Below are 220,644 nucleotides of genomic sequence, written 5' to 3'. Positions count from 1 at the left end.
TCGCGGCGCTCGTGGGAGCACCGCTGGGGACGATCAAGACACGGATGCGAGATGGGCTCTCGCGCCTGAGGACAGCTATGGGGGTGACGGCATGAACGAGCAGGAATTCGCGGAACTCGCGGCAGGAGCAGCGCTCGACGCGTTGTCGCCCGACGACCAGCAGCGGTATCACTCCGCACTCGCCGCGCACCCTGAGTGGCAGCGGATCGCCGATGAGGATGCCGACACTGCGGGACTCCTCTCGGGTGGGGCGGCCCCGGTCGTACCGTCGCCCGACATCCGTGCGGCGCTCCTCGCCCGCATCGCGATCACTCCACAGAACGGCGATGTGATCCAGACGGTCTCCGCACCGGACACCGTCCCCGAAGGACTCCCGGATGCCGACCAGAAGCCGCTCGGTGCGGAATCGACTCCCAAGGCTCCGGTCCGTCGTCTTCGCATCCTCTTCGCGCTCGCCGCGTGCCTCGCTCTGCTCGTCGGAGTGGGGGCCGGAACGGTCGCGATCAACACCTACCTGAATCGTCCGGCGAGCGTGATCGCCCTGCAGGACATCCAGTCGGCCGATGACGCTCAGCAGGCCTCCGTCACGCTCGAGAGCGGTGGTACGGCGACCGCGCACTGGTCGGCGTCGCTGGGCAAGTCCGTCCTGGTGACGGACGGCATCCCTGCGTTGCCCGAGGGTGAGACATACGAGCTCTGGTACGTCCGCGGAGACACTCCGGTGTCAGCCGGCGTGTTCGCCGCCGATGGCGGAGAAGCAACAGCCGCGCTCGCCGGCGACATGCACGCGGGCGATGTGATCGCCGTGACGGTGGAGCAGGCCGGAGGATCACCCTCGGGATCTCCGACCACCGACCCCGTCGTCGTGATCCCGACCGCCTGACACGGCGGATCGCGCGTACCCTGGACTGATGCCTGAGCAGTTCTCCCGTCCGGTGCGGCGACCCACCAGCTCCTTCGACAACATCGTCGGCACCCACGACCCTGCGGAGGAGACGCGGATCGCGCACGCGACCGCATCCGCTCTGCTGACGCGTGTGCGCGCCGACGAGAGTGGAGTGAGCGCCGATCGCCTCGTGGCGTTCACCGCGGAGCACGGCATCGACGAGATCGCGGAGCTGTGGTCGAAGGCGCCGTCTCGGACGCTCCCCGGAGCCCTGTGGCGCCTGTACCTGCTGCAGCTGGCGATCCACGGCGATCCGCAGACGGCGGCCCTGCTCTACGAGCGGGGTCGGGTCGAGCTGGCCTCGGCAGACGCGGTGATCGCCGGTGCGCCCGCTCCGGCGAGCCCGGATGAGCTGGTCGCGCTGATCGACACGATCCTGCGTGGCGCGTTCCGCGGCGACTTCGCCGTGGCGCTCGACCGGGCCGCGGCCTTCTGTCGGCTGCAGGCATCCGGGGCGACCCACACCGCCGACGACTACGAGGCCACCGAGCCGGCACGCGCGAGCGAGCTCACGACCAGGGCGCTGCGGCTGAGCAGCTACGCGCAGGATCTGTCTGCTTCAGCGGTGCTGTGGCGGATGGACGCACTGTCCTGAGCCCGCGACGGCCGCGAGAGGGCCAGCGCCCGGACATGAAAAGACCGGGCCGCAAGAACGCCTCTCGGCGGAAGGCCGCTCGCAGCGGCAAAAATTGGAGCCCGGGGTTATGCGGCCCGGCCACTCCAGTGTAACAAGATCGCACCGCTGCTATTCCCGGAGCCCTAGGCTCGGACCATGACCCGGCGCTTTGCTCTCATGATCGATCCTGCGGCCGCTGACGCCGACCGCTCCGACTTCGCAGACACGTTCACTCTCGTGGATGCGGCGGCTCCCGCCCTGAGCGTGGGCGAGCTGAGCGCCCAGCGCGGCGACGGCGTGTTCGAGTCGATCGGTGTCGTCGACGGGCATGCGCAGGAGGTGATCCCCCACCTCGAGAGGCTCGCGCACTCGGCGCAGCTGTGCGACCTGCCCCTGCCGAACCAGGCCCAGTGGCGCCAGGCGATCGAGCAGGCGGCGGCGCACTGCGAGCAGGGCGAGTACGTCATCAAGCTCATCCTGAGCAGGGGAGTGGAGCACGGGCCGACGCCGACCGCGTGGGCGACCGCGGCGCCGGCATCCGACTTCTCCGAGGTGCGCGAGCGGGGCATCCGCGTGGTGACCCTCGACCGCGGATACGACCTCGACGTCGCCGAGAACGCGCCGTGGCTGCTGCTCGGAGCGAAGACCCTCTCGTATGCGGTGAACATGGCGGCGCTGCGCGAGGCGCACCGGAGGGGAGCGGATGACGCGATCTTCCTCTCCCGCGACGGCTTCGTGCTCGAGGCGCCGACGGCGTCGCTGATCCTGCGTCTGGGAGATCGATTCGTCACACCTGCGCCGAACGGCGGCATCCTGCACGGAACGACCCAGCTCAGCGTCTACGAGTATCTCGCGGGCCGCGGCTCGGATGCGGAGTACGGCACGATCCCGGCATCCGACCTCTCGCGTGCGGATGCCGCATGGCTCGTCTCGAGTGTGCGACTCGCCGCCCCGATCACCGCGGTCGACGGGGTCGAACTGCCGGTCGACCACGCTCTCACGGCCGAGCTGAACCGGTACCTGCTCTCGCCCCGCGACTGACCCCGGCCGGCTTCCGACCCACATCCGGGCAGACGAGTGAGGGCCCGACGCCGCAGCGTCGAGCCCTCACCTCATGAACCGGCGGATGCTTATCCGAAGCGGCCCGAGACGTAGTCTTCGGTCGCCTGCACGGACGGGGTGGTGAACATCGTGCGGGTGTCGTCGTACTCGATGAGCTTGCCGGGCTTGCCGGTGCCGGCGATGTTGAAGAAGGCCGTCTTGTCGGAGACGCGGCTGGCCTGCTGCATGTTGTGCGTCACGATGACGACCGTGTACTGGGTCTTGATCTCGGCGATGAGCTCCTCGATCGCGAAGGTCGAGATGGGGTCGAGGGCCGAGCAGGGCTCGTCCATGAGGATCACGTCGGGTGAGACGGCGATCGCACGCGCGATGCAGAGACGCTGCTGCTGACCGCCGGAGAGGCCGGAGCCGGGGCGGTCGAGGCGGTCCTTGACCTCGTTCCAGAGGTTCGCGCCGCGCAGCGACTTCTCGACGAGTGCGTCCTGGTCGCTCTTCGCCATGCGCGTGTTGTTGAGCTTGACGCCCGCGAGCACGTTCTCCTTGATCGACATCGTCGGGAACGGGTTCGGACGCTGGAACACCATGCCGACCTGGCGACGCACCAGCACGGGGTCGACTCCGGCGCCGTAGAGGTTCTTGCCGTCGATCAGCACCTCGCCCTCGACGCGCGCACGGGGGATGACCTCGTGCATGCGGTTGAGCGTGCGCAGGAACGTGGACTTGCCGCAGCCGGACGGGCCGATGAATGCGGTCACGGTGTTGGGCTTGATGTCGATGCTGACGCCTTCGACGGCGAGGAAGTCGCCGTAGTAGACGTTGAGGTCGTTGACTTCGATGCTCTTTGACACGTGGGAATCCTTCTTGTTCAGTCTGGTAATGACGGCTCAGCGGCCGTTGATCTTGGGAGCGAACACCTTGGCGATGATGCGGGCGAGCAGGTTCAGCACCATCACGATCACGATCAGGGTGAGGGCTGCGGCCCATGCGCGTTCGAGGTAGGCGTCGACGGGGATGCCCGGGTACTTGGCCTGCATGTACGAGAACACCGGTAGTGTCGCCATCTGCCCGCCGAACATGTTCAGGTTCATGCCCTGCACGATTCCGACGGTGAGCAGCAGCGGCGCGGTCTCGCCGATCACGCGCGAGATGGCGAGCATGATGCTGGTCAGGATTCCCGCGATCGCGGTGGGCAGCACGACCTTGAGGATCGTCAGCCACTTCGGCACGCCGAGCGCGTAGGCGGCCTCGCGGAGTTCGTTCGGGACGATCCGCAGGAGCTCCTCCGAGCCGCGCACGACCACGGGGATCATCAGCACCGACAGGGCGAGCGAGCCCATGATGCCCATCCGGGTGCCGGGGCCGACGATCAGCGAGAACACCGAGTAGATGAACAGACCGGCGACGATCGATGGGATGCCTGTCATGACGTCGACGAGGAACGTGATGCCGCGGGCGAGCTTGCGACCCTCTCCGTACTCGACGAGGTAGATCGAGGTCATCAGACCGATCGGCACCGAGATGATCGTGGCGCCGAGGGTGATGAGGAGCGTGCCCCAGACGGCGTGCACGGCGCCGCCGCCCTCGCCGACGATGTTGCGCATCGAGAAGCTGAAGAACTCGCCGTCGAACCGCATGAGGCCGTTGACGACCACGGTGTAGAGCAGCGAGATCAGGGGGAGGAGCGCGACCACGAATGCGCCGGACACCAGCGCTGTCATGAGGCGGTCGATCGCGTGGCGGCGGCTCTCGACCACGGTGGAGATCACGAGGATCAGAGCCATGTAGAAGATGAGGCCGACCACGAGGGTGAGCGCGATGTTGAAGTCGGCGGGATCGTTGCCCGCGTTGACGAAGGCGAAGATCGTGGCCGATACGACGAAGGCGACCAGCAGGAGCGCCCAGGGCGCCCACTTGGGCAGGTGTCCCGCCGACGTGCTGTGCACCGGAGCCGCGACGGACGCGGAGGAGGGCGAGGGCGTGAGGGTGGCGGTCATGTCAGTTGGCTCCCGAGAACTCGGCACGGCGCGAGACGATCCAGCGGGCCACGAAGTTGACCGCGAAGGTGACGATGAAGAGGATCAGACCCGCCGCGATGAGCGTGTTGACGCCCTCGTCATGGGCCTCGGGGAACCGCAGTGCGATGATCGCGGGGATCGTGGTGGGGTTCTCCGGGTTGATGAGGTTGAACGTGATGATGCCCAGAGGCGAGAGCACGAGGGTGACGGCCATGGTCTCGCCGAGCGCGCGGCCGAGTCCGAGCATGGCACCCGACACCATTCCGCTGCGTGCGAAGGGCAGCACGGCCATCCGGACCATCTCCCAGCGGGTGGCTCCGAGCGCGAGAGCGGCCTCCTCGTGGAGCTTCGGCGTCTGGAGGAACACCTCACGGCAGATCGCGGTCATGATCGGCAGGATCATCACGGCGAGGACGAGGGATGCGGTGAGGATCGTCTTTCCCGTGCCCGAGGGCGTGCCGCTGAAGATCGGGATCCAGCCGAGGTTCTCGTTGAGCCACTTGTAGAAGGGCACGAGCATCGGAGCGAAGGTGAGGGCTCCCCAGAGGCCGAAGACGACGGACGGGACGGCCGCGAGCAGGTCGATGATGTAGCCGAGGAAGCCGGCGAGGCGCCGCGGGGCGTAGTGCGAGATGAACAGCGCGATGCCGATCGCGATGGGTGCCGCGATCACCAGGGCGATGAAGCTCGACCACAGCGTTCCGAAGACGAACGGCCAGACCCAGGACAGGAACGACTGGCCCTCGAGGATGTGGTTGCCGCTCGTGTCTGCCGAGAGCGCAGGGATCGACTGCACGATGAGGAACAGCGCGACGGCGGCGAGCGTGACGAGGATGATGATTCCCGCGGCCAGCGCGGTGCCCGAGAAGACGAGGTCTCCCCGTCGGCGCAGCTTGGGGGGTGTCCCGGCTGAACGGGTGGTATCGGGACCCGTTGTGGTTGTGGACATCGGAGCGACTCCAGGCTCTGAGGGACTTTCGGGGGTTTTCATGCGGGTGCCCCCGGGTGTCGGTCGAGTCCTCTCGACCGACACCCGGGGGCGTCGGACCGGGGCTCAGCGGTGGGCTGAGCCGTCGGTCACTCCGTGACGATCGCGTCGATCGCGGTGCTGATCTGGTCGCGCAGGCTGTCCGAGATCGGCGCGCTGCCGGCGGCCTCGGCTGCGGCATCCTGGCCCTCGGCCGAGGCGACGTACTCGAAGTACGCCTTCACGAGGCCGGCGGTCTCGGCGTCGTCGTACTCGACGCAGCCGATGAGGTACGACACGAGCGCGATCGGGTAGGAGCCTGCCGGTGCGGCGGCCGGGTCGACGGCGAACGCGAGGTCGTGGTCCGAGCGGCCCTCCTCGAGCGGCGATGCCTCGACGAGCGCGGCTGCGGCGTCTGCCGAGTAGGGGACGTACTCGCCCTCGACCTCGACGGCGACCTGTCCGAGCTCGGAGGTGCGCGACGCGTCGGCGAAGCCGATGTAGCCGGAGCCGTTGGTGATCGCGTCGACGACGCCCGAGGTGCCGTCGCCGGCCTCGCCGGTCTGCAGCGGCCACTCGTCGCTGGGCTCGTAGGTCCACACGTCGGGGGCGACGGCGCTGAGGTACTTGGTGAACGTCTCCTGCGTGCCCGAGGGGTCGGAGCGGTGCACGGTCACGATGGCCTGGTCGGGCAGGTCGACGCCCTCGTTCTGCGAGGCGATCGCGTCGTCGTTCCACTTGGTGATGGTGCCCGCGAAGATCTTGGCGATGGTCTCGCCGTCGAGGTTCAGCTCGTCGACGCCCTCGAGGTTGAAGGCGACGGCGACCGGGGAGATGTAGACGGGGATCTCGACGATCTCGTCGGATGCGCAGGAGCCGAAGCCGCCCGCGGCGAGCTCGTCGGCGTTGAACGCACGGTCCGAGCCGATGAAGTTCGACGAGCCGGCGATGAAGTTCTCGCGGCCGGTGCCCGATCCGGTGGCGGTGTAGTTGACCGTGGTGTCAGGGTTCGCGGTCTGGAACGCGGCGACCCACGACTGCTGCGCGGCCTCCTGCGACGAGGCGCCGGTGGCCTCGATGGTGCCCGAGAGGGTGGACTCGGCGGGCGCGTCGGTGGAGCCGCCGGTGCCGCCTTCGTTCGCGGCACAGCCGGCGAGAGCGAGAGCGGCGACGGCGCCGATGGCGCCGATACGTGCGATTCGGGAGATCTTCACTGTGGATCCTTCGATCATGGATGGGTGGGGCCCGGTGCAGGGCACACAGTGACGCTATGCGCGACGGTTAACGAGACTCTCCCGGGCAGGTGAACGGAAGGTGAACGGCGCGCGACTCTCTGGGGTGGGCGCCCGGACGCACTCGTGCCTCGCTCCGACGCCGGAGAACGGTCAGACCTTGGGGATGTGCGTCTCGATCGCGATGATCCCGGAGCCCGGGTTCGAGGCCGACAGATGCACCACGGAGAACGCGGCGGGTTCGAGGTCGGCGGCGCTGCTCACGTACGAGCCGCGGATGGTTCCGGTCGCGAGGGCGATCTCGGAGAGGATGCCGGGAAGCACCGGTCCGTGGCTGCACAGCACCGCCGGCTTGCCCGATCGCACCCGGCGACCGATCACCGATCGCAGGTCGTCCTCGCCGTCCTCCCATGCGTCCTGACTGATCTTCGACGTCTGCACCGTCTTGCGGTCGAGGGCTTTCGCGAGCGGCGTGACGGTCTGCACGCAGCGCACGGCGTCGCTCGTGACGATCTTGCGGACGCCGAAAGCCCGGAGTGGGCCGACGATGGATTTCGCCTGCTGCCGCCCGCGGTCGGTCAAGGGACGTGCGGCATCACTGCCTTCCCAGTCCGAGCGGGAGAGAGCCTTGGCGTGCCTGAGGGCGATGATCGGGAACGTGCGCAGCACGCCGTCGTCGACCAGCTTCGCGAAGAAGTCGAGGATCTCGAGGTCGACGGGGTAGCTCAGGCGCGCCCGCGCCTTCTTCACGCTGACCCACTCCAGGGCGGCGATCTCGCGGTTCGGAACGAACGTGGAGGCCCGGATGGCGTCGGCCGTGGCCTCGGCCGCCCAGTAGTGCACGACCTTCTGCTTGCTCGAGGGCAGGTGGTAGCGGCTCACACCGACGGGCACCCCGAGCGAGACGCGGATGCCCGTCTCCTCGTGCACCTCGCGCACCGCGGTCTCGGCGAGCATCTCGCCCGGGTCGACCTTGCCCTTGGGCAGGGTGATGTCCTTGTACTTGGTCCGGTGGATCAGCAGGATCCGCAGTTTGCCGTCGATGAGGCGCCAGACGACGGCCCCGGCCGCGTACACGGCCTTGTCCGTCCACTTCGAGCGCGTCGCCTCGGCCGTCGAGGGGGGAGTCATCGCACCGCCCGAGCGCGACGGCGCCGCTGGATCAACCCCATGGTCTTGTCCTGCAGATCGATGAGCGGCTTGCCGTCGGCATCCTCGGAGTGCCGTGTCCAGACACCGTCCGCGCCCAGGTGCCACGACGTGGTGCCCGGGTCCATGGCCAGGTCGAAGAAGTCGAGCAGATCCTTCATGTGGCCCGGGTCGGTCACCCTGACCAGGGCCTCGACGCGGCGGTCGAGGTTGCGGTGCATCATGTCGGCGCTGCCGATGTAGACCTGATCGTCGCCGTCGTTGTGGAAGGCGAAGATGCGCGAGTGCTCGAGGTAGCGGCCCAGGATGCTGCGGACGGTGATGTTGTCGCTGACGCCTTCGAGGTCGGTACGCAGGCTGCAGATGCCTCGCACCCACACATCGACCTTCACGCCGGCCGTGCTCGCCCGGTACAGCGCGTCGATGACCTCTTCGTCGACCATCGAGTTGACCTTGATGCGGATGCTCGCGGGCTTGCCGTCCTCGGCGTTGCGACGCTCATGGTCGATCTGACGCACGAGTCCCTTGCGCAGGTGCAGCGGCGCGACGAGGAGGCGCTTGAACTTCTTCTCGATCGCGTAGCCGCTGAGCTCGTTGAACAGACGGGTGAGGTCCTTGCCGACCTGCGCGTCGGTCGTGAAGAGCCCGAAGTCCTCGTAGATGCGGCTGGTCTTCGGGTTGTAGTTGCCGGTGCCGATGTGCGAGTAGTGGCGCAGCACGCCGTCCTCCTCGCGGATCACGAGAGCGAGCTTGCAGTGCGTCTTCAGCCCCACGAGGCCGTAGACCACGTGCACGCCCGCCTTCTCGAGCTTGCGCGCCCAGACGATGTTGTTGGCCTCGTCGAACCGGGCCTTGACCTCGACGAGGGCCAGCACCTGCTTGCCCGCCTCTGCGGCGTTGATCAGCGCCTCCACGATCGGGCTGTCGCCCGAGGTGCGGTAGAGCGTCTGCTTGATGGCGAGCACGTGCGGATCGCGGGCCGCCTGCTCGAGGAACGAGACCACACTCGTCGTGAAGGACTCGTACGGGTGGTGGACGAGCACATCCGACTTGCGGATCGCCTTGAAGATGTCGGCGCGCGTGTTGCTGCCGGTGGGCTGGAAGGCGACCGCAGTGGTGGGCAGGTGCGGCGGGTAGCGCAGGTCGGGTCGGTCGATGCGCGACAGGTCGAACAGACCCCGCAGATCGAGCGGCCCGGGGAGACGGTAGATCTCCTGATCCGTGATCTCGAGCTCGCGCACCAGGAGGTCCATCGTGACCTCGTCCATGTCGTCGGTGATCTCGAGCCGGATCGGCGGGCCGAAGCGGCGACGCAGCAGCTCGGCCTCGAGCGCCTGGATGAGGTTCTCGCTCTCATCCTCCTCGATCTCGACGTCTTCGTTGCGGGTGAGCCGGAACGCGTGGTGGTCGAGGACCTCCATGCCGGGGAACAGGTCGCCGAGATGGTTGGCGATGAGCTCCTCGAGCGTGAGGAAGCGCTTGATCTCGCCCGAGCCCGGCACCTCGACGAAGCGGGGCAGCATGGGCGGCACCTTGAGGCGGGCGAACTCCTGGCGACCGGTGCGGGCGTTGCGGATGCGGATCGCGAGGTTGAGCGACAGGCCCGAGATGTACGGGAACGGATGCGCGGGGTCGACGGCCAGCGGCATGAGCACCGGGAACACCTGGGCGCCGAAGTACTCGGAGAGCTTGGCGCGCTCCTCGTCGGTGAGCTCGGACCATTCGGTGATCTCGATTCCCGACTCCGCGAGTGCCGGGCGCACGAGCGACGTCCAGGCCTCGGCGTGGCGCAGCTGCAGCGCGTGCGCCTCGCGGGCGATGTCCGCGAGGGCATCGGCGGGGGAGCGGCCGATGTTGGTGGGGACGGCGAGGCCCGTGATGATGCGTCGTTTGAGGCCGGCGACCCGCACCATGAAGAACTCGTCGAGGTTGCTGGCGAAGATCGCGAGGAAGTTCGCGCGCTCGAGCTCGGGCAACGACGGATCTTCGGCGAGCTCCAACACGCGCTGGTTGAACGCGAGCCAGCTCAGCTCGCGATCGAGGTAGCGGTGGTCGGGCAGGAGCGCGTCCGGGGACTCGACGGCATCGAAGTCGTCGTCTTCAGCGTCACCGAGACCTGCGTCGGCGAGAGCGGGATCGATCATGGGGTACATCTAAGCACCGTGAGGTGACGCGCGCGTGAACGGACGCGTCATCCGTCACCGTGCCGCGGCCACCGTCTCGTCGTCGTAGACGTTGAACCGGTAGCCGACGTTGCGCACGGTGCCGATGATCTGCTCCTGGTCGCCGAGCTTCGCGCGGAGGCGCCGCACGTGCACGTCGACCGTCCTGGTGCCGCCGAAGTAGTCGTAGCCCCACACCTCGCTGAGCAGCTGCTCACGGGTGAACACGCGCGACGGGTGGGTGGCGAGGAAGTGCAGGAGCTGGAACTCCTTGTATGTGAGATCCAGGGGGCGGCCGCGGAGCTTCGCCGAATACGACTGCTCGTCGATGGTGACGCCCGAGGCCTGCACGCGGGACGGCTCGGCGACCTCGTCGCGGCGGGCGAGAGCGAGGCGCACACGGGCATCGGTCTCTGCCGGCCCCGCGGTCGAGAGCAGCACGTCGTCGATCCCCCACTCGCCGGAGAGCGCGCTCATGCCGCCCTCCGTGACGACGAGCAGCAGCGGAGCATCCTGACCCGTGGCGCGCAGCAGACGGCAGAGCGACTTCGCGGCGACGAGGTCGAGACGCCCGTCGACGATCACGATGTCGTAGTCGGGGGCGTTCACGAGTTGGGCGGGCTCGGCCGGAATCTGGCGCACTCGATGGCTGAGAAGCTCGAGTGCGGGAAGGACCTGCTCCGAGACCGGAGCATTGGTCAACACCAGGACCTGGGCCACACGCACTCCTTCCGGACGGCGGGGTACGCCGTGCCGCAATGATACCGGGCGCCGATGGGTGACAATGGACTCATGTCGGAACCAGCACTCGCACCGCGTAACGCCCTCGGCGGCGTGCTCGTCGTCTGGGCGGTCGCCTTCGTCGCCTCCATCGCGGTGGGAATCTTCGTGCCGGAGGAGTGGCGCGTGCCGTGGCTTCTCGTGGCCTTCGGCGGCATCGTGCTGCTCTCGTTCGCCGTGCAGCTCTGGCAGGGGCGCACCCAGGGATTCATCTTCCGCGTGGGCGGCAGCGCGATCGGAGCGCTGCTTCTGATGGGTGTGATCTCGGTCGGCTTCGGCCTCGCCGCGCTCGTCACCTGAGACCCGGACGAGACACTGAGGCTCCGACGAGACACCCGCGCGCACGGAGGGTAAAGTGATGGTCATGGATCTCATGGCGCTCGAACTCTTCTTCATCGGCCTTCTGGGTCTTGCGAGCCTCGCGATCGTCTTCGTCTCGGTCGTGGTGCTGCGCAACCTCTTCCGCGGCCAGCGCTGAGCACGTCGTGCTCGATCTGCCCACAGACCTCCCCGCAGACCTCGCGCCGTTCGCATGGCTGATCGGCGTGTGGGAGGGGACAGGCGTCATCGACTATCCGGTCGGCGATGACCGCCTGCAGGGCGAGTTCACCCATCGGGTGAGCTTCAGCCACGACGGCGGTCCGTTCCTGAACTACTCGGCCACCGCGACGTTCACCGGTGACGATCAGGCCGTCTCCATCCCGCTCGTCGCCGAGACCGGGTTCTGGCGACTCAGCCGTCCGGCGACCGACGCCGATCCGGGCCCTGCCCTGCTGCCGCCGCTGAGCGAGCCCGTGACCCGCGGAGTCGACGACGTCGAGGAGCTGCGCGCCGCATCGGGCGGTTTCCCGATCGAGGTCTCCATCGCCCATGCCGACGGGACGCTCGAGCTCTACCTCGGCGAGATCGCCGGACCGCGCATCGACATCGCGTCCGACGCGATCGTCCGCGGTGCGGGAGCCAAGGAGTACGGCGCCGCGACGCGCATGTACGGCCTCGTCGACAATCACCTCCTCTGGGCCTGGGACATCGCGGCCCTCGGAACTCCCATGCGGGCGCACGCATCCGCTCGACTGGCCAAGGTCTGACATGACCGGATTCTCCGACATCTCCGGCGCCGTGATCGGCGAGAACGGGATCGATCATTTCGGCGACGCGTTCCGCGAGCAGCGTCGTCTCGCGGCAGGCTCCGCGGTGGTGCCGCTCGGCGACCGGACGGTCATCGAGGTCGCAGGCCCTGAGCGGCTGGGGTGGCTCGACTCGATCACCTCGCAGTCCGTCGGTCGGCTCGCACCCGGCGAGAGCACCGAGCTCCTGGTGCTCGACCCTCAGGGGCGCGTCGAGCATGCGGCCGGCGTCGTGGACGACGGCTCGTCGACGTGGCTGATCGCGGATGCCGCCGATGCCGAGGCGCTCGCGACGTGGCTGACCCGCATGAAGTTCCGCACGCAGGCCACGGTCGAGGTGCGCACCGATCTCACTCTGCTCGGTTTCGTCGACGGCGGTGCCGCTGCCGATCGCGTGCTCGCCGCGGCATCCGCTCCCGCTGACGTCCCGCTCGTGTGGGTCGACCCCTGGCAGCGCGTGAGCGCCGGTGGCCACCAGTACGCCGAGATCGCCGATCACCCCGGCGCCGAGCTCGCCTGGCGTGTCGCGATCGTGACCGACGAGGCCGCCGACGCGTTCGCCGCGACGGCGTCGTCCGACGAAGTCGCGGGACTCCTCGCGGCCGAGGCGCTGCGCATCGCCGCCTGGCGTCCGCGCTGGTCCGCCGAGGTCGACGAGCGTTCGCTGCCCCACGAGTCCGACTGGATCCGCACGGCCGTGCACCTGAACAAGGGCTGCTACCGCGGCCAGGAGACGGTCGCGAAGGTCCACAACCTCGGTCACCCTCCTCGGCGCCTCGCCGCTCTCCACCTCGACGGCAGCGAAGCCGTGCTCCCCGCCGTCGGCGATCCGGTGCTGTCCGGCGACGATGAGGTCGGGCACATCACGTCCGTCGCGCGTCACCATGAGGACGGACCGATCGCGCTCGCGATCCTCTCGCGCCGCACCCCGATCGGTGACCTCGTCGTGCGGGCGGAGGGAGCAGACATCGCTGCGACGCAGCAGGTCATCGTTCCCGCGGACGCCGGAGCAACGGCCGACATCCCGCGGCTCACGCGGCTGTCACGGCGCCCGAGTGCGCCGGATCCCCGCCGGGCGAGCTGAGCGCCGGGCCGCGAGCCGGGTCTCGCCTCAGGGGAGTGGTGCGACCGCATCCCACGGGAGCGTGATCTCACCCAGCCGCCACCGGGTCTTGCCTCCGAGCACCGGCCAGCCCTGGTCGCGAAGGGCTGCGACGGCCGCGAGGAACCGCTGGGTCGCCCCGAACGTCGACAGAGCCGCCGCCCTGTCCCACTCGCGGTCGAGATCCACGAGCAGCGCATGCACCCGTTCGCCGGGCACGTTGCGGTGGATCAGGGCCTTCGGCAGACGCTCGGCGACGATGCTCGGATGCTCGAGGTCGGCGAGCCGCAGCGAGATCGTGAACCGCTGAGGCGCCCCGGTCCGGTCGACATCGACCCAGCTCGACACACGCCCGATCTCGTCGCAGGTGCCCTCGACGAGCAGGCCGTCGGGTGAGAGCCTCGCCGTCATCGTGCGCCAGGCGGCGGCGACGTCGACCTCGTCGTACTGGCGCAGCACGTTCATCGCGCGGATCACCGCGGGTCGTCGTCCTGCGGGCAGCGGCACCTCGAACCCTCCGCGGGCGAACGACACCCTGAGATCGGGGGAGAAAGGCGTGCGGCCCGCCTGCACCTCGACGAGCTGCCGCTCCGCCGTCGCCACCCTGGCCGGGTCGATCTCGAGGCCGCGCACCTCGGCATCCGTCCGCACACGCTGCAGGCGCGTCGCGAGCTCGAACGCGGTGACGCCGCTGGCTCCGTAGCCGAGGTCGATCACGAGCGGATCGGCCGCACGACGGAAGGCGGGGCTCGCGGCGATCCATCGGTCGTTGCGTCGCAGCCGGTTCGTCCCGGTGGTGCCGCGGGTCGGCCGACCGAGAGGAGATGACGCCATGCGTCAATCCTCGCAGGGCTCGGGCGTGGACGCGTCGAGTTGCGCCGATAAACTGGGCGCATGACTTCGAAGCGCACCCTGATCCTGCTCCGTCACGGCCGGAGCGAGTGGAACGAACTGAACCTCTTCACCGGATGGGTGGACGTCCGCCTGAACGAGCAGGGCAGGAACGAGGCGCGCCGAGGTGGTGAGCTGCTGGCCGAGGCCGGCATCCTGCCCGACGTGCTGCACACCTCGCTGCTCAGCCGCGCCATCCAGACCGCCAACATCGCCCTCGACGCCGCAGACCGCCTGTGGATCCCGGTGACGCGCTCGTGGCGCCTCAACGAGCGCCACTACGGCGCCCTGCAGGGCAAGGACAAGGCGCAGACGCTCGAGGAGTTCGGTCCCGAGCAGTTCCAGCTGTGGCGTCGCTCGTTCGACGTGCCGCCGCCCGTGCTCGACGACGACAGCGAGTTCAGCCAGGTGCACGACGTGCGCTACGCGGGAATCGACGGCGAGGTGCCGCGCACCGAGTCGCTCAAGCTCGTCATCGACCGTCTGCTGCCGTACTGGAACGACGCGATCGTCCCCGACCTCGAGGCGGGCAAGACCGTCCTCGTCACCGCGCACGGCAACTCGCTGCGCGGACTCGTGAAGCACCTCGAGGGCATCAGCGACGACGACATCGCCGAGCTGAACATCCCCACGGGCATCCCGCTGGTGTACGAGCTCGACGAGAACAACGTGCCCACGGGCCCCGGTCGCTACCTCGACCCCGAGGCCGCCGCGGCCGGTGCCGCAGCGGTCGCCGCGCAGGGCAAGAAGTAAGAACACACACGAAGGGGGCGGATGCTGTCAGCATCCGCCCCCTTCGTCTGCCCCGTGAGGATCAGGCGTGGCCGAGCTCCTGCTGCTGCTCGATCGCCAGGGCGATGTCCTCTTCCTCGATGCGCCAGTCGCCCGTCGCCAGGTAGATGACCTTCTTCGCGACGGCGACCGCGTGGTCGGCGAAGCGCTCGTGGTAGCGGCTGGCGAGGGTGGCGTCGACGGTCGCGGTGGCCTCGCCCTTCCAGTTGTCGCTGAGCACCTTCTCGAACACGCTGGCGTGCAGCTCGTCGATGTCGTCGTCGGTGTTGCGGATGGTGTCGGCAAGCTTCAGATCCTGGGTGCGCAACAGCTCGGAGAGCGTGCGCGAGATCTCGACGTCGAGCTCGCCCATCTTCGTGAAGGTGCCCTTGAGGCCCTTCGGGATCGCGCGCTCGGGGAAGCGCAGGCGCGCGAGCTGGGCGATGTGCTCGGACATGTCGCCCATGCGCTCGAGCGAGGCGCTGACGCGCAGTGCGGTGACCACGACGCGCAGGTCGCGGGCGACCGGCTGCTGGCGGGCGAGGATCTCGATCGCCTGCTCGTCGAGTCGCACGGCGAGCTCGTCGATCTTGGCGTCATCGGCGATGACCTCTTCGGCCAGCTCGACGTCGCTCGTGGCGAACGAGCGGGTGGCCTTGTCGATGGAGACCGTGACGAGGTCGGCGATCTCCACGAGGCGGGACTGCAGGTCCTCGAGGGACTGGTGGAAGACTTCGCGCATGTCGGCGCAACCTTTCATTCGGGTCTCGGCTGTGTGTCAACGCGAGACGGCTGGGTCGTCCGCGCGAGAGGAGCGCAGCGCTCCCGCACAGGCCCGAAAGCGATTGTCTGCTTCGAAGGTTAACGAACGGTGCCCAGCACGTGAATAGTACTTCTCGCCTTGCCGCCAGGGCAGGTGAACCCGCCGATCGGCAGGTGAACGCACTCTACGCTGGGGTTATGACCCTGCCGCAGATCGCGCTGCTCGCGTTGGCCGTCGGCCTCGTGATCGGCATCGGCCTCTCCCTCCTCGTGGCGTGGGCGTACCGCGCGAGGGCGCGGGTGGCCGAGGAGACCTCGCTCGCGGTGCCCGACGGCGTCACCGCGGTACTCGGCAGCATGGACGACGCGGCGTGCGTGGTCGACTCGTCGGGTCTCGTGCTCGCAGTGTCGAAGGCGGCGACGCGCTTCGGCATCGAGGTGGGGGCGCCTCTCGAGAACCCCGAGCTCCGCCAGTTGGTGCGCGGCGGCCGGAGTGAGGGTGGATCGGCCTCCGAGTCCATGCGCCTGACGCGAGGCGGACTCAGCCTCGACCCTCGCCTGGTCTCGGCCCGTGCGAGTGTGATCAGCCCGCGCATGACCCTGCTGATCATCCGCGACGTCACCGAGCAGGAGCGCCTCGACCAGATGCGCCGCGACTTCGTGGCGAACACCAGCCACGAGCTCAAGACGCCGGTGGGCGCCGTCACCCTGCTGGCCGAGGCCATCGAGTCGGCGGCCGACGATCCCGCTCAGGTGCGTCACTTCGCCACGCGCATCTCTGCCGAGGCCTCGCGTCTCGGCCAGCTGACCGGCCGCATCATGAGCCTGTCGAGGCTGCAGGCGGAGGATGCCCTGTCGGATGTGCGACCGGTCGCGATCGACGAGGTGCTCGCCACCGCCCTCGAGGCGCACGTCGTGCAGGCCGACTCGGCCGGAGTCGAGATCGCGCGCGGCGGAGACAGGGGAGTGTGGGTACGAGGCGACTCGCAGATCCTCATCGAGGCGTTCGGCAACCTGATCGCCAACGCGATCGCGTACTCGCCGAAGGGGTCTCGTGTCGGCATCGGCGTGAAGGCCGACGAGGGCGTCGTCGAGATCGCCGTCTCGGACCAGGGCATCGGCATCGCCGAGGGCGACCGCGAGCGGATCTTCGAACGCTTCTATCGCGCGGACGAGGCGCGGTCGCGCCGCACGGGTGGCACCGGGCTCGGACTCTCGATCGTCAAGCACGCCACCCAGCGACACGGCGGCGAGGTGCGGCTGTGGTCGCGCCCCGGACGCGGATCGACCTTCACCATCAGGCTTCCGAGGATCGACGCTCCCCCGAGCATCGACAAGGACAAGAAGAACAAGAAGAAGCGCGAGCGCAAAGCGGCGAAGGCCGCGGCTCGCGTCCGAAACGGAGAGAACGCATGACCCGCATCCTTCTCGTCGAAGACGAACCCGACCTCGCCGACCCGCTCGCGTACCTGCTGCGCCGCGAGGGCTACGAGGTCGAGATCGCTGAGGACGGCCCCGGCGCTCTGACGGCGTTCCGCGAGCGCGGCGCCGACGTCGTGCTGCTCGACCTCATGCTGCCTGGCATGCCCGGCACCGAGGTGTGCCGGCAGATCCGCTCGACCTCGGCCGTGCCGATCATCATGGTCACCGCCAAGGACTCCGAGGTGGACATCGTGGTGGGGCTCGAGCTCGGCGCCGACGACTACGTCACCAAGCCGTACTCGTCGCGCGAGCTGCTGGCCCGGATGCGGGCGGTGCTGCGTCGGGTCGTGCAGGCCGAGAGCGAGCTCGACGAGCGCGTGCTCGACGGCGGGCGCGTCTCGCTCGACATCGACCGGCACACGGTGTCGGTCGCGGGCCAGCAGATCAACATGCCGCTGAAGGAGTTCGAGCTGCTCGAGGTGCTGATGCGCAACTCGGGGCGCGTGCTCACCCGAGGCCAGCTCATCGACCGGGTCTGGGGCAGCGACTACTTCGGCGACACCAAGACGCTCGACGTGCACATCAAGCGCATCCGCTCGCGCATCGAGGAGAACCCGGGCGAGCCGGTGATGCTCGTGACCGTGCGCGGACTCGGCTACCGCTTCGAGGGCTGAGTCGGCACCCTCTCGGATCGCAGAAGAGGCCGGCACCCCACGGGGTGCCGGCCTCTTCGTCACGCTGTGGTGCGGATCACTCCTGCGGAGCGGGCGCCGCCGTGTCGGTCGGCATCGGCGTCGGCTCTTCGGCGGACGGCACGAGGTCGGAGTAGTAGGGCAGGGATCCGTCGAGCACGGGGACCTCGGTCTTCGTGCCCGCGCCGTCGCCCGACTGGAAGTGGATCTCGATCGTGGCGCCCGGCATCGTGTCGAGTCCGATGATGCGCAGCGGTTCCTCGCCCTCGGTGCCGAAGCTCTTCGTCTTGCCTGCGGGCACGGTGACGATGAACGGCTCGTCGACGCCGGCGACCCGCATCGTGAGCGTCGCCGTGTCGGTGGTCGGGTTCACGACCGCGCCGATGAAGTTGCCCACGGAGCCGTCTTCGTTCGCGACGATGAACGCGTTGCGGACGTCGATCGGTCCGTCGGAGTCGGAGACGTTGACGCCGTCCGAGGCCGAGTACTCGATCTTCGTCGCCTGCGGCGAGATGAACGTGCAGCCCGTCGCGCCGAGAAGAACGAGGGCGCTGATGGCGGCAGACGCAACAAGGCGCGATTTCACGGGTCCTCCTGAGGTCCGACGGGATATCCGCATCCCATTCTATGCGCATGCGAGGGGGCGCCCGAGGACGTGGGGGCGCGAACCTTAGCGCATATCCCCTGTGGTATCCTTGAGGTTGCCGAAAGGACAAGTTTTTATGCTTTTTGAGGTTGGCGAAACTGTCGTCTATCCGCACCATGGCGCTGCGACCATCATCGAGGTCAAGGAGCGCATCATCAAGGGTGAGGCGAAGAAATACCTGAAGCTCAACGTCACGCAGGGAGACCTCATCATCGAGGTGCCTGCGGAGAACGTCGATCTGGTCGGGGTCCGCGATGTGATCGGCCGTGAAGGGCTCGACCACGTGTTCGAGGTGCTCCGCGCCCCGTTCACGGAAGAGCCCACGAACTGGTCGCGCCGTTACAAGGCGAACCTTGAGAAGCTCGCCTCCGGCGACGTGATCAAGGTGAGCGAGGTCGTGCGCGACCTGTGGCGTCGGGATCAGGACCGCGGTCTGTCGGCCGGTGAGAAGCGGATGCTGGCGAAGGCTCGTCAGATCCTCATCTCCGAGCTGGCTCTCGCAGAGAAGACCGACGAAGACAAGGCGAGCGCGCTGCTCGACGAGGTCCTCGCGTCCTGAGCGGATCGAGACAAGGCGGATGCTTCGGCATCCGCCTTTTTTCGTGCGCGCAGGTAACGTGAACCGGGTGAGCATGCTTCCCGTCCCTGACACCGCGATCATCGTCGTCGCTGCCGGCTCCGGCACGCGACTGGATGCCGGAGCGCCCAAGGCGTTCGTGGGCATCGACAGCCATTCGATCCTGCGCCACGCCCTCGACGGCGTCTTCGCGGCGTCGCCCGCCCAGGTGATCGTGGTCGCGCCCGCCGGGTTCGAGGGTGATGCCGAGACGGAGCTTCGCGCCGCAGCGGGCGACCGTGTCGACCTCGGCAGGGTCGTCACCGGCGGCGACACCCGCCAACGGTCGGTGGCGGCCGGGCTCGACGCTCTGTGGGGTGACGTCACGCGGGTGCTGGTGCACGACGCGGCGCGGGCGCTGACGCCTCCCGAGGTCATCGACGCCGTGGCCGCGGCCGTCGACGAAGCGACGGGGGTCATCCCGACGCTTCCCGTGATCGACACCTTGAAGCGGGTCGACGGCGATGCGGTCGTCGGTCCGATCGATCGCTCGGAGCTCGCCGCGGCGCAGACACCGCAGGGGTTCCCTCGCGCGCTGCTCGAGTCCGCGTACGAGGCGGCGCTCACCGCGGGTGTCGACCACACCGACGACGCGGCCCTGTTCGCCGCTGCCGGTCATCGGGTCCGGCAGATCGCGGGCTCTGCGCGCGGATTCAAGATCACCACGCCCGCCGACCTCGAGCGCGCGCGTCACATGCTCGCGGCGGTCTCCGAGGCGCCTGCGGAGGCGCCCGTCGCTGCTCCCGCTGTTGCTGCCCCCGCTGAAGCTGCCCCCGCGGCGTGGCGCTTCCCTCGGGTCGGGCTCGGAACCGACGTGCACGCGTTCGGGGGCGACGGCGACCTGTGGCTCGCGGGACTCGAATGGCCCGGGGAGCCGGCGCTCTCGGGCCACTCCGACGGCGACGCGGTCGCCCACGCGATCGTGGATGCGCTGCTCGGGGCCGCGGGCCTCGGCGACATCGGCGAGCACTTCGGAACCGCCCACCCCGAGTACGCCGGTGCGCACGCCGAGGTCTTCCTCGCCCGCACGAGGGAGCTTCTGGACGAGGCCGGCTTCGCGATCGGCAACGTCTCTGCACAGTTCCAGGGCAATCGACCGCGGTTCAGCGCCCGCCGTGCCGAGGCCGAGCGAGTGCTGTCGATGGCACTCGGCGGGGCGCCCGTCTCGATCACGGCGACGACCACCGACGGACTCGGATTCCCCGGACGCGGTGAGGGCATCGCGGTGACAGCCGTCGCGATGGTGCACCCGCGTTGACACGGCGCATCGTGGACGCGGGAATGCCTCGGCATCCGTGTTCGTTGTCGGAGAGCGTCGCGCGGTCGTCGTGCGACGAGGAGGAGGCATCATGAAGGTCCTGGTCATCGGAGCCACCGGACAGGTCGGTCGCACCGCCGTCGACGCGCTGCAGGGACACGAGATCGTCTCGGCGTCGCGCAGCGGAGAGCCGTCGGTCGACGTCACCGACTCGGCATCCGTCGAGCGTCTCTTCGCGTCGGTCGGACAGGTCGACGCCGTGATCGTCGCGGTCGGTGAGGTTCCCTTCCGTCCGCTGGGCGAGCTCGGTCGCGCGGACTACGAGTCGGCGTTCCGCGGCAAGGTGCTCTCGCAGCTCGACGTCGTGCGCATCGGCACTCCGTACGTGCGAGATGGCGGATCGATCACGCTGACCTCCGGCATCCTCTCGCGCGAGCCGATCGCCACCGGTGCTGCGGCGTCGCTCGTCAACGGGGCGGTCGAGTCCTTCGTGCTCGCCGCGGCCACGGAGCTGCCCCGAGGAATCCGCATCAACGCCGTGAGCCCGTCGGTGCTCGAGGACGCCCCGTCGTATCACTCGTCGTTCCCCGGATTCGTGCCGGTGTCGTCGCATCGCGTCGGACAGGCGTATGCGAAGAGCGTGCTCGGGGTGCAGACGGGTCAGGTCTTCCCCGTCGACTGAGGCCTGCGGCGACCGGACGAGGCCCGATCTGCGGGCGGCGTCCCGATCCGCGGAGCATGCGGCCCGTCCGATCCGCGCATCGGGACGGCATCCGCAGATCGTGACGCCGCAGTGCCTCCGGATCGGGACGGAGGACCCATCCAGTCTTCGGAATCGGCGGCCCGGTAAGCTTGTGCGGTGACTCTCCGCCTCTACGACACCCGCGCACAGCAGCTGCGCGACTTCGTGCCTCTCGACCCCGAGAACATCACGATGTACGTCTGCGGACCCACGGTGCAGTCGGGCCCCCACATCGGGCACGTCCGCGCGGCTCTGAGCTTCGACCTCCTGCGCCGCTGGCTGACGCACCGATACGGGCGCGTCACCTTCGTGCGCAACGTCACCGACATCGACGACAAGGTGCTCGCGAACGCGACCGACGTCGAGCCCTGGTGGGCGCTGGCGTACCGCATGGAGCAGGAGTTCACCGCGGCGTATGCCGGAGTCGGCATCCTTCCGCCGACCTACGAGCCCCGCGCGACCGCCTCCGTTCCGCAGATGCAGGAGATCATCGCGACCCTCATCGAACGCGGTCATGCGTATCCGGCGCCCGACGGCTCTGGCGACGTCTACTTCGACGTGCGCTCGTGGTCGGAGTACGGGTCGCTCACGAACCAGTCGGTCGACGCCATGGAGGCGGCGGAGGACGCCGATCCTCGGGGCAAGCGCAACCCTCAGGACTTCGCGCTGTGGAAGGGCGCGAAGCGCGACGAGCAGGCGGATGCCACATGGCAGTCGCCCTGGGGTGCCGGGCGCCCCGGCTGGCACATCGAGTGCTCGGCGATGTCGAAGCGGTACCTCGGGCCGGAGTTCGACATCCACGGCGGCGGTCTCGATCTGCGCTTCCCGCATCACGAGAACGAGCTCGCCCAGTCGACTGCGGCCGGCGACGGCTTCGCCCGGTACTGGGTGCACAACGGCCTGGTGACGGTCGGCGGGCAGAAGATGTCGAAGTCGCTCGGCAACTTCACGCTCGCGAGCGATGTGCTGGATGAGCACGATCCGCTCGTGATCCGCTATGCGCTGGCCGCCGCACACTACCGCTCAAGCCTCGATCTGACGGAGTCGTCGTGGGCCGAGGCGGAGGCAGCGCTCGGCCGCATCCGGACTTTCGTGGAGCGCGCGGAGCGCACTCTCCCGAAGACGTTCGGCTGGGCGGAGCCGACCCCGCTGCCCGATGCCTTCGGCACGGCGATGGATGACGACCTCGGCATCCCGCAGGCCCTCGGCGTCGTGCACGAGACCGTGCGCGCAGGGAATGCGGCGCTCGATGCCGGCGACACCGACGCAGCGGCGACGGCGAGGCACGAGGTGCTCGCGATGCTCGACGTGCTCGGATTCGACCTCGTCGGCGGCGCACAGGGCGGAGATGCCACGGCATCCGCCCTCGACGCGCTCGTGCAGACGATGATCACCCAGCGTGCGCAGGCGCGCGCTGACAAGGACTGGGCGGCGGCCGATCGCATCCGTGATGCGATCGCCGCGGCAGGAATCACGCTGGAGGACTCTCCGGCCGGAACTCATTGGAGTATCGATGGCTAAGCAGGGCAATCCCTCGGCAGGCAAGGGCAAGAAGGGTCCCACCAAGGGCTCCGGCGGCAAGGGCCGCAGCTCGCTCGAAGGCCGCGGACCGACGCCGAAGGCGGAAGATCGCGCCTGGCACCCCGCCGGCAAGCGCAAGGCCGCGGCCGAGCGCTACGCGGCATCGGGCGGAAAGGGCAAGCCGGGGCAGCGTCAGACGTCCGGCGGCAACCCGAACCGCTCGGCACGCTCGAAGGACAACACCACCGAGGTCGAGGTCGTCACCGGCCGCAACTCGGTGCTCGAGGCCCTGCGCGCGAAGATCCCCGCGTCGGCGTTCTACATCGCGCAGCGCGTCGAGATGGACGACCGCGTCAAGGAGATGCTGTCGATCGCCACGAACCGCGGCATCCCGGTGCTCGAGGTCACCCGACAGGAGCTCGACCGCATGGCCGGCTTCGACGGCGTGCACCAGGGCGTCGCCGTCAAGGTGCCGCCGTACGAGTACGCGCACCCGCAGGACCTGCTCGAAGCCGTCATCGACAAGGGTGAGGTTCCGCTGTTCGTCGCCCTCGACGGCATCACGGATCCCCGCAACCTCGGCGCGATCATCCGTTCGACCGGTGCGTTCGGCGGCCACGGCATCATCCTGCCGCAGCGCCGCTCGGCGGGTGTGAACTCGGCGGCGTGGAAGACCAGCGCCGGTGCCGCCGCGCGCGTGCCCGTCGCTCTCGCGACGAACCTGACCACGCAGCTCAAGGAGTTCAAGAAGCAGGGCGTCTTCGTGCTCGGCCTCGACGGCGACGGCGACGTGCTGCTGCCCGAACTCCAGCTCGCCGATCGCCCCGTCGTGATCGTCACGGGCTCCGAGGGCAAGGGCCTGTCGCGTCTGGTCGCCGAGACGTGCGACCAGATCGTCTCGATCCCGATCTCGGCCGTGACCGAGTCGCTCAACGCCGGCATCGCGACGTCCGTCGCGCTCTACCAGGTCTCGTCGATCCGCAACGCGAAGAAGTAGGGGAGAAGCACATGGCTCGCATCGTCGTCCTCGGAGGAACCGGCTACGCCGGACGCCACATCGTCTCGGAGGCGGTGAGCCGCGGCCACGAGGTCGTCTCGGTCTCGCGCTCGGAGCCGTCGAACCCCGTGGAGGGCGCACGGAACGTGCAGGGTTCCGTGCTCGACCTCGCGAGCCTGGGCGACGTCTTCGACGGTGCGGATGCTGTCGTGTCGGCGCTGTCTCCCCGTGGCGACATGGAGGACTCGGTGCTCGACGCCCTCCGCGGCCTCGTCGAGAAGCTGAGCGGTACGAAGACCCGCATCGGCGTGGTCGGCGGAGCCGGCGGCAGCCTCGTCGCCCCCGGCGGACCTCGTCTGTTCGACCTCGACTTCCCCGAGGAGTACAAGCACGAGGCGCAGGTCGGCATCGACTCGCTCGCGCTGCTCGAGTCGACCGACGAGTCGCTCGACTGGTTCTTCGTGCACCCGGCAGAGGTGTTCGGGCCCTGGGCTGAGGGCGAGCGCACCGGCCACTACCGCGACGGCGGCGACGTGCTCGTGCGGGATGCCGAGGGCAAGTCGTTCATCTCGGGTGCCGACTTCGCGATCGCCGTCGTCGACGAGATCGAGCGGGGCGCTCACCGTCGTCAGCGGTTCACCGTCGGGTACTGATCCCGCGGGTCGGGTCAGACGAGATCGCGCCAGTCGATCTCGTCGTCGTCGTCGGCGACGGGATTCGCGCCCGTGATCACGGGCAGGCTCATGGTCTCGGTGGGCGGTCCCATGATCGTCGCCTCATCGCGGCGGTGGCGCAGCACCTCGTTGATGTAGCTGGTCAGCACCTCGGCGAGCGGCACGGAGCGTCCCTGTGCCTGTGACAGGTACCAGCGGTGCTCGAGCACCTGGTGGAAGACCTCGGCCGGCTCGAGCTTGGCGCGCAGTTCCCACGGGATCGCGCGCACGACGGGCTCGAACACGCGGGTCAGCCACTCGTGCGCGTACATCTCCTCGTCGGCCCACTGCTTGGTCGAGCGGGCGCGGAACTCGTCGAGGTCGTTGAGCAGACGCCTGGCCTGGTTCTCCTCGACGTCGAGTCCGGTCAGGCGGATGAGCCGGCGCTGATGGTGTCCGGCATCCACGACCTTCGGCTGGATCTCGACGACCGTGCCATCGGCGGTCGTCGACATCGACATCTCGTCGATGTCGAAGCCGAGGGCGTTGAGGCGCTCGACGCGTTCGGTGATGCGCCAGGTCTCGGCCGAGGCGAAGGACTCCTGCACGGTCAGCTCGGCCCACAGGGAGCGGTACGAGGAGACGATGCCGTCGGCGATCGCGATCGCGTCGACGCCGTGCTCGAGCCGGCCACCGGCGGCGAGGTCCATGATCTCGCCGGCGATGTTCGTGCGGGCCAGATCGAGGTCGTAGGCGCGCTGGCCGTCGGTGAGCCCCTCCTCATGCAGCTCGCCCGTCTCGGCATCGACGAGGTATGCCGCATAGGCACCGGCGTCGCGTCGGAAGAGGGTGTTCGAGAGCGACACGTCGCCCCAGTAGAAGCCGACGTTGTGCAGGCGCACCAGCAGAACGGCCAGGGCGTCGACCAGCCGTGTGGCGGTGTCGGGGCGCAGAACCCGCGTGAAGAGGGCGCGGTAGGGCATCGAGAAGCGCAGGTGCGAGGTCACGAGCGCGGCGGGAAGCGGCTCGCCCGCGGCATCCGTGCGTCCGGCGATCACGGCGACGCGGTCGACGCAGGGCACGTCGAGGCGGGCGAGGTTGCCGAGCATCTCGTACTCGCGCTTGGCCATCTCGTCGGTGGTCTCCTTGACCGCCACGACACGGCCGGAGAGGTCGGCGAACCGCACGAGGTGCCGGGAGAGCCCCTTGGGCAGCGACACGATCTGCTCGGACGGCCACTTGGCCAGTGTCGTCGACCAGGGGAGTGCGAGCAGCCCCGGATCGATCGAGCTCGCGGTGATCCGCAGCGCATCCTGCATGGCTCTCCAGACGGTGGGGGCGGGAAAAGCAGAAGCGGCGCGGGCGACCGAAGTCAGCCCGCGCCGCGTCTGTGGATCCGATCAGGCGGAGACGATCGGCTTGTCGTTCAGGCGGACACCCGACTCGATGTCGAACGCGTGCACGTGGCCCGCGTTCGCTGCGAGGGTGACGGTCTCGCCCGCGTTGGGGTGGCTGCGACCGTCGACACGTGCGACCAGGTCGGCGCGCTTGCCGTTGATCTCGGTGTGACCGTAGAGGTAGCCGTCGGCGCCGAGCTCCTCGACGAGGTCGACGACGACCGAGAGGCCCTTGCCGTCGGCGGGGCCGACGGTGATGTCCTCGGGACGCACACCCACGGTGACCTGCGAGCCGTTGGCACGGCCCACGGTGTCGCGGTCGAGCGGGACGACCTCGGTGCCGAAGCGGATGCCGCCTTCAGCCAGGTCGGCCGAGAACAGGTTCATGGCGGGCGAGCCGATGAAGCCGGCGACGAACACGTTCTCGGGCTTCTCGTACAGGTCGCGCGGCGAGCCGACCTGCTGCAGCAGACCGTCCTTGAGGACCGCGATGCGGTCGCCCATGGTGAGGGCCTCGGTCTGGTCGTGGGTGACGTAGACCGTGGTGACGCCGAGACGACGCTGCAGCGATGCGATCTGGGTACGCGTCTGGACGCGGAGCTTGGCGTCGAGGTTCGACAGCGGCTCGTCCATCAGGAAGACCTGGGGCTGACGCACGATCGCGCGACCCATGGCGACACGCTGACGCTGACCACCCGAGAGGGCCTTCGGCTTGCGGGTCAGGTACTCCTCGAGGTCGAGCAGCTTGGCGGCCTCGAGAACGCGGCTGGCACGCTCTTCCTTGCCGACGCCGGCGATCTTGAGCGCGAAGCCCATGTTCTCGGCGACCGTCATGTGCGGGTACAGCGCGTAGTTCTGGAACACCATCGCGATGTCGCGGTCCTTCGGCGGCACGTCGGTCACGTCGCGGTCACCGATGAGGATGCGGCCGGCGTTGACCTCTTCGAGTCCGGCGAGCATACGCAGCGAGGTGGACTTTCCGCAGCCGGAAGGGCCGACGAGGACGAGGAATTCGCCGTCAGCGACCTCGAGGTTGAGCTTGTCGACAGCCGGGCGGGTTCCGCCGGGGTAGAGGCGGGTGGCCTCGTCGAAAGTCACAGATGCCATTGTGTTTCTCCTTCACCGGCAGGTACGTGCCGGACGATCCGTAGTGATAGAGCGGCGGAGTGATCCGCCGTGACCCCTCATTGGGTCGGATTCAGTATGCCAGAAACCTGTCTATCTGGGTATTTCTCAGCCTCGCTGGTTAACATCGTTCTCGGCCGCTTAACGCGGCGTTCGCCGCCCGAGTGGCGTCCGGGGCCACCCTGCCCCCCTGAGACTGTCTAGAGGAACGATGTCGAGCGACGAGACGCCGAACGTCCCCAGCCCTCGCAATTCGCGTGAGGTCGTGCGGGAGAAGGCACAGAAGGTGCATGCGCAGCAGTCGAGGGCGCGCGTGATGCGACGAGTCATCCTCGGCGCCATCGCCGTGGTCGCCGTGGGTGCCATCGGCACCGCCATCACTCTCGCCGTGTCGGCGCAGGTGTCGAAGCCGCAGCTCACGCCCGGCGGCATGGACCACGACGGCATCCTCGTCTCCGACATCAGCGCGACCGCCGCCTCCGATGAGGGCGTGCCCGCCCCCAGCCCCGACGAGACCGAGGCCGGCACCGAGGCGACTCCGACCCCCGCGCCGACCACCTCGAGCACCGTCGACATCCACATCTACGTCGACTACCTCTCGCCGGACGCCGGTGAATTCGAGCGTGCGAACGCTCGCCAGCTCGTGAACTGGATCACCGAGGGCGCCGCGACCGTCACCTATCACCCGGTCGCCCTGCTCACCGCCAGCTCGAACGGCACCAAGTACTCGCTGCGCTCGGCGGCGGCCGCGGCGTGCGTCGCGACGCACTCGCCCGCACAGTTCTACGCCTTCAACCACGACCTGCTCGACGACCAGCCCGACGTCAACACCGACGGCTTCTCCGACTCGCAGCTCGCCGACATCGCGGGAGCCGTGGGCTCGGACAACGTCAAGAGCGTGCGCTCGTGCATCGAGAACCAGGACTACGTGACCTGGGCGAAGGATGCCACCTCACGCGCTCTCGAAGGACCGCTGGTCGGCTCCGACGACCTCGTGCTCACCGCAGCGCCCATGATCGTCGTCAACGGCGAGGCCTACGTCGGTGCGCTCGACGACCCGAGCGAGTTCTCGCAGTTCGTGCTCACCGTCGCGAGCGACGCCTACTACGCCACGGAGTCGCCCAGCCCGACACCGACGCCCACCCCGACCACCACGCCGTAGTTTTCTCGGCACCCGTCACCCCTCGCTAAGCTGGGTGGCGTCCGCCGACTTGGCGCAATTGGTAGCGCACCGTACTTGTAATACGGGGGTTACGGGTTCGAGTCCCGTAGTCGGCTCCACACGCGAAGGCCCGCATCCTCGGTCGCATCCGAGGACGCGGGCCTTCGTCGTCCCCTCGCTGCTCGCCGACGACACACATCGTCACAGACGAAATAGCGCGCGGGGGCCATGGGTTGTCCCGAGTATGACTCGTATCGGAAACAGTGACCTTGACGTCTTCCCCCTCTCGCTCGGCGGCAACGTGTTCGGCTGGACGGCCGACCGCGATGCATCGTTCGCCGTGCTCGACGCATTCGTCGACGGGGGAGGCGACTTCATCGACACCGCGGACTCGTACAGCGCGTGGGTGCCCGGCAACTCGGGCGGCGAGAGCGAGACGATCATCGGCGCGTGGCTGGCCTCGCGCAAGCCCGCGGGAGTGACCGTCGCGACCAAGGTGAGCCAACACCCGGACTTCACGGGACTCGCGGCCGCGAACGTCCGCAAGGCCGCCGAAGCATCCCTGAGCCGCCTCGGGGTCGACACGATCGATCTCTACTACGCGCACTTCGACGACGAGACCGTGCCGCTCGAGGAGACGGTCGGCGCCTTCGGTCAGCTCGTCGCCGACGGCCTGGTGCGCAACATCGCGGTGTCGAACTACAGCGCCGACCGCATCCGCGAATGGGTCGAGATCGCCGACCGCACCGGTGTGGCGCTCCCCGTCGCCGTGCAGCCGCACTACAACCTCGTGCACCGCAACGACGTCGAGGAGACGATCATCCCCGTCGCCGAGGAGTTCGGTCTCGGACTCGTGCCGTACTACTCGCTCGCGAGCGGCTTCCTGACCGGCAAGTACCGCTCCGCGGACACCGAGGGCCAGACCTCACCGCGCGCCTCGGGGGTGCCGCGAAGTACGCGACCGAAGCGGGCCTGCGGATCATCGACACGCTCGAGCAGATCGGCGACGCGCACGGTGCGTCGATCGCCGCGACCTCGCTGGCATGGCTGCGCGCCCAGCCGACGGTGGCTGCTCCGATCGCCAGCGCCCGCACCGTCGAGCAGGTGCCGGATCTCCTCGCCGGTGCACGTCTCGAGCTGACGAGTGACGAGGTCGACGCGCTGAACAGCGTCTCGGAGTGGACTCCGGCGAAGGCCTGACAGCACTCGCGCCCTGCCCACCGGCCTAGGAGTCGGCGGGCAGGGCGTCGTCGTCGATGAGGCCGAGCCTGTGGGCCAGGATCACCAGATGGATGCGGTCGCGGGCACCGAGCTTCGCGAGCACCCGCCCCACGTGTGTCTTCACCGTCGACTCGCTGACGAACAGAGCCTGCGCGATCTCGGCATTGGTCAGGCCGCGCGCGATCTCGAGGAAGACGTCGCGCTCGCGGTCCGTCAGTTCGATGGTGGGGTCGTCGACGACGAGTGCAGGTTCAGCAGACGACGCACCCAGCGTCGGAGTCACGTGCTCCAGGAGCATCCGCGTGACCCTCGGCGCGAGTGCCGCGTCGCCTCGGTGGATGGCGCGGACGGCCGAGATCATCTCGTGCCGCTGCACGTCTTTGAGCAGGAATCCGCTGGCACCCGCGCGGATCGCCCCGAACGCGTACTCGTCGAGATCGAACGTCGTGAGCACGAGCACCCGTGTCTCGGGGTGCGCCCGCACGATCGCCTCGGTCGCCGCGATGCCGTCGAGCCCGGGCATCCGGATGTCCATGAGCACCACATCCGGTTGCAGTGCTGCGGCCTGCGCGATGGCCGCGTGCCCGTCTTCCGCCTCGCCGACGACGACCATGTCGGCCTCGGCCTCGAGCACCATGCGGAAGCCGAGGCGGATGAGCTGCTGGTCGTCGACGAGCAGCAGGGAGATCGGGGCGGTCATGGTCTGTCCTTCGGATCGGGAGCGGCGAGTGCGGTCGGGGTGGGATCGGGCGGCGCAGTCGGCAGCTCGGCGCGCAGCATCCATCTGCCGCCCTCGAGCGGTTCCGAGACGACGCTGCCGCCTGCGTGCGCGGCGCGCTCCGCGAGACCGCGCAGGCCGAACCCCGAGGTGCCGCGGGGGCCCGCGGCTCCGTCGTTGACGATCTCGACCGTCACGATATCCGCGGAGTAGATCAGGCGCACGGCGATCGACGTCGCGCCGGGTGCGTGGCGCATCGCGTTGGTGACGCCCTCCTGCACGATCCGCCCCACGGCGTGGGCGACGGCGGGGGAGAGGTCGGTGCCTCCACTGACGGAGAGTGTGACGGGATAGCCCGCACGCTGCGCGTGCGCGACGGTCTCCTGCGGAGGCGTCGGCGCGAGGGGAGCGAGCGGCAGCGGGGAGTCGTCGGCGCGCAGGACCCCGAGCATCGCCCGCATCTCGGTGAGCGCACTGCGCGCGGTCTCGGCCGAGGCCGTGGCGGCCGCCCGAGCCTGGTCCGGGTCGGATGTCGCGGCGGCTCCCTCGGACAGGGCGACGATCACCGTCAGCGAGTGCGACACGATGTCGTGCATCTCGCGGGCGATGCGTGCGCGCTCGCCCGCGGCCGCGAGCTGTGCCTGTTGGTCGCGCTCGACGAGCAGTTGGCGGGAGCGGTCGATCACCGCATCGAGATACCGTTTGCGCCCGCCGACGTTGACGCCGATCAGGGTGCCGATCAGACCGAGCACGAGCGACATGATGACCGCGTTGGCGGCGATCTGGAACGTGATGACGCCGGTGAGCGTGAGCAGCCCGCCGAAGGCGGCGAGGGAAGCGAGGCCGATGCCGAACCCGATCCAGGCCACCCTCGACGATCGGTAGACCGCCAGCGAGTAGCAGGTGACCAGCAGCAGGGGCGAGCCGATCGGCTGGAGCGCGAAGAGGAATCCGGCCTCGAGGGCGAAGGACGCGACGAACGGCAGGAGGGGACGTCGGCGCCGCCACAGCAGCGTCGCGCAGGCGGCGACGACGGACGCGGGGACCAGGATCGCGACCCCGATGGCGAGTGGCGTGGGCAGATCGTTCGTGATGACGCCGGCCGGGACCAGCGAGAGCAGCAGACACACCAGCGCGATCAGGACGTCGGCGAACACCGGATGCCGCGCCCAGAAGCGCCGCAGAACCCCCGGCGTACGCGGAAGCCGCAGCGCCTCGTCCTCGCGGACGGAGGTGCTGCGGCTGCGCGTTCTGGTCACCGGGCGACTCTACGCGGGTGCATCGTCGAGCATCAGGATCACGCGTCGCGCGTGCGGAGCACGGCCCAGGCTGCGAGCATCCCCGCGGCCACCCAACCGGCCAGCGTCACGTACGCGACCGGGCCCTCGAGGGCTGCGCCATCGGGGAGGATCGCGCTCTGCGCCGCCGCGACGGGCAGGTAGTTCGCGGCATCCATCACCCAGGCCCATGCCTCGCCGGCGATCGCGAAGAAGCTCGCGACGATCGGCAGCACGAACAGGAGCCCCACGGTGGCGGCGATCGCTCCGGCGCCCGAGCGCAGGATGAACCCGAAGGCGACGCCGATCAGGGCGAACACCGCCATGGCGAGCGACGAGACGACGATCGGCAGGATCGACGCCGACGGGTCGCTCCAGTCGATGCTCTGGTCGCGGGAGGCCACGACGGCCGAGACCGCGACGGCCGCGGCCGCGAAGATCACCAGCGACGACACGAACATGAAGAGGCCGACCACGACGGCCTTGGCCGCGAGCACGGATCCGCGCTTCGGGTTGGCCGCGAGTGTCGAGCGGATCATGCCGGTCGAGTACTCGCCGGTCACCGAGATCGCGCCGAGGATGCCGGCGAGCAGCATCGTGAACTGGATCGGCATCACGACGGCCTGGATGGGCTCGAAGCCCGGCATGTCGATCGCCTGGGCGATGAGCACGGCGATGCCGATCGTGAGGACGGCCGCGATGCCGATCGACCACCAGGTCGAGCGCAGCGTCGAGAGCTTGATCCACTCGCCGCGGACGGCGCGGACGAACGTGAGACGTCGACCTGTGTCGACATGACGGCGGGTGACGGGAGGAGCCTGGACGGTCATGAGATCTCCTTGGTGCGGTACTCGACCGAGTCGCCGGTGAGCGCGAGGTACGCGTCTTCGAGCGATCCCGTGGTCGGGGTGAGTTCGTGCAGGGGGATGCCGCGATCTGCGGCGAGGTCGCCGATGCGAGATGCGGGCAGACCGACGATGTCGAGCAGATCCGGAGCGGAGCTGACGATCTCGACGGACGGACCCCCGACGGCGGCCGCGAGGTCGGCGGCGCGAGGGGTGCGGACGCGCACGGTGTTCGTGGTCCACGCGCGCACCAGCTCCTGCAGAGGAGCGTCGGCGAGCACCTGACCGCGGCCCATCACGATCACGTGATCGGCGGTCTGCGCCATCTCGCTCATCAGGTGGCTGGACAGCAGGACCGTCCGCCCCTCGGATGCCGCGTGGCGCACGAACTGACGCACCCAGCGCACGCCCTCGGGGTCGAGACCGTTGACCGGCTCGTCGAGGATCAGTGTGTGCGGGTCTCCGAGCAGTGCCGAAGCGATGCCGAGTCGCTGTCCCATGCCGAGCGAGAACTTGCCCGCGCGCTTGCGGGCGACAGGGCCGATGCCCGCGAGGTCGATGACCTCGTCGACGCGGGAGGAGGGGATGCCGTGCGTCGCCGCCATCGCGCGGAGGTGATCACGTGCGGTGCGGCCCGTGTGCACCGCCTTCGCGTCGAGCAGGACGCCCACCTCGGTGAGCGGCGCGCGCAGCGTGCGGTACTCGCGGCCGCCGACGGTCGCGGTGCCCGAGGTCGGCCGGTCGAGGCCGACGATCATGCGCATCGTGGTGGACTTTCCCGCGCCGTTCGGCCCGAGGAATCCCGTGACCGTTCCCGGCTGCACCGTGAACGACACGTCCTGGACCGCTGTCTTGTCTCCGAATCTCTTCGTGAGGCCTTCTGCTGTGATCATGTCTTCGACGCTACAGACGGCCCGTGGGCCGGCGCGTCCTCCCGGGGTACCGTTCCGCCGATGCAGGGGGTCATCCTTCCGGCCGATGCCGAGTGTCCTGTGGTGCCGGGTGCGGGGCCCGTCTACGGCGCGGGGCGTCCGAACAGATTCGGATCGACCGGTCGCTGCGCCTTCGGAAGCTTCTCGACGACCAGCCGGTACGACTCGGTGACGAGCTCGGTCACGAGGTCCTCTTCGAGGGACGACCCCGGCATCAGCGTGATCCAGTGCTTCTTGTTCATGTGATAGCCGGGCACGATGTCTGCGAACGTCTCGCGCAGAGCCACGGCGTCGTCGGGATGTGACTTGAGCGTGATCCTCCCCGTGCCGTCGAGGGGGACCAAAAGGAAGACGCGTCCGCGGACCTTGTACACGTCCCACTCGGGGCCGAACGGGTTCTCTCGCTCTGCGCCGGGCAGCTCCTCTGCGCGCTCTGTGGCGGCAGTGTTCAACTGTGTCGAGTCCATGTGCTCAGAACAGCCGATCCGCGCCCTTGTCGTCCGCCCGCGGGGCGACCTGCACCCGCTCGTCGAGCGCCGCAGCGGCGAGCAGCGCTTCGTCGATGATCTCTCTCGCGGGCTCGGCGGTGAGCCAGTCCTCGCTCAGCGATGCGGGGATCAGCAGCGGCATCCGGTCGTGGATGTCGGCGAGGTGCGGAGGAGCCGGGCGCATCACGATCGAGTAGCAGGTGAACGACTCTCCGTCGGCGGTGCGCCCTCGTTGGGTGACGGCGGCCATGCCGAACAGGGCCCCGTCGTCGACGAGGAACTCGTGCCACACGCGCTCGGGCTTCTTCATCTCGAACCAGCCGGTGGCGGGCACGAGCGCCCTGGACTTCAGCCCGCCGGGGCGGTCCTGCAGGCGCTCGGAACGCGTGTTGATCGACGGGAACTTCGACGGCTCTCCGCCGATCAGGAAACCCCACCACGCCGGCTCGAGCGTCGGAGCGGTCTCGGGCTGCACGATGATCGGGTTGAGGTTGCGCAGGTTCTTGCCGGTCGGGCGCACGGTCTCACCGGCGTTCGCCTCGGCCCACCCGCGCAGCCCCTCGTCGGCCGCGGCGAGGAGCTCGCTGTCGGTGAACCGCGGATCCAGACCATAACTCGCGCACATGCCGCCAGGGTACGCCCGGCCGCCGACATCGGGTCGGGCGGTGGCGGGCCGCGCGCGCTCGGCTAGGGTCGACAGGTGCCCCCGACCCGCCGACTCTCCCCGCCCCTGGCCCTCGGCGGAGCAGTCGCGATCGGCGTCATGACCGCCGTCCAGGCGCGCATCAACGGCGTGCTCGGGGTCAAGGTCGACAACGGCATCGTCGCCGGTCTCATCTCGTTCGCGGTCGGGCTCGCCGCTCTGAGCGTCGTGATCGTCTGCATCCCCTCGGCCCGCCGGGGAGTCGGCCGATTGCGCGACGGCATCCGTGATCGCACCATCCCGTTCTGGATGCTGCTCGGCGGCGCCTGCGGAGCCCTCACCGTCTCGACCCAGGGCCTCACGGCCGGCGTGCTCGGCGTCTCGCTGTTCACGGTCGGCGTCGTCGCGGGGCAGACGCTCCACGGCCTCGTCCTCGATCGCATCGGCTTCGGGCCGGCCGGCGTCGTCGCGGTCACACCGGGGCGCGTGCTCGGCGGGGTGCTGGCGCTCGCCGCGGTGGGGATCTCGCTCAGCGGCGACGTGCTCGCCACCGCGCCGCTGTGGATGCTCCTGCTGCCGTTCGCCGCCGGCGTCGGCATCGCCTGGCAGGCGGCGACCAACGGGCGTCTCGCCCAGCGGGTGCAGTCGCCTCTGTCTGCGACGTTCATGAGCTTCATCGCCGGCACGATCGCACTGCTCGTGGCTGCGGGCATCAGCATTGCCGTGCGAGGCGTGCCGCAGGCGCCACCGGCCGAGCCGTGGCTGTACCTCGGCGGATTCCTCGGCTCGGCCTACATCCTGCTCGGCGCCTTCATCGTGGCGCACACCGGCGTGCTGCTGATGGGGCTCGGCTCGGTGCTGGGTCAGCTCGCGACGTCGGTGATCATCGACCTGCTTTGGCCCGCGGCCGCGGGCCCCGAGCTCTGGCAGATCGTCGGGATGGTGGCTGTCGCCGTGGCATCCGTCGTCGTCGCGCTACCGCGCCGCCGACGGGGCTGACTACTTCTTCTTGGGCTGCGGCATCCGTGTGACGAGAGCGCGGGCATCGACCGGTCTGCGGCGTCCCGGCTTCTTGCCCGCGGGCTTGCCGCCCACGTACAGCCAGCCGAGGAGCTCCTCGTTCTTGCCGATGCCATGCGCCTTGGCCACGGCCTTCGCCCGCGTGTACCGTCCGGTGCGCCAGAGCACGCCCCACCCTGCCTCGTCGAGGAGCAGGCTGAGCATGTGCGCGACGCCCGAGGCGACCGCCTCCTGCTCCCACCGCGGAACCTTGTCGCTCTTGCGGTAGCTGGCGACCACGGCGATCAGCAGCGGCGCTCGCAGCGGTTTCGACGACGGGGACTTGTCGCCCTCGGCCTTCGCGATCGCCGCAGCCAGCACCTCACGATCCGACCCGCGCAGCTCGATGAGCCGCCATGGGCGCAGCGACGAGTGATCGGCGACGCGACCCGCCGCGGCGACGAGCTTCAGCAGCTCATCACGTGACGGCGCCTCGTCGGTGACCTTCGACCAGGACTGTCGCGCTCTGACCGCCTCGAGGGCGTTCACGACTCTTCGGGCGTGAAGTTCAGAGCGATCGAGTTCATGCAGTAGCGGTCGCCGGTGGGCGTACCGAAGCCGTCGGGGAAGACGTGGCCCAGGTGCGAGCCGCAGGTCGCGCAGCGCACCTCGGTGCGCACCATGCCGAGGGTCGTGTCCTCGATGAGCTGCACCGCATCGGGGCGGATCGACTCGTAGAAGCTCGGCCATCCGCATCCGGAGTCGAACTTGGTGCCGCTCTTGAACAGCTCAGCGCCGCATGCGCCGCAGGTGTAGAGGCCGGCGCGACCCTCGTCGAGCAGCTCACCCGTCCACGCGCGCTCGGTCGCGGCTTCACGCAGCACGGCGTACTGCTCGTCGCCGAGCTCCTCGCGCCACTCTTCTTCGGTCTTGTCCACGCTGTACGACATAGGTCCTCCTGGGGTCTGATCCATTCTCTCGCGTTCCGCGACCCTCGGCGCCACGAGAGAATGGATCCATGACCGATGCCGTGCAGCAGCGCTATGCGCGCTTCGCCGAGCAGGAGGCGCCGGGGCGCAGCGACCTGTATGTCGAGTGGGCGGCCGGTGTCGCGGCCGACCGGGAGGTACAGGGGATCCTCGCTCGCATCCCGGAGAACCGGCGACAGCCTCCGCTCGTGTTCGCGGTGACGCGGATGCTGGGTGCGGGCCTCGGCGGCTACGACGTCTGGCGGGAGTTCGCCGTGGCGCGGGCGGACGAGATCGTCGCCGAGTGCACCGGTCGGCGTCTGCAGACGAACGAGCCGCTGCGTCTGGCCCCGCTGCTGCCCGTGCTCTCGGAGATCGACGGCCCGATCGCGCTGCTCGAGATCGGAGCCTCCGCGGGCCTCTGCCTCTACCCCGACCGGTACTCGTACCGCTTCGTGGGTGCCGACGGGCGGTTGCGCGCGTCGCTCGACCCCGTGGACGGCCCTTCGAGCGTCGTCCTCGAGAGCCGCGTCGAGGGCGAGCTCCCGGCGATGCGGATGCCGGAGGTGGTGTGGCGGGCCGGCATCGACCTCGCACCTCTCGACGCCCGTGTCGAGCGGGACCGACGCTGGCTGCAGGGACTCGTGTGGCCGGGGGAGGAGGGACGCGAGCGCCGGGTGACCGCCGCTCTCGACATCGCCGCCTCCGACCCGCCGCTCCTCGTCGCGGGTGACGCGCTCGACCGGATCGACGCGCTCGCGGCCGCGGCCCCCGCGGACGCCGCACTGGTCATCACGACCCCGGGCGTGCTGGTGCACATCCCCCGAGAGGCGCGCACCGCTCTCGTCGACCGCATCCGTGGTCTCGGCGTCCGGTGGGTGACCATCGATCCTCCCGCGCTGCTCGACGTGTGGGAGCCGGCGGTCGACCCCGACACGTGGCCCGGCTTCGTCGTGGCGCTCGACGCAGAGGTGCGTGCCGCGTCCGACCCGCTCGGCCGGTGGTGGGAGTGGCGCGCCGGTGTCGGCGCCACGGCGACCTAATCTGGTCACATGCTGGGAGAGCTGAGCGAGCGGGATCGTGCGATCCTCGCGCTGGAGACCGCGTGGCCGCGGCACGGCGGTGCCAAAGAGGAGACGATCCGCACCCAGCTGGGTATGAGTGCCGCCCGGTACTACCAGCTGCTCGGCCGTCTGATCGACTCCGAGGCGGCTCTGGAGTACGACCCCATGCTGGTGCGACGGTTGCGCCGCATCCGGGAATCGCGAGCGTTCCAGAGGGCCTCGCGCACTCCCGGTTTCGTCGGCTGAGGGAACCGCCGCCACGCGCTGAGGCCTCGGGGTGCGGATACTCGGGCCGGTGCCGTTAGCATCGAGGGGTGCCAAAGCCCAGCCGAGATCGATTCGACGACGTCCCCCCCACGTCCGGACGCGTCGGAGCGCATCGCGCCGAAGCCCCCGGGATGAACGGCTGGGTGGTGCTGCTCTGGTCGTTCGTGGCTGCTCTGGTGCTGATCATCGGCGGCATCTTCGGCTCTCTCGTGGTGATGGGGCGCATCAGCCTGTTCCCCGAGGCCGTGCCGTCATCGACCCCCACGCCGGTCGAGACGGGCGTCGTCGACGTGACGTACTCGGTGATGATCCTCAACGCCTCCCCTGATGAGGGGTTGGACGAGCAGATGCGCGACACGCTCGTCAACAGCGGATGGTCCGCCGACGTGGTGTTCGCGAGCGACAGTGCCAGCCAGGACTTCGCGACCACGACCGTCTACTACGTCGCGGATGAGGACGAGCTGGCGGCCATCGGGCTGGCCAACCTCATCGGCGGGGCAGTGGTCGAGCAGAGCGACTTCTACGCGGATCTGAACGACACGGGTGCGAAGCAGCTCACCGTGGTCATCGGAGTGGACCGCTCGTCGTCGGCACCCGAGACTCCGGCGGAGACTCCCGCCTCCTGAGCCGTCGTGCGGTCCCTCCCCGCAGCTTGCACTCGATGGGGTCGAGTGCCAGAATGGCGTTAGCACTCTCTCACTCTGAGTGCTAAACCCAACGTCTACGTCCAGGAGGGACGACAAAACTCATGGCAAAGATCATCGCTTTCGATGAGGAGGCCCGCCGCGGCCTCGAGCGCGGCCTCAACATCCTCGCCGACGCGGTCAAGGTGACCCTCGGCCCGCGCGGCCGCAACGTCGTGCTGGAGAAGAAGTGGGGCGCCCCCACGATCACGAACGACGGCGTCTCCATCGCCAAGGAGATCGAGCTCGACGACCCGTACGAGAAGATCGGTGCGGAGCTCGTCAAGGAGGTCGCCAAGAAGACCGACGACGTCGCCGGCGACGGAACCACCACCGCCACCGTCCTCGCCCAGGCTCTGGTCCGCGAGGGCCTGCGCAACGTCGCAGCCGGCGCCGACCCGATCTCGCTCAAGCGCGGCATCGAGAAGGCCGTCGCAGCGATCACCGAGGAGCTCCTCGCCAGCGCGAAGGAGATCGACTCCAAGGAGCAGATCGCCGCGACCGCGTCGATCTCCGCCGCTGACCCCGCGATCGGCGAGCTCATCGCCGAGGCGATCGACAAGGTCGGCAAGGAGGGTGTCGTCACCGTCGAGGAGTCGCAGACCTTCGGCACCGAGCTCGAGCTCACCGAGGGCATGCGCTTCGACAAGGGCTACCTGAACCCGTACTTCGTGACGGACCCGGAGCGCCAGGAGGCTGTCTTCGAGGACGCCTACATCCTCATCGCGAACCAGAAGATCTCCAACATCAAGGACCTTCTGCCCATCGTCGACAAGGTGATCCAGGACGGCAAGGAGCTCGTCATCATCGCCGAGGACGTCGAGGGCGAGGCTCTCGCGACTCTCGTGCTCAACAAGCTCAAGGGCATCTTCAAGTCGGTCGCCGTCAAGGCTCCCGGCTTCGGCGACCGCCGCAAGGCGCAGCTGCAGGACATCGCGATCCTCACCGGTGGACAGGTCATCACCGAAGAGGTCGGCCTGAAGCTCGAGAACGCCACGCTCGACCTGCTGGGTCGTGCGCGCAAGGTCATCGTCACCAAGGACGAGACCACGATCGTCGAGGGTGCCGGTGAGGCAGATCAGATCGAGGGTCGCGTCACGCAGATCCGTCGTGAGATCGAGAACACCGACAGCGACTACGACCGTGAGAAGCTCCAGGAGCGTCTCGCCAAGCTCGCCGGTGGCGTCGCCGTCATCAAGGCGGGTGCGGCGACAGAGGTCGAGCTCAAGGAGCGCAAGCACCGCATCGAGGACGCCGTCCGCAACGCGAAGGCAGCCGTCGAGGAAGGCATCGTCCCCGGTGGTGGCGTCGCGCTGATCCAGTCGGGCACCAAGGCGCTCGACGCTCTGTCGCTCTCGGGCGACGAGGCCACCGGTGCGAACATCGTTCGCGTCGCGATCGAGGCTCCGCTCAAGCAGATCGCGCTGAACGCCGGTCTCGAGCCGGGCGTCGTCGCGAACAAGGTCTCCGAGCTCCCCTCGGGTCAGGGCCTCAACGCGGCAACGGGCGAGTACGTCGACATGTTCGCCGCAGGAATCATCGACCCGGCGAAGGTGACCCGCTCGGCGCTGCAGAACGCAGCCTCGATCGCGGCTCTCTTCCTCACCACCGAGGTCGTCGTGGCGGACAAGCCCGAGAAGGCCGCTGCTCCGATGGGTGACCCGTCGGGTGGCATGGACTTCTGATCCATCCGCACTGACAGAAACGCCCCGACCTCGGTCGGGGCGTTTCTGCTTTCCCGGGTGGCCCGGGCGTTCGATCGGTCGCGTCAGCGGAACAGGCTGGCCGAGTACTGATCGGCATCCGCATACTGCGTCGCAGCGCTGCCGAGCGAGTGGCCGATCGATTCCAGCACCTGCTCGACGTGCAGCTGTGCCCCGCGCCACTGCTCCGCGCAGGACTGGAACGCATGCGACGCGGTGCCCACCCAGGACGACTGCAGCTGCGTGAGCTGAGACATGAGTGTGGCTGATTCGGTCTGCAGACGCTCCATGGTGGCCAGTGCCGCTCCCTGGGCGGCACCTACGGCTTCGGTGTCGACGGTGATGACGGACATGGGAACTCCTCTCGTTATGTGCTCCGACGATAGGAGGGAGAGGATGCCTGCACCCGCGTGCAGGTCTTCAATCCCCGATCACTGTGCAGAACCCGCGGAGACGCGGTGGCGTGCAGGAGAGAGGGTCAGAGATTCAGCGGCTCGATCGGCTGCGTGTCCTCGAGCAGATGCGCCGGAGTCGCGCGGGACGGGGCGAGGGGGAACGTCACCGTGAAGGTGGCGCCGCCACCGGGGGTCTCCGAGACGGCCACATCGCCGTGCAGCGCCTTCACGATCGATGCGACGATGGCGAGCCCCAGGCCCGAGCCTCCGGTCTCGCGCGCCCTCGACGTGTCGGCTCGCCAGAATCGCTCGAAGATCTGCTCGCGGATCTGCGGGGGGATGCCTTCGCCGTGGTCGACGATCGAGATGCTCGCCGTACCGCGCACACGATCCGCGTCGACGACGAGTTCGATCGGGCTCTCCTCGGGCGAGAAGCGGCGTGCGTTGCCCAGCAGGTTGGTGACGACCTGGCGCACCTTGTTCTCTTCGCCGAGGACGATCGGCGGCGTGCGCACGGGGATGTCCGCGGCTTCGGTGAAGTCGATCGCGGGCACCTCGGCCGCGGAGTTGCGGGGGCGCCGCCGCAGCCGGGCCAGCGTGCCCCTCGACAGCCCTCGGGGGGCGGGGGGCTGCGCAGGCGGCACGACCGGGTTCGAGCGCGTCGTCACCTCGATCAGGGGCGCCTCGACGGTGCGATCGACGACCGTCACCGTGCGGGCCGGCGCAGCCGCGCGCAGGTCCAGGGCGGCGTCGCGGGCGATCGGACGCAGGTCGAGCGCCTCGATCTCGGGCTCGCGCTCCTCGTCGAGGCGGGCGAGAGCGAGGAGGTCCTCGACGAGCACGCCCATGCGGATCGCCTCCTTCTCGATGCGCTCCATGGCTCGGGCAGTGTCTTCTTCGCCCTTGATGGCGCCCATGCGATAGAGCTCGGCATAGCCGCGGACGCTCACGAGCGGGGTGCGCAGCTCGTGGCTGGCGTCGCCGATGAAGCGGCGCATGTGCTGCACGGTGCGGTCGCGCTGCGCGAGCGAACCGTCGACGCGATCGAGCATGGTGTTGATGGCGCTGTTCAGACGGCCGACCTCCGTCGTCGGCTCGAGGTCGGTGAGGCGCTGCGTGAAGTCTCCCGCGGCGATCGACATGGCTGTCGACTCGACCTGTCCGAGCCGTCGGAACGTGAGGGTGACGAGTCCGCGGGTCAGCAGCGCGGCGATGACGATCGTGACGAGGGCGACCGTGATGTAGATGCCGAAGTACTGGCTGATGATGCGGTCCGCGTACTCGAGCGGCATCGCGACGATCTGGATCCTCAGCGAGCCGTCGCCCTCACCCGGCACCCGTGCGACGGCCGCGCGGAAGCTCGTCCCCTTGGTGCCCTCGATCGTGAACCGTGTGTCCTCGTTGGCCTGCACGTCGAGGGGCGAGTACGAGGAGGGGAACAGGGGCGCGCCGTTCGCCGAGTTCCCGGTCGTCGCCTGCAGCACGCCCTCGGCGTCGTAGATCGCGACGAAGAAGTCGCGAGGCGAATCCGTGGGGGTGTAGACCGTCTTGTCGTCGTCGACCGACACATCGAAGTAGCGGTTCGCGAGATCGGCCGAGACCAGTGCGGGTAGCTGCGCGTCGATGTTGTCGACGAGGGAGTTGCGCAGGATCGGCACGGTGCCCAGGCCCGCGGCGAGCAGGCCGAGTGCGAGCACGCCGACGGTGACTCCCGTCACCTTCGCGCGCAGGCTGATCGAGCGCCACCAGCGGGTGACCGCGTCAGGCTTGCGCGCCATACGGTCCTCCCTGGAGACGGATGCTCTGCGGCGTCGGCGTGCGGCGGTGGGCCGGACTACTTGCCGACCTTGAGCATGTAGCCGAAACCGCGCTTGGTCTGGATGACCGACTCCTCGGTGTGCGGATCGATCTTGCGTCGAAGGTACGAGATGTAGCTCTCGACGATGCCCGCATCCCCGTTGAAGTCGTACTCCCAGACATGGTCGAGGATCTGAGCCTTCGACAGCACGCGGTTGGGGTTGAGCATGAGGTAGCGCAGCAGCTTGAACTCGGTCGGGCTGAGCTCGATGGCCTCCTTGCCCACGTGCACGTCGTGGGTGTCCTGATCCATCGAGAGCTCGCCGGCGCGGATGATCGACTCCTCATCGGCCTGCATGGTGCGCCGGAGGATCGCCTGGGCGCGCGCGACGATCTCGTCGAGGCTGAACGGCTTCGTGACGTAGTCGTCGCCACCGGCGTTGAGTCCCTCGATCTTGTCGTCGGTGCCGTCCTTGGCCGTCAGGAACAGGATCGGAGCGGTGAACCCGGCGCCGCGAAGGCGCTTGGTCACGCTGAACCCGTTCATGTCGGGGAGCATGACGTCGAGGATGATCAGGTCCGGCTCCTCTTCGAGGACGGCCGAGATGGTGGCGGCGCCGTTGGCGACGGTCTTCACCTGGAACCCGGCGAAGCTCAGACCCGTGGACAGCAGGTCGCGGATGTTGGGTTCGTCATCGACGACCAGGATGCGCGCATCAGTCATGTCCCCATTATGGTGACTTCGGCCATGCGGATGCTGATTATCCGTCGGAGCGCCGCTTTCGCCCACCGCGTACCGGCTGCCGGGAGCCCCGGCCGACCGGTCAGGCAGCGATGGCGTCGGCATCCATGATCGTGTAGCTGTACCCCTGTTCGGCGAGGAACCGCTGGCGGTTCTGCGCGTAGTCCTGGTCGATCGTGTCGCGGGCCACCAGTGTGTAGAAGCTCGCCGTGTGGCCGGACTGCTTCGGACGCAGGAGACGGCCGAGGCGCTGCGCCTCCTCCTGACGGGAGCCGAACGAACCGGACACCTGGATCGCGACGGATGCCTCGGGGAGATCGATCGAGAAGTTCGCGACCTTCGAGACGACGAGCAGCGAGATGTCGCCCTCGCGGAAGGCGCGGTACAGCTCCTCGCGTTCGTCGATCGGGGTCGCGCCGGTGATCTGCGGCGCGTTCAGCGACTGCGACAGCGAGTCGAGCTGGTCGAGGTACTGGCCGATCACGAGGATCCGCTCGCCGGTGTGCTTGGCGATCAGCTCGCGCACGGCGTCGATCTTCGCCGGAGCGGACGCTGCGAGGCGGTAGCGCTCGTCGTCGGTCGCGGCGGCGTACTCGAGCCGGTCTTCCGGCGGGAGGTCGACGCGAACCTCGTAGCAGACCGCGGGGGAGATGAACCCCTGAGCCTCGATCTGCTTCCACGGCGCATCGAAGCGCTTGGGGCCGATCAGGCTGAACACGTCGCCCTCGCGGCCGTCCTCACGCACCAGCGTCGCGGTGAGGCCGATGCGACGGCGTGCCTGCAGGTCGGCGGTGAGCTTGAAGACCGGAGCCGGAAGCAGATGCACCTCGTCGTAGACGATGAGGCCCCAGTCGAGAGCATCCAGCAGCGCCAGGTGAGCGTACTCGCCCTTCCGCTTCGCCGTGAGGATCTGGTAGGTCGCGATCGTGACCGGCTTGACCTCCTTGGCCTGGCCGGAATACTCGCCGATCTCCTCGGGGGTGAGGCTCGTGCGCTTGAGCAGCTCGTCGCGCCATTGACGCGCCGACACCGTGTTGGTCACCAGGATGAGCGTGGTGGTCTTGGTCGCGGCCATCGCGCCGGCGCCGACGATCGTCTTGCCCGCGCCGCAGGGCAGCACCACGACACCCGATCCGTCCTTCGAGAACGCGTCGACGGCGTCCTGCTGGTACGGACGGATCTCCCACCCGTCCTCGGCGAGCTCGATCTCGTGCGGGGTGCCGGGGGTGTAGCCGGCGAGGTCTTCGGCGGGCCAGCCGATCTTCAGCAGCTCCTGCTTGATCTGGCCCCGTGCCCAGGCGTCGACGATGAAGGTCTCGGGCGTCGGGTGCCCGATCAGCAGCGGCTGGATGCGCTTGTTGTTCGCCACCTGGGCGAGGACGGCAGGGTCGCTGGAGCGGAGGACGAGGGTTCCCTCGTCGTCGCGCTCGATCACGAGGCGTCCGTAGCGGTTGACCGTCTCGCGAAGGTCGACCGAGACCGACGGCGGCACGGGGAACCGCGACCAGCGGTCGAGCGTCTCGAGCATGTCCTCTGCGGTGTGTCCGGCCGCGCGGGCGTTCCACAGCCCGAGCCGGGTGATGCGGTAGGTGTGGATGTGCTCGGGGGCGCGTTCGAGCTCGGCGAAGATCGCCAGCTCGTGGCGAGCGCTCTCGGCATCGGCGTGGGCGACTTCGAGCAGCACGGTGCGATCGCTCTGGACGATCAGGGGTCCATCAGACATAGCTGTCCAGTTTACTGGGCTATCACGGTGGCGGCGCGGATGCTCGACACCGGCAGCGTGCGTTCGACGTCGGCCGCGCGGTCTCGCCCGCGCAGGCGTCCGCCGCCCAGTCCCGTGGCTTCGAGGATCAGGTCTCTCGTCGAGCCGTCGGGCATTCCCACGGTCACTCGCAGCACGGCCTTCGCTCGGACCGCCGCGTCGAGCTCGCGATCGAGCCAGGCGGCATCGGCGTCGGGACCCTGGTGTGCGCGCAGGGCCGAGATGAGCGGCGCGTAGTCCGCGGCGCTCTCAGGCGCAGGCTCGGTCGCGGGATTCCGCTCCCCGGTGATCACGGTGCCGTCCTCGGCGACGAGGGTCGCGGGATAGCGTGCGTCGGTGAGCGCCCAGTAGACGGTGTCGCGTCCGACCCGCGTCGAGAGCGCGGCGACGTGCTTCGTCAGCGCGAGCGGCCGCAGGCTCTGATCGACGGCCATCGCCTCGATCAGATGCCGGTCGCTGCTCTCGATGCGGGTGCGGCCGGTCTCGGAGTCGACCGACACGCGCACGAGTCCGTGCCGCTGCGCCGTCTGCGACACGAGGTAGCGCAGCGGCTGCGGGATGCCGGTGAGCGAGAGCGCCTCGAGGAACTCCAGGATCGATTCCTCGGTCTCTCCGGCGACGAGCGCGTGGGCGATCGACTCGGGCGTGAACCGGTAGGTCGAGGCCTGCGCCGCCGACTCGCGGGCGGCGATCGTGCGCAGCCTCACGTCGAGCGCGGGAGCGAGCGGGCCCGGCGAGATCGCACTCAGATCGTTCTGCAGGAAGATGCGGTCGACCTCGGCGGGCAGCAGTGCGGTGAGGGGCGCGGGATCCACGGCGCGGCCGAGACGCAGGGACTCGGCCCATGCGGGCTCGCCGTCGCCGTCGGCGATGAGGCCGAGCAGGCGGGCGCGTTCGAGGAGAGCGGCACTGTGCTCGGGCCAGGAGGGATCCCACGGGTGAGCCTGTGGCCACGAGGTCGTCGGAGTCCATCCGCCGTCCGCAGTGCGCACTCCGCGGGGGAGGGCATCGCGGAAGCCGCCGGCGAGTGCACCCCACCGGTCCGAGACGGGCGATCGCAGCCACTCCTCCGTGCGAAGGGTCGTGCGCAATCGGCGTTCGTCCGGCGCGACGAGCGCCGAGTCGACGGCGATCGCGATGAGAGCGTCGACCGACTCCGCGGCGACGCCGGATTCTCCGAGTCCCCGCTTCTCGCCGGCGCTGACGTTGCCGCCCGCGAGCAGCGCGAACGGCTTCTCGCGGGCGAGCAGCAGCAGATCGGCGAGTGCCGACACTGTCGTGAACGCGCGTTCGGCGGCATGAGCGCTGTCAGCCTCTCCGGCGGGCTGCGGTGCCGACATGCGAGGGGGAGTGGCGAGGTCGCGGTCTGCGATCGCGGCTGCGACCGGCGGGAAGGCGGTGCCATCGGGTCGGACGAGTGCGAGGTGCTCGAGCGTCGCTCGTTCCGACGCCTCTTCGTCGAGGGGCCGGGAGGCGGCGACGACCAGTGCGGCGGCCTCTTCGTGCGTCAGGATGGGAAGCGCCCGCACGATGGAGGTGGGGTCGAGGAGGGCTTCGGCCGCATCGAAGAAGTCCTGCCAGCCGGCATCCGGACGCACGCGCCGGGCGGTGAACAGGGAGGTGAGCTGCTCGTCGCTCGCCGCGGACAGCCATTCGGCCAGCGGGCGGGCGTGCGTGCTCATGCCTGATACCTCAGGGCCGCGATGCCGCGCGACCCTTGCGGATGAAGCTCATGGTGAGCAGCACGATGATCATCACGAACGCCAGAGGGAGTCCCCAATAGGGGATAGCGGCGACGAACGGCCACACGCCTGCCCCGAAGTCCTTCTGCTGCATACCCACGGCGGTGCCGATGATGATGGCGAAGAAGCAGATGATGGATGCCGCAGCGAGTCCGAGTGCCGAGAACGCCAGGATGCGATCGATACGGCGAACGGGAACCTCAGGTTCGGGACTCTTGGTGCTCATCGGTCTCAGCCTAGTCGCTGCAGGCGCGTCCTGTTCCCTGGCGTGACCTACGGATTACCCGCCCGGTGACCGGTAGGCTGGAACCGGCCGCATACGTGCGTCCGATCCAGCTCCACACCGACTCAGCGAGGTTTCTCCCATGCCCACCGGCAAGGTCAGGTTCTACGACGAAGACAAGGGTTTCGGCTTCATCGCCACCGATGACGGCCAGGACGTCTTCCTGCACGCCTCCGCGATGCCCACCGGGGCGGCGGTGAAGGCGGGCTCCCGCGTCGAGTTCGGTGTCGCCGACGGCAAGCGAGGTCTGCAGGCGCTGTCGGTTCGTGTGCTCGAAGCGCCGCCGAGCCTCGCGAAGGCGAAGCGCAAGCCGGCCGACGACATGGCGATCATCGTCGAGGATCTCGTGAAGCTCCTCGACGGAATGGGCGGCGACCTCCGCCGCGGCCGATACCCCTCATCCGCTCACGGCCGCAAGATCGCGGCAGTCCTGCGCAAGGTAGCCGATGACCTCGAAGCCTGATGTCGACCAGCGTCTGATCGACGCACACGATCTCGCGCTCGCCGCGCTGCACGAGATCACGCCGGCGTCGACGGTCGGACCCGCTGCCGACTACCTCCCCGAAGACGACGGCTCCGTGTCGCTGCGTTTCGAGAACCGCCTCCCGGGGTACCCCGGCTGGTTCTGGACCGTGACGGTCGCCCGCGTCGAGGACGAGGAGCCGACCGTGCTCGAGATAGAGCTGCTCCCCGGTGACGGTGCGCTTCTCGCTCCCGAGTGGGTGCCGTGGGCCGAACGGCTCGCCGAATATCGAGCGCACCAGGTGGAGCTCGCCGAGCAGGCCGCCGCAGCCGTCGCCGATGCCGACGCGGAAGCCGGTGCGGGCGACGCAGACGATGCGGAGTCCGACGACGACGATGAGCTCGATGAGGACCTCGAGGAGGACGAGGATCTCGACGACGACGACGATGACGACGACGACGAACTCGATCTGGCCGCTGTGCCGCGCGAACTCCATGCCGGCGATCTCGATGGCGTCGACATCGACGAACTCGACGATTCCGCCGTGGCGGACGAAGACGAGTCGGACGACGACTCAGACGATGACTCGGACGATGACGATGACGAGGACGACGAGTCGGACGACGACTCCGACGACTCCGACGACGAGGATGACTCCGACGACGAGGAATGACGCTCGACGTCCATGAACGGAAGAAGGGGCCGCGCGCGAGCGCGGCCCCTTCTTCGTCGTCCCGGTGTCAGGCGCCCGTGTTCGCGAGCACGTAGTCGAGCGACCGGGTCAGCTGGCGCACGTCGTCGGGCTCGATCGAGACGAACGTCGCGACGCGCAGCTGGTTGCGGCCGAGCTTGCGGTAGGGCTCGGTGTCGACGATGCCATTCGCGCGCAGGGTCTTGGCGACGGCTGCGGCATCGACGGTGTCATCGAAGTCGATCGTGACGACGACGGGCGAACGATGCGCGGCATCCGTGACGAACGGGGTGGCGACGTCCGACGCCGCCGCCCAGTCGTAGAGGATGCCGGACGACTCGGCCGTGCGAGCACCCGCCCAGGCGAGGCCGCCGTTCGACAGGATCCAGCTCAGCTGGCTGTCGAGCAGGTGCAGAGTGGTCAGCGCCGGGGTGTTCAGAGTCTGGTTGAGTCGCGAGTTGTCGACGGCGTTCTTCAGGCTGAGGAACTCGGGGATGTAGCGGCCGGATGCGGCGATGCGCTCGATCCGGTCGATCGCCGCGGGGGAGACGGCGGCGAACCACAGGCCTCCGTCGGAGCCGAGGTTCTTCTGCGGTGCGAAGTAGTAGACGTCGGCCTCGGCGGCGTCGAAGTCGATGCCACCCGCGGCGCTGGTCGCGTCGATGACCGTGAGCGCACCGTCGGCGACGACGCGTTCGATCGGTGCCGACACACCGGTCGAGGTCTCGTTGTGCGGCCAGGCGTAGACGTCGATGCCTTCGACGATCTCCGCCGCGGTGCGGGAGCCGGGTTCGGACTTGCGCACGTCCGGCGCCTCGAGCCACGGGGCGGCGGCCGCGGCGGCGAACTTGCCGCCGAACTCTCCGAACACGAGGTTCTGGCTGCGGCGCTCGATCAGGCCGAAGGCCGCGGCATCCCAGAACGCCGTCGATCCGCCGTTGCCGACGATGATCTCGTAGCCCTCGGGGAGACGGAAGAGCGCCGCGAGCTGCTCGCGGACGCTGCCGACGAGGTTCTTGACCGGGGCCTGTCGGTGCGATGTGCCGAGCAGGGTCGGCCCTGCGGCGAGCAGCGCGTCGAGCTGCTCGGTGCGCACCTTCGAGGGGCCGCATCCGAAGCGGCCGTCAGCGGGCAGGAGGTCACGGGGAATCTCGATCGCCATGGATCGATACTACGGCGTGACCCGACGGCCGCCTCACCGCGTGACGCCTGATGTCCCCCCGGGAATGTAGGCTTGCCTAAGAAGACCCGGAGGGCCACATGACCGACTTGATCGACACCACGGAGATGTATCTCCGCACCATCCTCGAGCTCGAGGAGGAGAACATCGTGCCGCTGCGCGCACGTATCTCCGAGCGCCTCGGTCACTCGGGCCCCACCGTCTCGCAGACCGTCGGACGCATGGAGCGCGACGGTCTCGTGGTCGTCTCCGAAGACCGCACGCTCGAGCTCACGGACGCCGGTCGCAGCAAGGCGGTCAACGTCATGCGCAAGCACCGTCTGGCCGAGCGTCTGCTCTCCGACGTGATCGGCCTCGACTGGGCCTATGTGCACGAAGAGGCCTGCCGGTGGGAGCACGTCATGAGCGAGCAGGTCGAGCGTCGACTCGTCGAACTGCTCGGTCACCCGACCGAGTCGCCCTACGGCAACCCGATCCCCGGGCTCGACCAGCTCGGAGACACCCCGGCCCGCACGTTCGACGAGGGGGTCATCGGCCTCGTGCAGAAGCTGAACGCCGCCGGAGCGCCGATCGACGGCACGGTGCGTCGTCTCGCAGAGCCCGCTCAGGTCGATCCCGAGCTCCTCGAGCAGCTCCGCGACGCCGGAGTGGTGCCGGGCGCGAAGGGCGACTACCGCTTCAACGAGGGGTACGTCCTCATCCAGATGGAGGGCAAGGAAGACGGCCTCGAACTGCCCGTCGAGCTCGCCTCGCACATCTTCCTGGTCGGTGAGCCGGCCTGATCGACGGCTGATCAGCCCTGAGATCCGCGTGATTCCGCCTCTCCGAGGATTGCCAGGTTCGCAGGGTGACAGGATCGTTATCTTCCGGTAACCTCGGACAGGTCGTCGAAGAAGCCCGCTGACGACACCCGAGAGGATTCGCCTTCCAGGCTCGTCGCCCTCCCGGTCAGACCGCACAACGTACCCGAGCTACATTGGTGCCCCGAGAGCAGAGTGCCGACGAGCCAGCGCTACCCGAGCGTGCAGGCGCAGGAGGATCAAGTTTTGGCAAAAGACATCGAATCGCCCGCGAAGACAACTGAAGATCGAGTGGTCGCCCGCCGTTCCGGAACCCGGATCGACGCGCGAAAGGCTGTGAAGCCCCTCCGCTCCATCGCCATCTTCGGGGCGGTCGGTGCTCTGGTCGCCGCCGTCGCGCTGCCCGCCTACGCCGCTTCGAAGCCTGCCGACGCCACCGCGACGGTCCAGCAGCTCGCGGCCGTCGACGCACAGTCGCTCGTCGTCGCCTCGGATGCGACGGCTGCGCCGCTCAGTCGTGGCACGTTCACCGCCACGACGCCCGACGAGATCTCGAAGAAGAAGGCCGAAGAGGCAGCGAAGGCGCGTGCCGCTGCGGCAGCGTCGGCAGCCTCGGCGTCGAACAGCAGCAGCAGCTTCGACATCGGCAACTACGCCCTGGTCTCGCCCGGTTCGGGCGAGGTCCGCTACCCGCTCCCGCAGGGGTCGTACAACGTCAGCCGCACGGTCGGCGGCGCGCACCAGGGTGCAGACATGCTCGCCCCGGCGGGAACCCCGATCTACGCGGCAGCGGCCGGAGTCGTCCGGGCGTCCGCCGAGAGCATCGGCGGCTACGGCGTCTGCGTCATGCTCGACAGCGTCGTCGGAGGTCAGCGCGTGCAGACCACCTACGGCCACATGACGTACGGCTCGCGTCAGGTTCAGGCCGGCGAGACCGTCGCCGCGGGCCAGCTGATCGGCTTCGTCGGCAGCACCGGTCGATCGACCGCGAACCACCTCCACTTCGAGGTCTGGGTCAACGGCGGCCTCATGGAGCCGATCGCCTGGCTCGGCGCCAACGCCGGCTGAGCGCCGGCCGCTGCCCTTCACTCATTCGGGGACACGCCTTCGCGCGTTCACCCGCAGTTTGACCTTCCCCTGCTTCTGATGGGTTAGCCTGAACCCGTTGTCGCATAGTCGGGAGAAGCTGATGGAGCGAATACCGAACATCCGAACCATGGATGCCCTCGGTCGTCACGTCCTTCTGCATCGTCCGCAGGGACGCCACGGTCTTGCCGTGCGCATGAGGCGCTGTCTGTAGACAGCGCCTTTTTTGCATCCCCGCGAACGCTTCCGCCCTGTGCGGCTTCGTGTGAGTCGAGAGTGCCGGGAAGCCGTCCCGGCGGATCGAGAGGATGACGATGCGCACACTTGTACTGAACGCAGGATACGAACCGCTCGCGATCGTGTCGTTCAAGAGAGCCCTGGTCCTGGTCATGAACGACAAGGCGACCGTGATCGAACGCGTCGAGGACGACCCCGTCTGGGGGAGTCACGGAGTCTACGATCGCCCCGCCGTCATCGTCCTCTCGCGCTACGTCCGCATCCCCATCAGCCGTCGGGTCCCCGTCACCCGACGCGGAGTCCTGCGTCGCGACAACCACCGCTGCGGCTACTGCGGCAAAGCCGCGTCGACCATCGACCACGTGATGCCGCGTTCGCGCGGGGGAGCGGACTCCTGGGAGAACCTCGTGGCCTGCTGCCTGCGCTGCAACAACACCAAGAGCGACCGCACGCCTCAGGAGATGCGCTGGGAGTTGCGGTTCGCTCCGCGTCCGCCCCACGGCACCGCCTGGACGGTTCGCGGTATCGAGCGCAGCGACCCTCGGTGGGAGCCGTACCTGGCACTCGCCGCGTGAGCGGGAAGCGAGGGTTCCTCTAGAATGGAACCCTCGCCCCCGTAGCTCAGCAGGATAGAGCAGCCCTCTCCTAAAGGGCAGGTCGCTGGTTCGAATCCAGTCGAGGGCACCCCGTCAGTCGCGACCGCGACGCCACAGCTTCGACGGCCACCAGATCACACGGCCGAGATCGTAGGCGAGCGCCGGCACGAGCAGCGAGCGCACCACGAACGTGTCGAGCAGCACGCCGAACGCGACGATGAACGCGAGCTGTACGAGGAACAGGATCGGGATCACCGAAAGCGCCGCGAACGTCGCCGCGAGCACGAGGCCGGCTGAGGTGATCACGCCTCCCGTGATCGACAGTCCTCGCAGCACGCCTTCACGTGTGCCGTGTTCGAGAGACTCCTCGCGCACTCTGGTCATCAGGAAGATGTTGTAGTCGATGCCCAGTGCCACCAGGAACACGAATCCGTAGAGCGGAACCGCGGGGTCGGCGCCGGGGAAGTCGAACACGCCGTTGAAGACCAGGGCGGAGACGCCCATCGCCGTGCCGAACGACAGCACGGTAGTGAGGATCAGCAGCACCGGAGCGAGGATCGAGCGCAGCAGCAGCATGAGGATGAGCATGATCACGACGAGGATCACCGGGATGATCAGGTTGCGGTCATGGATCGAGGCATCGTTCGTGTCGATCGCCGTCGCCGTGACGCCGCCGACGAGGGCGTCGAGGTCGTCGAGCTGGGTGCGCAGGTCGCGGACGGTCGCCGCTGCCGCATCGGAGTCGGCGGCATCCGTCAGGGTTCCCTGCAGCAGTACCTCTCCGTCGACCACCGTCGGCTCCGGGGCAGGGGTTCCGGGAGGGCCGACGGCCTCGAGCCCGTCGGCGGTGACCGTCGCCGAACCGCTCGGCGAATCGGATGCTGTGACCGACACCCCGTCGATGCCGTCGTCGGCGAGCAGCACGTCAGCGGCATCCTGAAGTCGGTCTTCCGCGACCACGACGTACACCGGGCTGCCGGAGCCGCCGGGGAAGTGCTCGCCCAGCGCGACCTGGCCCTCGCGAGCCTCGGACGCGCCGAGCACGAGATCGGACTGCGGGACGCCGACGGCATTGAGCTGCAGCACACCGGCGGCGCCGGCGAGCAGCACGAGCGTCGTGACGACCCAGATGACGCGGGGGCGCTTGGTGATCAGGCCCGCGAGACGAGCCCACAGGCCGGTCTTGCGCATGCCGTGCTCCTCGGCGACGACCTCCGGCTCGAACTTCGGGCGTCTCGGCCAGAACACCGCCCGCCCGAACAGCAGCAGGAGCGCGGGCAGCAGGGTGAGTGCGGCGAGCATCGCGAAGACGATGCCGATCGCGGCCACCGGGCCGAGCGTGCTGTTCGACTTGAGGTCGCTCAGCAGCAGGCACAGGAGCCCGGCGATCACCGTTCCGCCGGACGCCACGATGGGCTCGAACGAGCCCTTCCATGCCGCGAGCACGGCGGTGCCCTTGTCCTGCGCGACGCGGAGCTCCTCTCGGAACCGCGCCACGAACAGCAGGGCGTAGTCGGTCGCGGCGCCGATCACGAGGATGAACAGGATGCCCTGGGTCTGGCCGCTCAGCAGCAGCACCTCGAACTTCGCGAGCCACCACACGACCAGGAGCGCCACACACAGGGCGAACAGGCTCGTGGACAGCACGACGATGGGCAGCAGGAACGATCGGTAGACGAGCACGAGGATGACCAGCACGGCCAGGAGCGCCACTCCGAGAAGCAGGCCGTCGATGCCGGCGAACCCGGCGACGAGATCGGCACTGAAGCCCGCAGGGCCCGTGATGTAGACCGTCACTCCGTCGGGCGCCGCATCGCGCAGCTGCGCGGCCAGGGCGTCGATCGCATCAGCGAGCTCGGCATCGCCCTCGATCGGGATGAAGGCCTGAACCGCACGGCCGTCGTCCGAGACGAGCGCGGGCGAGACATCCTCGCTCACGCCCTCCACCGAGGGGGAGTCCGCGACGGCATCCGAGATGGTCGTGATGTCGGACTCCGACAGGTCGTCGTCGGAGACGAACACGGCGATCGCCGGGATGGCGTCGCTGTCGTTGAACTCGCCGAGGAGCTTCTGCACCTGCGTCGCATCGGCCGACTCGGGCAGGTAGCTGGTCTGGTCGTTCGAGGACACCTCGTCGACCTTGCCGAACAGGGGGCCGCCGAGGCCGGCGCCCACCAGCCAGACGAGGATCAGCGCCACAGGGATGAGGACGCGGACCCAGGAGTGTCGACGCGTGCGTTCGCGGGTCGGCGGAATGGGCGCGTGCTCAGGGCTGGACATCAGGTTCCTCTCGGGGGCGTGCAGATGGGGGGGAGTCAAGCGGGGGATCAGGAGACCCAGGCGAGGATGAGGATCATCGTCGCGAGGAAGCCTGCGAAGTAGTTCAGGGCGATGAAGCGTCGCCAGGCGCGGTTCGTGCCGCCGGAGGTCTCATCGGTGACGTTCCACCAGGGGGCGGCGTTGACGATGTAGGGCACGGCGAGCAGCGCGCCGAGCGGCCCCGGCCACGTGGTGAACAGCATCGCGGCGCCGGCGAGAGTCCAGAGCGCGATCGACAGCCGCACCGTGGCTCGTGCGCCGATCACCGTGGCGATCGAGCCGATGCCGCCCTCACGGTCAGGGCCGATGTCCTGCACGGCGCCGAACGCATGCGCGGCCATCCCCCAGAGGAAGAAGGCGACGAGGACGATGACGGCTGTGGGGGTGACGGCGCCGGTGGCGAGGGTGAGGCCGACGATTGCCGGCGTCACGAAGTGAAGGCTCGAGGTGGTCGAGTCCAGGAACGGCCGCTCCTTGAACCGAAGGCCGGGCGCGGAGTAGGCGATCACGGCGAACACGCTGATCGCCAGCCAGACCCAGGACGCCGGGTTGCCGACGACGACGAGGTAGACGAGGAACGGGATGTTCGTCGCCGCGGCAGCCCACAGGGTGGCGCGGTGGATGCGGGGCGAGAGGAGCGCGCCTTCGATGCCACCCTTGCGCGGGTTGGCGAGATCGGAGGCGTAGTCGAAGACGTCGTTGATGCCGTACATCGCGAGGTTGTACGGGACGAGGAAGTACAGGGTTCCGATGATCAGCGTGAGGTCGATCTCACGTGTGCTGAGCAGGTAGGCGGCCGCGAACGGGAACGCCGTGTTGATCCAGCTGATGGGGCGGGACGACAGGACGATCTGTGCGACGTCACGGCCGACGGATCCCCGGGCGGCGGGCGCGGTCATGAGGCATCCTCGGCGGTTGCTCGTCGGTCGGCCTTCACGCGGCGGGCGCGGAGCGCGGCCCACAGGGCGGGCAGGAGGATGGCGCCGGCGATCGGATAGGCGAAGTCCTCGAGCGGGGCGAGACCGATGTGCACGCCGAGCAGGTGCTCGGGGGAGTAGTGGAAGAGGCCCGTCGCGATCATCACGGTGTCGAAGACGGCGGTGAGGATCACGAGCACGACGACGGTGAGGGCGATCCCGCCCACGTGGGCGCGATGCCGACCTGCGAGGACCGAGAGCACGAGGGCCGCCACGATCGCCGCGCCGACGAACCACGCCGAGAGCTGCAGGTAGGTCATGAGGGCTCCTCCACGGCGGAGCGGCTGCGGACGCTCGAGAGGATGCGCACTGCGCCGGTGTAGACGATCATCGTGCAGATCACGAGGAAGAGCAGGAACACCGGCTCTTCGATCGGCAGCTCGGGCGCGAGCACGATCCCGGTCGCGACGGCGGCTTCACCGCGGAAGAAGATCCCTCCGGCGATACCGGCGATATCCCAGATCAGGAAGAAGGCGAGTCCCACGGCGGTCACGACGGATGCCGACACCGCGTCGCGCCAGAAGAACAGGCGGAAACGGCGATCGAGCAGCAGCATGCAGCCGAGGGTCACGAGGAGGAGCGCCAGATACACGAACCCCATCACACGGCCCCGTTCGTCGATGCGGCGGTGGTCGTGGCGTCGAGCGGCCCGCTTGAGCGGTCCCCGCGGATGCGCTTGAGCACGATCTCGGCGCTGATGAGACACATCGGCACGCCGACGCCGGGCGCGGTGGTGGCACCCGCGTAATAGAGGCCCGATACCCGACGAGAGGCGTTCTGCGCGCGGAACATCGCACTCTGCGAGAGGATGTGGGCCGGCCCGAGCATGCCTCCGCGCCACGAGTTGTAGTCGTCGCGGAAGTCCGCGGGGCCCTTCGTCTCACGCACGACGATGCGGTCGCGGAGGTCGGGGATGCCTGCCCATCGCGCGATCTGATCGATCGCGGCATCCGCAGTCTGCTCGATCCGAGCGGAGCCGCTCCCGTCGGAGCCGCCGCCGCCGAGCTCGGTGTCGGCGGGGATCGGAACCAGCACGAAGAGGTTCTCATGCCCGTCCGGTGCGACCGTGTCGTCGGTCGCGCTCGGACGGCACACGTACGTCGATGCGGGCGAGGGGACCGAGGGGTGATCGCCGAAGATGGCGTCGAAGTTGGCATCCCAGTCGTCGGTGAAGAACAGGGAGTGGTGGGGGAGTTCGGGCAGGGAGCCTCGGATGCCGAGCATCACGAGCACGGCGCCGGGTCCGCTCGTGCGTCGCTGCCACCACGACTCGGGATACGTGCGCAGGTGCGGAGGAAGAAGCGCCGTCTCGGTGTGGTGGAGGTCGGCTCCGGAGACGACGATGTCGGCGTCGGCGCGGTGCGTGCTTCCGTCGCCGTCGCGCCACTCGACGCCCGTCACGGTCGTCTCGCCGGAGCGGGTGCCGGTGCTGATCGCGGTGACATCGGCATCGAGCACGATCCGAGCGCCCGCGCCCTCGGCGAGTTCGGCGATGCGCTCGACGACGCGCCAGAACCCGCCCTGCGGATAGCTGACCCCCTCGTCGAGGTCGAGCGCGCTCATCAGGTGGTACATCGCGGGGGCTGTGCGCGGGTCGGTGCCGAGGAAGACCGCCGGATATCCGAGCAGCTGGCGGATCACCGGGTCGCGGAAGCGGCGGGCGGCGAAGGACTGCAGGCGTGTGCCCAGGAGCGTGAACAGTCGGGGGAGGGCGCGCAGCACCTCGGGCGTCATCAGCCCGCGCAGCCGCGTGAACGGGTTGTAGAGGAAGTAACGCTCGGCCATGACGCGCGCGTCGTGCGCCGAGTCGAGATAGGCATCGAGGGCCTTCGCGGCGCCGGGCTCGCGAGACTCGAACAGGCGCGACACCTCGGCTCGCCCCGAGGGGACGGTGATGGCCGGCGAGGGGTGACCGTCGGCGGTGGGCGCCTGGAAGACGCGGTAGCCGGGATCGAGCAGTGTGAGATCGAGCTGTTCGGCGGTCGAGGTGCCCATCATCGCGAAGAAGTGGTCGAACACCTCCGGCATCAGGTACCACGAGGGTCCCGAGTCGAATCGGAAGCCCTCTCGCTCGATGGTGCCTGCCCGACCGCCGATCCGGCTGTTCTTCTCGTAGACGATGACGTCGTGTCCCTCGCGTGCGAGCAGACCGGCGACCGCCAGGCCGGCGACACCGGCGCCGACGACGGCGACCCGACTCATCGGTCGCGCTCCATGGCGGTGACGATGACGGCTCGCGCGGCGAGGAGCGCCTTGAGGGGATCGGGCACCCGAACCCGCCTTTCGTAGAGTGTCGATGCCGGAGTCTTCGCGACGCGACGTGTCAGCGCCTCGAAGAGGGCGAGGGCGCTGCGCACAGCGGCGCGGGCATCCTTCGGGAGGAGGGGGATCGAGCGTCGAGCGTCGTCGAGTTGCGAGGTGATCGTGACCACCCAGGCGTCTCGATCGGCATCGGTGAGACGGCCGGAGTCGCCGAGATACCCGCGCTGCAGCCGGTCGGTGTCATCGGCGAGGTCGCGGAGGAAGTTGACGTTCTGGAACGCTGCCCCCAGCTGGCGGGCGCCGTGGGTCAGGATCTCGCGTTGCGCGGTCGTCGGGTTCTCGTCTCGGAGGAACACGCGGAGGCACATCAGCCCGACCACTTCGGCGGAGCCGTACACATAGCGCTCGTGCGCCTCGGCGTCGAAGGCGGTGAACTCGGTGGCGGTGTCGATGTCGGCACTCATCGAGTCGAAGAACGGCTGGGTGAGGTCCTCATCGATGCCGCATTCGCGTGCAGTGCGGGCGAAGGCGTGCAGTACCAGGTCGGTGCTATAGCCGACTCGCATCGATCGATGGGTCTCGGCGACGTACGAGGCGAGGGCCTCCGACTGGGCCGAGGCGTCGAGTCCGGCCTCGGCGGCGACTCCGTCGACGATCTCGTCGGCGATGCGCACCATCGCGTAGATGTTGCGCACGTGCTGGCGGTGACGCTCGCCGAGCAGGCGGGTGGCGAGTCCGAACGAGGTCGAGTAGCTGCGGATGACTTCGGTGGACGCGGTGTCGGCGGCGCGGCTGAACCGCCCCAGACTCTCGCCCGACTCGTCGCGCGACGTCGGGGTCATGCCTGCCGCCCCTCGAGCTGCGAGGCGGAGACGAGGATCGATCGTGCGGCGTCGGAGCTGATCTCGCCGGCGGCCTCCGCCTCGGACAGCAGGGTGTAGACGGCGTCGAGCTGCTCGCCGATCAGACTCACGACGAATCTCTCGGCGCCGCACTCCTGCAGGAGATCGCGGATGGCGGCGGCGTCGTCCAGGCTCAGATCGGGGCATCCGAAACGAGGGGCGATCTGCGCCCAGGCGCTCGTCGAACGGGCGAACGCGATGATCGCGGTCTCCTTGCCCTCACGCAGATCCGAGAAGGCATCCTTCCCGTGCTTGCGATGGTCTCCGAACACGCAGAGCAGGTCGTCCTGCAGCTGATAGGCCAGGCCGAGGTGCCGCCCGACCGTGTTCAGGGTCTCCTCCGCCGATTCGGAGGAACCGGCGAGCAGCGCGGCAGCCCTCAGCGGAAGCGAGAACGAGTAGGTCGCCGTCTTGTACACGCTCATGGTGAGCACGGTGGCGACGTCGGAGGCGATGATCCCGTGGCTCAGCGCCACGTCGGTGTGCTCGCCGGCCACGGTCTCGAGGATCGTCTGCTCGACGAGATCGAGCAGTCGCACCCGCACGCTCTGCGGGACATCGGCTCGGGCGAACCCCATGATGGCCGCCGACAGCAGCAGGTCTCCCATCAGGATCGCACTCGATCGCGCCCAGTGCAGCGAATCCTCCTCCGTCGCCCCCGGGGCGGTGGCGGCGAGTTCGCCGATCAGGTTCGGCCGCTTGCGCCGGGTCAGGTCGCCGTCGATCACGTCGTCGTGCAGCAGGAACGCGTAGTGCAGCAGTTCGATGTGGGTGGCGACGTCGACCGCGGCGATGCTGGGCTCAGGGGCGGCATCCGAGACCAGGGCGCGGTGGATGTCGAGAAGCAGTCGCGGCCGCACCAGCTTGCCCCCGAGGGCGTGATCGGCCGTCGAGCGCCACAGGGCTGCGAACTCGGAACCGTAGACCTCGGCGTTCTCGCAGTGGAAGGTGAAGCGCTTGCGCAGCAGCTGTTCGACCCTCGTGCTCATGTCTTCTCGGATCGCGGTGGCAGACATGATCAGACCGCCCCGAGCTCGCGCAATCGGGGGAGCTGCTCGACCATCCAGGGGCTGAACGCGAAAGGAGCGCCGGATACGGCGTCGGCGAACTCCGCCGGATCGACCCACGCCCACTCCGAGACCTCATCGGGGTCGGGGGAGAGGGGGCCGTCGGCGATGGCGACATGCACCGGGCAGATCTCGTTCTCGACGATCCCGCTCGCGTCGACGGCCCGGTACCGGTAGTCGGGGATCGCGAGGGAGAGCTCGGTGATGCGGAGGCCGAGTTCGTCGTGCGCGCGGCGGTGGACGGCATGGGACATGTCTTCGCCGGGGCGAGGATGTCCGCAGAAGCTGTTGGTCCAGACGCCCGGCCAGGTGAGCTTGGACAGCGCCCGTCGGGTCACCAGCAGACGACCGTCGCGATCGAGGACGTGGCACGAGAAGGCGAGATGCAGAGGGGTGTCCGTCGTGTGCACCGCCGCTTTCGAGAGCACGCCGATCGCGACTCCATCTGCGGAAAGGAGGGTGACCTCATCCAACGGGGAACCTCCTCGATTTCGCTAGCTTAGCTAATAATCAACATAACATGAATCCAATGGTGTGTAGCATGATGGCATGGACAACGGATCTGACGCCAGTCCCCGGGGGATCGGGGCGTCAGAGGTGATCCCGCTCCGTGGCGAGATGTCGCCCGACGGGCTCGCCCACTCGGCGATCTACGACGTCGAGTCGAGCGACCCTCGGAGCACGCTGGTCGATCGCTCAGGGGTCGACCCGGAGGACCTCCGGCAGATCGCTCTCGTCATGGGCGCGCTGGGGGACCTGAGGGATGCCGAGCAGAAGCTGTCGCTCGCGTCCCGGCGCTACATGCGGCTCAACGAGACCGACATGCGCGCGCTCCACTACCTGATCGTGTGCGCGAATCGCGGCGCGACGGCCACTCCCGGCGGCATCGCCACGCATCTGGGGATCTCCACGGCGTCGACGACGAAGCTGCTCGACCGCCTCGAGAAGGGCGGACATATCCGCCGAGCACCGCATCCGACCGACCGACGAGCTCTCGCGATCACGATCACCCCGGAGACACGCCAGGCGGCCATGGAGACGGTGGGTCGCCAGCAGGCGAAGCGGTTCTACTCCGCGGCGCGGCTGACGCCTGACGAGCGAGACGTCGTGATCCGGTTCCTGTCGGACATGGCGCAGGAGATCACGCTCCGGGATGAGCCGTGGGCTCAAACCGGAGTCGCGACCTCCGAGTGAGTCAGTGCGCGGCGTTGTACGCCTCGACGACGGGAGCCGGAATGCGGCCCCGCTCCGAGAGCGTGTAGCCGTTGTCGTTCGCCCATGCCCTGATCGCGGCCACCTCGGGGTTGCGTCCTGGGCGCTTCCTCGGGGCGGCGGAGCGCACGGCACCGGAGGAGCCCGCACGTCGTCCGGCCGAGATGTACGGCTCGAATGCCTTGCGCAATTCCTCCGCGTGCGCGGTGTTCAGGTCGATCTCATAGGAGGCGCCGTTGAGCGAGAAATGCACGGTCTCGCCTTCGCCGACCTCGAGTACGGTTCCGTCGATGTCATCGACCAGCTGGTGCACAATTCTTCTTGCCATGGAAGTGACATTACCCCCGGAATGCGAAATATGACACGTCGAGTGGTGTCTATTCGTGGCCGGGGTCGATCAGCTTCAGGCCCACGATGCAGCCGACGAGTCCGAGCAGCAGAAGAATTCGCGGCCAGGAGATATCGCTGTCGCCGGTGACCATCGCCCAGATGACGGTGAGAGTGGCGCCGATTCCGACCCACACCGCGTAAGCGGTGCCCGTGGCGATATCGCGCATGGCGAATGCGAGCCCGATCATGGAGAGGATCAGACCGCCCACGAAGATGATGCTCGGCCAGAGTTTGGTGAGTCCTTCGGATTTGCCGAGCGCCGTCGCCCAGACGGCTTCGAGGACTCCGGATACGACCAATACGATCCACGACATGATGGTCCTTTCGGACCAGTCTTTTCGCTCACCGGGTACTGGTCTGCCTCGTCCGGGGCCGGGGTTCACCGACCAGTATCCATGGTAGCGACCGGGTCTGGGCAGGGACTGTGCAGTTCCGGCGTCGACGCATCCGGTGCCGTTGAGCGGTCAGGGAAGCAGTCCGGCGCGCCGCGCCTTCGCCACGGCGGCATGGCGTGTCGACGCATCCAGCTTCGACATCGCCGTGCCCAGATACGCCTTGATCGTCCCCTCCCGCAGGCCCAACTGCGCTGCGACCTCGGCATTCGTCGCGCCGAGGGCCGCACAGGCGAGCACATCGGTCTCACGCCGGGACAGACGCACGGTCGGAATGGGACCGGTGGCGGCCGCGGGAGCGGCGTCTTCTGCGAGCGTGACGAGTCGCTGTTCGACCTGGGCGATGCGGGCCCGCAGCTCGACGTCGTCGATGGATGCGGCGATGCTGCGGAGCTCGGCGAAGCTCTCGCGCAGCTCCTCGCGCTGGCGCGGCGCCACAGACTCGGATGTCGGACCCGCAGAGCGCAGGCGCCGCTCGACCTCGTCGCGGATGCGGAGCTCCTCCGCGACGGACTGAGCGACCTGCATCGCGGGAGCCGTGGTCACGCCACCGACCGGTGTGCGCTCCCAGGCACCGGCGTAGAGCACGCCCCGTGGGCGACCGCCGACCACGATGGGCAGAGCGAGCAGGGTCCGCAGCCCCTCGCCGAGCACGAACACGTCGTAGTCGTGGGTGATCTGCTGCGAGGAGCCGTAGTCGTTGGTCATGCGCGGACGCAGTTCCATCATCGCCCGTCCGCCGAGGCCGCGCTCCGGCCGGACCCTGAGGCCGTCGAGGCTGTGCGTACGGTTGCCGACGATGCTCGTGACGCTGACGACGCCCTCGTCGATCAGACCGCCGAATGCGACAGGGAAGCGGGTGCGCTGGGCGAGCTCGCGCACCGCTCTGGCGACGAGCTCGGTCTCGGATTCCCACCCGGTCGGTGTGCTCACGACTACCTACTTTCGGGGGTGACGGCCCTGTTCCCCGTTTCGTAGCGTCGACCCTACCATTCGCCCGGCAGACGAGGGCGAGCCGTAGACCATGTGGCAAGGAGGCCCCATGTCCGACCATCCAACGGCCGAACCGGCAGGCGCGATCGACTACATCGCCGTCGAGGAATCCCCGCGATTCCAAGAGCTGAAGAAGACGCAGCGGTCATTCATCTTCCCGCTCGCGGCATTCTTCCTGATCTGGTATTTCGTCTATGTCCTGCTCGCGGCATTCGCCACCGATTTCATGTCGCAGCGGGTGTGGGGCGATATCACCGTCGGGCTCCTGATGGGGCTCGGGCAATTCGTGACCACTTTCGCGATCACGATGGGATATGTCGCTTTCGCCAATCGGAAGCTCGATCCGATCGCGACCGAGATCAGGGAAGAACTCGAGAAGGCGCAGGCTGACGCATGAACGTGATCCACTCCGCGGCGGCGGACCTCGCGGTCGAGAGCAATCCCGTGTTGAACATCTCGATCTTCGTCGCGTTCGTCGCCGTCACCCTCTTCATCGTGATCCGCGCCAGCCGCAACAACAAGACGGCGGCGGACTACTACGCGGCGGGGCGCTCGTTCACCGGACCGCAGAACGGTTTCGCGATCGCGGGGGACTACCTGTCGGCCGCGTCGTTCCTCGGCATCTGCGGTGCGATCGCGATCAACGGCTACGACGGCTTCCTGTACTCGATCGGGTTCCTGGTGGCGTGGCTCGTGGCCCTTCTGCTCGTCGCCGAGCTCATGCGCAACACGGGCAAGTTCACGATGGCCGATGTGCTGTCGTTCCGTCTGAAGCAGCGCCCGGTGCGGATGGCGGCGGCGATCACCACCCTCGCGGTCTGCTTCTTCTATCTCCTCGCGCAGATGGCGGGCGCCGGCGGCCTCGTCTCGTTGCTGCTCGGAATCGACGGCAGGGTCGGGCAGTCGATCGTGATCGCCGTCGTCGGCGTGCTGATGATCGTGTACGTGCTGATCGGCGGCATGAAGGGGACGACCTGGGTGCAGATCGTCAAGGCCTTCCTGCTGATCGGCGGTGCCATCGCCATGACGATCTGGGTGCTCGCGATCAACGGGTTCAACCTCAACACGCTGCTCGAGGCGGCAGTGGCGAACTCCGACAAGGGTGACGCGATCCTCGGGCCGGGCCTGCAGTACGGAGCGAACCCCTGGGACTTCCTGTCTCTGGGCATGGCGCTCGTGCTCGGAACCGCCGGGCTCCCGCACGTGTTGATGCGCTTCTACACGGTTCCGACGGCCAAGGAGGCGCGCCGCTCGGTGGTCTGGGCGATCTGGCTCATCGGCGGCTTCTACCTGCTGACCCTCGTGCTCGGGTACGGTGCCGGCGCCCTCGTCGGTGCCGACGTCATCGCGGCGGCACCCGGTGGGCCGAACTCCGCAGCGCCGCTGCTCGCGCTGTACCTCGGCGGCCCCGTGCTGCTGGGGTTCATCTCAGCGGTCGCCTTCGCCACGATCCTCGCGGTGGTGGCGGGTCTCACGATCACGGCGGCGGCCTCGTTCGCCCACGACATCTACGCGAACGTGATCCAGAAGGGCAGGAAGGACGCGGCGGGCAACGCCGTGGAGCCCGACCCGAACGGGGAGGTGCGGGTCGCACGGCGCACGGTCGTCGTGATCGGCATCCTGGCCATCGTCGGCGGCATCGGAGCGCAGGGGCAGAACATCGCCTTCCTCGTCGCGCTGGCCTTCGCCGTCGCCGCGTCGGCGAACCTGCCGACCATCCTGTATTCGCTGTTCTGGCGCCGCTTCACCACCCGAGGAGCGGTGTGGAGCATGTACGGCGGGCTCTCGGCAGCGATCATCCTGATCGTGCTGTCCCCGGTGTTCTCGGGCTCGCCCACGTCGATGATCCCCGGTATCGACATCGTGCTCTGGCCGATGAACAATCCCGGGATCGTCTCGATACCGCTGGGATTCTTCCTCGGCTGGCTCGGAACCATCACCAGCCGCACGAAGGAATCGCCCCATCTCGCTGCCGAGATGGAGGTGCGCTCGCTCACCGGGTTCGGTGCGGAGAAGGCGTCGGATCACTGAACGCCGCCTGATCGCTCATCGCTCGCCACTTTCAGAGGATGAGCACGTGGACCCCCGACGGCCTACTCGTCGGGGGTCCACGCCGTCTCGCCGCGGTGCCCCCTCACCCGTGCGCTTCTGTTCACCCGTGCGCTTCTGTTCAGCCGTGCGCTTCGAGATCGAGGAGGAATCTCTTCCGTTCGGGGTGCGCTCCGTACTGGCCCGGGGTTCCGTCCCACCGCACCACGCGGTGCACCGGGACGACGATCGAGAACGGGGTGAGTCTGCAGGCGGTGCCGACCGCACGCGCGGCGCCCGGTCGCCCCGCCAGCATCGCCACCTCGCCGTAGCTGAGCGTCTGGCCCCACTCGATCGTGCTGATGGCCTGCAGTGCGGTGCGGGCGAATCCGTCGGACAGACGCCAGTCGAGCGTCAGATGCTCGTCGAACCTCACCGGCAATCCGGCGAAGTACTCGTCGAGGAGCTCGGTGAGCTCGTCGGCGGCACCGGGGTCGGGCTCGGGAACCGAGCGCAACCGGCCCGAGACCTCTTCCAGAAGCCAGGGGACGGAGGGATCGTCGGATTCCGAGAGGTCGAATCGGACGAGTCCGTCGTCGGAGAACACGGCGAGTGCGTCTCCGAAGGGGGTCGGAGCGAAGTCGTAGCGGAAGGTCATGCCACCATCCTGACCGTCGCGGCCGACCGCCGGGGTGCGCGCGTACGCGACCGGGGGAGAGCGCGTCCGATCGCCGCGGAGGTGCAGGAGCGGTCGGACGGGTGCCGAAGGCGCGGAGAGAGGCGGAAATACGGTGAAACCCGCCCGGGATACCGGCGGTACGGCGAGCCGCGCTTAGTGTGTGAGGTGTGTGGCGACGTGAAGGCAAGGCTGCGGATGATGCAGCGACCGATGCCTCAGTGACCCTGGGCGGGCTGCAGGAGTCGGCCGTCGGCGTCGAGATCGCTCACGCCGCAGAGGCCGAGCGGACGCGCCTGCGTGCCGAAGCGGCGGATCTGGGCGGTTCTTCGCCGCTGGTCACCTTCCGTGACACCGTCGAATCCGGCATCGACATCTCCAAGGCACACCCCGGAAGCCTTCCCCAGTTCATCACCGGCAAGTCGACGCTGCTCTCGAACCTGTATCGCGATGAGGTCGGTCTGCGCACGGCACGCCTCGCCGCCGAGCGGATCACGGCGAAGAACACGGAGCTGCGCACGGTCCGCGGCATCGAGGCCGTGCACCTGGCCGTCGGCGTCGCAGGGTGGCGCATCGGCGGCGCGGACTTCGCCGCTCCCGTCCTCCTGCGTCCTCTCGCGATCCGTCGTCATCACTCGGATTTCGAACTCAAGCTGCAGGGCGCCTTCGAGGTCAACCCCGAACTCGTGCGCATCGCGCGCGAGCACTTCGGCATCACGATCGACGCGACGGCGCTCGCCGCGCTCGCCTACGACGGCGGCATCTTCAAGCCTCAGCCGGTGATCGACAGCCTGCGGGCGACCACCCGCTCGATCGACACCTTCACGGTCCTCCCGCGGCTCGTGGTGTCGACCTTCGCCGACGTCGGCGGCGCGATGTCGCGTGACGGCGGAAGCCTCGACCACATCGTGCTCAACGCGCTCGCCGGACACGTCGGCGACCGCGAGCAGGTCTCCGCACGACGACCGGCGCCGCATCACACCGGCCCGGACGACAGGGCACCGGCATCCGACAACCTGCTCCTGGATGCGGATGCCGAGCAGGAGGCGGTCCTGGCCAGGATCGCCGCCGGTCATTCGCTGACGGTCGCCACGCTGCCGGGCACCGGCGGCACCCAGACCGTGATCAATGCGCTGGGCGAGCTGGTGCGCGCAGGCAAGCGGGTGCTCGTGGTCTCGGCGCGCCGCTCGACCCTCGACGGCGTGCGGCATCGTCTCGCCGGCATCGGTCTCGACAGCCTCGCGGTCTCGCCCGCGAGCGTCCGCCGGGATCTGGTGCGCGCGATCGGCCGCAACGAGAAGGCGACCGCGCCGAAGGTGAGCGACGTCGACGACGCGCTCGTGCGTCTGCGCACCGTGCTGCGGGACTACCGGCAGGCGCTCACGGCCCCGGTCGCGGGGACGAACGCCTCGGTGCTCGACGCCACCCGTCACCTCACGCGCCTTGCGTCACTGCCGACCCCGCCGTCGACCACCGCCCGACTGAGCCCCGAGACTCTCCGACGGCTCTCCGACGACCGCTCGGCCGCGGCTGCCGCTCTGGCCCAGGCCGCGCGTCTCGGCGAGTTCCGGTTCGGTCCGAACGACTCACCCTGGTACGGCGTGAGCTTCTCGAGCACGGAGGCCGCGAGGGCTGCGCACCAGCTGGCAGGGCGTCTGCACGGTGACAGCGTGCCGGCCCTGCTCGAGCGGGGGTATGCGCTGATCGCGCAGACCCACATGCGACCGTTCTCGACCATCGACGAACTGGGTGAGTACCTGCGCCTGTTGCAGGGCATCCGCGACTCCCTCGACCGTTTCAGTCCGACCGTGTTCGAGCGTCCGCTCGGCGAACTCATCAAGGCCCACGGCTCGCGTCGTGACGCGCCGAACCTGTCGGGCGCCGACCGCCGTCGCCTGCGCCGTCTGGCCAAGGAGTACGTGCGTCCCGGCGTCCATGTCACCGAGATGCATGAGGCGCTGCTGCGCATCCAGACGCAGCGCACGCAGTGGCAGCGGTACGTCGACGCGGGCGTCGCCCCTGAGATCCCTCTCGGCCTCGCCGACGTCTATGTCGCCTGGCAGCGGGTCACCGCCGAGCTCGCCGAACTCGACGTCGCGCTCGGCCGTCGGGAGCCGTTGTCGACTCTTCCCGTCGCACGACTCGTGCGCACCCTCGCAGGGCTCGCGGCCAAGTCCGACGTGTTCGACAACCTGGTCGAGCGCGCGCAGCTGCGTGATCGACTCGCCGAACTCGGTCTCGAGCCGCTCCTCGCCGAGCTCTCGGTGCGACACGTCTCCGAAGCGCGCGTGGGCGACGAGCTGGAGTTCGCCTGGTGGCAGACGCTGCTCGAGCGCGCGCTGCAGGACGACCGGGCTCTCCTCGGTGCCAACACGGCCGTCGTCGACCGACTCGAGCGCGACTTCCGCCTCGTCGATGAGGCGCATGCGGCCATGGCGGGGCCGTTGCTCGCCTGGCAGCTCGCCAACCAGTGGAAGATCGCGATCGTCGACGAGCCGCAGGAGTCGCAGAACCTGCGTCGGGCGCTGAAGCAGCCCGCCACCACGACGGCGGAGATCGTGAGCGCCGCTCCCGCGCTCGTCGACGTGCTCGCCCCCGTGTGGATCTCGTCGCCCTATCTCGTGCCGCACATTCCCGACTCGGTGGAGTTCGACGCGGTGCTCCTCGTCGACGCGGCCGCCATCAACCTCGCCGAGGCCGCGCCGGCCATCCGCCGTGCGCGGCAGATCGTGGCGTTCGGCGATCCTGTGACCCAGCTTCCGACGCCGTTCCACGTCGCCGTCGACCCCGGGGTCGACTGGGAGCACGAGGTTCCGTTCGACTCCGTGTCGGTGTTCGAGCGCCTGTCGGAGCTGCTCCCCGTGATGACGCTCACGCGCAGCTACCGCGCGGGCGGCGAGGACCTCGCCGAACTGATCAACGACGCGTTCTACGGCGGCGAGATCGTCTCGCTGCCCTGGGCGGGCTCGTACCTCGGCCGCGGCAGCCTGACCGTCGATTACGTCGAGGGCGGCACCGGCGCCCCGGACCCCGTCTCTGGAGCCGTGGAGAGCCCGGAGGCCGAAGTCGCCAGGGTCGTCACCCTCGTCGTGGAGCATGCCGTGCATCGCCCGGACGAGTCACTCATGGTCGTCACCGCCAGCAGGCGTCACGCGGAGCGTGTGCGCGCCGCGGTCACCTCGGCGTTCGCGGGCCGATCCGACGTCGCCGACTTCGTGGGGCGGGACACGGCCGAGCCCTTCGCGGTGCTCACTCTCGAGGAGTCCGTCGCCGAGAGTCGCGACCGGGTCATCTTCTCTCTGGGCTTCGGTCTCACCAAGCACGGGCGCGTGCTCAGCGACTTCGGCGACCTGTCGACTCCCGACGGCGAGCGGCTGCTGACCGTCGGCATGACGAGAGCTCGTCGCTCGATGGTCATCGTCTCGTCGATCCGGCCCTCCTCGTTCGACGACGGACGACTCGAATACGGTGCGGCGATGCTGATGTCGATCCTGGGCGGCCTGGCCGCACGCGGTCGTGACGCGCGCCTCGAGGATCTCGCCGACCCGTTGACGCTCGCTCTCGCGCGGGAGCTGCGCCGCCTCGGCGCCTCTGTCGACGTCGACTACCGCGGTCTGCTCCCGCTCGTCGCGCAGCACGGCGGCAAGGCGGTCGTGATCGAGCCCGACCCGGAGTCGCGAGGCGAGTCCCTGCGCGAGACGCTGCGTCTCAGGCCGCACGTGCTCCGCCGACTCGGGTGGCACTACGTCCGCGTGCACGCTTTCGACCTGTACAGCGACCCTGTCACCGCGGCGTCACGCATCGCGGGGGTGCTGGGGATCTCGGCATCCGCCGCCCGCGCCGACAACGACACCCAGCCGATCGATCTCGACGATCCGAAGAATGGCTGAGCAGCCCGACCCGAGTGCTCCGCGGCAGAAGGTCGTGCGGGTCGCGGGGTCCCGGCGTGCACGGCTGACCCCGGTGGCCGGCACCGATACGGACCCCGAGGCCGCGGCGTCGCCGACGACGCGGCCGGCGGCGCCTGCATCCACGGGCCCGAAAGGTCCGAAGGGTCCCAACGACGACCGCCTGATGCAGGACGTGCCTCCGCACTACTGACCGCGCCGCACCACGCGCCCGGTATGACGAAAGCGCACGGCCCCGAGGGGACCGTGCGCTTCGTGCGTCGAGGGGATGCGTGTCAGCTGCGGGCGTTCCGGGCGAGCAGGTCGCGGATCTCCACGAGCAGCTCGGCCTCGGTCGCCGCGGCCGGCTCTTCAGCCGGCTCTTCTGCGGCGGTGCCCTTGCGGGCCTCGACGTGCGCCTTGAAGGTGTTCATCGGCAGGACGAATACGAAGTAGACCACCAGGGCGACCGAGAGGAAGCTGATGATCGCCGAGATCAGATCACCGATCGGGAAGGTGACCTTGTCGCCGTAGAGGCTGGTCAGCTGCGGTCCGAAGTTGCCGGCCGCGTCGGCCTTGAAGAACAGGGAGACGAGCGGGGTGATGATGCTGTTCACCACGGCGGTGACGATGGCCGTGAACGCGGTGCCGATGACGACCGCGACAGCCAGGTCGATGACGTTGCCGCGGAGGATGAAGTCCTTGAAACCTTTGAGCATGGGAACCTCCGGAGGTCCGTTGTGTGTCAGGAAGAGGTGGTGCTCGACGCGGGCGCCGGGGTGGCGCTCTTCGTCGGCTCCGACTTCGATGATGCCGGGGCGGATGCGGAAGAGCCGGACCCCGACCGCGAGTCGGTGCGATAGAAGCCCGAGCCGTTGAACGTCACGCCGATGGACCCGTACTGCTTGCGCAGCTCGCCGCCGCACTCGGGGCAGACGGTGAGCGCGTCGTCGGAGAAGCTCTGCACGGCGTCGAAGGCGTGGCCGCAGGAACGGCAGGCATAGGCATAGGTGGGCATTGCGGTCCTCGCGGGGGTCAGCGTCGCGACTGCGACAGGAGAAGGGTCTGCGTGGGGGTCACGACGCCGGTGACCGGCTGGTCGTGAACCTCCCTCGGCAGGAAGTCGAGTACCTCGGAATCATAGATGACCGCGTAGACGGGCGGGCACTTCTCCATCGATCCGATGGTCTTGTCGAAGTAGCCGCGGCCCCACCCCATGCGCATCCCGGTGCGGTCGACGGCCGCGGCGGGGATCACCATGAGGTCGACGTCGTTCACCGCGATGGGGCCGAGCACCTCGCCCGTCGGTTCGGGCAGCCCGAACAGGCCCTCGGCGACATCGTCATCGTCGGTCGCGACCGCCCAGTCGAGAAGTCCGTCCGCCCGGGTGACAGGAAGGAGCACGCGGATCCCGCGGCGCACTGCACCGGTCACGAACTCCCTGGTCCCCGGTTCCGTGGTGGTGGAGAGGAAGCACGAGATCGACCGCGCGCCGAGCGACTCGACGAGTTCGTCCAGTCTCTGCGTGAGGGCGGATGCCGCGCTCTCGCGTTGGGCATCGCTCAGCAGCTGGCGGCGCTCACGGAGCTCGGCCCGCAGCGCGCGCTTCTCGTGCTCCACGTCGTTCGACATGGCTCCGAGTCTACGGCGGGCATCCCCACTAGGCTGTGAAGATGGGTGCTCAGAAGATCAAGGCCGTCATTCCCGCCGCAGGACTGGGGACACGATTCCTGCCGGCGACGAAGGCGATGCCGAAGGAGATGCTGCCGGTCGTCGACAAGCCGGCCATCCAGTACGTGGTCGAAGAGGCCGCGACCGCCGGCATCGAGGACATCCTCGTGATCATCGGACGCAACAAGAACGCCATCTCGAACCACTTCGACTCGGTTCCCGAGCTCGAGGTCAAGCTCATGGAGAAGGGCGACACCGGCCGCCTCGCGCGGGTGGTGCAGTCGAGCGATCTCGCCGACATCCACTTCGTCCGTCAGGGTGAGCCGAAGGGTCTCGGACACGCGGTGCTGCGTGCTCGCACCCACGTGGGCGACAGCTCTTTCGCCGTGCTCCTCGGAGACGACCTCATCGACGAGCGCGACCCGCTGCTCACCGAGATGATCGCCGAGCACGAGCGCAGCGGTGCCGCGGTGATCGCTCTCATGGAGGTCGATCCGGCCAACATCCACATGTACGGCGCCGCCGCCGTCGAGGAGATCGACGGTTCGGATGCCGTGCGCGTGACGGGTCTCGTCGAGAAGCCGGCGCAGGAGGACGCGCCCTCGAACCTCGCGATCATCGGACGCTACGTGCTGCCCGCCTCGATCTTCGAGGTGCTCGAGCGCACCGAGCCCGGCAAGGGCGGAGAGATCCAGCTCACGGATGCGCTGCAGGAGCTCGCCACCAGGCCTGAGGGCCCTGGCGTCGTCGGCGTGATCTTCCGTGGACGCCGTTACGACACCGGCGACCGCGTCGACTACATCAAGGCGATCGTGCAGCTCGCCTCGGACCGCGACGACCTCGGCCCCGAGCTGCGGCCGTGGCTGAAGGAGTTCGCGGAACGCCTCTAGGCGTCCTCGCGGCTTCGGAGCGCTCGGATGGATCAGGCGACGGGGATGCGGCACGGTCCGATCGAGTTGCGCCTCGTGCGCTCCCGTGACGCCAGGCCGCTGCAGCACGAGCTGCTGAGCAACCGTGCATGGCTGCAACCCTGGGAGGCGACGGTGCCGTACGGCTCCGTCTCGTTCGACATGCGGCTCAGCATCCGGCGTCTGCTGCAGCAGTATCGCGACGGGCAGGGCTACCCGTTCGTCATGGAGTACGACGGCGAGGTCGCCGGTCAGCTGAACGTCTGGGGTGTGGCCAGGGGCTCGCTGTGCTCGGCGACGATCGGCTACTGGGTGAGCGAGCGCTTCGCGGGCAAGGGCATCACCCCGACGGCGGTCGCGCTCGCGACCGACGCATGCTTCACCGAGTACGCCCTGCACCGCATGGAGATCTGCATCCGCCCTGAGAACGCGGCGAGCCTGCGCGTGGTGCAGAAGCTCGGCTTCCGCTACGAAGGCCTCCGTCGCCGCTACATCCACATCGACGGCGACTGGCGCGACCACTACGCATTCGCGCTCACGCGGGAGGATGTGCCGCAGGGTGTGCTGGCGCGGTGGCTCAACGGTCAGGTGCCGCCCGACGCGGCGACCATCCCGCCGTCCGACCGACTGGCGATCTGAGGGCGCGACACGCCGAACTGGTCGCGACACACGCCCGGACTGAGGGTCGTTGCCGCCGATGTTCCCGTACCGTTGTCGACATGGACGGGCCGGTGCTGAGCGGAGGAGTGATCGTGCTCGTCGCCGTGCTCCTTTGGATGCTGTATCTGCTGCCCTCGTGGCGTGGTCGCTTCCAGTACGACGCCGCCGAGCGCAACGCCGTACGGCTGAATCAGGCGCTCCGGGTACTGGCCGAGACCAGCGAGACACCCGGTGAGGTGCGGCTCGAACTGAATGCACGCACCGCGCTCGCACAGCAGAAGCTCGCGAAGCGTCTGCAGTCCGAGAAGGAGGCGGCCGAGCTCACCGCTCTCCGCCAGGAGCTCGCTGCCGCTCGAGCCGATCCCGTCGTGCGCCAGGCGCGAGCGCGTCGGCGTGTGCGCATGGCGGCGACCTCTGTTCTTCTGCTCGGTCTCGTCGTCGTGGGTCTCGGGGTGTGGCAGCTGCTCGCCACGCAGGCCCAGACCCTTCTCTGGCTCGGGGGCGCGGTGGTGATCGCTGCGGGCTTCGCCCTTCAGCGGATGTCGTCGGTCGCGAGCCGTGCCGCGCGTCGCTCGGTGCGGATCGCGGAGGAGCCCGTTGTGAGGGCCGAGCCGACGTTGCACGATCAGGGTCGTGCCACGTGGACGCCACGCCCGCTTCCCGAGCCGCTGGTCTCGGTCGCGGGCTCTCGTGCGCAGATAGCCCGCGCCGAGATGGATGCTCAGGAGGAGCGTCGCACAGCCGCGCGCCTCGCCGAACTGCGCGAGCGCGCCGAGCGGATGGCGCCGGCGACTCCGGTGCAGATCCCGGTCGCCACGTCGCCGTTCGCGAAGATGGGCTACGTGGACGACGCCGAGATCGAGGCGCATGTCCGCGACCTCCTGGCCAAGCGCGCCGCGGGCTGATCTGCGCGGCACGGGCACCTCTTCCGGCGTGATAGCGTAGAAGACGTCAGGGCCTATGGCGCAGTTGGTAGCGCGCCTCGTTCGCATCGAGGAGGTCAGGGGTTCGAATCCCCTTAGGTCCACGGACAGGGAAAGACCCCCGAGCATCAGCTCGGGGGTCTTTCTCGTCGTGCGGTCGTGGCTACGCCCTGTTCGCCCTGTAGTACGCGAGCAGGGCCTTGGTCGAGGCATCCTGCGCGTCGATCGCCGACTCGTCGCCGCCGATCGCGGGGGCGATCTGCATGGCGAGCTGCTTGCCGAGCTCGACGCCCCACTGGTCGAACGAGTTGATGCCCCAGATCGTGCCCTGGGTGAACGTGATGTGCTCGTACAGGGCGATGAGCTGCCCGAGCACCTGCGGCGTCAGAGCGGGGGCGAAGATCGACGTCGTCGGGCGGTTGCCGGCGAAGGTGCGGGCCGCGACGAGAGCTCCCGTGGTGCCCTCTGCCTCGACCTCTTCGGCGGTCTTCCCGAACGCCAGCGCCTTGGTCTGGGCGAGGAAGTTCGCGAGGAACAGCTCATGCACGTCCTGGCCACCGTCGGTGAGCGGGTAGGCCGGGTTCACGAAGGCGATGAAGTCGGCGGGGATGAGTCGCGTGCCCTGGTGGATGAGCTGATAGAACGCGTGCTGGCCGTTGGTGCCGGGCTCGCCCCAGAAGACCTCGCCCGTGTCGGTGGTGACGGGTGTGCCGTCCCAGCGCACGGACTTGCCGTTGGACTCCATCGTCAACTGCTGCAGGTAGGCGGGGAACCGGCTCAGCTGCTGCGCGTAGGGCAGTACGGCGTGCGACTGCGCACCGTGGAAGTTGACGTACCAGACGTTGAGCAGGCCCATCAGGACCGGCACATTGCGCTCGAGCGGGGTGGTGCGCACATGCTCGTCGACGGCGTGGAAGCCGGAGAGGAGGTCGCGGAACGCGTCGGGACCGAGCACGATCGCGAGCGACAGGCCGATCGCGGAGTCGACCGAGTAGCGTCCGCCCACCCAGTCCCAGAACCCGAACGCGTTGGCGGGGTCGATGCCGAAGGCGGCGACCTTGTCGAGCGCGGTCGACACGGCGACGAAGTGGTGCGCGACGGCGTCGGTGCGGGCGTCGTCATCTGCGGTGATGGCTCCGGATGCCTCGAGGCCCGCCCACAGCCAGTCGCGCGCGAGGCGCGCGTTGGTGAGCGTCTCGAGGGTGGTGAAGGTCTTCGACGCGACGATGAAGAGCGTGGTCTCGGGGTCGAGGTCGGCGGTCTTCTGCGCGAGGTCGGTGGGGTCGATGTTCGACACGAACCGCGCATTGATGCCGGCATCCGCGTAGGGCTTCAACGCCTCGTAGACCATGACGGGACCGAGGTCGGAGCCGCCGATGCCGATGTTGACGACGTGGGTGACCTTCTTGCCCGTGATGCCCAGCCACTCGCCCGCTCGGACTCGCGTCGCGAACGCGCTGAGCGCGTCGAGCACCTCCTGCACGTCGGCATCCACGTCCTGCCCGTCGACGACGAGTGCGGGGGAGCCGCCGGCGGGGCGCCGCAGGGCCGTGTGCAGCACTGCGCGATCCTCGGAGGTGTTGAGGTGGCTGCCCTCGAGCATCGCCGCGTAGCGATCGGCGACGCCGGTCTGCTCCGCGAGGCGCACCAGGGCTGCGAGAACCTCGTCGGTGACGAGGTTCTTCGACAGGTCGACGTGGAGGTCGGCGAGCGGGAACGAGAAGCGCTCGGCGCGATCCGCATCGGCGGCGAACCACCCGCGCAGATCGGGGCTGATCGACTCGCGCAGTGCGGCGAGCTCGGACCAGGCGGGGGTGTGTGTCGGATCAACAGGAGCGGTCATGGATCCACGGTACTGCGGCAGGAGGGGTGATGAGCCCGTGATGACGCGCGAGCTCGCTCTAGGATTGCTGCGATGACCGACACGGCCCCCGAGAACACCGCTGACAGGCGGATCAGGGACACCGTCACCCGCAGGTTCGTGCGGGATCCGTTGATCGTCGGCCTCGTGCTGCTCGCCGCCGCGATCGCCTGGACGCTCGCGGGCGACGACCTGAGCTTCTTCCCGTTCCTCCTGATGCTGCTCGGAGGCTTCGGCCTCGCGTTCTCGTTCGTGAACGCGACCATGGAGATGCGCCCCGCCCGCAAGGGCGTGGTGCTGCAGCTCGGCGTCGCGGCGGTGCTGACCGCCCTGATGATCTTCGTCGTCGAGTTCGGCGGAGCAGACCTGCTCGCAGACCTTCCCGAGCCCGCACGAGCGGTGATCCTGGTGCTGCAGATCGCGGCGGGCCCGGCGGTGGGATGGGTCTGGCTCGGCCTGCTCTCGCGGATCACCGACCTGTTCCGGCGTCGGGACACGGCGACGCGGCCGGCGCCCACGCCCCCCCGACTGGCAGCGGGAGGAGCACGGCGACGGATCGCGTGTCGAGTTCCGGGCCCTCGACCTGCGGATGCGCGCGCTCACGCTCGTGATCGTCGGAGTCGTCCTGGTCGTGGGTCTGGCGGGAACCGCACTGCTGATCGCGCTCGACGACGCCGTGATGAGCATGGGGCCGCGGGTCGCGATCATCGTGATGGGCGTCGTCGTCGGGCTTCCGGCGTACCTGCTGCTCAGGTCGGCTCTGCGTCGTCGGACGCTGTCATGCGCGGTGGCCTTCGGTAACGACGAGCTGCGCATCCGCACAGACTCGTCGACCCATCGCATCCCTTTCACGGAACTCGAGACGCTCGTCTGGCGGATGCGCAGCGACTACGCACGGGTGGAGGTCCGCGGGGCCGACACCGACCTCTCCCTCATCGTCGGCCTCGCGAAGCCGTCGGAAGGCCGCACGGCGGAGCTCCCCGCGTTGCCCCGACGCGTCGTCCGCCGCCTCGAGCTCGCGGGCGTGACGCTCGAGCCTTCTCGTCGTGCCGAGACGGTGCGCTTCCGCCGAGCCGCGTGATCCCTCGCGCGTGCACGCGCGAGCGCGCGCACGAGGTACGGTTTCTTTCATGGGAAGACTGCGGTATGACGGCACATCGGAGCCGATCCTCATCGACGACGCGACGCTCGCGCATCTGAAGGTCATCGTCGGAACGAAGCTGCGCCGGCAGGAGAGCTTCATGATGACGTGGCACCCTCGCGAGGGCGGCGACACCGGGCGTCTGACGGTGTGGATCCATCCCGCGATCCCGCTGCAGTTCCTCTTCACCTCGGCCGAGTCGCTCCCGGTGGAGAAGCACCGCATCGAAGAGATGATGCGTGGTCTGAACGCGACCGGTGAGCTCGTGATCGACGACTACCTCGAGCCGAGTGTCGCGAGCGACAGCACGCCGCGCGCCTGAGCTATTCCGCGGGGTATCCGTCGCTCTTGAGCCGCCGCGCGAGGTGCGCCGCGTTCCGCGCCGCGGTCGCCGTCGCCTGAGCGACCTTCTCGGGCGTCTCGGGGAGATCCTTGTAGTCGACGGTCTGCATCGCCTCGCCGTTCCAGTACACCGATCCTTGGGCGGGCACGGAGTAGCCGATGTCGTTCAGTGACTGGAACAGGATCGCGGCGATATGGTGCGCGCCGTCCTCGTTGCCGACGATCCCGGCGATCGCGACCTTGTCGAACAGGATCGGCCTTCCTGCGTCATCCGTCTCGCTCAGCTCCGCGTCGAGTCTCTCGAGCGCGCGCTGAGCGACGCTCGAGTGCTGCCCCATCCAGGTCGGGGTCAGGAACACGAGGATGTCGGCGGCGTGCACCTTCTCGCGCAGTGTCGGCCACTGGTCGTCGCCGCCCATGTCGGCTTCGACACCGGGGCTGATCACGTGATCGACGGCTCGGACGCTCTCTCCGGTGACCCCGTGCTCGCCGAGCGCGGCGAGGATCTGCGATCCGAGGAGGTCGGTGCTCGAGTCTGCGGGGGAGGGCTTCAGGGTGCAGGAGATGGCCAGGGCTGTCAGTTGTGCGGTCATGCCTGCACGAAACCATCATCGGCGCGGATGCCCCAGGGGGTTCCGTCGCCGGGGCGTCTGCGCTAGACGGTATCCTGGATGACGGCCGTTACGACAGGAGACACCGTGATCCTCAGCTTCATCTTCTTCATGATCCTCTTCCTCGGAGGTATCTGGCTCATGGGGTTCGCTCAGTCGCTGGAGGACTTCCAGGCGATCGTCTTCGTCGCCGGTCTCCTGATCACCAGCCTGTCGCTGGCTTTCATGATGCGTCAGCGCGGGTCGGCCACCCGCCGCAAGGACAACTGGTCGGGCAACCCCACCGAGTAGTCGGCGCCGCTCGCCCGGGCGATCACCCCCGTTTGGCGAGCCTCATCTCGAGGTTCGCCTTCACCGCGGGCCACTCCGGCTCGATGATCGAGAACTCGACGCTGTCACGCAACGCGCCGTTGCGGTAGCGGCTCATGGCGCGCATGACGCCGTCCTGCTTCGCGCCGAGCCGCTCGATCGCCGCACGCGACTGGAAGTTCACCCACTGGGTGGTCAGGCCGACGCGGAACACTCCGAGCACGTCGAACGCGTGCCGGAGCAGCAGCAGCTTGGACTCGGCGTTCGTTCCGGTTCCGTGCGCGGAGGGACGATTCCAGGTGTACCCGATGTGCAGCCGCGGAGCGTCGTCGTCGAGGTCGTAGTACGACGTGAGGCCGAGGATCCGGCCGGACGCGTCGAACGCGGTGAACGGGATCATCCCGCCGGTCTCGACCAGGCCGATGCGGCGGTCGATCTCGGCCGCGAGTCCGTCCGGTGACGGCACCGATGTGTACCAGGCGTTCTTCCACAGATCGCCCTCGAGCAGCGCGTCGAGGAGTCCGTCGTGGTGCGACGCCTCGAGCGGTCGCAGCTCGACGAGGCGTCCGGTGAGGGTGACCGGGGCGGGGGTGGTGCGGAACGTCATGCTGCCATTCAACCAGCGGTGAGGCCGGTGCGGCGGAGCAGCCGCTGGTAGGCGGTCACGATCTCGATCGTCACACCCAGCTCGAAGGCGAGGCTGGCAGGATGGGAGCCTCGCGTCTGCTCTGCGGCGGCGTAGGCGGCGGGGGTGATCAGCAGGCGCGCGGCCCACTCGTCGGCGCGGGTCTCCTGTCGGGCCCTCGTCGCGGCATCCGTGGTGGGGGTGTGGCCGAGCATCGCATGGCCCAGCTCATGGGCGAGCACGCTGCAGGTCGCTCTGCGGCTCAGGCCGGGAGCCACCCTGATCGTCGCCGTGCGCGGTTCGTACCCTCCACGCGAGCGCCCGGGACGCTCGACCAGGTGCAGGCCGTTCTCTTCGAGCAGGCGAAGGAGGAGCTCCAAGAGGCCTCCTCATCGCGGGGTCGTCAATCGTAGAGATCGTCGGTGTCGTCGTCGTGTGCGAGAGGCGACTCGAATGCCACCTCGGACTCATCTTGGCGTCGACCGGGGACATCGGTGCGCGGATGCAGTGGCGTGACCGTCGCGATGTGGCGTCCGCCCTCCGCGCGGAGTCGTTCCTCGGCGCGGCTCAGCACGACGTGGGGCTCGACGTCCAGCGCCGTGCTCACGGCATAGAGGACGGGCACGGGGATCGCACGCTTGCCCGTGACGTAGTTGTCGAGAGCGCTGCGGGCGATGCCGATCTCGCGAGCCATCGCGGCGATGCTGCTGCCTGCAGCGGCGATCTCGGCCCGAAGCTGGCGCCCGACGGCCGCATTGAACTGCTCGCCCGGTGTCTTCACGTGAGTCACGATAGCACCGGCACGAAGCCAGGATGCCGTCATACTGGTGCTGTTCGCTCTTGTGGCGCCCCGCATGTGGCGATACTGTCTCTGGGTGACGACAGATGTGCGACGAGTGGTGGCATTGACTGTGGCGTACGAGATCGTTCGTGCGGGTCGGACCACCGAATGGCTCTCCGAGCGGATCGGGATGCCCGCCCACCAGTTGCGCAAGAAGCTCGCCATGCAGCTCGACTTCACCGTGGCAGATCTCGGTGAGATCGCCGATGCTCTCGACGTCACGCCCTCGCAGCTGATGCCCTGCGTGCACGACGTCTGATGGCGCTCGCTTCTCGGCGCCGGGTCGCAGTAGCGTGGGTCGTATGAAGACTGTCCCGTTCGGATCCTCCACCGCCCCCGCCGTCGTCGCCGGGATGATGCGCATCGACGACAAGGACGACGCCCAGATCCGCGCGCTGTACGACACCGCCCGGAGCGCAGGAGTGGACTTCTTCGATCACGCCGACATCTACGGCGGAAGCATGCACTTCTGCGAGGGTCGCTTCGCCGACGCGCTCGGTCTGAGTGCGGCCGAGCGTGACGAGATCGTGCTGCAGACGAAGTGCGGGATCAACCCCGCGGAGGGTTCGTTCGACTTCTCGTACGAGCACATCGTCCGCCAGGTCGAAGGATCGCTGAAGGCGCTGCGCACCGACCACATCGACGTCCTGCTGCTGCACCGACCGGACGCGCTCGTCGAGCCCGACGAGGTCGCCAGGGCATTCGACGAGGTGGAGGCGGCGGGCAAGGTCAGGGCTTTCGGCGTCTCGAACCACACGCCACGGCAGATCGACCTGCTCCGCACGGCCGTGACGCAGCCGCTGATCGCCAACCAGCTGCAGCTGTCGATCACGCACGCGCCGATCATCGCGCAGCCCGTGGCCGCGAACATGGTGGGCGAGGACCAGAGCATCGTCCGCGACGGCGGCGGCATCGTCGAGTACTGCCGCATCAACGGCATCACGGTCCAGGCGTGGTCGCCGTTCCAGGGCGGCTTCTTCACCGGCGTCTTCCTCGGCAACCCCGAGTACGCCGAGCTCAACGCGGTGATCGACCGCCTCGCGGCGTCGTACGGCGTCGCGCCGATCGCGATCGCGACGGCCTGGATCACTCGGCACCCCGCGAAGATGCAGGTGGTGCTCGGGACCACGACGCCGGAACGGGTGCGGGATGCCGCCGCAGGCGCTGACATCGAGCTCACGCGTGCCGAGTGGTACGAGCTCTTCCGTGCCGCGGGGCATCTGCTCCCGTAGTCGGGCATGACGGCCGGTCGTCGTCTACCCTGAACTCATGCCGTTCTTGTTCTCGATCCTCGTCATCGCGCTGATGGTCGGCGCCCTGGTCGACATCATCAAGCGCGACGATGCGCAGGTGAGGTTCCTGCCCAAGATGGCGTGGATCATCATCGTCATCCTCCTGCCGCTGATCGGCAGCCTGCTGTGGTTCGCGATCGGCAGGGAGTACTCCGAGGCGGGGCTGCGCATCCCGAGGATGCGTCCGGCTGCCCGACCGACGACACGGCGGCCGGAACCGCGGCCCGCTGCGGCGCCGGTCGACACTCGCAGCACCGAGCAGCAGATCGCCGATCTCGACCGTGAGATCGAGGAGTGGCGGCTGCGCCAGGAGATCGAGAAGCGTCGCCGTGAGAACGGCGACTCGTCCACGGGGTCGGAGTCCGCGGCAGGCTAGGCGGCCTGCTCGACGTCGAACGACTCCCTGATGGCATCCTCGAGCGTCGGGTAGGCGAACTCGAAGCCGGCTACGGTGAGCTTCTCGGGGATCGCCCAACGGCTCTTCAGGATCAGCTCGGTCTCGGTACGGATGCCGATGGCGCCGAGCTCGAGCATCCAGCGCGGCATCGGAGGACCGAAGCCGACGCCGAGCACGCGGCGCACCGTGGCCATGAACTCGGCGTTGTCGGAGGGATTCGGGGAGGCCGCGTTCACCGGACCCTCGAGAGACGGAGTCACCTCTAGGAAGTCGATGATGCGTGCGACGTCTTCGACGTGCACCCAGCTGAAACGCTGCTCACCTCGTCGTGCGCCGGGGCGGTGGCCGGTGCCGGCGGCCCGACGCGCGCGACTGATCGGCCAGGGACCGTCGTGCTGCGCGCCGCCGAGGCCGAGCCTGGCCAGGTTCTTGAGCGGGCCGAGGACACCGCCGTGACCGAGCACGATCGCGCTGCGCAGCGCCACCCGGCGGGTGGCCGGCAGGTCGTCGGCGAACAGTGCGCGCTCCCAGGCCTTGGCGACCTCGACGGAGAACCCGGTGCCGATGTCTCCGGACGATTCGGTCATCGGACGGTCTTCCGCGTGGCGGTAGATCGTCGCGGTCGACGAGTTCACCCACAGCGGCGGCGGGCTCGACGCCTTCGCGATCGCCGAGCTCAGCGACGCCGTGGTGTCGAGTCGTGAGCGGAAGATGGCCGCGCGGTTCTCAGGGGTGTACCGGCAGTTCACGCTCTTGCCGGCGAGGCCGATGACCAAGGATGATCCGTCGACAGCGCGGTCGATCGCGTCCTGGTCGCCCCACGCGATGTCGGCGCCTGAGCGCGAGATCGTGACGACCTCGCGTCCGGCCGCGCGCAGGCGCGGGATCAGGTACTGGCCCATGAACCCCGTGGAGCCGCCGATCACCACGGGGCCTGCGGGCAGAGGAGTGGCGTTCGTCACGGGGTCTCGCTCTCGATCGCGTACTCGAAGAAGCCGGTGTACTCGTAGACGCGACCGAGCAGCGGAGCATCGATCGTCATGTTCACGTGGTGTCGCTCGCGGTCTTCGTCCCAGCGCTCGATGAGGCCGATGCGCGGACTCAGGAAGCGGGGGGCGGCGATGCGGAGACGACCGAACCGCATCCCGACGCGTCGGATCGTGAGCACGACAGCTCCGCCCCGGACGTCGATGTCGAAGGTGGTGACGACCGTGCGGTGGGGGCCGATCTCATTGCGCAGGATGCGATTCGCGCCGAGGGTCACCGTGTCGGGCATGACCCAGGTGCGCCCCGGAAGCTCGAAGTGGCGGACGGCCACGGCCGTGCCGTCGATCGTGCGGTTCTCGATGCGGAACGGCACATCCTGCTCCCAGCCGGCGAACGCGACGCCGAGTGCCTCCGCGACGCGGAACACGGGCCAGAGCCATCGGTGCCGTGAGCCCGCGGTCGTGAAGACGCCCGTTCCGACGCCCACCTGGCCGTCGGGGATGGTGCGGAAGTACCAGGCCGTCTTCGGGTGGAGTTCTGCGATGCGCTCACCGAGCGCCCGCTCGTAGGGCGACCGCGAGGCGGTCTCGGCAGCTGTCACCCCCTCACCCTACCGAGCGTCAGGGGCGGAGCAGCCTGTCGAGCAGTGCCAACGCCTCGTGCTGGGGTGCCGAGTCGTCGAGCAGCCACTGGGTCTGCAGGCCGTCCGATGCTGCGACGACGAGGGCGGCGACGGCATCTGCATCCACGTCCTCGCGCATGCGACCGCTCTTCTGCTGGTCGCGGACGATCGTGGCCATGTCCGTGCGAAGCCGGGAGAAGCGGGTCGTGGCGAACTCGCGTGCCGCAGGGTGGCCCTCTTCGAGAGCGGCCGCGACGAGCGTCGAGTAGAGCTGCACGAGACCGGGGATCTCACGGTTGGTGCGGGCGGACTCGATCATTCGCTCGACGGGGGTGGCGTCTGGGGGGAGCAGATCCGGTCGCTGCCTCTCGGGAACGGTGCTCTCCTGATAGACCGCCACGAGCAGCTCCTCGAGGGAGCCGAAGTAGTGGGTCAACGCCGAGTGGGTCACGCCGACGGCGCTCGCGATCGAGCGCAGACTCGTGCGGTCGGCGCCTCGCTCCGCGAAGACCTCGATCGCTCTGTCCAGGATCTCCTGGCGTCGGGCGATCCCCTTCGCATAGGCGCCGCGGGGGCGAGGGCGACCCTCGTCGTCGGTCGGGGAGAGGTCGTCGGTCATGGGGAGAGTGTAGCGAAATGAAAACTTCCGCACGGAGGTATTTGGTGGTAACGTGCTCGGACAGACGGGTCGATGAACCCGCACGTCGCCGATGACTGAAGGAGAGACCAGTGACGATCCAGACTTCCATCCAGCTGTTCACGATCAAGGACCAGCTGGAGGCCGACCTCGAAGGATCCCTGAAAGAGGTCGCCGCTCGTGGATTCACCGCCGTCGAGCCCTACGACTTCGTGCGCCGCGCGCAGCCGATGGCCGATGCGCTGCAGAGCGCTGGTCTCACGGCACCCTCCGGTCACGCGTTCCTCGCTTCGCAGTCGTTCGTGAACCCCGACGGCAGCGGCACCACCCTCCCGGTGCCGTCGCCCGCCGAGGTCTTCGCCGCGGCCAAGGTGCTCGGTATGGGCACCGTCATCGACCCGTACACCGAGCCTGCCCGCTGGGAGTCGGTCGAGCAGATCCAGGAGACCGCTCGTCTGCTGAACGAAGCCGCCGAGATCGGCGCCACGGTCGGCGTGCGCGTCGGCTACCACAACCACGCGCACGAGCTGGAGGCCGTCTTCGACGGCGTCACCGGTCTCGAGGTTCTCGCGGGACTGCTCGACGAGCGAGTCGTGCTCGAGGTCGACCTGTACTGGGTCGCGCGCGGCGGTGTCGACCCGGTCGCACTGCTCCAGCGTCTCGGTGATCGTGTGATCGCGGTGCACGCCAAGGACGGCACGCTCGACCCGGCGCTCCTCGCCGCCTACCCGCCGGCCGACCAGGTTCCCGCGGGCGAGGGCACGGTCCCGCTCGTCGAGGCCGTCGCCGCCGCACCCGCGCTCGAGCTCGCGATCGTCGAGTTCGATCACTATGAGGGCGACCTGTGGGCCGCCGTCGAGCGCAGCCGCATCTACCTCGACGAGAAGGTGGCCGGCTGATGGCGATCGGCAACGGACCCGTCGGCGTCGGCATCATCGGCGCGGGAAACATCAGCGACCAGTACCTCTCGAACCTCACGACCTTCCCGGATGTGCGCGTCATCGCCGTCGGCGACGTGCTCGAGGACCGCGCGAAGGCGCAGGCCGAGAAGTACGGTGTGCCCCGGGCCGGAGGCGTGGAGGTCGTCCTGAACGACCCCGAGATCGACATCGTCGTGAACCTGACCATCCCGGCGGTGCACGTCGAGGTGTCCGAGGCGATCATCGCCGCGGGCAAGCACGTCTGGACCGAGAAGCCGATCGGTGTGAGCCGTGACGAGTCGCTGCGGCTGCTGCAGAAGGCGGATGCCGCCGGGCTCCGCGTCGGCGTGGCGCCCGACACCGTGCTCGGACCGGGAGTGCAGACGGCGAAGCGCGCGATCGCTCGCGGGGACATCGGTCGCCCGCTGTTCGCCCAGACCACCTTCCAGTGGCAGGGACCGGAGATCTTCCACCCCAACCCCGCCTTCCTGTACGCCAAGGGTGCGGGCCCGCTGCTCGACATGGGGCCGTACTACGTCTCGGCGCTCGTGCATGTGTTCGGTCCGGTCGCGGCTGTGGCTGCCCTCGGGCTGCAGGGCACGCCGACGCGCAAAGTGCAGGTCGGCGAGCTCGCAGGTCAGGAGTTCCCGGTCGAGATCCCGTCGACGCTGAGCGTGCTCATGGACTTCGAGCAGGGCGGACAGGCGCAGAGCCTGTACAGCACCGACTCACCGCTGCTGCGTCAGGGCATCGTCGAGATCACCGGCACCGAGGGCACGATCGTGATCCCCGACCCGAACACATTCGGCGGGTCGATCACCATCACGCGTCCGCTGGAGCGGGTCTTCGTTCCGCCGGAGCCGACCGTGCAGGAGGTCGTCGACCTCGAGCAGGAGGGTGTGCTCTCGGGCCGCGGCGTCGGACTGCTCGACATGGCGCGTTCGATCGCGGCGGGCCGCCCGCACGTCGCCACCGGCGAGTTCGGGTACCACGTGCTCGACACCCTGCTCTCGATCGAGGAGGCCGCGGAGTCGCGCAGCTTCGTGAAGGTCGAGAGCACGCTCGAGTCCGTCGGCTCCCTCAGCGCCGACTTCGACCCATTCGAGTCGACTCTCTGAGATCGGAGACCCGCTCCATGGCCATTCAGCACACCGTCGTCTTCCGCCTCGTCCACGAGGCGGGTTCGACCGAGGAGCGGGACTTCCTCGACACCGGGCGTTCGACGCTCTCATCGATCCCCGGTGTCGAGGACTTCACGATCCGCAGGCAGGTGAGTCCGAAGAGCGACCTCGAGCATCAGTTCTCTATGGTGTTCCAGGACGCCGATGCCTACCGGGCGTACAACGAGCACCCCGCGCACACCGCGTTCGTGTCGGAGCGATGGGTGCCCGAGGTCGCGGCGTTCCAGGAGTACGACTTCACGGAGTGAACCGCGGGGCCGTGGCCTCGCTCAGGAGGCCGAGTCGCGCAGCTTCACCAGGCGCTCGTGCCCGGTCTCCTCGAGCTCGGCGATGTTGTCGCGCGACTTGAGGAAGTCCGAGAACGACCGGTAGCCGAGAGCCTTCTCGCTGAACGACGGATCCATGCGTCGCATGTGCGTCTTCACGGCCGAGCTGTGCAGCCACTCGTCTGCGTCGGCCTTGTCGTGGCCCAAGCGCAGCGCACGCTGCAGCAGTTCGGTCGCCTCGCCCTGTTCGGTGCCCTCGCCCTGCTCGTCGACCTTCGCCGGTGCCTGGGCTGCGGCCTTCGCCTTGGCGGTCTTGGCCGGCTGCCTGGACTTGGTCTTCACTGCGGGCTCGGGCTCGGCGACGGGCTCGGGGACCTCCGCGGCCACCGGGGCGGGGGCTGCGGCCTTGGTCGGTCGCACGACGCCCGGGAGTGAGTCGTAGGCCTCGAACTCGTCGCACGCGGCGGCCAGCGACTTGGCGGTGGAACCGGCGACGCCGACGCCGATGACATAGCGGCCCAGGCGCTTGCAGCGCTGCGCGAGCGGCACGTAGTCGCTGTCGCCGGCGACGATCACGACGTGCGTGAGATCGGGCAGACGGAACATGTCTTCGACGGCATCCACCGCCAGGCGGATGTCGGCACCGTTCTTGGCATAGGCCGCGGCGGGGAACAGCTGGACGAGGTCGACCGCACGCGCGACGAGCTGCGAGCGGTACACCGCATTCACGGGGGATGACCAGTCGGCGTAGGCGCGGGTGAGCACGAGAGTGCCGAAGGAGGCGGCGTAGTCGATGATCGCGCCGACCTCGATCATGGCGCGGGCGAGCCGCTCGGTGACCTCGGGGTCGGAGGGGTTCTCGGTGATGCGCTGACGGTCCTTGCCGTAGGCGTTGCGTCCGTGCACCCGGTCGTACCAGGAGATGACGATGTTGTCGAAGTCGAGGTAGACGGCGACGCGTGCGTCGTGTGCCTCAGCCATTGGTGTCTCCTTCGCCGGGGTAGCGGACGCCGATCTGGGCGCGGATCTCGTCGAGCGTGCCCATGATGGCGACACTCTCGGCGATCGGCAGGATGTCGCCTTCGAGTAGGCCCTCGCGCACGAGCCGCTCAGCGGCATGCGCCTGGTACTCCATGCCCCGACCCGCGACGTCGGAGGCGTACTCCTCGGCGATCGTGCCGTCGGGCAGCACGACGCGGAACGTGGTGGGCGTGTACCAGACGCGGTCGATGTCGATGCGGGCCTTCGTGCCGACGATGCTCGCCGCGTTCGGGCCGGCCGCTCTCGACGAAGACAGCGTGGTCGAGAGCGCGCCGCCCTCGTGCGTCATGATCGTCGCGACCTCGGCGTCCGCACCGGTCTCGATGAGACGGCCCGCCGCCTGGATGCTGACCGGTGCGCCGAGGATGTCCCAGACGAACGAGATCGGGTAGATCCCGAGGTCGAGCAGCGCGCCACCGCCGAGTTCGAGGGCGTTCAGACGATGCGCGGGATCGGACGGGAGGAGCTGCGTGTGGTCGGCACTCACCGCGCGGATCTCGCCGAGTGTGCCGGCGGCGATGATCTCGCGGATGCGGACCATGTGCGGCAGATAGCGCGTCCACATCGCCTCCATCACGAGCAGTCCCCGTTCGGCGGCCAGGCGCTGCAGGTCTTCGGCTTCGCCCCGGTTGAGGGTGAACGCCTTCTCGACCAGGACGTGCTTGCCCGCCTCGAGCGCCAGGCGGGCGCCCTCGTGGTGCATCGGGTGCGGCGTGGAGACGTAGATGATGTCGACGTCGGGATCGGCGACGAGCGCCTCGTACGACGGGTGCGCGTGCGCGATGTCGAAGCGGGCCGCGAACGCGTCGGCCGACTCCTGCGAGCGGGAGCCGACGGCGACGAGATCGAGCCCGGCGGTGCGCAGATCGGATGCGAACGCGCCGGCGATGCCGCCGGTCGCGAGGATTCCCCAACGAAGACCAGTCATGGTCTCAGCGTAGAGGGTGCGACCGACAGCCGGGACGATCAGGTCAGAGCCGTGAGCGTGCGCTGCGGCACGAGGGGGAAGACCTGCTCGGCGATCCTCTCCAGCTCCTCGTCGAGCGGTGACGCCTGGATCAGCAGCAGGGTGATGCCGGCATCCGCGTAGTCGTGGATGCGTTCGGCGACCTGCTCTGCCGTGCCGACGAGGTTCGGGCGAAGGCCCCTGGTGCCGACCGAGTACTCACGACGGGTGAGCTCGAGCGAGAGCTTCGAGTTGCGCTGGAACTCCTCGAACGACGCGTATCCGGGGGAGTCGGGGTCGACGGTCGTGATGCGGTCGAGCTCGCGCTGCGCCTCTGCTTCGGTGTCGCGGACGATCACGTATGCCGGCATCCCGAACTCGGCGATCGGGCGGCCGTGCAGCCGCTCGGAGCGGGCATTCATGTCGGTGACGTTGGCGCGCACCTCGTCGAGCGTGCCGCCGTGCATGACGTACGCGTCGGCGAAGCCGGCGATCGATTCACGCCCCGCCTCGCTCTCTCCGCCGGCGAAGATCACGGGGTGGGCCGACGGCTTCGGCTCGACGATCGTGCCGTCGAGCGAGTAGTGCGAACCCTCGAACGAGTACGGCGTGTGCTCCCACAGGCCGTTCAGCACCGTCACGAACTCCTCGGCCTGCACGTAGCGCTCGTCATGGGTCGTGAACCGCCCGCCGAACTGTCGGGCCTCCTCGGCCCACCACGCGGCGACGACGTTGAGGGAGACGCGCCCAGGGGCGATCTGATCCAGCGTCCCCACGGTCTTCGCGAGCACCGCCGGCAGGTGGAAACCGGGGCGGACGGCGGTCATGACGCGCAGCCGCTCGGTCACGGCGAGGATGGACGCCGACAGCGACCACGCCTCCAGGCTCGGCGCATCGACGCCCTTGCGGTCGTTGAGGTACAGCTCGGGCACCAGGGTGGTGTGGAATCCGAGACGGTCGGCCGTCACCGACACCTCGCGGATGTACTCCCAGGTCGCGGCCATGCGGCCCTCATCGGTGACGTTGCGGAGGAACCCGCCGTACACGGGCGTCCAGTAGCCGAGGTCGATTGCCATGATGGTCCTTGCGTCAGACCAGCGTGAGCGCGCGGTCGAGGTCGGCGATGAGGTCGACGGGGTCTTCGAGACCCGCCGACAGACGGATGGTCGTGAGTGAGATGCCTGCTGCGGCCCGCTGCTCGGCGGTGAGGTGCGAATGGGTCATGGACGCCGGATGATTCACCATGCTGCGCGCATCGCCGATGTTCGCGACCAGGCGGATCACCTGCAGCGAGTCGACCACGCGCGCGACGCTGCCCTGCGTCTCGGCATCCAGCGGCACCGCGAGGTCGAACGAGAAGACCGAGGGGCCTCCTCGCGGCAGGTAGCGCTGGGCGAGCGGATGCCAGCGGTTGCCCTCGAGGCCGGGGTGGTGCACGGTCGCGACCGCCGGATGCGCCTGCAGGTGCCGCGCGATCGCGAGCGCCGTGGCCGTCTGCCGCGCCACTCGCAGGTCGAGGGTCTCGATGCCCTGCAGGATCTGCCACGCGTTGAACGGCGAGAGGGAGGGACCGAGGTCGTGCACGTACTTCGACTTCACGAGCGCCGCGAACGCCTGGCCGCTGCCGAAGCGGTCCCACAGGGTGAAGTCGCCGACGCGTGCGTAGGGCTCGGTGAAGTGCGGCCAGCGCGCGGGCTCGCGGCCGAAGTCGAAGGTGCCCTGGTCGACGACCACACCGCCGAGAGACGTGCCGTGGCCGCTGAGGAACTTGGTCGCGGAGTGCACCACGAAGTCGGCGCCGTGCTCGCCGGGGCGCACGAGATACGGGGTGCCGACGGTGTTGTCGATCACGAGCGGGACGCCTGCGTCTTGCGCGATGTCGGCGACGGCGCGGATGTCGAGGACCTGGGCGATCGGGTTCGCGATCGACTCGGCGAACAGCACGCGCGTCTCGGGACGGATCGCCGCGCGCCAGGCGTCGGGGTCGTCCTGATCGACGAAGGTCACCGGGATGCCGAAGTCGTCGAAGGTCTCCTGCAGCAGGTCGACCGTGCCCCCGTACAGCTGGGTGGCGGCGACGATGTGGCCACCACGCCCCACGAGCGCGAGCAGGGTCACGGCGACCGCCGCCTGCCCCGATGCCACGGCCACCGCCGACGCCCCTCCCTCGAGTGCGGCGATGCGCTCCTCGAGGATCTGCTGGGTCGGGCTGGCGTTGCGGCTGTAGAGATTTCCGGCGGCGCGCAGCGCGAACAGGTCTGCGGCGTCGGCGAGCGACGCGAACTCGTACGCGGCCGTCTGATAGATCGGCGGGACCGCGGTGTTCTGCGGGGTGCCTGGCACGTAGCCGGCCTGGATCTGGCGGGTGGAGAACTCGGTCATGCGGTCGCCACCGCCGCCGTCTCGTGCGTGCGGATGATCGCGGCATGCACGTCGCCGCCGCGCAGACGCTCGAGCCACTGCACGAGCGCCGCCGCGACGCTCCGGTGTGACTGGTCGTTGAGCGCGTCGTGGAGTCCGTCGACGGTCTCGACGATCTCGAGGTCGGGAACGGCGCGCAACGCGTCGATCAGCTGCGGCAGGGGAGAGACCGCATCGGCGCCGCCGTGGATCGCGAGCACGGGCACATCGATCGCCGCGAGGTCGGCGGGTGCCGGGAGCGGCTCCGCTCGGGCCACGTCGACCGAGGTGGCCTCGGCGGCCAGCACACCCAGGTGCAGCGGGCAGGCCGTGCGCTCCTCAGCCGATGGCAGATCGAGTTCGGCATCCACCAGGGTGCCGGCGACGACCGCCGCCTCCACGGAGGCGCCCTGCGCGACGAGGCGCAGCACGGCGGATGCTCCGGCATCCGAGCCGACGAGCACCCGCGGGGTGTCGGCGGTCTCCGACAGCCAGGCACTCGCGGCATCGGCGTCCTCGTCGAAGACGGCGACGATGTAGCCGTCCGCGCTCAGACGCCGGCCGAAGCGCTCGTACACGCCTGCGCGCTCGCCGCGTCCGGTGACGAGGGCCAGCGTGCCGCGAACGCGGGCGGGAGGCGTCCAGAGTGCAGGGGAGGAGGTCGTGGTCATGCCCCCCATCCTGTTGTCGGCGACCCCTGGCCTCAGCCGATATTTCGCAGTGTTGCGATACGTGACCCTCCGCTTCGCGGGCGTTGTGGGCCACCACACGCCACTCCTACGTTCGCTGTCATGACCCCCCGATCTCGCCTTCCTCTGCTCGCCGCCGCAACAGCCGCGACCCTCGCCCTGGCCGGCTGCGCCGGCGCATCCGCAGCTCCTTCCGACTCGCCCGAGACGACGTCGCTGACCTGGGGCTGGGCACTGCCCACGAGCTGGGATCCGGTGACCTCGACCGCCGGATGGGACACGCATGCGCTCGCGCTGGTCTACGACGGGCTCACTCAGCTCGACACCGAGGGGGAGGTCGTGCCCGGTCTGGCCGAGAGCTGGGAGTACAACGCCGACGGCACGGCGATCACGTTCCACCTGAGGGAAGGGGCGGAGTTCACGGACGGCACGCCCGTGACCGCCGACGCGGTGAAGCAGAGCATCGAACGAGGGCGCGATCAGGAGAACTCCACGCTCGCGGGCCAGCTGCGGATCGTCGTCGGCATCGATGTCGACGACGAGCGAACGGTCACCGTCCATCTCGATCAGGCCGACTACCAGGTGCCGTATCTGTTCGCGGGCAAGACGGGCTTCATCGTGAACCCTGCGGCGTTCGACGACGTCACGACACTCGCGACCCAGCCCGAGGGCTCGGGCCCGTTCGCCCTCACCGAGTACGTGCCCAACGCCCACGCCGACCTCGAGAAGAACGAGGACTACTGGAACGCGGAGCACATCTTCATCGACGATTTCTCGATCGTCCCCGTCACGGATCCTGCGACGGTCGTGGCCGGTGTGAACTCGGGGCAGTGGGATGTCGCGCAGGTCCCACCGGCCCAGGTCGCCGGCGCGGAGGCGGCGAACCTGCAGGTCGAGACGATCAGGGCTCTGACGGTGAGAGCACTCGACGTCGACAGCACCGTCGCACCGTTCGATGACCAGCGCGTGCTCCAGGCCATCAGCCATGCCACGGACAGGCAGGCGCTCGTGGATGCCGCGTACTTCGGGCAGGGCACGCCGAACTGGCAGCCGTTCCCCGAGGGATACGTCGCACACAGCCCGGAACTCGACGACCTGTACCCCCACGATGTGGAGGTCGCCAGACAGCTTCTCGCCGAAGCCGGTCACCCCGACGGGCTGAAGATCACCCTGTCGCTGACCGAAGACGACACGGCGCTCGCCGAGGTGCTGCAGGCGCAGTGGGCGGAGGCCGGAATCGATGTCACCCTGAACGTCCTTCCTGCGGCAGCCGTCGCCCAGAACTACGTGCAGCGCACCCTGCCGTTCGTGCTCGACAGCTACTCGGGCCGCCAGTCGCCGCTCCAGGGACTCGAGGTGCTCTACGGCACCGAGGGCCTGATGAACCTGGGCCGCCAGACACCACCCGAGCTCACCGAGGCGATCGATGCGGCGAGAGCCACGCCCACGGATGCCGACGACTACGCCGAGAAGATCCAGGATGCTGTCGAGATCGGTGTGGAGCTGCAGCCGAACACGTTCCTCTTCAGCTGGCCGCGGATCCTCGTGCACCCCGAGACGGTGACCGGCATCCGGCACTGGCTCGACGTGCAGCGCTGGGAAGACGTCAAGGTCGAGGGCTGAGCAGACCATGTCGACAGTGACCGCCGAGAAGCTCGCAGCGCCCGAGCGTGACGACGGGGCCGCACGCCCCAGCGCGTGGCCCGCACTGAGGGTGATCCTCGCAACCCTCGTCACGGCGGTCACCGTCTTCCTCCTCGCCACCTTCGCGACCTTCGCCCTCGGGGCCGCGAGCGGTTCGAATCCCGCGGCTGTCGCTCTGGGAGAGGTCGCCACGCAGGCCGACGTCGACCGGTTGAATCACCAGTTCGGTCTCGACCGACCCTTCCTCGTGCGATATGTCGACTGGATCTCGGGGGCTGTCACGGGCGATCTCGGCACCTCGTGGTTCACGAGCATCCCGGTCGCAGACAGTATCGCCCAGGCCTTCCCCGTCAGTCTGTCGATCGCGGCGGGGGCGACGCTGTTCGCGCTCGTCTTCGGATTCACCGGCGGCGTGCTCGCCGCCGTCACCCGCGGAGGAGCGATCGATCGGGTGGTGACCGCGTTCAGCACGATCGCCGCCACGGTGCCCGCGTTCGTCGCCGCGATCGCACTGATCCTGCTCTTCTCCCACGCGATCCCGATCTTCCCTGTCGCCGGATACACGCCACCGGAGAAGGACCTGGGAGCGTGGCTGGTCTGCCTCGTCCTGCCGTCGATCGCCCTGAGTCTGGACGCGGGAGCCGACGTCGCCAGGCAGCTGCGGACTTCGCTCGTCGGCACTCTGGGGGAGAACTTCATCATCGGGGCACGGGTTCACGGGCTCGGCCCCGCGCGCATCGTGTTCCGACACGCGCTGCCCATCGCCTCGGGCCCCGCACTCTCCGCTCTCGGCGTGCACGCACCGCGGCTGGTCGGCGGAGCGGTCATCACCGAGGTGATCTTCGGAATGCCGGGACTCGGGCAGCTCGCCAACCGTGCCGCCCTGCAAGGGGACGTGCCCGTCGTGCAGGGCGTGCTCCTGGTGACGATCGCGATGATCGTGATCGTCGGGGCTGTGCTCAACATCGTGATCTCCCGCACCGGCGGTACCGAAAGGAGCGCCGCATGAGCGTCATCGCATCGTCGGCCGCGGTGAGACTGTGGCGCGGCGGATGGAGCGTCAGGATCGCACTTCTCGTGCTGGTCGGCGTGGCCCTGCTCGCCGTCGCCGGCCCGGCCCTCGCACCACAGGATCCGCTCGCGCAGAACGCGTCGGCCGCGCTGCAGGAGCCGAGCCTCGCCCACCTCCTCGGTACTGACTATCTCGGCAGGGACGTGCTCTCGCGGCTGTTCGCCGGGGCACCGGCATCACTCATCAGCGCCGTCGTCGCCGCGCTCATCGGTCTCGTGCTCGGAGCGGTGCCAGGAGCCCTCAGCGCTTTCGTGCCGAGGTTCGCCGAGTGGTTCTCGCTGCGCATCGTCGACGCGCTCCTCGCGCTGCCGTTCATCCTGTTCGCGATCGTCTTCGCTGCGCTGCTGGGCAACGGCCTCGTGCAGGCGACGCTCGCGATCGGCATCCTGGTCGCCCCCGGATTCTTCCGCATCGCGCGCGCTGCCACTCTGCGGGTACGCGACTCCCCGTACATCGACGCGGCGGGCTATCTGGGCGCCTCCGCCTGGTGGATCCTGCGGCGGCATGTCTGGCGGCAGGTCGCGCCCAATCTGGTCGTCGCATCGGTCTCGGCCCTCGGCGGCGCGCTCCTCGCCGTCGCGTCGCTCACCTTCCTCGGCATCGGGGTGCAGCCGCCGGCGCCGACCTGGGGAGGGATGCTGTCGAGCGACCTCGGGTACCTCGGCCAGCGGCCGTGGGGTCCGCTCGCTCCGGCGCTCGCGATCATCGTCACCGTCGGCGCTCTCAACGTGGTCGCCGACGCGGCGCGAGACGTGCTCGGAGCGGCGGCGATCGTGCCCACGAAGCGGAAGGCGGTCGCGCATGTCTGACACCGGGTCGATCATCGCTACGCGCGGCACCGAGGTTCGCACAGCCGTCGCGCACGGATCGCCACTCCATCCCTCCTTCGACGAGGCCTCGCTCGCTCGCCCGGCCACGGCCGCGGTCACGGATCTCGTGATCACGGCCTCCGACGGCACGGAACTCGTGCACGGCGTCACGGCGTCGGTCCGTCCGGGCGAGGCCCTGGGCATCGTCGGCGAATCGGGAAGCGGCAAGACCCTCACCTGCCGCGCTCTGCTCGGCATCCTGCCCGCCGGCCTCGAAGTCACCGGCGGCACCGTGCAGGTCGCCGGGTTCGATCTCACCGAGGCGGACGAACGCGCGTGGCGTCGGGTGCGCGGCACGCACATCGGTGCGGTGTTCCAGGACCCGGCCTCGTATCTGAATCCGGCGATCCCCGTCGGCGCGCAGCTCGAGGAGACACTGAGGGTCACCGCCTCGCTGGGGCGTCGTCAGGCCAGGGAACGCGCGCGCGAGCTGCTCGACGACCTCGGCATACGCAGGGTCGACCTGGTGCTGCGCCAGCGTGTCGCCCAGCTGTCGGGAGGGATGCTGCAGCGCGTCCTCATCGCGATGGCGCTCGCCGCCGACCCCGCGGTGCTGATCGCGGATGAGGCGACGACCGCGCTCGATGTCACCGTGCAGGCGGAGCTGCTCGAGCTCCTCAGCCGTCTGCGAAGGGAACGCGACCTCGCGCTCATCCTGGTCTCGCACGATCTCGCCGTCGTCGCTCAGGTCTGCGAGCGCGTGCAGGTCTTCCGAGACGGACGCGTCGTCGAGGCGGGCGCCACGTCGCGGGTTCTGCGAGCGCCTGCGCATGCCTACACGCGGGAGCTGCTCAGTGCGCATGCCGCCTACGGACTCGAGAGGTTCCTCGCATGACGGTTCCGATTCTCGAACTCGAAGACCTCACGGTCGACTACGGCCGCGTGCGGGTGCTCGATCGCATCTCGCTCACCGTGCGCCCCGGTGAGGTCGTCGGCGTGGTCGGTGAATCGGGCTCCGGCAAGACGACACTCGCCAAGGCCGTGCTGCGTGCGGTCGACCCCTCTGCCGGATCGCGCCTCGTCGTGGACGGTCGCGACGTCACGCGGCTTCGCGGCGGCGCCCTGCGAGCCTGGCGGCGCGGCGGTGCGGTGCAATACGTGTTCCAGGATCCGCTCCGGTCTCTGGATCCGGGGGTCCGTGTCGCAGACTCGATCGTCGAGGGACTCCGCATCGCGGGTGTTCCGGCCGCCGATGCCGCACGCCGTCGCGCGGCGGCCCTCACCGCGGTCGGTCTCGACGAGGAGCTGATCGCGCGCCTGCCCGCGGGCCTCTCCGGCGGCCAGCGTCAGCGTGCGGCGATCGCCCGCGCCTTGGTCGTCGAGCCGCGGCTGCTGCTGCTCGACGAGCCGGTCAGCGCTCTCGATGCGGCGAGCCGCGACCGGGTCGTGCAGGCGCTCATCGCATTGCGCGACGCGCGCGGACCAGAGCTCGCCATGCTGGTGATCTCGCACGACATCGGATCACTCGCCGCGATGAGCGACCGGCTGATCGTGCTCGACCATGGACGCATCGTCGAAGACGGACCCACCCGTCGTGTGATCTCACGCCCCGAGCATCCGTACACCAGGCTGCTGATCGACTCCGTCCCCCTCATCCATGCGCCTCGGGCGAACCGCCCGTCGCCCGCCCCCGTCAGGAGCTGACACATGCCCATCGAACTGCTCGGAATGATCGCCACGACCGCCGGATCGGAGTCGAAGGCCGTGGAAGGGCCGGCCGTCGATGCGGCCTATGTGCGCGAGTTCTCGCGCGCCCACGAGGAGGCGGGTTTCGACCGCGTCCTGATCGGCTACAGCGCGAGCTCGCCGGACGGCTTCGCGGTCGCGGCGGCGGCGCTGCACTCGACTGACCGGCTGAAGGTGCTCATCGCCCATCGGCCGGGATTCGTCGCACCGACCGTCGTGGCCCGCAAACTCGCGACTCTGGATCATCTCACCGGCGGCGGCCGGGTCGCGATCCACCACATCAGCGGTGGCAGCGAGGCCGATCAGCGCAGGGACGGCGACTTCAGCGACAAGTCCGACCGCTACCGGCGCACGGGCGAGTTCATCGAGGTGCTCCGCCGCACGCTCGCATCCGACGAGCCGTTCGACTATCACGGCGACTTCTATCGGGTCGAGGGCGCGTTCTCCGCCGTGAAGCCCGCGACGGATGCGGGAATCCCGGTGTTCTTCGGGGGGCTGTCCGAGGGCGCGGTCGAGGTGGGAGCCAAGGGCGCCGACGTCTACATGCTCTTCGGGGAGCCGCTCGCAGACGTCGCGGAACACATCCGCACCATTCGCGCGGCCGCAGCGCGCGAGGGTCGAACCGTCGAGTTCAGTCTGTCGACCAGGCCGATCATCGGGGCCACCGAAGACGAGGCCTGGAAGAAGGCCGAGCGCATCTACGCAGAGACCGAGGCCGTGATCGCGAGCCGGGCGTCGGGAGGCACCCTCACCTTCGCCCGTCCGGCGCAGCACGAGCCCGTCCCGGTCTCGGCCGACCGTCTGCAGCAGGCCGCACGGCGGGGAGACGTGCACGACGAGCGGCTGTGGCTCGGCATCACGAGGCTCACGGGCCCGGCCGGCAACTCGACGGCACCCGTCGGCACGCCCGAGCAGGTGGCCGAAGCGCTGCTCAAGTACTACGACCTGGGCGTGACGCGCTTCCTCATCCGCGGGTTCGACCCGCTCGGCGACGTGCGCGAGTGGGGTGCTGAACTCGTTCCCGCGTTGCGAGAGGGAGCGCGGCTCCGTGACGAGGCACAGGCCGCGCAGCGCGAGGAGCGGGTCGCCTGACGGCCGATCCAGCTACGGGATCAGCACGATCTTGCCCGAGGCGGCGCCGGACTCCACGAGTTCGTGGGCCTGCGCCGCTTCGGCGAGGGGAAGCTCGGGGCCGAGTTCGATCGTGAAGTCGCCGGCCGCCAGAAGGTCGACGGTCGCGGCGAGGGCCTCGGCGCGCCAGGCGAGCTCCTGCTCGGTGAGCGGCACGGGGGAGCCGCCCGAGAAGGCGCGGATGCCGAAGGATGCGGCGTCGGGTCCGCGCACGATCGTCGCGATGCGGTCGCGGTCGGTGACGAGCTCGAGCGACGTCTCGATGGCCTCGTCGGTGCCCGCACAGTCGAGCGCGACGGTCACGCCGCCCGGAGCCGCCTCACGGACGCGCTCGAGCAGCCCCTCGCCGTACGCGACCGGGATCGCGCCGAGTTCGCGCAGCTGATCGTGGCGCGCGGGGCTGGCGGTGGCGATCACGGTGGCGCCCCAGGCGACGGCGAACTGCACGGCCGCCTGACCGACGGAGCCCGAGCCGCCGTGCACGAGCAGCACGTCGCCCCCTGTGACGCCGAGCGAGCGGAGTGCCTGGTACGCGGTGCCGGCGGGGATGCCGATGCCGGCACCCTCCGATGCGGTCACCGAATCGGGGAGGGCGACGAGCTTCTCGACCGGCACGGCGAGCAGACTCGAGTAGGTGCCGACGGTGTCGCGGATCGCCACGCGGTCGCCGACCGCGAACGCGTCGACGTCGTCGCCGAGGGAGTCGATCACGCCTGCGCCGTCGAAGCCCACGCCACGCGGTTCGGTGATGGGCGGCGACGGGCGCTTGGCTCCGCGGAGCTTGGCATCGATCGGGTTCACGCCTGCGGCCTCGATCCGCACCACGGCCTCACCACTGAGCGCGATCGGATCGGGCACCTCGATCAGGTGCAGCACGTCAGGGGAACCGAACTCTGTGTAGACGATCGCGCGAGCCATGCCCTCAGGCTACCCCCGTGCGGACAGCACCTTCATGATGCGCTGCGGCGAGACGGGCTGAGCCGTGCCGAGTCGCTGCGCGAACACGCTCACGCGATACTCCTCGAGCAGCCAGCGCGTCTCGACGAGCGCAGGCGAGGCATCCGGAGCAAGAGGGATCGTGCCCCCGGCATCCTCGAACACCGTCGCCATGCGCTCGAACTCGCTCATCCGGGTGCGATCCTTGCCGGGTTCGCTCGCCAGGGTCTTCAACCGATCGAGCATCCCGTCGAGGTAGCGGGGGAAGTGCGCGAGGCGCTCGACGCCCGCCGCCGAGACGAACCCCGGGTGCAGCAGGCCCGAGAGCTGGGTGCGGATGTCATTCAGCGGTCCGAGCAGCGCGAGCGAGTTCTGCGACTTGATACCGCGTTCGACATCACGCGTCTTCGTGAGGATGCGGGCGACGAGCGACACACAGGCGAACAGCTCGTCGACGAGGGACGCGGACACGGCGTCGCGCACGCGCACGAACTCGGCTTCGGTACGGATGATGCCGCCCGGATGCGCCCTGTCGATCAGGTTCTGCACCACGGCGGCGCGGCAGTCCTCGATGAGCGCCGCGGCCGACTGGTAGGGCGACGCGGCGAGCGCGAGCTTCTCCTGGCTCGTGAGGTGCTGCTGCACGTACGACGACGGCGACGGCACGCCGAGCAGCACGAGTCGCAGTACGCCTGCGCGGGTGGCCGCGGCCGCCGCATCCGCGGTGGACTCCACGCGCACCGAGACGGACTTGCCCTGATCGACGACCGCCGGATAGCCGCGGACGACGCCGCCGGCGACGCGTGTGTCGAGCACCTCGGGCAGGTCGCCGAAGGTCCAGGTGGTGAGGCCGTCTCTCTCGATCGAGGCGGCCACGGCGGCGGGTTGCGGTCCCTTCGAGGGGCCGGGGCGGCGGGGAGGCGCCGCGATCGATCGGGCCACACTGCTGCGCGCCCGGTCGGAGAGCTCGGCCTGCAGCACGCTGAGGTCGCGGTTCGACCCCGCGACGCGCCCGCGCTCGTCGACGGCGCGGAAGTTCATGCGCAGGTGGGCAGGTACCCGATCGTCCTCGAAGTCCGCCGCGGAGACCAGCTGGTTCGCGAGCGGCTGGATCAGGCGCGCGAGGGCCTCCTTGAGCGTGCGGGCGGGCAGTCCTCCGTGAGACTCGGGGCCTTCTCCGGTGAGCTCGGCGCCGAACCTGTCGGCCCAGTCCGCAGCGGGGACCACGTGACGGCGGATCGCCTTCGGCAGCGCTCGGAGCAGTCCGGTGACGAGTTCTGCGCGCAGGCCGGGGACCTGCCAGTCGAAACCGCGATCCTCGATCTGCGCGAGCAGGGGGAGCGGAATCACGACGCTCACGCCGTCGTCGGCTGCGCCCGGTTCGAAGCGGTACGCGAGCCCGAGCACCTGATCGCCCTGCGTCCACCGGGTGGGGAACTCGTTCTGATCGGCACGGCTGTCATCGTCGAGCAGGTCGGCCTCGCGCATCACGAGCAGTTTGGGGGTCGTGCCGAGCTGCTCGCGCCACCACTTCTCGAACGATCGCACGTCGAAGACGTCGGCGGGGATGCGCTCGTCGTAGAAGCGGAAGACGGCCTCGTCGCCGGCGAGGATGTCGCGGCGGCGTTCGCGCTCCTCGAGCTTCTCGAGGCGCTTGCGCAGCTCGGCGTTGCTGCGCCAGAACGCGCTCACACGCTTGTCGATGCGCGTCGGATCCCACTCGCCCTCGACCAGCGCGTGGCGCACGAACATCTCGCGCGAGGCGGCCCGGTCGATGCGCGCGAACTGCACGCGGCGACGGGGGATGATCTCCACCCCGAACAGCGTCACCTTCTCGTAGGCGACGGCGGCCCCTGCGTCCTTGGACCAGTGCGGCTCGGTGACCTGACGTTTCGCGAGGTCGCCGGCGAGAGCCTCGGCCCATGCCGGGTCGATCGCCGCGACCGTGCGCGCGTAGGTGCGCGAGGTCTCGACGATCTCGGCCGCCATGACCGCCTGCGGGGCCTTCTTGCGCAGGGCCGAACCGGGGAAGATCGAGAAGCGGATGCCGCGGGCGCCGCGATATTCGGCCTGACGGCGCTTCGCATCCTTCGGCGGGGTCTTGCTCTGGCCGCGGCTGGGCGTGTTCCGCTCGTCGAGGATGCCGATCTGCGACAGCAATCCGGCCAGCAGGGCGCGGTGGATCGCATCCGGATCCGCGGTGCCGGCACCTCGGGCGTCCTTGTCCTTCACCAGCGATCGCAGCTGGCGGTGCACGTCGAACCACTCGCGCACTCGCACGTAGTTGAGATGCTCGGAGCGGCAGAGCCGGCGGAAGGCGCTCGAGCCGAGCTCGCGCTGCTGCTCTCTGAGGTGGTTCCAGAGGTTCAGGATCGAGAGGAAATCGCTCGTCGGGTCGGCGAAGCGTGCGTGCATCCGATCCGCCTCGTCGCGCACGCTCTGCGGCGCGTCCTGCGACGGACGCTCACGGACGTCCTGGATCGACATCCCCGCGACGATCGCGAGGACGTCGCGGGTGACGTCGGCTCCGCCCGGGCGGCCCGCCTCGATGAGCATGCGGGCGAACCGCGGATCGATCGGGATGCGCGAGATGTCGCGGCCGATGCGGGTGAGACGGGGTGAATCGCCGCTGCCGCTCACCGCGCCGAGCTCGGTGAGCAGGTCGACGGCGGCCTTCACGCCGCGCGAATCGGGCGGGGTCAGGAACGGGAACGCCGTGATGTCGCCGAAGCCGAGCGACAGCATCTGCAGGATGACCGACGCGAGTGACGTGCGCAGGATCTCGGGCTCGGTGAACTCCGCGCGCTTGTCGAAGTCCTCTTCGCTGTAGAGGCGGATCACGATGCCGTCGCTCGTGCGACCGGCGCGACCGGAGCGCTGGTTCGCCGAGGCCTGTGAGATCGCCTCGATCGGCAGTCGCTGCACCTTCGACCGATTGCTGTAGCGCGAGATGCGCGCGGTGCCGGTGTCGATGACGTAGCGGATGCCGGGCACGGTGAGGCTGGTCTCGGCGACGTTCGTGGCGAGCACCACGCGGCGGCGCGCGCCGGCGACCCGGCTCTTCTCGAACACCCGGTGTTGCTCTGCCGCCGAGAGCCGCCCGTACAGCGGCAGCACCTCGGTGGGGGAGCGGTCCTTCGAGTACGCGCCGCGCACGGCATCCGCCGCATCCCGGATCTCGGCCTCGCCGGGGAGGAACACGAGCACGTCGCCCGGCTCTTCCCTGTCGAGCTCACGCAATGCCGCGACGATCGCGGTCACCTCGTCGGACTCGTCGGTCTCCTCCGTCTGCGCGCGGTAGCGGATCTCGACCGGGAAGGTGCGCCCCGACACCTCGATGACCGGTGCGGGCGCGCCCTCCCGCGTGGCGAAGTGCCGGGCGAAGCTCTCGGGGTCGATCGTCGCCGACGTGATGATGACCTTGAGATCGGGGCGCTCCGGAAGGATGCGCACCAGATACCCGAGCAGGAAGTCGACGTTGAGGGAGCGCTCGTGCGCCTCGTCGATGATGATCGTGTCGTACCGGCGCAGCAGTCGGTCGCGGTGGATCTCGTTCAGCAGGATGCCGTCGGTCATCAGTGCGATGCGCGTCTCATCCGAGACCTTGTCGGTGAAGCGCACCTTGTATCCGACGAGCGTGCCGAGCTCCACCTGCAGCTCCTCCGCCACGCGCTCCGCGATCGTGCGGGCGGCCAGGCGGCGGGGCTGGGTGTGCGCGATGCGCTCGCGTCCGAGATCGAGGCAGATCTTCGGCAGCTGCGTCGTCTTGCCCGACCCCGTCGCGCCGGCGACGATGACGACCTGGTTGTCGCGGATGGCGTCGGCGATCTCGTCCCGGGCGGCGCTGACGGGCAGCTCGGGAGGATAGATGATCACGGGGGAGGGCATAGACCTCCCATCGTACGATTCATCCGTGAGCACTGTGTCGACGACCCTCCCCGCAACGCGGTGGTTCCGCGAGTTCGGGCGGGCTCCCCGCATCCTCGGCCTCGATGTCGCGAGAGGTCTCGCGATCCTCGGGATGGCCGGGGCGCACATCGGCGAGACCGAGGCGTTCGATCCGTTCGACCTGTCGACGTGGACCGACCTCGTGCATGGGCGCTCATCGATCCTGTTCGCCGTCCTCGCGGGCATCTCGATCGCGCTGATGACGGGGCGCAGCACTCTGCCCGCCCCCGAGCGCATGCCGACGATCCGTCTGCAGCTCGTCGGACGCGGTGCGGTGATCTTCGTGATCGGACTCGCGCTCGAGATGCTGAACACCCCGATCGCGGTGATCCTCACCCTGTACGGGCTGCTGTACGTCGCCGTCATCCCGTTCCTGCGGTGGCAGCCGTGGAAGCTGCTGCTCGCCGCGGGCATCCTCGCGCTCGCGGCGCCGACCGTGCTGGCGCTGCTCGCAGCGCTCACCTTGAACCCTTATGGCGCCGGCATCAGTCTGGTGCTGTACGGCTCGTACCCGATCACGGCCTGGCTCGCGTTCGTGCTCGCCGGCATGGCCCTCGGGCGTCTGCACGTCGAGAAGCTCGAGACCGCCGCGATCGCACTCGGTGCGGGCGTCGGCCTCATGGTCGTCGGCTACGGGCTCGGCCTCATCGGAGCGGTCGCGGGTCTCACCGACTCGATGTCCGAGGGCAGCTGGACCTCGGCATCCGGATGGAGCACGTACCCGGACGCGCTCGCCTCGGCGGATCCGGGAGGTGCGGTGCTCCGAGCGATCTTCGGAGTCGATCCGCACTCCGGTGGCACGGCGGAGATCCTGGGGTCCGGAGGCTTCGCCCTGTGCGTCGTCACGCTGTGCGTGCTTCTCAGCGGGCCCCTGCGCTGGGTGCTGCTGCCCCTGGGGGCTCTCGGATCCATGCCGTTGACGGCATACAGTGCTCACGTGCTCTCGGTCGCGATGATCGGCGGCCCGGGCGGCTTCTTCACGAGCAACGGCTTCTGGGCGGTGACGGCGCTCTGCCTGCTCCTCGCGACGACGTTGTGGTCGATCCTGTTCGGTCGAGGCCCGCTCGAACGACTGGTGGGGTGGGCGGCCGTGCGGATGGCTTCGGCGCCGGCCGGCCCGCCTGTCATCACAGGGTCGTAGGGTGGAATCATGACGATTCCTGCACTCGAACTGAACGACGGCCACTCCATCCCGCAGCTCGGCTACGGGGTGTTCAAGGTTCCGGCCGATGAGACAGAGCGGGCCGTGAGCGAGGCGCTCGAGATCGGGTACCGCCACATCGACACCGCTGCCATCTACGGCAACGAAGAGGGCGTCGGCGCAGCCATCGCCTCCTCCGGCATCGCCCGCGACGAGCTGTTCATCACCACGAAGCTCTGGAACGACCGCCACCACGACGATGAGCCGAACGCGGCGATCGCCGAGAGCCTCGAGAAGCTCGGGCTCGACGTCGTCGACCTGTACCTCGTGCACTGGCCGACCCCCGCGAAGGACGACTACGTGCACGCCTTCGCGAAGCTCGTCGAGCTGCGCGAGGCCGGTCTCACCCGCAGCATCGGCGTCTCGAACTTCCTCGTGCCGCACCTCGAGCGCGTGGTCGCCGAGACGGGCGTGACCCCCGCGGTCAACCAGATCGAGCTGCACCCCGCCTATCAGCAGCGCGACGTCGTCTCCTGGGCGACCGAGCACGGCATCCGCATCGAGTCGTGGGGTCCGCTCGGACAGGGCAAGTACGACCTCTTCGGCACCCCGGCGATCGCCGAGGCCGCGGCCGCGCACGGCGTGACCCCCGCGCAGGCGGTGCTGCGCTGGCACCTCCAGAAGGGCTTCATCGTCTTCCCGAAGTCCGTGCGCGCCGAGCGCCTGCGCGAGAACCTCGACGTGTTCGGGTTCGAGCTGACGGATGCCGAGATCGCCTCGATCGACGCTCTCGACCCGCTCGACGGTTCGGGCCGTGTCGGCTCGCACCCGGACGACGTCAACTGAGACGCTCCGCTTCGGCAGATGACGCCCCGTGTCGCTCCTCGCGACACGGGGCGTCGTCGTGAGTAGCGTCAACGGCATGACAGCTCCCTATCGCGTCGTCGCCGTGTCCGGCTCTCTGCACGAGCCCAGCAAGACCACGGCGCTGGTCCGTGCGATCGCCGCGGCCGTCGCCGAGCGTGCCGAGGTCGAGATCGAGGTCATCGAGCTCACCGACATCGGCCCCTCGCTCGCGGGGGCTCTGCGCCGCGACCATCTTCCGGCGAACGTCGAGGAGAAGCTCCTGGCCATCGAGGCCGCAGACCTGCTGATCGTCGGCAGTCCCGTCTACCGTGCCTCGTTCACGGGTCTGTTCAAGCACCTGTTCGACTTCGTCGGTCAGTACGAGCTCGTCGGCAAGCCTGTGCTGCTCGCGGCGACCGGTGGCGGCGAGCGTCACGCACTGATCATCGAGCACCAGCTGCGTCCGCTGTTCGCGTTCTTCCAGGCGCTGACCCTGCCCTTGGGCGTCTACGCCAGCGACACGGACTTCGACGGCTACGTGATCGCGTCCGACGTCCTTCACGCACGCATCGCGCTCGCGGCTGAACGGGCATTGCCGCTCGTCGGCTACGCGGCCTCGCGGCCCGCGGAGCAGCTCCTCGTCTCCTGATCGGCGTAGCGTGAGCCCATGACCAACAGGCTCGCCGACACGCTCAGCCCCTACCTGCGGGCACACGCCGACAACCCGGTCGACTGGTACCCGTGGGGGCCCGAGGCATTCGCCGAGGCGCAGCGACGCGACGTGCCGTTGCTGATCTCGATCGGCTACTCGACCTGCCACTGGTGTCATGTGATGGCGAGGGAGTCCTTCGCCGACCCGGCCACGGCCGCACTGATCGACCGCGACTTCGTGGCGGTGAAGGTCGACCGTGAGGAGCACCCAGATGTCGACGGCGCCTACATGGCCGCGGCATCCGCGTTCACGCAGAATCTCGGCTGGCCGCTGACGGTGTTCACGACGCCGCGAGGGCGCACCTTCTACGCCGGCACGTACTGGCCTCCCGAGGCACGGCAGCCGATGCCGGCGTTCCGCGACGTGCTCGCGGCGGTGAACGAGGCATGGACCGTGCGCCGCGCGCAGGCCGAGGAATCGGCGGATGCCGTGACCGATGCTCTCTCGAGAGCGGCGGCATCGACGCCCTCCGATCTGCCGGATGCGGCGGCCCTCGCCGCGGCCGCCGACACCATCGCCCAGCGCGAGGACACACTGTTCGGCGGGTTCGGCGGCGCACCCAAGTTCCCCGTCGCGACGACGCTGAGCCTGCTGCAGACCCCGCTGGTGCGACGAGAGGCTCCGGATGCCGCGGCGGCGGCCGGTCGGGCGCTCGCCGCGATGGCGGCATCCGATCTGCGCGACGCCGACGGCGGGTTCTTCCGCTACGCGACGCAGCGCGACTGGACGATTCCGCACTACGAACGGATGCTGACCGACAACGCCCAGCTGCTGGTGGTCGCGCTCGATGCGGGTGAGGAGGCGACCGCTCGGGGTGTTGCGGGCTTCCTCCTGGATGCTCTGCGTCGTGAGGGCGGCGGCTTCGGCGCCGCGCAGGACTCGGAGTCGTGGATCGACGGGCAGCGCAGCGAGGGCGGGTACTACCTGCGGCCGGTGTCGGAGCGGGCGGGACTCGTGCCGCCCGCTGTCGACGGCAAGGTCATCACGGGCTGGAACGGGCTGGCCGTCGCCGCGCTCGCTCGCGCGGGTGCCGCGCTCGGCGAGAGCTCATGGGTGCAGGCCGCGGTCGACGCCGCCGCGTTCGTGCTGCGGGTCAACCGGGATTCGACCGGGGCCCTCGTGCGCGCGTCTCTCGACGGCGTCGCGTCGGGGGCGGTCGCGACGGCCGCCGATGTCGCGTTGCTCGCCGACGGTCTGTTCGCGCTGGCCGTGGCCACGGGCGAGGCGGCGTGGGCCGTCGAGGCACGTGCGCTGCTCGACACGGCGATCGAGGGACTCGATGGCGATCCCCTGCTCGCCGCGCACGGCATCGCCGCATCGCCCGACCAGACCGACGGAGATCTGCCGTCGGACGCGGCGGCGGTGGCCGCTGCGGCGCTCACGGCGTGGCGGCTCGGCGCGGGGGACCGGTATCGGGAGGCCGCTGCCGGTCGTGTGCGCCAGCACGCCGCGCAGGCCGTGTCGCAGCCGTTCGCGCACGGCAGTCTGCTGCGGGTGGCAGCGGGTCTCGTCGATGCACCGAGGCAGCTCGTCGTCGTCACGCAGACGCCCGACGGTGCACTCGCGTCCGCTGCACGTGCGGCCGACGCGGACGTGATCGCGATCGTCACCCCCGCACAGGCGGGGGCGTTCGCGGAGGCCGGCTTCGAGCTGTTCGAGGGCAAGGGCGACGCGGGGGAGCTGGCGTTCGACTGCCGCTCGTTCGTGTGTCGGCTGCCGGTGAGCGACCCCGCCGAGCTTCCCCTTTCGCGCTGACTCGTCAGCGAGCGTTGCGCGGGTGCTGCCGTGCGGTGCGCTCGTTCCCACGGCGGTAATCGCCGGTCAGTCGTGCCATCAGCAGCTGCGCATCGCCCCGCTCGACCTGAGCGAGGAACTCGGCCGCCTTGGCACCCCGCAGCACGGTCGCCGTGACCCCGCGGTGGCGGATCACGACGTCGTCGCCGCGCACCGCGAACTCGAAACCTGACGGGCTGCCCATGCTGCGATCGTAGACCGCCCGCGGAGCCGCGTAGGCTGTGCAGTCTGCTCATCGGTTCTGTGATTCCACCCCGCCGGTTGCGCGCGTTGCGCACCGAATGCTGCACCGATTGCCCACCTTCCGATATCCGGTCTAGTGTTGCGCGACAGCAGGCGCCGCCACCAGGGGCGCCACTGGATCACAGCAAGGATGCTCTGAGAATGCCCCTCCCCACCCGTGCCGGACTCGACGCCGTGCCTGCCTACCGCCAGGGGCGCTCCGCCCCGGCCGGCGCCTCGAAGCTCTCGTCCAACGAGTCGCCGCACCCGCCCCTCCCGTCCGTCGTCGAGGCCGTGCAGCAGCGGCTCAGCTCGATCCACCGCTATCCCGACATGAGCGCCGCGGCACTCCGCGAGCGTCTGGCCGAGCGCTACGACGTCGACCCCGCCGTCGTCACCGTCGGCGCGGGCTCGGTCGAGCTCGCGTCCCAGCTCATCCATGCGGTCGCCGGTGAGGGCGACGAGGTGATGTTCGCCTGGCGCTCGTTCGAGGCGTACCCGTCGCTGGTGCGCATCGCCGGGGCGACTCCCGTCGCGGTGCCGCTGAACTCCGACCACGCGCACGACCTCGACGCGATGCTCGCCGCGATCACCCCTCGCACGCGCCTGATCTTCGTGTGCAACCCCAACAATCCGACCGGGACGGTCGTCGGGGCCGCAGAGCTCGAGGCTTTCGTGGCCGCAGTGCCGCGCGATGTGCTCGTCGTCATCGACGAGGCCTACGTGCACTTCGATCGCACCGAGTCGTACGGCGCGGGTGTCGAGCTGTTCCACCGGCATCCGCACGTCGCCGTGCTGCACACCTTCTCGAAGGCGTACGGCCTCGCGGGGCTGCGCATCGGGTACGCGCTCGCGCCCGTGGAGATCGCCGAGAACCAGCGCAAGGTCGCGGTGCCGTTCGGCGTGACCGACCTCGCGCAGACGGCCGCCCTCGCCTCGCTCGACGCCGAGGGCGAGCTCGCCGTGCGCATCGACGAGGTCGTCGTGCAGCGCGACCGACTCCACTCGCTGCTCGTCACGGCGGGGTGGCCCGCCGTCGCGTCCCAGGCGAACTTCGTATGGGTGCCGGCCGGTGATCGCACCGACGAACTCGAGCTCCTGCTGCGTGAGGGCGGCGTGATCACGCGGGCCTTCCCCGGTGAGGGCGTGCGCATCTCCGCAGGATCCGCCGAAGACATCGACCGCGTGCAGTCCGCGCTCTCCACCCAGACCGCTCCGCAGGAGGCACGCGCATGACCGAGGTCCCCACCACCACGACGACGACCAAGGGGCTGCATCCGGGGCTGACCCGTCGCCAGATCTCGATGATGGGGCTCGGCGGCGCGATCGGCGCGGGTCTCTTCGTGGGCTCGGGGCAGGCGATCAGCATCGCCGGTCCCGCCGTGCTCATCTCGTACCTCGTCGCCGGCGGCATCGTGGTGCTGGTCATGGCGATGCTCGCCGAGATGGTCGCCGCCCGACCGAGCTCGGGGGCGTTCAGTTCGTACGCGCAGAAGGCGATGGGACGCAGCGCCGGCAGCGCGGTCGGCTGGCTCTACTGGATCCAGCTGGTCGTCGTGATCGCGGCGGAGGCCACGGGAGCCGGTGGCATCGTCTCGGCCTGGATCCCCGGCATCCCCGCGTGGGTGTGGGTGCTCGTCTTCGTCGTGGCGCTGACGGCCGTGAACCTGTTCGGTGTGCGCAACTACGGCACGTTCGAGTTCTGGTTCGCCGCGATCAAGGTCGCCGCGATCATCGTGTTCCTCGTCGTCGGGGTGTGCGCCATCGTCGGCTTCATCCCCGGGGTGCCCGCCACCGGTATCGGCAACCTCGTCGACAACGGAGGCTTCGCCCCGAACGGCATGACCGGTATCGCGGCCGCCCTCCTGATCGTGGTCTTCGCGTTCGGAGGCACCGAGGTCGTGGCGATCGCGGCCGCGGAGTCCGACGACCCCGCTCGCAACATCCGCCGCATCGTGCGCGAGGTTCTCGTGCGCATCCTGATCTTCTACGTCGGCTCGATCTTCGTGATCGTGTCGGTGCTGCCGTGGAACGACCCGGCCGTCAAGGACGGTCCCTTCTCCGCCGTGCTCGACACGCTGCAGCTGCCCGGCGTCGGCCTCGTGATGGACGTCATCGTCGTGATCGCACTGCTGTCGGCCATGAACGCGAACATCTACGGAGCGTCGCGCATGGCCTACTCGCTCGGCGAACGCGGTCTCGCTCCGCTCGCGGCGACCCGCACCACCCGCAACGGCGTGCCCGTCGTGGCCGTGCTCGCCTCCGTCGCGTTCGGGTTCATCACGGTGGGACTCAACTGGGCGTTCCCCGACGTGGTGCTCCCGGCGCTCCTCAACGTCGTCGGGTCGACGCTGCTGGTCATCTGGACGGCGACCGCGGTGTCGCAGATCATCCTCCGCCGCCGTGCCGATCGCACGGGCGAGCGGATGCCGATGCGCATGTGGGGCTTCCCCTGGCTGTCGTGGCTGTGCCTGGCGCTGCTCGCCGGCGTCATCGCGCTCACGATGGTCGACGAGGCCGCACGCGTGCAGCTGCTGCTCACCATCGGGCTCACCGTCGTCCTGCTGGTCGTCGCCCGCCTCACGCGCGACGTCTCGCGACCCGGCGTCGCCAGGGAGCGCGGGGGAGCGGTCGAGGACTGATCATGCGCATCGATCGCCTCGACGCCGAGCTCATCCGGATGCTCACGGAGTCGCCGCAGCTGCCGATCCTGGAGTGCGCGCGCCGACTCGGCATCGCCCGCGGCACGGCGACCAGCCGTCTCGCCCGTCTGCATGAGGGCGGGGTGATCGAAGCGATCGTGCCGCGGGTCGACCCTGCGGGCTTCGGGTACGGCGTCGTGGCGTTCTGTCTCGTCGAGATCGACCAGAAGGTCGGTCATGACGATGTCGCCTCCGCGCTCGCCGACGCGGTGCCCGAGATCGTCGACATGCACACCGTGACCGGGGCGAGCGACATGCAGCTGCGGCTGGTCGCCCGCGACGCGACGCAGCTGCAGGAGGTGCTCGACCGCGTCGCCCTCGTGCCGGGCGTCTCACGCACGGCGTCGTCGATCGCGATGCGCACTCACCTGTCGGGTCGGGTGCTGCCGCTGGTCGAGCACGTCGCGGGAGACGTCGACTGAAGCCGCGGCTGCGGTGTCGACGGACGCCTCAGATCCAGCCCGGCATCCAGTTGTGCAGCAGCCAGAAGTCGTAGGGAACGCTCATCCCGGTCCACACGGGATAGAAGAAGGCGGAGATCAGCACCACCACGGCGAGGAAGATGAACACCGTGCGTTCGCCGGACTGCCGTCGATGCAGGGGATCCTCCCGCCGCCCGGCGATCTGACGCAACACGACGGCGAGTCCGATCACGAGGAACGGCGCCATCGCCACCGTGTAGAACTGGAAGATCGTGCGCTCGGGGAACAGCAGCCAGGGCACGTAGGTCGCCGCGAGCCCGACCAGGGGGAACGTGAGCGCCGGTCCGACCGGCGTCCGGTCGATCCAGCCCCGCACGAGCCGGTAGATCAGGTAGACGGCTGCCGCGACTCCGGCGTACCAGATGATCGGGTTCGGGATCGTCGAGATCACGGCGATGCAGTGGTCGACGCCGCAGGGCCCGGGGTCGGATCCCACCCACACCGCGGTGGGGCGCAGCAGGAACGGCCACTCCCAGGCGGGGCTCGCATACGGGTGGCCCTTGATGAGCCCGACGTGGAAGTTCAGGATCGCCTCGTGGTAGTTCCACAGCGCGATCAGCGGATTCGGGTCGCTCTGGCGCGCATATCCGCCCGAGGTCACCAGCCATCCCGTCCAGCTGGCGAGATACACCCCGAGCGCGGGGAACACGAGCAGGACGAACGACACCGGGCCCTGGCGGAACGCCGCAGCGGTCGGCCACAGCACCACTCCGGCGCGGCGCCTCGCGAGAGCATCCGTGACCACGACGTAGAGCCCGAAGGCCGCGAGGGCGTAGAGGCCGGACCACTTCACGGCGCAGGCTGCGCCGAGAGCGAGGCCTGCGGCGATCAGCCACGGGCGGCGCCACAGCACCGGCCCCCACAGGGGGTCGGGAGAGTCGGGATCTGCCCGTTCGAGCACCGGGATCACCCGGTCGCGGTCGTACAGGATGAACAGTGCTCCGAGCATCAGGAAGAACGTCAGCGGACCGTCGAGCAGGGCGGTGCGGCTCATCACGATGCTGAGGCCGTCGATCGCGAGCAGGGTTCCGGCGACGGTGGCGACGACGATCGATCCGGTCAGGCGGCGGGCGACCAGATAGACGAGCAGCACGGTCGCGGTGCCGAGCAGCGCGACGGCGATCCGCCACCCGACGGTGTTGTCGGGTCCGCCGACGGCCATGCCGAGAGCGATCAGCCATTTGCCGAGGGGCGGATGCACGATGAACGAGCCCACATCCGACAGCGGCAGCTCCTGCAGGGTGATGAACGCCTCATTGGCGTCCTTGCCCCAGGTGCCCTCATACCCCAGGGTCCACAGCGACCACGCGTCCTTGACGTAGTACGTCTCGTCGAACGCGAGCTGGTGCGGATGCCCGAGGTTGACCAGGCGCAGCACCGCGGCCAGAGCGGTCACGACGAGGGGTGCGAACCAGCGCAGCATCCGTCCCCAGTCGTGGTCCTGCAGGATGCGGTCGCGCAGCTGCCCGTAGCGCGTCAGTCGCTCCTCGGGAGGAGGCAGCAGGGGCACGGGCGCGGTCACCGCTCCAGCCTAGACAACCCGCCCCTGAGGTCCCGCCTAAGCTGGGCGGGTGATCATCCTCGCCGCAACACCGATCGGAAACCTCGGGGATGTCTCGCGTCGCCTCGTCGAAGTGCTGGAGAACGCCGAGGTCGTCGTCGCGGAGGACACACGCACCACCGGACGGCTGCTGCAGGCGCTGCAGATCACCAATCGGCCGCGGCTGATCGCGCTGCACGACCACAACGAGAAGCAGAAGGCCGCCGAGCTCGCGGCGCTCGCCGTCGAGACCGATGTCGTCGTGGTCAGCGATGCCGGGATGCCGGCGATCAGCGATCCGGGCTATGCGCTCGTCGCCGAGGCCGTCGCGCAGGGCGTGACGGTGACGGCGATCCCGGGGCCCAGTGCCGTGCTGATGGCGCTGTCGATCTCGGGATTGCCGACGGACCGCTTCACCTTCGAGGGGTTCCTTCCGCGAAAGCCCGGGGAGCGGCGCTCGACCCTGCGCGCGCTCGCCGCAGAGCCCCGCACCATGGTCTTCTTCGAATCGCCCGCGCGCCTCGCCTCGTCGCTCGCCGACATGGGGGCGGCCTTCGGTGACGACCGCCGCATCGCGGTGTGCCGCGAGCTCACCAAGTTCTACGAAGAGGTGCGCCGCGGCACGTCGGCCGAGCTCGTCGAGTGGGCGACAGCGGGGGTCAAGGGCGAGATCGTGGTCGTGGTCGAGGGCGCGCCCCATCGCGAGGCGTCGGCGGACGACGCGCTGGCGCAGGTGCAGCGGCTCGTGGCATCCGGAGTGCGTCTGAAGGAGGCGTGCGCCGAGGTCGCTGCGGCCACCGGCCTGTCGTCCCGCGACCTCTACCAGGCAGCACTCGCGGCCCGCAGCTCGTGACGGCTCACAGCTGATGATGGCCGAGGCCGATGCCGACATCGCGGCCGCGTACGACGCGCGGGCGATGGAGTACGTCGCGGTGGCCGGCTCGATCGAACAGATGGATGCGCGGGATGCGGTCGTCATCGCCGCTTGGCGTGACCGCACACCGGGCCTGTTGTTGGATGCGGGATGCGGCCCCGGGCATTGGACGGAGTTCCTGTCGCCCGATGGGCGCGCAGTGCAGGGGATAGACCTCTCGGCGGAGTTCATCGCGACCGCGCGCGCCGGCCATCCCGGCATCCGGTTCGACCTCGGTTCGTTCCGCGACCTGCCGTTCGAGGCAGGGTCGGTCGGCGGCATCCTCGCCTGGTACTCGCTGATCCACACCCCGCCCGACGACATACCCGGGATCCTCGACGAGTTCGCCCGTGTGCTCGCCCCCGGCGGCAGCATCCTCATCGGGTTCTTCGACGGAGAGCCGCGCGAGCCGTTCTCGCACGCTGTCGCGCCTGCGTACTTCTGGTCCGCCGAGGCGCTCGCCGCGGTCCTCGCCGCTGCCGGCTTCGAGGTGGTGTCGAGCGAGACGCGCGGCCGGGAGTCCGGCGAGATCAGCGCCCGCCCTCATGGCTCGCTCATCGCCCGCGCGGCGGCGGGTACCCTGGTGCACACGCAACCGGAGGAGGACCGAGCGTGAGCAAGAAGGCGACCGTCTACGACGTCGCGGAGCGCGCCGGAGTGTCGATCGCCACGGTCTCACGCGTGCTGAGGCAGCCGGATGCCGTGCGCCCCGCCACCCGCGAACGGGTGCTCGACTCCGTCTCGGAACTCGGGTACGTGCCCAGCGGCAGCGCTCGCGGCCTGGCCGAACGCCGCACCGGAGTGCTGGGCCTCTACTTCCCGGGGTTCGACGCGTCGGAGGACGCCCCGGTGCTCGACGTCCTCGCAGAGGGGCAGGCCGACGCGCCGCCGTTCACGGTCGAGCAGGCATCGGACGACGCGGATGCACCGCATCCGACCATGCTGTTCCTCGACGAGGTGCTGCGCGGTGCCGAACTCGAGGCCTGGAAGCAGGGCTTCGTGCTGATGATCGGCGTCGGACGAGGTGATCCCGCCCGTGAGACGGTGCGCGACATCGCCGGTCGTGTCGACGGGCTGATGGTGCTCGCGCAGAGTGTGCCGGATGACGTGCTCGCCCGACTCGCTCAGCGGATCCCCGTGGTCGTGCTCTCGGGGCCGGCACGCGGCGACACCTACGACCACGTGACGGTCAACAACGCCGAGGCGATGACCGAGCTGACCCGTCTCGTGCTCGCGCAGGCCGACCCAGGGGGCATCGCCTTCCTCGGCGGCCCCGCGGACTCTCCCGACGGCGCACAGCGGTGGGAGGGCTTCGCTGCCGCCGTCGCCGAGGCGGGGCTCTCGATCGACGACGTGACGGTGCTCCGCGGGGACTTCACCCGCGCATCGGGTCAGGCCGCCGCCGAACAGCTCATCTCCCGCGGGGCGCCGTCGGTGCTGGTCGCGGCGAACGACCAGATGGCTCTCGGGGCGATCGACGCGTTCCACTCGGCGGGTATCCGCGTGCCCGACGACGTGAGGGTCACCGGCTTCGACGGCCTCGAGGCGGCCGCGCTGTCACGGCCTGCTCTGACGACCGTTCGCCAGCCGATGATCGACCTCGGTCGTGCCGCCGTGCAGCTGCTCGCACGGCGCCTCGAGCAGCCGGATGCCGATCCGATGACCGTGCGTCTGCCGTTGCAGATCCTCGTCCGCGAGAGCTCGCAGCGCCCCGGGTAGTCGAGAGTTCGGCACCGCCCGTTCAGGCGCGGTCGTGCAGCGTGATGCGGTAGCCGTCAGGGTCGGCGAACGTGAAGGTGCGACCGAACGGGCCGTCGATCGGGTCCGCCACGATCGTGTGTCCGTCGGCGGAGAGAGCGTCATGGATCTCCTGCACGTCGGTGGCGTGCAACCAGATCGCGGCACCGATCCCGGGCTGATCGACCCCCTCGAGGTCGGTCCCCGGGGCGATGTCGCGCAGTGCGAAGGCGATCGGCGACGTCTCGAAGACCACGGCGTGCGGGGGTCCCGCCTGGGAGCGGACCAGGCCGAGGTACTTCTCGTAGAACGCCTGGGACGCGGCGAGGTCGCGGGTCTGGAGGGAGATGAAGTCGGGGCCGGTGACGGGCATAGTGACGCTCTTTTCGTCTTCGTGTCAGTTATCTGACATGCACCAATCTATGTCAGACTACTGACATGAGTCAAGACGGTGCGGGCATCGACCTGGACACATCTCTCGGATATCTGCTGAAGGAGGCCGCGAGCGCTCTCCGTGCGGCGATGGAGGAGGTACTGCGTCCGCTCGGGATGACCATCACGCACTACTCCTGTCTCGAGCTGCTCGCCCAGCGGCCCGGCCTGTCGAACTCCGAGCTGGCCCGTGGTGCGTTCGTCACGAGGCAGTCGATGAACGTTCTGCTGCAGGGGCTCGAGCGCGACGGCTTCGTCACGAGGCCCGCCGAGCCTCCGGCTGGCAAGGCCCTCCCGACGACGCTCACCCCGCGGGGTCGGAAGAGTCTGGCGGCGGCGACGGCCGCGGTGCGATCCGTCGAGGTCAGGATGCTGTCGGGCATGACGGATGCCGAGCAGTCGGCGGCGTTCCGGGCGCTCCAGAGCATGACCCGCTCTCTGCGGACGAACGCCGAGTAGCCGGGAGTTTGGTACCGCTCCCAGCGCGCAACGCCTTGCATCTCCCGAATGTATGCGCTTACAATCACTCATGCGGCTTCGGCCGCGGGGTGCCCCCGACTCGTGGGACCCCCTTCATGACACAGACGACATGAGGTGGCAGTGTGGCGAAGACGCACATGCTCCGACGCTGGCGGAGAGCCGCGATCGTGGGACTGGCGGCAGCAGCCGTCGTGCTCAGCGGTTGCAGCATCCAGATCAGTTCGCAGCCCGATCCGTCGATCGGCGACGACACGATGCTCATCAATGCGGACAAGGGGAACCCGTTCTTCACGCGGAACTTCAACCCGTATCTGACCAACACGCGCACCGCGTCGCGATGGATCTACGAGCCGCTGATCCTGGTGAACCCGCTCGACGGAACCCAGAACCCGTGGCTGGCGAGCGAATGGTCGCAGCCCGACGCCCGCACGATCGTGATGACGATCCGCGATGACGTCGAGTGGAGCGACGGCGAGAAGCTGACGCCCGATGACGTGGCGTTCACGTTCCAGCTGCTCAAGGACAACCCCTCGCTCGACATCAAGGGTGCCTGGCAGCACCTCGAGACGGTCGAGACCGACGGGAACGACGTCATCATGCACCTGCAGACGGACGACGCCCCCTCGCTGCCGATCCTCGGCCAGACCATGATCGTCCCCGAGCACCTCTGGGCCGACGTCAAGGACCCCGGGACCTACCGCAACGAGAACCCGGTCGGCACGGGCCCGTTCGTGCTCGGCAACTACAACGACCAGCAGTACTCGGTCGACAAGAACCCCGACTACTGGCAGGCCGACAAGATCGAGATCGAGCACATCATCCTGCCGTCCACGAACTCCCAGCTCGACACCGTCACGCGCGGCTACGACTGGGCCTACTCCTTCATCTCCGATGTCGAGGGCACGTGGGGTGCAGCCAGCGAGCACAATGCCTGGTGGTTCCCGCCCGGTGGCGTGATCGCGCTGATGCCGAACCTCGAGGTCGCGCCGTTCGACGACGTGAACGTGCGCCGAGGCATCGCGCTCTCGCTCGACCGCGAGGAGATCGCCGAGACCGCCTCGGAGGGCTACATGCAGCCGGCCGGGCAGACCGGTCTCGTCCTCCCCAACCAGGAGGAGTACCTGGATCCGAGCATCCCCGATGGGGGCATGATCACCCAGGACACGGATGCTGCACTCGACGCGTTCGCCGAAGCGGGTTACACCCTCGACGGCGACCGACTCGTCGGCCCAGACGGCAAGCAGCTCGAGTTCGCGCTGACCACGGCCAACGGATTCTCCGACTGGACCCGCGCGGCGCAGACCGTGCAGAGCCAGCTGGCGAAGGTCGGCGTCAAGGTGACGCTCAAGCTCCCGCAGCCGGCCGGCTACCAGAGCGCCATCAGCAACGGCGACTTCGAGATGGCCATCGGCGGCATGGGCAACGGCGACGTCTACCAGGCCTACAACAACCTGCTCTCGAGCGAGTTCTACGTGCCCTCCGGCGAAGCGACCGCGAACAACTTCGAGCGGTACCGCTCGGACGAGGCGGACGCGCTGCTCAAGGAGTACCGCGAGACGGTCGACACCGCACGCCAGGCAGAGATCGTGCAGGAGCTGCAGGGCATCGTCTACGACGAGATGCCCGTCATCGGCCTCTACTACGGCGGGATCTGGGGCCTGTTCAACGACTCCAAGTTCACCGGATGGCCCACAGAGGACGACCCGTACATGATCCCGCAGAACTACGACTCGGCACCGCTGGGCATCTTCACCCGGCTCGAGCGCGTGAAGGAGGATGACCGATGAAGTACGTCCTCCAGAAGGTCGGACTGTTCGTCCTCACGCTGTGGGCGGCCGTCACGCTGAACTTCTTCCTTCCGCGCCTCATGCCCGGTTCGCCGGCCGACGCCGCGATCGCGAAGCTCTCGCAGAACGGACCCGTGTCAGACGCGACGCGCGCCGCGATCGAGGCTCAGCTCGGTGTTCCCACCGGGTCGATCTGGGACCAGTACGTGGCCTACCTCGGTCAGGTCGCCCGACTCGACTTCGGCGTCTCGTACACGTTCTACCCGCAGACCGTGTCGAGCATGGTCTCGACCGCGCTGCCCTACACGATCGGCCTGGTCGGCATCGTCACGATCCTCGCGTTCGTGATCGGCACGCTGATCGGCACCGCCGCGGCCTGGCGCCGTGGCACGTGGTTGGACTCGCTGCCGACGCTGACCGGCTCGTTCCTCAGCACCTTCCCGTACTTCTGGACAGCGCTGCTGCTGCTGTTCTTCTTCGGGTACGTGCTGCACTGGTTCCCGACGACGGGCGCCTACTCGGCGACCACTACGCCGGGCTTCACCTGGGACTTCTTCATCGACCTCGTGCAGCATGCGATCCTCCCGGCAGTGACGATCCTGTTGACGTCGCTCGGCGGATGGATCATCGGCATGCGCAACGCGATGATCAACACGCTGGGTGACGACTACGTGACCTTCGCCGAGGCGAACGGCCTGCACGGTCGCACGATCGCCCTCCGCTACGCCGCACGCAATGCGATCCTGCCGAACCTCACCGGCTTCGGGCTCACGCTCGGTGGCGTGGTCGGCGGATCGATCCTCGTGGAGCAGGTGTTCGGGTATCCCGGCATCGGATATCTGCTCTTCAACGCCGTGATCGGGCAGGACTACCCGCTCATGCAGGCGCTCTTCCTGATGATCACCGTGAGCGTGCTCGTCGCCAACTTCCTCGTCGACATCCTGTACGGCGTGCTGGATCCAAGGACCCGCCGATGACCTCCACCATGAATGTCAAGGTTCCCTCCGACCGGATCGCGGCTCCCAGCCCGTGGCGTTCGTTCGCCCGGATGGTGGGCACGCTCTGGTCCAACGGCAAGGCCCGCCTGGGCCTCGTCATCCTCGGTCTGTTCGTGCTCGTCGCGGTGTTCGCTCCGCTGATCGCGCCCTACGGCCCGAAGGACAACTCGTTCGAGCGCAACGCCGACGCGTCGGCCGCGCACTGGCTCGGCACCACGGCCGCGGGCGAAGACGTCCTGAGTCAGCTGATCTACGGTTCGCAGATCAGCCTGCTGGTCGGCATGGCCGCCGGTCTTCTCTCGACGATCGTCGCGGTGCTGATCGGACTCAGCTGGGGCTACATGCGCGGCTTCGCGGGAGAGGTGGTCGGCTTCATCGTCAACCTCTTCCTCGTGATCCCGGGCCTTCCCCTGATGATCGTGATCGCCGCCTACCTGCAGAACGGCGGCATCCTGATGATCATCGCGGTGATCGTCGTCACCGGCTGGGCGTGGGGCGCGCGTGTGCTGCGCAGCCAGACCCAGTCGCTCCGGGGCAACGACTTCGTCACCTCGGCGCAGTTCTCGGGCGACAGCCGGGCGCGCATCGTGTTCCGCGAGATCCTGCCGAACATGACGTCGATCATCGCGGGCACGCTCTTCGGGGCGGCGACCGCGGCGATCCTCGCCGAGGCAGGCCTCGAGTTCCTCGGTCTCGGTGACTCGAGCATCGTCAGCTGGGGCACCATGCTCTACTGGGCGCAGAACTCCAACTCGCTGCTCACCGGGCAGTGGCTGCTGCTGTTCGCCCCCGGTCTCTGCATCGCCCTGCTCGCTCTGAGCCTGACACTGATCAACTTCGGCGTGGACGGCATCTCCAATCCGCGCCTGCGAGAGGGGAAGGGACGATGAGCGCCATGGAAGCGAACACTCCCACGGACGACGTGCTGCTGGATGTCCAGGGTCTGTCCGTCGAGTACGCGTCGCCGGGCACGAAGCCGGTCACCGCGGTCGAGAACGTCTCGTTCACACTGCGTCGCGGCGAGTTCGTCGGACTCGTCGGCGAGTCGGGCTCGGGCAAGTCGACGCTCGGCTTCGCGCTGACACGACTGCAGAAGCCGCCGGCCCGGATCAGCGGAGGACGGATCCTCTTCGACGGTCACGACATCCGCGAGCTGAACGCCGAGGAGCTGCGCCGCCAGCGTCAGGGCGGGTTCGCGATGGTGCTGCAGTCGGGCATGAACGCGCTGAACCCTGTCCGCACGATCGGCAACCACTTCCAGGACATCTTCGCGGCTCACGGGCACGTCGCCCGCGAGAGTCGGGATGCCAGGGCGCGCGAGCTCGTCGGCAAGGTCGGGCTCGACCCCGTGGTGCTCTCCCGTTACCCGGGCGAGCTCTCGGGCGGTATGCGCCAGCGCGCCTCGATCGCGCTCGCTCTGTCGCTCGAGCCGCAGCTGATGGTGTTCGACGAGCCGACGACCGCTCTCGACGTGCTCGTGCAGCACGCCGTGATGGACACGATCAAGGATCTGCAGCGCTCCGAGCACTTCACCGCGATCCTCATCAGCCACGACCTGGGCATCGTGCTCGAGGCGACCGACCGCGTGATGGTGATGCATGAGGGGCGGATCGTCGAAGACGCGCCGAGCCTCGACATCCTGCACCGTCCGCAGGACGAGTACACCCGGATGCTGTTGAGCCACTACGCCGATCCACGGGCCGAGTCGATCTCGATCCCCGGGTTCGTCGACCTCGGCACCCGGCGCCGCGAGGGACACTCGCGCACCGACCTCACCGAGACCCTTCCCACGGTGTCGCAGCGCGACACCCGACGGGCCGATGCCGCGATCGTGGTCGAGGGGGTGTCGAAGCGCTACCCGGCCCCCCGTCGCGGGGAGAAGCCGGTGACCGCCGTCGACGATGTGTCCTTCCGGCTCGAACCCGGTGAGGCACTGGCTCTCGTCGGGGCCTCCGGATCGGGAAAGTCGACGATCGCGAAGCTCATCACCGGAGTCGAGAAGCCGACCGAGGGCACCGTGCGCTTCGGAGACGTCGACGTCGCGACCCTGAGACGCAAGGGTCTGCGCGACCTGCGCAAGGACGTGCAGATGGTGTTCCAGGACCCGTATGCGGCGCTGAACCCGCTGCACACGGTGGAGTACGCGCTCAGCCGGCCGATCCGCAACTACACGCCGCTCCGAGGCGAGGAGGCGAGGGCCCGCGTGCTCGAACTCCTCGAGACGGTGGGCCTGACGCCCGTGGAGCAGTTCGCTGCCAAGCTGCCGCATCAGCTGTCGGGTGGACAGCGTCAGCGCGTGGTCATCGCCCGGGCGCTCGCGAGCGATCCGCAGGTGCTGATCGCCGACGAGCCCGTGTCGATGCTCGACGTGTCTCTGCGTGCCGGTGTGCTCGCCCTGCTCGAGGATCTGCGCGAGAGGTGGGGCATCAGCATGCTCTACATCACCCACGATCTGCTCAGCGCGCGCCTCGTCACCGAGAACATCCTCGTGCTCAACAGCGGTCGCGTCGTCGAACGCGGCGAGACCTCTCAGGTGCTTCAGCATCCGGAGGACGAGTACACCGTGCAGCTGCTCGACGCCGTGCCGAATCCGGCACGCGCCGAGCGCTGACCGAAGACCCATCGCAAGACGAAAGGAGCACTCGTGCTCACATTCCCTGACGGCTTTCTCTGGGGAGCTGCGACCGCAGCCCATCAGGTGGAGGGGAACAACACGACCAGCAACTGGTGGGCCATGGAGCATGCTCCGGGCTCGCCGATGGTCGAGCCCTCGGGCGACGCCGCCGACCACTTCCACCGGTACCCGGAGGACATGCGTCTGCTGGCTGATGCCGGTCTGAACTCGTACCGCTTCTCGATGGAGTGGGCCCGCATCGAGCCGGAGCGTGGCTTCGTGTCTCGCGCGATGCTGGACCACTACCGCCGCATGATCGACACGGCGCGTGAGAACGGACTCGACCCCACGGTGACGCTGATGCACTTCACGGTGCCGCAGTGGTTCCAGAAGGACGGCTTCTGGCGTGCGGATGACGCGGTCGACCTGTTCTCGCGCTATGTCGAGACAGTGCTCCCGATCCTCGAGGGTGTGACGTACGTCTGCACGATCAACGAACCGAACATCGCGGCGATGCTCGCCGGGGGAGAGGATGCGGCCAACCTCGTCGCGTTCGGGCTGCCGAACCCCGACCTCGCCGTCGCGGACACGCTGCTCGATGCGCACCACCGCGCCTCCGAGATCCTGCACTCCGTCTCGGGAGTGCAGGCCGGATGGACGATCGCGACGCAGGCCTTCCACTCCACGGGCGAGCCCGGGGCCGACGAGATGCTCGCCGAGTACGGCGACCCTCGCGATCACTGGTATCTCGACCAGTCGGCCGGCGACGACTTCGTCGGAGTGCAGGCGTACACGCGCACCTTCATCGGGCCGGAGGGCCCGCGGCCGGTCGCCGACGACGTCGAGACCACCCTCACCGGCTGGGAGTTCTTCCCCGAGGCGCTCGAGATGGGCGTACGCAGCGCCTGGGAGCGCAGCGGCGGCGTGCCCGTGCTCGTGACCGAGAACGGCATCGCGACCGGCGACGACACGCGCCGCATCGCCTACACGCAGGGTGCCCTCGAGGGACTGCACCGCGCGATCTCCGACGGCATCGAGGTGAAGGCGTACCAGCACTGGAGCGCGCTCGACAACTACGAGTGGGCCAGCGGATTCCGTCCGACGTTCGGTCTGATCGGCTTCGACCACGAGACGTTCGAGCGCTCCCCGAAGCCCTCGCTCGCGTGGCTCGGCGAGGTCGCACGTCGTAACGGGCTCTGAGCTGGACGACCCCGGGGCTCTGCCCCGGGGTTACCCTCGGATCATGAGCCATGCAACCCGTACGACGCGCGGTGACAGGCTCCGATCGGCGGCCGCCGGGCTGAGCGCGGCGGTCGTCGCGGTCGGCCTGGCGGAGCTCGTCGCGGCGGTCGTCGAACCGAGCGCGAGTCCGTTCGCCGTGATCGGCAGCGGTCTGATCGACCTCGCCCCGAGCTGGGCGAAGGATGCCGCGATCGCCCTCTTCGGCACCGGTGACAAGGTCGCGCTCATCACCGGCATCGCGATCGTGCTCGTGGGCGTCGCGGCGCTCGCCGGCATCCTCGAGTCCCGCCGGGCGGGGGTGGGCTCCGCCATCCTCGGCGCGCTCGGCGTGCTCGCCCTGGTGGCCGCGATGATCCGCCCCGGCGCGGGGCCTTTCGCCTGGCTGCCCGGTCTCGTCGCCGGCGTCGCGGCGGTGGTCGCGCTGAGGCTCCTCATGCGCACGGTGCATCCGGTTCCGTATCTTCGCGCCGAGCACGAGGAGCGCAGACGCTTCCTGCTGTGGACGGTCGGCGTCGCCGCCACGGGACTCGCGGCACTCGCGATCGGCAACGTCGCTCGCGGCGCGACCAGGTCGATCGAGGCGGTGCGCACGATGCTTCGCCTGCCCGCTCCGATCACCGCCGCCCCGGCGGTACCGGCCGCGGCCGAGCTCGACATCCCCGGACTCGCCTCCGTCGTCACCCCGAACACCGAGTTCTACCGCATCGACACCGCGCTCATCGTGCCGAGGATCGACCCGGCCGACTGGTCGCTGCGCATCCACGGGATGGTCGAGCGCGAGGTCGTGATCACGTGGGACGAGCTGTTGACCCTGCCGATGACGGAGACGCACGTGACACTCGCGTGCGTCTCGAACGAGGTCGGCGGCGATCTGATCGGCAACGCCCGCTGGCTCGGACACCCGATCCGCGAGCTCCTCGCCCGAGCGGGGGTCGATTCGGATGCCGACATGGTGCTCTCCCGGTCGTCCGACGGATTCACCGCCTCGACGCCGATCGAGGCGCTCACCGACGACCGCGACGCCCTGCTCGCCGTGGGGATGAACGGTGACCCGCTGCCGATCGAGCACGGATTCCCGGTGCGCATGGTGGTACCGGGGCTCTACGGGTACGTGTCGGCGACGAAGTGGGTGACCGAACTGCAGGTCACCCGGTTCGATCAGGCATCCGCGTACTGGACCGACCGCGGATGGTCGGAACGCGGGCCCGTCAAGCTGCAGTCGCGAATCGACGTGCCGCGCCCGGGTCAGCGCATCGACGCCGGCGACGCCGTGATCGCCGGAATGGCGTGGCAGCAGCATGTGGGAGTCGACGGGGTCGAGGTGCGGGTCGACGAGGGGCCATGGCGTCGTGCGGAGCTCGCGACCGCGATCTCGGCCGACACATGGGTGCAGTGGCGTCTGCCCTGGACGGCGGAGAGCGGCGCGCACACGATCGAGTGCCGGGCGATCAGCGCCGACGGAGAGACCCAGACGTCCGATCCGGCGGACGTCGTGCCCGACGGCGCCCAGGGCTGGCACCGCATCCAGGTCTCGGTCGCCTGAGCGTAACCACCCCCGTCTTCCCACCTAGAATTGACCCCATGCCCGCAGGCGAATCGTTCTACATCACCACGCCCATCTACTACCCCTCCGATGTGCCTCACATCGGCCACGGGTACACCTCGGTGGCGGTCGACGCGCTCGCGCGCTGGCACCGTCAGGGCGGCGATGACACGTGGATGCTCACGGGCACCGATGAGCACGGCCAGAAGATGCTCCGCGCTGCGGCGGCGAACAACGTCACCCCGCAGGAGTGGGTCGACAAGCTCGTCACCGAGGCGTGGTTCCCGCTGCTGAAGACCCTCGACGTGGCGAACGACGACTTCATCCGCACCACGCAGGAGCGCCACGAGACCAACGTGCAGACGTTCTTCCAGCGGCTCTACGACCGCGGCTACATCTACGCGGGCGAGTACGAGGCGCTGTACTGCGTGGGCTGCGAGGAGTTCAAGCCCGAGTCCGAGATCGTCGACGGCACCGGTCCCTTCGAGGGGCTCAAGGTCTGCGCGATCCACTCGAAGCCGCTCGAGCTGCTGCAGGAGAAGAACTACTTCTTCAAGCTCAGTGAGTTCCAGGACCGCCTGCTCGAGCTCTACAAGACCCAGCCCGATTTCGTGCGCCCCGATTCGGCGCGCAACGAGGTCGTCTCGTTCGTGAGCCAGGGACTGAAAGACCTCTCGATCTCGCGTTCGACGTTCGACTGGGGCATCCCGCTCCCGTGGGACGAGTCGCACGTCATCTACGTGTGGGTCGATGCGCTGCTCAACTACGCCACGGCCGTCGGCTACGGCTCCGACGAGGAGACGTTCGACCGCCGCTGGCCCGCGTACCACGTGGTCGGAAAAGACATCCTGCGTTTCCACGCGGTGATCTGGCCTGCGCTGCTGATGGCCGCAGGCCTCGACGTGCCCCAGGGCGTCTTCGCGCACGGCTGGCTGCTGGTCGGCGGCGAGAAGATGTCGAAGTCGAAGCTCACCGGCATCGCGCCGACCGAGATCACCGACGTCTTCGGCTCCGACGCGTACCGCTTCTACTTCCTGTCGGCGATCGCGTTCGGCCAGGACGGCTCGTTCTCGTGGGAGGACCTCTCGGCCCGCTACCAGGCCGAGCTCGCGAACGGCTTCGGCAACCTGGCCTCGCGCACCATCGCGATGATCGAGAAGTACTTCGAGGGCGTCGTGCCGCCGGCTGCCGCATACACCGAGCGCGACCTCGAGATCCAGAAGATCGTGGCGGATGCGGCATCGAATGCGGATGCCGCCGTCGAGCAGTTCCGCATCGACGAGGCCATCTCGTCGATCTGGACGATCGTCGACGCACTGAACGGATACATCACCGAGAACGAGCCCTGGGCGCTGGCCCGCGACGAGGCTCAGCGCGGTCGCCTCGGCACCGTGCTGTACACGTGCGCCGAGGGCCTGCGCGCCCTCGCCGTGCTGCTCTCGCCGGTGATGCCGCAGTCGACCGAGAAGCTGTGGGTCGCGCTCGGCGCCGCCGAGAGCCTCGGCCGCCTGCAGGACCAGCCGATCCGCGAGGCGGGCGCCTGGGGCGTGCTGCGCCCGGGCACGAGCGTCAACGGTCTCGCGCCGCTCTTCCCGCGCGTGGAGTCCACCGCCTGAGCATGACGTACGTGCAGCAGCGAGACGGCGACGGCCGCAAGGACCTCCGATACCCGGCGGCGCCAGAGCCGCTCGCCGTGCCTGTCTACGACAACCACGCGCACCTCGAGATCCTCGACGGCGATGAGCCGCTGTCGCTGACCGAGCAGCTCGACCGCGCGGCGGCCGTCGGCATCGCGGGCGTCGTGCAGGCCTCGGGCGACATCGAGTCATCCCGCTGGGCGGTCGAGGCCGCGGCATCCGACTCCCGCGTTCTCGCGGCTGTCGCGATCCACCCGAACGACGCGCCCGCGTATGCCGAGCAGGAGCGCCTCGGCGGTGCCGGTCTCAGTGAGGCGATCGCCGTGATCGACGAGCTCGCCGCCCACCCGCGCACCCGCGCGATCGGTGAGACCGGGCTCGACTTCTTCCGCACCGAACCCGAGCGTCGAGCCCCGCAGTTCGAATCGTTCGAGGCGCACATCGCGCTGGCCAAGAAGCACGGCATCGCCATGCAGATCCACGACCGCGACGCGCACGACGCGGTGCTCGAGACGCTGACCCGGGTGGGAGCGCCGGAGAAGACGGTCTTCCACTGCTTCTCGGGCGACGACGCGATGGCCAGGATCTGTGCGGATGCCGGCTACCACCTGTCGTTCGCGGGCAACGTCACGTTCAAGAACGCGCAGAATCTGCGGGATGCCCTGAAGGTGACCCCGCTCGATCGCATCCTCGTCGAGACCGACGCGCCGTTCCTCACACCGACGCCGCTGCGCGGCCGGCCGAACGCCCCCTACCTCGTGCCGATCACGGTGCGGTTCATGGCGGCGGAGCTCGGCCTCGAGGTCGACGAGCTGTCGGCTCAGCTCGCCGCCAACACCCTGCGGGTCTACGGCTCGTTCGACTGAGTCTCGATCGCCTGCGTGTCGGACACCGGCTTCGCCGAGACGATCTGCGAGATCGGCTTCCAGACGAGCAGCAGCGTGAGCGCGGCGCCGACGAACGCGAACCACCAGGGGGCGGTGAGTCCCCAGATCTCGGCGATCACACCGCCGAGCGCCTGGCCGATCACCATGCCGCCGAAGACCCCGACCATGTTGACCGAGGCGACCCTGCCCTGGAGCTCGGCCGGCACCAGACGCTGTCGCACCGTGGTCGAGATCGTTCCCCAGACGAACGCGTAGGCGCCGAACACGAACATGATCACGAGCGCCACCCACCCGGCGGTCGTGAGGGCGAAGGCCAGGTGCATCAGCACCTCGAGCGACAGCACCACCCGCATGAGCGTCGCGAACGATACGTGGCGTTCGAGCCACCCGAAGCACAGGGTGGCGAGCAGGCCGCCCGCGGCGGATGCCGTCGTCAGCGCGCCGTACCCGACGGCGCCCATGTTCAGGTGCTCCGTGGCGTAGAGCACGAGCACGCCCCAGGGGGCCGCCCACGTCACGTTGAAGACCAGGATGATGAGCACGAGCATCCGCACCGGCGGGTTCTGCCACAGCCAGCGGAGCCCCTCGCCGATGTCGGTGTGCACATGCGACCTCTCGCCCGCGCCCGCCGACCGCGGAGGCACGGGAGTGCGCGCCATGCGCGAGATCAGCACGACCGCGAGCAGGACGCAGAGGATCTCGAGCAGGAACGGCCAGGCCGATCCCGCGGCGAAGAGGAAGGCCCCGAGCGGAGGACCGGCGAACTGGTTCGCGACGAGGTAGCCGGCCTGCAGACGGGCGTTGCCGATGCCGAGGTCGGCGGGCTTCACGAGCATCGGCAGCAGAGTGCTGCCCGCCGTGTCGACGAACACCTCGGCGGTGCCGTAGAGGAAGGCCGTGGCGAGCACGATCCAGATGTTCGCGGTGCCGGTGAGGAGGAACGCGCAGAGACCCGCGAGCACGACCGCACGCGCCGCGTTGGCGACGATGACGAGTCGGCGACGGTCGAACCGATCGGCGATCGCCCCCGCATGCAGACCGAAGAGCAGCCAGGGGAGGAACTGCAGGATGGCACCGGCCGCGACGAGGATCGGCGACGACGTCATCGACGCGATGAGCAGGGGAGCGGCCGCGAGCGCGACACCGTCTCCGACGTTGCTCGTCCACGATGACGCGAGCAGCCAGCGGAAATCCCTGCCCATGCGCCGTGGTGCGATCAGTTCACCGAGGGAGGGCATCACAGAAGACTACTGGCCGGTTCGGACACTGATGGCGGTGGGGGACAATGGAGCAATGACAGTCACCCTGCTCGGCGCCACCGAGATCCGCCGGCTCGCCGCCGAGCTCGATGTCACCCCCACCAAGAAGCTCGGACAGAACTTCGTCGTCGACGCGAACACCGTGCGCAAGATCGTGCACGCGGCGCGTGTGCAGCCGGGGGAGCGGGTCGTCGAGGTCGGACCGGGGCTCGGCTCGCTGACCCTCGCGATCCTCGAGGCCGGAGCATCCGTCACCGCCGTGGAGATCGATCACCGGCTCGCCGCCCGTCTGCCGCAGACCGCGGTCGAGCACGGGGTGCCGGCCGAGATGCTCACCGTCGTCGACGCCGACGCGCTGCGCATCACCGAGCTGCCGGGCGAACCCACCGTCCTCGTGGCAAACCTGCCCTACAACGTCTCGGTCCCCGTGCTGCTGCACTTCCTCGAGAACTTCTCGTACCTCGAGCGCGGTGTCGTGATGGTGCAGGCCGAGGTCGCCGAGCGCCTCGCCGCGAAGCCCGGCTCCAAGATCTACGGCTCTCCGAGCGTCAAGGCCGCCTGGTACGGCGAGTGGAGGCTCTCCGGCACGGTGTCGCGCCAGGTCTTCTGGCCTGTCCCGAACGTCGACAGCCTGCTCGTCGGCTTCGACCGGTCGGAGGGAGAGCGCGGCTCGGAGGAGGAGCGTCGACGCACGTTCCAGATCGTGGATGCCGCCTTCAACCAGCGGCGCAAGATGCTGCGTCAGGCGCTGTCGGGCATGTTCGGCAGCTCTGCCGCGGCGTCCGAGGTGCTGCTCGCTGCCGGGGTCGCTCCGACGGCCCGTGGCGAGGACCTCACGGTCGAGGACTACCAGCGTGTTGCGCAGGAGGTCGCTCGGATCGAAGACGCGGTCGTCACCGACTAACCTGGCACCGTGACCGACTCTCCTCGCTTCCGTCCGAACATCCCCGAGCTGCACCGCCCGTATGCGGCCGACGAGAGCCGCTACGAGCAGTTCGAGTATCGCCAGGTGGGCACCTCAGGGCTCTTCCTGCCGCCGATCTCGCTCGGGCTGTGGTGGAACTTCGGCGACAACATCCCGCTCGACAACCAGCGCGAGCTGCTGCGTCACGCGTTCGACCGCGGCATCACGCACTTCGACCTGGCGAACAACTACGGTCCGCCGTACGGCTCGGCCGAGAAGAACTTCGGGCGGATCTTCGCCGAGGACTTCCGCCCCTACCGCGACGAGCTGATCATCTCGTCGAAGGCCGGCTGGGACATGTGGCCCGGTCCCTACGGAGACTTCGCGAGCCGCAAGTACATCCTCGCGAGCGCCGAGCAGTCGCTGACCCGCATGGGTCTCGACTACGTCGACATCTTCTATTCGCACCGCGCCGACCCCGTGACCCCGGTCGCCGAGACGGTCGCCGCGCTCGACACGCTCGTGCGCCAGGGCAAGGCCCTCTACGTCGGCATCTCGTCGTACAGCGCCGAGCGCACGGCCGAGGCCGTCGCTGTGGCCACCGAGCTCGGCACGCCGCTGGTGATCCACCAGCCCGCGTACTCGATCCTCAACCGCTGGGTCGAAGACGGGCTCACCGAGACGCTCGAGCAGGCGGGGGTGGGCGCGATCGCGTTCACGCCGCTCGCGCAGGGCCTGCTCACCGACAAGTACCTCGGAGACGGCACCGCATCGCGCGCACAGAAGCGCGGCTCGCTGCCGGAGGCGCCACTGTCGGATGCCGCGGTCGAGACGCTCCGGTCACTGAACGAGATCGCGAAGGAGCGCGGACAGTCGCTCGCGCAGCTGGCGATCCAGTGGACGCTGCGAAACCCCGTGGTGGCCTCTGCGCTGGTCGGCGCCTCGCGCCCCGCGCAGCTCGACGAGAACATCGCCGCGGTCGACGGCCCGGCCTTCACGGCCGACCAGCTCACCCGCATCGATGAGGCCGCAGGCTCCATCGACGTCGACCTGTGGGCGTCGTCGACGGAGCTGTGACGGGAACACCCAGATGAGCTTCGCCGCCCCCGCCGATTCCGTGCACGTCCGCGCGCCCGGGAAGATCAACGTCTATCTCGGCGTGGGCGGCCGTCACGACGACGGGTATCACGCGCTCGCGACCGTCTTCCAGGCGGTGTCGCTGTACGAGGACGTCATCGCGCGGCATGCCGACGACTTCTCGATCACGGTGTCGGGCGTCGACGACCTCGACTCCGTACCGCTGGACGACCGGAACCTCGCCATGCGGGCGGCGAAGCTGCTCGCGTCGGCTGCCGGCTACGAGGGCGGGGTCGCGCTCGAGATCCGCAAGAGCGTGCCGGTCGCCGGGGGCATGGGCGGAGGCTCGGCGGATGCCGCTGCGGCCCTCGTCGCGTGCGATGCGCTGTGGGGTACCGGCTTCTCGACCGCACGGCTGCACGAGCTCGGTGCCCGTCTCGGCGCTGACGTGCCGTTCGCACTTCACGGCGGCACGGCGGTGGGGACCGGCAGGGGAGACCAGCTGAACCCGGCGCTCGCTCGCGGCCGCTTCGACTGGGTGCTCGTCCCGAGCGATGAGGGGCTCTCGACGCCGGTGGTCTATGCCCGGCTCGACGCCCTGCGCGACGACGAGGGCGCTCTCGCCGACGATCCGCCCCTCTCCCTGGAAGTGCCGGCGCCCGTGCTCCAGGCGCTGCGTTCGGGAGACCCTGATCTGCTGGCCGAGAGCATCTACAACGATCTGCAGGAGGCCGCTCTGTACGAGCGCCCTGAACTGGAGACGACCATCCTGCGCGGCATCCACGCCGGAGCGCTGCAGGGGATCGTGTCGGGCTCCGGTCCCACGGTCGCTCTGCTGTGCGCGAGCCCCGAGGGCGCCCAGGAGGTGCAGTCGCTGCTGCGCGAGCACGGCCTCGAGTCTCTTCACGTGCACGGCCCGGTGCAGGGCGCGCGCATCATCTCCTGAGCGGTCGCGGCACCGGCTCGACGTGCGCTCGGTGCGCCTGGCGTACATAATGTAGAGACGATGTGACCGTGCACATACGAGGAGGTCTGTGATGTCGACCGCCTCTGAGCGCGCGCGGATGCCGAGCATCCGCGACGTCGCCCGTCTCGCAGGCGTCTCGCATCAGACGGTCTCGCGCGTGCTGAACGACCACCCCAGCATCCGCCCCGAGACCAAGGCCAAGGTCCTCGACGCGATCGCGGTGCTCGACTATCGGCCCAACCTCGCGGCCAGGGCGCTGGTGACGAGCAAGTCGAACATGCTCGGCATCCTGGCGGCGACCGTGGGTGAGTTCGGTCCCACCTCGTCGATCGTCGGCATCGAGGACGCCGCCCGCGAGGAGGGCTATTCGGTCTCGACGCTGAATCTCTCGGCGACGACTCCGGAGGCCATCGGCAATGCGCTGCGTCAGCTGGCCCGCGAGCAGGTCGACGGCATCGTCGTGCTGGCCCCGCAGGTGCGGGCGTTCCACGTGCTGCGCGGGATGGCGGTCGAGATCCCGTTCGTCTCGCTGCAGACGGCATCCGGCTCCGACGGGGTGAGCCTGTCCGCCGACCAGGTCGCCGGTGCGCGCACGGCCACCGAGCACCTGATCGGTCTCGGGCACAGCGACATCATCCACATCGCCGGTCCGCAGGACTGGATCGAGGCGGAGTCTCGCATGCGCGGGTACCTGGATGCTCTGCGCGAGGCCGACCTGCCGACCTTCCCGCCCATCCGGGGAGACTGGACGGCGGACTTCGGCTACTTCGCGGGGCAGGAGCTGTCTCGTCGCCGCGACTTCACCGCGGTGTTCGTCGCGAACGACCAGATGGCGATCGGTCTGCTGCACGGGTTCCGCGACGCCGGCATCCGCGTGCCGGAGGATGTGAGCGTCGTCGGGTTCGACGACATCCCGGTCGCCGCCCACGTCGCGCCGACCCTGAGCACGGTGCATCAGGACTTCCCCGAGCTGGGTCGCAGGGCCGTGCGCCTGCTCCTCGCGCAGATCAGAGGAGAGCGGGTGCCCGAGTTCGGGCCGCTGCAGACCACCCTGCGCACCAGGGAATCGTCCGCACCTCGATAGAGCCACAATTTGGCTCGTGGTCTTGACACCGACTCAGCGAGCGTAGACTATGTAATCCAATGTGAACGGTCACATCGAAGGTGACCGCCCGTCGCGAGGAAGATCTTGTGAGCACCACAGCAACGTTGCCGGTCGTGTCAGGCCCCATCCTGGAGATGCGCAGCATCACCAAGGAGTTCCCGGGTGTCAAAGCGCTGTCCGACGTGTCCATCACCGTCCGCGCAGGAGAGATCCACGCGATCTGCGGGGAGAACGGCGCGGGGAAGTCGACCCTGATGAAGGTCCTCTCCGGCGTCTACCCCTACGGCACGTACGAGGGGGAGATCCTGCTCTACGGCGAGGAGCAGCGCTACCGCGACATCGCGGCCAGCGAGCAGGCCGGGATCGCGATCATCCACCAGGAGCTCGCGCTGATCCCCGAGCTCTCGATCACCGAGAACATCTTCCTCGGCAACGAGATCCGCAGCTTCGGCCGTATCGACTGGCGCGCGCAGCGTCAGCGCACCGTCGAGCTGCTGGCCCGCGTCGGTCTGCGCGAAGACCCCGATGTGGCGATCAAGACCCTCGGTGTCGGCAAGCAGCAGCTGATCGAGATCGCGAAGGCGCTCAACAAGGACGTCAAGCTGCTGATCCTCGACGAGCCGACCGCGGCGCTGAACGAGAACGACTCGCAGCACCTGCTCGACCTGATCCTGGGGCTCAAGGCCAAGGGGATCGCGTCGATCATGATCAGCCACAAGCTCAACGAGATCGAGCAGATCGCCGACGAGATCACGATCATCCGCGACGGCCGTACGGTCGAGACGCTCGACATCTCGCGCGGCGAGATCAACGAGGACCGCATCATCCGCGGCATGGTCGGCCGGTCGCTCGAGAGTCGCTACCCCGACCGCACCCCTGAGATCGGCGAAGTGTTCTTCGAGGTCAAGGACTGGTGGGTGCAGCACCCCACGGTCTCCGAGCGCATGGTCGTCAAGGGCTCGAACCTCAACGTGCGCCGAGGCGAGGTCGTCGGCATCGCCGGGCTCATGGGCGCCGGTCGCACCGAGTTCATGATGAGCCTCTTCGGCCGTTCCTACGGCACCTTCCTGGGCGGACAGGTCTTCAAGGACGGACAGGAGATCTCGATGCCCGACGTCTCCTCCGCGATCAAGCACGGACTCGCGTACGTCAGCGAGGACCGCAAGGTGCTCGGGCTCAACCTGCTCGACACGATCAAGCGCTCGGTCGTGGCGGCGAAGCTGTCGAAGATCTCGCGCCGAGGCGTCGTCGATGAGCGGCAGGAGTTCGTGGTCGCGGAGCAGTACCGCAAGGCGCTGCGCATCAAGACGCCGAGCGTCGAAGAGGGAGTCGGCAAGCTCTCGGGCGGAAACCAGCAGAAGGTCGTGCTGGCGCGGTGGATGTTCACCGATCCCGATCTGCTGATCCTCGACGAACCCACCCGTGGCATCGACGTCGGAGCGAAGTACGAGATCTACGCGATCATCAACGAGCTCGCCTCCCAGGGCAAGGGCGTCATCGTGATCTCCAGCGAGCTGCCCGAGCTCCTCGGCATCTCCGACCGCATCTACACCGTCTTCGAAGGTCGGGTCACCGACTGCATCCCGGCCGACCAGGCGACACCCGAGGCCCTCATGCGCAGCATGACCTCCGCGAACCAGAAAGCATCAGCATGACCACCGACCTCACGACAACGAAGCGTGGCTTCCACTTCGGCGACATCCGCAAGATGTTCGGAAGCAACGGCACCTCGTCGCTGCGCCAGTTCGGCATCCTGGGCAGCCTCATCGTCATCATCGTCCTCTTCGAGATCCTGACGCTGCTGCGCAACGGTCCGAACGGGGCCACGCTGACGTCGGGCAACCTGATCAACGTCATCAACCAGTACTCGTTCATCCTGATCCTCGCGATCGGCATGGTGATGGTGATCATCATGGGACACATCGACCTCTCCGTCGGTTCGGTGGCCGCGTTCACCGGCATCATCGTCGCGAAGTCGATGGCCGAATGGAACCTCCCCTGGCCGCTCGCGATCGTGCTGGGTCTCGGTGTCGGCGCCCTGGTGGGTGCATGGCAGGGGTTCTGGGTCGCGTACGTCGGGGTCCCCGCGTTCATCGTGACGCTGGCCGGAATGCTCTTCTTCCGCGGCGCTCAGCAGTGGATCGGTGACGCGCAGACGATCCCGGTGCCCAAGGGATTCCAGATCATCGGCACGGGCTACCTGCCGGAGGTGGGGCTTCCCCTCCCGTTCAACGTCCCGACGATGATCCTCGCGCTCGTCGCGGTGGCATGGCTGATCTTCTGGGAGATCCGCACCCGTCGCGTGCAGCACAAGATGGGCTCCGACAGCGCACCCGTGTGGGTCAGCGTCGTCAAGGTCGTGCTGCTCTCCGTGGTCGTCCTCGTGGCCGCATGGATGTTCGCGACCGGACGCCCCGGCACGAGCTTCCCGGTTCCGGGTCTGATCCTGCTCGCGCTCGTCATCATCTACTCGTTCCTCACGCGCAACACCGTGTTCGGTCGTCACATCTACGCCGTCGGTGGCAACCGCCAGGCCGCGCGCCTGTCGGGTGTCAAGGACCGCTGGGTCGACTTCTTCGTCATGATGAACATGTCGATGATGGCCGCTCTCGCGGGCATGATCTTCGTGGCCCGCTCGCAGGCGTCCGGCCCGAACGACGGCACCGGCTGGGAGCTGGATGCCATCGCCTCGGTGTTCATCGGTGGCGCCGCCGTCGCCGGTGGTATCGGTACCGTGATCGGATCGATCATCGGTGGTCTCGTCATGGCCTTCCTCAACAACGGCCTCGCACTGCTCGGACAGGGCGCCGACGTCGTCTCGATGATCAAGGGCCTCGTGCTCCTGCTCGCGGTCGGCATCGACGTCTGGAACAAGCAGCAGGGCCGTCCGTCGCTCATCGGATTCATGACCCGTCGCTCGGGTCGCAAGAGTGACCCGGAGGCCACCGCGACCTTCGAACCCAACAGGACTTACCAAGCCCCACCCGTCGACAAGACACGGGCCGAGTAAGCGGACTCTGCGCGCAGTGCTCGCACGCAGTATCCGTCACATCACACAGAAAGAGATCACATGAAGAAGATCATCGTCACAGCGACAGCGCTCGTCGCGACGGCTGCCTTCGCGCTCACCGGCTGCTCGGCCGAGCGTGGCGGCGGAACCGACACGGGATCCGGCGACGAGGCCGCGGCAGGCTTCGCAGCCGACTCCTCGATCGGCGTCGCTCTTCCCGACAAGACCAGTGAGAACTGGGTCCTTGCCGGACAGCTGTTCACCGACGGACTGGAGAAGGCCGGCTTCAAGGCTGACGTCCAGTACGCTCCCGCGAGCAACACCGTCGCCGAGCAGCAGAACCAGATCCAGGCCATGGTCCAGAACGGTGCCAAGGTCATCATCATCGGCGCGAAGGACGGCAAGCAGCTGGCCACGCAGGTGCAGGCGGCCAAGGACGCCGGCGCATACGTGATCGCGTACGACCGCCTCATCGAGAACACCGAGGCCGTCGACTACTACGTCGCTTTCGACAACTTCAAGGTCGGTCAGCTGCAGGGCCAGGCTCTGCTCGACGGCCTCGCCGAGCGTGCGGGTCACGAGGCTCCGTACAACATCGAGCTCTTCTCGGGCTCGCCCGATGACGCCAACTCGAAGGTCTTCTTCGACGGCGCCATGGACGTGCTGAAGCCGAAGATCGACGACGGCACCCTGAAGGTCGTCTCCGGTCAGACCGAGATCGCGCAGACCGCGACCGAGGGATGGCTTCCCGAGAACGCGCAGAACCGCATGGACACGATCCTCACCTCGTCGTACAGCGGTGACACCGTGATCGACGGCGTTCTGTCCCCGAACGACACCCTTGCTCGCGCCATCATCACCTCGGTGCAGCAGGCCGGCAAGCCGGTTCCGGTCGTCACGGGTCAGGACTCCGAGGTCGAGTCGGTGAAGTCGATCATGGAGGGCATCCAGTACTCCACGATCAACAAGGACACCGCGCTGCTCGTCGAGCAGTCGATCAAGATGGTCGGCCAGCTCCAGAAGGGCGACGAGGTCGACGTCAACGACACCGAGTCGTACGACAACGGTGCCAAGGTCGTTCCGGCCTACCTGCTCGACCCGATCATCGTCACCAAGGAGAACGCAGCCGAGGCTTACGCCAACGTGCCGAGCCTCCTCGAGATCGTGAAGTCGTACCAGTAAGCGATTCCGCTCGAACAGCGACGAGCCGTCCGGACCTTCGGGTCCGGGCGGCTCTTCGCTGAGTCGGGTCGACTGCCACACCGCGCGCGGGTGAGCCGCTGGCGGGAAGCGAACGTGCTGTCGGAAGATCTCCGCACGCGGTGCGCTACCCCCAGATCGGGTCGTCGGGGTCGGGAGAGTCTGTGCCGTCGGCGTCGGTCATGATGCGCGCTTCAGCGATCCACGACGTCAGAGGGGCGTCGTGGAGGACATGAGGTCGCGGTGTGTCGAGGAGAACGGAGGCCCTCACGTGGTCCAGCGGCTCATCGCTCGCGAAAATGACGACGTTGCCGAGCGGCCCTTCCGTATCTTCCGGCTCTGCGTCGAGCACGACAGCGACGTGATCGAACACGGTGCTCAGGGTGGCGGCCTGTCGTCGTGAGTATTCGAACGGATGCCCGTCGAGCAGGTTCACGGCGACCACGCCCGCTGCTGCGGAGCGCGCGGCGACCCGGCGGTAGAACTCCTGGCTGGCCACACGATGCCGGATGACGGCGGCATCCCAGAGATCGACGACGGTGAAGAACGCATCCACCCAATCGGTGTCGGTTGCGGTGGGACCACTCGCTGCGTCGTCGAGTCCGGGGAACGGAGATGACTGCACCGGCGATGGCTTCTCATTCGGGAGCGCCGCGTCTGCGACCGTCCGAGCGTCGCCGAAGATGACTCGTACGTCGGAGCCGGGAGGCAATGGCAGCGCGTCGATGACGGCGGCGTAGAGCGCGGGTTCGAACTCCACCACCAACTGAGGTGATCCGGCGCGCGTCGCCTGGACGTAGCGTGCCAGCGTGAGTGCTCCGGCCCCCAGATGCACCGTGAACAGCGGCGCATCAGGCTCGGCGGCGGCATCCATTGCGCGGGCGATGTGTTGGGTGTAGCTGTACTCGAGGGCGGTGGGTTCGGTGATCGAGACGACGGACTGCGCAATTCCATCCACGCTGAGCTCGAAGCGACCGAGTCGCCTTCTCGACTGCACGAGCTTTGCCTTGCGGTTGGCTAGTGAGAGCGAGAACACCCGGCGACTCCATGGCACCTGTCTAGTTTAAGCCGGAGGGGATCGGTCGGCGGCTGCCTCTCGAGGAGCTCCTTCTTGTTGGCGTGCTGCTGTGGTGCGTTCTTCAGCAGCCGACGCCGGTGGGTTTCTCGAGACAGGTATGTGCGACAAGGGCGGTGTGCGCCTCGAAGATCCGGATCTCCTGGTCGGGTCCGTCGGTCGTGAGTTGTCCGTCGACATGCATCCAGCCGCCGCCGAGATCGATCTCGGCGGCGTAGCGGACATCGACCTCGGCCATGTACACACCCGTCTCCTCGTAGACGTGGCTCGTGGGAGTCGGGGTGAACTGGGCCTGGTCGAGTGCCGCCCAGGTCTGCCCGGGACGGGTCACCGTCGCTGTGTCGCCATCGCCATAGGTGTAGTCGTAGCCCGCGGGGGTGAAACGAACCTGCAGCGGGATGCCGAAGAGCACGCCGCTCTGTATCTGAGTTGTCGCGCCGGCGACGAAGTTCGTCGGCATCCCGGCGATCCCGACGTTGCCCGGTTCGGATGCCGCACGAACGGGCGCGGGGGTGAACCTCGCCAGGTCGGTGATCGTGATCGTCGGCGTGCCCGGCGTCGGGGGAGTGGTCGCCTCGGGAGCGGGTCGGCCCGGTTGCGGTGCGCACCGAGTGGTTCCCGCGTCGTCCATACAGGCCGCGAGTTCCAGCGCTCGCTTGCTCGGTCCGGCGGGTGTCGTCGACGTGTCGGGGCCGCCGTCGCCTCGTGGTGCGTTCGTCTTGGGTTTGGCGCCGGGCTGTTGTTGCGTGCCGGAGACGGTCAGGGTCGAGCCGTTGGTCGATCCGCAAAGGCCCATCTTCTCGACGGCACCGGCACAGTCGGAAGCCGCCCCTGCCGCGGCGACGGGCGATGCCAGCACCAAAGCGAGCACCAATGCGCCGCCAGTTGCCATCTTCCTTAGCACGAGCCCTCATCTGCGGAACTCTCACGGGTGATCATCAGATGCTCGCTGTCTCCGGCGAACTGGACGACCTGTGAGACGACGTCGCCACGATCCGGTGGAGTGACATCTAACCCGGTTCTGCTTATGACTCGCAGCTTTGACACATCGATACACACGTAGCCGGTTACTTCCGCGATGGGATCGTCAACGCTTGCTTCTCGCCCGACGAACGACATAATGGTTGCCTCGCCGCTAGCGTGAAATCCCCACTCGCGAAGCAAACCCTGTCCCTCAATGTCGCCTTCGAGCGCCACCCCTTCAAGGAAGCTCTGCGGATCTGGCTCTTGCTCGCCCCGAATTCGCGCATTGCCCGCATCGTTGTAAGCCCGGTACACCTCCTCCGCAGCCGCGAACGCCTCCTCCTCGCTGGCGAATGCCGGCGTCGGCGAGGGGGCCGGCGCAGGTTCGGGTGCGCATCCGACGAGCTGCGCCGTTCCGAGCACCATCAGCGTGGACACTACGTACGCACCGACTGCGAGGTTCTTTCTACCGCGCACGCTCAGCACCCGCAGTTCGTGAGGTCGGGGCAGGAGGCGCAGCTTGCGGCCTGCTCTCGCTTGGCGCGGTCAGCGGCCGGATCTGCAGGAACCCCGGGCGACGGGGCGATCGGCGTGTGCTTCGGTTCTGAGGTACGGCATCGCGAGGCGGGTTCCAGCATCTGACTGTCGAGGAGCACCTCGCCATGGACCGATATGAACCCCAGATACGCGACAAGGAAGTCCGGCGAGTCCTCCGGGAACTCCGATTCACCGTAGCGATCGACCATCGTGAGGTCGGACAAGTCGAGGCAGGCCATGGCCTCGACGCTCAGATCTGGATGCACCGCCACGACCTGGAAGTACTGCACAACCATGTCGCCGTCGATGACATGCTCCTGGTCGTGCCGGGCCTGCCATGATTGCGAAAGGCTCGCATACAGCCTCTCACTCGTGAACTTTGACGCAGGCACGAACGTCTCAGGGTCCGCGAAGTCGATTGCATTCGAGGCATCGATGTAAGACCGGTATACCTCTTCGGCGGTGGCGGATTCCCGCTCTTCACCGGGGCGAGCGCTGCGTGCCGGAGCATCAGTCGTGGCCGGCGCGCAGCCGACGAAAATGCTGGTCATGAGGAAGATGCCGAGAAGAGACGCGAACCGTGAGCGCGTGGAACGGAGAGGTAAACGAGGAGGAGTCACCGCGCCACCGTAATGAAACCACTGCGTGCCGCGTCGGCGTTATCCACAGTTCCACACGTCCACGCGCGCAGGTGCGGAGGCACGCCTCGATCGTCTTACAGGCGCGCACCCTGACCGTCAGAACGGCGCGCGCACGGCATCCGACTCGGTGAAGGTGACCGTGTTCGGTGCAGGGGGAGTGTCTCTGTAGGTGCGGCCGGTCGGGCTCGTCCATTCGATGACTCCGCCGGGCTTCTGTTCGACGTGCCAGGGGGAGTTGTGCTTCAGAACGTGGTGCCGCCGACAGAACGAGGCGAGGTTCGTCTCGCAGGTCGCGCCGCCCGCGGAGGCCGCGTGATTGTGATCGAGGTCGCACTTGCGTGCCGCTATCCCGCATCCGGGAAAGCGACAACGCTGGTCTCTCGCTCGAAGATGTCGGCGGAGGTGCGTGCCGGGTCTGTATCGGTCGACCGCGAGCACCCGCCCGCTGATCGGATGCGTCATCACCCGGTCCCACCCCGTCGCCGAACCCGCGAGTCTGCGTGCCGTGTCGGTGTCGATGGGGATCCGTCCGTCGAGCTCGGCCGGCGGACTGACGAACCCGTCGCCCGGTGCCTGCTCGTGCGACCCCTGACCTTGCGGAGCCGCATCCGCGTCATCCGCCATCAGGGTCGTCACCGGCACAGTCACCTCGATACGTGCCGTGATCTCGGAGAGCAGCCCGTCTTCGGTGTCGTGTCCGCTCGGCGCACCGCTGAGCACCAGGTCGGTGAGCAGATCGACGCGGATCTCGTCGACCGTGCGATCGTCGGTGTCGAACTCCCGCCCGTCTCGCTTCGCCTCCCGCTTCGCGCGAAGATTCTCTTCGCGCAGCGCGTGCGCCATCTGCGAGAGGCGGTCGAACATGCCGTGGATCAGGGCCGCGGGGGCGTGCGCGTGCAGCGCGGCCATCCCGTCTTCGCCGTCGGTCACCCAGACGCGCCGCTGAGCGCGTGCCTTGCGGTGCCTCTCCGTTACGGTCGTGGCAGCGAATCTCTCTGCGACCCGACGAGCCAGCGCACGCAGCCGGTTGGGTGACTCCGTCTCGGCCAGGGGCAGCATGATCGCCGCGTACGCCTCACGAGCAACGGGCGATTCGATGTGCGAGCCTGCATCGACGATGACTCGAGAGTGCGCGGCGCCAATGCGACCCTGCCCCTGTGCCTCCCAGACGGTCGGGAAGAGGTCGACCAGCATCCCCGCCGCTGCCATCCGTCGCTCGATGGTGCGATCGCTGACGTGCTGCACCGTGGCGATCTCGGCGGCGATGGTGCGGATCGAGTGGTCGCCACGGTCGGGATGGTCGCCCTGTTTCGCGATGTCGATCGCCAGCCGTGCCGCGATCGCGAGAAGACCGTCGCGAGCAGCCAACATGCTGCTCACCGTCGCCTCCGCGATCTCTAGCGACGTCACCAGATCGGCGAGTGTCGCCATCTGGGAGTCCGTCGCGTCGAGCAGTGCTGTCATGCCATAAGTAGATCAGCACCCACCGACATTCGAACGAAGATTCGAGTTATTCCGATGCAGACATGGTAACGAATCGATAACGGCTCGTGGCACACTGACGGGATGCTCCTCCATGCGATCGATGCACCGGCCGACGCCGTCTCGGGTGCAGACGCGACCACCGTGGTCCTGCTCCACGGAATGATGGGATCATCCGAGAGCTGGTGGCGTGTGATCCCCCGTCTCACAGCTCGGGGATACCGCGTGCTCGCACTCGACCTGCCTGGTCACGGCCTGTCGCCGCGAGACCCCGACCTCACCATCGAGCAGGCCGCGGCCTCCGTCGTCGAGACCGTGCAGAAACTCGCGAGCAGGCATCCGGTCGCAGCCATCGGACACTCCTATGGCGCGAGCGTCCTCGCAGCGGCGGCCGGCGAGCTCCGCCCGGAGGTCGCCGTCTACGTCGACGCGTCGCTCAGGCTGGTCGGAGGTCACGACCGCGCGCGCCTCGCCGCGCAGTACGACGACGACCGACATGCCCGATCGTCGGCGGAGAGCCTGCGCGCCTCCCGGCCCTACTACTCCGACACGGACGCCGCGGTCGAGGCACGCGCCGCGTCGCGGTTCGACCCGGCGACGATGGCATCCGTCTCGTGCGGAGCCGATCATGTGTGGCTTCCGGATGCGGGCTCGATCGTCGTCCGTGCAGACCCGAGCACGTGGGTGAGTGACGCCGATGCAGAGCGGTTCGAGCGGCACGGCATCGACGTGCGGAGCATCTCCGGCGCCGCGCACACGGTCTGGTACAGCCATTTCGACGAGTTCCTCGCGTCGGTCCCCGAACTCTTCGGCTGACGCGACGACTCGTCGGCTGACGCGACCGGTGTTCGGCTGACGCGACAGGTGCGGGTGCAGCCTCCGCCTGACCGAGCCGTACAGCCTGCCCGACTACCCTGGGATGCAACATGGCACATCTTCTCGGGGCAGAAGCCCTTCACCTCGAATATCCGACGAGGGTCGTCTTCGACTCCGTGACCCTCGGCATCGAAGAAGGTGACCGCATCGGCATCGTCGGCCGCAACGGCGACGGAAAGTCGAGCCTGCTGGGCATGCTGGCCGGCATCAAGGAGCCGAACTCCGGTCGGGTGACCGTGCGCGGCGGCACGACCATCGGCGTCCTCGATCAGGCGGACACGCTCAGCGACGACCTCACCATCAGCGCCGCGGTCGTCGGCGACACCCCTGAATACGAGTGGGCCGGCGATCCCCGCATCCGCGACGTGATCGAGGGACTGCTGAAGGATCTGCCGTGGGATGCGGAGATCGGCTCCCTCAGTGGTGGTCAGCGCCGTCGCGTCTCGCTCGCCAAGCTGCTCACAGGGGACTGGGACGTCATCGCCCTCGACGAGCCCACCAACCACCTCGACGTCGAGGCCATCACCTGGCTCGCCGGACACCTCAAGAAGCGGTGGAGCGCGAACTCCGGCGCACTCATGGTCGTGACCCACGACCGGTGGTTCCTCGACGAGATCTGCACCGAGACCTGGGAGGTGCACGACCGCATCGTCGAGCCCTTCGAGGGTGGCTACGCGGCGTACATCCTGCAGCGCGTCGAGCGCGACCGGATGGCGGCCGCCACCGAGGCCAAGCGTCAGAACCTCGCCAAGAAGGAGCTCGCCTGGCTCCGACGAGGCGCCCCGGCCCGAACCGCGAAGCCGAAGTTCCGTATCGACGCGGCCAACGAGCTCATCGCCGACGTGCCGGAGATCCGCGACAAGATCTCGCTGCAGTCTCTCGCCGTCTCGCGCCTCGGCAAGGACGTCGTCGACCTGCTCGACGTCGGAGTGACGTACCCCACCGCCGACGGCGGCACGCGAGAGGTGCTCCGTGACGTCGAGTGGCGCATCGCGCCGGGGGAGCGCACCGGAATCCTCGGCGTCAACGGTGCCGGCAAGTCGACGCTGCTCGGGCTCATCTCGGGCACGGTCGAGCCCACCGTCGGCCGCGTGAAGCGCGGCACGACCGTGAAGGTCAAGACCCTCACCCAGCGCCTCGACGAACTCGAGGACGTGCGGCGCGAGCCGGTGCGCGTCGTGATCTCGCGGTTGCGCACCTCCTACACGATGGGCGCAGGATCCAAGGCGCAGGAGCTCACCCCCGGGCAGCTGCTCGAGCGCCTGGGCTTCGACTCCGCGCAGCTCTCCACCCCGGTGAAGGACCTCTCCGGTGGGCAGCAGCGTCGCCTCCAGCTGCTGCTCGTGCTCCTCGACCAGCCCAACGTGCTGATCCTCGACGAGCCGACCAACGATCTCGACACCGACATGCTCGCGGCGATCGAGGACCTGCTCGACTCGTGGTCGGGAACCCTGCTGGTCGTCAGCCACGACCGGTACTTCCTCGAGCGCGTGACGGATCAGCAGTTCGCGATCCTCGACGGGCACCTGCGGCACCTCCCCGGAGGGGTCGACGAGTATCTGCGTCTGCGCCAGCTGCAGACCTCGGCGCCGGGCAAGTCGCAGACCGCCGTCAACACCGAGAAGAAGGCCCCCAGTCTCGACGGTGCCGCCCTGCGCGCCGCGCAGAAGGAGGTCGCGTCGCTGGAGCGTCGCATTCAGAAGCTCACGCAGCAGGTCGACAAGGCGAAGACCGCTCTCGCGGATCATGACCAGTCGGACTTCGCCGGCCTCGGCGAGAAGATGAAGTCGATCAGTGACCAGCAGGCCGAGATCGAGGAGCTCGAACTCCGCTGGTTCGAGCTGACCGAGGAACTCGACTGACCTGACCCTCGCCATCCGGCCCCCGTGGGAATACGGTGGCAGTGCGATGCGCTGTGCTCTGGGCGGGGTTCGATGCCATCCGGGATCGCACAGCTTGATCCTGCGGTACCCGGGAGGTTCAGATGGAAGGACTCGAGGTCACCGTCCTGATCGGACTCACGATCCTCGTGGGCACGTTGATCGCGCCGCGCGTCCGGTTGGCGCTGCCGCTCGTGCTCGTGATCTTCGGCCTGCTGCTCGGGTTCGTGCCGCAGCTGCGCGAGATCCAACTGCCCCCGGAGACGGTGCTGCTGCTGTTCCTCCCGGTGATGCTGTTCTGGGAGAGCCTCACGACATCCCTGCGCTCCATCCGACGTGACTTCCGCTACATCCTGCCGATGAGCACGGTGCTCGTCGTGGCATCCGCGTTCGCCGTGGCAGGCGTGGGGCTTGTGTTCGGGATGCCGTGGGAGACCGCGCTGATCCTCGGTGCCGCGGTCGCTCCGCCGGATGCGACGGCCGTCGCCGCGCTCGGCCGACTGCTGCCGAGGCGCATGTTCATGAAGCTCAAGGCCGAGAGCCTGACGAACGACGGCACCGCTCTGGTGCTGTACGCGATCGCCGTGTCGCTGGCACTCGGCGGCAACATCACGCCGCTCTCGGTGACGATGTCTGTGCTCACCTCGTACATCGGAGGCATCGCGGCCGGTGTCGTCGTCGCGGCGCTCGGCTACCTGCTGCTGCGTCGCACGTCGTCGACGATCGTCATCAACGTGACGCTCCTGCTCATCCCCTTCTCGGCGTTCCTGCTCGCCGAGATCGTGCACGCGTCCGGCGTCCTCGCCGTGGTGGTCGCAGGTCTCATCGTCGCGTACGTGTCGCCCCGCGTGACCACGGCATCGTCCAGGCGCCAGGCCGACGCCGCCTGGCCGTTCGGTGTCTTCCTGCTCAACGGAGCCCTGTTCGTGCTGATCGGGTTGGAGGTGCAGTTCGTCGCGCACGAGATCTCGGCTGCCGCGATCGGACGCCTGGTGCTCATCACCCTCGGTGTCTGGGTGACGCTGCTGGTCGTGCGCTACCTCTTCCAGGTCATGAACATCCTCTTCCAGCGCAGGGCGGGGTCTCGCCCGTCGGCGGGCGCGCGAGCCCGATCGATGGCGGTGTCGACCGTCGCGGGGATGCGAGGGGCCGTGTCGCTCGCGATCGCTCTGTCGGTTCCCGCCGCGAGCGCGACCGAGGGTGAGATCGCCGGCCGCGACGAGATCGTCTTCGTCACCGCCGGCGTGATCATGCTGAGCCTGCTCGTGCAGGGTCCGCTGCTGCCCGCGATCGTGCGATGGGCGCGATTCCCGGCCGACCACATCGAAGACGAGGAGTACGAGCTAGCCGAGCGCACGATCTCGGGTGCGGCGCTCGCCGCCCTCGACGATCTCGCGGCAGAGCACGGCGTCGGGCAGGAGATCCGCGACAAGGTGCGCGCCGAGGGCTACCAGATGCTCGAGTTCTCGAACGCCCGCGCTCTGGCCCGAGAACAGGCCATCGTCGACGCTGAGGCTCAGGCGCTCGACGTGCTGCTCGACGAGCCGGATCCGCTCGGCAGCGGGAACACGATGTCGGAGGCGGCAGGCGACGGCGGATCGGACGGCGGATCGGATGCTGCGCAGACGATGCTGCGACTGCCGGACGCGACCCGCATCGGCGCCGACGGTGAGGGCGCGGACGGCGAGGTCAGGACCCTGCAGATGCTCGCCACGTCGGCCGACGTCGACGTGATGCAGCGCTCGCCGCTGCTGCGGCACGAGGAGCATACCCGGCTGAAGCTCGCGCTCATCGATCGCAAGCGTGAAGTGCTGCTGGGGCTGCGTCGGGAAGGCACGGTCGATGATCTCGTCGTGCGGCGCATCTCGGCGCGGCTCGATCTCGAGCAGGTGCGTCTGCAGGGGATCGAGGACTACGACTGAGAGCTGTGACGCTCTGTGACACTCGATTGTCACGAGCGGCATCGGGCTGCCTAACGTATTCGAGTCCCCCAAGAGAGGAACCCGAACACTCATGTCCATCACAGCATCCCGTCGGACCACATCCGTCATCGCCGCGCTCGCCGCGGTCCCGCTCTTCGTCGCACTCGCAGGCTGCGCGACGGCATCCTCCGAGGCAGGCTCCGGCGGCGGTGACTCCGAGAACGAGACCGTCAAGATCGGTGTCGTCGGCAAGGGGGACGCACAGTGGGCTCCGTTCGTCGAGGCCGCCGCTGACGAGGGCATCACGGTCGAGCTCGTCGACTTCGGATCCTACGAGCAGCCGAACCCCGCACTCACCGAGGGTGAGATCGACCTCAACCAGTTCCAGCACATCGTGTACCTGGCCGAGTACAACAGCGCTTCGGGCTCCGACCTGACGCCGATCGGCTCGACCGCGATCTACCCGCTGGGCCTGTACTCGAAGAAGTACGACGACGTCGACAGCATCCCCAAGGGTGAGACCGTCGCCGTTCCGGACGACGCGTCGAACCAGGCACGTGCGCTGCTCGTGCTGCAGTCGGCCGGTCTGATCGAGCTCAAGAGCGGCGGGACGATCTTCTCCGACCTCGCCGACGTCGACACCGACAAGTCGAAGGTCAAGGTCACGGCCCTCGAGGCCGCGCTCATCCCGACCTCGCTGCCCGATGTCGCCGCCGCGATCATCAACAACGATTTCGTCGAGGACTCCGGTCTGACATTCGACGACGCGATCGCGCAGGACGACCCGGAGGACCCGAACGCACTGCCGTACGTGAACATCTTCGCGGCACGTGCCGAAGACGCCGACAACGAGACGTACCTCAAGCTCGTCGAGATCTTCCAGACGAACGAGGACGTGCAGGCCGGTCTGATCGAGTCGTCGGGTGACACCGCGGTTCCGCTGCAGACCCCGGTCGAGGACCTCGTCGCCTCGCTCGAGAAGGTCCAGAAGGACACCGAAGCCAACAAGTGATCGGAGCGGGAGCACTCCCGCCTGATGCGAGAGAATCGGGTGGCGCCTCGTGCGTCACCCGATTCGTCGTTCCCGACAACCTGACCGGAGCACCACATGCCGATCGTCACCCTGACGAACGTCTCGAAGTCCTACCCCTCCCGCACGCGTGATGACGCAGAGGTCGTGGCCGTCGACGACGTCACCCTCTCGATCGAGAAGGGCGATGTCTTCGGCATCATCGGCTACTCCGGTGCGGGCAAGTCGACCCTCGTGCGCCTGATCAACGCCCTCGAGCCGGCGACGAGCGGCACCATCACAGTCGACGATGTCGACATCACGGCGCTCAAGGAGAGCGAGCTGCGCAAGGTGCGCGGCGGGATCGGCATGATCTTCCAGCAGTTCAACCTCTTCGCCTCCCGCAGCGTCAAGGCGAACATCGCCTATCCGCTCAAACTCGCCGGCTGGTCGAAGGCCGATATCGAGACGAGGGTCGCCGAGCTGCTCAGCTTCGTCGGCCTGGCCGACAAGGCGAAGGCGTACCCCGAGCAGCTGTCGGGCGGACAGAAGCAGCGCGTCGGCATCGCCCGTGCTCTCGCCACCGGCCCCGCGATCCTGCTCGCCGACGAGGCCACCAGCGCCCTCGACCCGCAGACCACGCACGAGGTGCTCGACCTCCTCAAGCGCGTCAACAGGGAGCAGGGCGTCACGATCGTGGTCATCACACACGAGATGGACGTCATCCAGACCATCGCCACCAAGGTCGCAGTCATGGAGAACGGTCGCGTGATCGAGCAAGGTGACGTGTTCGACGTCTTCTCGGCTCCGCAGAACCCCGCGTCGCAACGCTTCGTCGGCACGGTCGTGAAGGGCATCCCGTCGCCGTCCGAGCTGTCCGTGCTGCGCGAGCGCCACCGGGGGCGCCTCGTGACGTTCTCGTTCCGTGACGGCGACTCGTCGCAGGCGCAGGTCTTCCTCGACCTGGCTGCCGCGGGGCTCGACTTCGAGCTCGTGTACGGCGGCATCAACGACATCCGCGGGCGGGCCTTCGGGCACCTCACGCTCGCGATCCGCGGCGAGGATGCGGTCGTCGACCGGACGCTCGCAGGAATCGGCGAACGCGTCGAAGTGACCGAGATCGCCGGAGAGGAGGCGCGCTGATGGACCGTCTGAACGAACTGTGGCCCGAGCTGTGGAAGGCCGCGCTCGAGACCCTGTACATGACGTCGTTCGCGCTCGTGCTCGGCGGCATCCTCGGCCTCGCGATCGGTGTGATCCTCTACGTCACCCGGCCGGGAGGGCTCGCGCAGAACCGCGCGGTCGCGGTCATCGCGAACCTCGGAGTCAACTTCTTCCGCCCGATCCCGTTCGTGCTCTTCGTGGCGGTCGCCCAGCCTCTGGCTCGCGTCGTGGTCGGAACGGGCATCGGCACGACCGCCGGGGCCTTCATGATCGCTCTGGCGGCCGCTTTCGCGATCGGACGCATCGTCGAGCAGCACCTCGTGTCGGTCTCGCCTGGCGTGATCGAGGCCGCTCGTGCCATGGGTGCCGGCCCGTGGCGCATCCTCTTCACCGTCGCGATCCCCGAGTCGCTCGGGCCGCTCATCCTGGGCTACACCTTCATCGTGGTGGCGCTCATCGACATGACGGCGATGGCCGGTCTCATCGGCGGCGGCGGGCTCGGTGCGTTCGCCCAGATCTACGGCTTCCGGCAGTTCGAGCCTGTCGTCATGTGGACGGCCATCGTGCTGATCGTGGTGTTCGTGCACCTCGTGCAGATCCTCGGAACGAGGCTCGCACGCAAGATCATGCGCCGCTGACGGGCGCTTCCTGCAGCGTGCGCGTCGTGGAGAACATCCGCGGAGCGCCGCTCAGCGGATCCACGAAGTGCAGCTCGCGGGCGAGCAACTGCATGGGGTGGGCGAAGTCGTCCGGTCGCTCGCCGCGGAGTTCGGGGTAGAACGGGTCGTTCAGGATGCCGAGATCCAGCGCCGCGAGGTGCACCCGCAGCTGATGCATCTTGCCGCTGTGCGGGCGAAGCAGCGTGTGCACGACGCGCGCGTCGGCGTCGATCACCTCGATCAGCGTCTCGGCGTTCGGCTCCCGCTCGTCGTCGACCTGGACCTTCAGTTCGTTGCGGAGCTTGACGATGTGGTTGCGGTACACGAGGGGGAACCGCGACGCGTCCCAGTCGTCAGGACGGGCGGAGACGGCCTCGTAGACCTTCTGCACCTGCCTGGTCTCGAACAGCAGCTGATAGGGCGCCCTGGTCTGCGGACGCGCCGAGAACATGAGCACCCCGGCGGTCGCCCGGTCGAGGCGGTGGATCGGTGCGAGCTCGTCGTTGCCCAGCAGGTTGCGGAGGCGGATCAGCGCGGAGTTCTGCAGGAACTTCCCGCCGGGGATCGTCGGCAGGAAATGCGGCTTGTCGATGACGACCAGGTCGTCGTCCTGATGGATGACCTCGATCTCGACGGGAAGCCGGGTCTCCACAGGCGGGTCGCGGTAGTACCAGATGAACTCCTCGACGCCCAGGGGCGTGTACCGCGTGAGCGGGCTCCCGTCCCTGGCCACGATCTCTCCGCGATCGAAGCGGCTCAGCAGCCCTTCGGGGTCGAGGTGGAAGAAGCGCTCGATCATGTAGGCCCCGACGGTCGGCCACTCGCCGCTCATCGGGACATGCAGGCGCGTCGCGCCGACGCCGTCGCGCACCGGAAGAGGGGAGAGCATCGCCATGTCGTCAGAACCTCACGCGTCGAAGCTCAGGCTCAGCTTGCGCAGCAGCGCGGCGAGACGGTCCCGATCGCCGCGGGAGAGCGCCCGCAGCAGGTCGTCCTCGACGTCGACGAGCCGTGTGATCGCGGCATCCACCCTGATGCGTCCGTCATCCGTGAGCGTGACGAGGACGCTGCGTCCGTCGGCCGGATCGTCCTCGCGCCGCACGAAACGTCGTCCGACCAGCCGGTCGATGCGATTGGTCATGGTGCCGCTCGAGACCAGCGTCTGCTGGAGCAGCTGCTTGGGGGAGAGCTGGAAGGGCGCGCCCGCTCGGCGCAGCGCCGACAGCACGTCCCACTCCCAGGCCTCCAGATCGCTGCGGCGGAACACGTCGCGACGGGCGCGATCGAGCAGCCGGGTCAGCCGGTCCATCCGCGACAGCACCTCGAGGGGCGAGAAGTCGAGGTCGGGGCGCTGGGTGTTCCAGGCGCCGACGATCCGATCAACCTCATCCGCCTCAGTCATCCGTCCATTATCGCCGGTAGCACGCAGGCGGACGTGGCAGACTTGACCCGCGGCTCTCTCGGGGGCCGCGGTCCGCCGTGGTGTAATGGCAGCACGACAGCCTTTGGAGCTGTTAGGTCTAGGTTCGAGTCCTGGCGGCGGAGCATGACTGGGAACAATCTCGCCATCATCATCCTCGCCGCAGGCCAGGGAACCCGCATGCGCTCGCGCCTGCCCAAGGTGCTGCATCCGATCGCGGGGCGACCACTCGTGGGGCACGTTCTGACGACCGCCGGCCGTCTCGGGGCCGAGCACGTCGAGGTCGTCGTGCGGCACGAGCGCGACCAGGTCGTCGCGGCGCTCACCGCCGACTACCCGGACGCGATCTTCATCGACCAGGACGAGGTCCCCGGCACCGGACGCGCCGTCCAGGTCGCGGTCGACGCACTGCCCGCCGAGTTCGACGGCGACGTCCTCGTGCTCTCGGGCGACTGCCCGCTCGCGGATGCCGACACGCTGCGGTCGTTCCTCGATGCCCACCGCGATGCCGACGCGGAGGCGACCCTGATGACGGCGGTCGTGGACGACCCGACCGGCTACGGCCGCGTCATCCGCGACGCGGACGGCGGCGTCGACCGCATCGTCGAGCAGAAGGACGCGAGCGCCGACGAGGCGAGCGTCCGTGAGATCAATGCGGGCATGTATGTGTTCCGGATCGGCACGCTGCGCAGGTACCTTCCCTCGGTCGGCGTCGACAACGCGCAGGGCGAGATGTACCTGACGGATGTTCCGGGGCTCCTCCGCCGCGACGGCAGTCGGGTGGCCGCGTCCGTCGTCTCCGACGTCACCGTCACATTCGGCGTCAACGACCGCGCCCAGCTCTCCGAGGTCGGTCGTCTGCTCAACCGGCGCATCGTGCGCCGCTGGCAACTCGCGGGGGTCACGATCATCGACCCGACAACCACCTGGATCGATGACGACGCGACGCTCGCGCCCGACGTCACGGTCCTCCCGAACACGCACATCCTGCGCGCCACGACGATCGCAGAGGGCGCGATCATCGGCCCGGACACGACGCTCGTCGACTGCGAGGTGGGTGCGGACGCGATCGTCCGTCGTACCGACGCCACGCTCGCCGTCATCGGCGCCGAGGCCACGGTCGGCCCCTTCTCGTTCCTCCGCCCCGGCACCGTGCTCGGCGCCAGGGGCAAGATCGGCGCGTACGTCGAGACGAAGAACGCCGAGATCGGCGAGGGCAGCAAGGTCCCGCACCTGTCGTACGTGGGCGATGCGACCATCGGCCGTGGCGTCAACCTCGGTGCGAGCACGATCACGGCGAACTACGACGACGTGAACAAGCACCGCACGGTCGTCGAGGACGAGGTGCACACCGGCTCGCACACGACCCTCGTCGCGCCCGTTAGGCTGGGAGCTGGCGCCAAGACAGGTGCCGGCGCCGTGGTCCGCAAGGACGTCCCCGCCGGTTCCCTTGCCATGAGCGTCGCCCCTCAGCGCAACATCGAGGGTTGGGTCGAGAAGAACAGGGCAGGCACGGGTGCGGCAGACGCCGCAGCCCGATCCCGAGTGGCGGAATAGGCGAAAACGATGGCGCGCAAGAAGAAGACTGTCGATATGGACCGGGACAACGGCATCGCCCCCGGACTCGTCGCCAAGACCAAGAAGCGGCTCGTCGTCGCCGGTGGTCGTTCGCACCCGGCGCTGACCGCTGCGGTGGCTGCATCCCTCGGTACCGAGGTCGTGCCGACCGAGCACCGCACCTTCGCCTCCGGCGAGATCTACGCCCGTTTCGACGTCTCGATCCGCGGCTGCGATCTCTTCCTCATCCAGACCTTCGGTGAGCCGGTCAACGAGTGGCTCATGGAAGCGTTGATCATGATCGACGCGGCCAAGCGCGCCTCCGCCAAGCGCATCACGGTCGTCGCGCCCTACTATCCGTATTCGCGTCAGGACAAGAAGGGCCGTGGACGCGAGCCGATCAGCGCCCGACTCGTAGCCGACCTGCTCAAGACCGCCGGGGCAGACCGCGTGATGAGCGTCGATCTGCACGCAGCCCAGATCCAGGGCTTCTTCGACGGTCCTGTCGATCACCTGTTCGCGAAGCCCGTGCTGCTGGACTACTTCCAGCGCACGCTGAGCGCCGAGGACCGCAAGATCCTCACCGTCGTCTCGCCCGACATGGGCCGCGTCCGCGTCGCCGACACGTGGTCCGACAGCCTCGGCGCGCCGCTGGCCATCATCCACAAGCGCCGCGACCCGAAGGTCGCCAACCAGGTCTCCGTGCACGAGATCGTGGGTGCCGTCGAAGGACGCACCTGCCTTCTCGTCGACGACATGATCGACACCGGTGGCACCATCGTGAAGGCCGCACAGGCGCTCAAGGCGAACGGCGCGCACCGCGTGATCGTCGCGGCGACGCACGCGATCTTCAGCGACCCGGCATCCGAGCGTCTGCAGGACGCCTCGATCGACGAGGTCGTCATCACCGACACGATCCCCCTGACCGAGTCGCGTCGCTGGGACAAGCTGACGATCCTGCCGATCGCCCCGCTGCTGGCTCGCGCGATCCACGAGGTCTTCGAGGACGGATCCGTCACGAGCATGTTCGGCGGAGACGCGTAGGCGACCCATATATCGGGCACAGCCCGCACATAGATGCTGTCCCTACGGTCGAATCAACACACCGATCAAGGCCGGGAGGACCATCATGATCCGCACGACTGTACCGACTTCTGTTCGCAAGGGCGCAGCCCTCGCCGGAATCGCAGGACTCTTCGTCCTCGCAGGATGCTCCGGCACAGCAGACGCCGAAGACCAGTCCACCGACACCGGCAGCGGCACGAGCACCGAGTCGACCGATTCGGGAGCATCGACCGGCGACTACACCGACGGCACCTACACGGCCGACGGCTCGTACCAGACGCCTGAGACCGTCGAATCCATCAGCGTGACCCTCACGATCGCCGACGGCGTCGTGACCGAGGTCGAGGTGACGGGCGACCCCAAGGCCCGCGAGACCGAGCAGTACCAGGGTCAGTTCATCGACGGCATCTCGGATGAGGTCGTCGGCAAGTCGCTCGATGACCTGAACGTCAGCCGCGTCGCCGGTTCGTCGCTCACGAGCGGCGGGTTCAACGAGGCCGTCGACTCGATCAAGGAGCAGGCCGCCGCCTGAGGCGCCTGACACGGCCATGGCGATCTGGCGCTTCGACGCGATCGGCACGACCTGGGAGATCGAGACATCGGATGAGCTCGGCGCCCACGAGCGACAGCTCGTCGGCGCCGAGATCGATCGGTTCGATCGGGAGTGGTCCCGGTTCCGGGACGACTCCGCGGTCACCCGCGTCGGACGCGACGGCGGATCCATCTCGTCGCCGGATGCCGGAGCGATGCTCGATGTCTATCGAGAGCTCTCTCAGGCGACCGCAGGCGCGGTCAATCCACTCGTCGCCGACAGCCTGTCGGCGCTCGGCTATGACGCGTCGTACTCGCTCATCCCTGGCGATCCGGTCGCGGCGCCGGCCGGTTGGACGGAACGCCTCCGCTGGACGGCGGGGGAGGCCACGGCATCCGATCCGGTGCTCCTCGACGTCGGCGCACTCGGCAAAGGCCGCCTCGTCGACCTCGTGACCGAGACGCTCGCCCACGTGCCGGGCGACCTCGTCGTCGACGCGGGCGGTGACATGCGGGTGCGGGGAAGCGCGGTGCGCATCGGTCTCGAGCATCCGTATGACGCGACCAAGGCGATCGGCGTCATCGAGCTGCAGGATGCGGCGCTGTGCGCCTCGGCGGTCAACCGCCGCGCATGGGGCGAAGGACTTCACCATGTGCTCGACGCCCGCACCGGAATCCCCGTGCGCACCTGGGCGGCGACCTGGGCCATCGCGTCCGATGCGATGAGAGCGGATGCCGTCGCCACCGCCCTGTTCTTCGACGGCGGGCCTGAGCTCGCCGCATCCTGGGGAGTGGAGTGGGTGCGAATGTCGACGGACGGCCGCGCGGAACGCTCGCCCGGATGCCCCGCACAACTGTTCACCGCACGCCCCTGACCCTCAGAACTAGGGAAGAGTAGACCCGTGATCACCTCCCTCACCGCCCTCCGGCAGCGCGTGCTCGCACTGCTCGGCGGCATGTCGATGTACCGCCTGGTGCTGTTCTCCCTGGCGGCTCTCGCGCTCATCGCCCTCGTGCTGTCGGCGCTGGGCGTGATCGTCTCGCCGACACCTCTCGAGATCGTCGCGTCCTTCGTCGTGCTCGCGGTGGTGATCTCGTTGGTGGATGCGGTGGCTCAGCGCATCCTGAGTCTGCCCTGGCGCATCGAATCGTCGCTCGTCACTGCGCTCATTCTGCTCTTCGTGCTCAGGCCGGGGCTCGAACCGACAGCACTGCTCGGACTCGCGATCGCCGGCGCCGTCGCGAGCCTGTCGAAGTACCTGATCGCGTGGCGCGGACGCCACATCCTCAATCCGGCGGCCTTCGGTGCCGCCGTCGTGTCGATCCTCGGCTCGTTCGGGGCCTTCGAATGGCTCGGCACCTCGTCGTCGTGGTGGGTGGGTACGCCGTCGCTCTTCATCCCCGTGGCGATCCTCGGACTCGCCGTGCTGTGGCGCACCGAGAAGGTGCGGATCGTCGTGATCTTCCTCGTCGTCGCGATCGCCGTGTCGGTGCTGCGGCAGGCGGTGCAGGCCCAGGAGTTCGCGATCGCGTTCGACCTCGGATCCGCGCTCTCGTTCGCGGTGCTGCAGTCGCCGTTCCTGTTCCTGGGCGCGTTCATGCTGTCGGAGCCTCTGACGCTGCCGCCCCGGCGCTGGCAGCAGTTCTCGGTCGCCGCCCTCGTCGGCATTCTCGCCGGCTGGCCGATCGAGGTCGCCGGGCTCTTCACACTCGGCCAGGAGCGCGCCCTGCTCATCGGCAACCTGCTGGCCTTCGCCTTCGCGCTGCGGGGATCCGTGCGCCTCGTGCTCGAGAAGCGGCAGTTCATCACCCCGACCGCGCAGGAGCTGACGTTCCGCGCGAAGGGGAAGGTGCGCTTCCTCCCCGGTCAGTACCTCGAACTCGACGTGCCGCACCACCGACCGGATGCACGAGGCACCCGCCGCGAGTTCAGCATCGTCTCGGCTCCGGCCGACCTGCCGACGCTGCGCATCGCCTACAAGAACGGCGATCAGCAGCATCCGTCAAGCTACAAGCGCGCTCTGGCCGCAGCAGAGCCCGGGGCCGCGCTCGCGGTCACCGGCACCTGGGGTGACTTCCTGCTGCCTCGCGCCGAGACGCCGGTGCTGATGGTGGCCGCGGGCATCGGTGTGACGCCCTTCGTGTCACAGCTGCGCCAGCTTCAGCTCACCGGGCAGCAGCGCGACGTGGTGCTCGTCTATGTGGCATCCGAAAGCTCCGAGCTCGCCTTCCGCGAGGAGCTGGCCGCCACCGGAGCCCGTGTGATCGTCTTCACCCGCGACGAGCCTGCGGATCTTCCCGCCCACTGGACCTGGGCTCAGGGCGCGCGCCTCGATGCGGAGCACCTCGAGCATTACGTCCCCGATCTGGCCACGCGTCACTCGTTCATCTCAGGCCCACCTCGGCTGATCGCCGACCTCGCGCCTGCCCTGCAGAGGGCCCGCTCCCTCACGACGGACGCCTTCGCCGGCTACTGAGACGGGTCGAGCCCGGTTCTGTGTGGGATCGGGCCACCCCCCGTACCGTGCCTCCGTGCGGGGTCGCTTTCGCACGGGAACCGCCATGCGAGGTCACTTCCGCACGGCACTCGTCCGTTTCGGATGCGTTTCTGACCCCGCCTGCGGGTGCGGGGTCGACACTGCATCCCGAGGGCGGTGTGGGGCCGGGGCCGACTCCCACGCGGGGTCGCTTTCGCACGGGAACCGCGACGCGGGGTCGGTTTCGCACGGGAACCGCCATGCGGGGTCGCTTTCGCACGGGAACCGCCATGCGGGGTCACTTCCGCACGGGAACCGCCTCGTCCCGGTGCGATAGTGACCCCGCTGAGGCAGGAGGTTCCCGCGATCAGGCCGCGACGTCAGTCGGTTGCGCCCGCAGCGGGGCTGACCGGGATGCGCACGGTGAAAGTCGTGTCACCGGGTTCGCTGGCGACCGTGATGTGGCCGCCGTGACCCTCGACGATCGCCTTCGCGATGGCGAGGCCGAGGCCGGTGCCGCCGGTCTGACGCGCGCGGGAGCTGTCTCCTCGGGCGAACCGGGCGAAGAGCTCGTCGCGCACTCCGGGGTCGATGCCCGGCCCGTTGTCGTGCACCCGCAGCACGGCCTCGTCGCCTTCGCGGGTGACACTGAGGGTGATCGACGTTCCGGCGGGGGTGTGCGTCCTGGCGTTGGCGAGGAGGTTCGCGACGACCTGGTGCATCCGTCCGGCGTCGCCCACGATGACGATGGGCTCGTCCGGCGCTTCGATGTTCCAGTGGTGGTCCACAGCGGTCGGACGGGCGTCGGAGAGCCCCTCCAGAGCGAGCTGGGTCAGGTCGACGGTGCCGTACACGAGCTCCCGGCCCTCGTCGAGACGAGCGAGCAGGAGGAGATCCTCGACGAGGCGGGTCATCCGCAGCGACTGAGCCTGGATGCGCTCGAGCGACGTCGTGGTGCCCTCGATCGCCGCCTCCCCGCCCTGCTGCTTCAGAGCGCGCAGCGACAGCTCGGAGTATCCGCGGATCGACGACAGCGGAGTGCGCAGCTCGTGGCTCGCATCGGCGACGAACCGCCGCATCCGCTCCTCGTTCTTCTGGCGGGATGCCAGCGAGGTGTTCACATGGTCGAGCAGAGTGTTGAGCGACGCCCCGACGAGGCCGGTCTCGGTACGAGGGTCGGCCTCGGACGCCGGCACGCGTTCGGTGATCTGCACTTCGCCTCGGTCCAGCGGCTGGTTCGCGACGCGCGTGGCGGTCGCAGCGACCGCCCTCAGCGGTCTGAGTCCGACACGGATCGTGATGGCCGTCGTGAGCGCGAGGAGGATCAGGCCGCCGATGGTCGCCAGCGCGATCACGGTGAGCAGAGTCGCCAGCTGGTTCTGGATCTCGGTGCGGGGCAGGCCCGTCACGACGTTCACGCCGTTGGGGGCCTGCCTCACGACGACGAGATACGAACCGAAGTCGTCCAAGGTCACTGTAGCGCTCGCGCGCCCGCCGAGTGCCGCATCGATGCGGTCGAGGTCGGCACTCGTCAGCGTCTGCGACACGCCGCTCAACTGGCCCTTCGTGTCGGGGAAGACGACCCCGCCGGTGCCGCCTTCGGAGCTGGACACGGCGAGCAGAATGCCGGGCACAGGGTTCGTGCCCTCGACGACATAGTCGATGGTCGCGATCTGGGCCGGCACCCGGCTCACCAGCTTCGCGACGTCGAGGGAATAGCCGTTCAGTCGATCTTCCAGTTGGCGTTCCAGGGTCGCGCCGAGCGTCGCGCTGGTGATCACGGCGACGATCACGAGGATGATCGAGACGAACCCGATCACGGCCGTCATCAGCCGGGTCTGCAGACTCATCGGCCGTCGGGTCATCCCCGTATTGCTCACTGAGGCGCCTTGATCATGTATCCGACGCCTCGCACCGTGTGCAGCAGCGGGGTGCGTCCGGCATCGATCTTCTTGCGCAGGTACGAGATGTACAGCTCGACGACCGAGGACTTGCCGCCGAAGTCGTAGCTCCAGACCCGGTCGAGGATCTGCGCCTTCGAGAGCACCCGTCGCTCGTTGCGCATGAGGTAGCGGAGCAGTTCGAACTCGGTCGCGGTCAGTTCGATCTCGGTGCCGTCGCGGACGACCTCGTGGCTGTCCTCATTGAGCGTGAGGTCGGCGACGCGGAGGATCGACTGGCCGTCGTCGGCCGTCGCGTGGCCGGTGCGGCGGATGATCGCCCGCAGGCGGGCGATGACCTCTTCGAGACTGAACGGCTTCGTGACGTAGTCGTCGCCGCCGGCGGTGAGGCCGGCGACCCGGTCGCCCACGGCATCCTTCGCGGTGAGGAAGAGCACCGGAACGAGGCTGCCCGCCTCACGGAGGCGGCGCAGCACGGCCATGCCGTCGAGGTCGGGCATCATGATGTCGAGCACGAGGGCATCCGGCTCGAACTCGCGCGCGACCTGCAGAGCCTCGAGGCCGGACGAGGCGGTGCGCACCTCCCAGCCCTCCATGCGCAGAGCCATCGCGAGCAGATCGGTGAGCATCTGCTCGTCATCGACGGCGAGGATGCGCAGGGGCGAGCCGTCGGGGCGGCGCAGTTCGGGGAGATCGGTGCTCATGAGTACATTCTGCGGAATCACCTATGGGGTTTCTATGGAGCGCGCTATGCGTCTCCTGTGAGGTTCTCACCGCATAGGTTTCTCATCACTCGTCCCTCGATCTCGCAAAACTCCGCTCCTTAGCGTCATGATCGGCCCGCGAACGGCGCGGCGGAAGGAGACACATGTACGGGACATATCTGCGGCGAGAGTTGGCGGGCCGCAAGAAACAGACGTGGATCGTCGCGATCGGACTGGCGATCGCGATCGCCCTGGTGATCATCGTCAACGCCCTCACGGCGGGTGTGCGCGACGCGCAGGCGCAGGCGCTCGAATCCGTCTACGGCGTCGGCACCGACCTCACCGTCACGGGTGCCGCGGCGGAACCGGGGGAGGGAGGCGGACAGCGCTTCGACTTCGGCTCTGACGACGGTGCCACGGAGGGCGACACGACGACGCTCAGCCAGTCGACACTGATGACGGACTTCATGCGCGGGACGCTCGAGTCCTCCGTGCTCGACACCGTGACCTCGACGGATGGGGTCACTGCGGCATCCGCGGCGCTCAGCCTCACCAACTCGACCTTCTCGGGTGAGCTCCCCAGCGGTGGGTTCGGCGCACAGGACGGCACGACCGAGGGAACCGCACCGACCGAGGGTCAGGCTCCTCCTCAGGGCGGCGCGGATGGCGCCGGCGGCGGTTCGTTCGGCGTCGACTCGTTCACGGTTCTCGGCATCGACCCCGCCGTGACCTCCGTCGGGCCACTGGCCTCTGTCGCGGTCAGCGACGGTCGTGCTCTCGACACGGATGACTCCGGGGCGCTCGTCGCCCTGGTCGACGCGACCTACGCGACCACGAACGAGATCGCCGTCGGCGACACGATCGACGTGGCAGGCTCCGATGTCGAGGTCGTCGGCATCGTGGCATCCACGTCCGATTCCGCCGACACCGCGGCCAACGTGTACCTGCCCCTCGACACGGCCCAGGAGCTCTCGGGCGCGGGTGACGTCATCTCGACCGTGTACGTGCAGGCCGAGTCCGCGGCATCCATCGACGCGGTGCAGGCGGCACTCACCGACGAACTCCCGGATGCCACGATCACGTCGCAGTCCGAGCTCGCCTCGACCGTCTCGGGTTCGCTCTCGAGCGCGACGTCGCTGATCACGAACCTCGGCACCTGGCTCTCGATCATCGTTCTCGCGGTGGCCGTGCTGCTCTCGGTGCTGCTCACGCTGTCGGGCGTCTCTCGCCGCACCCGCGAGTTCGGCACGCTCAAGGCGATCGGATGGTCGAACGGGCGCGTCGTGCGGCAGGTCGCCGGTGAGTCGATGGTGCAGGGCCTGATCGGCGGCGCCGTGGGCCTGGTGCTCGGAATCGCCGGGATCGTCGTCATCAACCTCGTGAAGCCGACGGTCGCCGCTGCCGCCGCAGGCAATGCGGAAGGCGGCCCCGGAGGGATGGGCGGCGGCCCCACAGGAGGAGGCGGCATGTTCCAGACCCAGCAGGCGGCCGACATCGTGCTGCAGGCCCCCTTCACCCCGTGGGTGCTCGTTGCCGCGGTCGGCCTCGCCGTGCTCGGCGGCCTCGTCGCCGGAGCGTTCGGCGGATGGCGGGCGGCGCGATTGAGCCCGGCCGAGGCACTGCGTTCCGTCGCCTGACGGACTCGCGAACACAGGACACCGACAAGGAGACACGGACATGACCATCGCAGATATCGCTCCCGCCGCGAACGGCACGGACGCCACGGCGCCGCTGTACCGCGCGCAGGATGTCACCCGCACATACACGCAGAAGGGGCGCACGGTGAAGGCGCTCACGGGCGTCGACCTGACGATCGACCCGGGCGAGTTCGTCACGATCCAGGGCCCGACGGGAGGAGGTAAGTCGACTCTGCTGCAGATGCTCGGCGCGCTCGACAAGCCGTCGTCCGGTTCGCTGAAGCTCGGCGACATCGAGCTGGCCTCGGCATCCGCGCGGGAACTGAGTCGGATCCGCGCCGAGGAGATCGGCTTCGTCTTCCAGGGGTTCAACCTGATCCCGACGCTGACGGCGGCCGAGAATGTGAACATGGCGTTGGAGCCCACCGATCTGACCCGCGCCGAGCGTGCCGCGCGCGTCGTCGAGGCGCTCGCCCACGTCGGTCTCGACGACCGCGGAGACCACCTGCCGACCGAGCTCTCCGGTGGTCAGCAGCAGCGCGTGGCGATCGCGAGGGCGATCGTGAAGCGCCCTCGCGTGCTGCTCGCCGATGAGCCGACGGGCAACCTGGACGAGAGCATGCGCGACGAGATCCTCACTCTGCTCGAAGGGCTGTGCGCCGAGGGCATCACGATGATCGTCGTCACGCACGACTCGGCCGTCGCGCGCCGGGCGACGCGACGGCTCAGACTCACGAAGGGCACGGTGCAGGACATCACGAGGTGACGGACGGCACATGACATGACGAAGGCCCCGGCGGAATCGCCGGGGCCTTCGTCATGTCTCGGACGCGCTCAGTGCGTGTCTTCGGCTTCGATCTCGGTACGGTCGCCCGACCACTGCGTGTGGAAGGTGCCCGGCTTGTCGATGCGCTTGTAGGTGTGCGCACCGAAGAAGTCACGCTGGCCCTGCACGAGTGCAGCGGGGAGGCGGTCGGCGCGGATGCCGTCGTAGTACGACAGCGACGACGAGAACGCCGGGGCCGGGATGCCGGCCTGCGCAGCCGCGACCACGACGCGACGCCACGGCGCCTGTGCGCGGGTGATGGCCTCGGTGAAGTACGGAGCCGTCAGCAGCACGGGAAGGCCCGGCTCTGCGGCGTACGCGTCGGCGATGCGGTTGAGGAACTGGGCGCGGATGATGCAGCCGCCGCGCCAGATCTTGCTGATCGCGCCGAGGTCGATGTTCCAGCCGTACTCGGCCGCACCCGCACGGATCTCGTCGAAGCCCTGCGAGTAGGCGACGATCTTCGAGGCGTAGAGCGCGAGGCGCACGTCTTCGATGAAGGCGGCCTCGTCGGCGACGGTGAACGCGTCGTCGGGACCGGGAAGAGAACCGGCGACCTCGCGCTGCTCGGGGTGCGACGACAGCGAGCGGGCGAACGTGGCCTCGGCGATGCCCGAGACGGGAACGCCGAGCGACAGCGCGGTCTGCACGGTCCACGCGCCGGTGCCCTTGGCTCCGGCCTGGTCGAGGATGACGTCCACGAGCGGCTTGCCGGTCTCGGCATCGACCTGGCGGAGCACCTCTGCGGTGATCTCGATCAGGTACGACTCGAGCTCGCCCTTGTTCCACTCGGCGAAGATCTCGGCGATCTCGGCGGGCGACTTGCCGGTGCCGCGGCGGATGAGGTCGTAGGCCTCGGCGATCAGCTGCATGTCGGCGTACTCGATGCCGTTGTGCACCATCTTGACGAAGTGGCCGGCGCCGTCGTGACCGACGTGCGTGACGCACGGCTCACCCTCGGCGACCGCGGCGATCGACTTCAGGATCGGGCCGAGGGTGATCCAGGACTCGTCCGAGCCGCCGGGCATGATCGAGGGGCCGGTGAGTGCACCCTCTTCGCCACCGGAGATTCCGGCGCCGACGAAGTTGATGCCGGTCTCGCGGACGGCCTTCTCGCGGCGGATGGTGTCGGGGAAGTAGGCGTTGCCGCCGTCGACGATGATGTCGCCCGGCTCGAAGACCTCGACGAGCGCGTCGATCACGGCATCCGTGGGGCGGCCGGCCTTGACCATGATGATCGCGGTGCGCGGCTTCTGCAGCGAGTCTGCGAACTCCTGGTACGTCTTGGCCGGGATGAAGCCGGCCTCAGGGTGCTCGGAGACGAGGGTCTCGGTCTTCTCGTAGCTGCGGTTGAAGATCGCCACCGTGTTGCCCTCGCGGCTGGCGAGGTTGCGGGCGAGGTTCGACCCCATGACGGCGAGTCCGACGACTCCGATGTTCGCTGATGCTTCGGGCACAGATGGCTCCTAGATCGAGAAGAAAGGGATGCATCCAGATTATCGCGGCCCACGGGGTGCTGCTCCCGTGTGTCGCCGGACGGCGCATCGCTGCCCGACGATGATCCCCGATCCGGACTGATCAGTCCTTGCGGTAGCCCGAGCGGCCGAGCATGAACAGCGCGGCGAAGGTGAATCCGGCGGCGCACACGGTCATCGCACCGATGAGCCAGGCGATCGCGTGGGAGAAGAAGACGCCGTCGAGCATGAGGGAACTCCGTGTTCTGCAGAGAGGGAATCGGTGTCCTCAGCCTACCGGCTCATCCGGTACCATGAGAGGAGTACCTCGGCGAGGGATGCTTCTGCGCGTGCGCTGGCATCCGTTATCGACGCGGCGAAGCAAGCCCGGTGGCTTTCCTCACGTGTCTGCGTTCGAGAACAATTCCAAGACCACCGCGTAGCTCTCGCTGCGTGCCCCGAAGGAGAACCCCATGTCTGAAGACACCAAGGTCAAGGCCGAGCTCCGCGAGAGCTTCGGCAAGGGCTTCGCCCGTCGTCTGCGCGCTGCAGGCAAGATCCCCGCCGTCATCTACGGTCACGGCACCGAGCCCGTGCACGTCGCACTGCCGGGCCACCAGGTCTCGCTCATCATCCGCCGCGCCAACGCGCTGCTCGAGCTCGACATCGAGGGCAAGGCTCAGCTCGCTCTGGTCAAGGACGTCCAGAAGGACCCCGTGCACCAGATCATCGAGCACATCGACCTGCTCGTCGTGAAGAAGGGCGAGAAGGTCGCGATCGACGTTCCCGTCATCGTCACCGGTGAGCCGGCTCCCGGCACGATCGTCAACCAGGACGCGAACACCCTGTCGATCGAGGCAGAGGCCACGCACCTCCCGCAGAACGTCGAGGTCTCGGTCGAGGGTCTCGAAGAGGGCGCGCACATCACGGCCGCCGACGTCACGCTCCCCAAGGGCTCGACGCTGCTGACCGACCCCGAGGTGCTCGTGGTCGCGATCTCGATCCCGGCCGAGGAGTCGCTCGAAGAGGACGAGGCCGGAGCCGACGAGGCTGCTGCCGAAGAGGAGCCCGCCGCGGAGTGATCTCCGCAGGCGCAGCTCACAGCTGACTGCATCACAGAGGGGGCGCGAGCAGATCGCGCCCCCTCTGTCGTATTCTGACCCGGGAACCGCACGGCGCCCGCATCCGAGAGGACGAGGACATGGCATCCACCTGGCTCGTGGTGGGGCTCGGCAACCCCGGCCCGCGATACGAGGCGACGAGGCACAACATCGGTCAGATGGTGATCGACGAGCTCGCATCGAGGCGCGGAGAGAGCTTCCGCGAGCACAAGGGCGGGGCTCGCGTCGTCGAGACCTGGCTGCGCCCCGGGGGCGACAAGCTCGTTCTCGCCAAGCCGAACACCTTCATGAACGTCTCCGGTACCCCGGTCGCCGCGCTGGCACGGTTCTACTCGGTGCCGCCCGAGCAGATCATCGTCGTACACGACGAGCTCGACATCCCTTTCGACACCGTCAAGCTCAAGACGGGCGGCGGCCACGGAGGGCACAACGGGGTCCGCGACATCGCCCGCGCGATCACCACCCCAGACTTCCCCCGAGTGCGCGTCGGCATCGGCCGGCCGGTCGGACGCCAGGATCCGGCCGACTGGGTGCTCTCGCCGTTCGGCAAGGACGAGCGCGCGAACCTGCCGATCCTCGTGTCGGATGCGGCGGATGCCGTCGAACTGCTGGTCGCCGAAGGGCTGCTGGCCGCGCAACAGAAGCACCACGCTCCGCGCTGATTCACGCCGGAGCGACGGCGTCTGCCGCGATGTGCTGCGGCTAGGGCAGGAAGCCGGCCGCGGTACCCGCCGAGATCGTCACCAGCAGCACGACCCAGAAGAAGATCGGACCGAGGACGGCGACCACGAGGGCCGCGATGCCCGCGCCGCGTGCCTGCTTCTTGCGGATGGCGAGGATGCCGATCACGATCGCCGCGATGCCGAGGATGGTGCCGGTCCAGAACGCGATCTCCGCCCACAGCACCTGATCGCGTGCGGGGGAGAGGATCGAGAGGAAGTCGGGATCCGTCGTGTCGAGCCCGCCGGGAATCCGGTGGCCGATCTCGAACCCGGCGGCGCCGGCGATGATCGGCGTGACCACGGCGGCGATGATCGCGAAGACCAGAGCGAGAATGCCGAGAAGTCCTGAACGCTTCTGCTCGGTGGGCGGCGCCTGGTAGGTGCCCGACGGAGCCGCATACCCGCCCACTGGTACCTGGTAGGCGCCGGGAGGGGCAGCCTGCGGAGCCGGTGCGCCGACCGGGTACGCCGGAGGTGACTGCGGGTACGCCGGGGACGCCTGCTGATAGGTGGGTGGTGCCGGCTGGTAGGTGGGTGGTGCCTGCTGGTATGCCGGGGGAGCCTGCGGGACAGCCGGCGGTGCCTGTTCGGTCGTCGGGGGAGCCTGCGGGTACGCGGGAGGTGTCGGCGCGGACGCGGGGGGAGACTGCTGGTATGCGGGCGGCGCCGGCGCGTACGTCGGCGGTGCCGGCGCGTCTGCGGGCGGTGCGACGGGAGGCTGCGGGGCGGCGGGCTCGGGTGCGGGAGGCACGGGAGGAACGGCACCGGACGGGGGCAGCTGCGGATCAGTCACGCCCCCATCCTAAGGGCCGCTGTCACACGCGACGAAGCAGTCCGACCCGGTCGTACACCGCGGCGAGGGTCGCATCGGCGACTGCATCCGCCCTGGCGGCGTTGGCCGCGAGGATCCGATCGAGTTCGGCCGGGTCATCCAAGAGCTCGAGTGCGCGAGCCCGGACCGGCTCGAACTCGTTCACCACGACCTCGGCGAGCCCCTTCTTGAAGTCACCGTACCCGCGACCCGCGTACTCGTCTTCGATCGAGGCGACCTGGCGCCCGGACAGGGCGGCGTAGATGGTCAGCAGGTTGGAGACGCCCGGCTTGTTCTCGCGGTCGAAGCGCACCGAGCCTTCGTTGTCGGTCACCGCGCGCATGATCTTCTTCGCCGACTTGGCGGGATCGTCGAGCATCCAGAGCACACCCGCGTCGCTCTCGGCAGACTTCGACATCTTCGAGGTCGGGTTCTGCAGATCGTAGATGCGTGCGGTGTCCTTCTGGATCACCGGGCGCGGCACGACGAACGTCTCACCGAAGCGCGAGTTGAAGCGCTCGGCCAGATCGCGGGTGAGTTCGACGTGCTGCTTCTGGTCGTCGCCGACCGGAACGACGTCGGTCTGGTAGAGAAGGATGTCGGCAGCCATCAGGACGGGATAGGTGAACAGGCCGACGCTCGTGGCATCGGCGCCGTATCTCGCCGACTTGTCCTTGAACTGCGTCATCCGTCCGGCCTCGCCGAAACCGGTGATGGTGGAGAGGATCCAGGCGAGCTCGGCGTGGGCGCGCACGTGCGACTGCACGTAGAGCGTCGACAGCGACGGCTCGATGCCTGCGGCGATGTACTGGGCGGCGGTGCGTCGCGTCTTCTCGCGGAGCTCTGCCGGGTCCTGCGCGACAGTGAGCGCGTGCAGGTCGACCACCGAGAAGTAGGCGTCGTAGGAGCTCTGCAGGTCCCGCCACTGCAGGAGTGCCCCGATGTAGTTGCCGATCTGCAGAGAGTCGGCGGAGGGCTGCATTCCTGAGTAGAGGCGAGGTTTCGTCACGGTATCAATCCTATGCGGGCGGTGGTGGTCGGAGAGTCCGCCGGGCAGACTCGCCTCATGACGAGTCGCTCTGCGGATCCCACGACACGGGGTGAGGTGATCACCCGGATCATCGGGCTGGTGCTGGCCGTCTTCTTCGGCATCCCCTTCGTGGCTCTCGTCTGGGTGGCTCTGAGCAGCCGGTTCGGGTCGGCATCGGCTGATCCGCACGGGTACGGACTGATCTTCGGCACAGTGCTCGCGCTCGGCGCCGGGTTGCTTCTCGCCGTCGCGCTTCCGCTCGTTCTTCCCCGTGCACGCCGTGGATCGGCCTACCTGTGGTGCATGCTCGGATACCTCGCGGTGGCGACCGTGCTGGTCGTGTCGCTTCTCAGCGCCTGACGCCCGCCGGGGAGCTCTCAGTAGGTGTAGTCGACGACGACCGGCGCGTGGTCGCTCCACCGCTGGTCATAGGCGGCCGCACGAGCCACATGGTAGGCGGTGGCACGCTCTGCGAGCGACGGGGTGGCGAGGTGATAGTCGATGCGCCAGCCGGAGTCGTTGTCGAACGCCTGTCCGCGCATCGACCACCAGGTGTACGGGCCCTCGACCTCGCCGTGGAAGGCGCGTCCGACGTCGACCCAGCCGAGTCCGGTGCCGGTGGACCCGTCGACGCCTTCGACGGTCTCGCCGGCTGCACCGAGGAACCGGTCGAAGTACCCGCGTTCGCGGGGCAGGAAGCCGGCCTTCTTGCGGTTGCCGCGCCAGTTCTTGATGTCGAGTTCGCGGTGCCCGACGTTCAGGTCGCCGGTGACGAGGGCGAGCGCATCGTCCTCGCGACCGAGCTCAGCCAGTCGCACACCGAACGCGTCGAGGAACTTCCATTTCTCGTCCTGCTTGGGAGTGTCGGCCTCGCCGCTGTGCACGTAGGCGCTGACCACCGTGAGCGGGCGGTCGCCGATCAGGAAGTCGGCTTCGATCCAGCGGCCCTTCGAATCGAAGTCGGGGTCGCCGAAGTCGGTGCGGGTGGCGAGGGCAGGAGTACGGCTCGCGATCGCCACACCGGCACGGCCCTTGGCCGTGGCCTCGTCGTGTACGAACGTCCAGCCGGGGAGAGCGGCCTCGAGATGCTCGTCCTGACCGCGGACCTCCTGAAGGGTGAGGATGTCGACGTCGGCCGCATCGAGCCAGGCCCCCATGCCGTTGCGAGCCGCCGCCCGGATTCCGTTGACATTGACCGAGGCGATACGCAGATGAGGCATGATCACAAGCCTAACGAGGGCCGCCGACATCCTTCGACGGGCGCTGCAGCTCCGCGAGGAGACGCTGTGCGAGGGGAGAGCTCGGATCGACGGGCGGGGGAGCGGATGCTTCGATCTCCGCGAGCTCTCGATCAGCCGCACGCAGCGCTCGCTCCGCCTGCCAGGCCCGATACCAGGGTGCGGCCTCGCGAGCGGCGTGCGCGTCGCGCATGCGGATCCGTGCGGCCGACAGCAGCGTCTGATGCTCGGCCAGCCGTCGTTCCGCTTCGGTCTGCGACAGCAGCGGGATCTCCTTGTCCTGAGCGGTGACCGCGATCCACGAGGACGCCACCAGCATCACCACGCCGTTGACGCGGAACCACAGCAGGAGGCCGATGAAGATCGCGAACGTGGCGAGCAGGGGGTTCGTCGGCGTGTAGCTGAGCAGGAATCCCGCACCGAACTGGAGGATCGTCATCGCGCCGCCGCCGAGGAGGGCGCCGGGCCAGATCGTTCCCCAGTGCAGCGATGTGCCGGTGAGGAATCGGACCATCGCCGCGAGTGCGCCCGACAACAGCGCGAATGACACCAGCACGGTGCCGATGCGGATGCTGGTCAGGCCGTCGAGCGCGGATCCCCATCCGAGCAGGCTGAGGATCCAGCTCAGTGCGACCGCGCTGGCGGAGCTGAGCAGGGAGCCCGCGAGAAGTGAGGCCCCGAAGATGAGTGCGGCCAGCAGGTCCCGCGCCTTCAGGATGACGTAGCTGCGGCGGTCGGGCGGCAGGCCGAAGATGTCGCGCGTCGCGCGGCGCGAGAACGTGACCCAGCCGATGGCCGTCCAGATCACGGTTCCGAGCGCGATCAGACCGGTGATGCTCAGAAGACCGGTCGTGTTGACCGCGATCTCCTGCACCTGCTGCGGGGTGAACACCCCGCCCTCGTCCTGGATCAGGTTCGGGATGTAGCTGTTGATGATGTCGATCATGCCGTCGACCGCTTCGCTGCTGCCGCCGAGCCAGAGGCCCGCGATGGCGAAGGCGAGATAGATCGCCGCGAAGATCGCGAAGAGGGCCTGGTAGCTCACACCCGCCGCGAGCAGGAAGCCGTTGTGCTGCAGGAAGTGTCGCCAGACCCGGACGGGGAACAGCCCGAGCGTGCGCTGCGTCAGTGCGGTGGCCCGTTCGACGGCCGCGTCGAGGCGGCGGGGCTCGCTCTCGGCGCCAGCGGGATCAGACACATCCTCACCCTATCCACATGACGAGAAGGGGCGGGCTCCCGTGAAGGAGCCCGCCCGTCGTCGTCAGTGCGCGGAGGTCAGGGACGACCGCGGAGAACCGCCTGCTTGACCTCGGCGATGGCCTTGGTGACCTCGATGCCACGGGGGCATGCCTCGGAGCAGTTGAAGGTGGTGCGGCAGCGCCACACACCCTCCTTGTCGTTGAGGATGTCGAGGCGCACCGCGGCGTTGTCGTCGCGGGAGTCGAAGATGAAGCGGTGCGCGTTCACGATCGCGGCGGGGCCGAAGTACTGTCCGTCGGTCCAGAAGACCGGGCACGACGACGTGCACGCGGCGCAGAGGATGCACTTGGTCGTGTCGTCGAAGATCTCGCGATCGGCGATCGACTGCACGCGCTCCTTGCCCTTCACGGGCGCCGAGTTCGCGACCAGGAACGGCTGCACCTCGCGGTACGAGGCGAAGAACGGCTCCATGTCGACGACGAGGTCCTTCTCGAGCGGCAGACCCTTGATCGCCTCGACGTAGATCGGCTTCGAGATGTCGAGGTCCTTGATCAGCGTCTTGCAGGCGAGCCGGTTGCGGCCGTTGATGCGCATGGCGTCGGAACCGCAGATGCCGTGGGCGCAGGAGCGGCGGAACGTGAGTGAGCCGTCGACCTCCCACTTGATCTTGTGCAGCGCGTCGAGCACACGGTCGGTCGAGTACAGCTCCACGTCGTAGTCGACCCAGTGCGGCTCGGCGTCGACCTCGGGGTCGAACCGGCGGATGTTGAACGTGACGATGAAGGACTGGATCGCAGCCTCCTCCGTCGTGTCGGCGGGGGCCTCAGCGATGGCGTTGGACATGCTCAGTACTTCCTCTCCATCGGCGGGTAGTTGAGTTCGCCCTGATCGTTCTTCGTGAACACCACGGGCTTCCAGTCGAGCTTGATGTGATCGCTCGGGGTGGAGGAGTGCGGGTCGCCGGTCAGGTACGCCATGGTGTGCTTCATGTACTTCTCGTCGTCACGCGTCGGGAAGTCGTCGCGCATGTGACCACCGCGGCTCTCCTCGCGGTTCTGCGCGGCGTAGACGACGACCTCGGCGATGTCGAGCAGGAAGCCCAGCTCGACCGCCTCGAGCAGGTCGGTGTTGAAGCGCTTGCCCTTGTCGTCGACGTGCACGTTCTTGTAGCGCTCGCGCAGCTCGGCGATCACTCCGAGGACGTGCTGGAGGGAGTCGTGCGTGCGGAACACCTGCGCGCCCTTGTCCATCTCGTCCTGCAGCTCCTTGCGGAGAACGGCGATGCGCTCGGTGCCCTGGTTGTTGCGCAGGTCCTCGAGCATCCCCGAGACGAACCCGGCGGGGTTCTCGGGAAGCGGCACGAACTCCGCGGTCTTGACGTACTCGACCGCGTTGCGCCCGGAGCGCTTGCCGAACACGTTGATGTCGAGCAGCGAGTTGGTGCCGAGTCGGTTGGCTCCGTGCACCGAGACGCAGGCGCACTCGCCGGCGGCGTAGAGACCGGGGACCACCGTGTCGTTGTCGGCGAGAACCTCGCCGTTGTTGTTGGTGGGGATGCCGCCCATCGCATAGTGGGCGGTCGGCATGACCGGCACGGGCTCGACGACCGGGTCGACGCCCAGGTACGTGCGGGCGAACTCGGTGATGTCCGGGAGCTTGGTCTCGAGCACCTCGGCGCCCAGGTGCGTGCAGTCGAGCAGCACGTAGTCCTTGTGGGGTCCGGCGCCGCGGCCCTCTGCGACCTCCTGGACCATGCAGCGAGCGACGATGTCGCGGGGAGCCAGGTCCTTGATGGTCGGGGCATAGCGCTCCATGAAGCGCTCACCCGAGGCGTTGCGCAGGATCGCGCCCTCACCGCGAGCGCCCTCTGTGAGGAGGATGCCGAGACCGGCGAGTCCGGTGGGGTGGAACTGGAAGAACTCGAGGTCCTCGAGGGGGAGGCCCTTGCGCCAGACGATGCCGACGCCGTCGCCCGTGAGTGTGTGCGCGTTCGAGGTCGTCTTGAAGATCTTGCCGAAACCGCCGGTCGCGAAGATCACGGCCTTGGCCTGGAAGACGTGCAGCTCACCGGTCGACAGGTCGTAGGCGACGACGCCCGAGACCTGCGTCTTGCCGTCGGCATCCTTCACCGTCAGCAGGTCGAGCACGTAGAACTCGTTGAAGAAGTTGATGCCGAGCTTGACGCAGTTCTGGAACAGCGTCTGCAGGATCATGTGGCCCGTGCGGTCGGCGGCGTAGCACGCACGGCGGACCGGGGTCTTGCCGTGCTCGGCGGTGTGTCCGCCGAAACGACGCTGATCGATCTTGCCCTCGGGGGTGCGGTTGAAGGGCAGACCCATGTTCTCGAGGTCGATGACCGCGTCGATCGCCTCCTTCGCGAGGATCTCCGCAGCATCCTGATCGACGAGGTAGTCGCCGCCCTTGACCGTGTCGAAGGTGTGCCACTCCCAGCTGTCCTCCTCGACGTTGGCGAGCGCAGCCGCCATGCCGCCCTGCGCCGCACCGGTGTGCGAACGCGTCGGGTAGAGCTTGGAGATGACCGCGGTCTTCGCGCCGGGGCCGGCCTCGATGGCCGCCCGCATGCCGGCGCCTCCGGCGCCCACGATGACGATGTCGAACTGGTGGTAGTGCACTCCGTCGCGCACGACGGAATCCTGGGTCTCGGTAGTCACTTCTCGTATGCCTTCTCTTCTACTTGCCCAGCGCCTGGCACGTGTCCCACAGCGTGCTCGTCTCTTTCACTCCCAGGCACGGGTCGAACGTGAAGACGACGAGCGTGCCGAGGATGATGAGCAAAGCTGCGGCCAGGCCGAGGGCCCAGGTCAGCGCCTTGCGAGCCGTGGTGTTCGTGACGTAGTCGTTGACGATCGTCCGCATGCCGTTGGCGCCGTGGATCAGTGCCAGCCAGAGCATGATGACGTCCCACCACTGCCAGAACGGCGTGGCGAACTTGCCCGCGATGAACGCGAAGTCGAGCGCGTGGATGCCCTCGCCCACCATGAGGTTGATGAACAGGTGGCCGAAGATCAGCACGACGAGCACGACGCCGGAGCCGCGCATGAAGAGCCAGCCCCACTTCTCGAGGTTGAATCCGCGCTGACGGCGGACGGGGGCTGCGACGGTCTGAGCGGTCATCAGTGTCCTCCTCCGAAGCCGGCGAACGCGAGCATGAGGTGGCGCGGCACGAAGCCGGCCATGATGATGCCCCAGACGAGGAGCACGCCCCAGAACAGCTGGCGCTGGTACTTCGCACCCTTCGACCAGAAGTCGACCGCGATGATGCGCAGGCCGTTCATCGCGTGGAACACGATGCCCGCGACCAGCACGACCTCACCGAGGGCCATGACCGGGTTCTTGTACGTTCCGATGACGGCGTTGTACGCCTCGGGCGACACCCTGATGAGTGCAGTGTCGAGCACATGCACCAACAGGAAGAAGAAGATGGCGACTCCGGTGATGCGGTGAAGCACCCACGACCACATGCCTTCGCGGCCCCGGTAGAGGGTGCCGCGGGGCGTCTTGGAAGTGGTTTCCGAAATCGACGGTGTCAAGCGAGCGCTTGCGGACACGGTCGTCCTCCCTGGATCGATGTGACTCGGTCGCGTGCGATGCGTCTTCCAAGCGTGAGCCTGCTGTCGTCAGGCACGGCCGATCGGACACCATCCTATTCCCGGGAGACGCCGGTGGGCGACGAAGGGGAACCTAAGTATCTCGATGTCGAGACTTTCGGATGGCGACGATCAGCCGATCTGAGCCATCGAGTTCCAGCCGCTGCCGATCGTCTGGCGGGCCAGGAACCCGCCGCGTCCGTTGCCGGGGTACAGCCACAGGGTTCCGTCCGACGCTCGGCCGACCACGTCGGGAGCGCCGTCGCCGTTGAGGTCGCCGCCACCGAAGATCGCGGTGAAGGACCGCCACCCGGTGCCGATGCGCACTGCTTTGCCCCAGGTCCCCTTGCCCGTGGTGGGATAGAGCCACAGAGTCCCGTCCGAGGTCTTGCGAGCGATGATGTCGCCGCGGGAGTCGCCGGAGAAATCGCCCGCATGCGAGATCGCGGAGAACGCGTTCCAGCCGCTGCCGATCTGCGCTCCGCCTCCGGACAGGAAGCCGCCCTTGCCGTTGCCCTTGTAGAGCTTCAGCGCACCAGTCGTCGTCTTGGCGATGATGTCGGGCAGCCGGTCGCCGGTGAAGTCGATCCCGCCGATCAGCTGCATGGAGGCCGACCACCCCGTGCCGATCTGCGCCGGTGCACGCAACGCGCCGCGCCCGTCGCCGGCGTAGAGCATCAGCCGGCCGTTCGCCTCGACCCTGGCGAGGTCGGGGATGCCGTCGCCGGTGAAGTCGCCGAGCGTCGTGAAGGCCTGTGCGCCCCACGTCGACGAGAGCGTGATCGGGCTCGCCAAGCCGCTCTTCCCGGTGCCGGGATACACGACCAGTGAGCCGCTCGCCGTGCGCGCGACGATGTCGGCGTTGCGGTCGGAGGTGAGGTCGCCGGCGCCACCGGGGAGCTTCTTGACGGGCGATCCGATCCCGAAGATCTGCACCCAGTAGGAGCGGTAGCACGATCCGGTCGCATATCCCACGCCGAGGCCGGTGTAGCGGCTGTCGAGGATGTTGGCCTTGTGCCCTGCGGAGCCCATCCACGCCGTCATCACGGACGACGCATCCGGCTGCCCCGCTGCGATGTTCTCGCCGGTCGCGATCCATCCGGATGCCGCGACGCGGGTGCTGCGCCACTGCGAGGTGCTGTGCTCGAAGGTGCACGTCGACGCGAGGTGCCGTGCCCACTCGGCTGCCGCGGCGTCGAGCGCCGGGTCGGAGATGAGGGGGCGGAGACCGGCCTGCGTGCGCTGTGCGTTGGTGAGGGTGAACACCTCGCCTGCGACGCCGCCGGCGGCGGATGCGGAGGTGGGGACGAGGACGGCTGCAGCCAGGACGATGACGATGGCGGCGGTGGCGCGACGAAGCAGAGCGGGGCGCCGTGTGGGGGAGGGGGCCATGGCATGACCATACTGGGGCTCGGCGTGGCCGTCGCAACACCCCGATACGCTGGGCTGCATGAGCCAGCCGATCCAGGACTTCTACGCAGTGATCCCGGCGGGCGGGATCGGCAGTCGGCTGTGGCCGCTCTCGCGGGCGGACGCACCGAAGTTCCTGCACGATCTCACCGGCTCGGGCCACTCCCTCCTGCGCGACACCTGGGACCGTCTCGAGCCGCTCGCGGGCCCAGACCGCATCGCCGTCGTCACAGGTCGGGCGCACCGCGCCGCGGTGGAGGCCGAGCTGCCGGGGATCGCGGATCTGAACGTGTTCCTCGAGTCGGAGCCGCGCGAGTCCGCCGCGGCCATCGGGCTCGCCGCGGCGATCCTGCATCGCCGCGACCCCGATGTCATCATCGGCTCGTTCAGCGCCGACCACGTGATCCGCAGCACCCGGGTGTTCGAGTTCGCCGTGCGCGACGCCGTCGAGGTCGCGCGGGAGGGGTACATCTGCACGATCGGCATCTCGCCGACCGAGGCCGCAGTGGGGTTCGGCTACATCAAGAAGGGGCCGGAGCTCGTCGTCGACGGCGCCCGTGAAGCTGCGCTCGTCGAGAGCTTCGTCGAGAAGCCCGACCTCGAGACGGCCAAGGCGTACTTCGCCGACCGCGGCTACCTCTGGAACGCGGGCATGTTCATCGCGAAGGCGAGCGTGCTGCTCGAGGAGCTGGCCGAGAATGAACCCGCTCTGCACGCCGGGCTGATCGAGCTGGCAGCGGCATGGGATGACCGCGAGCTCCGCGGCCCCGCCGTCGATCGGATCTGGCCGGGGCTCAAGAAGATCGCGATCGACTACGCCGTGGCCGAGCCCGCCGCCCGCCGAGGACGCCTCGCCGTCGTGCCCGGCCACTTCGACTGGGACGACGTGGGCGACTTCGCGTCGCTGACGAAGCTCATCAACAACGGACGCAAGAACGACCTGGCGGTGCTGGGGCCGAACGCACGCGTGCTGTCGGATGCCGCGAGCGGCATCCTCGTCAGCCAGACCTCGCGGGTGATCAGCCTCGTCGGTGTCAAAGACATCGTCGTGGTCGACACTCCTGACGCGCTGCTGGTCACCACGGTCGAGCACGCGCAACGGGTCAAGGGCGTCGTCGAGTCGCTCAAACTCACGGGGCAGGGCGACGTGCTCTGATGAGCACGCGCGCCCGCTCATCCGCCGTCTTGGTTTCAGGTTTGTAACCATTCGATTGCCGCTCGCCTGCGGGCATGCACAAAAGTCGAAACACTGGGTAACTTTGATCGATCCGCGAGGGCCGCGGCACCGTTCAGGAGGCATGAGTTGACCATCTCCACCACCAAGAAGCTGCTCGGCGCGACCATCGCCGCCGGCGTCGTCTTCGCACTCGCCGGCTGTGGCCAGGCTCCGACCGAATCGGGCGGCGACGGGGACGCGGCTGTCGATTCCGACTTCCTGCCCTGCCTCGTCTCCGACGCCGGCGGATGGAACGACAAGTCGTTCAACCAGTCCGCCAAGGAGGGCATGGACCGTGCCGCCGACGAGCTGGGCGTCAAGCCGCTCGAGTTCGAGTCGGCCAACGACAACGACTACGCGCCGAACCTCGAGACCGCGGTCTCCGAGGGTTGCTCGCTCATCGTCTCGGTCGGCTTCAAGCTGTCCGCCGCGACGGTCGAGTCGGCACTCGCCAACCCGAAGATCAACTACGCGATCATCGACGACTACGCCGACAACGACTTCGACGGCACCACGGATGCTCCGAACATCAAGCCTCTCGTCTTCGACACCGCTCAGGCCGCCTACCTCGGTGGCTACGCCGCGGCCGGATGGTCCGCTCAGGCGGGCGTGAACAAGATCGGCACCTTCGGCGGAATGCAGATCCCGTCGGTCGCCGTGTTCATGGACGGCTTCCAGCTCGGTGCCGAGAAGTACAACGAGGACAAGTCCGCGGCCGTCGAGGTCTTCGGCTGGGACACCGCCACGCAGAAGGGCTCCTTCACCGGCGGCTTCGACGCGAACGACACGGCCAAGCAGACCGCTCAGGGCGTGCTCGACCAGGGCGTCGACGTGATCCTCCCGGTCGGTGGACCGATCTACCAGAGCGCGGCTGCGGCGATCGCCGACAGCGGCAAGGACACGCTGATGGTCGGCGTCGACAGCGACCTCGCCGTCGCTGACGAGTCGGTGGCCGACGTCACGCTCTTCTCGATCATGAAGGCGATCGACGTCGCCGTCGAGGATGCGACGATCGCAGCCTCCAAGGGCGACTTCGACCCGGCTCCGTACATCGGCACGCTCGAGAACGAGGGCGTGAAGCTCTCGGGCTTCGGCTCGTTCGAGGGCGACCTGCCCGACGGCCTGCTCGACGAGATCGCCGCTCTGCAGGAGCAGATCATCGCGGGCGACATCACGGTGGAGTCCCCGAACTCCCCGTAAGTCATACCGTTCCAGCGCGGGGCGAGTGGTGCAATCAGCCACTCGCCCCGCGCCGTGGACGGACCATGACGACTTTCACGGCGCACCCGGGCGATCCCCGCGCGATGCGCCCGGATTCTTCAGACTCTTCTGGATGACACTTCTGGATAAGGTGCAGATATGAAGCTCGAACTTCGCGGCATCACCAAGCGATTCGGTACCCTCGTCGCCAACGACCACATCGACCTGGTCGTCGAGCCGGGGCAGATCCATGCTCTGCTCGGCGAGAACGGCGCAGGCAAGTCCACCCTGATGAACGTCCTGTACGGCCTGTACCAGGCGGACGAGGGCGAGATCCTGCTGGACGACGTCGTCCAGCGGTTCCGGGGCCCCGGCGACGCGATGAACGCCGGCATCGGCATGGTGCACCAGCACTTCATGCTCGTGCCCGTCTTCACCGTCGCTGAGAACGTCATGCTCGGCCACGAGCAGACGAAGGGCGCGGGCACGCTCGACATCGCGAAGGCGCGGGAGCACGTGCGCTCGGTGGCCGCACGCTTCGGCTTCGACATCGATCCCGACGCCGTCGTCGGCGACCTGCCCGTCGGCGTGCAGCAGCGCGTCGAGATCATCAAGGCCCTGTCGCGCGACGCGAAGGTGCTCGTATTCGACGAGCCCACCGCCGTGCTGACCCCTCAGGAGACCGACGAGCTGATGGGCATCATGCGCCAGCTCCGCGACGAGGGCACCGCGATCGTCTTCATCACCCACAAGCTGCGCGAGGTCCGCGAGGTCGCGGACACCATCACGATCGTGCGCCTCGGGCGCATCGTCGGTGAGGCGTCGCCCACCGCGACCAACGCCGAGCTGGCCTCCCTCATGGTCGGCCGTGCGGTCGAGCTCACCGTGCACAAGGAAGCGCCGCGTCTGGGTGACGGCGGCCTCGAGGTGAAGGGGTTGCGGGTTCTGACCGCTGCCGGAGCGATCGTGGTCGACGACGTCGACTTCACGGTTCGCCCCGGCGAGGTCCTCGCCGTCGCCGGCGTGCAGGGCAACGGACAGACCGAGCTGGTCGAGGCCATCGTCGGCCTGGCGGCGCGCGTCGAGGGATCGATCACCCTCGACGGCACCGAACTCGTCGGCAAGAGCGTGCGGGCGATCCTCGACGCCGGTGTCGGCTTCGTCCCCGAGGACCGCACGGAAGACGGCCTCGTCGCCGGCTTCTCCGTCGCCGAGAACCTCATTCTCGATCGCTCCGGCGACCCCGAGTTCAGCCGCGGCGGCACACTGCGCCGCGCAGCACTCGAGGAGTTCGCACACGCGCGCATCAAGGAGTACGACATCCGGGCGCAGGGTCCGCACACACCGGCCGGGACTCTCTCCGGTGGAAACCAGCAGAAGGTCGTGATCGCTCGCGAGATGAGCCGTGAACTCCGACTGCTGGTCGCGGCGCAGCCGACCCGAGGGGTCGACGTCGGGTCGATCGAGTTCATCCACAAGCGCATCGTCGAGACGCGCGACGCGGGCATCCCCGTGGTCGTGGTCTCGACCGAGCTCGACGAAGTCGCAGCTCTCGCCGACCGCATCGCGGTCATGTACCGAGGCACGATCGTCGGGATCGTTCCCGGTGACACCCCGCGTGAGACGCTGGGTCTGATGATGGCGGGCGCCGCCGAGGGAGAGGTGGCCGCATGAGCGGTACGACGCCACAGGCCGGCGGCCAGGGGACCGAGGATTCGGGCGACCAGCTCTCGGTGAACACCACCACGACCCTCCGCGATCCCGTCGATGTGCCGCCGCCCCCGCGCGGCAACGTGATCCTCAAGGAGATGCTCCGAGGCAGTGCCGTCACGACGATCCTGGCGATCTTCCTCGCGCTGGTCGTCGGCGGCATCCTCATCGCCCTCACGAATGAGGACGTGCTCGCGGCCTCCGGCTACTTCTTCCAGAGGCCGAGCGACACGATCGCGGCCGTCTGGAACGCCGTCTACAACGGATACGAGGCGCTCTTCCGCGGCGCGATCTTCAACGCGCGGGGTGCCGACTTCGCCGCGCAGATCCGCCCGCTGACCAACACCCTCGGCTTCGCCGCACCTCTGATCGCGGCAGGTCTCGGTGTCGCCCTCGCGTTCCGCGTCGGCCTGTTCAACATCGGTGCACGCGGCCAGATGCTCATCGGTGTCGCGGTCGCAGGTCTCCTGACGTTCCAGCTCGACCTGCCGTTCTGGCTGCACATCCCCGTGACCCTGATCGCCGGCATCGCCGGTGGTGCGCTCTGGGGAGCGATCGCCGGTCTGATCAAGGCGCGGACCGGCGCCCACGAGGTGATCCTCACGATCATGCTCAACTACGTGGCCTACTACCTGCTGCTGTGGATGATCCGCACCCCTGGTCTGCTCCAGAAGCCGGGCACGAACCAGGCTCTCGGATACGCCACTCCCGAGAGCGCGCAGTTCCCCGAACTGCTCGGCCCGCAGTTCCCGCTGCTCGACCTCGGATTCGTCATCGTCATCATCGCCACGCTGTTCGTCTGGTGGCTCATCGAGCGGTCGTCGCTCGGAATGCGGATGCGCGCCGTCGGCGAGAACCCGCACGCCGCCCGCGCGGCCGGAATCAGCGTGCAGCGTGTCTACGTGTACGCCATGCTCCTCGCCGGTGGGCTCGCGGGTCTCGCGGGTATGAACCAGATCCAGGGTGCGGTCACGACGGGCATCACCGAGACGATCGACGCGGGCATCGGCTTCGACGCCATCACCGTCGCGCTGCTCGGACGCAGCCGCGCCTGGGGCACGTTCGCCGCCGGCATCCTGTTCGGAGCGTTGAAGGCCGGATCGTTCTCGATGCAGGCGCAGGACATCCCGGTCGACATCGTGCTCGTCGTGCAGTCGCTCGTCGTCCTGTTCATCGCCGCGCCGCCGCTGCTGCGCGCCGTGTTCTTCCTGCCCAAGACCGATGCGGAGAAGGCGGCCAAGGCGAGAGCCAAGGCCGCGAAGAAGGCGGTGACCGCATGACCTCCCTCGTCCAGAGTGAAGCCGCCGACGGAACAGTGCAGCTCGCCACCGTGCGCGAGCGGCACCTGAAGGCGCCGATCGTCCTCGCCGCAGCCACCGTGCTGCTGGCGCTCCTGTTCCTGCTCGTTCCCCGCAGCGGCACCAGCAAGTTCCGGCTCAACGACCCGTCGTCGCCGTTCGCGCTGCCCGACGTGGCGCTGCCGACGGGCCCGACGAGCTGGGTCGTCATCGTGATCCTGGCGGTGCTGTCGGTCCTCGCGTTCCTGCGGGCGTGGTCGTATCGCAAGCCGTCGATCTGGCTCGTCATCGCCTTCAGCGTGATCGCGGTCTTCGGGTTCCTCGTGTGGGCCGGTGCCGGCGGACTCGTGCCCGTCAGCAGCCTGCTCTTCGGCGCGGTCTCGCTGTCGGTGCCGCTCGTGTTCGGCGCCCTCGGCGGTGTGATCGGAGAGCGCGCCGGTGTCGTGAACGTCGCGATCGAGGGCCAGCTGCTTCTCGGTGCGTTCTCGGCCGCGCTGCTCTCGAGCATCACCGGCAGCCCGTTCATCGGTCTGCTGGGCGCCATGCTCGGCGGTGTCCTCGTCGCCGCGGTGCTCGCCGCGTTCGCCATCAAGTACCTCGTCGAGCAGGTGATCGTCGGTGTCGTGCTCAACGTGCTCGTCAGCGGTCTCACCGGGTTCCTCTACGGCGCGCTCCTCGCGCCGAACGAGGCCGCGCTCAACACGCCCGTGCGCTTCAGCCGCATCGAGATCCCGCTGCTCAGCGACATCCCGATCATCGGACCCGTGCTGTTCAACCAGACGTTCATCGTCTACCTCATGTTCATCACCGTCGCCGTCGTGGCATGGGGCCTCTACCGCACCAAGTGGGGACTCCGTCTTCGCGCCGTGGGCGAGCACCCGCAGGCCGCAGACACCGTCGGCATCAAGGTGAACGCGACCCGGTTCTGGAACGTCCTGCTCGCCGGCGCGATCGCCGGTATCGGAGGCGCGTACTTCACGCTCGTGTCGGTGCCGCAGTTCGGCAAGGACATGACGGCGGGGCTCGGCTTCATCGCCCTCGCCGCGGTCATCTTCGGACGATGGGATCCCATCCGGGCGACACTCGCCGCTCTGCTCTTCGGCTTCGCGACGAACCTGCAGAACCTGCTGTCGATCCTCAAGACCCCGATCCCCGGCGAATTCATGCTGATGCTGCCGTACGTCGTCACGCTTCTCGCGGTCGCCGGGTTCGCCGGTCAGATCCGTGGGCCTGCCGCCAGCGGCAAGCCGTACATCAAGTCCTAGGAGAGACATGACCGACATCGACTGGGACGAACTCCGTCAGGTCGCCACCGACGCCATGACGAAGGCGTACGCGCCGTACTCCCGATACCGGGTCGGTGCGGCCGCCCTCGTGGGAGACGGACGCATCGTCGCCGGCTGCAACGTCGAGAACGCCTCGTACGGAGTCACCCTGTGCGCCGAGTGCGCGCTCGTGGGTGATCTGCACATGTCGGGCGGCGGCCAGCTCGTCGCCTTCGTGTGCGTCAACAACGACGGACAGACGATCATGCCGTGCGGCCGCTGCCGTCAGCTGCTCTACGAACACGCGATGCCCGGGATGCTGCTGGAGACCGTCTCCGGCATCCGGACGATCGATGAAGTACTGCCGGATGCGTTCGGCCCCCGAGACCTGGAGGACGCCCGATGAGCGTTGAGCCCTTCGACGCCGTCGATGTGATCCGTGCCAAGCGTGACGGAGGCGTGGTGCCCGAGAAGGCGCTGCGCTGGATGGTCGACGCCTACACCCGCGGCTACGTGTCGGATGCGCAGATGGCGTCGTTCGCGATGGCGGTGTTCCAGCGGGGCATGGAGCGTGACGAGATCCGTGTGCTCACCGATGCGATGATCGCGTCGGGGGAGCGGATGAGCTTCGCGACACTCGGCAAGAAGACCGTCGACAAGCACTCCACCGGAGGCGTCGGCGACAAGATCACGCTGCCGCTCGCGCCGCTCGTCGCCGTGTTCGGCGTCGCGGTGCCACAGCTCTCCGGACGCGGACTCGGTCACACCGGCGGCACGCTCGACAAGCTCGAGTCGATCCCCGGCTGGCGCGCCGCCCTCAGCAACGAAGAGATGTTCGCGCAGATGCAGGGCGACGTGGGTGCCGTGATCTGCGCGGCAGGCTCAGGTCTCGCCCCCGCCGACAAGAAGCTCTACGCGCTGCGCGACGTCACCGGGACCGTCGAGGCGATCCCGCTGATCGCCTCGAGCATCATGTCGAAGAAGATCGCCGAAGGCACCGACGCGCTCGTGCTCGACGTGAAGTTCGGCTCCGGCGCCTTCATGCAGGACATCGATCGCGCCCGCGAGCTCGCGCGCACCATGGTCGCGCTCGGCACCGACTCCGGCGTCGCGACCACGGCCCTGCTCACCGACATGAACGTGCCGCTCGGCTTCGCCATCGGCAACGCGAACGAGGTCCGCGAGTCCGTCGACGTCCTCGCCGGTGGAGGCCCCGCCGACGTCCGGGAACTGACGATCGCCCTGGCACGCGAGATGCTCTCGCTCGCGGGGCAGCCGGATGCCGACGTCGAGGCCGCTCTCGACGACGGACGAGCGATGGACAGCTGGAAGGCCATGATCCGCGCGCAGGACGGCGACCCCGACGCGCCGCTGCCGACGGCTCGGGAGACCCACGTGGTCACAGCCCCGGCCGACGGCGTGGTCTCGCAGATGGATGCGCTGCCGTTCGGCATCGCCGCCTGGCGTCTCGGCGCCGGACGCGCGCGGGCCGAGGACCCGGTCGTCTTCGAGGCGGGCATCGACCTGCACGCGAAGCCCGGCGACCGTGTCGTGGCCGGGCAGCCCCTGTTCACGCTCTCCGCGGCAGACGAGGCGCGGTTCCCCCGCGCGCTCGAGGCGCTGGAGGGCTCGTGGGCGGTCGGCGACGTGGCTCCGGAGCGCGGGCCGATCGTGCGCGAGCGCATCACGGCGTGATCCGCTGACCGGTAGCCTGGACTGAGCTAATCCGCGACCGAGAGGAACCCGATGTCGATCGACGCGAACGGTGATGTCACCATCCAGGGAGCATCCCTGCGCAGCCTGCCCAAGGTGTCGTTGCACGACCACCTGGACGGTGCCGTGCGCCCGTCGACGATCATCGAGCTGGCGGATGCGATCGGCCTCGACGTCCCGGAGTCGAAGCCCGCTGCACTCGGCACCTGGATCGCGAAGAAGAGCGACTCCGGCTCGCTCGTCGAGTACCTCAAGACGTTCGATCTGACCACGGCCGTGATGCAGACGACGGAGGGGCTCACCCGCATCGCCCGGGAGTTCGTCCAGGACCTCGCCAAGGACGGCGTGATCTACGGCGAGGTGCGCTGGGCTCCCGAGCAGCATCTGACCCGTGGGCTCACGCTCGAGCAGACCGTCGAGGCCGTGCAGCAGGGGATCGAAGAGGGCGAGGATGCCGCGGATCGCGCCGGTCACAGCATCCGCGTCGGCCAGCTCATCACCGCCATGCGCCACACCGACCGGTCACGTGAGATCGCGGAGCTCGCAGTGAGCTTCCGCGGGCGTGGAGCCGTCGGTTTCGACATCGCCGGGCCCGAGGACGGCTTCCCCGCATCGAACCACCGCGCGGCATTCGACCACCTCGCCGACAGCTTCTTCCCGGTCACGGTGCACGCGGGCGAGGCTGCCGGACTCGATTCGATCCGCTCGGCGCTCATCGACGGGCGTGCGCTGCGCCTCGGTCACGGCGTGCGCATCGCAGAGGATCTGCAGGTCATCACCCAGGAGGGTGACGAGGTGCAGGTGCAGTTCGGCGACCTGGCGCGCTGGGTGCGCGACCGCGAGATCCCGCTCGAGCTCTCCCCGTCGTCGAACCTGCAGACGGGGGCGATCGCCGCATGGGGCAACACGCTCGCCGACCACCCGTTCGATCTGCTCTACCAGCTCGGCTTCGCCGTCACGGTGAACGTCGACAACCGCACGATGAGCGCCACGTCGCTCACGCGCGAGCTCGCGAACCTGGTGGAGACGTTCGAGTACGACCTCGACGATCTCGAGACCTTCCAGTTCAACGCCGCGGCAGGCGCCTTCCTGCCCGTCGAGGAGCGCGAGGAGCTCGTCGAGATGATCGCCGAGGGCTTCGACGTCTGACCTGCGAGAGCCAGGACACTCCGCGTGACCGCCTCCGTCTTCATCGCGGGCCCTGCGTCGTGGAACTCGATCGTCGTGCTCGATCGGCTCCCCGAGCCGGTGCCGCACATGCAGTTCGCGGAAGACAGCTGGGAGACCGTCGGAGGAACGAGCGCGGGGAAGGCGTTGAGCCTGACGGCTCTCGGTCGCCCGACGACGCTGTACGCCCTGACCGCCGCTGACGAGCCGGGGCAGAGGGTGCGCGCCGCGCTGGAGCAGGCGGGGGTGGACGCTCGGTGGGCGGTGGGGGATGCCACCGAGCGGCATCTGAACCTCATGACGCGACAGGGCGGACGCGTATCGCTCTACGTGGCGGTTCCGTCGGCGACGGACGGCGCCGATGACGCGGCGCTGCAGTCCGTGATGGGGGCGGCCGACGTCATCGTGCTCGACCTCGCCGCCGAACCTCTGCGCATCCTGCCGCTGGCGAGTGCCACAGGGAAGCCGATCTGGGTCGACGTGCACGACTACGACGGCGAGGCGGAGTTCCACCGGCCGTTCCTCGCGGCCGCAGACGCGGTCTTCTGCAATGCCGACCGCCTCACCGACCCCGTGGCGTTCCTCCGGGCGTGCATCAGCTCAGGAGCCTCGCTGGCTGTCTGCACCCTCGGCGCCGAGGGTGCGATGGCGATCGATGCGGAGGGCGTGGAACACCGGGTGGCGGCCGTCCCCGTCGATGTGGTCGACACCAACGGCGCGGGTGATGCGTTCCTCGCGGGCGTCCTCGACGCCCGCCTCACCGGCCTCGACGTGGCTGCGTCGCTCACCGCGGGCGCGAAGACGGCATCCCTGGTGCTCGGCACCAGGCACCTGCATCCGGTGCTGGACCGCATCCTGGGGTGATCACCTGCTGCGCATGACAGGATGCGCGGTGGCGGATCAGCCCTGGGGGATCTCCGCCAGGAACGGGTCGAGGATCTCGGCCACCTGCGCGTGCATGTCGTCGCTGGTGATCGTCGGCTCACCGTCGCCGGCCTGCGGACCGTAGTCTCCGAACGAGGCGTGCGACGCCCCGTCGATCTCGACCATCTCGGCGTCGGCGGGGAGCATGTCGCGGGCCGCATCGATCTTCTCGGGGGTCGAGAGTCCGTCCTCACTGCCCGAGATGCTCAGCACGGCGAGGTCGGTGTCGGAGAGATCGTTCGAGCAGTACGACCCGAACAGCACCAGAGCTTCGGTGTCGGCCGCGAGCTGGCAGGCGCGCACGCCGCCCAGCGAGTGTCCGCCGATCGCCCAGTCGTCGATGTCGGGCGCAGCGGAGGTGAAGGCGTCGAGCCCGCGCAGGTCGAAGAATGCGAGGTTCAGCCACGGGCGGGTGATCACGACGGTGACGCCCTCCTCGGCGAGGCTCTGCAGGATCGGCGCGTACGCCCAGGGATCGACCTTGGCCCCGGGGATGAAGACGAGGCCGACCTCGGACTCGCCGTCGGCGGGGGTCATCACGATGCCCTGCTCGGCATCTTCGACGTGGATGGCGGAGTTCTCGCGAACGCTCGCCAGAGGTGCCTTCTCGGCGGGCATCACGCCGATCTGGCTCCAGGCGACGATGCCGCCGATTCCGAGGACGAGGACTGCGACGAGCCCCCAGAGGATCACCTTGACGACGCGACGGCCACGCTTCTTCTGCACGTGATCAAGGGTAGGGCCTGTGCATGTGAACAGCCTCGGGGTCGTCGATCACCCGCGACTGTGCGGCGCGGGGTTCTCGAGCGCGTGCCGCTCGCGACGCACGGCACCTCGGTAGGCGTCCTTGTTCACGTAGTAGGCCATCCGATCGAGACCCAGGTATCGGTAACCGCCGGTGAGATCGGGCCACGGCCGGGTGGTCACCCGCTCGCGGAAGCGTGCCGCGTTCGTCGCGTCGTGCTCCACGGCATCCAGATAGCCGGCGAGCAGGTCGGCCTGCTCGTAGCGCCCCTGCCATCCGATGCCGGATGCCTCGATCATGCCCATCACGTAGAGGCCGTTGAACGAGGCGGGGAAGATGTTCAGGAACAGTCGGGGAGCGGCACCCTGCCACTGCAGATGCTTCCGATCGACGAACGGGTAGTCCAGCGTGTAGCCGGTCGCGAGGAGCACGAGGTCGTAGTCGTCGGCCGTGCCGTCGCGGAATCGCACGGTCGGTCCGTCGAAGCGGTCGATGTCGGGCCGGATGCGCAGATCGCCCTGGCCCAGATGGTTGAGCACCATCGTGTTCACGATCGGGTGCGACTCGTAGATGCGATAGTCGGGCTTCGGGAAGCCGAAGCGCACGGGGTCGCCCGTGAAGGCCCGCAACACCCTGCTGTCGACGGCCTGCTTGAGACGGGCGGGCAGCGGGCGGCCCTGATTCAGGGTGTCGCTCGGCCTGCCGAAGAGGTAGCGCGGCGCGAAGTAATACCCGCGCCGCACGCTCATGTCGACAGAGGCGGCATGGTGCACGGCATCGACCGCGATGTCGCATCCGGAGTTGCCGGCGCCGATCAGGAGAACCCGCTTGCCGGCGAGCTGGGCGGGCGACTTGTACGCACTGGTGTGCATCGACTCGCCGCTGAAGGAGCCGGTGAAGGTGGGAATGTTCGGCCGGGCGAGGGTGCCGTTCGCGAGCACGACCCCCGCGTACCACTGCGTGTGCGCGCCCTCTGGCCCCACGCTGGTGAGATCCCAGCCGCCGTCGCGCGGTTCGAGTCGGGTGACCGTGGTCTCGAACCGGAACAGACCGGTCAGACCGAAGTGCTCGGCGTAGTCCTCGAAGTACTGCCGCAGTGCCCGGTGACCGGGGTAGTCGACCGTCGTCCGCATGGGGAACTCGGCGAACTCGGTCGTGGTCCGTGACGAGATCAGATGCGCGGATTCGTACATCGTGCTGCGGGGGTTGTCGATGTCCCACAGCCCGCCGACGCCACGCGAGGCCTCGTAGCCGTCGACGCCGATGCCGCGTCTGGTGAGCGCCCGCGCGGCGGCGAGCCCAGACGGTCCTGCGCCGATGATCGCGTACCTGCTCATGCTGCCTCGCACCTCTCCGTGCTCGCTCCTGCGCCCCCTGCCGATCGTATCGGCAGGGGGCGCAGGAGAGAGCGAGCGGTCGGCGGTCGGCCGCCGGCCGTGGGTCAGGAGGCGTGCAGTGCCGTCTGGCGCGAGACCACCGCGTCGCGGATCGCGGGGAACAGCGGATGCTCGGGGTCGAGGCCCGTCGCGCGCGAGGTGAACGCGAGAGCGTCCTCCGTGCGCAGGAGCTCCTGCAGCTCGACAGCCTGCTCGTCGTCGGGCTCGTCGAACTCGAGTGCTGCGGTGACGGCGCCGACGAGGGCGATGGTCGAGAGCCCCCGCTCGGCGGCCATCGCGGCGGGTCCGATGAACCGCTCGTGTCGAGAGATCTTGCGCAACGGCTGGCGACCGACCCGCTGGACGGTGTCGACCAGGGCAGGGTTGCGGAACCGCTCGAGGATCGTCGCGCGGTACTCGGCGAGGTCGGCGGGGTCGAGGCCGTGCTCGGCGACCAGGACCGCGGAGGTCTCCTCGAGGGCCGCCGACACGCGTGCCGCGATGTCGGGGTCGGCGAGGGCATCCGAGATGCGCTCGATGCCGGCGCGGGCACCGAAGTACGCCGTGGCCGCGTGCCCCGTGTTCACGGTGAAGAGCTTGCGCTCGATGTACGGAGCGAGGTCGTCGACGAAGTGCGCGCCGGGGATGCTCGGAAGCGTGCCGCCGAAGGCGCCGGACTCGATCGCCCACTCGAAGTAGGGCTCGACCGTGACGTCGACGCCGCCGTCCGCGGGCTGGCCCGGGACGATGCGGTCGACGGCCGTGTTCGCGAACACGGCGCGCGAGAGCAGCTCGGCGGCATCCGCTCCGGCCGCCTTCTCGATCTCGCCGCGAAGGGTGTCGGTCGCGCCGATCGCGTTCTCGCACGCCATGACCTGCAGAGGGGCGGCATCGGGGGACCGGCGTCGAAGGCCTTCGACGATCGTCGGAGCCACGAAGCGGAGCACGGTCGGCCCGACGGCGGTGGTGGCGACGTCGGCGGTCGCGACCTCGTCGGCGACGGCATCCGGGTCCGTCCTGCTGTTGACCGCACGGAACCCGGTCACGACGTGATCGGTGCCGCCCGGACCGGCCTCGTGCACGGTGTACGAGTCGACCCCATTGATCGCGTCGACCAGGGAGTCGGCGACGTCCGAGAAGACGACCTCGTAGCCGCCCTCGTGCAGCAGCAGGCCGACGAAACCACGGCCGATGTTGCCCGCTCCGAAGTGGACGGCCTTCATCAGTCGTTCACCGCCGAGAGGAGTGCGTACAGCTCGTCCGGGGTCTGCGCGGCGTTCAGCTTGGCGACGTCATCCTCATCGGAGAAGAGGATCGCGATCTGCGAGAGGATCTCGAGGTGCTCGTCGCCGCGACCAGCGATGCCCACCACGAACGTCGCGGGCTCACCCGCCCAGTCGACGCCTCCGTCGTAGCGCACGACCGAAAGGGCGGATCCGAGGATCGCATCCTTCGTGTCGTTCGTGCCGTGCGGAATCGCCAGGCCGTTGCCCATGTAGGTCGACACGGTCGCCTCGCGCTGACGCATCGCGTCGACGTAGGCGGGAGTGACGGCACCGGCAGACACGAGGATGTCGGTCGCCTCCTGGAGTGCTGCCTCCTGGGTGGCGGAGCCTGCGTGGATGCGGACCTGGCCGAGGGTGAGAACGCTCATGGTGATTCCTTCTTTCTGAGAATGTGGGGGCGGGGCGGCGGCCGTGGCACCCGCCCCGCCCGGTCTGTCACGCGTCGGAGTCGCGCTGCTCGCGCACCATCTCGACGACCTCTTCGTACTTCGGAGAGTTCATGAAGTTGTCGACCGACACGTGGATCGAGTTCGGCGACTGCGCCTTCGCGCGGTCGGTCAGCTGCTGCTGCGTGATCACGAGATCGGCGCTGCCGTCGAGATTCGCGATCGCCTGGTTGGTGACCGTGACCCCGTCGATCTCGGCCTTCTTGAACTTGTTGCGCAGGACGCTCGCGCCCATCGCCGACGAGCCCATGCCGGCATCGCAGGCGAACACGATGTTCGCGATACGACGGTCGGTGGCGACTCCCGCACCGGTGGCTGCCGCGCCTGCGGCGAGTCCGCTCAGCGCGTCCGAGGACTTGCCCTTGTTGGCCTCGGTCTGTGCCACTGCTGCGGCGAATGCGTCTTCCTTGGCCAGATCCTTCTTGCGGCTCGCGCGGAGGATCAGCATCGAGATGATGAAGGTGACGGCCGCAGACAGCACGACCGACAGGATCACTCCCAGATAGTCCGTTCGGAATGTCTGCCCGAGCACCGCGATGATGCTTCCCGGCGCGGCGGGAGCGATCAGACCTGTTCCGAACAGCATGTTCGTGGTGACGCCGGTCATGCCACCCGCGATGAGCGCGAGGATCAGGACGGGCTTCATCAGCGCGAAGGGGAAGTAGACCTCGTGGATGCCTCCGAAGAACTGGATGACCGCGGCACCGGGAGCGGAGGCGCGCGCAGCGCCGATGCCGAACAGCGTGAACGCGAGCAGCAGACCCACACCGGGGCCGGGGTTGGCCTCGAGGAGGAACAGGATCGACTTGCCGTCCTCGGCCGCCTGCTGCGTACCCAGCGGCGTGAGCACACCGTGGTTGATCGCGTTGTTCAGGAAGAACACCTTGGCCGGCTCGATGAGGATGCTGGTGAGCGGAAGCAGGTTCGTCTCGACGAGCCAGTTCACGGCGGTGGAGAGGACGTTCATGAGCCCGTTCACGAGCCATGCGACGGGGTAGAAGCCGATGACGACCATGACGAAGCCCCAGATACCGGCCGAGAACATGTTGACGAGCATCTCGAAGCCCGACTTGATCTTGCCGTCCCACAGCGAGTCGAGCCACTTCATCGTGTAGGCCGCCAGCGGCGCCATGATCATCGCGCCGATGAACATGTGGATCTGGCCGAGCTGGTTGTCGTCCGGGAGGGTCGCGTTCACCTGGGCGATCAGGTAGTCCGATCCCGCGATGGCACCCATGACGGCGATCGCCGCGACGACGCCACCTCGGGTCTTGTAGACGATCGTTCCACCGGTGTAGGCGATGATGATCGGCAGCAGGTAGTGGATGATCGGTCCGACCAACGTCGCGAGCTGGTCGTTCGGCGTCCAGCCCACAGGGATGAAGAACGCCGTGATGATGCCCCACGCGATCAGCGCAGGGATGTTGGGCATGATCATTCCGGACAGGAACGTGCCGAAGCGCTGCACGCCCGTTCGGAGGCCGCCTGCCTTCGTGGCGGCCGGTGACGTCGTCGTCATGATGTCGTCTCTTTCTGGTGAGGGGGGAGGGTTGCTGTGGCATCGGCCACGGCGAGGCGGGCTCCGGCGGCGTCGTCTGCAGCCAGTGCCAGTTCGGCGAGGTTGCGGGCCTCGTCGAGGGTTCGGGTGGAGAGCGTGTGCCGCACGTCCGCGAGCGCGGACGGGGCCATCGAGAGGCTCGTCGCGCCGAGGCCGACGAGCACGACCGCGAGCATCGGGTCGGCGGCGGCCTCACCGCAGATGCCCACGGGCTTGCCGAGGCGCTGGCCGGCGGCACCGACCTCGCGCACGAGTCGGAGTACAGCCGGGTGCCAGGGGTCCTGGAATCCGGCGACGGAACCCAGCATGCGATCGGCGGCCATCGTGTATTGCGTCAGGTCGTTCGTGCCGATCGATGCGAAGTCCGCATGCGCGAGGATCCGGTCGGCGAGCAGCGCGCTGGACGGGATCTCGACCATGACGCCGGCGGTCTTGAGGCCGTACTCGCGGGCGAGCGCGGTGAAGTACTCGGTCTCTTCGACGGTCGCGACCATGGGCGCCATGACCCACAGGTCGGCCTCGGTCGCAGCATCCGCCTCGGCGAGAGCGGTCAGCTGCTCGCGCAGGATGTCCTCGCTCGCGCGGAGGGCGCGCAGGCCGCGGAGCCCGAGCGCCGGGTTCTCCTCGTGCGCGTCGTTGAGGAAGGCCAGGGGCTTGTCGGCCCCGGCATCCAGCATCCGCACGACGACCTTCTTGCCCGGGAAGGCCGCGAGCAGCTCGCGGTACGACTCGCGCTGCTGCTCGACGGTCGGCGCCTGGGCCGACGAGAGGAACAGGAACTCGGTGCGGAACAGCCCGACGCCCTCAGCCCCGCGTTCGACGGCATCGGATGCGTCTGCAGGTTTCCCCAGATTCGCCAGCAGCGGGATCAGCGTGCCGTCGGCGAGGGCGCCGGGAGTCAGTGGAGCGTCGTCCGCGGAGCGTCGGGCGGCGGCGCGCTGTTCGGCGCGCTCCTTCTCGTCAGAGGTCGGATCCAGCGTCACGATTCCCGCGGCCGCGTCGACGATCACGGACTGGCCGGTGGTGAGAGCGGATGCCGAGGCGGCGCCGACGATCGCGACGATGCCCTTCTCGCGGGCGAGGATCGCCGTGTGCGAGGTGGGCCCGCCGTCGAAGGTGATGAGGGCGAGCACCTGGTCGAGGTTCAGCAGAGCCGTGTCGGCCGGAGCGAGATCGCGGGCGACGAGGACGAACGGATGCCCGGGGTCGGGCACGCCCGGCGCGTCGACGCCGCGGAGACGGGCGAGCACCCTCTGGGCGATGTCGTCGAGGTCGGCCGCGCGCTCGCCGAGGTAGCCGCCGACCGCCTCGAGCGTCGCGCGGAAGCCGGCGAACGCATCGTGCACGGCCCACTCGGCGGTGGCGCCGTCATCGATCCTGGAGTCGACCTCGTCCTGCAGTGTGGGGTCCTCGGCGATCATCGCCTGAGCCTCCAGCACCTCCTGCGCCGAGCCGCCGGCCGTCTCGCCTCGGGCGGTCAGCTCCTGAGCCACCGCGGCGACCGCCTCACGCACCCTGGCGCGCTCGGCATCCACGCCCTGCGTGCTGGGTGTGTTCTCCGGAGCGGGCAGCGCCTCGGTCATCCGCACGACGACGCCCTGGGCGACGCCGAGACCGATGCCGACTCCTCGCAGCTCACTCACGCGCCGGCGTCCTGATCATGGTCGGTCGTCAGCAGTTCGGTGAGCGTGTCGAGCACGTTCTCGGCGCTGTCGCCGTCTGCGGTGAGGGTGACGTAGTCGCCGTGCTCGATCGCGAGGGCGATCACGCCGAGGATGCTGGCCGCGTTGACAGCCTTGCCCGAGTCCTTCGCGATGGTCACCGGGATGCCGGAGTCCTTGGCCGCCTGTGCGAACAGCTTCGCGGGGCGGGCGTGGAGTCCGTGGGATGAGCCGATGCGTACGGTGCGGGAGACGGTCATGATGTTCCTTTCGGGGTGGTCCTGGCGTCGGCGAGGATCGAGCGGGCGAGCGCGAGAGTGCGGGTGCCGTCGCGGTCGGCGAAGACGTCCTCCGGGAGGACGGCCACAGGCACGAGGGTCGCGTCACGGATCGCGTCGAGACGGTCGGCGAGGTGAGGGCCGACGAGGATGAGATCGTGATCGCCGCCGGTGACGGAGTACTCCATGCCGGCCGCCGCGTCCCACTCGAGACCGGCGTCGGAGGCTGCTCTGCGCAGTCGCTGTGCGACGAATGTGCTCGACGCGCCGGCGCCGCACACCACGAGGATCTTCATCGATGCCCACTACCTTTCCTGAGAACAGTCTGGGAACTGGCGCTCGCACTCGCCAACAGGTTCCTTTCCGCCCCTGCGGAACATCGGTTTCGGAGCGGGGCCACGCGCTTACTGACATCATGGAAGTCACGTCAGGACAGTGCAGTCGGCACGGAGGAGGGGGAGGATCATGTCGCGTCAGCGCCAGGACCAGCTCCTCTCGACCCTCCTCCGACAGGGCGATTGGGCGACGGCCGCGAGCCTCGCCGACCAGCTCGGAGTCACCCCGCGCAGCATCCGCTCGTATGTCGTGGCGCTGAACGCCCGCACGGGCGGTGCGGATGCCGTCGAGTCGGGACCGGCCGGGTACCGGGCGGGGTCAGCTGCGCGTGACGCGCTGCGCACCCGTCAGGGAGGCGAGTCGGCGCCGCGGGATCGGCTGCACGGCATCGTCCGCACTCTGCTCGATGTGCCGCAGGGCGTCGACATCTTCGAGATGGCCGGTGAGCTGCACGTCAGCGAGGCGACGCTCGAGTCCGACCTCGCCCGGGTGCGCGGCCTGCTCGACGGTACCGAGCTGACCCTCGAGCGCGATCGCGAGATCGTGCGCCTGCGGGGCAACGAGGCGGCGCAGCGTCGACTCCTCAGCCGGCTGGCGCACGACGAGATGGATGCCGCGTCGTTCCACCCTGAGACCTTCCGCCGAGCACTCTCCGGCAGCGCCGTCGCCGCGCGCTCGGTCGGACCCTTCAAGTCCGAGCTGGTGCGCGAACTCGGCCAACTCGGCTACTACGTCAACGAGCTCGCGATCTCGGACGTCCTGCTGCATATCGCGATCGCCGCCGAGCGGGTCGCCGCGGGTCATGCTCTTGAGGCCGGGCCCACCGGCGCGAGGGAGGAGATCCCGAGGGTCGGCGCGGTCATCGCCCGCCTCGCCCAGGAGCACTTCTCCGTCGCGCTCGGCGACGGAGACAGCGGCCACCTCGCCTCTCTCGTGCTCACCCGCATCGTCGCGCCGGGAGAGGATGCCGCGGGTGACGTCGCTCGCAGCGGTGTCGCCCCGGCCGTCGAGGCAGCCGTCCGCGCCGAGATCACGAGAGCGGCCGACGACTTCCAGGTCGACCTGGTCGATGAGACCTTCGTGCTGCGCCTCGCCCTGCACGTGCAGAACCTGCTGCGCCGCGCCGAGGAGAGCGCCCTCACCCGGAATCCGCTCACGCGCTCTCTCAAGACCTCGTATCCCATGATCTTCGAGGTGGCCGTGTCGATCGCGAGCGGCCTGCACGACCGTCTCGGAACGCCGATCCACGATGACGAGATCGCCTACATCGCGATGCACGTCGGCGGACGGCTCGAGCGCAGTCGCAAAGCCGAGTCGATCCTCACGGCGACGATCGTCTGTCCGGGCTACTACGAGCTGCATGAGCTGCTGCGCTCCAGCGTCGACCGTTCGCTGGGGTCGGCGATCGAGGTCACCAGCGTCGTCACCAACGTCGACCCGGACTGGGCCTCCTTCGAGACCGACCTCGTACTCAGCACGATCGAGCCGGGCGCGACCGGCGATCGGTTCGTGCGCATCCAGCCGTTCCTCACGGATGCCGATGTCGATCGCATCCAGCAGGCGGCGGCGCGGGTCAGACGGGGCCGACGGCTGACCCGTCTGCGCGCCGAACTCGCCCGCTACTTCGATGTCGACGCGTTCGTCTACCCGCTCCCCGACGAGGGTGAGGAGGCGATCATCCGTCGCCTCGGCGGACTCCTCGTGGAGGCCGGCCTCATCGGCGAGGACTACGTCGAGAACACGATCGTCCGGGAGCGGATGTCGTCCACCGCGTTCACGGATGCCCTCGCGGTGCCTCACGCCCTGCAGATGACGGCGACGCGCACGGCGATCGCGATCGGCGTCGCCGACGGATCGGCGGCATGGGGGGAGGGGCGCGTGCAGGTGGTCGCCCTCGCCGCGTTCAGCGAGAGCGACCGTGCCGCATTCCAGACCGTCTTCGAGCAGCTCGTCGAGGTGTTCAGTGAGCGCGACAGTGTGCAGCGCATCCTGCGCCGTGGCACGAGCTTCGAGGCGTTCCTCGACGAGCTCGTCGCCGTGATCGACGGCTGACCGCTCGCTCAGGCCCGCGGGTCGAGCACTCCGGCCAGCGTGTCGAGCACGGCATCCGCATCCTGCGACTCCCTGGTCTCGAGCACCACGGCGTCGCCGGGCGCGAGTGCGAGGTCCATCAGCGCGAGAACGCTGCTGAGGTCCACGACCGCGCCCGACGACGTGCGCAGGGTCACCGCATGCGGGTGCGCTTGAACGACGCGCACCAGCTCGGCGACGGGGCGCGCGTGCACCCCGTTGTGCGCGCTGATGACGACGTGTCTTCTCGGCATGCGATCTACGAGCGTTCTTCCAGGAGGGTCCGCACGGCGGCCTCGAGCTCGTGCACGATCTCGGCGGCGCGTGCAGCCGATTCGGCCTTCGCGTCGATGTAGACCTTGAGCTTGGGCTCGGTGCCGCTGGGGCGGACGATGATCCGGGATCCGTCGGTCAGGCGGTAGCGCAGCACATCCCCGGACGGCTGTCCCGCCGCGGCATGCAGCAGGTCCTCCGCCGAGGCGATGGCGTGTCCGCCGAACTGCGACGGCGGCAGCGTGCGCAGAGACAGCATCACGGCGCCGATCACCGAGAGATCGTCGACGCGCACCGACACCTGACCGCTGGCGAAATGCCCGTACGTGTCACCGAGCTCGCTCAGAAGATCCGCGAGAGACTTGCCCTGCTCATGGGCGTCGGCCGCGAGCCCGAGGATCGCGACCGCGGCCGAGATGCCGTCCTTGTCGCGCACGGTCTCGGGGTTCACGAGGTAGCCGAGGGCCTCCTCGAATCCGAACACGATGCCCGGAGCCCGCGAGATCCACTTGAAGCCCGTGAGCGTCTCGTGGAAGTCCAGGCCGTGGTGCGCGGCGACCGCGCCCAGACCGGGAGAGGAGACCATCGAGCACGCCAGTGATGCACCGGGTGTGCCCTCGGCCGCGCGCGCGGCGCGGGCGCCGAGCAGGAGCCCGACCTCGTTGCCTGTGAGCCGGCGCCAGCCGTTCTCCGACGAAGCATCGGGGATCGCCACGGCGAGGCGGTCGGCATCAGGGTCGTTCGCGAGGATGAAGTCCGCCTGCACTCGTCGGGCGCGGGCGAACGAGAGGTCCATCGCCCCCGGCTCCTCGGGGTTCGGGAATGACACCGTGCGGAACGTCGCGTCGGGCTTCAGCTGCTCCCCGACGACCATCGGCTGCGGATACCCCGCGGCCCGGACGATCTTTGAGAGCGTCTCCCAGCCGACCCCGTGCATCGCCGTGTACACCCATCGGATGTCCGCGGAGGATGCGGGGGCGGCAGCGACGGCGGCGGTCGCCGCGACGTACGCGTCGACGACGTCTTCTCCGGCCGTCTCGTAGTCGGTGGATCGGGGCAGCACAGTGATGTCATCCGCGTCGGCGATCCGCTGGATGTGCGCCGCGATCGCGGCATCCGCGGGTGCGACGATCTGCGAACCCTGATCCGCGCCACCGAGGTACACCTTGTAGCCGTTGTCGTTCGGCGGGTTGTGCGAGGCGGTGACCATGACGCCGGCATCCGCACCGAGGTGCCGCACCGCGAAGGCGAGCACCGGTGTGGGCAGAAGGCGGGGGAGCAGGATCGCCCGAAGGCCGGCGCCGGCGAACAGCTCGGCCGAGTCGGTGGCGAACACCCGCGAGTTGCGGCGCCCGTCGTACCCGATGATGACGGTCGGCGTGCCGCCGTTCGCACGTTCGCGCAGGTACGACGCGAAGCCCGCCGCCGCCTGGGCGACGAGCACGCGGTTCATGCGATTGCTGCCGGCCCCCAGCGCGCCGCGGAGGCCGGCGGTGCCGAAGGCCAGTCGGGTGCTGAAGCGGTCGTCGAGATCCGCGATAGCCGCCTCGTCGCCGTCCGCCGCGCGGGTGATGACCGCGGCGAGCTCGTCGCGGGTCTCGTGGTCGGGGTCCTGCCTCATCCAGGCGCGTGCCTGTGCGAGGCGCTCGTCGCTCACAGTGCCTCGACCACGCGGGCGAGCAGAGCCGAGATCACCGGCTCCGCCTCGCGGCCGGCCTCGATGACCTCGGCGTGGCTGAGCGGCGTCTTCTGGATGCCGGCGGCGAGGTTCGTGATGAGCGAGAAGCCCAGGATCTCCATGCCGGCCTCGCGGGCGGCGATCGCCTCGAGCGCGGTCGACATGCCCACGATGTCGCCGCCGATGCGCTTTGCCATCTGCACCTCGGCCGGTGTCTCGTAGTGCGGGCCGCGGAACTGCGTGTAGACACCCTCGTCGAGGGTGGGGTCGACGCTGCGCGCGATGTCGCGCAGGCGCTTCGCGTAGAGGTCCGTCAGGTCGATGAAGGTCGCGCCCTCGAGCGGGGAGTCGGCCGTGAGGTTGATGTGGTCGCTGATGAGCACAGGCTGACCGGGTGTCCACGTCTCGCGGACACCGCCGGCGCCGTTGGTGAGGACCATGATCTTCGCCCCCGTGGCCGCGGCGGTGCGGACCGAGTGCACGACACGGCGGACGCCGTGGCCCTCGTAGTAGTGGGTGCGGGCCCCGATGACGAGCACGTTCTTGCCGTCGGGGGTGCGGATGCTGCGGAGGGTCCCGACATGGCCCTCGAGAGCGGGCTTCGAGAATCCGGTGACCTCGGTGGCGGGGATGGTCGCTGTGGTCTCGCCGATGATGTCGGCGGCCTTGCCCCAGCCGCTGCCGAGGGTGAGGGCGATGTCGTGCTTCTCGACTCCGGTCAGGCGCGCGATGTCGGCGGCTGCGTCGGCTGCGACCTCGAACGGGTTCGCATTCGGGTCGTCGAGGGGGTTGCTGTGTGTTTCGGACATGGATCCACTCTAGGAAGGTGCAGGCTCGGGGGCCAGGATTGCGGAAGAATGGAGATCATGTCTTCCACCCCTTTTGAGCGCACTCAGCGCGTCGCCGTGCTCGGCGGCGGTCCCGGCGGCTACGAGGCGGCACTCGCCGCCGCCCAGCTCGGAGCCGAGGTGACCCTGGTCGAGCGCGTGGGCGTCGGCGGCGCCGCGGTCCTCACCGACGTCGTGCCCTCGAAGAGCCTGATCGCCACGGCCGATGCGGCCATCGCGATCTCGGAGGCATCCGACCTGGGTGTGCAGTTCTACGCGAAGGGCGAGCACGGCAAGCCGCTGAAGCCCGAGATCGCCATCAACCTCGCCGCCGTCAACAAGCGACTCATCGCCCTCGCCGGTCAGCAGTCCGAGGACATGCGCTCCGCGCTGCTCGAAGCCGGCGTGCGCATCCTGTCCGGACACGGACGCCTCGAGGGGCCGAACGCGATCATCGTCTCGACCGGTCACGGCGGTACGGACTTCGACCGCATCGAGGCCGACACGATCATCGTCGCGGTCGGCGCGTCGCCGCGTGAGCTGGACTCGGCGAAGCCCGACGGCAAGCGCATCCTCACGTGGACGCAGCTGTACGACATGAAGGCGCTCCCCGAGCACCTCATCGTCGTCGGGTCCGGCGTGACCGGTGCCGAGTTCGCCTCCGCCTACATGAACCTCGGCGCCAAGGTCACTCTGGTGTCCAGCCGCGACCAGGTGCTTCCCGGCGAGGACCAGGATGCCGCGCGCGTGCTCGAGAAGGTCTTCAAGCGCGGCGGCATGACGGTGCTCTCCAAGGCCCGAGCCGAGAAGGTCGAGGTCACGAAGGACGGCGTGACGGCGACCCTGTCCGACGGGCGTACCGTCGACGGCAGCCACTGCCTCATGGCCGTCGGATCGATCCCCAACACCGCGGGCATCGGCCTCGAGGATGCGGGAGTCGAACTCGACGAGAGCGGTCACGTCCGCGTCAACCGCGTGGCTCGCACCTCGGTGCCGAACGTCTACGCGGTCGGCGACTGCACGAACTTCTTCCCGCTGGCCTCCGTCGCGTCGATGCAGGGCCGCACGGCCGTGTTCCACGCGCTGGGCGACATCGTGATCCCGCTCGAGCTGATCAAGATCACCTCGAACATCTTCACCGCTCCCGAGATCGCCACGGTCGGCTACTCCGAGAAGGACGTCGAGGACGGCGTCGCCGACGGGCTCGTCTACAAGCTGCCGCTCGCGGCGAACCCGCGCGCGAAGATGATGGGCATCAAGGACGGATTCGTGAAGCTGATCGCCCGCAAGGGCTCGGGCACCGTGATCGGCGGCGTGATCGTCGGACCGAAGGCATCCGAGCTGATCTACCCGATCGCCGTCGCGGTAGAGCGGCGCCTCACCGTCGATCAGGTGTCGCGTGTGTTCGCGGCGTACCCGTCGCTGTCGAGCAGCATCACGGATGCCAGCCGCGCGATGCACCTGGTCAACGCGAAGATCTCCTGATCCACCGGCTGCACGAGAAGAGGCGCCCCGCATGAGCGGGGCGCCTCTTCTCGTCTGAGGACAGGTGTCAGCTGATCGTGAGCAGCGGGTGCCCGGCCGACACGGTCGCCCCGGCCTCGGCGCTGATGTTGCCCACGACGCCGTCCTTGTGCGCCTGCAGCGGCTGTTCCATCTTCATCGCCTCGAGGACGACGACGAGGTCGCCCTTGACGACCTGCTGCCCCTCTTCGACGGCGACCTTGACGACGGTCGCCTGCATGGGCGACTTCACCGCGTCGCCGGACGCGCCGGCGCTGACGGACGTCGCATGGCTGCGACGGGACGGCGGCACGGCAGCCGGTCGTCCCGCGGTTCCTGCGGCGACGGCGACGCGGTCGGGGAGGCTGACCTCGAGGCGCTTGCCTGCCACCTCGACGACCACGGTGTGGCGGTTCTCGGCCGCGGCGGGCGACTCGAGCTCGCCGTCCCACGCGGGGATGTCGTTCACGAACTCGGTCTCGATCCAACGGGTGAAGACGCCGAACTCGCCGTTCTCGGCGGTGAAGGCCGGGTCGTTCACGACCTTGCGGTGGAACGGGATCACCGTGGGGAGACCTGCGACCTCGAACTCGTCGAGAGCACGGCGTGAGCGCTCGAGCGCCTCGGCACGGTCCTTGCCCGTGACGATGATCTTCGCGAGCAGCGAGTCGAATGCACCCGACACGGAGTCGCCGGCGGTGACACCGGAGTCGAGACGGATGCCGGGGCCGCCGAACGTCTTGAAGACGTGGATGGGTCCGGGCTGGGGGAGGAATCCGCGACCCGGGTCCTCACCGTTGATGCGGAACTCGATCGAGTGGCCGGTCGGCTTCGGGTCGTCGTAGTCGATGGTGCCGCCGGCCGCGATGCGGAACTGCTCGCGCACCAGGTCGATGCCGGTGACCTCTTCGGAGACGGGGTGCTCGACCTGCAGGCGGGTGTTGACCTCGAGGAACGACACGGTGCCGTCGGCGCCGATCAGGAACTCGCAGGTACCCGCACCGACGTAGCCGACCTCCTTGAGGATGGCCTTGGATGCCGAGTACAGCAGGTCGTTCTGCTCGTCCGTGAGGAACGGCGCCGGTGCCTCCTCGACGAGCTTCTGATGGCGACGCTGCAGCGAGCAGTCGCGCGTCGAGATGACGACGACGTTGCCCGCGGCATCCGCCAGGCACTGGGTCTCGACGTGGCGCGGCTTGTCGAGGTACTTCTCGACGAAGCACTCGCCGCGGCCGAAGGCGGCGACGGCCTCGCGGGTCGCGGACTCGAACAGCTCGGCGACCTCGTCGATCTCGCGGGCGACCTTCAGGCCGCGTCCGCCGCCGCCGTATGCGGCCTTGATCGCGATCGGCAGACCGAACTCCTCCGCGAAAGCGATGACCTCGTCTGCTCCGGCGACCGGGCCGGGGGTGCCGGGGGCGAGCGGGGCGCCCACCTTCTCGGCCACGTGACGGGCCGTGACCTTGTCGCCGAGCGCCTCGATGGCGTCAGGCGAGGGGCCGATCCAGGTCATGCCCGCGCCGATGACGGCACGCGCGAACTCGGCGTTCTCAGCGAGGAAGCCGTACCCGGGGTGCACGGCGTCTGCGCCGGCGCGTCGGGCGATCGAGAGGATCTTCTCGATCTGCAGGTAGGTCTCGGCGCTCGTGGCTCCGCCGAGGGCGAAGGCCTCGTCGGCGAGGCGGGTGTGCAGAGCGTCGCGATCCTGGTCGGCGTACACGGCGACCGAGGCGATCCCCGAGTCACGAGCGGCACGGATGATGCGTACGGCGATCTCGCCGCGGTTGGCGATGAGCACCTTGGCGATATCAGGCATGCTTGCCAGCCTAGCGAGAAGGCTGTCGATCCCTTTGACGACTCTCCACAAGAAAGAGGGAGAAACGTCGACGAGACCCTACGACCAGAGGTCGGTCCACGCGACGCCGAGATCCGTTGTCAGACGACGGACGGTCGACAGCGACATGCCCACGACGGTCGACGGGTCGCCGTCGACACGGGTGATGAAGGCTCCGCCCAGGCTGTCGACCGTGAAAGCGCCCGCGACATGCAGGGGCTCGCCCGATGCGACGTAGGCGGCGATCTCGGCATCCGTGATGTCTGCGGCGAACGTCACCGATGCTTCGGCGGTCGCAGTGGCCTCCACGGGGTCGACACCCGGGGACACCCGCAAGACGGAGTGGCCGGAGTGCAGGATGCCGGTGGCGCCGCGCATCTCGTGCCAGCGGCGCGTCGCCTCCTCCGGCGTGTACGGCTTTCCGTAGACCCGGCCGCCGATCTCGAACATGGAGTCTCCGCCGATCACGATCCCGTCGAACTCGCCGGCCGCCGCGAGGTCGTGTGCGACGGCCGCCGCCTTCGCCCTGGCCAGCAGAAGCACCAGCTCGGCGGGAGCGAGCTCGGCCCCGCGTTCTGCCGCGGCGGCGGCGGCCACGGCATCCTCATCCACGTCCGGTGACTGTGTGAGCGGTTCGATTCCCGCCTGTCGCAGCAGCATCAGACGGGCGGGCGAGGTGGAGGCGAGGCAGACGCGCATGTGCACCACCGTATCCTCGAAGGATGACTTCCTCCCCAGCCCTGCTCGATCTGGACATCACCGGCATCGCGCACGGCGGTACGTTCATCGCCCGCCACGAAGGACGAGTGGTGTTCGTCTCCGATGCGATCCCGGGTGAGCGCGTGCGCGCGCGGCTGACCGCGGACTCGACCGATGACTCGAAGAGCTTCTGGCGTGCGGAGACCGTCGAGGTCCTCGACGCGTCGCCGCACCGCCGGGCGCACATCTGGTCGGAGGCCGACGTCGCGCGTGCACCGGAAGAGCGCCCCGGAGGCGCGGACCTCGGGCACATCGACCTCGCCCACCAGCGGGTGCTGAAGCGTCAGGTCCTGACCGAGGCGCTCGACCGGTTCGCCGGGCCAGGAATCGAGGCCCCCGAGATCGAGGCGGTCGACTCCACAGACGGCACCGGATGGCGGACCAGGGTCACCCTGCATGTCGACGACCAGGGCCGGGTCGGCCCGTATGCCGCGCGCAGTCACCGAGTGATCCCGGTCGAGTCGCATCCTCTGGCGCGTCCGTCGATCGCCCGGGCCGCGCTCGCGCTCGCCGGCGGCGAGCCGGGCAGTGTGGACCTGGTCGAACCCGGCGACGGCTCGGTGCGGGTCATCCGACGCGAGCGGCTCGATGAGCGCCCCGCACGGGGGCAGGGTCGACGCCCCGCGCCCGAGGTCGTCTACGAGCAGGTGGGCGATCGACGCTTCCAGGTCGATGCCGGTGGATTCTGGCAGGTGCATCCGCGCGCCGCATCCGTGCTCGACGGGGCCGTCTACGGCATCCTCGACGGTCATGTCGACCCTGAGAAGAAGCACTTCGATCTGTACGGAGGCGTCGGGCTCTTCGCCGCCTCGCTCGCGGACCTCGGCGGCACCGACATCGTCACGGTGGAATCCAGCAGGCGCGCGACGGCTCATGCCCGGCAGAACCTCGCTCCGCTCGACGTCAGCGCGGTCACCGCGCGCGTCGACCGCTACCTCGCAGGCATCCCCGCCGGTGTGAGCGCGGGGGCGGTCGTCCTGGATCCGCCCAGGGCCGGTGCCGGGCGCGCTGTCGTCGACGCGCTCCACGCCCTCGCTCCTGAGGCGATCGCGTACGTGGCGTGCGACCCGGTGGCCCTCGCTCGCGACCTCGGCACCTTCCGCCAGCACGGGTGGAACGTGGGCACCCTCCGCGGGTTCGATCTGTTCCCGCACTCGCATCATTTCGAGGTCGTGGCGCTGCTCACGCGCTGACGGGCGATCTCCTGCCCGGGGGAATCACTAGGCTGGACGGATGAGCAGGGTCGCACTCATCGACGATCACGAATCCGTCCGTCTCGGTCTCGAGGCCGCGTGCGCTCGCGACGGCGCGCAGACGGTGGTGTTCTCGGGCAGCACTGTCGTCTCCTATCTCGAATGGCGATCTGCGACGTCCGCGCCGCCGGCCGACGTCGTCGTGCTCGATCTCACGCTCGGTGACGGCACGACCGTCACCGAGAACGTCGGTTCGCTCGTCGCCGACGGGGCGAGCGTCGTGATCCACAGCGTCGCAGACCGACCGGCTGCCGTGCGCGAAGCTCTGGCCGCCGGAGCCGCCGGGGTCGTCAGCAAGTCCTCGGCGCTCGACGACGTGCTCGACGCGATCCGCACGGTCGCCGACGGCGAGGCGCTCAACAACGTGGAGTGGGCGAGTGCGGTCGACGGTGATCGCGACTTCGCCGACGCCCAGTTGTCGTCCCGAGAGCGCGATGTGCTGCGCCTCTATGCGGCGGGCCTGCCACTGAAGGCCGTGGCGGAGCGACTCGGCGTCGCCTATTCGACCGCCAAGGAGAACATCACCCGGATCAGGGTGAAGTACGTCGAGGTGGGGCGCCCCGCGCCGACCAAGGTCGACCTGCTGCGCCGTGCGATGGAGGACGGCATCGTCGAAGCCGACGGTGCCCCGAGTGCCCGCTGACCCGCTCAGCATCCGTGAAGCCTGGAGCAGGATCCCCTCTCCGGGCGGCGTGGAGACCGAGTTCGAGCGCTTCACCGGCAAGCGGATGGAGCGGATCCTCGCGACCGTCGTCGCGATCGGATCGGGGATCCTCGGCGCGCAGGCGCTGATCGCCGGCATCACGACGATGTCGTGGTCGGATGCCGCGCGGATCGCGATGCTGCTGGCGGTGTTCATTCCGCTCGTCCTGATGCTGATCGCGTGCATCGTCGGACGAGGGGTGCGCATCGCCTCCGGCGCCTTCGCGATCGTCTACGTCGTGGCGCTCGCCGCCTGGCCGAGCTTCGTCGACCCCGTGGGCAACGCCGCGAACCAGCCCTGGATCTTCTTCCTCGTCAACGTCGGTGTCGTCGCGGCGATGCTCGCGTTCCCCCTGTGGCTGCAGTTCGCCTGGGCCGTGGGACTCCCCTTCGTGTACGGCTACGTCCGACTCGTCGAGGGGGCGTTCTCGCGCGACTTCTGGGTGACCACGGCATTCGACGTGTCGTTCACCCTGATCCTCGGCATCGTGATCATCTCGCTGGGCTGGATGTTCCGCTCGGTCGCCTCCGGTGTCGACGAGGCCCGCGCCCGTGCTGTCGCCTCCTACGCCTCGGCGGCTGCGGCGGCTGCGGCGGAGGAGGAACGCGCGGCGATGTCGGCGCTCATGCACGACAGTGTCCTCGCCGCGCTCATCGCCGCGGAGCGAGCGGAGGGCGAACGGGCGCAGGACCTCGCCGTGGGGATGGCGCGTGAGGCGCTGACCCGCCTCGCGAACACCGAAGCGGCCGTGGCCGAAGAGGGCAGCGATGAGCCGGTCGGTGCCGCGCAGATCGTGATCGAGCTCCGCCGGGCGCTGTCCGAGCTCGGGGCGGATGCGATCGTGGAGGAGCGGGGCGGTATCGGTCTGATCCCCGGGCGCGCGGCCCGCGCGCTCGTGCTCGCGGCGCGCCAGGCCCTCGGCAACTCCGTGACGCACGCGAACGGGCGGGGGCTGCACATCATCGCCGAGGGCAGAGGCGACGAGGGCATCACCGTCACGATCTCCGACGCCGGCCCCGGATTCGACATCGAGACGATCGGCGCCGATCGCCTGGGTATCAAGGCATCGATCTTCGCGCGCATGGCGGGCGTCGCGGGCACGGCGGAGATCGATTCGAGCGAGTGCGGCACGACGGTGACGCTGGGGTGGGAGCGCCCGTGAACCGCACCGTACGCAGTGTTGCGACCTCGCTCGCCGTGGGGTTCGCGATGTACTTCGCCGCCAGAGGCGTCTGGTGGATCGAGCAGCCCACCGGCCCCCTGCTGATGGTCGCCGCGATCGCGCTCTACCTCGTCGTCGTGAACGCGGCGATCCTGTGGGAGTCGGCATCGTCGGTGCGGATGCCTCTGTGGGTCGCCCTCGCCGCACTCGTGTCGAGCGTGCTGATCCCGGTGCTCGTCACGCTCTCGCTCGATCCGGTCACGCTGACAGCGCCCTTCGCGACCTGGTACATCGGCGCGCTCGGGCTGCTGGGCGTGGTGTGCGTGGTGCGCCGGCGATTCGTGATCGGCTGGCTGATCGTGCTCGTCCTGGTCGTCGCGTCCGCGGCCTTCCTCGGGCTGGTGGTGGCGCTGTCGCTGGGCCTCGTCGGCTCGCTCATGTGGGTCGCCGTCGCCCACCTCCTGGTGCTGTTCTGGGATCGTGCCGTGCGCGACACGGAGCGGCTCGCGGGCATCCAGCAGGCGGTGTCCGCCTGGCATGCGACGCAGCAGGTGCGGCAGAGGGAACGGCGTCTTCGCACGCAGTTCGCTCTTGCCGTCGCGGGGCCGGTGCTGAGTCGAGTCGTCGCATCGCACGGCGGGCTCGATGATGAGGAGCGGCTTCACGCACGCCTCGCTGAGGGGCGCCTCCGTGACGAACTGCGGGGTGCGGACCTGCTGAACGACGCGGTCCGGGATGCGATCGAGGATGCGCGGCGACGGGGCGCGGCTGTGACGGTGTTCGACGAGGGCGGGCTCGCAGACGTGGATGAGGCCCGTCGGGCGGTGATCCGCGACGAGCTCGCACGCGTGCTCCGAGACGGCGTCGCCGAGCGCTGGATCATCCGTGCGGCGCGGGATCCGGTCACCGCGGTGACGGTGGTCGGTCGTGGAGGTTCCGGCGGACCGAGCGATGACGACGCGGTCGACGTCTGGCACGAGATCCCCCGGGAGCCCGCAGAGGGATGAAGCCCCTGCCCTCGGCTCTGGCCGGGGGAGGAGGTCAGAGTCGAGGTCAGACAGAGTGGGCGAGGGGCGGCGAATCCGCCTGCCCCTCGCCATGCGGAACAGTTACCCGAAAACCGTCCGCTGGTGGCCGGTCTGCGTCTGTCTACCCTGGGACAGAGAGACCAGCCGAACGCGAAGCGTCTTACTCAGTCTCATGGTTATTCAAGTCGTTGTCTGTAGGTATTTTGGGGGACACGGAGGACCTGCGTATGCGAGAAGATGGGGCATGGGAATGCGCCGAGGAACCAACCTCCCCCGAATGGGTGACTTCAACCAGTCGGTGATCCTCGAGGCCATCCGCCGCTCGGACGCCGGGCTCAGCCGGATCGAGCTGGTCGAGGCGACCGGCCTCTCGGCCCAGACGATCACGAACATCACTCGACGCCTGCTGGACGAGGGCTTCATCGCCGAAGGCGGGCGCACGATCAACGGGCCGGGCAAGCCGCGGGTCACGCTCCGGCTGGTGGCGGAGAGCCGCTTCTCGGTGGGCGTGCACCTCGACCCTGCCGTCATCACCTTCGTGCTGCTCGACATGTCGGGCGCGGTCGTCCATCGACGCGTGGTCAGGACGCCGGACAAGGACCCTCGACGCATCGTCGAGACGGTCGCGCAGACGATCGACCTCCTGATCGACGAGGCCGGAGTGGAGCGGGGGCTCGTCTCGGGCATCGGGGTCGCGGCTCCCGGTCCGCTCGACGCCGAGAAGGGCACCGTGATCGACCCGCCGAAGCTGCACGGGTGGCATCGCGTGCCGCTGCGCTCGGTGCTGGCGGAGGCCACGGGCTTCGAGGTCACGCTCGAGAAGGACACGACGGCCGCCGCCGTCGGGGAGCTCTGGACGAGCAAGACGATGACGGAGGGGTCGTTCCTGTTCATCTATCTCGGAACAGGGCTCGGCGCGTCGGTGGTCCGCGAGGGTGGCGTCATCGCGGGAAGCTCGCACAACTTCGGCGAGATCGGACACATCATCGTGGACCCGGACGGCCCCCGGTGCCTCTGCGGGATGCGGGGATGCGTCGAGGTGGTGTGCACCCCTCAGGCCATCGTCGAGCAGGCCGAGGCGGCCGGCGTCTTCGAGGATGATCGTGAGGCCAGCGACGAGCGTGCCGTCGATGCCAGATTCACCCAGCTGTGCGAGCGTGCCGCGGCGGGGGAGGCCCCCGCGCTCGGAGTGCTGCGTCGCGCAGCAGGACACGTCACGGTCCTCATCGCGGCGCTGACGAACGTCCTCGACGTCGATCGTGTCGTTCTCGGCGGGCCGTTCTGGGGCCGCCTGGCCGCTGTGTATCTCGAGGAGATTCCCGCACCCCTCCACCGGCTGAGCGCGACGCGCGCCGTGCGGGCGCTGCCGGTCGAGGGGACCGTGGTCGGAGACGACGTGGGCGCTGTGGGTGCCGCGTGCGTCGTGCTCGATGCGGTGCTGACGCCTCGGGCATCGGATCTCTACCTCGAGGACTGAACGCCTCGTCAATCTGAATACCGGTATATCGGTTGGGGGTCGGCGGCAATATCTCCACTCGATGTACTATCGAGGGGATGCGCCGACTGGGGTGATCCGATGATCGGGACCACCGTCCCGCATCGACCGGGGGGAGACCGTCTGCGTGGCCCGGGAGCTGGGGGGCTCCGGGCCTCGCAGGCCCGTCAGCCGCCTGGGCTCAGCCCGAGAAGCGTCCCCACGGGATATCTCTCCGCAGCGGTCTCCGGAGGGGACGCTGCGTCCGCGTCCACGCAGAGACGCGGGGTTCGTCGGCCACGGCATCCGCAGTCTCCTGCGCGTATGCGTCGCTGACCACCGCGATGAGCGCGGCGAGCTCCTCCTCTGTGGCGGAGCCGCGCGTGATCTCGATCGTCGGGGGTCGCTCTGCGTCCGCCGACGTCGTGGGTGCGTCCTGCGCGCTCACAGGGGGATGTTCCCGTGCTTCTTCGGCGGCAGTTCGGCGCGCTTGCCGCGCAAGGCGCGGAGTGCCTTGGCGATCGAGACGCGGGTGTTCGCGGGCTCGATGATGCCGTCGATCTCGCCGCGCTCCGCGGCGAGGAACGGCGAGGTCACGCTGTACGTGTACTCGTTCGCGAGGCGCGTGCGCACGGCGGCGACGTCTTCACCGGCCTCTTCGGCGCGCTTGATCTCGCCGCGGTACAGGATGTTGACCGCACCCTGGCCGCCCATGACCGCGATCTCGGCGGTGGGCCAGGCGAGGTTCACGTCGGCGCCGAGCTGCTTCGAGCCCATGACGATGTAGGCGCCGCCGTAGGCCTTGCGCAGGATGACCGTGACGAGCGGCACCGTCGCCTCGGCGTACGCGTAGATGAGCTTGGCGCCGCGGCGGATCACGCCGGTCCACTCCTGGTCGGTGCCGGGGAGGTACCCGGGCACATCGACGAGGGTGACGATCGGGATCGAGAACGCGTCGCAGAAGCGCACGAACCGGCTCGCCTTCTCGCCCGCCTCGATGTTCAGGGTGCCGGCCATCTGCGACGGCTGGTTGGCGATGATCCCGACGGACCGGCCCTCGACGCGACCGAAGCCGATCACGATGTTCGGGGCGAAGAGCGGCTGGACCTCGATGAAGTCCCCGGCATCGACGACGTGCTCGATCACCGTGTGGATGTCGTACGGCTGGTTGGGGGAGTCCGGGATGATCGTGTTCAGCGAGCGATCGGCATCCGTGGTCTCCCACTCGAAGCCGCTCTCGTAGCCGGGGATCTCGGCCATGTTGTTGTCGGGGAGGAAGCCGAGCAGCGTGCGAGCGTAGTCGATCGCGTCGTCCTCGTCCTGGGCGAGGTAGTGCGCGACGCCCGAGCGGGTGTTGTGCGTGAGCGCACCACCGAGCTCCTCCATGCCGACGTCCTCACCCGTGACCGTCTTGATGACGTCGGGGCCGGTGACGAACATCTGGCTGGTCTTGTCGACCATGATGACGAAGTCGGTCAGAGCCGGTCCGTAGACGGCGCCGCCGGCGGCAGGACCCATGATGATCGAGATCTGCGGGATGACACCCGACGAGCGGGTGTTCAGTCGGAAGATCTCGCCGTACTTGCTGAGGGCGAGCACGCCCTCCTGGATCCGGGCGCCGCCCGAGTCGAGGATGCCGATGATCGGCATGCCGCCGGAGAGGGCGAACTCCATGATCTTGATGATCTTGTCGCCGGAGACCTCGCCGAGCGATCCCCCGAAGGTGGTGAAGTCCTGCGAGTAGACGGCGACGGTGCGACCGTGGATCGTGCCGACGCCCGTCACGACCGAGTCGCCGTACGGGCGGTTCCGATCCATCCCGAAGGCGGTGCTGCGGTGGCGCACGTATTCGTCGAACTCGACGAAGCTTCCGGGATCGACGAGCAGTTCGATGCGCTCGCGGGCGGTCATCTTGCCCTTGGCGTGCTGCTTGTCGTGCGCGATCTTCTCAGCGTCGACAACGGCTTCGTTGTAGCGAGCGCGGAGGTCTGCGATTCTGCCGGCGGTGGTCGAGAGTTCGGGCTTGTCCGTCACGGATTCCACCCTATCGTCGGCTCGGCCCGCTCCGTTGGATGCTCGCCACAACGGGTCGCCCGATCCTTTGGTGGCTGTCCGCAGACTGCGCGCTCCGCGGAGGTCGCCGCGCACTCAGTCGCGGCGCGATCCCGACGGATCCGAGCCCAGCTCTCCCGGCAGGTCATGAGTTCCGTGCGTCTCGATCGCGGCGGCGTCCTTGCGGCCGCGTCCGACCGAGGCGATCCTCCGACCTGCCCAGCCGACGCCGCGTGCGGCCGAGCCGGCGGCGCCGGCCACAGCCCCGCCGACGAACTGCGCGCCGTGCAGCATCCGGAGTTCGAGCTTCTCCGCGCCGTCGACCGGCTCGAGGTCGAGGGGCAGGTCCATCGGAGCCGCCCCGAACGCGCGGTGCGAGGTCGTGAGCACGCGGCGTCCGAGGATGTGGTTGCCCGCCCCGCCCACGGCGGCGCCGACACCGAACGGCAGCGCCTTGCCGATGAACGAGGCTCCGCCCTTGGCGGCGAACTGCTTCACGAACATGCTCTTGAGTCGATCGACCAGCGGCCCGACCGCTGCACGGGGGAGCGACTTCGTGACCATCTCGCCCCAGTACGACGAACGCGTCCCGCCCTTGCCTGTCGCCTCGCCGGCGAGTTGACCGACGAGGGCCACGCCCTCTTTGCCGAGCATCAGCGTCATGACCAACGCTCTGGCCCTGTCGGGGTTCGAGACCGCGATGCCGTGCACTTCGGCAACGGACTGCGCGAACAGTGCTGTGGACTCGACGAACCCGACGGTCTCCACGCCGGACAGCGCGAGCGTGATTCCGGTGCCTATCCCCGGGACGACCGCCGTCGCTCCGACGGCGGCGCCACCCGTCGTCACGGCAGCGAGGTAGCGGCGCTCGAGGATGCGGATGATCTGCTCGGGCGAGGCGTGGGGGTTGCGCAGTCGGATGCTCCGGATGTGCGCGAGGACGAGCGGGCGCTGGATCGAGAGGACGCGATCGAGGCCCCGCACCATGAACGGATGCTCCGTGGAGCCCACAGGCGGCACGCCTCTGTCCCACGGAGAGTCGTCGGGAAGGGAGTGGATCTTGTGCACCTTGGGGCCCATGGATCGATCCTAGGAACCCAGACCGCGAAAATGCCGAAAGCCCGGCTCCCTTGACGGGGCCGGGCTTTCGTGCGAGACGATCAGACGAACAGGTTCGCCCGCTCGAGGTCTTCGGCGAAGTCGACCTCGACCGCGTAGAGGTCCGACACGTCCATCGGCTCGAGCAGAAGGCCGTCTTCGGCGATCGCGAGCTCGAGGCCACGCTCGAAGTAGTCCTGGTCCTCGACGCGCTGCAGCTGGCGCATGAACGCCTTCTTGTTCGCGGCGGAGATGTAGTTGATGCCGACCGCCTCGCCGAGACCGCCCTTGACGGTCTTGGAGAGCTCGTTGATGAAGCCCTCGGCCGTGACCGTGTACTTCACCTCTTCGTCGCTCACCTTGGATGTGTTCACGGTGACGAACGACTGGTCGCGCTCGATGTAGGCGGCGGCGCGGCCCAGGATCATCGGGTCGAAGACGACGTCGCCGTTCATCCACAGCACGCCGGACTTGCCGGTGGCGCCGAGTGCACGCAGCAGGCTCTTCGACGTGTTGGTCTCGTCGTAGCGCTCGTTGTGCACGTAGTTGACGTTCGGGAAGGCGTCGATGATCGTCTCGGCGCGGTAGCCGACGACGGCGGTGATGCGGGCGTCCGACCCGAAGGCCGCGCGGATGTTGTCGTGCTGCTGACGCATGATCGTGCGGCCGTCGCTCAGCTCGGTGAGCGGCTTCGGCAGCGCGCGGCCGAGGCGTGAGCCCATGCCTGCGGCGAGGATGACGGTCTGAAGAGTCACGAGTGCTCCTAAAGGAAGTATGTGTTCACGGTCGGTTCACCGACCAGACACTTCGTCGTGCCGAGAGTCATGCTAGCGATCGAGGCTGGGAACCCCCGGGGGTTGCGGCCTCCGTTGCCGATTCGTGATCCAGTACACACCCAACACTCAGATTCGTCCAGATCCGCGCGATGATCGGCCCTATCCGTGTTTCGCGCGGCCAATTGTTGCGGTGACCCGAAGAAAAGGGGCGCCCGTTGATACCGTAGGACGGTGACTGCTTCCCCCGACGACCGCACCGATCAGGTGGCTGATGCCGCGCCCCCGACCGTGAAGAAGACGCCGGCTCGGAAGACGCCCGTCAAGAAGGCGGCGAGCACGCGCGCGCCGGCGAAGTCGGCGGCCGACAAAGCCGCCGCGACGATCGAGGTGGTGGCTGAGCCTGCACTGAAGATCGATCGCGCACCCTCCGGTTCTGGCCCGCGGTCCACCGCGACGAAGAAGACCACCTCTGCCACCGCGCGCACGGCAGCCGCCAAGAACTCGGCCCGCCCGGCGACGACGCGCACCACCGGAGCGAAGACGGCCGCCGCACGCTCCACGGCTGCGAAGACGACGGCCGCCAAGACCACGGCGGCGAGGCCTGCCGCTGCGAAGACGACCGGCGCCAAGACCACCGCTGCGAAGACCACCGCCGCGAAGACCACCGCCGCGAAGACGGTGGCGGCGAAGGCCGCCGCAGAGAAGAGCGCGGCAGCGAAGTCCACCGCCCGCACCTCTGCAGCGAAGACGGCTTCTGCCAAGACGGCGGCCGCGAAGAGTGCCGCGGCGAAGACTGCCGCAGCCAAGGCGGCCGCGGCCAAGGCCGCTGCGGCCGAGGCGGAAGCAGCGAAGGCCGCGGAGGCGGAAGCCGAGACCGCCCAGGCGGAAGCCACGGTCGCCGCTGCGGCACCCGGGGCTCCCTCCGTCGAGGAGGCGACGTCGCCGGCGACAGCGGATGCTTCGGAGGAGACGGTCGCCCGGCCCGCTGTCGAGAGCGAGGAGGCTTCGTCCTCGGCGGAACCCCAGATCGTCGAGGTCGCCGCTGAGTCGACGAGCGTTCCGCTCGATGAGGACTCTGCGGTCGACGACGCCACGGCAGAGGTGGTGAAGACCGACGACACCAGCGCGGATGACGCGCCGGCCACGGCGAGCCCGGCAGACGACGCAGACGGCGCCGTCTCGGACGCCGATGCGACGGAAGAGGCGGTCAGCGGTGTCGACGCGGCATCCGCGGCCGAGGCGATCCGCATCCGTGGTCTTGTGAAGAGCTTCGGTGACCACACCGCGGTCAACGGCATCGACCTCACTGTGCCCGCGGGCTCGTTTTACGGAATCGTCGGCCCCAACGGGGCGGGCAAGACGACGACCCTGTCGATCGTCGCCGGGCTCCTGCGCGCCGACGAGGGCGACGTCGTGATCTGCGGCATCGACCAGAAGGCGAAGCCGCTCGCGGCGAAGCGGATGATGGGAGTGCTGCCCGACCGGCTCCGCACCTTCGACCGTCTCACCGGTCGCCAGCTCCTCTACTACTACGGATTGCTCCGAGGCCTCGCCTCGGATGTCATCGAGAAGCGCGTGGGCGACCTCGCGCGGGCCTTCGATCTCGGAGAGGCGCTCAACCGCGTCGTCTCCGACTACTCGGCCGGCATGACCAAGAAGATCATGCTCGCGGGTGCGATGATCCACTCGCCGCGGGTCCTGGTGCTCGACGAGCCCTTCGAAGCGGTCGACCCTGTTTCTTCGGCCGTGATCCTCGACATCCTGCGTGCATACGTCGCGCACGGTGGAACGGTCATCCTCTCCAGCCACGGCATGGATCTCGTCGAGCGCGTCTGCTCGCGCGTCGCGATCATCGTCGGCGGAGACGTGCTGGCCGAGGGCACGATCGACGAGGTGCGTGCAGGGCAGACGCTCGAGGCACGATTCGTCGAGCTGTCCGGCGGTATCGGCGAGGTGGAGGGGCTCGAGTGGCTGCACACGTTCTCCGACTGAGGGCGGCGCTCCTGATCGGATCGCTCCGCGGCGAACGTCGGGTGCGGACGCTGGTCATGCTCGCCGTCATCGTCGTCCTCACTGCTGTCGTCTGCGCCGCAGTCCTGAGTCTCGACGACGCACCCGTCGCCGTCGCGCGCACGGTCATCGTGCTCGGCAGCGCGGCGCTCCTCCTGGGCTTTCTCGTCGGTCCCATCCTCGTGGGCGCCGTCGACCAACTCGATCCGCGACGGTTCGCGGTGTTCGGGGTCGACGAACGGCAGATGCCGTGGATCCTCGCCCTCGCGTCGTTCATCAGCGTCCCGAGCCTGGCGCTCCTCGCCGTCAACATCAGCGTCTGCATCGTCGCGATCCGGCTGGGCGCGCCTTGGCCTCTCGCGGTCCTGATGAGCGTGGTGAGTCTCGTGTCGACGATCCTCTCGGCACGGATCGGGATGGCAGTGAACGCGCTCGTGCTGCCCGAACGTCGCTCGCGTGAACTCACCGCGCTCTTCGCCCTGGCAGTGGTCGTGATCGCCTTCCCGGTCGCGGTCTTCCTGGCGTCCCTCAAGTGGGATGGGCATGTCCCCGCCGCGGTCGCGACTCTCACGGCGGCCGTCGGATTCACCCCCTTCGCGGCATCATCGCGGTTCCTCTTCTCGTTCGCGACGGACGATTCCTCGGGTGCCTGGATCAGCGGCATCGTGGCGTTCGCGACCGCAGCGGGTCTCTGGGTGCTGTGGACGTGGCTCGTGCGTCGTCTGCTCACCACCACCGAGCGTCCGGTCGCATCTCGGGAACGATCCGGACTCGGCTGGTTCGGTCTGCTGCCCTCGAACGCGTTCGGGGCGATCGCGGCGCGCAGCCTCGTGTACTGGCTGCGTGACCGTCGCTACATCATGAACCTCATCGTCGTCCCGGTCGCCGGAGTGCTCACGGTGCTCCCGCTCCTCGTCGCGGGTGTGCCGCTCGAGATCGCAGCGCTCGTGCCGGTCCCCGTCATGGCGCTGTTCTTCGGATGGCTGCCGCACAACGACGTCGCCTACGACTCGACCGCGCTGTGGACCCATGTGGCCAGCGGTGTGCGCGGCATCCCCGATCGTCTGGGGCGACTGGTGCCGGTGATCCTCGTGGCGCTCCCGGTGCTCGCGATCGCGGTGCCGCTCACCCTGCTCTGGATCGACGACTGGCGTCTGCTGCTTCCGCTCACCGGTGTCGGCGCCAGCCTGCTGCTGTCGGCTCTCGGATTCTCGAGCATCGTCTCGGTGATCGCCCCCTATGCCGTCTCCCGACCGGGCGACAGCCCGTTCCAGCAGCCTCAGCGACCGACCTCGCGTGGTGCATACGGCCCGGCGGCGGCGTTCCTCGGTGCCATCGTCGTGAGCATCCCGGCGATCTGGCTGCTCGTGCTCACGATGCTCGAGGGGTCGCGGTTCGCCCCGGCGACCTTCTGGGCGGGGCTCGCGACCGGCGTGGTCATGCTCGCCATCGGAGTGACCGTCGGAGGGCGGATCTTCGAGCGCGAGGGGGAGCGCCTGATGGAGTTCGTCGAGACCGCGTGACACCCGCCCACCCCGGGCCGTGCACGGCTAGACTCTCGGCATGAGTACTCCGCTGGACAGCCCCGATCAGGGCGGCGTGGCAACGCTTGATCGCGAACTGGAAGAGCTCCTCCGGGAGGAGAACCTCGAACCGGGTGACCACGAGCGCTTCTCGCACTACGTCAAGAAAGACAAGATCCTCGAGTCCGCGATCACCGGCAAGCCGGTGCGTGCGCTGTGCGGCAAGAAGTGGACTCCGGGTCGCGATCCGGAGAAGTTCCCGATCTGCCCCACCTGCAAGGAGATCTACGAGTCGATGATCAGCTGAGCCGCACAGGCTCAGCCGCGGATCAGTCCGCGTCGATGAACACCGTCGGGATCGCCGGGTCCGACTTGCTCAGGGCGAGTGCTCGGACCGGAAGCTCCTCTCGCACGCGCAGGTGATGCGCTCGCGCCGACGCCGTGCCTTCCGGTCCTTCGTAGGCGGTGTCGATCTCTCCGGCCTCGACGAAGGTCGTCTGCAGGGCGCGTCCGTCCGGATGCTCCGCCGGGGTGTCGAGGTGTTCGAACCCGTCGGAGACGACCACGGTCTCGGTGGTCGCCACACCGTCGACGAGGGTGCGGAAGGCCGCCTTGCGTCCGCCGTGAGATGCCTTGTCGGTCGATGCCTTCGCCACGCCGATCCACGCCCCGGTCGGATCCTGACGGGCGACGAGCTTGTAGACCATGCTCGCCGTGGGATAACCGGATCCCGTGACGACCGAGGTGCCGACGCCGTATGCGTCGACGGGCGACGCCGCCAGCGCGGCGATCGCGTACTCGTCGAGGTCGCTCGTGACCGTGATCCGCGTGTCCGTCGCGCCGAGATCGTCGAGCTGAGCACGCACCTCGGCAGCGACGATCGGCAGGTCGCCGGAGTCGATGCGCACGCCGCCGAGGCCGGTGCCGGCGACGCGGATGGCCGTCTCGACTCCCGCGCGGATGTCGTAGGTGTCGACGAGCAGGGTCGTGTCCGTCCCGAGGCTGTCGATCTGCGAGCGGAAGGCCTCCTCCTCGGTCTCGTGCAGAAGCGTCCACGAGTGCGCGGCCGTGCCCATGGTCGGGATGCCCCATCGGCGGCCCGCTTCGAGGTTGCTGGTCGCACGGAAGCCGGCGATGTAGGCGGCGCGGGCTGCGGCGACGGCGGACTGCTCGGCGGCGCGACGGGATCCCATCTCGGCGAGCGGTCGCTCGCCGGCCGCGATGCTCATGCGGGATGCCGCCGTGGCGACCGCCGAATCGTGGTTGAGGACGCTGAGTGCGAGCGTCTCGAGCACGACGGCGTCGGCGAACGAGCCCTCGACGGTCAGGATGGGGGAACCGGGGAAGTACAGCTCTCCCTCGCGGTAGCCGCGGATGGAGCCCGTGAATCGGTAGTTCTCGAGGTACGTGAGTGAATCGGCATCGACGACATCGTTGTCGCGCAGGAAGCGCAGCTCGTCGTCTTCGAAGCGGAATTCGCGGAGCAGCGTGAGCAGGCGTCCGGTGCCGGCCACCACGCCGAAGCGGCGTCCTCCGGAGAGCCGACGGGAGAAGAGCTCGAACACGCTCGGGCGGGACGCGGTCCCGTCACGCAACGCGGCGGCGAGCATGGTGAGTTCGTAACGGTCGGTCAGAAGCGCCGTGGACGTCGTCATGCGCTCAGCTTAGTGACGACATGCGCTCGGGTTGCTGAGCATGACGCGGGGTGCGCGCGGGTAGGCTGGTGAGTCATGAACGACGCCCCGATCGGAATCTTCGACTCCGGTGTCGGCGGACTCACGGTGGCCAGAGCCATCCGAGCCCAGCTGCCCCGGGAATCGTTCGTCTACATCGGCGATACGGCCCATTCGCCGTATGGGCCGAAACCCATCGCCGATGTGCGGCGCTACAGCCTCGAGGTGCTCGACACGCTGGTGGATCAGGGCGTGAAGATGCTCGTGATCGCCTGCAACACGGCATCCGCAGCGATGCTGCGCGACGCACGGGAGCGCTACGACGTCCCTGTCGTCGAAGTGATCGGACCCGCCGTGAGGCGCGCGGTCTCGACCACCCGCAACGGCCGCGTGGGCGTGATCGGCACGGTCGGCACGATCGGCTCGCGCGCGTATCAGGACATGCTCGAGGTGAACGAGCGTCTCGAGGTCTTCACCGCGGCGTGCCCCCGCTTCGTCGAGTTCGTCGAGGGCGGCATCACGGGGACGCCCGAGGTGCTCGCGACCGCCGAGGAGTACCTCGCGCCCCTGCGAGACGCAGAGGTCGACACCCTGGTGCTCGGATGCACGCACTACCCGTTCCTGCGCGGCGCGATCAGCTACGTGATGGGGGAGGGCGTGACCCTCGTATCGAGCGACGACGAGACCGCGGGAGACGTGTATCGCCAGCTCGTCCGCGGCGACCTGCTCGCACCGCCCGACGCCACCGCATCGTATGTCTATGAGGCGACCGGCGACTCGACCACCGAATTCACCGCCCTCGCCAACCGTCTGATGGGCCGTGAGGTGCGCGACGTGCAGCTCGTGCAGACCGGCGTCATCACTCTTCCGGAGTCAGCCGCAGGGCTCTGACTCCTCCGCAGCATCCACCCGCTTCTCCCACCGCACCGAAGGAATCCCATGACCAGCATCGTCCGCGCCGACGGCCGCTCCACCGACCAGCTCCGTGAGATCACGATCGAGCGCGGCTGGAGCAGCCACGCCGAAGGGTCGGCGCTGATCAGCTTCGGCGGCACCAAGGTGCTGTGCACCGCATCCTTCACGAACGGCGTGCCCCGCTGGCTCACCGGCAAGGGCAAGGGGTGGGTGACGGCCGAGTACTCGATGCTTCCCCGGGCGACGAACAGCCGCAACGACCGTGAGAGCGTGAAGGGCCGCATCGGCGGACGCACGCACGAGATCTCGCGCCTGATCGGCCGCGCGCTGCGTGCCGTCGTCGACACCAAGGCCCTCGGTGAGAACACGATCGTGATCGACTGCGACGTGCTGCAGGCCGACGGCGGAACGCGCACCGCCGCGATCACCGGTGCCTATGTCGCACTGGCCGACGCGATCGAGTGGGGTCGCGAGAAGAAGTTCATCGGCAAGAACTCGACGCCGCTGCTCGACTCCGTCGCCGCCGTCTCCGTGGGCATCATCGACGGCGAACCCATGCTGGATCTCGCATATGTCGAGGACGTTCGCGCGGAGACCGACATGAACATCGTCGTCACCGGCCGTGGCCTCTTCGTCGAGGTGCAGGGAACAGCCGAGGGTGCGCCGTTCGACAAGCGCGAACTCGACGCGCTGCTCGAGCTTGGCGTCGCGGGCTGCGCCGACCTGAAGGACCAGCAGCTGAAGGCACTCGCGAGCTGATGAAGGTCGTCCTGGCCACGCACAACCCGCACAAGGTCGCGGAGTTCCAGCAGATCGTCGCGGCGACGCGCCCGGATCTCGAGGTCATCGGCTACGACGGTCCAGAGCCGATCGAAGACGGGGTGACCTTCGCGGAGAACGCGCTCATCAAGGCGCGTGCTGCATCGGCGCACACGGGACTCGCGGCCCTCGCCGACGACTCCGGAATCTGCGTCGATGTGCTCGGCGGGTCGCCCGGGGTCTTCTCGGCCTACTGGGCGGGGCAGAAGAAGGATGCTGCGGCCAACCTCGAGCTGCTCCTCGATCAGCTGCGCGACATCGCCGAGCCTCATCGCACCGCCCACTTCAACTCGACCATCGCGCTGGTGACCCCGGAGGGAGCCGAGCACGTGGTCGTCGGCAACTGGCCGGGGCGGCTCGCGAGTGAGGCGTCCGGCGGAGGCGGGTTCGGCTACGACCCGATCTTCGTGCCGGACGGTCAGCCTGAGGGCGCCGAGCGCACCGTGGGGGATTTCACCGCCGACGAGAAGCAGGCGCAGTCGCACCGGGCCCGCGCCTTCGCGGAACTGGTGCCGCTGCTCGCCGAACTCTGAGTCGCCTTCACGATAACCACTACGCTTGACGTACTTCAAGCGTAGTGGTTACTGTGGTCGGCATGCGAGAACTCACCTACTACATCGGAGTCACCCTCGACGGGTTCATCGCGGGACCCGCCGACGAGGTCGACTTCTATCCCGTGACGCCCGCTTTCGCCGAGACTCTCGGCACCGAGCTCGCCGACATCCAACCCGCGCATGTGCGCGCGGGGCGCGGCGGAGTCGACGAACCGCTCACCCGCTTCGACACCGTCGTGATGGGGCGTCGAACCTTCGAGCCCGCGCTGCAGGCCGGTATCACCGATCCGTACTCGCAGTTGCGGACCGTGGTGTTCAGTCGTTCGCTCGACGATCCGGGCGAGCCGAACGTCGAGCTCGTGCGCACGGATCCCGTCGAGCGGGTGCGCGAGCTCAAGAACGAGGAGGGGCTCGGCATCTATCTCGCCGGCGGAGCGGTGCTCGCCGGCGTGCTGCTCGACGAGATCGACCGTCTGATCGTCAAGAAGTATCCGGTGATCGTCGGCGCCGGCATCCCGATGGCGCGGAATGAGTTCTCGCCAACGCACTTCGCGCTCGACCAGGTTCGCTCGTTCGACAACGGCTGCGTCGTGCTCGAGTACTCGCGGCTGCGTTGAGAACGCGGCTACTGAGAATCATCACCATTCCCGACTGCGCGCAGACCCGCCGAACGGCACGAGAGCCGGTCTAGCCTGGAGGCATGCACGATCACGCGCCCGCCGCCGGCGGCATCCGCTCTGCGAGCCATCGCCGCCTTCTGGCGATCTCGCTGAGCCTGACCGCGACCATCATGGTCGTGCAGGTCGTGGGCGCGATCCTCACCGGGTCGCTCGCGCTGCTGGCGGATGCGGCCCACATGTTCACCGACGCATCGGCCCTCGTGATCGCTCTGATCGCCGCGGCCGTCGCCGCGCGGCCCGCCGATGACCGTCGCACGTTCGGATACCAGCGGGCCGAGGTGTTCGGCGCCCTGATCAACGCGATCATCCTGATCCTGCTCGCCGGGTGGGTCGGGATCGAAGCGGTCGGTCGACTGCTGAACCCGGGCGAGACCGAGGTCGCCGGAGGGCTGATGCTCGTCGTCGCGGTCGTCGGACTCGTGGCCAATGCGATCTCGATGTGGCTTCTGAGCCGTGCCCAGCGCACCAGCATCAACGTCCGCGGTGCATACCTCGAGGTGATGGGCGATCTCATCGGCTCGGCGATGGTGATCATCGCCGCGGTCGTGATCGTCACGACCGGATGGATGCCGGCAGACGCGCTCGCATCGATCATGATCGCCGTGCTGATCATCCCTCGCGCCATCGCACTGCTCCGCGAAGTGTTCTCGGTCCTCTCCGAGTCGGCGCCCGAGGGGACCGCGGTCAGCGACATCCGCCAGCACCTGCTCGACTATGACGGGGTCGTCGGTGTGCACGACGTGCACGTGTGGCAGCTGACCCGCGGCGCTCCGGTGTTCAGCGCGCACGTCAGCGTCGAACCCGCGCTCCTCGCCGACGGCCGATCGGCGAAGCTGCTCAGCGACCTCCAGTCGTGCCTCGCGCATCACTTCGACGTGGAGCATTCGACCTTCCAGATCGAGCCCGCCGAGCAGTCGGACTGCGAACCGCATCACGCGTGACGGGTCAGCTCTCGACGACGACCTCGTCGGGGGACTTGTCGGGGCGCAGCCCGCGCCAGCGGGAATGTCGGAGCACCCCGTCGGGGGTCCAGTTGGCGAACTCCACCTCGCCGACCAGCTCCGGCTCGACCCACAGTGCGTCGGAGGCGTCGACAGCGGGCACTCCGTCGAGCGGTGCCGAGTCGACGCGCAGGGGCGCGAGGCGTGCGAGCAGATCGCGCAGCATCCGGTCGGTGAAGCCGGTGCCGACGCGTCCGACGTACCGGAGCCGCCCGGAGTCCGGCACCGCGAGCAGCAGGGAACCGAACGTCCCCTCGCGGTCACCCTTGCCGGGGCGGACGCCGACGATCACGACCTCCTGCATCCGGGTGTGCTTGAGCTTGAGCCAGGCGGGGGAGCGCTGGCCTGCGCGATAGCGGGAGGCCGGGTCTTTGACGACCACGCCCTCGAGGCCGAACTCGTCGCTCGCGGCCAGCGCGGCATCCACGTCGTCGAAAACCGGCGGCACCTGCATCGGGGCGGCCAGATCCGACACGACCTCTTCGAGCAGCGTGCGCCGCTGTGACAGGGGCATCGAGCTGAGGTCGTGTCCGTCGAGGCGCAGCAGATCGAAGACCATATAGACGATCGGTGTGCGCACGACCTCTCGTTCGATCTCGCGGGGCCGTGTGAGGTGCATCCGATTCTGCAGCAGCGAGAAGCTCGGTCTGCCCTGCCTGTCGAAGGCGACGATCTCTCCGTCGACGATCGCGTCGCCGACGGGCAGGAATGGAGCGCCGTCTGCCGTGAGTTCGGGGTAGCGGCCCGTGATGTCGGTGCCGCTGCGGGCGTGCAGCAGCATCCGTCCGTCACTCCAGGTGCCGATCGCCCGGATGCCGTCCCACTTGACCTCGACCCAGGAGGGGGAGCTCAGGCCGCGGGCGATCGCGGGCGTCCCGTTCTCGGCGAGCATGGGCGAGACGGAAGCGGGGGCGGCGGATGCCGGTGCGCTCGCCGCCCCGGCGATGCGCGGCCGGTGCCTCGGTGCGTCACCGCGCCGGGCGGGTGACTCGTCGACGGAGGCCGTCGGATGTGTCGACTGCACCCATGGCGCATGCTCGGTGCGCAGCGGGGCGATGGGGTCAAGACCCGATTTCGCGCGCTCCAGCACGGTCGCGAAGTCGAGCTGGGCGAGATCGGGGTCGTCGAGTTCGTCCCACGTGCGAGGTGCGGCCACCCACGGCTGCGCCCGCCCCCGCATCGAGTACGGCGAGATCGTGGTCTTCTTGCCGTTGTTCTGGCTCCAGTCGAGGAAGACCTTGCCGCCGCGGGCCGCCTTCGCCATGGTGCTGGTGGCGAGGTCGGGATGCTCGGTCTCGATGAGCCGCGCGATCTCCTTCACGACGGCGGAGATCTCGTCACTGGTCTGATGACCGGGAAGAGCGGCGTAGAGGTGGATGCCTTTGCTGCCGCTCGTGACGGGAACGGGCTCGAGGCCGATGCCGGTGAGCAGACCGCGGGCGATGCGGGCGACCTCCGCGCACTGGGCGAGGCCGACGCCGGGGCCGGGGTCGAGGTCCAGCACGAGGCGGTCGGGCCTGCCGGGCAGGCCGTCCGGCGCGAAGCGCCACTGCGGCACGTGGAGCTCGATCGCGGCGACCTGGGCGAGCCACACGAGAGTCGGCACGTCCTCGACGAGCGGATACTCCTTCGGTCCGTCGGAGTGGCGGATCTCGTGCCGCGGGATCCAGCTCGGGGCTCCGGGCTCGAGCTGCTTCGTGAAGAAGGAATCGGCCGGATGATCGGTCGTTCCGACCCCCTCGACCCAGCGCTTGCGGGTGACCGGGCGGCCGTCGAGGAGGGGGAGGATGTGGGGCGCGATCGCCGTGTAGTAGGCGATGATCTCGCCCTTGGTCGTGCCGGTCTCGGGATAGACGACCTTGTCGAGGTTGGTGATGCGCAGGCGGCGGCCGTCGATCTGCACGTTCTGCGCCTCCGGAGCCATAGCGCCAGCGTAGTCAAGGTACTGGCCGCGACCGGGGCGCCTGGTGTTCACTGGGGGCATGAGAACGATCTGGAAGGGCGCGCTGACCTTCGGCCTCGTGAACGTGCCGGTCAAGGTGTACTCCGCGACGGAGGATCACGACGTGCCGCTGCATCAGGTGCACGAGAAGGATGGCGGTCGCATCCGGTATCAGCGCACCTGTGAGGTGTGCGGAGAGACCGTGGCGTATGCCGACATCGACCGTGCGTACGTCGAGGAGGGCCAGACGGTCGTGCTCACGAAGGATGACCTGGCGGCACTGCCCGCCGAGAAGAGCCGTGAGATCGACGTCGTCGAGTTCGTTCCCTCCGACCAAGTCGATCTGCTGACGCTGGACAAGCCGTACTACCTCGAGCCCGACTCGAAGTCACCCAAGGCCTACGTGCTGCTGCGCAAGACGCTCGAGCAGACCGACCGCACGGCGATCGTGCGCTTCACGCTGCGTCAGAAGACCCGGCTCGCGGCGCTCCGCGTGCGCGGCAAGGTGCTGGTCCTGCAGACGCTGCTGTGGGCCGACGAGGTGCGTGAGGCGGAGTTCCCGGCGCTGGATGAGGACGTGCGGATCTCGAAGAAGGAGCTCGAGCTCTCGGCATCCCTCGTCGACAGCTATTCGGCCGACTTCGACCCCGAATCGTTCGTCGACGAGTACCAGAAGGAGCTGCGGACCCTGATCGACGCCAAGATCGAGGCGGGTGACACGTTCGACGTGTCGGAGACGTTCGGCGAGGCCGAAGGTGACGCCAAGAGCGGCGAGGTCATCGACCTGATGGAGGCACTGCGTGCCAGCGTCGCCCGCACCAAGGCCGCTCGGTCGGAGTCGGCCGACACCAAGACGAGCACCAAGACGAGCCCGAGCAAGAAGAAGGCGGGCTGAGAGTCTCAGCCCGCCGGTCTTCGATCGTTCGAGGTCAGTGCTTGCCGTCTCCGTCGAAGTCGGGAGCGCGGTCGAACACCTCGGGGTCGAGCGTGAGCTCTTCCGCCTCGGCGGCGTCGGTCTCACCCTCACCGGCGAGGGCTTCCTTCTTCGCCTTGTGACGCTCGGACAGGTAGTGCCAGAGCGTGACGAGCGCGGTACCGCCGACGGCGGCGAGCAGGATCAGGTCGATGTAGCTCTCGACGAAGTGCGCGACCGGAGGGATGAAGCCGATCGCGTAGCCGAACATCGTGAGGCCGAAGCCCCAGAGGATCGCACCGATCAGGTTGTAGAGCGTGTAGCGGCGCCACGGCATGTGGCCGACGCCGGCAGCGACGGGCGCGAACGTGCGGACGATCGGCACGAAGCGGGCGAGGATGACGGTGATGCCGCCGAAACGCTCGAAGAACGCGTTGGTGCGCTCGACGTTCTTCTTGCTGAAGAGGCCGGATTCCTTGCGTTCGAAGACCGCAGGCCCGCCCTTGTGGCCGATCAGGTAGCCAACTTCACCACCGACGAAGGCGGACAACCCGATGAGCAGGGCGACGATCCAGACGTTGAGTCCGAACACGCCGTGCTCGGAGCCGGCGAGCGGGTGCGACAGCAGACCCGAGATCACCAGCAGCGTGTCGCCCGGCAGCAGGAAGCCCACGAGAAGACCCGTCTCGGCGAAGACGATGAAGCACACCACGAGCAGCGCCCAGGGGCCGGCCGAGC

Annotated in this window: 219 protein-coding genes, 4 tRNA genes, 1 pseudogene and 1 riboswitch (2 of these 225 running past the window's edge); of the genes and pseudogenes, 123 read left to right on the top strand and 101 right to left on the bottom strand. The window is 68.6% G+C overall.

Features of this window, described 5'->3' with window-relative positions; all coding sequences use genetic code 11:
* The 4 genes from sigK to JOF42_RS15330 form a co-directional block, all read left to right on the top strand.
* Positions 1-95, top strand: the final stretch of a protein-coding gene (gene sigK / locus JOF42_RS15345; RefSeq protein ID WP_210098619.1) for an ECF RNA polymerase sigma factor SigK. 505 nt of this gene lie to the left of the window's left edge; 95 of the gene's 600 nt are visible here — the last part of the coding sequence; its start codon lies beyond the left edge, outside the window; the stop codon is at positions 93-95.
* On the top strand, positions 92-883 hold the full coding sequence (locus JOF42_RS15340; protein WP_210098618.1) for an anti-sigma factor: 792 nt from the start codon (positions 92-94) through the stop codon (positions 881-883). The genes sigK and JOF42_RS15340 overlap by 4 nt, the downstream gene beginning before the upstream one ends.
* A gap of 28 nt (positions 884-911) precedes the next feature.
* Positions 912-1,541 carry a DNA-directed RNA polymerase subunit beta gene (locus JOF42_RS15335; protein ID WP_210098617.1) on the top strand — a complete coding sequence of 210 codons (630 nt, stop codon included), beginning with the start codon at positions 912-914 and terminating at the stop codon, positions 1,539-1,541.
* A 177-nt stretch (positions 1,542-1,718) separates the two neighbouring features.
* Positions 1,719-2,603 carry an aminotransferase class IV gene (locus JOF42_RS15330; RefSeq protein ID WP_210098616.1) on the top strand — a complete coding sequence of 295 codons (885 nt, stop codon included), beginning with the start codon at positions 1,719-1,721 and terminating at the stop codon, positions 2,601-2,603.
* An 89-nt stretch (positions 2,604-2,692) separates the two neighbouring features.
* Here the strand turns inward: JOF42_RS15330 and pstB are convergent, their stop codons facing one another.
* From pstB to JOF42_RS15295, 7 genes are all read right to left on the bottom strand, one after another.
* The gene (gene pstB / locus JOF42_RS15325; RefSeq protein ID WP_210098615.1) at positions 2,693-3,472 is read right to left on the bottom strand and encodes a phosphate ABC transporter ATP-binding protein PstB; all 780 of its coding nucleotides are present in this window, start codon (positions 3,470-3,472) and stop codon (positions 2,693-2,695) included.
* A gap of 36 nt (positions 3,473-3,508) precedes the next feature.
* A complete protein-coding gene (gene pstA, locus JOF42_RS15320; protein ID WP_210098614.1) occupies positions 3,509-4,618 on the bottom strand; it encodes a phosphate ABC transporter permease PstA in 1,110 nt (369 codons plus the stop codon).
* Between the two features lies 1 nt (position 4,619).
* Positions 4,620-5,588 (bottom strand): phosphate ABC transporter permease subunit PstC, encoded by a 969-nt coding sequence (gene pstC, locus JOF42_RS15315; RefSeq protein WP_210098613.1) that lies wholly within the window; start codon positions 5,586-5,588, stop codon positions 4,620-4,622.
* Positions 5,589-5,716: 128 nt separating this feature from the next.
* Complete coding sequence (gene pstS / locus JOF42_RS15310) at positions 5,717-6,820, bottom strand: phosphate ABC transporter substrate-binding protein PstS (protein ID WP_210098612.1); 1,104 nt, start codon at positions 6,818-6,820, stop codon at positions 5,717-5,719.
* A 171-nt stretch (positions 6,821-6,991) separates the two neighbouring features.
* Positions 6,992-7,969 (bottom strand): NUDIX hydrolase, encoded by a 978-nt coding sequence (locus JOF42_RS15305; protein ID WP_210098611.1) that lies wholly within the window; start codon positions 7,967-7,969, stop codon positions 6,992-6,994.
* Positions 7,966-10,131 (bottom strand): RNA degradosome polyphosphate kinase, encoded by a 2,166-nt coding sequence (locus tag JOF42_RS15300; RefSeq protein ID WP_210098610.1) that lies wholly within the window; start codon positions 10,129-10,131, stop codon positions 7,966-7,968. The genes JOF42_RS15305 and JOF42_RS15300 overlap by 4 nt, the downstream gene beginning before the upstream one ends.
* Before the next feature lie 54 nt (positions 10,132-10,185).
* Positions 10,186-10,869: a winged helix-turn-helix transcriptional regulator gene (locus JOF42_RS15295; protein ID WP_210098609.1), complete on the bottom strand. Its 684-nt coding sequence runs from the start codon at positions 10,867-10,869 to the stop codon at positions 10,186-10,188.
* A gap of 72 nt (positions 10,870-10,941) precedes the next feature.
* On the opposite strand from JOF42_RS15295, the gene JOF42_RS15290 reads away from it, so the two are divergent.
* The 3 genes from JOF42_RS15290 to ygfZ all read left to right on the top strand — a co-directional run bounded on the left by JOF42_RS15290 (position 10,942) and on the right by ygfZ (position 13,140).
* Complete coding sequence (locus JOF42_RS15290) at positions 10,942-11,229, top strand: hypothetical protein (protein ID WP_210098608.1); 288 nt, start codon at positions 10,942-10,944, stop codon at positions 11,227-11,229.
* 185 nt (positions 11,230-11,414) lie between these two features.
* Positions 11,415-12,017: a nitrobindin family protein gene (locus JOF42_RS15285; protein WP_210098607.1), complete on the top strand. Its 603-nt coding sequence runs from the start codon at positions 11,415-11,417 to the stop codon at positions 12,015-12,017.
* A gap of 1 nt (position 12,018) precedes the next feature.
* The gene (gene ygfZ / locus JOF42_RS15280; RefSeq protein WP_210098606.1) at positions 12,019-13,140 is read left to right on the top strand and encodes a CAF17-like 4Fe-4S cluster assembly/insertion protein YgfZ; all 1,122 of its coding nucleotides are present in this window, start codon (positions 12,019-12,021) and stop codon (positions 13,138-13,140) included.
* A gap of 27 nt (positions 13,141-13,167) precedes the next feature.
* On the opposite strand, the gene JOF42_RS15275 is transcribed toward ygfZ, so the two are convergent.
* On the bottom strand, positions 13,168-13,992 hold the full coding sequence (locus tag JOF42_RS15275) for a class I SAM-dependent methyltransferase (RefSeq protein WP_210098605.1): 825 nt from the start codon (positions 13,990-13,992) through the stop codon (positions 13,168-13,170).
* Positions 13,993-14,052: 60 nt separating this feature from the next.
* On the opposite strand from JOF42_RS15275, the gene JOF42_RS15270 reads away from it, so the two are divergent.
* A complete protein-coding gene (locus JOF42_RS15270) occupies positions 14,053-14,802 on the top strand; it encodes a phosphoglyceromutase (protein ID WP_210098604.1) in 750 nt (249 codons plus the stop codon).
* A gap of 61 nt (positions 14,803-14,863) precedes the next feature.
* Here JOF42_RS15270 and phoU read toward each other — a convergent pair whose 3' ends face one another.
* Positions 14,864-15,562 carry a phosphate signaling complex protein PhoU gene (gene phoU / locus JOF42_RS15265; protein ID WP_210098603.1) on the bottom strand — a complete coding sequence of 233 codons (699 nt, stop codon included), beginning with the start codon at positions 15,560-15,562 and terminating at the stop codon, positions 14,864-14,866.
* A 218-nt stretch (positions 15,563-15,780) separates the two neighbouring features.
* Here phoU and JOF42_RS15260 point away from each other — a divergent pair, with 218 nt between their 5' ends.
* Together JOF42_RS15260 and JOF42_RS15255 are read left to right on the top strand one after the other, a co-directional pair.
* Positions 15,781-16,998, top strand: coding sequence for a sensor histidine kinase (locus tag JOF42_RS15260; RefSeq protein ID WP_210098602.1), 1,218 nt, complete (start codon positions 15,781-15,783; stop codon positions 16,996-16,998).
* Positions 16,995-17,678 carry a response regulator gene (locus tag JOF42_RS15255; RefSeq protein WP_210098601.1) on the top strand — a complete coding sequence of 228 codons (684 nt, stop codon included), beginning with the start codon at positions 16,995-16,997 and terminating at the stop codon, positions 17,676-17,678. The genes JOF42_RS15260 and JOF42_RS15255 overlap by 4 nt, the downstream gene beginning before the upstream one ends.
* 76 nt (positions 17,679-17,754) lie before the next feature.
* On the opposite strand, the gene JOF42_RS15250 is transcribed toward JOF42_RS15255, so the two are convergent.
* Entirely contained in the window at positions 17,755-18,282 is a 528-nt protein-coding gene (locus JOF42_RS15250; protein ID WP_210098600.1) for a DNA modification methylase, read from the bottom strand.
* Between the two features lie 136 nt (positions 18,283-18,418).
* Between JOF42_RS15250 and JOF42_RS15245 the strand changes: the two genes are divergently transcribed.
* The 6 genes from JOF42_RS15245 (at position 18,419) to JOF42_RS15220 (ending at position 24,129) form a co-directional block, all read left to right on the top strand.
* On the top strand, positions 18,419-18,901 hold the full coding sequence (locus JOF42_RS15245) for a CarD family transcriptional regulator (protein WP_056312597.1): 483 nt from the start codon (positions 18,419-18,421) through the stop codon (positions 18,899-18,901).
* A gap of 73 nt (positions 18,902-18,974) precedes the next feature.
* The gene (gene ispD, locus JOF42_RS15240) at positions 18,975-20,216 is read left to right on the top strand and encodes a 2-C-methyl-D-erythritol 4-phosphate cytidylyltransferase (RefSeq protein ID WP_245341319.1); all 1,242 of its coding nucleotides are present in this window, start codon (positions 18,975-18,977) and stop codon (positions 20,214-20,216) included.
* A gap of 91 nt (positions 20,217-20,307) precedes the next feature.
* Positions 20,308-20,898, top strand: coding sequence for a short chain dehydrogenase (locus tag JOF42_RS15235; protein ID WP_210098598.1), 591 nt, complete (start codon positions 20,308-20,310; stop codon positions 20,896-20,898).
* 177 nt (positions 20,899-21,075) lie between these two features.
* Positions 21,076-22,479 carry a cysteine--tRNA ligase gene (gene cysS / locus JOF42_RS15230; protein ID WP_210098597.1) on the top strand — a complete coding sequence of 468 codons (1,404 nt, stop codon included), beginning with the start codon at positions 21,076-21,078 and terminating at the stop codon, positions 22,477-22,479.
* Positions 22,472-23,476 (top strand): 23S rRNA (guanosine(2251)-2'-O)-methyltransferase RlmB, encoded by a 1,005-nt coding sequence (gene rlmB, locus JOF42_RS15225; protein ID WP_210098596.1) that lies wholly within the window; start codon positions 22,472-22,474, stop codon positions 23,474-23,476. The genes cysS and rlmB overlap by 8 nt, the downstream gene beginning before the upstream one ends.
* Positions 23,477-23,487: 11 nt before the next feature.
* Positions 23,488-24,129, top strand: a complete 642-nt coding sequence (locus tag JOF42_RS15220; RefSeq protein ID WP_210098595.1) for an NAD(P)-dependent oxidoreductase — start codon at positions 23,488-23,490, stop codon at positions 24,127-24,129.
* A 14-nt stretch (positions 24,130-24,143) separates the two neighbouring features.
* Here the strand turns inward: JOF42_RS15220 and JOF42_RS15215 are convergent, their stop codons facing one another.
* Together JOF42_RS15215 and JOF42_RS15210 are read right to left on the bottom strand one after the other, a co-directional pair.
* A complete protein-coding gene (locus JOF42_RS15215) occupies positions 24,144-25,448 on the bottom strand; it encodes a DUF4032 domain-containing protein (RefSeq protein WP_210098594.1) in 1,305 nt (434 codons plus the stop codon).
* An 81-nt stretch (positions 25,449-25,529) separates the two neighbouring features.
* A complete protein-coding gene (locus JOF42_RS15210) occupies positions 25,530-26,633 on the bottom strand; it encodes an ABC transporter ATP-binding protein (protein ID WP_056312585.1) in 1,104 nt (367 codons plus the stop codon).
* Positions 26,634-26,862: 229 nt separating this feature from the next.
* Between JOF42_RS15210 and JOF42_RS15205 the strand changes: the two genes are divergently transcribed.
* The 3 genes and pseudogenes from JOF42_RS15205 to JOF42_RS15195 all read left to right on the top strand — a co-directional run bounded on the left by JOF42_RS15205 (position 26,863) and on the right by JOF42_RS15195 (position 29,013).
* A complete protein-coding gene (locus JOF42_RS15205) occupies positions 26,863-27,813 on the top strand; it encodes a DsbA family protein (protein ID WP_210098593.1) in 951 nt (316 codons plus the stop codon).
* A gap of 43 nt (positions 27,814-27,856) precedes the next feature.
* Positions 27,857-27,932: transfer RNA gene (locus tag JOF42_RS15200), tRNA-Thr, on the top strand.
* A 125-nt stretch (positions 27,933-28,057) separates the two neighbouring features.
* Positions 28,058-29,013 (top strand): annotated as a pseudogene (locus JOF42_RS15195) (aldo/keto reductase).
* A gap of 25 nt (positions 29,014-29,038) precedes the next feature.
* Here JOF42_RS15195 and JOF42_RS15190 read toward each other — a convergent pair.
* The 6 genes from JOF42_RS15190 to JOF42_RS15165 all read right to left on the bottom strand — a co-directional run bounded on the left by JOF42_RS15190 (position 29,039) and on the right by JOF42_RS15165 (position 33,919).
* Positions 29,039-29,734: a response regulator gene (locus JOF42_RS15190; protein ID WP_210098592.1), complete on the bottom strand. Its 696-nt coding sequence runs from the start codon at positions 29,732-29,734 to the stop codon at positions 29,039-29,041.
* Positions 29,731-31,011, bottom strand: coding sequence for a sensor histidine kinase (locus JOF42_RS15185; RefSeq protein WP_210098591.1), 1,281 nt, complete (start codon positions 31,009-31,011; stop codon positions 29,731-29,733). Before JOF42_RS15185 ends, JOF42_RS15190 begins: the two co-directional genes overlap by 4 nt.
* Before the next feature lie 38 nt (positions 31,012-31,049).
* Positions 31,050-31,859, bottom strand: a complete 810-nt coding sequence (locus JOF42_RS15180) for an ABC-2 transporter permease family protein (protein WP_210098590.1) — start codon at positions 31,857-31,859, stop codon at positions 31,050-31,052.
* Positions 31,856-32,767 (bottom strand): ABC transporter ATP-binding protein, encoded by a 912-nt coding sequence (locus JOF42_RS15175; protein WP_210098589.1) that lies wholly within the window; start codon positions 32,765-32,767, stop codon positions 31,856-31,858. The genes JOF42_RS15180 and JOF42_RS15175 overlap by 4 nt, the downstream gene beginning before the upstream one ends.
* A gap of 122 nt (positions 32,768-32,889) precedes the next feature.
* The gene (locus tag JOF42_RS15170) at positions 32,890-33,273 is read right to left on the bottom strand and encodes an MmcQ/YjbR family DNA-binding protein (protein ID WP_210098588.1); all 384 of its coding nucleotides are present in this window, start codon (positions 33,271-33,273) and stop codon (positions 32,890-32,892) included.
* A gap of 4 nt (positions 33,274-33,277) precedes the next feature.
* Entirely contained in the window at positions 33,278-33,919 is a 642-nt protein-coding gene (locus JOF42_RS15165) for an SOS response-associated peptidase family protein (protein ID WP_210098587.1), read from the bottom strand.
* Between the two features lie 105 nt (positions 33,920-34,024).
* On the opposite strand from JOF42_RS15165, the gene JOF42_RS15160 reads away from it, so the two are divergent.
* Positions 34,025-34,936, top strand: coding sequence for a DMT family transporter (locus JOF42_RS15160; protein ID WP_210099235.1), 912 nt, complete (start codon positions 34,025-34,027; stop codon positions 34,934-34,936).
* Here JOF42_RS15160 and JOF42_RS15155 read toward each other — a convergent pair whose 3' ends face one another.
* A complete protein-coding gene (locus tag JOF42_RS15155; protein ID WP_210098586.1) occupies positions 34,937-35,485 on the bottom strand; it encodes a nitroreductase family protein in 549 nt (182 codons plus the stop codon).
* Entirely contained in the window at positions 35,482-35,886 is a 405-nt protein-coding gene (gene msrB, locus JOF42_RS15150; RefSeq protein WP_210098585.1) for a peptide-methionine (R)-S-oxide reductase MsrB, read from the bottom strand. Before msrB ends, JOF42_RS15155 begins: the two co-directional genes overlap by 4 nt.
* 68 nt (positions 35,887-35,954) lie before the next feature.
* Between msrB and JOF42_RS15145 the strand changes: the two genes are divergently transcribed.
* From JOF42_RS15145 to groL, 4 genes are all read left to right on the top strand, one after another.
* Positions 35,955-36,947, top strand: a complete 993-nt coding sequence (locus JOF42_RS15145) for a DUF2332 domain-containing protein (RefSeq protein WP_210098584.1) — start codon at positions 35,955-35,957, stop codon at positions 36,945-36,947.
* Positions 36,948-36,956: 9 nt separating this feature from the next.
* Complete coding sequence (locus tag JOF42_RS15140) at positions 36,957-37,214, top strand: DUF3263 domain-containing protein (protein WP_210098583.1); 258 nt, start codon at positions 36,957-36,959, stop codon at positions 37,212-37,214.
* Between the two features lie 68 nt (positions 37,215-37,282).
* Positions 37,283-37,861 carry a LytR C-terminal domain-containing protein gene (locus tag JOF42_RS15135; protein ID WP_307803619.1) on the top strand — a complete coding sequence of 193 codons (579 nt, stop codon included), beginning with the start codon at positions 37,283-37,285 and terminating at the stop codon, positions 37,859-37,861.
* Positions 37,862-37,983: 122 nt separating this feature from the next.
* Positions 37,984-39,603, top strand: coding sequence for a chaperonin GroEL (gene groL, locus JOF42_RS15130; RefSeq protein ID WP_056513751.1), 1,620 nt, complete (start codon positions 37,984-37,986; stop codon positions 39,601-39,603).
* Positions 39,604-39,686: 83 nt separating this feature from the next.
* Here groL and JOF42_RS15125 read toward each other — a convergent pair whose 3' ends face one another.
* The 6 genes from JOF42_RS15125 to JOF42_RS15100 form a co-directional block, all read right to left on the bottom strand.
* Positions 39,687-39,974, bottom strand: coding sequence for a WXG100 family type VII secretion target (locus tag JOF42_RS15125; RefSeq protein ID WP_210098582.1), 288 nt, complete (start codon positions 39,972-39,974; stop codon positions 39,687-39,689).
* Positions 39,975-40,099: 125 nt separating this feature from the next.
* Positions 40,100-41,794, bottom strand: coding sequence for a sensor histidine kinase (locus tag JOF42_RS15120; RefSeq protein WP_210098581.1), 1,695 nt, complete (start codon positions 41,792-41,794; stop codon positions 40,100-40,102).
* Positions 41,795-41,850: 56 nt separating this feature from the next.
* Positions 41,851-42,537 carry a response regulator transcription factor gene (locus tag JOF42_RS15115; RefSeq protein WP_201471433.1) on the bottom strand — a complete coding sequence of 229 codons (687 nt, stop codon included), beginning with the start codon at positions 42,535-42,537 and terminating at the stop codon, positions 41,851-41,853.
* A gap of 100 nt (positions 42,538-42,637) precedes the next feature.
* Positions 42,638-44,278, bottom strand: a complete 1,641-nt coding sequence (locus JOF42_RS15110) for a DNA repair helicase XPB (RefSeq protein ID WP_210098580.1) — start codon at positions 44,276-44,278, stop codon at positions 42,638-42,640.
* 11 nt (positions 44,279-44,289) lie between these two features.
* Positions 44,290-45,999, bottom strand: a complete 1,710-nt coding sequence (locus JOF42_RS15105; protein WP_210098579.1) for a helicase-associated domain-containing protein — start codon at positions 45,997-45,999, stop codon at positions 44,290-44,292.
* A 10-nt stretch (positions 46,000-46,009) separates the two neighbouring features.
* Positions 46,010-46,285 (bottom strand): multidrug ABC transporter ATPase, encoded by a 276-nt coding sequence (locus tag JOF42_RS15100; protein ID WP_210098578.1) that lies wholly within the window; start codon positions 46,283-46,285, stop codon positions 46,010-46,012.
* A gap of 139 nt (positions 46,286-46,424) precedes the next feature.
* Between JOF42_RS15100 and JOF42_RS15095 the strand changes: the two genes are divergently transcribed.
* Both JOF42_RS15095 and JOF42_RS15090 read left to right on the top strand, forming a co-directional pair.
* Positions 46,425-46,805: a cold-shock protein gene (locus JOF42_RS15095; RefSeq protein WP_210098577.1), complete on the top strand. Its 381-nt coding sequence runs from the start codon at positions 46,425-46,427 to the stop codon at positions 46,803-46,805.
* Complete coding sequence (locus JOF42_RS15090; protein WP_210098576.1) at positions 46,789-47,478, top strand: DUF3027 domain-containing protein; 690 nt, start codon at positions 46,789-46,791, stop codon at positions 47,476-47,478. Before JOF42_RS15095 ends, JOF42_RS15090 begins: the two co-directional genes overlap by 17 nt.
* A gap of 67 nt (positions 47,479-47,545) precedes the next feature.
* Here the strand turns inward: JOF42_RS15090 and serC are convergent, their stop codons facing one another.
* Complete coding sequence (gene serC / locus JOF42_RS15085) at positions 47,546-48,658, bottom strand: phosphoserine transaminase (protein WP_210098575.1); 1,113 nt, start codon at positions 48,656-48,658, stop codon at positions 47,546-47,548.
* A 98-nt stretch (positions 48,659-48,756) separates the two neighbouring features.
* Between serC and JOF42_RS15080 the strand changes: the two genes are divergently transcribed.
* From JOF42_RS15080 to JOF42_RS15065, 4 genes are all read left to right on the top strand, one after another.
* Positions 48,757-49,458, top strand: a complete 702-nt coding sequence (locus tag JOF42_RS15080; RefSeq protein WP_210098574.1) for an iron-dependent transcriptional repressor DtxR — start codon at positions 48,757-48,759, stop codon at positions 49,456-49,458.
* A 264-nt stretch (positions 49,459-49,722) separates the two neighbouring features.
* On the top strand, positions 49,723-50,544 hold the full coding sequence (locus JOF42_RS15075) for a M23 family metallopeptidase (RefSeq protein WP_210098573.1): 822 nt from the start codon (positions 49,723-49,725) through the stop codon (positions 50,542-50,544).
* Positions 50,545-50,876: 332 nt separating this feature from the next.
* Positions 50,877-51,374 carry an HNH endonuclease gene (locus JOF42_RS15070; RefSeq protein ID WP_210098572.1) on the top strand — a complete coding sequence of 166 codons (498 nt, stop codon included), beginning with the start codon at positions 50,877-50,879 and terminating at the stop codon, positions 51,372-51,374.
* 35 nt (positions 51,375-51,409) lie between these two features.
* Positions 51,410-51,483, top strand: a tRNA-Arg gene (locus tag JOF42_RS15065).
* A gap of 5 nt (positions 51,484-51,488) precedes the next feature.
* Here JOF42_RS15065 and JOF42_RS15060 read toward each other — a convergent pair.
* From JOF42_RS15060 to idi, 8 genes are read right to left on the bottom strand one after another with little or no spacing between them, the layout of a single operon-like run.
* Positions 51,489-53,675, bottom strand: coding sequence for an MMPL family transporter (locus JOF42_RS15060; RefSeq protein WP_210098571.1), 2,187 nt, complete (start codon positions 53,673-53,675; stop codon positions 51,489-51,491).
* A 47-nt stretch (positions 53,676-53,722) separates the two neighbouring features.
* Positions 53,723-54,613, bottom strand: a complete 891-nt coding sequence (locus JOF42_RS15055) for a prenyltransferase (RefSeq protein ID WP_210098570.1) — start codon at positions 54,611-54,613, stop codon at positions 53,723-53,725.
* On the bottom strand, positions 54,610-54,951 hold the full coding sequence (locus tag JOF42_RS15050; RefSeq protein ID WP_210098569.1) for a lycopene cyclase domain-containing protein: 342 nt from the start codon (positions 54,949-54,951) through the stop codon (positions 54,610-54,612). The genes JOF42_RS15055 and JOF42_RS15050 overlap by 4 nt, the downstream gene beginning before the upstream one ends.
* Positions 54,948-55,292, bottom strand: coding sequence for a lycopene cyclase domain-containing protein (locus JOF42_RS15045; RefSeq protein WP_210098568.1), 345 nt, complete (start codon positions 55,290-55,292; stop codon positions 54,948-54,950). The genes JOF42_RS15050 and JOF42_RS15045 overlap by 4 nt, the downstream gene beginning before the upstream one ends.
* The gene (crtI, locus tag JOF42_RS15040; protein WP_210098567.1) at positions 55,292-56,893 is read right to left on the bottom strand and encodes a phytoene desaturase family protein; all 1,602 of its coding nucleotides are present in this window, start codon (positions 56,891-56,893) and stop codon (positions 55,292-55,294) included. Before crtI ends, JOF42_RS15045 begins: the two co-directional genes overlap by 1 nt.
* Complete coding sequence (locus tag JOF42_RS15035; RefSeq protein WP_210098566.1) at positions 56,890-57,795, bottom strand: phytoene/squalene synthase family protein; 906 nt, start codon at positions 57,793-57,795, stop codon at positions 56,890-56,892. Before JOF42_RS15035 ends, crtI begins: the two co-directional genes overlap by 4 nt.
* Positions 57,792-58,844 (bottom strand): polyprenyl synthetase family protein, encoded by a 1,053-nt coding sequence (locus JOF42_RS15030; protein ID WP_245340821.1) that lies wholly within the window; start codon positions 58,842-58,844, stop codon positions 57,792-57,794. The genes JOF42_RS15035 and JOF42_RS15030 overlap by 4 nt, the downstream gene beginning before the upstream one ends.
* 29 nt (positions 58,845-58,873) lie before the next feature.
* Entirely contained in the window at positions 58,874-59,395 is a 522-nt protein-coding gene (gene idi, locus JOF42_RS15025) for an isopentenyl-diphosphate Delta-isomerase (RefSeq protein ID WP_210098564.1), read from the bottom strand.
* 145 nt (positions 59,396-59,540) lie between these two features.
* Here idi and JOF42_RS15020 point away from each other — a divergent pair, with 145 nt between their 5' ends.
* Complete coding sequence (locus tag JOF42_RS15020) at positions 59,541-60,116, top strand: MarR family winged helix-turn-helix transcriptional regulator (RefSeq protein ID WP_210099233.1); 576 nt, start codon at positions 59,541-59,543, stop codon at positions 60,114-60,116.
* Between the two features lies 1 nt (position 60,117).
* Here JOF42_RS15020 and JOF42_RS15015 read toward each other — a convergent pair whose 3' ends face one another.
* The 3 genes from JOF42_RS15015 to JOF42_RS15005 form a co-directional block, all read right to left on the bottom strand.
* Positions 60,118-60,462 carry a histone-like nucleoid-structuring protein Lsr2 gene (locus JOF42_RS15015; RefSeq protein WP_210098563.1) on the bottom strand — a complete coding sequence of 115 codons (345 nt, stop codon included), beginning with the start codon at positions 60,460-60,462 and terminating at the stop codon, positions 60,118-60,120.
* A gap of 49 nt (positions 60,463-60,511) precedes the next feature.
* Positions 60,512-60,838, bottom strand: a complete 327-nt coding sequence (locus tag JOF42_RS15010; protein WP_210098562.1) for a DMT family transporter — start codon at positions 60,836-60,838, stop codon at positions 60,512-60,514.
* 10 nt (positions 60,839-60,848) lie between these two features.
* Positions 60,849-60,916: riboswitch (guanidine-III (ykkC-III) riboswitch) on the bottom strand.
* Positions 60,917-60,988: 72 nt separating this feature from the next.
* Positions 60,989-61,849, bottom strand: a complete 861-nt coding sequence (locus tag JOF42_RS15005; RefSeq protein ID WP_210098561.1) for a LuxR C-terminal-related transcriptional regulator — start codon at positions 61,847-61,849, stop codon at positions 60,989-60,991.
* 109 nt (positions 61,850-61,958) lie between these two features.
* Here JOF42_RS15005 and JOF42_RS15000 point away from each other — a divergent pair, with 109 nt between their 5' ends.
* The gene (locus JOF42_RS15000) at positions 61,959-62,306 is read left to right on the top strand and encodes a DUF485 domain-containing protein (protein WP_210098560.1); all 348 of its coding nucleotides are present in this window, start codon (positions 61,959-61,961) and stop codon (positions 62,304-62,306) included.
* On the top strand, positions 62,303-63,940 hold the full coding sequence (locus JOF42_RS14995) for a monocarboxylic acid transporter (protein WP_210098559.1): 1,638 nt from the start codon (positions 62,303-62,305) through the stop codon (positions 63,938-63,940). The genes JOF42_RS15000 and JOF42_RS14995 overlap by 4 nt, the downstream gene beginning before the upstream one ends.
* 139 nt (positions 63,941-64,079) lie before the next feature.
* On the opposite strand, the gene JOF42_RS14990 is transcribed toward JOF42_RS14995, so the two are convergent.
* On the bottom strand, positions 64,080-64,595 hold the full coding sequence (locus JOF42_RS14990) for a methylated-DNA--[protein]-cysteine S-methyltransferase (protein ID WP_210098558.1): 516 nt from the start codon (positions 64,593-64,595) through the stop codon (positions 64,080-64,082).
* A 188-nt stretch (positions 64,596-64,783) separates the two neighbouring features.
* Between JOF42_RS14990 and JOF42_RS14985 the strand changes: the two genes are divergently transcribed.
* A complete protein-coding gene (locus JOF42_RS14985) occupies positions 64,784-68,503 on the top strand; it encodes an AAA family ATPase (RefSeq protein WP_372443563.1) in 3,720 nt (1,239 codons plus the stop codon).
* Positions 68,496-68,714 carry a hypothetical protein gene (locus tag JOF42_RS14980; RefSeq protein ID WP_210098557.1) on the top strand — a complete coding sequence of 73 codons (219 nt, stop codon included), beginning with the start codon at positions 68,496-68,498 and terminating at the stop codon, positions 68,712-68,714. The genes JOF42_RS14985 and JOF42_RS14980 overlap by 8 nt, the downstream gene beginning before the upstream one ends.
* Positions 68,715-68,796: 82 nt before the next feature.
* On the opposite strand, the gene mscL is transcribed toward JOF42_RS14980, so the two are convergent.
* Genes mscL through JOF42_RS14965 form a run of 3 tightly spaced genes read right to left on the bottom strand, consistent with a single transcriptional unit; the run spans position 68,797 to position 70,132 of the window.
* Positions 68,797-69,219: a large conductance mechanosensitive channel protein MscL gene (gene mscL, locus JOF42_RS14975; protein WP_210098556.1), complete on the bottom strand. Its 423-nt coding sequence runs from the start codon at positions 69,217-69,219 to the stop codon at positions 68,797-68,799.
* Between the two features lie 26 nt (positions 69,220-69,245).
* A complete protein-coding gene (locus JOF42_RS14970) occupies positions 69,246-69,518 on the bottom strand; it encodes an FmdB family zinc ribbon protein (protein ID WP_210098555.1) in 273 nt (90 codons plus the stop codon).
* 17 nt (positions 69,519-69,535) lie between these two features.
* On the bottom strand, positions 69,536-70,132 hold the full coding sequence (locus tag JOF42_RS14965; protein WP_210098554.1) for a 5-formyltetrahydrofolate cyclo-ligase: 597 nt from the start codon (positions 70,130-70,132) through the stop codon (positions 69,536-69,538).
* Between the two features lie 41 nt (positions 70,133-70,173).
* Between JOF42_RS14965 and galU the strand changes: the two genes are divergently transcribed.
* The 4 genes from galU (at position 70,174) to JOF42_RS14945 (ending at position 72,766) form a co-directional block, all read left to right on the top strand.
* On the top strand, positions 70,174-71,061 hold the full coding sequence (galU, locus tag JOF42_RS14960) for a UTP--glucose-1-phosphate uridylyltransferase GalU (protein WP_210098553.1): 888 nt from the start codon (positions 70,174-70,176) through the stop codon (positions 71,059-71,061).
* 45 nt (positions 71,062-71,106) lie between these two features.
* Entirely contained in the window at positions 71,107-71,718 is a 612-nt protein-coding gene (locus JOF42_RS14955) for a GNAT family N-acetyltransferase (RefSeq protein WP_210099231.1), read from the top strand.
* Between the two features lie 80 nt (positions 71,719-71,798).
* The gene (locus tag JOF42_RS14950) at positions 71,799-72,644 is read left to right on the top strand and encodes a hypothetical protein (protein ID WP_210098552.1); all 846 of its coding nucleotides are present in this window, start codon (positions 71,799-71,801) and stop codon (positions 72,642-72,644) included.
* 49 nt (positions 72,645-72,693) lie between these two features.
* Positions 72,694-72,766: transfer RNA gene (locus JOF42_RS14945), tRNA-Ala, on the top strand.
* A gap of 59 nt (positions 72,767-72,825) precedes the next feature.
* On the opposite strand, the gene pgi is transcribed toward JOF42_RS14945, so the two are convergent.
* Positions 72,826-74,505 carry a glucose-6-phosphate isomerase gene (gene pgi, locus JOF42_RS14940; protein ID WP_210098551.1) on the bottom strand — a complete coding sequence of 560 codons (1,680 nt, stop codon included), beginning with the start codon at positions 74,503-74,505 and terminating at the stop codon, positions 72,826-72,828.
* Positions 74,506-74,577: 72 nt separating this feature from the next.
* On the opposite strand from pgi, the gene JOF42_RS14935 reads away from it, so the two are divergent.
* Genes JOF42_RS14935 through JOF42_RS14925 form a run of 3 tightly spaced genes read left to right on the top strand, consistent with a single transcriptional unit; the run spans position 74,578 to position 75,986 of the window.
* Positions 74,578-75,324 carry a hypothetical protein gene (locus JOF42_RS14935; protein WP_210098550.1) on the top strand — a complete coding sequence of 249 codons (747 nt, stop codon included), beginning with the start codon at positions 74,578-74,580 and terminating at the stop codon, positions 75,322-75,324.
* A complete protein-coding gene (locus tag JOF42_RS14930; protein ID WP_210098549.1) occupies positions 75,311-75,604 on the top strand; it encodes a hypothetical protein in 294 nt (97 codons plus the stop codon). The genes JOF42_RS14935 and JOF42_RS14930 overlap by 14 nt, the downstream gene beginning before the upstream one ends.
* Before the next feature lie 49 nt (positions 75,605-75,653).
* Positions 75,654-75,986: a DUF7882 family protein gene (locus JOF42_RS14925; RefSeq protein ID WP_210098548.1), complete on the top strand. Its 333-nt coding sequence runs from the start codon at positions 75,654-75,656 to the stop codon at positions 75,984-75,986.
* 1 nt (position 75,987) lies between these two features.
* Here JOF42_RS14925 and JOF42_RS14920 read toward each other — a convergent pair whose 3' ends face one another.
* Positions 75,988-76,599, bottom strand: a complete 612-nt coding sequence (locus JOF42_RS14920; protein WP_210098547.1) for a flavodoxin family protein — start codon at positions 76,597-76,599, stop codon at positions 75,988-75,990.
* A gap of 78 nt (positions 76,600-76,677) precedes the next feature.
* On the opposite strand from JOF42_RS14920, the gene JOF42_RS14915 reads away from it, so the two are divergent.
* A complete protein-coding gene (locus tag JOF42_RS14915) occupies positions 76,678-76,908 on the top strand; it encodes a hypothetical protein (protein WP_235560012.1) in 231 nt (76 codons plus the stop codon).
* A gap of 22 nt (positions 76,909-76,930) precedes the next feature.
* Here the strand turns inward: JOF42_RS14915 and JOF42_RS14910 are convergent, their stop codons facing one another.
* From JOF42_RS14910 to JOF42_RS14900, 3 genes are read right to left on the bottom strand one after another with little or no spacing between them, the layout of a single operon-like run.
* On the bottom strand, positions 76,931-77,533 hold the full coding sequence (locus JOF42_RS14910; RefSeq protein ID WP_210098546.1) for a GNAT family N-acetyltransferase: 603 nt from the start codon (positions 77,531-77,533) through the stop codon (positions 76,931-76,933).
* 8 nt (positions 77,534-77,541) lie between these two features.
* Positions 77,542-77,931: an ImmA/IrrE family metallo-endopeptidase gene (locus JOF42_RS14905; protein ID WP_210098545.1), complete on the bottom strand. Its 390-nt coding sequence runs from the start codon at positions 77,929-77,931 to the stop codon at positions 77,542-77,544.
* Positions 77,932-77,954: 23 nt separating this feature from the next.
* Positions 77,955-78,332: a helix-turn-helix domain-containing protein gene (locus tag JOF42_RS14900; RefSeq protein WP_307803618.1), complete on the bottom strand. Its 378-nt coding sequence runs from the start codon at positions 78,330-78,332 to the stop codon at positions 77,955-77,957.
* A gap of 94 nt (positions 78,333-78,426) precedes the next feature.
* Between JOF42_RS14900 and JOF42_RS14895 the strand changes: the two genes are divergently transcribed.
* From JOF42_RS14895 to JOF42_RS14885, 3 genes are read left to right on the top strand one after another with little or no spacing between them, the layout of a single operon-like run.
* Positions 78,427-78,651 carry a hypothetical protein gene (locus JOF42_RS14895; RefSeq protein WP_210098544.1) on the top strand — a complete coding sequence of 75 codons (225 nt, stop codon included), beginning with the start codon at positions 78,427-78,429 and terminating at the stop codon, positions 78,649-78,651.
* Positions 78,652-78,694: 43 nt separating this feature from the next.
* A complete protein-coding gene (locus tag JOF42_RS14890) occupies positions 78,695-79,624 on the top strand; it encodes an aldo/keto reductase (RefSeq protein ID WP_210098543.1) in 930 nt (309 codons plus the stop codon).
* Between the two features lie 37 nt (positions 79,625-79,661).
* Positions 79,662-80,060 carry a PLDc N-terminal domain-containing protein gene (locus JOF42_RS14885; RefSeq protein ID WP_210098542.1) on the top strand — a complete coding sequence of 133 codons (399 nt, stop codon included), beginning with the start codon at positions 79,662-79,664 and terminating at the stop codon, positions 80,058-80,060.
* Here JOF42_RS14885 and JOF42_RS14880 read toward each other — a convergent pair.
* The 3 genes from JOF42_RS14880 to JOF42_RS14870 are packed head-to-tail and all read right to left on the bottom strand — an operon-like array spanning position 80,057 to position 82,309.
* Positions 80,057-81,043 carry an epimerase gene (locus JOF42_RS14880; protein ID WP_307803617.1) on the bottom strand — a complete coding sequence of 329 codons (987 nt, stop codon included), beginning with the start codon at positions 81,041-81,043 and terminating at the stop codon, positions 80,057-80,059. The two genes, JOF42_RS14885 and JOF42_RS14880, sit on opposite strands and share 4 nt — an antisense overlap.
* Complete coding sequence (locus JOF42_RS14875) at positions 81,040-81,669, bottom strand: DUF4166 domain-containing protein (RefSeq protein ID WP_210098541.1); 630 nt, start codon at positions 81,667-81,669, stop codon at positions 81,040-81,042. The genes JOF42_RS14880 and JOF42_RS14875 overlap by 4 nt, the downstream gene beginning before the upstream one ends.
* A 19-nt stretch (positions 81,670-81,688) precedes the next feature.
* On the bottom strand, positions 81,689-82,309 hold the full coding sequence (locus JOF42_RS14870; RefSeq protein WP_210098540.1) for a TetR/AcrR family transcriptional regulator: 621 nt from the start codon (positions 82,307-82,309) through the stop codon (positions 81,689-81,691).
* 110 nt (positions 82,310-82,419) lie between these two features.
* Here JOF42_RS14870 and JOF42_RS14865 point away from each other — a divergent pair, with 110 nt between their 5' ends.
* Genes JOF42_RS14865 through JOF42_RS14855 form a run of 3 tightly spaced genes read left to right on the top strand, consistent with a single transcriptional unit; the run spans position 82,420 to position 84,676 of the window.
* Complete coding sequence (locus JOF42_RS14865) at positions 82,420-83,226, top strand: sugar phosphate isomerase/epimerase family protein (RefSeq protein WP_210098539.1); 807 nt, start codon at positions 82,420-82,422, stop codon at positions 83,224-83,226.
* On the top strand, positions 83,226-84,365 hold the full coding sequence (locus JOF42_RS14860; RefSeq protein ID WP_210098538.1) for a Gfo/Idh/MocA family protein: 1,140 nt from the start codon (positions 83,226-83,228) through the stop codon (positions 84,363-84,365). Before JOF42_RS14865 ends, JOF42_RS14860 begins: the two co-directional genes overlap by 1 nt.
* A 17-nt stretch (positions 84,366-84,382) precedes the next feature.
* On the top strand, positions 84,383-84,676 hold the full coding sequence (locus tag JOF42_RS14855) for a Dabb family protein (RefSeq protein WP_210098537.1): 294 nt from the start codon (positions 84,383-84,385) through the stop codon (positions 84,674-84,676).
* A gap of 21 nt (positions 84,677-84,697) precedes the next feature.
* Here the strand turns inward: JOF42_RS14855 and JOF42_RS14850 are convergent, their stop codons facing one another.
* Genes JOF42_RS14850 through JOF42_RS14830 form a run of 5 tightly spaced genes read right to left on the bottom strand, consistent with a single transcriptional unit; the run spans position 84,698 to position 89,752 of the window.
* Positions 84,698-85,675, bottom strand: coding sequence for an NYN domain-containing protein (locus JOF42_RS14850; RefSeq protein ID WP_210098536.1), 978 nt, complete (start codon positions 85,673-85,675; stop codon positions 84,698-84,700).
* Positions 85,668-86,663, bottom strand: a complete 996-nt coding sequence (locus JOF42_RS14845; RefSeq protein ID WP_210098535.1) for a Gfo/Idh/MocA family protein — start codon at positions 86,661-86,663, stop codon at positions 85,668-85,670. Before JOF42_RS14845 ends, JOF42_RS14850 begins: the two co-directional genes overlap by 8 nt.
* Positions 86,664-86,701: 38 nt before the next feature.
* Positions 86,702-87,757 (bottom strand): LLM class flavin-dependent oxidoreductase, encoded by a 1,056-nt coding sequence (locus JOF42_RS14840; RefSeq protein ID WP_245340820.1) that lies wholly within the window; start codon positions 87,755-87,757, stop codon positions 86,702-86,704.
* Positions 87,758-87,770: 13 nt separating this feature from the next.
* Positions 87,771-89,063 carry an O-acetylhomoserine aminocarboxypropyltransferase/cysteine synthase family protein gene (locus JOF42_RS14835; RefSeq protein WP_210098534.1) on the bottom strand — a complete coding sequence of 431 codons (1,293 nt, stop codon included), beginning with the start codon at positions 89,061-89,063 and terminating at the stop codon, positions 87,771-87,773.
* Positions 89,060-89,752: an alpha/beta hydrolase gene (locus tag JOF42_RS14830; protein WP_210098533.1), complete on the bottom strand. Its 693-nt coding sequence runs from the start codon at positions 89,750-89,752 to the stop codon at positions 89,060-89,062. Before JOF42_RS14830 ends, JOF42_RS14835 begins: the two co-directional genes overlap by 4 nt.
* Positions 89,753-89,872: 120 nt before the next feature.
* Here JOF42_RS14830 and JOF42_RS14825 point away from each other — a divergent pair, with 120 nt between their 5' ends.
* The 6 genes from JOF42_RS14825 to JOF42_RS14800 are packed head-to-tail and all read left to right on the top strand — an operon-like array spanning position 89,873 to position 96,133.
* Positions 89,873-91,393: an ABC transporter substrate-binding protein gene (locus JOF42_RS14825; protein WP_210098532.1), complete on the top strand. Its 1,521-nt coding sequence runs from the start codon at positions 89,873-89,875 to the stop codon at positions 91,391-91,393.
* A gap of 7 nt (positions 91,394-91,400) precedes the next feature.
* Positions 91,401-92,423, top strand: a complete 1,023-nt coding sequence (locus JOF42_RS14820; RefSeq protein ID WP_210098531.1) for an ABC transporter permease — start codon at positions 91,401-91,403, stop codon at positions 92,421-92,423.
* Positions 92,420-93,295, top strand: coding sequence for an ABC transporter permease (locus JOF42_RS14815; RefSeq protein ID WP_210098530.1), 876 nt, complete (start codon positions 92,420-92,422; stop codon positions 93,293-93,295). The genes JOF42_RS14820 and JOF42_RS14815 overlap by 4 nt, the downstream gene beginning before the upstream one ends.
* Positions 93,288-94,190 carry an ATP-binding cassette domain-containing protein gene (locus JOF42_RS14810; protein WP_210098529.1) on the top strand — a complete coding sequence of 301 codons (903 nt, stop codon included), beginning with the start codon at positions 93,288-93,290 and terminating at the stop codon, positions 94,188-94,190. The genes JOF42_RS14815 and JOF42_RS14810 overlap by 8 nt, the downstream gene beginning before the upstream one ends.
* Positions 94,187-94,999 carry an ABC transporter ATP-binding protein gene (locus JOF42_RS14805; protein WP_210098528.1) on the top strand — a complete coding sequence of 271 codons (813 nt, stop codon included), beginning with the start codon at positions 94,187-94,189 and terminating at the stop codon, positions 94,997-94,999. Before JOF42_RS14810 ends, JOF42_RS14805 begins: the two co-directional genes overlap by 4 nt.
* A 3-nt stretch (positions 95,000-95,002) precedes the next feature.
* The gene (locus JOF42_RS14800) at positions 95,003-96,133 is read left to right on the top strand and encodes an LLM class flavin-dependent oxidoreductase (RefSeq protein ID WP_210098527.1); all 1,131 of its coding nucleotides are present in this window, start codon (positions 95,003-95,005) and stop codon (positions 96,131-96,133) included.
* A gap of 12 nt (positions 96,134-96,145) precedes the next feature.
* Here the strand turns inward: JOF42_RS14800 and JOF42_RS14795 are convergent, their stop codons facing one another.
* Together JOF42_RS14795 and hrpA are read right to left on the bottom strand one after the other, a co-directional pair.
* A complete protein-coding gene (locus JOF42_RS14795) occupies positions 96,146-97,090 on the bottom strand; it encodes a quinone oxidoreductase family protein (RefSeq protein WP_210098526.1) in 945 nt (314 codons plus the stop codon).
* A 9-nt stretch (positions 97,091-97,099) separates the two neighbouring features.
* A complete protein-coding gene (gene hrpA, locus JOF42_RS14790) occupies positions 97,100-100,996 on the bottom strand; it encodes an ATP-dependent RNA helicase HrpA (protein WP_245340819.1) in 3,897 nt (1,298 codons plus the stop codon).
* A 25-nt stretch (positions 100,997-101,021) separates the two neighbouring features.
* On the opposite strand from hrpA, the gene JOF42_RS14785 reads away from it, so the two are divergent.
* The 4 genes from JOF42_RS14785 to JOF42_RS14770 all read left to right on the top strand — a co-directional run bounded on the left by JOF42_RS14785 (position 101,022) and on the right by JOF42_RS14770 (position 105,510).
* On the top strand, positions 101,022-102,197 hold the full coding sequence (locus JOF42_RS14785; RefSeq protein ID WP_307803616.1) for a heparan-alpha-glucosaminide N-acetyltransferase domain-containing protein: 1,176 nt from the start codon (positions 101,022-101,024) through the stop codon (positions 102,195-102,197).
* A 9-nt stretch (positions 102,198-102,206) separates the two neighbouring features.
* Complete coding sequence (locus JOF42_RS14780; protein ID WP_210098523.1) at positions 102,207-103,043, top strand: aldo/keto reductase; 837 nt, start codon at positions 102,207-102,209, stop codon at positions 103,041-103,043.
* 76 nt (positions 103,044-103,119) lie between these two features.
* Positions 103,120-103,692, top strand: coding sequence for an FMN reductase (msuE, locus tag JOF42_RS14775; RefSeq protein WP_210098522.1), 573 nt, complete (start codon positions 103,120-103,122; stop codon positions 103,690-103,692).
* 18 nt (positions 103,693-103,710) lie between these two features.
* Complete coding sequence (locus JOF42_RS14770; RefSeq protein ID WP_210098521.1) at positions 103,711-105,510, top strand: thioredoxin domain-containing protein; 1,800 nt, start codon at positions 103,711-103,713, stop codon at positions 105,508-105,510.
* A 4-nt stretch (positions 105,511-105,514) separates the two neighbouring features.
* Here JOF42_RS14770 and JOF42_RS14765 read toward each other — a convergent pair whose 3' ends face one another.
* Positions 105,515-105,733: a hypothetical protein gene (locus JOF42_RS14765; protein ID WP_210098520.1), complete on the bottom strand. Its 219-nt coding sequence runs from the start codon at positions 105,731-105,733 to the stop codon at positions 105,515-105,517.
* Positions 105,734-105,933: 200 nt separating this feature from the next.
* Between JOF42_RS14765 and hisC the strand changes: the two genes are divergently transcribed.
* From hisC to JOF42_RS14750, 3 genes are read left to right on the top strand one after another with little or no spacing between them, the layout of a single operon-like run.
* Complete coding sequence (gene hisC, locus JOF42_RS14760) at positions 105,934-107,007, top strand: histidinol-phosphate transaminase (RefSeq protein ID WP_210098519.1); 1,074 nt, start codon at positions 105,934-105,936, stop codon at positions 107,005-107,007.
* Positions 107,004-108,413, top strand: a complete 1,410-nt coding sequence (locus JOF42_RS14755) for an amino acid permease (protein ID WP_210098518.1) — start codon at positions 107,004-107,006, stop codon at positions 108,411-108,413. The genes hisC and JOF42_RS14755 overlap by 4 nt, the downstream gene beginning before the upstream one ends.
* Before the next feature lie 2 nt (positions 108,414-108,415).
* Positions 108,416-108,895, top strand: coding sequence for an Lrp/AsnC family transcriptional regulator (locus tag JOF42_RS14750; protein ID WP_210098517.1), 480 nt, complete (start codon positions 108,416-108,418; stop codon positions 108,893-108,895).
* 28 nt (positions 108,896-108,923) lie between these two features.
* On the opposite strand, the gene JOF42_RS14745 is transcribed toward JOF42_RS14750, so the two are convergent.
* Positions 108,924-110,477: a dolichyl-phosphate-mannose--protein mannosyltransferase gene (locus JOF42_RS14745; protein ID WP_210098516.1), complete on the bottom strand. Its 1,554-nt coding sequence runs from the start codon at positions 110,475-110,477 to the stop codon at positions 108,924-108,926.
* 49 nt (positions 110,478-110,526) lie between these two features.
* On the opposite strand from JOF42_RS14745, the gene rsmI reads away from it, so the two are divergent.
* The 3 genes from rsmI to JOF42_RS14730 are packed head-to-tail and all read left to right on the top strand — an operon-like array spanning position 110,527 to position 113,127.
* Entirely contained in the window at positions 110,527-111,348 is an 822-nt protein-coding gene (rsmI, locus tag JOF42_RS14740; RefSeq protein ID WP_210098515.1) for a 16S rRNA (cytidine(1402)-2'-O)-methyltransferase, read from the top strand.
* Positions 111,349-111,361: 13 nt separating this feature from the next.
* The gene (locus tag JOF42_RS14735; protein WP_245340818.1) at positions 111,362-112,024 is read left to right on the top strand and encodes a class I SAM-dependent methyltransferase; all 663 of its coding nucleotides are present in this window, start codon (positions 111,362-111,364) and stop codon (positions 112,022-112,024) included.
* The gene (locus tag JOF42_RS14730; protein WP_210098514.1) at positions 112,021-113,127 is read left to right on the top strand and encodes a LacI family DNA-binding transcriptional regulator; all 1,107 of its coding nucleotides are present in this window, start codon (positions 112,021-112,023) and stop codon (positions 113,125-113,127) included. Before JOF42_RS14735 ends, JOF42_RS14730 begins: the two co-directional genes overlap by 4 nt.
* A gap of 22 nt (positions 113,128-113,149) precedes the next feature.
* Here the strand turns inward: JOF42_RS14730 and JOF42_RS14725 are convergent, their stop codons facing one another.
* A complete protein-coding gene (locus JOF42_RS14725; protein WP_210098513.1) occupies positions 113,150-113,518 on the bottom strand; it encodes a VOC family protein in 369 nt (122 codons plus the stop codon).
* A 65-nt stretch (positions 113,519-113,583) separates the two neighbouring features.
* Between JOF42_RS14725 and JOF42_RS14720 the strand changes: the two genes are divergently transcribed.
* From JOF42_RS14720 to JOF42_RS14680, 9 genes are all read left to right on the top strand, one after another.
* Positions 113,584-114,036 carry a MarR family winged helix-turn-helix transcriptional regulator gene (locus JOF42_RS14720; RefSeq protein ID WP_210098512.1) on the top strand — a complete coding sequence of 151 codons (453 nt, stop codon included), beginning with the start codon at positions 113,584-113,586 and terminating at the stop codon, positions 114,034-114,036.
* A 143-nt stretch (positions 114,037-114,179) separates the two neighbouring features.
* A complete protein-coding gene (locus JOF42_RS14715; protein WP_307803615.1) occupies positions 114,180-115,844 on the top strand; it encodes an ABC transporter substrate-binding protein in 1,665 nt (554 codons plus the stop codon).
* Positions 115,841-116,821, top strand: a complete 981-nt coding sequence (locus JOF42_RS14710) for an ABC transporter permease (RefSeq protein WP_210098511.1) — start codon at positions 115,841-115,843, stop codon at positions 116,819-116,821. The genes JOF42_RS14715 and JOF42_RS14710 overlap by 4 nt, the downstream gene beginning before the upstream one ends.
* Positions 116,818-117,732 (top strand): ABC transporter permease, encoded by a 915-nt coding sequence (locus JOF42_RS14705; RefSeq protein ID WP_210098510.1) that lies wholly within the window; start codon positions 116,818-116,820, stop codon positions 117,730-117,732. The genes JOF42_RS14710 and JOF42_RS14705 overlap by 4 nt, the downstream gene beginning before the upstream one ends.
* Positions 117,733-117,737: 5 nt before the next feature.
* Positions 117,738-119,453 carry an ABC transporter ATP-binding protein gene (locus JOF42_RS14700; RefSeq protein ID WP_210098509.1) on the top strand — a complete coding sequence of 572 codons (1,716 nt, stop codon included), beginning with the start codon at positions 117,738-117,740 and terminating at the stop codon, positions 119,451-119,453.
* 33 nt (positions 119,454-119,486) lie between these two features.
* Complete coding sequence (locus JOF42_RS14695; RefSeq protein ID WP_210098508.1) at positions 119,487-120,656, top strand: glycoside hydrolase family 1 protein; 1,170 nt, start codon at positions 119,487-119,489, stop codon at positions 120,654-120,656.
* A 43-nt stretch (positions 120,657-120,699) separates the two neighbouring features.
* A complete protein-coding gene (locus tag JOF42_RS14690; protein ID WP_210098507.1) occupies positions 120,700-122,241 on the top strand; it encodes a molybdopterin-dependent oxidoreductase in 1,542 nt (513 codons plus the stop codon).
* 38 nt (positions 122,242-122,279) lie between these two features.
* On the top strand, positions 122,280-123,857 hold the full coding sequence (gene metG / locus JOF42_RS14685; protein ID WP_210098506.1) for a methionine--tRNA ligase: 1,578 nt from the start codon (positions 122,280-122,282) through the stop codon (positions 123,855-123,857).
* Between the two features lie 2 nt (positions 123,858-123,859).
* Positions 123,860-124,744 carry a TatD family hydrolase gene (locus tag JOF42_RS14680; protein WP_210098505.1) on the top strand — a complete coding sequence of 295 codons (885 nt, stop codon included), beginning with the start codon at positions 123,860-123,862 and terminating at the stop codon, positions 124,742-124,744.
* Here the strand turns inward: JOF42_RS14680 and JOF42_RS14675 are convergent.
* Positions 124,726-126,003, bottom strand: coding sequence for an MFS transporter (locus tag JOF42_RS14675; RefSeq protein ID WP_210098504.1), 1,278 nt, complete (start codon positions 126,001-126,003; stop codon positions 124,726-124,728). The two genes, JOF42_RS14680 and JOF42_RS14675, sit on opposite strands and share 19 nt — an antisense overlap.
* Positions 126,004-126,058: 55 nt before the next feature.
* On the opposite strand from JOF42_RS14675, the gene rsmA reads away from it, so the two are divergent.
* From rsmA to JOF42_RS14640, 7 genes are all read left to right on the top strand, one after another.
* Positions 126,059-126,928: a 16S rRNA (adenine(1518)-N(6)/adenine(1519)-N(6))-dimethyltransferase RsmA gene (gene rsmA / locus JOF42_RS14670; protein ID WP_210098503.1), complete on the top strand. Its 870-nt coding sequence runs from the start codon at positions 126,059-126,061 to the stop codon at positions 126,926-126,928.
* 9 nt (positions 126,929-126,937) lie between these two features.
* Complete coding sequence (locus JOF42_RS14665; protein ID WP_210098502.1) at positions 126,938-128,005, top strand: aldo/keto reductase; 1,068 nt, start codon at positions 126,938-126,940, stop codon at positions 128,003-128,005.
* Positions 128,006-128,018: 13 nt separating this feature from the next.
* Positions 128,019-128,951 carry a 4-(cytidine 5'-diphospho)-2-C-methyl-D-erythritol kinase gene (locus tag JOF42_RS14660; protein WP_210098501.1) on the top strand — a complete coding sequence of 311 codons (933 nt, stop codon included), beginning with the start codon at positions 128,019-128,021 and terminating at the stop codon, positions 128,949-128,951.
* A gap of 91 nt (positions 128,952-129,042) precedes the next feature.
* The gene (locus JOF42_RS14655) at positions 129,043-130,056 is read left to right on the top strand and encodes a LacI family DNA-binding transcriptional regulator (RefSeq protein ID WP_210098500.1); all 1,014 of its coding nucleotides are present in this window, start codon (positions 129,043-129,045) and stop codon (positions 130,054-130,056) included.
* Between the two features lie 155 nt (positions 130,057-130,211).
* Entirely contained in the window at positions 130,212-131,732 is a 1,521-nt protein-coding gene (gene mmsA / locus JOF42_RS14650; RefSeq protein ID WP_245341307.1) for a multiple monosaccharide ABC transporter ATP-binding protein, read from the top strand.
* The gene (gene mmsB, locus JOF42_RS14645; RefSeq protein WP_210098499.1) at positions 131,729-133,087 is read left to right on the top strand and encodes a multiple monosaccharide ABC transporter permease; all 1,359 of its coding nucleotides are present in this window, start codon (positions 131,729-131,731) and stop codon (positions 133,085-133,087) included. The genes mmsA and mmsB overlap by 4 nt, the downstream gene beginning before the upstream one ends.
* Before the next feature lie 60 nt (positions 133,088-133,147).
* Entirely contained in the window at positions 133,148-134,269 is a 1,122-nt protein-coding gene (locus JOF42_RS14640; RefSeq protein ID WP_210098498.1) for a substrate-binding domain-containing protein, read from the top strand.
* A gap of 145 nt (positions 134,270-134,414) precedes the next feature.
* Here JOF42_RS14640 and JOF42_RS14635 read toward each other — a convergent pair whose 3' ends face one another.
* The 5 genes from JOF42_RS14635 to JOF42_RS14615 form a co-directional block, all read right to left on the bottom strand.
* Positions 134,415-135,341, bottom strand: a complete 927-nt coding sequence (locus JOF42_RS14635) for a polyamine aminopropyltransferase (RefSeq protein ID WP_210098497.1) — start codon at positions 135,339-135,341, stop codon at positions 134,415-134,417.
* Between the two features lie 85 nt (positions 135,342-135,426).
* Positions 135,427-136,254 (bottom strand): hypothetical protein, encoded by an 828-nt coding sequence (locus JOF42_RS14630; RefSeq protein ID WP_245340817.1) that lies wholly within the window; start codon positions 136,252-136,254, stop codon positions 135,427-135,429.
* A gap of 5 nt (positions 136,255-136,259) precedes the next feature.
* On the bottom strand, positions 136,260-136,811 hold the full coding sequence (locus JOF42_RS14625; protein ID WP_210098496.1) for a hypothetical protein: 552 nt from the start codon (positions 136,809-136,811) through the stop codon (positions 136,260-136,262).
* A complete protein-coding gene (locus JOF42_RS14620; RefSeq protein WP_210098495.1) occupies positions 136,805-137,413 on the bottom strand; it encodes a hypothetical protein in 609 nt (202 codons plus the stop codon). Before JOF42_RS14620 ends, JOF42_RS14625 begins: the two co-directional genes overlap by 7 nt.
* Positions 137,414-137,599: 186 nt before the next feature.
* The gene (locus tag JOF42_RS14615; RefSeq protein WP_210098494.1) at positions 137,600-138,967 is read right to left on the bottom strand and encodes an HNH endonuclease signature motif containing protein; all 1,368 of its coding nucleotides are present in this window, start codon (positions 138,965-138,967) and stop codon (positions 137,600-137,602) included.
* A 102-nt stretch (positions 138,968-139,069) separates the two neighbouring features.
* Here JOF42_RS14615 and JOF42_RS14610 point away from each other — a divergent pair, with 102 nt between their 5' ends.
* The 6 genes from JOF42_RS14610 to JOF42_RS14585 all read left to right on the top strand — a co-directional run bounded on the left by JOF42_RS14610 (position 139,070) and on the right by JOF42_RS14585 (position 146,474).
* A complete protein-coding gene (locus JOF42_RS14610; protein ID WP_210098493.1) occupies positions 139,070-139,801 on the top strand; it encodes an alpha/beta fold hydrolase in 732 nt (243 codons plus the stop codon).
* 110 nt (positions 139,802-139,911) lie between these two features.
* Entirely contained in the window at positions 139,912-141,723 is a 1,812-nt protein-coding gene (locus JOF42_RS14605) for an ABC-F family ATP-binding cassette domain-containing protein (RefSeq protein WP_210098492.1), read from the top strand.
* A 122-nt stretch (positions 141,724-141,845) separates the two neighbouring features.
* The gene (locus tag JOF42_RS14600) at positions 141,846-143,663 is read left to right on the top strand and encodes a Na+/H+ antiporter (protein ID WP_210098491.1); all 1,818 of its coding nucleotides are present in this window, start codon (positions 141,846-141,848) and stop codon (positions 143,661-143,663) included.
* A gap of 91 nt (positions 143,664-143,754) precedes the next feature.
* A complete protein-coding gene (locus JOF42_RS14595; RefSeq protein WP_210098490.1) occupies positions 143,755-144,675 on the top strand; it encodes a MetQ/NlpA family ABC transporter substrate-binding protein in 921 nt (306 codons plus the stop codon).
* A gap of 96 nt (positions 144,676-144,771) precedes the next feature.
* Positions 144,772-145,815, top strand: coding sequence for a methionine ABC transporter ATP-binding protein (locus JOF42_RS14590; protein ID WP_210098489.1), 1,044 nt, complete (start codon positions 144,772-144,774; stop codon positions 145,813-145,815).
* A complete protein-coding gene (locus JOF42_RS14585; RefSeq protein ID WP_210098488.1) occupies positions 145,815-146,474 on the top strand; it encodes a methionine ABC transporter permease in 660 nt (219 codons plus the stop codon). Before JOF42_RS14590 ends, JOF42_RS14585 begins: the two co-directional genes overlap by 1 nt.
* Here JOF42_RS14585 and JOF42_RS14580 read toward each other — a convergent pair.
* Together JOF42_RS14580 and JOF42_RS14575 are read right to left on the bottom strand one after the other, a co-directional pair.
* On the bottom strand, positions 146,461-147,384 hold the full coding sequence (locus tag JOF42_RS14580; RefSeq protein WP_210099223.1) for a pseudouridine synthase: 924 nt from the start codon (positions 147,382-147,384) through the stop codon (positions 146,461-146,463). The genes JOF42_RS14585 and JOF42_RS14580 overlap by 14 nt on opposite strands.
* 18 nt (positions 147,385-147,402) lie before the next feature.
* The gene (locus JOF42_RS14575; protein WP_210098487.1) at positions 147,403-147,897 is read right to left on the bottom strand and encodes a MarR family winged helix-turn-helix transcriptional regulator; all 495 of its coding nucleotides are present in this window, start codon (positions 147,895-147,897) and stop codon (positions 147,403-147,405) included.
* A gap of 71 nt (positions 147,898-147,968) precedes the next feature.
* On the opposite strand from JOF42_RS14575, the gene JOF42_RS14570 reads away from it, so the two are divergent.
* The 6 genes from JOF42_RS14570 to JOF42_RS14545 all read left to right on the top strand — a co-directional run bounded on the left by JOF42_RS14570 (position 147,969) and on the right by JOF42_RS14545 (position 153,545).
* Positions 147,969-148,040 (top strand) — tRNA-Gln (locus tag JOF42_RS14570).
* A 1-nt stretch (position 148,041) separates the two neighbouring features.
* Positions 148,042-149,472: a bifunctional UDP-N-acetylglucosamine diphosphorylase/glucosamine-1-phosphate N-acetyltransferase GlmU gene (gene glmU, locus JOF42_RS14565; protein WP_210098486.1), complete on the top strand. Its 1,431-nt coding sequence runs from the start codon at positions 148,042-148,044 to the stop codon at positions 149,470-149,472.
* A 9-nt stretch (positions 149,473-149,481) separates the two neighbouring features.
* On the top strand, positions 149,482-150,516 hold the full coding sequence (locus JOF42_RS14560) for a ribose-phosphate diphosphokinase (protein ID WP_210098485.1): 1,035 nt from the start codon (positions 149,482-149,484) through the stop codon (positions 150,514-150,516).
* A gap of 85 nt (positions 150,517-150,601) precedes the next feature.
* Positions 150,602-151,069: an FMN-binding protein gene (locus tag JOF42_RS14555; RefSeq protein WP_210098484.1), complete on the top strand. Its 468-nt coding sequence runs from the start codon at positions 150,602-150,604 to the stop codon at positions 151,067-151,069.
* 16 nt (positions 151,070-151,085) lie between these two features.
* On the top strand, positions 151,086-151,943 hold the full coding sequence (locus JOF42_RS14550; protein ID WP_210098483.1) for an FAD:protein FMN transferase: 858 nt from the start codon (positions 151,086-151,088) through the stop codon (positions 151,941-151,943).
* A 27-nt stretch (positions 151,944-151,970) separates the two neighbouring features.
* Positions 151,971-153,545: a flavodoxin reductase gene (locus JOF42_RS14545; protein WP_210098482.1), complete on the top strand. Its 1,575-nt coding sequence runs from the start codon at positions 151,971-151,973 to the stop codon at positions 153,543-153,545.
* 380 nt (positions 153,546-153,925) lie between these two features.
* Here JOF42_RS14545 and JOF42_RS14540 read toward each other — a convergent pair whose 3' ends face one another.
* Both JOF42_RS14540 and JOF42_RS14535 read right to left on the bottom strand, forming a co-directional pair.
* Complete coding sequence (locus tag JOF42_RS14540) at positions 153,926-155,395, bottom strand: sensor histidine kinase (protein WP_210098481.1); 1,470 nt, start codon at positions 155,393-155,395, stop codon at positions 153,926-153,928.
* Between the two features lie 26 nt (positions 155,396-155,421).
* The gene (locus JOF42_RS14535; RefSeq protein WP_210098480.1) at positions 155,422-156,150 is read right to left on the bottom strand and encodes a response regulator transcription factor; all 729 of its coding nucleotides are present in this window, start codon (positions 156,148-156,150) and stop codon (positions 155,422-155,424) included.
* 164 nt (positions 156,151-156,314) lie between these two features.
* Here JOF42_RS14535 and JOF42_RS14530 point away from each other — a divergent pair, with 164 nt between their 5' ends.
* Both JOF42_RS14530 and JOF42_RS14525 read left to right on the top strand, forming a co-directional pair.
* On the top strand, positions 156,315-157,787 hold the full coding sequence (locus tag JOF42_RS14530) for an ABC transporter permease (protein ID WP_210098479.1): 1,473 nt from the start codon (positions 156,315-156,317) through the stop codon (positions 157,785-157,787).
* 40 nt (positions 157,788-157,827) lie between these two features.
* Entirely contained in the window at positions 157,828-158,553 is a 726-nt protein-coding gene (locus tag JOF42_RS14525) for an ABC transporter ATP-binding protein (RefSeq protein WP_210098478.1), read from the top strand.
* A gap of 68 nt (positions 158,554-158,621) precedes the next feature.
* Here JOF42_RS14525 and gnd read toward each other — a convergent pair whose 3' ends face one another.
* Together gnd and JOF42_RS18115 are read right to left on the bottom strand one after the other, a co-directional pair.
* Positions 158,622-160,070 (bottom strand): NADP-dependent phosphogluconate dehydrogenase, encoded by a 1,449-nt coding sequence (gene gnd / locus JOF42_RS14520; RefSeq protein ID WP_210098477.1) that lies wholly within the window; start codon positions 160,068-160,070, stop codon positions 158,622-158,624.
* 121 nt (positions 160,071-160,191) lie between these two features.
* The gene (locus JOF42_RS18115; protein ID WP_259161935.1) at positions 160,192-160,317 is read right to left on the bottom strand and encodes a hypothetical protein; all 126 of its coding nucleotides are present in this window, start codon (positions 160,315-160,317) and stop codon (positions 160,192-160,194) included.
* Between the two features lie 223 nt (positions 160,318-160,540).
* On the opposite strand from JOF42_RS18115, the gene JOF42_RS14515 reads away from it, so the two are divergent.
* Together JOF42_RS14515 and pth are read left to right on the top strand one after the other, a co-directional pair.
* Positions 160,541-161,149 (top strand): 50S ribosomal protein L25/general stress protein Ctc, encoded by a 609-nt coding sequence (locus JOF42_RS14515; RefSeq protein WP_210098476.1) that lies wholly within the window; start codon positions 160,541-160,543, stop codon positions 161,147-161,149.
* A gap of 119 nt (positions 161,150-161,268) precedes the next feature.
* Positions 161,269-161,850 carry an aminoacyl-tRNA hydrolase gene (gene pth / locus JOF42_RS14510; protein WP_210098475.1) on the top strand — a complete coding sequence of 194 codons (582 nt, stop codon included), beginning with the start codon at positions 161,269-161,271 and terminating at the stop codon, positions 161,848-161,850.
* Positions 161,851-161,890: 40 nt separating this feature from the next.
* Here pth and JOF42_RS17975 read toward each other — a convergent pair whose 3' ends face one another.
* Positions 161,891-162,703, bottom strand: coding sequence for a hypothetical protein (locus JOF42_RS17975; protein ID WP_281070765.1), 813 nt, complete (start codon positions 162,701-162,703; stop codon positions 161,891-161,893).
* A 22-nt stretch (positions 162,704-162,725) separates the two neighbouring features.
* The gene (trpS, locus tag JOF42_RS14500; RefSeq protein ID WP_210098474.1) at positions 162,726-163,730 is read right to left on the bottom strand and encodes a tryptophan--tRNA ligase; all 1,005 of its coding nucleotides are present in this window, start codon (positions 163,728-163,730) and stop codon (positions 162,726-162,728) included.
* A 57-nt stretch (positions 163,731-163,787) separates the two neighbouring features.
* On the opposite strand from trpS, the gene JOF42_RS14495 reads away from it, so the two are divergent.
* Positions 163,788-164,111 carry a hypothetical protein gene (locus JOF42_RS14495; RefSeq protein WP_210098473.1) on the top strand — a complete coding sequence of 108 codons (324 nt, stop codon included), beginning with the start codon at positions 163,788-163,790 and terminating at the stop codon, positions 164,109-164,111.
* Positions 164,112-164,128: 17 nt separating this feature from the next.
* Here JOF42_RS14495 and JOF42_RS14490 read toward each other — a convergent pair whose 3' ends face one another.
* The 7 genes from JOF42_RS14490 to JOF42_RS14460 form a co-directional block, all read right to left on the bottom strand.
* A complete protein-coding gene (locus JOF42_RS14490; protein WP_210098472.1) occupies positions 164,129-164,971 on the bottom strand; it encodes an exodeoxyribonuclease III in 843 nt (280 codons plus the stop codon).
* A gap of 10 nt (positions 164,972-164,981) precedes the next feature.
* Positions 164,982-166,187, bottom strand: coding sequence for a YihY/virulence factor BrkB family protein (locus tag JOF42_RS14485; protein ID WP_210098471.1), 1,206 nt, complete (start codon positions 166,185-166,187; stop codon positions 164,982-164,984).
* A 77-nt stretch (positions 166,188-166,264) separates the two neighbouring features.
* Complete coding sequence (locus JOF42_RS14480; protein ID WP_210098470.1) at positions 166,265-167,032, bottom strand: succinate dehydrogenase iron-sulfur subunit; 768 nt, start codon at positions 167,030-167,032, stop codon at positions 166,265-166,267.
* A gap of 2 nt (positions 167,033-167,034) precedes the next feature.
* Complete coding sequence (sdhA, locus tag JOF42_RS14475; protein WP_210098469.1) at positions 167,035-168,861, bottom strand: succinate dehydrogenase flavoprotein subunit; 1,827 nt, start codon at positions 168,859-168,861, stop codon at positions 167,035-167,037.
* A gap of 19 nt (positions 168,862-168,880) precedes the next feature.
* The gene (locus tag JOF42_RS14470; RefSeq protein ID WP_210098468.1) at positions 168,881-169,324 is read right to left on the bottom strand and encodes a succinate dehydrogenase hydrophobic membrane anchor subunit; all 444 of its coding nucleotides are present in this window, start codon (positions 169,322-169,324) and stop codon (positions 168,881-168,883) included.
* Entirely contained in the window at positions 169,324-169,758 is a 435-nt protein-coding gene (gene sdhC / locus JOF42_RS14465; protein ID WP_210098467.1) for a succinate dehydrogenase, cytochrome b556 subunit, read from the bottom strand. Before sdhC ends, JOF42_RS14470 begins: the two co-directional genes overlap by 1 nt.
* Positions 169,759-169,929: 171 nt before the next feature.
* Positions 169,930-171,189 carry an FG-GAP-like repeat-containing protein gene (locus JOF42_RS14460; protein WP_210098466.1) on the bottom strand — a complete coding sequence of 420 codons (1,260 nt, stop codon included), beginning with the start codon at positions 171,187-171,189 and terminating at the stop codon, positions 169,930-169,932.
* 58 nt (positions 171,190-171,247) lie between these two features.
* Between JOF42_RS14460 and JOF42_RS14455 the strand changes: the two genes are divergently transcribed.
* The 9 genes from JOF42_RS14455 to JOF42_RS14415 all read left to right on the top strand — a co-directional run bounded on the left by JOF42_RS14455 (position 171,248) and on the right by JOF42_RS14415 (position 181,640).
* Entirely contained in the window at positions 171,248-172,363 is a 1,116-nt protein-coding gene (locus JOF42_RS14455; RefSeq protein ID WP_210098465.1) for a mannose-1-phosphate guanylyltransferase, read from the top strand.
* Between the two features lie 147 nt (positions 172,364-172,510).
* Positions 172,511-173,623 (top strand): BMP family lipoprotein, encoded by a 1,113-nt coding sequence (locus JOF42_RS14450; protein WP_210098464.1) that lies wholly within the window; start codon positions 172,511-172,513, stop codon positions 173,621-173,623.
* Positions 173,624-173,782: 159 nt separating this feature from the next.
* Positions 173,783-175,297 carry an ABC transporter ATP-binding protein gene (locus tag JOF42_RS14445; protein WP_210098463.1) on the top strand — a complete coding sequence of 505 codons (1,515 nt, stop codon included), beginning with the start codon at positions 173,783-173,785 and terminating at the stop codon, positions 175,295-175,297.
* Positions 175,294-176,613 (top strand): ABC transporter permease, encoded by a 1,320-nt coding sequence (locus JOF42_RS14440; RefSeq protein WP_210098462.1) that lies wholly within the window; start codon positions 175,294-175,296, stop codon positions 176,611-176,613. Before JOF42_RS14445 ends, JOF42_RS14440 begins: the two co-directional genes overlap by 4 nt.
* A complete protein-coding gene (locus JOF42_RS14435) occupies positions 176,610-177,896 on the top strand; it encodes an ABC transporter permease (RefSeq protein WP_210098461.1) in 1,287 nt (428 codons plus the stop codon). The genes JOF42_RS14440 and JOF42_RS14435 overlap by 4 nt, the downstream gene beginning before the upstream one ends.
* A 7-nt stretch (positions 177,897-177,903) precedes the next feature.
* Entirely contained in the window at positions 177,904-178,302 is a 399-nt protein-coding gene (locus JOF42_RS14430; RefSeq protein ID WP_042536471.1) for a cytidine deaminase, read from the top strand.
* Entirely contained in the window at positions 178,299-179,591 is a 1,293-nt protein-coding gene (locus JOF42_RS14425; RefSeq protein ID WP_210098460.1) for a thymidine phosphorylase, read from the top strand. Before JOF42_RS14430 ends, JOF42_RS14425 begins: the two co-directional genes overlap by 4 nt.
* 51 nt (positions 179,592-179,642) lie before the next feature.
* A complete protein-coding gene (locus tag JOF42_RS14420) occupies positions 179,643-180,758 on the top strand; it encodes an adenosine deaminase (protein ID WP_210098459.1) in 1,116 nt (371 codons plus the stop codon).
* Positions 180,759-180,782: 24 nt separating this feature from the next.
* The gene (locus JOF42_RS14415; protein ID WP_307803614.1) at positions 180,783-181,640 is read left to right on the top strand and encodes a carbohydrate kinase family protein; all 858 of its coding nucleotides are present in this window, start codon (positions 180,783-180,785) and stop codon (positions 181,638-181,640) included.
* Between the two features lie 36 nt (positions 181,641-181,676).
* On the opposite strand, the gene JOF42_RS14410 is transcribed toward JOF42_RS14415, so the two are convergent.
* From JOF42_RS14410 to JOF42_RS14375, 8 genes are all read right to left on the bottom strand, one after another.
* Positions 181,677-182,426 carry an alpha/beta hydrolase gene (locus tag JOF42_RS14410; protein ID WP_210098458.1) on the bottom strand — a complete coding sequence of 250 codons (750 nt, stop codon included), beginning with the start codon at positions 182,424-182,426 and terminating at the stop codon, positions 181,677-181,679.
* 48 nt (positions 182,427-182,474) lie between these two features.
* Positions 182,475-183,782: a flavin-containing monooxygenase gene (locus tag JOF42_RS14405; protein WP_210098457.1), complete on the bottom strand. Its 1,308-nt coding sequence runs from the start codon at positions 183,780-183,782 to the stop codon at positions 182,475-182,477.
* A gap of 104 nt (positions 183,783-183,886) precedes the next feature.
* Positions 183,887-185,044, bottom strand: a complete 1,158-nt coding sequence (locus JOF42_RS14400; protein ID WP_210098456.1) for a mannitol-1-phosphate 5-dehydrogenase — start codon at positions 185,042-185,044, stop codon at positions 183,887-183,889.
* The gene (locus tag JOF42_RS14395) at positions 185,044-185,475 is read right to left on the bottom strand and encodes a PTS mannitol transporter subunit IIA (RefSeq protein ID WP_210098455.1); all 432 of its coding nucleotides are present in this window, start codon (positions 185,473-185,475) and stop codon (positions 185,044-185,046) included. Before JOF42_RS14395 ends, JOF42_RS14400 begins: the two co-directional genes overlap by 1 nt.
* Before the next feature lie 67 nt (positions 185,476-185,542).
* Complete coding sequence (locus tag JOF42_RS14390; RefSeq protein WP_210098454.1) at positions 185,543-187,072, bottom strand: PTS mannitol transporter subunit IIBC; 1,530 nt, start codon at positions 187,070-187,072, stop codon at positions 185,543-185,545.
* Entirely contained in the window at positions 187,069-188,694 is a 1,626-nt protein-coding gene (gene ptsP / locus JOF42_RS14385) for a phosphoenolpyruvate--protein phosphotransferase (RefSeq protein WP_245341299.1), read from the bottom strand. Before ptsP ends, JOF42_RS14390 begins: the two co-directional genes overlap by 4 nt.
* 56 nt (positions 188,695-188,750) lie before the next feature.
* Positions 188,751-189,032, bottom strand: a complete 282-nt coding sequence (locus JOF42_RS14380) for an HPr family phosphocarrier protein (protein WP_210098452.1) — start codon at positions 189,030-189,032, stop codon at positions 188,751-188,753.
* Entirely contained in the window at positions 189,029-189,346 is a 318-nt protein-coding gene (locus JOF42_RS14375) for a PTS sugar transporter subunit IIB (protein ID WP_210098451.1), read from the bottom strand. The genes JOF42_RS14380 and JOF42_RS14375 overlap by 4 nt, the downstream gene beginning before the upstream one ends.
* A gap of 169 nt (positions 189,347-189,515) precedes the next feature.
* Here JOF42_RS14375 and JOF42_RS14370 point away from each other — a divergent pair, with 169 nt between their 5' ends.
* Positions 189,516-191,438 carry a BglG family transcription antiterminator gene (locus JOF42_RS14370; RefSeq protein WP_210098450.1) on the top strand — a complete coding sequence of 641 codons (1,923 nt, stop codon included), beginning with the start codon at positions 189,516-189,518 and terminating at the stop codon, positions 191,436-191,438.
* 8 nt (positions 191,439-191,446) lie between these two features.
* Here the strand turns inward: JOF42_RS14370 and JOF42_RS14365 are convergent, their stop codons facing one another.
* From JOF42_RS14365 to JOF42_RS14355, 3 genes are read right to left on the bottom strand one after another with little or no spacing between them, the layout of a single operon-like run.
* Positions 191,447-191,710, bottom strand: coding sequence for an HPr family phosphocarrier protein (locus JOF42_RS14365; RefSeq protein ID WP_210098449.1), 264 nt, complete (start codon positions 191,708-191,710; stop codon positions 191,447-191,449).
* Between the two features lie 5 nt (positions 191,711-191,715).
* Positions 191,716-193,386, bottom strand: a complete 1,671-nt coding sequence (locus JOF42_RS14360; protein ID WP_210098448.1) for a phospho-sugar mutase — start codon at positions 193,384-193,386, stop codon at positions 191,716-191,718.
* Positions 193,383-194,216, bottom strand: coding sequence for a purine-nucleoside phosphorylase (locus JOF42_RS14355; RefSeq protein ID WP_210098447.1), 834 nt, complete (start codon positions 194,214-194,216; stop codon positions 193,383-193,385). Before JOF42_RS14355 ends, JOF42_RS14360 begins: the two co-directional genes overlap by 4 nt.
* 48 nt (positions 194,217-194,264) lie before the next feature.
* On the opposite strand from JOF42_RS14355, the gene JOF42_RS14350 reads away from it, so the two are divergent.
* A complete protein-coding gene (locus JOF42_RS14350) occupies positions 194,265-195,719 on the top strand; it encodes an NAD(P)H-quinone dehydrogenase (protein WP_194285947.1) in 1,455 nt (484 codons plus the stop codon).
* Between the two features lie 67 nt (positions 195,720-195,786).
* Here the strand turns inward: JOF42_RS14350 and JOF42_RS14345 are convergent, their stop codons facing one another.
* Both JOF42_RS14345 and JOF42_RS14340 read right to left on the bottom strand, forming a co-directional pair.
* Complete coding sequence (locus JOF42_RS14345) at positions 195,787-197,553, bottom strand: acetyl/propionyl/methylcrotonyl-CoA carboxylase subunit alpha (RefSeq protein ID WP_210098446.1); 1,767 nt, start codon at positions 197,551-197,553, stop codon at positions 195,787-195,789.
* A 78-nt stretch (positions 197,554-197,631) separates the two neighbouring features.
* Positions 197,632-198,270 (bottom strand): Maf family protein, encoded by a 639-nt coding sequence (locus JOF42_RS14340; protein ID WP_210099220.1) that lies wholly within the window; start codon positions 198,268-198,270, stop codon positions 197,632-197,634.
* 23 nt (positions 198,271-198,293) lie between these two features.
* On the opposite strand from JOF42_RS14340, the gene JOF42_RS14335 reads away from it, so the two are divergent.
* The 5 genes from JOF42_RS14335 to JOF42_RS14315 all read left to right on the top strand — a co-directional run bounded on the left by JOF42_RS14335 (position 198,294) and on the right by JOF42_RS14315 (position 203,953).
* Positions 198,294-199,523 carry a class I SAM-dependent RNA methyltransferase gene (locus JOF42_RS14335; RefSeq protein WP_210098445.1) on the top strand — a complete coding sequence of 410 codons (1,230 nt, stop codon included), beginning with the start codon at positions 198,294-198,296 and terminating at the stop codon, positions 199,521-199,523.
* A 40-nt stretch (positions 199,524-199,563) separates the two neighbouring features.
* On the top strand, positions 199,564-200,226 hold the full coding sequence (locus JOF42_RS14330) for a response regulator transcription factor (RefSeq protein ID WP_210098444.1): 663 nt from the start codon (positions 199,564-199,566) through the stop codon (positions 200,224-200,226).
* Positions 200,216-201,448, top strand: a complete 1,233-nt coding sequence (locus tag JOF42_RS14325) for a sensor histidine kinase (protein WP_210098443.1) — start codon at positions 200,216-200,218, stop codon at positions 201,446-201,448. The genes JOF42_RS14330 and JOF42_RS14325 overlap by 11 nt, the downstream gene beginning before the upstream one ends.
* Positions 201,445-202,455 carry a hypothetical protein gene (locus JOF42_RS14320; RefSeq protein ID WP_210098442.1) on the top strand — a complete coding sequence of 337 codons (1,011 nt, stop codon included), beginning with the start codon at positions 201,445-201,447 and terminating at the stop codon, positions 202,453-202,455. Before JOF42_RS14325 ends, JOF42_RS14320 begins: the two co-directional genes overlap by 4 nt.
* Positions 202,456-202,753: 298 nt before the next feature.
* Entirely contained in the window at positions 202,754-203,953 is a 1,200-nt protein-coding gene (locus JOF42_RS14315; RefSeq protein WP_210098441.1) for an ROK family transcriptional regulator, read from the top strand.
* A gap of 199 nt (positions 203,954-204,152) precedes the next feature.
* Here the strand turns inward: JOF42_RS14315 and JOF42_RS14310 are convergent, their stop codons facing one another.
* The 4 genes from JOF42_RS14310 to JOF42_RS14295 form a co-directional block, all read right to left on the bottom strand.
* Positions 204,153-204,398 carry an acyl-CoA carboxylase subunit epsilon gene (locus tag JOF42_RS14310; RefSeq protein ID WP_210098440.1) on the bottom strand — a complete coding sequence of 82 codons (246 nt, stop codon included), beginning with the start codon at positions 204,396-204,398 and terminating at the stop codon, positions 204,153-204,155.
* A complete protein-coding gene (locus JOF42_RS14305) occupies positions 204,395-205,984 on the bottom strand; it encodes an acyl-CoA carboxylase subunit beta (RefSeq protein WP_372443560.1) in 1,590 nt (529 codons plus the stop codon). The genes JOF42_RS14310 and JOF42_RS14305 overlap by 4 nt, the downstream gene beginning before the upstream one ends.
* 114 nt (positions 205,985-206,098) lie before the next feature.
* Complete coding sequence (locus JOF42_RS14300; RefSeq protein ID WP_245340814.1) at positions 206,099-207,082, bottom strand: hypothetical protein; 984 nt, start codon at positions 207,080-207,082, stop codon at positions 206,099-206,101.
* Between the two features lie 80 nt (positions 207,083-207,162).
* A complete protein-coding gene (locus JOF42_RS14295; RefSeq protein ID WP_210098438.1) occupies positions 207,163-207,855 on the bottom strand; it encodes a phosphocholine cytidylyltransferase family protein in 693 nt (230 codons plus the stop codon).
* 252 nt (positions 207,856-208,107) lie between these two features.
* Between JOF42_RS14295 and JOF42_RS14290 the strand changes: the two genes are divergently transcribed.
* Genes JOF42_RS14290 through JOF42_RS14280 form a run of 3 tightly spaced genes read left to right on the top strand, consistent with a single transcriptional unit; the run spans position 208,108 to position 211,716 of the window.
* Positions 208,108-209,868 carry an ABC transporter ATP-binding protein gene (locus JOF42_RS14290; protein WP_307803613.1) on the top strand — a complete coding sequence of 587 codons (1,761 nt, stop codon included), beginning with the start codon at positions 208,108-208,110 and terminating at the stop codon, positions 209,866-209,868.
* Positions 209,844-211,409 (top strand): hypothetical protein, encoded by a 1,566-nt coding sequence (locus JOF42_RS14285; RefSeq protein ID WP_210098437.1) that lies wholly within the window; start codon positions 209,844-209,846, stop codon positions 211,407-211,409. The genes JOF42_RS14290 and JOF42_RS14285 overlap by 25 nt, the downstream gene beginning before the upstream one ends.
* 40 nt (positions 211,410-211,449) lie before the next feature.
* Positions 211,450-211,716: a DUF3039 domain-containing protein gene (locus JOF42_RS14280; RefSeq protein WP_046013003.1), complete on the top strand. Its 267-nt coding sequence runs from the start codon at positions 211,450-211,452 to the stop codon at positions 211,714-211,716.
* Between the two features lie 22 nt (positions 211,717-211,738).
* Here the strand turns inward: JOF42_RS14280 and JOF42_RS14275 are convergent, their stop codons facing one another.
* Complete coding sequence (locus JOF42_RS14275) at positions 211,739-213,064, bottom strand: nicotinate phosphoribosyltransferase (RefSeq protein ID WP_210098436.1); 1,326 nt, start codon at positions 213,062-213,064, stop codon at positions 211,739-211,741.
* Between the two features lie 75 nt (positions 213,065-213,139).
* Between JOF42_RS14275 and murI the strand changes: the two genes are divergently transcribed.
* The 5 genes from murI to JOF42_RS14250 all read left to right on the top strand — a co-directional run bounded on the left by murI (position 213,140) and on the right by JOF42_RS14250 (position 216,991).
* Positions 213,140-213,973: a glutamate racemase gene (gene murI, locus JOF42_RS14270; protein WP_210098435.1), complete on the top strand. Its 834-nt coding sequence runs from the start codon at positions 213,140-213,142 to the stop codon at positions 213,971-213,973.
* Positions 213,974-214,021: 48 nt separating this feature from the next.
* Entirely contained in the window at positions 214,022-214,756 is a 735-nt protein-coding gene (gene rph, locus JOF42_RS14265; protein WP_210098434.1) for a ribonuclease PH, read from the top strand.
* Positions 214,756-215,349, top strand: coding sequence for an RdgB/HAM1 family non-canonical purine NTP pyrophosphatase (gene rdgB, locus JOF42_RS14260; protein ID WP_210098433.1), 594 nt, complete (start codon positions 214,756-214,758; stop codon positions 215,347-215,349). The genes rph and rdgB overlap by 1 nt, the downstream gene beginning before the upstream one ends.
* Positions 215,350-215,411: 62 nt before the next feature.
* Positions 215,412-215,987 carry a dihydrofolate reductase family protein gene (locus tag JOF42_RS14255; RefSeq protein WP_210098432.1) on the top strand — a complete coding sequence of 192 codons (576 nt, stop codon included), beginning with the start codon at positions 215,412-215,414 and terminating at the stop codon, positions 215,985-215,987.
* Between the two features lie 83 nt (positions 215,988-216,070).
* Complete coding sequence (locus JOF42_RS14250; RefSeq protein ID WP_210098431.1) at positions 216,071-216,991, top strand: cation diffusion facilitator family transporter; 921 nt, start codon at positions 216,071-216,073, stop codon at positions 216,989-216,991.
* Between the two features lie 4 nt (positions 216,992-216,995).
* On the opposite strand, the gene ligD is transcribed toward JOF42_RS14250, so the two are convergent.
* Positions 216,996-218,975, bottom strand: a complete 1,980-nt coding sequence (gene ligD / locus JOF42_RS14245; RefSeq protein ID WP_210098430.1) for a non-homologous end-joining DNA ligase — start codon at positions 218,973-218,975, stop codon at positions 216,996-216,998.
* A 58-nt stretch (positions 218,976-219,033) separates the two neighbouring features.
* Between ligD and ku the strand changes: the two genes are divergently transcribed.
* Positions 219,034-219,888 (top strand): non-homologous end joining protein Ku, encoded by an 855-nt coding sequence (ku, locus tag JOF42_RS14240; protein WP_210098429.1) that lies wholly within the window; start codon positions 219,034-219,036, stop codon positions 219,886-219,888.
* A 34-nt stretch (positions 219,889-219,922) separates the two neighbouring features.
* Here ku and JOF42_RS14235 read toward each other — a convergent pair whose 3' ends face one another.
* On the bottom strand, positions 219,923-220,644 hold the 3' portion of the coding sequence (locus tag JOF42_RS14235; RefSeq protein WP_210098428.1) for a DedA family protein. The gene runs 49 nt beyond the window's last position; 722 of the gene's 771 nt are visible here — the last part of the coding sequence; its start codon lies beyond the right edge, outside the window — the gene reads right to left on this strand; its stop codon occupies positions 219,923-219,925.

The sequence above is a fragment of the Microbacterium phyllosphaerae genome (genome assembly GCF_017876435.1).
GTDB classification, from domain to species: domain Bacteria; phylum Actinomycetota; class Actinomycetes; order Actinomycetales; family Microbacteriaceae; genus Microbacterium; species Microbacterium phyllosphaerae.
The sequence above is the reverse complement of the archived record's forward strand: the minus strand, read 5'-3'. Positions and strand labels throughout refer to the sequence as shown.

What these genes read in the sequence shown, in the direction of transcription:
- JOF42_RS14610 (WP_210098493.1), top strand. Translation starts at nt 139,070, where the DNA reads ATGCTCCTCCATGCGATCGATGCACCGGCCGACGCCGTCTCGGGTGCA.
- JOF42_RS15305 (WP_210098611.1), bottom strand. Translation starts at nt 7,969, where the DNA reads ATGACTCCCCCCTCGACGGCCGAGGCGACGCGCTCGAAGTGGACGGAC.
- JOF42_RS14980 (WP_210098557.1), top strand. Translation starts at nt 68,496, where the DNA reads ATGGCTGAGCAGCCCGACCCGAGTGCTCCGCGGCAGAAGGTCGTGCGG.
- JOF42_RS14365 (WP_210098449.1), bottom strand. Translation starts at nt 191,710, where the DNA reads ATGCCGAGAAGACACGTCGTCATCAGCGCGCACAACGGGGTGCACGCG.
- JOF42_RS15270 (WP_210098604.1), top strand. Translation starts at nt 14,053, where the DNA reads ATGACTTCGAAGCGCACCCTGATCCTGCTCCGTCACGGCCGGAGCGAG.
- JOF42_RS15120 (WP_210098581.1), bottom strand. Translation starts at nt 41,794, where the DNA reads ATGGCGCGCAAGCCTGACGCGGTCACCCGCTGGTGGCGCTCGATCAGC.
- JOF42_RS15205 (WP_210098593.1), top strand. Translation starts at nt 26,863, where the DNA reads ATGTCGAGCGACGAGACGCCGAACGTCCCCAGCCCTCGCAATTCGCGT.
- JOF42_RS15090 (WP_210098576.1), top strand. Translation starts at nt 46,789, where the DNA reads ATGACCTCGAAGCCTGATGTCGACCAGCGTCTGATCGACGCACACGAT.
- JOF42_RS14430 (WP_042536471.1), top strand. Translation starts at nt 177,904, where the DNA reads ATGACCGACATCGACTGGGACGAACTCCGTCAGGTCGCCACCGACGCC.
- rph (WP_210098434.1), top strand. Translation starts at nt 214,022, where the DNA reads ATGACCAGCATCGTCCGCGCCGACGGCCGCTCCACCGACCAGCTCCGT.
- JOF42_RS15175 (WP_210098589.1), bottom strand. Translation starts at nt 32,767, where the DNA reads ATGATCACAGCAGAAGGCCTCACGAAGAGATTCGGAGACAAGACAGCG.
- JOF42_RS14640 (WP_210098498.1), top strand. Translation starts at nt 133,148, where the DNA reads ATGAAGAAGATCATCGTCACAGCGACAGCGCTCGTCGCGACGGCTGCC.
- JOF42_RS15070 (WP_210098572.1), top strand. Translation starts at nt 50,877, where the DNA reads ATGCGCACACTTGTACTGAACGCAGGATACGAACCGCTCGCGATCGTG.
- JOF42_RS14935 (WP_210098550.1), top strand. Translation starts at nt 74,578, where the DNA reads ATGACCGACACGGCCCCCGAGAACACCGCTGACAGGCGGATCAGGGAC.
- serC (WP_210098575.1), bottom strand. Translation starts at nt 48,658, where the DNA reads ATGGCGATCGAGATTCCCCGTGACCTCCTGCCCGCTGACGGCCGCTTC.
- JOF42_RS14515 (WP_210098476.1), top strand. Translation starts at nt 160,541, where the DNA reads ATGTCTGAAGACACCAAGGTCAAGGCCGAGCTCCGCGAGAGCTTCGGC.
- pstA (WP_210098614.1), bottom strand. Translation starts at nt 4,618, where the DNA reads ATGACCGCCACCCTCACGCCCTCGCCCTCCTCCGCGTCCGTCGCGGCT.
- mmsA (WP_245341307.1), top strand. Translation starts at nt 130,212, where the DNA reads ATGCGCAGCATCACCAAGGAGTTCCCGGGTGTCAAAGCGCTGTCCGAC.
- JOF42_RS14280 (WP_046013003.1), top strand. Translation starts at nt 211,450, where the DNA reads ATGAGTACTCCGCTGGACAGCCCCGATCAGGGCGGCGTGGCAACGCTT.
- msuE (WP_210098522.1), top strand. Translation starts at nt 103,120, where the DNA reads ATGACAGCTCCCTATCGCGTCGTCGCCGTGTCCGGCTCTCTGCACGAG.
- JOF42_RS14300 (WP_245340814.1), bottom strand. Translation starts at nt 207,082, where the DNA reads ATGGGCCCCAAGGTGCACAAGATCCACTCCCTTCCCGACGACTCTCCG.
- JOF42_RS14965 (WP_210098554.1), bottom strand. Translation starts at nt 70,132, where the DNA reads ATGTCGAACGACGTGGAGCACGAGAAGCGCGCGCTGCGGGCCGAGCTC.
- JOF42_RS18115 (WP_259161935.1), bottom strand. Translation starts at nt 160,317, where the DNA reads ATGCTCGACGGCGTCTTCTTCTCCCACGCGATCGCCTGGCTCATCGGT.
- pth (WP_210098475.1), top strand. Translation starts at nt 161,269, where the DNA reads ATGGCATCCACCTGGCTCGTGGTGGGGCTCGGCAACCCCGGCCCGCGA.
- JOF42_RS14420 (WP_210098459.1), top strand. Translation starts at nt 179,643, where the DNA reads ATGTCGATCGACGCGAACGGTGATGTCACCATCCAGGGAGCATCCCTG.
- JOF42_RS14435 (WP_210098461.1), top strand. Translation starts at nt 176,610, where the DNA reads ATGACCTCCCTCGTCCAGAGTGAAGCCGCCGACGGAACAGTGCAGCTC.
- JOF42_RS14805 (WP_210098528.1), top strand. Translation starts at nt 94,187, where the DNA reads ATGACGGTTCCGATTCTCGAACTCGAAGACCTCACGGTCGACTACGGC.
- JOF42_RS14910 (WP_210098546.1), bottom strand. Translation starts at nt 77,533, where the DNA reads ATGACGTTCCGCACCACCCCCGCCCCGGTCACCCTCACCGGACGCCTC.
- hrpA (WP_245340819.1), bottom strand. Translation starts at nt 100,996, where the DNA reads ATGCCCTCCCCCGTGATCATCTATCCTCCCGAGCTGCCCGTCAGCGCC.
- JOF42_RS15060 (WP_210098571.1), bottom strand. Translation starts at nt 53,675, where the DNA reads ATGTCCAGCCCTGAGCACGCGCCCATTCCGCCGACCCGCGAACGCACG.
- JOF42_RS14725 (WP_210098513.1), bottom strand. Translation starts at nt 113,518, where the DNA reads ATGCCCGTCACCGGCCCCGACTTCATCTCCCTCCAGACCCGCGACCTC.
- msrB (WP_210098585.1), bottom strand. Translation starts at nt 35,886, where the DNA reads ATGTCGTACAGCGTGGACAAGACCGAAGAAGAGTGGCGCGAGGAGCTC.
- JOF42_RS14860 (WP_210098538.1), top strand. Translation starts at nt 83,226, where the DNA reads ATGGCGATCGGCAACGGACCCGTCGGCGTCGGCATCATCGGCGCGGGA.
- JOF42_RS14660 (WP_210098501.1), top strand. Translation starts at nt 128,019, where the DNA reads ATGAGCTTCGCCGCCCCCGCCGATTCCGTGCACGTCCGCGCGCCCGGG.
- JOF42_RS14585 (WP_210098488.1), top strand. Translation starts at nt 145,815, where the DNA reads ATGGACCGTCTGAACGAACTGTGGCCCGAGCTGTGGAAGGCCGCGCTC.
- JOF42_RS14605 (WP_210098492.1), top strand. Translation starts at nt 139,912, where the DNA reads ATGGCACATCTTCTCGGGGCAGAAGCCCTTCACCTCGAATATCCGACG.
- JOF42_RS14470 (WP_210098468.1), bottom strand. Translation starts at nt 169,324, where the DNA reads ATGACCGCTCAGACCGTCGCAGCCCCCGTCCGCCGTCAGCGCGGATTC.
- JOF42_RS15110 (WP_210098580.1), bottom strand. Translation starts at nt 44,278, where the DNA reads ATGTCTGATGGACCCCTGATCGTCCAGAGCGATCGCACCGTGCTGCTC.
- JOF42_RS14315 (WP_210098441.1), top strand. Translation starts at nt 202,754, where the DNA reads ATGGGTGACTTCAACCAGTCGGTGATCCTCGAGGCCATCCGCCGCTCG.
- JOF42_RS14810 (WP_210098529.1), top strand. Translation starts at nt 93,288, where the DNA reads ATGTCTGACACCGGGTCGATCATCGCTACGCGCGGCACCGAGGTTCGC.
- glmU (WP_210098486.1), top strand. Translation starts at nt 148,042, where the DNA reads ATGACTGGGAACAATCTCGCCATCATCATCCTCGCCGCAGGCCAGGGA.
- JOF42_RS14990 (WP_210098558.1), bottom strand. Translation starts at nt 64,595, where the DNA reads ATGACCTTCCGCTACGACTTCGCTCCGACCCCCTTCGGAGACGCACTC.
- JOF42_RS14755 (WP_210098518.1), top strand. Translation starts at nt 107,004, where the DNA reads ATGACCGAGGTCCCCACCACCACGACGACGACCAAGGGGCTGCATCCG.
- JOF42_RS14395 (WP_210098455.1), bottom strand. Translation starts at nt 185,475, where the DNA reads ATGAGCGTTCTCACCCTCGGCCAGGTCCGCATCCACGCAGGCTCCGCC.
- mscL (WP_210098556.1), bottom strand. Translation starts at nt 69,219, where the DNA reads ATGCTCAAAGGTTTCAAGGACTTCATCCTCCGCGGCAACGTCATCGAC.
- JOF42_RS14275 (WP_210098436.1), bottom strand. Translation starts at nt 213,064, where the DNA reads ATGACGACGTCCACGGCGCTTCTGACCGACCGTTACGAACTCACCATG.
- rdgB (WP_210098433.1), top strand. Translation starts at nt 214,756, where the DNA reads ATGAAGGTCGTCCTGGCCACGCACAACCCGCACAAGGTCGCGGAGTTC.
- JOF42_RS14345 (WP_210098446.1), bottom strand. Translation starts at nt 197,553, where the DNA reads ATGCCTGATATCGCCAAGGTGCTCATCGCCAACCGCGGCGAGATCGCC.
- JOF42_RS15030 (WP_245340821.1), bottom strand. Translation starts at nt 58,844, where the DNA reads ATGAGCACGAGGGTCGAACAGCTGCTGCGCAAGCGCTTCACCTTCCAC.
- JOF42_RS14480 (WP_210098470.1), bottom strand. Translation starts at nt 167,032, where the DNA reads ATGTCCAACGCCATCGCTGAGGCCCCCGCCGACACGACGGAGGAGGCT.
- JOF42_RS14705 (WP_210098510.1), top strand. Translation starts at nt 116,818, where the DNA reads ATGACCTCCACCATGAATGTCAAGGTTCCCTCCGACCGGATCGCGGCT.
- JOF42_RS14820 (WP_210098531.1), top strand. Translation starts at nt 91,401, where the DNA reads ATGTCGACAGTGACCGCCGAGAAGCTCGCAGCGCCCGAGCGTGACGAC.
- JOF42_RS14330 (WP_210098444.1), top strand. Translation starts at nt 199,564, where the DNA reads ATGAGCAGGGTCGCACTCATCGACGATCACGAATCCGTCCGTCTCGGT.
- JOF42_RS15115 (WP_201471433.1), bottom strand. Translation starts at nt 42,537, where the DNA reads ATGACTGATGCGCGCATCCTGGTCGTCGATGACGAACCCAACATCCGC.
- JOF42_RS14815 (WP_210098530.1), top strand. Translation starts at nt 92,420, where the DNA reads ATGAGCGTCATCGCATCGTCGGCCGCGGTGAGACTGTGGCGCGGCGGA.
- JOF42_RS14750 (WP_210098517.1), top strand. Translation starts at nt 108,416, where the DNA reads ATGCGCATCGATCGCCTCGACGCCGAGCTCATCCGGATGCTCACGGAG.
- JOF42_RS14655 (WP_210098500.1), top strand. Translation starts at nt 129,043, where the DNA reads ATGTCGACCGCCTCTGAGCGCGCGCGGATGCCGAGCATCCGCGACGTC.
- JOF42_RS14540 (WP_210098481.1), bottom strand. Translation starts at nt 155,395, where the DNA reads ATGAGTCTGCAGACCCGGCTGATGACGGCCGTGATCGGGTTCGTCTCG.
- JOF42_RS15000 (WP_210098560.1), top strand. Translation starts at nt 61,959, where the DNA reads ATGTCCGACCATCCAACGGCCGAACCGGCAGGCGCGATCGACTACATC.
- JOF42_RS14380 (WP_210098452.1), bottom strand. Translation starts at nt 189,032, where the DNA reads ATGACCGTCTCCCGCACCGTACGCATCGGCTCATCCCACGGACTCCAC.
- JOF42_RS14830 (WP_210098533.1), bottom strand. Translation starts at nt 89,752, where the DNA reads ATGACCACGACCTCCTCCCCTGCACTCTGGACGCCTCCCGCCCGCGTT.
- JOF42_RS15290 (WP_210098608.1), top strand. Translation starts at nt 10,942, where the DNA reads ATGTCGGAACCAGCACTCGCACCGCGTAACGCCCTCGGCGGCGTGCTC.
- JOF42_RS14620 (WP_210098495.1), bottom strand. Translation starts at nt 137,413, where the DNA reads ATGACCAGCATTTTCGTCGGCTGCGCGCCGGCCACGACTGATGCTCCG.
- JOF42_RS14720 (WP_210098512.1), top strand. Translation starts at nt 113,584, where the DNA reads ATGAGTCAAGACGGTGCGGGCATCGACCTGGACACATCTCTCGGATAT.
- ptsP (WP_245341299.1), bottom strand. Translation starts at nt 188,694, where the DNA reads ATGACCGAGGCGCTGCCCGCTCCGGAGAACACACCCAGCACGCAGGGC.
- JOF42_RS15260 (WP_210098602.1), top strand. Translation starts at nt 15,781, where the DNA reads ATGACCCTGCCGCAGATCGCGCTGCTCGCGTTGGCCGTCGGCCTCGTG.
- JOF42_RS15190 (WP_210098592.1), bottom strand. Translation starts at nt 29,734, where the DNA reads ATGACCGCCCCGATCTCCCTGCTGCTCGTCGACGACCAGCAGCTCATC.
- JOF42_RS14390 (WP_210098454.1), bottom strand. Translation starts at nt 187,072, where the DNA reads ATGACGACGACGTCACCGGCCGCCACGAAGGCAGGCGGCCTCCGAACG.
- JOF42_RS14675 (WP_210098504.1), bottom strand. Translation starts at nt 126,003, where the DNA reads ATGCCCTCCCTCGGTGAACTGATCGCACCACGGCGCATGGGCAGGGAT.
- ku (WP_210098429.1), top strand. Translation starts at nt 219,034, where the DNA reads ATGAGAACGATCTGGAAGGGCGCGCTGACCTTCGGCCTCGTGAACGTG.
- JOF42_RS15105 (WP_210098579.1), bottom strand. Translation starts at nt 45,999, where the DNA reads ATGAGCACGCACGCCCGCCCGCTGGCCGAATGGCTGTCCGCGGCGAGC.
- JOF42_RS14580 (WP_210099223.1), bottom strand. Translation starts at nt 147,384, where the DNA reads ATGCTCTCCCCTCTTCCGGTGCGCGACGGCGTCGGCGCGACGCGCCTG.
- rlmB (WP_210098596.1), top strand. Translation starts at nt 22,472, where the DNA reads ATGGCTAAGCAGGGCAATCCCTCGGCAGGCAAGGGCAAGAAGGGTCCC.
- JOF42_RS14690 (WP_210098507.1), top strand. Translation starts at nt 120,700, where the DNA reads ATGAGCCATGCAACCCGTACGACGCGCGGTGACAGGCTCCGATCGGCG.
- JOF42_RS14355 (WP_210098447.1), bottom strand. Translation starts at nt 194,216, where the DNA reads ATGTCCGAAACACACAGCAACCCCCTCGACGACCCGAATGCGAACCCG.
- JOF42_RS14870 (WP_210098540.1), bottom strand. Translation starts at nt 82,309, where the DNA reads ATGACCGACGACCTCTCCCCGACCGACGACGAGGGTCGCCCTCGCCCC.
- JOF42_RS14780 (WP_210098523.1), top strand. Translation starts at nt 102,207, where the DNA reads ATGACGATTCCTGCACTCGAACTGAACGACGGCCACTCCATCCCGCAG.
- JOF42_RS14335 (WP_210098445.1), top strand. Translation starts at nt 198,294, where the DNA reads ATGACTTCCTCCCCAGCCCTGCTCGATCTGGACATCACCGGCATCGCG.
- JOF42_RS14855 (WP_210098537.1), top strand. Translation starts at nt 84,383, where the DNA reads ATGGCCATTCAGCACACCGTCGTCTTCCGCCTCGTCCACGAGGCGGGT.
- JOF42_RS14825 (WP_210098532.1), top strand. Translation starts at nt 89,873, where the DNA reads ATGACCCCCCGATCTCGCCTTCCTCTGCTCGCCGCCGCAACAGCCGCG.
- JOF42_RS14425 (WP_210098460.1), top strand. Translation starts at nt 178,299, where the DNA reads ATGAGCGTTGAGCCCTTCGACGCCGTCGATGTGATCCGTGCCAAGCGT.
- JOF42_RS15020 (WP_210099233.1), top strand. Translation starts at nt 59,541, where the DNA reads ATGTCGCCCGACGGGCTCGCCCACTCGGCGATCTACGACGTCGAGTCG.
- JOF42_RS14840 (WP_245340820.1), bottom strand. Translation starts at nt 87,757, where the DNA reads ATGGCAATCGACCTCGGCTACTGGACGCCCGTGTACGGCGGGTTCCTC.
- JOF42_RS14440 (WP_210098462.1), top strand. Translation starts at nt 175,294, where the DNA reads ATGAGCGGTACGACGCCACAGGCCGGCGGCCAGGGGACCGAGGATTCG.
- JOF42_RS14950 (WP_210098552.1), top strand. Translation starts at nt 71,799, where the DNA reads ATGGACGGGCCGGTGCTGAGCGGAGGAGTGATCGTGCTCGTCGCCGTG.
- JOF42_RS14250 (WP_210098431.1), top strand. Translation starts at nt 216,071, where the DNA reads ATGCACGATCACGCGCCCGCCGCCGGCGGCATCCGCTCTGCGAGCCAT.
- JOF42_RS15300 (WP_210098610.1), bottom strand. Translation starts at nt 10,131, where the DNA reads ATGATCGATCCCGCTCTCGCCGACGCAGGTCTCGGTGACGCTGAAGAC.
- JOF42_RS15220 (WP_210098595.1), top strand. Translation starts at nt 23,488, where the DNA reads ATGGCTCGCATCGTCGTCCTCGGAGGAACCGGCTACGCCGGACGCCAC.
- JOF42_RS15095 (WP_210098577.1), top strand. Translation starts at nt 46,425, where the DNA reads ATGCCCACCGGCAAGGTCAGGTTCTACGACGAAGACAAGGGTTTCGGC.
- JOF42_RS15335 (WP_210098617.1), top strand. Translation starts at nt 912, where the DNA reads ATGCCTGAGCAGTTCTCCCGTCCGGTGCGGCGACCCACCAGCTCCTTC.
- mmsB (WP_210098499.1), top strand. Translation starts at nt 131,729, where the DNA reads ATGACCACCGACCTCACGACAACGAAGCGTGGCTTCCACTTCGGCGAC.
- JOF42_RS15050 (WP_210098569.1), bottom strand. Translation starts at nt 54,951, where the DNA reads ATGACCTACCTGCAGCTCTCGGCGTGGTTCGTCGGCGCGGCGATCGTG.
- JOF42_RS15180 (WP_210098590.1), bottom strand. Translation starts at nt 31,859, where the DNA reads ATGACCGTCCAGGCTCCTCCCGTCACCCGCCGTCATGTCGACACAGGT.
- JOF42_RS14590 (WP_210098489.1), top strand. Translation starts at nt 144,772, where the DNA reads ATGCCGATCGTCACCCTGACGAACGTCTCGAAGTCCTACCCCTCCCGC.
- JOF42_RS15235 (WP_210098598.1), top strand. Translation starts at nt 20,308, where the DNA reads ATGAAGGTCCTGGTCATCGGAGCCACCGGACAGGTCGGTCGCACCGCC.
- JOF42_RS15215 (WP_210098594.1), bottom strand. Translation starts at nt 25,448, where the DNA reads ATGCAGGATGCGCTGCGGATCACCGCGAGCTCGATCGATCCGGGGCTG.
- ligD (WP_210098430.1), bottom strand. Translation starts at nt 218,975, where the DNA reads ATGGCTCCGGAGGCGCAGAACGTGCAGATCGACGGCCGCCGCCTGCGC.
- JOF42_RS14850 (WP_210098536.1), bottom strand. Translation starts at nt 85,675, where the DNA reads ATGGCTGAGGCACACGACGCACGCGTCGCCGTCTACCTCGACTTCGAC.
- JOF42_RS14350 (WP_194285947.1), top strand. Translation starts at nt 194,265, where the DNA reads ATGGAGATCATGTCTTCCACCCCTTTTGAGCGCACTCAGCGCGTCGCC.
- JOF42_RS14255 (WP_210098432.1), top strand. Translation starts at nt 215,412, where the DNA reads ATGCGAGAACTCACCTACTACATCGGAGTCACCCTCGACGGGTTCATC.
- JOF42_RS14340 (WP_210099220.1), bottom strand. Translation starts at nt 198,270, where the DNA reads ATGCGCGTCTGCCTCGCCTCCACCTCGCCCGCCCGTCTGATGCTGCTG.
- JOF42_RS14680 (WP_210098505.1), top strand. Translation starts at nt 123,860, where the DNA reads ATGACGTACGTGCAGCAGCGAGACGGCGACGGCCGCAAGGACCTCCGA.
- JOF42_RS14535 (WP_210098480.1), bottom strand. Translation starts at nt 156,150, where the DNA reads ATGAGCACCGATCTCCCCGAACTGCGCCGCCCCGACGGCTCGCCCCTG.
- JOF42_RS14600 (WP_210098491.1), top strand. Translation starts at nt 141,846, where the DNA reads ATGGAAGGACTCGAGGTCACCGTCCTGATCGGACTCACGATCCTCGTG.
- JOF42_RS15165 (WP_210098587.1), bottom strand. Translation starts at nt 33,919, where the DNA reads ATGTGCGCGAGTTATGGTCTGGATCCGCGGTTCACCGACAGCGAGCTC.
- JOF42_RS14490 (WP_210098472.1), bottom strand. Translation starts at nt 164,971, where the DNA reads ATGCCTCATCTGCGTATCGCCTCGGTCAATGTCAACGGAATCCGGGCG.
- JOF42_RS15100 (WP_210098578.1), bottom strand. Translation starts at nt 46,285, where the DNA reads ATGAGCACCAAGAGTCCCGAACCTGAGGTTCCCGTTCGCCGTATCGAT.
- JOF42_RS14800 (WP_210098527.1), top strand. Translation starts at nt 95,003, where the DNA reads ATGCCCATCGAACTGCTCGGAATGATCGCCACGACCGCCGGATCGGAG.
- JOF42_RS14890 (WP_210098543.1), top strand. Translation starts at nt 78,695, where the DNA reads ATGAAGACTGTCCCGTTCGGATCCTCCACCGCCCCCGCCGTCGTCGCC.
- JOF42_RS14405 (WP_210098457.1), bottom strand. Translation starts at nt 183,782, where the DNA reads ATGAGCAGGTACGCGATCATCGGCGCAGGACCGTCTGGGCTCGCCGCC.
- JOF42_RS15035 (WP_210098566.1), bottom strand. Translation starts at nt 57,795, where the DNA reads ATGACCCCGACGTCGCGCGACGAGTCGGGCGAGAGTCTGGGGCGGTTC.
- crtI (WP_210098567.1), bottom strand. Translation starts at nt 56,893, where the DNA reads ATGAGTCGGGTCGCCGTCGTCGGCGCCGGTGTCGCCGGCCTGGCGGTC.
- JOF42_RS14460 (WP_210098466.1), bottom strand. Translation starts at nt 171,189, where the DNA reads ATGGCCCCCTCCCCCACACGGCGCCCCGCTCTGCTTCGTCGCGCCACC.
- JOF42_RS14400 (WP_210098456.1), bottom strand. Translation starts at nt 185,044, where the DNA reads ATGAAGGCCGTCCACTTCGGAGCGGGCAACATCGGCCGTGGTTTCGTC.
- JOF42_RS15145 (WP_210098584.1), top strand. Translation starts at nt 35,955, where the DNA reads ATGACCGATGCCGTGCAGCAGCGCTATGCGCGCTTCGCCGAGCAGGAG.
- hisC (WP_210098519.1), top strand. Translation starts at nt 105,934, where the DNA reads ATGCCCCTCCCCACCCGTGCCGGACTCGACGCCGTGCCTGCCTACCGC.
- JOF42_RS15045 (WP_210098568.1), bottom strand. Translation starts at nt 55,292, where the DNA reads ATGGGGTTCGTGTATCTGGCGCTCCTCCTCGTGACCCTCGGCTGCATG.
- rsmA (WP_210098503.1), top strand. Translation starts at nt 126,059, where the DNA reads ATGACAGTCACCCTGCTCGGCGCCACCGAGATCCGCCGGCTCGCCGCC.
- JOF42_RS14525 (WP_210098478.1), top strand. Translation starts at nt 157,828, where the DNA reads ATGACCATCGCAGATATCGCTCCCGCCGCGAACGGCACGGACGCCACG.
- JOF42_RS15170 (WP_210098588.1), bottom strand. Translation starts at nt 33,273, where the DNA reads ATGGACTCGACACAGTTGAACACTGCCGCCACAGAGCGCGCAGAGGAG.
- JOF42_RS15055 (WP_210098570.1), bottom strand. Translation starts at nt 54,613, where the DNA reads ATGACCGCGCCCGCCGCCCGGGGATCCGTCGGCCGTGACGTCGCACAG.
- JOF42_RS14885 (WP_210098542.1), top strand. Translation starts at nt 79,662, where the DNA reads ATGCCGTTCTTGTTCTCGATCCTCGTCATCGCGCTGATGGTCGGCGCC.
- JOF42_RS14925 (WP_210098548.1), top strand. Translation starts at nt 75,654, where the DNA reads ATGGGAAGACTGCGGTATGACGGCACATCGGAGCCGATCCTCATCGAC.
- JOF42_RS14560 (WP_210098485.1), top strand. Translation starts at nt 149,482, where the DNA reads ATGGCGCGCAAGAAGAAGACTGTCGATATGGACCGGGACAACGGCATC.
- JOF42_RS15255 (WP_210098601.1), top strand. Translation starts at nt 16,995, where the DNA reads ATGACCCGCATCCTTCTCGTCGAAGACGAACCCGACCTCGCCGACCCG.
- groL (WP_056513751.1), top strand. Translation starts at nt 37,984, where the DNA reads ATGGCAAAGATCATCGCTTTCGATGAGGAGGCCCGCCGCGGCCTCGAG.
- JOF42_RS14920 (WP_210098547.1), bottom strand. Translation starts at nt 76,599, where the DNA reads ATGACCGCACAACTGACAGCCCTGGCCATCTCCTGCACCCTGAAGCCC.
- pstC (WP_210098613.1), bottom strand. Translation starts at nt 5,588, where the DNA reads ATGTCCACAACCACAACGGGTCCCGATACCACCCGTTCAGCCGGGACA.
- JOF42_RS14915 (WP_235560012.1), top strand. Translation starts at nt 76,678, where the DNA reads ATGACGGCCGTTACGACAGGAGACACCGTGATCCTCAGCTTCATCTTC.
- JOF42_RS14700 (WP_210098509.1), top strand. Translation starts at nt 117,738, where the DNA reads ATGGAAGCGAACACTCCCACGGACGACGTGCTGCTGGATGTCCAGGGT.
- JOF42_RS14615 (WP_210098494.1), bottom strand. Translation starts at nt 138,967, where the DNA reads ATGACAGCACTGCTCGACGCGACGGACTCCCAGATGGCGACACTCGCC.
- JOF42_RS15275 (WP_210098605.1), bottom strand. Translation starts at nt 13,992, where the DNA reads ATGGCGTCATCTCCTCTCGGTCGGCCGACCCGCGGCACCACCGGGACG.
- JOF42_RS14575 (WP_210098487.1), bottom strand. Translation starts at nt 147,897, where the DNA reads ATGACTGAGGCGGATGAGGTTGATCGGATCGTCGGCGCCTGGAACACC.
- JOF42_RS15140 (WP_210098583.1), top strand. Translation starts at nt 36,957, where the DNA reads ATGCTGGGAGAGCTGAGCGAGCGGGATCGTGCGATCCTCGCGCTGGAG.
- JOF42_RS15340 (WP_210098618.1), top strand. Translation starts at nt 92, where the DNA reads ATGAACGAGCAGGAATTCGCGGAACTCGCGGCAGGAGCAGCGCTCGAC.
- phoU (WP_210098603.1), bottom strand. Translation starts at nt 15,562, where the DNA reads ATGCGCGAAGTCTTCCACCAGTCCCTCGAGGACCTGCAGTCCCGCCTC.
- JOF42_RS15210 (WP_056312585.1), bottom strand. Translation starts at nt 26,633, where the DNA reads ATGGCATCTGTGACTTTCGACGAGGCCACCCGCCTCTACCCCGGCGGA.
- JOF42_RS14595 (WP_210098490.1), top strand. Translation starts at nt 143,755, where the DNA reads ATGTCCATCACAGCATCCCGTCGGACCACATCCGTCATCGCCGCGCTC.
- JOF42_RS14845 (WP_210098535.1), bottom strand. Translation starts at nt 86,663, where the DNA reads ATGACTGGTCTTCGTTGGGGAATCCTCGCGACCGGCGGCATCGCCGGC.
- JOF42_RS14735 (WP_245340818.1), top strand. Translation starts at nt 111,362, where the DNA reads ATGATGGCCGAGGCCGATGCCGACATCGCGGCCGCGTACGACGCGCGG.
- JOF42_RS15245 (WP_056312597.1), top strand. Translation starts at nt 18,419, where the DNA reads ATGCTTTTTGAGGTTGGCGAAACTGTCGTCTATCCGCACCATGGCGCT.
- JOF42_RS14455 (WP_210098465.1), top strand. Translation starts at nt 171,248, where the DNA reads ATGAGCCAGCCGATCCAGGACTTCTACGCAGTGATCCCGGCGGGCGGG.
- murI (WP_210098435.1), top strand. Translation starts at nt 213,140, where the DNA reads ATGAACGACGCCCCGATCGGAATCTTCGACTCCGGTGTCGGCGGACTC.
- JOF42_RS14495 (WP_210098473.1), top strand. Translation starts at nt 163,788, where the DNA reads ATGACGAGTCGCTCTGCGGATCCCACGACACGGGGTGAGGTGATCACC.
- JOF42_RS14550 (WP_210098483.1), top strand. Translation starts at nt 151,086, where the DNA reads ATGGCGATCTGGCGCTTCGACGCGATCGGCACGACCTGGGAGATCGAG.
- JOF42_RS15080 (WP_210098574.1), top strand. Translation starts at nt 48,757, where the DNA reads ATGACCGACTTGATCGACACCACGGAGATGTATCTCCGCACCATCCTC.
- metG (WP_210098506.1), top strand. Translation starts at nt 122,280, where the DNA reads ATGCCCGCAGGCGAATCGTTCTACATCACCACGCCCATCTACTACCCC.
- JOF42_RS15015 (WP_210098563.1), bottom strand. Translation starts at nt 60,462, where the DNA reads ATGGCAAGAAGAATTGTGCACCAGCTGGTCGATGACATCGACGGAACC.
- JOF42_RS14630 (WP_245340817.1), bottom strand. Translation starts at nt 136,254, where the DNA reads ATGGCAACTGGCGGCGCATTGGTGCTCGCTTTGGTGCTGGCATCGCCC.
- JOF42_RS14995 (WP_210098559.1), top strand. Translation starts at nt 62,303, where the DNA reads ATGAACGTGATCCACTCCGCGGCGGCGGACCTCGCGGTCGAGAGCAAT.
- JOF42_RS14375 (WP_210098451.1), bottom strand. Translation starts at nt 189,346, where the DNA reads ATGAAGATCCTCGTGGTGTGCGGCGCCGGCGCGTCGAGCACATTCGTC.
- pgi (WP_210098551.1), bottom strand. Translation starts at nt 74,505, where the DNA reads ATGACCGCTCCTGTTGATCCGACACACACCCCCGCCTGGTCCGAGCTC.
- galU (WP_210098553.1), top strand. Translation starts at nt 70,174, where the DNA reads ATGGGTGCTCAGAAGATCAAGGCCGTCATTCCCGCCGCAGGACTGGGG.
- JOF42_RS14795 (WP_210098526.1), bottom strand. Translation starts at nt 97,090, where the DNA reads ATGGCTCGCGCGATCGTCTACACAGAGTTCGGTTCCCCTGACGTGCTG.
- JOF42_RS15010 (WP_210098562.1), bottom strand. Translation starts at nt 60,838, where the DNA reads ATGTCGTGGATCGTATTGGTCGTATCCGGAGTCCTCGAAGCCGTCTGG.
- JOF42_RS14555 (WP_210098484.1), top strand. Translation starts at nt 150,602, where the DNA reads ATGATCCGCACGACTGTACCGACTTCTGTTCGCAAGGGCGCAGCCCTC.
- ygfZ (WP_210098606.1), top strand. Translation starts at nt 12,019, where the DNA reads ATGACCGGATTCTCCGACATCTCCGGCGCCGTGATCGGCGAGAACGGG.
- ispD (WP_245341319.1), top strand. Translation starts at nt 18,975, where the DNA reads ATGCTTCCCGTCCCTGACACCGCGATCATCGTCGTCGCTGCCGGCTCC.
- JOF42_RS14770 (WP_210098521.1), top strand. Translation starts at nt 103,711, where the DNA reads ATGACCAACAGGCTCGCCGACACGCTCAGCCCCTACCTGCGGGCACAC.
- JOF42_RS14370 (WP_210098450.1), top strand. Translation starts at nt 189,516, where the DNA reads ATGTCGCGTCAGCGCCAGGACCAGCTCCTCTCGACCCTCCTCCGACAG.
- JOF42_RS15330 (WP_210098616.1), top strand. Translation starts at nt 1,719, where the DNA reads ATGACCCGGCGCTTTGCTCTCATGATCGATCCTGCGGCCGCTGACGCC.
- JOF42_RS14445 (WP_210098463.1), top strand. Translation starts at nt 173,783, where the DNA reads ATGAAGCTCGAACTTCGCGGCATCACCAAGCGATTCGGTACCCTCGTC.
- JOF42_RS14970 (WP_210098555.1), bottom strand. Translation starts at nt 69,518, where the DNA reads ATGCCCACCTATGCCTATGCCTGCCGTTCCTGCGGCCACGCCTTCGAC.
- JOF42_RS15125 (WP_210098582.1), bottom strand. Translation starts at nt 39,974, where the DNA reads ATGTCCGTCATCACCGTCGACACCGAAGCCGTAGGTGCCGCCCAGGGA.
- JOF42_RS14530 (WP_210098479.1), top strand. Translation starts at nt 156,315, where the DNA reads ATGTACGGGACATATCTGCGGCGAGAGTTGGCGGGCCGCAAGAAACAG.
- JOF42_RS14835 (WP_210098534.1), bottom strand. Translation starts at nt 89,063, where the DNA reads ATGACCGAGTTCTCCACCCGCCAGATCCAGGCCGGCTACGTGCCAGGC.
- JOF42_RS14710 (WP_210098511.1), top strand. Translation starts at nt 115,841, where the DNA reads ATGAAGTACGTCCTCCAGAAGGTCGGACTGTTCGTCCTCACGCTGTGG.
- JOF42_RS14955 (WP_210099231.1), top strand. Translation starts at nt 71,107, where the DNA reads ATGCGGCACGGTCCGATCGAGTTGCGCCTCGTGCGCTCCCGTGACGCC.
- JOF42_RS14765 (WP_210098520.1), bottom strand. Translation starts at nt 105,733, where the DNA reads ATGGGCAGCCCGTCAGGTTTCGAGTTCGCGGTGCGCGGCGACGACGTC.